The organism is Mycobacterium sp. H4Y (genome assembly GCF_000364405.1).
GTDB classification, from domain to species: Bacteria; Actinomycetota; Actinomycetes; order Mycobacteriales; family Mycobacteriaceae; genus Mycobacterium; species Mycobacterium intracellulare.
Genome location: NZ_AKIG01000001.1, coordinates 1787186 through 2017871, shown reverse-complemented (window position 1 = coordinate 2017871; position 230686 = coordinate 1787186). Strand labels below are relative to the sequence as shown.

Below are 230686 nucleotides of genomic sequence, written 5' to 3'. Positions count from 1 at the left end.
TCCTCCGACGACGCACTGTTCGGCCACCCGGCGTTCCGCTACGTGGGCTGGGGCCCCCGGCTCTGGTGGTGGGCCGAGACGATGGGACTGCGCAAGTTCTCCGAAATGCTGTTCACCGGAAGGCCGTTCAGCGCCAAGGAGATGTACGACTGCGGCTTCGTCAACAGCGTGGTGCCCCGCGACAAGCTGGAAGACGAGACCCTCAAGTACGCGCTGGCGTGCTCGAAGGCCCGACCGACCGACACCGTTGCCGTACAGAAGACCTTCCTGGAGCTCTACAAGCAGCACAAGGGTGAGTACTTCGGCAGCCTGCTGACCGGCATGGTCGAGGGTATGTTGCCGATGATCGCCAACGACGCGCGGGAGGTCGACCTGACCGCGGGCACCTTCGAGAAGGGCCTCAACAACGTGGTCAAGGACAACGACATGAACTTCCCGCCGGAATGGCGACTGAGCCGCTCCGGGCGCGCGAAGCCCTGACCGCCTTGCGAGGGCGCACATGTCGGCGCTGACGGCCTTCAGGGTCATCGAGCTGGCGGGATCGGTCGCGGGGGAGTATTGCGGTAAGTTGCTGGCCGACTTCGGTGCCGAGGTGATCAAGGTCGAGGCGCCCGGGCGCGGCAGCCCGACCCGGGCCATGGCGCCCCGCCTCGCTGAGGGCTGCGAGGGCAGCGCATTGTTCGCCTACCTCAACACGAACAAGCGCTCCGTGGTTCTCGACGCGACCTCGCGAGCCGGCGCCGAGAGCCTGGATCGGCTCATCGGCGGCGCCGACGCGGTCATCGACGACGGCGACACCGATGGGGCGCAGCGGCACCCCGGAGTGGTGTTCTGCTCGATCACGCCATTCGGCGCGAACGCCCCGGCCGAGTACGCGAATGCGAAGAGCATCAACGTGTTCCACGCCAGCGGCTGGGGCTACCACACTCCCAGCCATCCGGATCCGACCAGGCCGCCGCTGCGGGGGCCCGGCCGGTTCCTGGCCGACTACGAGGCGGGGCTGGAGGCGGCGCTGTGCGTCGCGGCGGCGTTGTTCGGGCGCCTGCACTCGGGCGGGGGCGAGGCCATCGACGTCTCGCAGCAGGCCGTGCTGGTCTCGCGCGCCGATTGCATTCTGGGGCGCCTGGTCACCGGCGAAGTCCCCGCCCTCGGCAGCCGCGACGACTACGACCAGCAGGGACCCGCGTCGTTCTTCGCCTGCGCCGACGGCTTCGTCTATCTGTACATGACCAGCCGCGCCCACTGGCTCGGCGTCAAACAGCTGATGGGGCGCCCGGATTGGCTCGACGACTTCGACGACGACTGGCTGGAGTTCTCCGTGACCCCGGACAAGGTCGCGACGTTCCAGCGGGGATTCGCGGCGTGGGTCCGCGACCTGTCCAAGGAGACGGCGTCCGACGAGGCGCAGCGACTCGGCGTGCCCCTGGTGCCGGTTAACGAGGCCGCCGACCTGCACCGCGCACCCCAGTACGTCCACCGGGGCTTCTTTTCCACCGTCAGCCACCCCGTGTTGGGCGACGCGGCGTACCCCACGGTGCCGTACTTGTTCGGCGCGACCCCGGCGGAAATCGTCTCTGCGGCGCCCACTCTCGGTCAGCACACCGCGTCGGTCCTCGGTGGACTCGACGCGCCCCACGCTCCACCGGCGGCGAAGGCGGCGCAGCTCAAGCCGCCGAAGACACCGCGCGGTGGACCCCTGCAGGGGGTGCGCGTCATCGAGCTCACCAAGGTGTGGGCCGGCCCGTATGCCGGCAAGCTGTTGGCGCTGTTGGGCGCCGAGGTGATCAAGGTAGAAACCGCGGCGCTGCCCGAGGAGATGCGCGCCTACGGCGGCACCGACATCAACCACGCCCCGTTCTTTCTCAGCATCAACCCCGAGATCCTGAGCGTGGACATCGACATCAAGTCCGCCGAGGGCATGGCGCAACTGCGGGAGCTGATCTCCCGCAGCGACATCGTCATCAACAACCTGCGGCCGGGCGCGATGGAGCGCCAGGGCCTCGGGTATCAGCAGCTCACCGAGATCAAACCGGACATCATCTCGGTGTCGATCAAAATGTGGGGCAATGACGGACCGTTAGGTCATCAGACCGGCTACGCGCCGTGCTTCGCCGCGCTCGCCGGGCTCGCGCCGCTGGTCGGCTACCCCGGTGGACCGCCGCTCGGAACCAGCATGCGCTACGGGGATTCCACGGTCGGCGCGGCGGCCGCCTACGCCGCCGTGGTGGCGCTGCTGCACCGCGAGCTCAGCGGCGCAGGGCAATTCGTCGACGTGTCGGCCGTCGAAACCCTTTCCTCGATGATCGGGGACTGCCTGCTGGAACACAGCCTCACCGGGCGACGACTCGGGCCCAACGGCAACCACAATCCCGACATGTGCCCGCACGGCTGCTACCCGTGCGCGGAGGGCTCGTGGGTCAGCGTGGCCGTCGCCGATGACACCGAATGGCAGCGGTTGTGCGGCGTGCTAGGCGCCGCCTCGCTGGCCGACGACCCCCGCTACGCCACCCCAGACGACCGCCAGCGGCACGCCGAGGCCCTCGACGCCGATCTCGCCGCGCTGACCCGCCAGCTCGATGCCGAGGAACTCGCGCATCGGCTACGGGCGGCGGGGGTCGCGGCCACCAAGAGCGCGACCGCCATGGATGTGGTTGGCGATCAACAACTCTGGGAGCGCGAGCTGTATCGTTTCGTTTCGGACCATCGCGAAGGCCTGCGACCGGTGCTGGGACCATCCTGGCGGATGGCGCGCAACCCCGCACGGATCTCGCGCGGCGCGCCGGATCTGGGCGAGGACACCGACTACGTTCTACACGAGATACTGCGCACCCAATCGACGGGCGGATCATGACGACATTGGCGCACACCGCGGCCCTGGTGACGGGTGCCAGCAGTGGCATCGGAGCGGCGACGGCCAAAGCGCTGGCCGCCGAGGGAGCGACGGTAGCTCTCCTCGCGCGCCGCGCCGACCGGCTGGCGGAGCTGAAAGCCGAGATCGAATCCGCCGGTGGCACAGCGCTCGTCGTCACGGCCGACGTCACGGACGCCGATCAGGTCGCGGCCGCCGTGGGGCGCACAATCGCGGAGTTCGGACGGCTCGACACCCTGGTGAACAACGCTGGCCTGATGCAATCGGCGCCCGCGACCGAAGCGCCGCTGCAGGACTGGGACAACATGGTGGCCGTCAACGTGCAGGGCGTTCTCTACGCGACCCGCGCGGCGCTGCCACACCTGATCGACGCCGCCGCCGACTCGCCACGCGCCGTGGCGGACATAGTGACCATCAGCTCCACCGCAGGGTGGGTGGCCCGGCCGAACACCGCCGTGTATTCGCTCACCAAGTTCGGGGTCAACGCGTTCAGCGAAGCCATCCGCCAAGAGGTGCTCGGCAAGCGGGTGCGCGTCGGCGTGGTGGGCCCGGGAACGGTGGATACCGAGATCTTCAGCCACCTGGGCGAATCCTCGCGGGAGGCCTTCGAAAAGCAGACGTCGGGCATGGTCATGCTGCGGCCGGAGGACATCGCCGACGCGGTCCTGTTCATGGTGACCCGCGATCGCCGGGTGGCGGTGAACCACATGCTGGTGCGCGCGGCCGAGCAGACCTGGTAGCGGTGTGAGTTCGCATTGGGTGGTCGGTGATCAATACGGATTGCCGATCCCGGCGGACCCCGCGACCCTGCTCAGCGGTGGAGCTGCGTTCCTCACGAAGGCCTTTCGGGCTTCGGGCGTCCTCGCCGACAACAGCGTCGTTCGCATCAGCGACTACCGCGAGATCAGCGGCGGCAGCACCGGACGCAAGGTGGTGCTGTCGGTCGAATACGACCGTGCCGCACCCGATCTGCACACCGAGCTGTTCGTGAAGTTCTCCCGCGATCTCGACAATCCGGTGCGCGATCGCGGAAAGACACAGATGGAGCCCGAGGTGCGCTTCGCCTCGCTGTCCCGCGCCCCGGAATTCCCGATCGCCGTACCCTGCCCGCAGTTCGCCGACTACCACCGCCCCACCGGCACCGGCCTGCTGGTCACCGAGCGAATCAAATTCGGCGGCAACGGAATCGAGCGCCAATACCACAAGTGCCTCGACTACGAGATGCCCGAGCCCCTAGGGCACTACCGAGCGCTGCTGACCGCGCTTGCGCGCCTCGCCGGCACGCATCGCTCCGGTCGGCTGCCCGCGGAATTGACCGCTCACTTTCCGTTGGACGTGCGGGCCGCGACGGTGGGCGAACGCGCGCCGCTGCCCGCGGAGAAGCTGGACCGGCGGGTGAGCCAGCTCGCCGAATTCGCGCAGACGCATCCAGGGCTGCTGCCGGCCAATGCCTGCTCACCCGAATTCCTGGCCCGCCTGCGCGACGACGTGCCGCGCGTGGCGGTCTACGAGCAGGCGATCGCACACCAATTGGCCGACGACTCCGACTATGTCGCGCTGTGCCACTGGAACGCCAACATCGACAACGCGTGGTTCTGGCGCGACAGCGGCGGCGCGTTGCAGTGCGGCCTGATGGACTGGGGATGCGTCGGCCAGATGAACCTCGGCATGGCGCTGTGGGGAGCGATGTCCGGCGCCGAGACCGACATGTGGGACACCCATCTCGACGATCTGCTGCAACTGTTCGTCGCGGAATACGAGCGCTGCGGCGGTCCGCAGCTCGAAATTGGCCGGTTGCGTCGGCACATGCTGCTCTATGCGGCCGCCATGGGGGTCGCCTGGCTGCTGGACGTGCCGGCCTTGATCCGCAAGCGATTCGACACCGTGCCCGGCACCCGCAAGGATCCGCGCATCCGGGCTGACGAAGGCGTGCGCGCGCCGCTGCAGATGCTCTCGAACCTGCTGAGCGCGTGGGAACGTCATCGCGTGGGGGACCTACTCGATGACGTTCTGCCTTAGCGTCAAACTGGGTCGTTGTCTTCGTCGTAATTCAGGAATCGTTCGGGGTGATGGAAGGCGTTGGTGCGGGGTTGTCCGTGGTCGAGGTTGGCACTGGTACGGCGCAACCCCCCGTCGATGCCATCATCGGAAAGAATCGCCTGTAATTCGCCCCCTTCGTCGGTGGACACTAGTGCACCTTATGAATGGACTTTGCAGCGTGGACTGAGAGCCACAACCCCGTCCGGAATTTTCACAATTTTGGATGTGAGTAACCGCGGGAGTGCTTACGCTACCAATCAGGCAGCGCTACCAACACGAAGTCACCTGTCGCTTGCCAGGGTGATGGGACCACCGTTTTGCCATGAGCATGGGACCGGGTGTTTCCGGTTGTTGGCCGTGTGGTGATGGTGGCCGATGACGGGCCTTCCGGTCAATTCGGCTGGTCCGAATTGACCGGCTTTCCGGGACGGGGTTTCTGGCGTTGCCTGTAGGACTCGCCTTCGACGACGAGTTCGTAGGCCGCCGATTGCAGGCGGTCCATCGCCGATTGGGCCAGCAGTGGGTCGGCCATCATGGTCAGGATCTCGGGGGGTTCGCGGTTGCTGGTGATGACCGTGGAGGTCTGGCGGTGGCGTTCGACGATCAGCTCGTAGAAGTCGCTGGTCTCGGTGGCCTCGAGCCGGTGCAACGCGAGATCATCGATGACGAGCAGTTCGACGCGGTGCAGCTTGCGCATCTCGTCTTCGTAGCTTCCGTCGAGCCGTGCGCCACGGAGGCGTTTGAAGAGTTTGTCGGCGCGTTCGGTGTGCACGCTGTGATGACGGCGCACGGCGATGTGTCCTAATGCGTTGGCCAGGAAGGTTTTTCCGACCCCGACCGGACCCATGATGAGAACGTTGTAGGCGTCGGCCAGAAACCGCAGCGAGGTCAACTCGGCCCACAGTTGCTGATCGAAGGTGACCGCGGCGGTGTCGTCCCAGGCCGGTAGCTGCATCTGCGGATCCAGATGCGCGGCCTTGGCGCGGCGGGCGGCGGACTCGCGGTCGCGGCGGGTGACCTCATCGGCCAGCAGCATCTCCAGGAAATCGTGGTGCGGCAGCCTGTTGGATCGTGCCAGGGCCAGCCGCTCGGGCAGGGTGTCGAGTAGCTGGCCGAGCTTGAGGCGGCGCATCAACGACTTGAGCTCCGAGGACACCTCGATCGGCTTGACCGCCGGGGTGACATCGGGTCGTCGGGTGGTGGGGCTCATGACGGCCTCCGCACTGAGAAGTCGGTGGCCGCGCGGACGAACCGCGACGCGGCAGGCGGGGTCGGGATTAGCGGCAACTGGGCACCGGCACCGCGGGTGAGCATGCGCTCGATCAGTCCGACGTCGATGACCTCGGCATCCAACGCGCGCTGGCAGGCGTCATCGACCGCGTCCGGGCCGTGGCGGCGCACCAACCCGAGGAGGCGATAGACCTGGCGCATCTTGGTCCACGGCAGCGGATGTTCCAGCACCGCCGCCGCATACGCGCCGACATGGGTGCCGTGGGCGGCTGCCTTGCGCTGCAAGGTGTTCAGGTCGCGCATCGCATAGACCGACACCTCGGCCGGGAGATCGGCGGGGTCGGTGCGCCGGCGTCCCGGCGCCACCACCGGGTGGACCTTGATCAGCTCACCGCGCCAATACAGCTTCACCGTGCGCGCATCGACCCGGGCATCCAGCCGGCGCCCGATCAGCTCACCGGGAACGCTGTAGAGCCCCTTGGCGACAGCCACGTGCCGATCCGGGGCCACCTTGGGCCGGCACCAGGTCGGGATGTCGAACACCTCGTCGGGCACTGGCTTGAGGTGGGGTAGCTCGTCGGCGGCGAACACCTCGGCCGGGCGGCACCGGGTGGTGCCATGTATCCGCATCCCCGCCACCTGCTCACACCATTGCTCGGCTCGCGCCCGGCAGTCGCCCAGGTTTCGAAAGTCTTCTCCGGCAAAGAAATTCGACCGCGCATACGGCACGCAACGCTCGACGCGCGGCTTATCCCGGGGGCTGCGGATGCGAGCCGGATCCACCACGAAGCCCCGCGCCTGCGCGTATTCCCGGAATGCGTCGTTGAGTTTCGAATCGATCGCATCAGCCTTGTCGACGATGGCCTTCATGTTNTCGGGAATCACCACCGCGAACACCCCACCAAAGAATGCCCACGCCGCCTCGAACCCGGCGATCACCTCGTGAAGCGTCTGGCGGTAAGTGGGATAGACGAACATATGTCGCGAATACACCGCGGTGAAGATCAACCCCTGCACCACCCGCCGGCGACCATCTTCGACATCGGTGAGCATCCCGAGGCGACCGAAATCGACCTGCAGTTCAGCACCGGGCTCACAGTCAGCCACCGGCACCGTGGCCTGACGCTGCCCGAACCCCAATTCCGTTGTGGCATAACGATGCAAGGTTCGATACGACACCACCACACCCCGACGCCCCAACAACGTGTGCACCTTCGTCAAAGTCAAGTCCTGTTTCAGCCACGCCTTGATCTGCTCGGCCTCGGCATCGATGGTCTCCCAGGCCTGGCTCTTGCCATTGGGCCGACTCGGTCGCACCTCGGCGATCACCGCCCCCAACAGCTCATCGGTCAGCTGGCTGGCGTCGCCGTCACGATCGAGCCCGCACGCGCGGGCCCGATCCACATACCGGCGCACCGTTTTGCGGTCCATGCCCGACAGCCGAGCCACCTCCCGCAACCCCCGACCCGCCAGCCACAGCCGCAGCATCTCCCTGACTTCGATCATCGACACCTCCCGGTAGCTCATCTGGCCAATACAGCGGCCGAGCAACCGGAAACCCCCACGCCACGCCGGGTGGTCCCATAACTGGCAAAACCCCTACCCAGGCGGTCCCATCACTGGCAATCAGGTGGTCCCATGCTCATGGCAAAACCGGCGTCGAGCTGGTCCCTTACTCCTGGCAGCCGACAGTCACCCATCAAGGAGGTTTGGAGGCATGTTGTCTCGTGCAAATTTCGTCGCCAGAGCTACCTTGGTGGCTGGGGCAGCGGTCGTTGGCATCGGGTTCGAACCGCTAGCCCATTCTGACGACGCTGACTTTATACAGTTCCTTACGGAACATGGCCTCGGCTGCGGCGAAGGCTCAATAAAGTGCAAAAGTGCTGACGATCTGATCCAACTTGGCCACTCCGTGTGTTACGACATCGATGTCAACGGTCAAACCCCCGGTGCAAGCCGCAGAAAAGGCTGTAGAGATCGGCGAAGGCTGGATCAACAGGGAGCAGGCCGCAGATTTGGTCGCCGCGTCCGTCGTTAATTACTGCCCATGGGATAAAGTCCAAAACTCAAGCGGTACAGGTGATGTCGATACTTAGCGGTCGTCGCGAATTTTGACCTTATGTGCGTCCGCATCGTTGCGCTCATTGCTGCAACTATTGCAGTGCTCGTAACCGCGTCCACTGTACTGGCGCCGTCGGCGAGCGCCTGTCCGTCCGGCTATTACAAAGCTGCCTCTGGTCAATGCGTTCATCGCCCCATAAGCGCACCGGCGCCACCACCGGGTGCCACTGCTCAATGCGCTGACGGCTGCTACTCGTTTAGTGAAAACCCGGATGAGGACGACACCTGCCATGGACGCGGCGGCGTTCAACGAGCGTTGTAGCCGCAGGATTAGCTGCGGGCATTGCGCTATCGCCAGATTTCAGTGCTGACCGCCCGTTCCCCGGCACTGGTGTGACAACAAGCCTCCTCGCCGCATACGTGCCGTGGAAGTCGAACACCGGGTTTTCCCAAGACTTCTAATCTCTGGTGCTGGCATGCGTCGAAGTGGAGAAAGGGACTCGGTGACACGCGGCGCTCTGAGCGCGGTGAGGTTGGAAGGCTGAGCCACACGTCAATCCGCTTCGTCGTCGTCGTCGCCGTCGCGCAGTAGTTTCTCCGGATGGTGGAAGGTGTTGGTGCGGGGTTGGCCGCGCTCGAGGTGGGGTGGTGGTTTCCATTCGGTCTCGCCGCGGGTGTTCTTGCGGGTGGCCCAGCTGCCGGGGTTGAGCATGCGGTGATGCGGGCCGCAGGCGAAGGTGAGCTGGTTGATGTCGGTGCTGTGACACTTGCTGTAGTCGGTGGTGTGGTGGACTTCGCAGTAGTAGCCCGAGACGGTGCAGCCTGGTGCGGTGCAGCCGCGGTCCTTGGCGTACAAGACGATTCGCTGCCCCGGGGAAGCCAGACGTTTGGTGTGGTAGAGCGCCAGGGCCTTGCCTTTATCGAAGATGGCCAGGTAGTGATGCGCGTGGCGGGCCAGGCGGATCACATCGCTCATGGGCAGGATGGTGCCGCCGCCGGTCAGGGCGCGCCCGGCGGCGGCCTCCAGCTCTTGCAGGGTGGTGGTGACGATGATGGAGGCCGGTAACCCGTTGTGCTGACCCAAGTCGCCGGAGGCCAGCATCGCGCGCAGCGCCGCCAGCAGGGCGTCGTGGTTGCGCTGAGCCTTGGAGCGGGTGTCACGGTCGATGGCCTCTTGGCTGGGGGTGCCGTCGACACAGGGGGTGTCGTCGAGGGGGTTGCACATGCCCGGGGCGCCGAGTTTGGCTTCCACGGCTTCGAAGGTGGCGCGTAGTTCGGGGGTGATCAGGCCCCGCAACTCTGACATGCCGTCGGGTTGTTGGTTGCCCAGCGTCACGCCGCGGCTACGGGCGCGGTCCTCATCGGTGAAGATGCCATCGGGGTTAAGCGCATCGGTGAGCCCGCGGGCCAATTCTTTGAGGTGTTCGGGGCCGAACTGGGTGCCGAATCCGGCCAGTTGGGCTTCGGCGAACTCACGGGCCGCAGCGCTCACCCAGCCGGGTAGTTGGTGGTAGAACTTGCGGATCACGGCCACCTGACCCGCGCCCAGGTCTCCGGCGCGCTGGGCGGCCGCGGTGGCGGGCAGGACCGGTGGCAGGGGTTCACCGGTCAGTCCGTGGCGGGGTCCCAGGTCGCGGGCTTCCTTGATGCGCCGAGACGCTTCGTGACGGCTGATCAGGGTGCGTTCGGTCAGCGCGTGGGCCAGCCCGCCGCCGAGTTCCTGCAAGGGGGCTTGGCGGGCCAGGGAATTGAGCAGCGGATACTCGATGACCGGAATGCGGCGGCGCAGCCTCTCACAGCGCTCCAACACCGCCAGCTGCTGCTGCACGGTCAACGCGTCAAGCACCAACGCACACGCGCGGTCCACCTCAGCATCGAGCGCGTCGAACACCGCGTCGACATCGGGCAGACCAGTGGAACTCACACCGCCAAACTATCGAGGCCCACCGACAAGAAACCCCCGGATTGTGACCACTGAAACCACAGTGACACAAGGGATTTCGCTATACGTTTCCGATATCCGTAATCGCGCCCGCGGGGCCGGGAAGGGCCGCCGCCTCGCCTAAGCCCAAGCAGGACTGCCGGTCAGCACATCGACGCCGTCCTCGGTGATGTGGACGGTGTCGCGGCGGAACACCGCGCCGACGCCCTGCCGCCACACGTAGCCGGTGATCGCCAACACCATGCCCGCCTCGAGTTGGTCGTGTTCCCCCGCGGCCAGCAGCGCTTCGGATACGACGGGCGGGTCGAAACCCAACCCCAGCCCGTGCGCGACCGGCATCGGCGGTATCGGCTCACCGACCGCCTCATAGGCGGCCAGCAGATCTCTGGTGGGCGCGCCGGGGCGACAGGCGGCAAGCATCTTGTCGTATAACGCGTTCGAGCGGGCGAAGAGCTCACGCGCCTCGCCGCTGACGACATCGCCGGCCAGCCACGTGCGTCCCACCTCCGCGACGTAGCCGTCCGCGAGCGCACCGGCCGCGAACGCGACGAGATCGCCCGACCGGATCTCGTGCGCAGATGCGCGGCGCCACGGCTGTTCCCGCGACGTCACCCACGCGGCGTCCTGGGTGGCCGGCGTGCTCACCCCGCCGGCGGCCATCGCCTCCATCATCACCCCCGCCAGGGTCCGCTGCGACGCGCCCGGCGCCAATTCGGCCAGGGCAGAGGCGAGCCCGCATTCGGCGACACGAAGGGCCGCCCCCATCGCGGCGATTTCGTCGGGCGTCTTGATGCGCCGCGCCGCGCGCATCGCCGGCTCGGCGTCGACCAGTTCGGCGTTGGGGAACGCCTCGGGCAGCAGCGCCGCGAAAGTCGGTGTGATCGCGTCGGTTCCGACCCGCCTCGCCGACTCCGCGCCGTCGACCTTCTTCAGCACGTCAATGAGCGTCATCGGATTCCATGCCAGCCCGTAGAGGTGATCGTGGCCGATCTCCTCCGGAACCCCCTCATCGTCCGTGCTGTTGAGGTAGATGTCCTGAGTGGCACGCACCAGCACACACATCGGACCGAACGGCCGTGTCCCGGCGATCCACAGCTGCGGCGCGCCCGTGACGTAACGAATGTTGGCCTGCCGCCCGAGCACCAGGATGTCCAGACCGTGCTCGTCCATCTGGGCCAGCGCCCGTTCCCGCCGCCCGGACCGGAGCGCCCGGGGGTCGGGCAGAACTTCAGTCGCCATAGGGGGTGTAGGGGTAGTCGGTGATCGGCACGTAGCCGTCCTCGGTGATCACCACGATCTCCTCACTGCGATAGCCTCCCGTGCCGTCCTTCCACATGACCGGTTCCAGGACCAGCACCATGCCGGGCGGAAAGACGAAGTTGTCGTCGAATTCCTCGCCGAGATCCGTTCCGATCATCGGCGCCTCGGCGGGGTAGGTGCCGATGCCGTGGCCGAGATAGAAATGCGGCAGCCATGGCTTGCGGCCACCGTTGGCCGCGATCGCCGCGCGCGCCAAATCACCCGACGTCGCACCGGCTTTGGTCACCGCCAGCACGGCGTCCAGGACGGTACGCCACTGCCGGAACTGGTCCTGCTGCCGCGGCGTCGGCCGTTCGCCGACCACCCAGGTTCGGCCGAAGTCGGAGCAGTATCCGTGGTAGGTGATGCTGATGTCGGTCCACAACACGTCGCCGGCCGCCAGTTCACGAGCGGTGGGGAGCAGCGGCAGCGCGAGATCCCCGTGCGTCGTCCACACGCCGGCCTCCCGGGACTTCGGCATCACCTGCCAGATCGCCTCCAGCATGTTGGTGGTCGCGCCCAGCTCGAATGCGCGGCGGACGAAGGTGGCCGACAGATCGATCTGGCGCACCCCCGGCACCAGCGCCCGCTGCACATCGACGATGGCTTGTTCGGTGATGCGGGCCGCCCTGCGCAGACAGGACAATTCGTCGCGGGTCTTCACCAACTGCGCGGCGCCGACCACGATGGCCGCGTCCGTCGGCGGGCCGGCCGGGAAAAGCTTGGGCGCCGCCCGCCGCATCGCCCCGGTGAGTTCGTCGACGGCGATGCGGGCTCCCGGTGGGACGATCCCGGTCAGCCGCCGCGCGAAATCGTCGACGCCGTGGTCGAATTCGAGGTAGGCGGGGCCGTGCAGGTGGTCGTCGGGCACCGGCGCTTCGGCGGACGCTCCGCTGCGGAAGGGCATGAAGAGGTGCGGGTGCACGTCGTCGGCGAGCACGACCGCGACGGGGCGCTCCACGTGTGACAGCCCCGCATCCAGCAGCGGCCAGCTCGCCCCCGTGGCGTAGCCGACGTAGCCGTTCAGCAGCAGGATCAGCGCGTCGACGCCGTGCTCGGCCATCGCCGCGCGCAGCCGCGCGCCGGTCTCCGCGCGCATGCGCTCCCAATCCGGCTCGTCAGGGATGTCGAGCACCGAGCCGACGGCGCTCGCCGAGTTCGTCATGCGGAGATCCCCAGGAATTTCTTGATGTTCCCGCCGACAACGCGCACGGCATCCTCGGGACCGACGGCGTCGACCACGGCGGCCAGCGATCTCTCCGAATAGCCGAAAGTGCTTTCGTTGTGCGGGTAGTCCGACGACCACATCACCTTGTCGATGCCGATCTCGTCGATCTGCCGCAGCCCCAGCGGATCGACCATGAACGAGGCGCACATGTGCGTGTTCCAGTAATCGCGGACGTCACGCTTGGGCTGGTCGGCCAGCATGTGCCGATACGAGGCCAGCACGTGCTCGGCGTCCTGCAGCGCCGTCGGCACCCAGGCGATCCCACCCTCGAACCAGCCGACCCGCAGCCCCGGATGCCGGTCGAGGATGCCGCCGAAGATGTACTTGGAGAACATCTCTCGGAACGAGTCGATGTTGACCATCATGGCCACCGCCACGCTGTTGACCTCGCTGGGGAACTTGGGCTGACTCTCGCCGATGTGGTGCGTGACGGGCAGGTCGGCCTCTTGGATCTCGTCCCACACCGCGCTCATCTCGGCACTGGAGTAATCGATGGGCCGGCCGTCGCGGTCGTTGCCCGGGCTGATCGGCATCAGAAACGTGGTGAGCCCCAGCGACTTCAGCTCGGTGAGCGTGCGGCGGGCGCCGGCTGGATCCCACCAGTTGATCAAACCGACACCGTAACAATGCCCGTTCGAGCGTTCCTGGACCTCGGCGATGTGCTCGTTGTAGACGCGGAAGATCCGCTCGCGGATGGCGTGGTCGGGATGGTGGAACAGCGCGAGCACCGCATTTGGGAACGCCAGCTCCTTGTCGACGCCGTCTTCGGCGAGCTCACGAATCCGGGCCTCGACGTTGTTGGTCGCCGCCCCGGCGAGGTCGTCGTACTGCATGAGCACCGCGCTGAAGTCGCCGACCACCATCGACTGTCCGGGCGGGCCGAGCAGATACGCGCCGTCCTCATACCAAATCCGCGGGGCCTGGTCCTTGAGCTCGTCGGGGAAGCGCTCGTAAAAGATGTCGTCGGCCACCGAGATGTGATTGTCGGCGGAGAAGACCTCGGTGCCGGCCGGCAGGCCGGTGCTGAACTCCGCGGCGTGGCCGCGACGGTCCTTGGGCGCACCGATCACGCCCTCGGGGTAGAGGGTTGGGGCTGGGCTGGACATCATCGTCCCTTCCTCGGGAATCATTGATCATTGTGCGCCTGGGTCGGGGTACGTGACGCCACTGAGCTCTTCGGAAAGCTGCCACAGCTGTCGCATGTCGGATTCGCTGCGCGCCAACCGGGGAACTCGAGCGAAAGTGACCCCACCCCTGACCGTTTCGTAGAAACCACGCGGCCCGTAGTATTTGGCGCCCTGCGCATCCGGGGATACCGCGGCGTAGAGGGCCGGCTTGATGCCTTCGTCGACGTCGAGCCACATGAACGGCATCACGCGCCAGGTCAGCTGCGTCAAACGCGCCTGCAACGTCGGCTTGGCGCGGCCGTACGAGGCGCCGCTGAGCAGGTTGGTCTTGGTCAGTCCCGGGTGCGCGGCGTTGGACATCAACCCCCAACCGCCCCGGCGGCTGCGCCGATCCAATTCGACGGCGAACATCAGTTGCGCCAACTTGGCGACCCCGTACGAATGCATGGGTTTATAACGCTGTTGCGCATTGACGTCGCCGAAGTCGAGCTTGCCCTGGGTCGCGGCGAGGCTGCTGACCGTGACCACCCGCGCGGATTCCGCCGCCCTCAGCAACGAGAGCAGCCGACCGGTCAACGCAAAGTGACCCAGATGATTTGTCCCGAACTGCAATTCGAAACCGTCGCGGGTCTGCTGCCGCTGCGGCGGCGTCATGACGCCGGCGTTGTTGATCAGGATGTCGATCGGGCGGCCCTCGGCGGTGAGCTGTTCACCCAGCGCCGCCACGCTTTCCAGCGACGACAGGTCGAGTTGCCCGATGGTGAGCTTGGCCTGCGGTGCGTCCCGGCGGATGTCGGCGATCGCCCGTTCGCCCTTGACCCGGTCGCGGACGGCCATCACCACGTCGGCACCCGCGGCGGCCAGGCGCTTCGCCAGGCCGAAGCCCAAACCGCTGTTGGCCCCGGTCACGACGGCGAACCTGCCGCGCAGATCGGGAACACTCAGCGCGAGATCGGGTTTCACCATGTCACGGGCAGCTCGTAGAGGCCGTAGGCCAGCGCGTCGTGCTTGAACGGAAGCTCATCCAGCGGGACGGCGAGCCGCAGCGTGGGGACGCGGCGCAGCAGCGTGGGCAGGACGATCTGCAATTCCATGCGGGCCAGCTGCTGGCCCACGCACTGGTGACGACCGTAGCCGAACCCGACGTGCGGCCCGTCTTCGCGCAGCAGATCGAGGCGGTCCGGGTTGGGGAACTGCCGCTCATCCCAATTCGCCGGGGCGACGTCGAGGATGATGCCATCGCCGGCGCGGATCGTCTCGCCGCCGATCTCGATGTCCTCGACGGCGATTCGCCGCTGTCCGGTCTGGATGATGCTCAGGTAGCGCATCAGCTCCTCGACCGCGGTGGCGATGACCTTCGGGTCATCGGTGTCGCACAGCAGCGCTCGCTGATCGGGGTGCTCGAGCAACGCGGCGATGCTCAGGCTGATCATGTTCGCGGTGGTCTCATGGCCCGCGATCAACACACCGGTGGCCAATTGCGCGGCCTCGCGCACGCTGATCTCGTCGGCGTTGACCCGCTCGGCGAGGTCGGACACCAAATCCTCTGAGGGGCTTTGCATTTTCGTCCGAACCAGGTTGGCCAGATACTTGGCCAGCGAGGCGGCGCCCTGGGCCGTGTCCTCCTCGGTCGCGTAGCGGCCCATGCCGCGCTGGGCCTGGGTCTGGAAGAACTCCGCGTCCTCGTACGGCACGCCCAGCAGTTCACTGATGACCAGCGAGGGCACCGGCAGCGAAAGGGTGCTGACGACGTCGCCCGGCTTCGGCCCGGCCAGCAGGGCGTCGATGTGGTCGTCGGTGATCTTCTGCACCGCCGGCCGCAGCGCTTCAACCCGCTTGAAGGTGAACGGTTTCGACAGCATCCGGCGAAACCGGGTGTGCTCCTCGGCGTCGGAGGTGAACACCGAACGCGGGCGCTTGTGCACCGTGGCCAGCATGCCCTCGTTCCAGTGCGGATAACCGGGCAGGCGGTCGTCGACACTGGTGCGGGAGTCGGTGAACAGCGCGCGGATCGCGTCGTAGCCGTGGATGAGCCACGGCGTGCTGCCGTCCCAGATCCGCACCCTGCTCAGCTGCTTGCCGGCGTTGAGCTCCAATACCTTCGGAGGCGGGGCGAACGGGCACCCGGGCGCCCGCGTCATCGGAAACTCCGGGATATCGGTGGCGGTGGATCCTTCGGTCATCGTGCTCCTCGGTGTTCGGCCTACGCGGTTGTCGGTGATGTCGGGCCGCCGGCCGCGGCCACGTGGACGGGCGCGCGCCACAGGCCGACGATCGCGTCGATCAGCCCCTCGGCGGCGACCGGCCAGGCTGAACGGGATCGCGGCCCGTGCTCGGCCAGCGCGCCTTCGTGCTCGGCGCAGGTGTGCATCAGCAGGTTGCGCACCATCACCATTCGTTCGGCGCGCACGCGCTTGGGTAGCTCGGGGAGACAGCGGTCGATCCCGTCGAGCGTCTGCACCAGTAACGGCGATGCCAGGGCGTCCTTGGTGACCACGTGGCGGTACGTGGGATCGGCCATCGCCTGGGCGGCGAACCGCGCATACCAGGTCGGAGTCCCCAGCGCGGACAGGTGATCGGTCAGCGGGCGCACCAATGCGCCCACCCAGTCCCGCAGCTCGGGGGAGTCGCCGACCGCGGCCAGCATGTGCGCGCGCAGCTCCTCGATCGGCTCGCGGTGCTTGGCTTCGATCGCGCGCAGCAGGTCGACCCGGGTCCCGAAGTGGTAGCACGCCGCGGCGTTGTTGCCCTGCCCGGCCGCCTCGCTGATCTGCCGGTTCGACACGGCATACATTCCGCGTTCGGCGAACAACACCTCGGCGGCCGACAAGAGCGCCTCTCGGGTGCCCGTCGACCTTTCGGAACGAGCGATCCGCTCGGCGGTCATCGCCTCAGTGAACACCGGCCGCCTTGTTAAATCAAGCAATTTATTTAGTTGCGGGACCGTGGAATCGGGCGCAGCGACCCGAAACCCGGGGTGGTCGGGGATAGTTCACCGAGCTGATGCCCGGGCGCGGCGCGCCGGAATACAGTCACCGCACCGCAGGACGGGTCGGGCCCGTGGCGCGACGGTGCAGTATGTCCCCTTTCGCGGGGGGCTCTTGCTGGTCGGATCGAACTGGGGGCGCGACCGTCACCCGTCGTGGTCGGCGAATCTCAAAGCGGCACAACGCGTCACCGTGCGCGGCCGTGGCCGACGGTTCGTGGCGAGGGTGCAGCTGCTCAACGGCGGAGCGCGACGAGGCGTGGGGCGCGGTGCTGGACCATTGGCCGAACTATCGGGTGGCACAAGGTCTTGCCGGCCGGCGCCAATTCCGGGTGTTTCTTCTGGCACCGCTTACCTGAGCTGGCCGCGAGGGCCTAGTTAATCGCCGACATTTTTAGCCGGCGTCGGTCACGAGGGCCGGCGAGAGAGGGCATCGGACGGTCCGCCGAATGCCAATTCGATGCGCCGCCGCCGTTGAATTTCGCCGCATCAAAACCGTTAGCCGATTCCGAAAGCGGGCCTCGGTGTGCGGTCGCCTCGCGCCGGATCCCGCGCGGCCGCTTATGGCGTAAAAGCCCTGCTAGCAACGCACCGCGCGGGCACGGCAACGCCGGCTCTTGACGAAATTGGTCACGGGATGTCTAATCCGGACGAGAAATCGGGAGGCTGACCGGTGGTCGCAATCGACACGCGAACCGTGGATCGGACGGGGCTTCACCGCATATGGAAAACGATTCTTATCGGCATCGCGTGCATTGTGTTTGCGGCGTGCTACTTCAGGCCCGTACTGCTCATCGGCGTCGCCCTGATTCTTCTGTCGCTTGTGTGCGCGCGCCTGGTCTATAAGGGCCGGGATCGGTATATCCCCAATTTGTATGCGCGGGACATCGAAGTTTATGACGATGCCTATCGCTCGTTCATCGGTCGCACGCTCGCCGAACTGCGTCAGTGCAAGATCGGGGGCCACACGCTGTTGTGGGAGGCCTCGCGCCTGGCGCCACCAAGCACCGATCACCCCGACGAACTGCTACTCGACCTGGGCGTCTGGGCCGGCTGGTCGACGCGGCTCATCTCTGACGCCTCCGGCCGCACGGTGTACGGATTCGACACCTTCTCGGGCCTCGTCGAGGACTGGCCGATCGACGACCACACCGTCATCAAGCGCGGTGCCTTCTCCCTGGCGGACCCGGTGGCCAGACGTTTCCTCCGGGACACCGGAGTCAGCTTGCATGACGGGGTGCCCGACGCCCTCGGCCGCAAGGTGGAGTTCATCAGGGGAAGCACCTACGAGACGCTGGCCCCGTTTCTGGCCGAGCGACCGGGCGCTGCCATCCGGCTTTTTCACATGGATCTGGATACGTATGAGAGTTGCCTGCACGCGCTGGAAACCTGCAAGGACCGCTTCGTCGAGGGATCGATCCTTGTCTTTGACGAATACCTGGTCACCAACGGCGAAATGCTGGCGTTTTACGAATTCCAGAGCAAGTACGAGTTGCAATGGCACTACCGCGCTTGGGGCCTCGAAGCGTGGGAGATGAACCTCGAGATGGTGACCGCGCGCCCGAAACGCGCTGTCTACTACCTCATCACGATGGCCCTGCATTGGACGATCGGCGGCGGCAGCTACGCGTGGACGATCTTCCGCAAAAGGTTTTGGCGATTTTGGCTGGGCGCGCCGATCGCCGACATGCTTTTCATGCTGGGCGCGGCCGGGCAACGCAAGTCGGTCAGCCTGGAAATCACCGGGCTGGGCAAACTCGATCGACGCCGCCCCGCAGACCACAACGAGCTCGTCTAGCCGCCCCAGACCGCGCTGGGAGCCGGCGTCGCCCACGCGGTAAATCTGCAGGGTCGACGCGATGCCGGTCGCGAGCACCACGATCGCGACGACGACGAGGAGTACCACGCGGCGCCGATCGGATCGGCGTTCCACCATTCGGAGCCCGACGAGCAGTACGGCGACCACCAGCAGCGCGGCCGAGAAGTAGGTCATGACGCCGCCCCGCGCGGCGTGTTCGCGCAGGATCGGGCTGGGGTTGGCCTGGCGGTCGTAGAGCCACGCTCCAGCGTCGATGGTGATGGGCGTCAACACCAGCGTGACCGCCGCGAGGATCAGCGTGAGCCACATCAGTTGCCCGCGCCGGGCGGCCGGCCACAATCCGCACACGATCTCCAGCGCGGCGGTCAGCGGAACGAGCACCAACACGAAATGCAGCAACAGGGCGTGAGCCGGCATCCCGTTGATGACGTTCATGGCGTCCTCTCGGCCGCGGTCCGCTCGGGTCTGCGCGGCGCCTAGCCGCCGAGGCCCTTCTTGATGGCCGCGTCTTGCTTCTGGCCGACATCGCTGACGAAATCTGGCGGGGCCAGCGTGTCGGTCGGACCGTCGAACTGCAGCGTGGCAAGCGCCCGCCCCTCGGTGAAGAGCAGGATCACCACACCCTTACTGCGGTCGGGTGCGTTTCCCATCAGCATCGTTCCGCCGGTCCCGACGTTCGACGGTTGCGTGGTCGGATCTTTGACGACGCCTCCCTGCTGGCCCTTGGCCGCGTTCAACGCGTTGGTCGCCGCCTCGGGATCGTCGTAGACGGCGATGGTGACCTTGATGGCATGGCTGCCGTCGTCGTCCTTGAAGGTCGTTTCGACGCCCGGCTTCCCGTTGGGATTGCTGGTCGGGGGAGCGGCGGTGAAGGGAACCGGCGCGCTGATGTCGCTGGCCTGGATGAGCAGCCTGGCGTAATCGTTGGGCTGTGCGGGTCCTGCCGACGACGACGGCGGCGCCGAGCTGGCGCCGCTGGGGGCCGAGGTTGCCGAGGTGGGGGATCCGGTCTTCGACGTCGACGGTTGCGACTTGTTGTCGCCGCAGCCGGCCACCGACACCGCCAGCGCCGTCGTCGCCGCGACACCCGCGATCAGCGCTCGTGAAATCCTCATCGCATCGAGCTCCCTTCCAGGTCTTCCCGGCGACAACGTCGGGCCCGTCCTTCGAATCGCACAGTACATTGCCCCGCGGCGGGGGACGCCGCGGAGCAATGTCCTGGGTGTCGGACGGGCTACTCGAGTTGGTCGCGCAGGCAGCGCAGCGTGTTTGCCAGGATGCGCGAGACCTGCATCTGCGACACCCCGATCCGCTCCGCGATCTGGCTTTGCGTCATCGATTCGAAGAACCGCATGCGCAAAACGTCGCGTTCGCGTGGCGGCAGGGTGGCAACGAGGGCCCGCAGCGCCTCGCGGTTGGTGATGTGCTCGATCTGCGGATCGATGTCGCCCACCGAGTCGGCCACCGAGCGCGGCGATCCGGAACTATCGGCGCCCAGCGGTGCGTCGAGGGAATCGAGCCGGTACGCATCGCCGGCGACGAGGCATTCGACGATCTCCTCCCGCGGAACCTCGAGCATCTGCGATAGTTCGCCCGCGTTGGGTGCGCGACCGAGCTGCTGGGCGAGATCGGCGGTCGCCCTGCTGATCTGCACGTGCAGTTCGCGCAACCGCCGCGGGACACGCATCCCCCAGCTGTAGTCGCGGAAATAACGCCGGACCTCGCCCATCATGGTGGGGACGGCGAAACCGATGAAGCTGGGGCCCTTCGCGGGGTCGAACCGGTTGACGGCGTTCATCAAGCCCAGGCGCGCCACCTGGATCAAGTCCTCGAGACCCTCGCCCCGGCGGGCGAAGTGGCTGGCCACGTGGTCGGCCAGCGGCAGGCAGCGGGCGACGATGTATTCGCGCTGACGGGCGTACTCGTGCGACTCGGCCGGCATCCGATGCAGCGCCACGAACATGTCGACTACGTCGTCGTATGAATCGTCGGATTGTCTGGCGGGCGCCGGAGCGGGACGGGTTGGGGCAATCGTGTTGGTCATCGTGCGGTGCACCTTGTGTTCACTCGATGGGTCGTGTAAACACCTGCGCGAGAACAAGTTTGCATTGCTGACTCACTTTCCTGAGTCTATGCAGAAAGACATCGCGGGAACCCGCACAGTCGCCTCCACTGCATCCTGATCCGCGGGACTTGTCGTTTACCCACCGCACACGCGCTACCAACGGGAAATGACTCTCGGGTGTGTGATCGCCGGAGTCAGTACCAAGCTCAGTAGCCGTGAGGCTGACTGGCCGCTTTGAGCTAAACGGCGACATGTCCAGAAGCGGACTTCATTGGAGACTATACGCCCCCGCGCATCGCACGGCGATCCGTTCCGGTGGGGCTTCCCGCAATCACTTAACTGTTTCCTCGTGCACCAGTCAACGGTTAGCAATCTGCCCATCCGGAGGCGGCCGGACGGGACCTGACGGACCCCCATCGCGCCGAGCTGCGGTGTTGCGAACTTTCCCCGTCCGACGATCCAGGGCCCGGCATTCGTCAGCAAATGGAATCGGCGGCCAATCCGATGCCCTTCGCCGCCAACTGCGCTCCGCCTTGGGTCGGTTGCGGGGAGTGCTCGAAGCGCCGCCGCTCAGCCGTGTTTGGAGAGCGTCGGGCCGGGGCGCCCACAAGATGATCGGGGTCGATGCTCGCTTCGGTATCGTTCGCCTAATGTTCATCATCCAATCGAGCGGCACGCCTCCCACCGATAACGAGAGCCTTTCGCGCGCAATGCTTTACGCCGAGCGCGGGACGACTGGCTCCCGGAGCCGTCGGTGAGTGGATCCGGCGCGCACGCCCTGCTGGAAGGGCGCGCGGTGGCGGTGTCCGGTGGCAGTCGCGGCATCGGACGTGCGGTCGCCGAACTGCTGGGCGGCCTGGGCGCCGGTGTCGTGGTCAACGGGCGTGACCGGCACGCGGTGGAGGAGACGGTCGCCGCGATCAGCGCGGCGGGCGGGCGGGCCACCGCGGTGGTGGGCGCCGCGAACGACGAACGGGTGGCCCAAACGCTCGTCGACGAATGCGTCAGCGCGTTCGGGCGGCTGGACACGCTGATCAATTGCGCCGGAATCGCCGAGCCGCCGGGTTCCTCCATCCTGAACATCTCGGCGGCCGAGTTCGAGCGGCTGATCGGCGCGCACCTGGGCACGGCGTTTCACACGTGCCGGGCCGCCGCCCCGGTCATGGCCGCGCAGGGGCACGGCGCCATCATCAACACCAGTTCGGTGGCCTTCCTGGGCGACTACGGCGGGACCGGCTACCCCGCGGGTAAAGGCGCCGTCAACTCCCTGACGATGGCCATCGCCGCCGAACTGAAGCCCCACGGCGTGCGGGCCAACGTGGTGTGTCCCGGCGCCCGCACACGGCTGTCCACGGGGCTCGAATACGAAAGACATATCGAAGATCTGCACCGCCGCGGGCTGCTCGACGAGATGACCATGCGGGCCTCGCTCGACAGCGCCCCGCCCGAGTTCGTCGCCCCGCTCTACGCCTACCTCGCCAGCGACTTGGCGCGTGAGGTGACGGGCCAGATCCTCGTCGCCGCAGGCGGTTTCGTTGGCAGCTTCGACCGCCAGACGCCGCGCGTACTCGGTTATCGCGACCACCATGAGTCCGGACCGTGGTCGGTGGCAGAGGTGCACACGATGGTCGGCGCCGCGACGAAGCCGCGATGAGCGGCGGTATCCAGCGACGAAAAGCCGCCGCCCGCCGCTTAAGCCGGCCGGCCGCGGCGTTTGCGGACAGACATATCGATGGAAACGTATGGTCACCGCCCGCCAACGCCCGGAGGGCCCGCTACGCGGCGGACTTCGACGGTCCCGGTCAGGACGCCTTCGACGAGCGCCGGCGCGTTCGCGGCGGCTCGGCGGTGCCCAGCGCATCCATCGTGCGGACCAGCTGCGGGTAGGCGATTGCCGGCCCGATCCAGCGGGTGAGATAGCGCCGCAGGTCGGCGCCGCTGCGGGCCGGCCTGCCCGGGTCGGCGAGAAAGGAATGCAGGACCCGCAGCGAGAACTCGTTCAGCTCGTCCAGGCCCGCCTCGTCGAAACCGTAATGCTCCCAATCGATGTCGTAGCGATGCAGCATCGACCGACCGAATGCCAACGCGGTATCGGAGATGATCGAGACCTTCTGCCCACCGCGATGGCGCTGGTTGAGGACGAATTCGACCTGATTGTCCGAGGCCAGCTCCTCGATGGCGAAAGCCATTCCCTCGGTAATGGCCACGACCGGGTCGGTGACGCCGTCGAGGTGGGCCGCCATGCGATCGAGGAAGCCGTCGGCCGAACGCATCGCGGACGCCACCAACAGCGCCTGGGTTCCGGGGAAGTATCGGTAGACGGTCTGGCGGGTGACGCCCAGCGCCCGGGCGACATCGGCGATCCGCAGCGCTGAACCGCGTTCGTCGATGATCTTGTCGGCGGCGTCGAGGATGCGCTCGATCGCCTCCGCGTCGGAAGCCGGTGTATTTCCTGCCCAACCGTGGCTGCGCATGGTTACCGAACGGCAAACCGGTTGGCGGTGATCCCCACAGCTGGATCATAGCGTCCGCCGCCGCACTGTCGTTGCTGGCTAAACGGCGCGTGGCGCGCCGAGAACGAGGCCAGACACTATGCCCGGTATGTATGATCACTGCGGATCCAGCAGGCAGGGCGCCTGGCAGAGGGAGGCCGACCGATGCAGTACGACACCGTGATCACCAACGGGCGCTGGTTCGACGGGACGGGCGGACCCTCGGCGGTGCGGGACATCGGTGTGCGTGACGGCCGCGTCGTTGCCATCGCCAAGGGGCTCGACACGGCCGGCGCCGACGTCATCGACGCGACGGGCCAGTGGGTGATCCCTGGCATCATCGACATCCACACTCACTATGACGTCGAAATCATTTGTGCGCCAGAGCTTTCCGAATCGCTGCGGCACGGCGTGACGACCGTGATGCTGGGATCGTGTTCGCTGTCCACCGTTTACCTGGACAGCGTCGATGCCGGTGACATCTTCGGCCGGGTCGAAGCGATTCCCCGGCGCTATGTCATCGAGCACCTCGACGCGGCGCGCTCGTGGACCAATCCCACCGAATACGTGGCCGAACTCGAACGCCTCAACCTCGGTCCGAACCTCGCGGCCTTCATCGGGCACTCCGATCTGCGCGCCGCGACGATGGGCCTGGATCGGGCGACGCGCAAGGACGTGCGGCCGTCCGCCGCGGAACTCGCCCGCATGGAATCGATGCTGAACGACGCGCTCGATGAGGGTTTCGTCGGGATGTCTTCGCAGCAACTGCTGTTCGACAAGCTCGACGGCGAGGTCTGCAGATCGCGCACGCTGCCGTCGACGTACGCGTCCCCGCGCGAGCTGCGCCGCCTGAACGCGATCCTGCGGCGGCGCGACAAGATCTTGCAGTCCGGCCCCGACATCAGAAACCCGCTGTCGGTGGTCTCGCAGCTGCTGACGTCGCTCGGGATCCGCCGGCCCCGCCTGAAGACCAGCCTGTTGTCGGCGGCCGACATCAAGGCCATCCCGTTCGTCATTCACGTCATGGACCGCCTCGCCCGCGTCGTCAACGCCCTCGGCGGCGACTTCCGCTGGCAGCATCTGCCGGTGCCGTTCGAGGTCTACGCCGACGGGATTTCGTTGGTGGTGTTCGAGGAGTTCGGCTCCGGCGCCGCGGCGCTGCACCTGCAGACCGAGATCGAACGCAATCAGCTCATGCGTGATGAGGAGTATCGGCGCAGGTTCCGCAAGGACTACGACAGCAAATACGGGCCTCGGGTCTGGCACCGCGACTTCTTCGATGCCGAAATCGTGGCCTGCCCAGACGAGTCCGTGATCGGCAAATCATTCGGGCAGGTCGGCGTGGAGCGTGGCGGCGTGCACCCGGTCGACGCCTTTCTCGACTTGGTCGTCGAACACGGCGAAAAGCTGCGCTGGCGCACCACGATCTCCAACCACCGACCCGAGGTCCTCAAGAAGATGGCCCAGAGCCCGACCATCCAGATGGGGTTCTCCGACGCGGGCGCGCATCTGCGCAACATGGCGTTCTACAACTCCGGACTGCGGCTGCTGCGGCACGCGCGCGACGCCGAAAACTCCGGCAGGCCGTTCATCTCGATGGAGCGCGCCGTGCACCGGCTGACCGGCGAGCTCGGGGAGTGGTACGGCATCGACGCCGGGACGCTGCGCGAGGGTGACCGCGCCGACATCGTCGTCATCGACCCCGACAAGCTCGACGAGTCCCTCGACCGCTACGCCGAGCATCCGGTCGAGTCCTACGGCGGGCTGTCGCGGATGGTCAACCGCAACGACGAGACGGTCACGGCCGTGCTGGTGTCCGGGAAGCTTGCGTTCGCCGCCGGCAAGGCCGCGCCGGCGCTGGGCAAGGAACGATTCGGTCAGTTCCTGCGGGCGGGGAGCCCCTCCCGAAAGCTCGCCGCCACCGGGTAGGTAGGCGGCGCGCCCAGCGAATACGGCTGCGCCGCAGGGGGCTTCACGCCACCGAGGCGCCCAGGATGAGGTTGACGGCCTCGTCGAGTTGGCCGGCGATCTCGGCGAAACTGATGAACCGGGCCGTCATCAGCGCACCGGAGAAGGTCATCTGCAGCGTGGACTTCACCGCACGCGGCCAACCCGGCCCCAACGCGGCGCCGATGCGCCTGGACACCTCCTCGCCGATCTGTTCGCGCAGCGGCGTGACCGCCGGATCGTCGGCCATCAGGGCCGCGCCGCACGCGGCGGTCAGCTCCGGCTCGTCGGCGACCACCACCGCCATGTCCCGCAGGGTGGCGCTGACCCGGGTCTTGGTCGACTCGTTGACGTCGGTGTGCAGCGGCAGGTCGCGCAGGAAGCGCAGGTACACCGCCGCGACCAGCGCGCTTTTCGACGGGAAGTAGGTGTAGGCGCTGGCCGGGGACACCCCGGCACGAGTCGCCACGGCCCGCATCGTCAGGTTCGCGTACGACGTTTCCCGCAGCTCCTCCAGCCCGGCATCGAGGACTTTGCGAATCGTCTGGCCCGGCCGGCGATCCGACCTGCGGGCCGCCCCGGCGGCGGTTTTAGCGGCAATGGCCTGGAACGACGCCTCGTTGGACACCCGTCCAGTCTAGGAAGGCGCCGCGCCACCAACAACTTCCGTTCACCGCGGTCGTCTTCACCGCGCGATGCTGCTAGCAGACAACTGTCCAGAAGACGCCGGGTCCTAGAGTGTCGCGTATGGGCGAATCGGACCGGCATCGCTGGGACGAACGGTACGCCGCGAAGGCGCCGCCGTCGCTGGATTCGGTTGCACCGCCCGGTGTTTTCGCGGGCCATGCGCGGGAGTTTCCCACCGCCGGCACGGCGCTCGACCTGGCCTGCGGGCAGGGAACCGGCTCGGTCTGGTTGGCGTTGCGGGGCCTGCACGTGCTGGGGCTGGACATCTCCGCGGTGGCGGTCGCCCACGCGCGGGAGTTGGCCCGGCGTGCCGCGGTGGCCGACCGCTGTCGCTTCGACGTCGTCGATCTCGACGACGGTCTGCCGGGGGGCGCGCCCGCCGATGTCATCCTTTGCTGCAAGTTCCGCGACCGCCGTCTCGACCATGCGATCATCGAACGCCTGGCGCCCGGCGGGCTGCTGGCGATCGCCGCGCTCAGCGAGGTGGGGGCGTCCGCGGGGCCGTTTCGCGCGGCGCCCGGCGAGCTCACCGCCGCGTTCGCCGAACTGACCCCGATCGCCGCCGGCGAGGGAGCGGGCCAGGCCTGGCTGCTGGCGCGCCGCTGACCCGTTCCGGACCGCGACTATCTGGTGCTTCCTTGTGGGCGGCTCGAACGGCGACGATCCAGCCGACGCGTCGCGGTGGCGCCGTGGTGCGATGTCGCCGCTTCGGCAGGGGAACTGGTCTTGGGTGACCGGGTGTTGGTCCGTCGACGCCGGTTACCGCCGGTGTTCTGCCGATGCTGGCGCGCGGGAACATTGGCGGGCACCGGGGCCTGATAGGGCGCAACCTCACCCACGAGCGCCTGCACCGCCTCCGAGTTCGCGGTCACCTGCTGGGGAGTGACTTTGATGCCGGCCTTGCGCAGCAACTCCCGGGTGTCTTGGCGCTGCTCGGGCAGCACCACCGTGACGACGTCACCGGCGCTCCCGGCCCGCGCGGTGCGCCCGGACCGGTGCAGGTAGGACTTGTGCTCGCTCGGCGGATCGATGTGCACGACAAGCTCGACCTCGTCGACGTGCACGCCACGCGCGGCGATATCGGTCGCCACCAGCACCCGGGCGCTGCCCGCGGCGAACCTCGCCAGGTTGCGCTCCCGAGCCGGCTGAGACAGGTTGCCGTGCAAGTCGACTGAGGGAATGCCCGATTCGGTGAGCTGCTTGGCGAGCTTTCGCGCTTGGTGCTTGGTGCGCATGAACAGGATCCGGCGTCCGGCGCCGGAGGCTAGCCGGTGTACCAGTTCCTTTTTGGCCTGCGCACTGGCGACGTGGAACACGTGATGCGTCATCTCGGATACCGGGGAGTTGGCCTCGTCGACGGAGTGCGAGACCGCGTCGCGGAGGAACCGCGTGACGAGCTTGTCGACGCCGTTGTCCAAGGTCGCCGAAAACAACAGGCGCTGGCCACCATTCGGCGTCGCGGCCAGGATCCGGGTGACGCCGGGCAGAAAACCGAGATCGGCCATGTGATCCGCCTCGTCGATCACGGTGATCTCGATCGCGTCGAGGCTGATCAGACGCTGCTTCATCAGGTCCTCGAGCCGGCCGGGGCAGGCGACGACGATGTCGACGCCGGATTTGAGCGCGGCCACCTGGCGGGTCTGCGAGACGCCGCCGAAGATCGTGGTGACCCTCAGGCCACACGCAGCCGCCAACGGCTCGAGCGTCGCGGTGATCTGCGTCGCGAGCTCGCGGGTGGGTGCGAGCACCAACCCCGAGGGCCGTGCGGGGCGCCGGTTTCCGTGGGAGAGGCGGCTGACGAGGGGAATCGAGAATGCGAGGGTCTTTCCGCTGCCGGTTTTCCCGCGGCCGAGGACATCTCGGCCGGCGAGTGTGTCGGGCAGGGTTTCCACCTGAATCGGGAATGGGTGTGTTATGCCGCGCGCTGCGAGCGCACTGACGATGTGTTTGCCCACGCCGAGATCGGCGAAAGTCTTGTCGGTAGTCACTTTTCGGTGCCTTTCAGGCATCGGTGGTGCCGCGCCGGAGACAAGGAGGTCACGCGGGCATCGGCACGAAGGTGGCGAGATTGCCGGGTGGCAAAATCGATCGCCGCGAGACCAGCTAGTGCGCGATGCACGGTCATCGAGGTGTCAAGCGCGATCTTCTTCGCTGGCACCAGTGGGATGAGGAAGCGTTCCACGACGGTGTTGGCATGCAGTGTTGTGAAGCCAACGTTGCCGCCAGCGTAGCGCATCGCCGACCGAAGCCTCTCATCAGCAGCGAAAAACTCGCGCTGTTGTGCTGCAACTCACTATTTGCGATGACGTCGCTCAGGATTCCAGCCTGGCGCGCACGGCGGCCAGCCTTGCCTCGAGTTCGGATTCGTCGATGACGCCGCGCGCGACGAGCGAGTGGGCCAACGCAACCAGCCGGTTCTCCGGGTAGGGCAGGTCGGCGTAGAGGGTCGCCGATAGCGCGTCTTCGTCGTCGCGCCGCTCGACAAAGCCGAGCAGCCGTGCGCCGCAATGACTTTGGTCGATCGCATCACAAATGCCGTCGAGACTCGTCTGCCAGGGCGGCACCGGGTTGTCGACCCCGTACTTCGCCGCCATGCGACTCCAGACCTGGTTGCGCGCAACGATTTTCGTCAGCGGTGCGACGGTGGAGTCCTCGGTGGGACGTGGGGTGTTCGCGGTGCTCATCGGAAGCTCAGGGCGCTGCGGGATGGACGGCGGCACGGGTCCGGGTGACGGCGTTGGTCGTCACGCCCGGCTTGGGCAGCGCGACACCGATCAGGCAGTCGCGGGTGACGATCTCGGCGAGTTGGTCCTCGGTCCAGCCCTGCGTTCCGTCGGGGCGGACGGGCATCACCATGAAACGGTGCTTCTGGTTGGAGTCCTCCACCCGGATCTCGACGTCCTCCGGCAGGATCAGGCCGAACTCCGCGAGCACCTGGCGGGGCCAGCGGACGATGCGGCGGCGATAGTTGGGCGTCCGATACCACTCGGGGGAGTTGCCCAGAATCGGCCGCGGATAGCACGAACACAGCGTGCAGACGATCACGTGGTGCAGCGTCGGGGTGTCCTCGAGGACGTGCAAAGCCGTGAAGTCGCTGGGCGTCCCGAAGCCGGTCGGTTCCAGCCAGTCGACCCCCACCTCCTTGCTCGCGGCGAGGGGGTCCGACCGGGCCAGCTCCTTGTAGTCGGGGTCGAGCCAGGCCCGCGCCACCAGGTGCGCCGCGGGGGTCGGGCCGATCTGTTCGGCGAACTCGGTGAAGCGTCGATGCTCCTCCGCGGTGAAAAGGCCCTTCTCGATGCACAATTCGCGCAGCGCGATCTCGAGGACTTCGAAGTCGGTGATCTCGTCCACCATGGGCGCTGCGGTGCGCTCGTGATCGTGTTCGTCGACGCTCATGCCGTGGTCCTTTCTTCCGAAGCCGCAGCCGTGGCTAGGCCGATTCGAGCCACCGTTCCGGGATCTCGGTCTGCAGGGTGTCGTTGCCGGGCCCGGTGTAGCCGTGCCACAACTGGGAGAGGTTGAACCGGACGATGTAGAACCACTCGGGCCGTTGGTCCGGGCCGTCCCACGTCTCGTCCTCGGCGGCGGGGCTTTCGTAGGACACGACTGCGATCTCGCCCGTCGCGCCGCGCACATACTCCTGGGTGCGGGTGTAGAGCAGCACGGGGAGGTCGCGCACCACGACCCTGTCGCCGACGCTGAACTTCGGCGCCCCGGCCTGCCCGGCATACACCTGCGGGTCGCCCTTGCCCACGGCATGGACATGGTGCCGGTTGCGGTGGACGGGCGCGGGATCGCCCTCGAACTTCGGCGTCGCCGCCAAGGGCTTTCCGCGCAGGCCGTCGGCGTAGCGTGCCTTGACTTCGGCCATGCGTTCGGCCAATTCACTCAGGCCGATGTGGTGCTTTTCGGTGAGTACGCGTGCCACCGCCAGCAGCCAGCGCCCGTAATGGGGCAGGCCGAGATAGATGGTGCGGCCGAGATCGACGTTGCCCATCCGGCGCCGTTCCTCGGACAGCCAGATCCCACGCCAGCCGAGCACCTCGCACAGGACGTACGTGTTGTGCTCCCAGATCTCGTACTGCTTGTTCTCGAACTCGATCGGGGCGTCCGGCTCGCCACCGACGTCGTGCGGGGTCTTGACGTAGGCGGCGAATCGCTCGTGGTCGATGAGATCCGGTGTGGGAGCGTCCGGAAGTTCGGGATAGGCGGATTTGAGCCGGGCCACCAGATCCAGCTGCTGCACCCGGTCGCGAGGAGTCGCCATACCAGCCCCATCCGTCGTCACTGCGCCCCAGTACAGCTCACTCCTCGCGTCGCGATCGCGCAACCGTCAAATCAGCGGCGCGCGGGGCGCAGGAGGGTATGGTCCGACCATGGAGCGTCGCGAGCTCGAAGCGGTCATCTATGAACGCGAACCGCCGATTGCGCGGATCATCCTGAACCGGGCGGACAAGGCCAACACCAAAGACGCGATCCTGGTCACCGAGGTCGACGACTGCCTGCACGAGGCCGACCGCGACAAGGACATCAAGGTCGTCATCCTCAAAGCCAACGGCAAGGGATTCTGCGGTGGGCACGTGGCCCGTTGGGGCCCCGACGAAAACCCATATCCGGATTTCGGCGAGACGTTCGAGGATCTCTACAAGGGCACCGCCGACCTGTTCCTGTGGCCGACGTTGTACCTCTGGGAATTTCCCAAGCCGACCATCTCGCAGATCCATGGTTATTGCATGGGCGGGGGCATCTATCTCGGGTTGCTGACCGACTTCTGCGTGGCGTCCGAGGACGCGTATTTCCAGATGCCCCTAGCCCAAAGCCTCGGCGAGCCAGGCGGGCACACCATGATCGAGCCGTGGCTGCTGATGAACTGGCACCGCACCATGGACTGGCTGCTGCTGGCGCCGACCCTGTCCGCGCAGCAGGCCCTGGACTGGGGACTGCTCAATCGGGTGGTGCCACGCGATCAGCTCGAGGACACCGTCGAGGAGATGGCACGCAGGATCGCCCAAATCCCGCTGACCACACTGATGGCGGTCAAGAACAACGTCAAGCGCGCCTGGGGATTGATGGGCATGCGGGTGCACCTGCAGGTCAGCCACATCCTGACGAATATGGTCGGCGCCGCCTCCGATGTGCAGGCGCGGCGAGCCGAGCTCATGCGGTCGGGCATGAAGCCCCGCGAATTCGTCGACCGCGACGAGCGGTCTCCCCGCGAGCAGACGTAAAAGCACTCGACACGCCGAAGAATGGGGTGCTTTTGCGTCTGCTCGCCGTTACTTGCCGGCGGCGTGGCGGGCGGCGACGTACCCGAACACCATCGAGCTGGCGATGCTCGCCCCGGCACCCGGATAGGTCCGCCCCATCACCGTGGCCGTGGTGTTGCCGGTGGCATACAAGCCCTCGATCACCCGATCCCGTTGGTCGAGGACCTGCGCGTGCTCGTTGGTGATCACGCCCCCGCACGTCCCGACGTCGGACGGGAGTACGCGGGTCGCGTAGTACGGCGCGGTGTCGAGCGGCCCGATCGCGGCGTTCGGCCGATACCCCGGATCGCCGAGGCAGTCGTTGTAGGCCGATTGGCCGCGGCCGAAGTCCGGATCCAGCCCCTTGGCCGCGTACCGGTTGAACCGCTGGATCGTGCGGGCCAATTCGTCGGCGGGAAGGCCGATTTCGCCGGCCAGCTCCGCGATGGTCGCCGCGCGCTTCACGGCGCCGGACTCGATCAGTTCCGGCGGCAACGGCTGGTTGCGCTTGAGCGGGTTGGCGCTGGTGACGTATCTGCGGACGTATCCCTCGTCGAAGATCATCCAGCAGGGCACGGCCTTGTTGGCGTACATCGCTTTGCCGACCTCGACGTAGGAGTTCGACTCGTTGCAGAACCTGCGGCCGCTCGGGTCGACGTAGATGGCGCCGGGTCGCTGGCGGCCCGAACCCAGCGAGGCGGCGACCGCGCCGCCGTTGGCGATGAAAACCGAAGGCAGCCACCAGGCTTCGTCGAGCAGATCGGTCTTGGCGCCCAAACGCATCGCCGCCTCGAGCGCCTCACCGGTGTCCCCGGCGTTGGCGATCGACCACTGCCCCTCGTTGGGCTGGTCGCCGCTGTAGCGGCGGCGCATCTCCTTGTTGTGGCCGAATCCGCCCGCGGCCAGCAGGACTCCCTTGCGCGCCTCGACGTGCAACGGCGTGCCGTCGCGCACGATCCGCGCGCCCACCACCCGGCCGTCCTCGACGACGAGGTCGGCCATCGCGGCGTTGGTCCACAACGGGGGATGCCCGTCGCTGAGATCCGTCAGCGCCTTGAGCATTTGACCGATCAGCGAAGCGCCGTTGGTGAGGATCTGGCGCCGCCGGGCACGGGCGGCCGCGGTGCGCAGGAACACCCGGGCCGCCACCGCGAAGGCGCGCGGTGAGCGGTTGAAGTATTGAACCGACCGCAATTCGTTGGTCAGCACCACGTATCCGTAATTCTTGGCCAGCGGCGGCTGCACCTTGTCGCGCCAATCACCCAACTGCGCGGCGTCGAACGGGATGCCCTCGACCGCGCGGCCGGACGCGTTGCCGCCCTTGTGGTTCGGGTAGTAGTCGCTCCAGCCCGCACATCGGATCAGTCGCACACCCTTGCGGGTGAGGAAGTTGATCATCTCGTGGCCGGCCCGCAGGAACGTTTCGCGACGCTCGGGCGAGGACGCCGCACCGATGTCGCCGACCACGTCGGCCAGGTAGGCCAAACCGTCCTCGTGCGAGTCGGCGATGCCGTCGGCCCGCATCAATGGGTTGTTCGGCAGCCAGACGATGCCGCCGGACAGCCCCGTCGAACCGCCCACCAGTGACTGCTTTTCGATGATGAGGGGTTCGAGCCCGCAGTCCAGGGCGGCCAGGCCGGCGACCATACCGCCCCCGCCGCTGCCCGCGATGAGCAGGTCCACGGAGCGGTCCCACTGCGGGCTCATCGCGCCTCCACGGGGCTCGTCGTGAAGCCGAGATCGGCGATCGGCACGTCGATGGTCGTGTTGGTCTTCTGGATCGCGGGCACCAGCGCGTCGTACGGCAGCCCGGCCAGGAAGCCGTCGATGACACGCTCGAAGTTGGAGATCAATCCTTCGATCTGGTTGGACAGCCGCATGAAGTCAAAGCCCTTGGAATGCAGCCCCTTTTGTTGCCTCGGCAGGTTGGAGAAGTCCTGGGCGGGAATCGGCGGCCAGCGCGGGTCGTCGGGCGCCATCGGTACCGGGGGCGTCGGTTTGCCCGCCGATGCGTCGTTGGGAAACCGGGTGAGGGACCAGATCTCGAACAAGGTGTCCTCCTGTCCCAGCGGCCGGATCCGGTACGACGACGCGCTGCTGTAGGTCGGCAGGATGAAGTAGTGCGGGAAGGCGAAGCCGATCGCGTCGGTGATGCCGCGGCGGGCCAGCTCGTTGAGGTCGGGCATGCCGCTGCCGCGCGCCCGATGCCAGGCGACGACGGCGTCGTTGAGGGCGCTGCGCCAGGCGGCCATTGCCGCCGCCGGGTCGGGCGGCAGCTCGATGTTCTGCAGCCCTTCGGCGATCCGGATGTCGTTTTCGTGCGTCATCCCGCCCATGCCGTCGCCGAGGGTGCGCATGAAATACAGGCTGCTCGCGACGACCGGATGCACCGTCGCGGCGACTTCGCCCGGCTGCGCGGACGGCAGCAACTGTGGGTGGGTCTGCGGGACGTGATAGCCCTCCATGAACGCCGCCGCGGCCAGCTTCCAGTTCACGGGCAGCCGGCACGATTGCCACCACTCGACGCGCAGCGAGTCGACCTGCCAGGCGTCGTAGACCGACGCGAACGGCTCCATCCAGTCCCGCAGCGCCGGCGCGTCGTCGTCGAGGTTGATCCACGCGCAACCGCCCCAGAGCTCGCATCGCACCGGCACGAGCCGAAGGTCGTCGGCGCTCAGGTTTTCCTCGGCGAACGCTTCGGGACGCAGCACGAACGTGTTGTGGCCGTCGAGGCCCCAGCACCAGCCGTGGAACGGGCACACGAAGGTGCGCCGATTCCCGTTGCCCTCCACCAGCTTCACGCCGCGATGCCGGCAGGCGTTGTGATAGGCGCGCACGGTGTGGTTGTCCACCCGCGCCACGATGACGGACTGGTCGAGGATTTCGTATTCGACGAAGTCGCCGGGCTTGGGGATCTCCTCGAGCCGGCACGCCATTTGCCACACGCGGGGCCACAACATCTCGGCTTCCAGCGCGTAGAACTCGGGGTCGTAGTAGCGCTGTTTGGGGATCCGATCGGCGGTCCGAACCGCCCACGGTACGTTGCTAGCGTTCATAGCCATCCTCGTTCACACGATCCGCGATACCCGTCCCTGCCAGTACCGCTCGCGGATGCGCCTCTTGTAGAGCTTTCCGTTCGGGTCCCGCGGCAGCTCCGCGTCGAATTCCACGCTGCGCGGGCACTTGTAGCCGGCCAGGTGGGCCCGGCAGTAGTCGATGAGTTCGGCTTCGAGCTCCGGCCCCGCAACCACGCCGTCGGCGGGCTGCACGACCGCCTTGACCTCTTCGCCGAATTCCTCGTTGGGGACCCCGAACACGGCCGCGTCGACCAGCTTCGGATGCATGACGAGCAGGTTCTCCGCCTCTTGCGGGTAGATGTTGACCCCGCCGGAGACGATCGTGAACGTCGACCGGTCGGTGAGGTACAGGTAGCCGTCTCGGTCGACGTATCCCATGTCGCCGAGCGAGCGCCAGCCGCGGTCGTTGCACACCGACGCGGTCTTGGCGGGGTCCTTGAAGTACGCGAAGTCCGGTCCACCTTCGAAATACAGCTCGCCCGATTCGCCGACGGGGAGCTCCCGCCCGTCCTCGTCGAGCACGTGCACCGGGGCCATCGGGATGCCCACCGAGCCGGGGTGGGCGAGCCATTCCCGTGGTCCGATCGTCGTTCCGGCGAATCCTTCGGTGCCTCCGTAGTATTCGTGGATGATCGGTCCGAACCACTCCATCATGCGGCGTTTGACCTCGACGGGACAGGGCGCGGCGGCGTGGATGACGCACCGCAGGCTCGAAACGTCGTACCTGTCCCGGACTTTCGCGGGCAGCTTGAGCATGCGCACGAACATCGTCGGCACGAACTGGGCGTGGGTCACCCGGTGCGTCTCGATCAGACGCAGCACGGCCTCGGCGTCGAACCTGCGCAGCAGGATCGACGCGGCGCCGACGCGGTTGGCCGCCATGGTGTAGTTCACTCCGGCCGCGTGATACAGCGGCGCGGGGGACAGGTACACACTCGAGGGGCTCATCCCGTATTTGTGGATCAGCGCCAGCTCCAGCACCGCCTGCGCCCAGGACCCGTTGCCGTCCTCGGGCAGCGGCCGCCGCACCGCCTTGGGGCGCCCCGTGGTGCCCGACGAATACAGCATCTCCGAGCCGTCCGACACCGGCGGCGCTTCGCCGGCCGCGGCCAGCGCGTCCTCATACGACTGCCAGCCGGCCATCGACCCCCCGACGGCGATGTGGGTGATCGGCGCGGCATTGGCGGAACGGAGGTGTGCGGCCAGTTCGGGCATCGAGGCGTCGACAAAGACCGCTTTCGCGTCGGAGTCGTCGATGACGTAGGCGACCTCGTCGGGGATGAAATGGGTGTTGACGGGGGTGTAGTAGAGGCCGGAAAGCTGAGCGCCCCAGGCGATTTCGAGGAATTCGGCTCTGTTCGGCAGAACCAGCGCGATGCCGTCGCCGCGACGCAGGCCGGCGTCGTGCAGCAGCGCGGCGACCCGCCGGCTGCGGGCATGCAGCTGGGCGTACGAGATCGCGTCACCGTCCGCGACGATGAGTGCCGGCGACTGGGCGGCACTGCGGGCGTGGTCGGCGATGTTCACCGGCAACCCTTAAGTGGTTGCGGCGCCGTCGGTCTGGGCGGCCGCGGCGGCCTGGCGGCGGGCGTGCTCGGAGGGCAACACCTTGTCCTTGAAGACGGTCTGAATCAGCTGCTGCACGTCCTTGCTGATCGAGGCGAGCGCGACGAGGTCGTTGGAGCTCTGCCAGTGCACCCGCATGCCCATCAGCTCCCAGGCCCGTTTGAGGTTGGCCTTGGTGAGCATCAGCGTCGTCAGCGGCGCCTGGGCGATGTGGCGGGCGATCGCGTCGACCCGGTCGTCGAGGTCCTCACGCTTGACCACCTCGTTGACGAGGCCGACTTCCAGCGCCTTCCTGGCGTCGATCACCTCGGCGGTGAACAGGTAGTAGGCGGCGCGCCGCCAGTTCATGAAAACCCATGGCTCGATGGAACATTCGCCCGACGGCATGCCGAACCCCTGCAGCGGCGGGTAGGAGAAGTAGGCGTCCTCGGAGGCGATGACGATGTCGGTGGTCAGGCCCATGTGCGTGCCGCCGCCCACGCAGTAGCCGTGCACCTGGGCGATGGTGGGTTTGGAGAATTCCCACAGGTTCAATGTCGGCTTGACGAACAAGTCGCTCTGGGCTTTCCACGGATGGCCGGTGACCATCGCGTTCTCGACGAACGACGGGTAGTCGACGGCGTTGTTGCCGATCGCGTGGCCCGAGCAGAAGCCCTTGCCATTGGCCTTGAGGATGAGCACCTTGATGTCGTAGTCGCGGTCGGCGTCGGCCAGCGCCGCGTCGACCTCCTCGGCCAGCTTCTGGTCCTGCGCGTTGGCCTTCTCCGGCCAGTTCAGGGTGACGCGGGCGATGGGGCCGTCCTTTTCGTAGATGATTCTCTCGCGGGTCTCGTTGAGATCCATGGGATACCTTTCTTCGTTATGACGAGATGACGCCGATTTCGGCGCCGATGTCGTAGGTGGTCCCGACCTGGCCCGTCCACCGCACGGTCCCCGTCGCCCCCGCTTCGATCTCCTGCTCGACCTTCTCGGTGGCGATGACGTAGATCGGCGTGCCCGCCTCGACGTGTTCGCCGGCGCCGACGAGCAGCCCGGTCAGTTCGGCCTCCGAGACCGCCACCGAGACCCGGGGGATGCGAATGATGAAGTCAGCCATGCGCCTTCGCCCTCTCGCAGGTGCGCAGGGCCGCTTCGACGATCCGCGCCGGCGACGGATACACCTGGGCCTCGAGCGCCGCCGCGGCCGGGTTGGGGACGAATCGCGCGGCGACCCGCTCGACCGGCGCGGCGAGCTCGCCGAAGAGCTGTGCGTGCAGGATCGCGGCGATCTCCGCCCCGGGGCCCGCGAATTGCACGGCGTCATGGACGATCACGGCTCGGCGCGTGCGGCGCACGGACCCCACGATGGTGTCGACGTCGAGCGGCACCAGGGTGCGCAGGTCGATCACCTCGGCGCTGACACCCCGCTCGCCCAGCGTGTGCGCGGCGCTCAGCGCGTCGTGCACGCAGCGACCGTAGGCGATCACGCTGACGTCGGTGCCCGGCCGCTTGATGTCGGCCTGCCCGAGCGGGATGGAGAACCCGGGCTCGGTGGGGACGGGGCCCTTCTTGCTCTGCAACCGAATCGTTTCGACGAACAGGCACGGATCGGGGTCGAAGATCGCCGCGGTCAGCAGCCCCTTGCCGTCGCGTGGGGTGGAGGGCACGATCACCTTCATCCCGGGGATGTGCATGAACCACGCCTCGAGGCTCTGCGAATGCGTTGCGCCCGTGGCCAATCCGGCATATACCTTTGGCGGCCTCGTGAAACGAGCCGGTGTTCGTGGCGCCGTCGCCGAAGCTGACCACCGTGACGCGGTCGATGCCCTTGCGTTTGGCGGCCATCGCCAGCCCGACGGCCACGGGTGGCCCGGCGCCGACGATGCCCGTCGAAAGCATCACGCCCTTGGCGGGATTGGCGATGTGCATGGTGCCGCCCTTGCCCCGGCCGGCGCCCACCGTGCGGCCCATCATCTCGCCGTAGATCTCCTCGAGCTGGACGCCCTTGCCGATCAGGTCGTGCAGGCCGCGGTAGGTCGTCACCAGCTGGTCGTCGGGCCGCAGCGCCACGCCCATCGCTGCGGCGATCGCCTCCTGGCCCCGCGAGGGCCAGTACACGCACATGAACTCGCCGGTGCCGATGCCCTTGGACAATCGATCGTCGGCCGCCTTCATCAGCACCATCAATTCGTACAGGCGACGCTCGACGCCCTGCGAGACCGATTGCGGTGCATCGTGTTCGGTGGTCATCACGCTCCCGACCAGGGTTTGACCTTGAGGAAGCCCCCGGCGTCGACGCGCAACTGCTGTCCGGTGATGTAGCGCGCCGCGTCCGAGGCGAGGAACAGCACCGCCTCGCTGATGTCTTCGGGCTCGACGTAGGGGACCGGCATCGCCTGCACGAGCGGGAACACCGGCTCGGCATCCTCGCGAGTCGGCTCCGCCAGATCGGGCCGGAAGGCGCGATACATCGGTGGGCTGTGCAGCATGTCGGTGTTGACGTTCGTCGGATGCACAGCGTTCATCCGGATGGAAAACCGGGCGAGCGCCAACGCGAAGTCGTTGACGTAGTGTGCGGCAGCCAGTTTCGCGAAGGCGTACCCGGCCCCGCCGGGGCCACCGTCGATCCCGCTGGTATTCATCGATGACATGAACGCCGCGTTGGAGCCGATGACGATGATCGACGCGCCGGAGCGCAGGTGTTTGAGGCTCGCGTGCACCAGGTTCAGCACGCCGATGAGATCCACGTCCACCGCGTCGGCGAAGGCTTGCGGCGGCAGACCCGCGGTCAGGGGGCAGATGCCCGCGTTGGCGACCACGACGTCCAGATGCCCGAACTCGGCGACGCCGGCATCGATGGCGGCGGACAAGGCCACGCGGTCGCGAACGTCCGCGACCGCCGTGTACGCGCGTTGCCCTTCCTTTTCGACCAGCCGCGCCGTCTCGTCGAGGTCATCCGGACGGGCCAGGGGGTATTCGTTGGTTTCGATGTCGGCACACAAATCCACCGCGATGATGTCCGCGCCCTCGGCGGCCAGCATCCGCGCGTGCGAGCGGCCCTGGCCGCGTGCGGCGCCGCTGATGACGGCCACCTTGCCCGCTACTCTGCCCATCGGCCGCCCTTCGTCCGTCCGGCTACGTCGCGATTCACATTGGGGCCCAACGGTATTCGGTGTAACGGCAGCGGGCCCGGGCGAGGATGAGGGGGCCGGTCACCCGTCTGGGCGGTGGCGGGGCGCGCGATCACCGCGGCGGTTGGCGAAACGAGACCTTCGGCCGGCTCCATCGCATCTCTTCCCGGAAAAACTGCGCTGACCTGCGGATGGGCTATCACTACGCCCAAGACTAGCTAGAATATCTAAAATAGCAAGGAATGGCGGCGAGCGAGGGGATTGGCGATGTCCGACGGGGTACTGCGCGGCGTGCGGGTGGTGGAATTGGCGTCGTGGACGTACGTGCCGTCGGCCGGTGCGGCCCTGTCGGACTGGGGCGCCGACGTCATCAAGGTGGAGGGTGTCACCTCGGGCGACCCGGGCCGCGCGCTGGTCGTCGGAGGTTTCACCCGGCAAGCCGCCCGCCCCGACGCCGACTTCATCCTCGAGTTGGGCAACCGCGGGAAGCGCAGCATCGGGATCGACATCAAATCGGCGACCGGCCGTGAGCTGTTCGGCCGGCTGCTGGCCAGCGCGGACGTCTTCTTGACCAATTGGCTTCCGGGCGCGCTCGAGCGGGCCCGCCTGACCGTCGACGACATCCGCTCGTTCAACCCGAAGATCATCATCGCGCGCGGCACCGGGCTGGGCGTGCGGGGACCGGACCGGGACAGGGGCGGGTTCGACGCCGCGACGTACCTCGCGCGGGGCGGGGTCGCGTACACGCTCACACCGTTCGGCACCGAGACCCCGGCGGTTCAGGGGCCGGGTTTCGGTGACCTGCAGGGTGGGGCGACACTGGCCGGCGGTGTCTGCGCCGCCCTGTTCCACCGCGAACGCACCGGCGAGCCGACGATCGTCGACTCCTCGCTGCTGGCCCAGGCGATGTGGTCGATAGCGCCGTCCATTTCGGCCGCCGACTTCTTCGACATCGACGGGATTCCGGGCGCCCCGCCGGGGCTGGCCATCAACCCGCTCGTCAACCGCTACAAGACCAAGGACGGCAGGTGGATCCAACTGGTATTCCTGCAGCCGGACAAGTTTTGGGTGGGCTTCTGCCGGCGCATGGGCCTGGCCGAGCTGGCCGACGACGAGCGCTTCGTCCCGTCGAGCAACCTGATCGCCAACGCGGCCGCGGCGACCGAACTCTTCGCGGATGCGTTCGCCCGCCACGACCTCGCGCACTGGCAACGTGTGCTTGCGGACGAACCCGGCGTGTGGGGCGCCCTGGCGACGCCGCGGGAGACCCTCAACGACCCGCAGGTCGAGCCCAACGGATACGTGGTGACCAACGTGGACGACCACGGCGAGAAGTACCGGATCGTCGCCGCCCCGGTGCAATTCGACGAAACCCCGCCGGCGCCCGCGCGTGCACCCGAACACGGCCAGCACACGGAGGAGATCCTGCTGGAGCTCGACGTCGATTGGGACGACATCGCCAAGGCCAAGGAGCTCGGGGCGATTCTCTAAGGGCGCGGGCGGGGGAGCGACCTAATCGCGGTATTCGCAACCCGTTTCGATACCACGCGTCGCGGATTCCGTGGTTAGCAGCCGATTCCGAAAGGGTCACGGGCGGATATCAATGTCTCCCGCGGTCTGGCAGAACGTAGGCCATGGACAAATCATGACACAGGGCGCTTTTGAGATATGCGGCCGCGACGATGCGTAGCACACACGAATTCCTCGTCCGGTACGTGAGTGGCGGATTCATTGACGGCGCCGCAGGAGGTATCCACAGCATGACATCGAACTGGGTTCCCGCCCAGACTTCGTGCGGCCCGCACTCCGGTCGCATCCTCGACACCGCGCGGGGCATCCTCATCGGCCTGCGCCGGTGCCCCTCGGAGGCCGCCCTGGACGAATTGCACAGTGCGGCATTGCGGCACAAGGTTCCGGTGTTCGCGATGGCATGGGCGCTGGTGCACCTGGCCGGCGACGGTCAACAGACACCCAGTTTCGCCGACGCCCAGTCCGCGGCGCGGCACGAATGGGGTCGGTTGTTCGAGTCCGCCGCAGTGCCCTGTTGAGCGGGCACCAAGACGTTGGGACGGCCGAGCTTTCGAGGGGTAACCCGGCCGTCTCCAACTCTCTCGACAACTCCTTCGATAACTCTTTCGATGAAGCACCCGACCGTTCTGCGGGTCGCGCCTTCGGGCTCGAGCTCTATTGGCCGGCTCGCGGGCGCGGCAGCAGGCGCTGGCGGAAAAATCGGGCGGCCCGTCGACCGATGTTTGAAACCGACTACGGCATAAGCCTGTTCCGCTGACGGGCGCACACCGAATCCAAAAGATGTGGGCGTCGAGCGAAGTGCGAGAATGTCATCTGTGGCCGGTGTCCAACGCGATGTGAACCGGGTCCGCTGATGGGCTCGGGGCCCCGGCTGTACCGCCCGCGCTCTAAGCTGGCGGACCATATCGAATTCTTCGGGCATTGGCTCCATCGCGGGGCCACCTACCGAAGCCGGGCGCTGCCGCGCGGCGCGGTGACGATCGTCTTCGACGTCGGCCACCGCCAGCAACTGGACCTCTATGCCGCCGACGGCACCACCAAGATGAGCGTTCTGCCTGCCTTCATCACGGGATCACAGAACACGCCCTACGTCTCGGACATCGCTGCCGACGAGCCCGTCGTGGCCATCCATTTCCGGCCCGGGGGCGCATTTCCGTTTCTGGGCATACCGTTGGGCGACCTGGCGGATGGACCCGTGGGCGTCGGTGAGATCTGGGGACGGCAAGGACGCGACTTGCACGAGCGCCTGATCGAGGCACCGTCCGTCCCGGCCAGGTTTCGTCTGCTGGAGCAGTTCATGCTCGCGCAGGCGCGCTCGTCGGTGCATCGCCATCCCGGCGTCGCCGCCGCGATGGCTGCGGTCGAGGCCGATCCCTCGATTCGACTGGCTGACGTCCGCCGCATGACCGGACTGTCCACCAAGCGGCTCATCGCCCTGTTCCGCGACGAAGTTGGCTTGCCCCCAAAGGAATTTGCCCGTGCCCGGCGCTTCCAAGCCGCGCTGAAGCGCCTTGGTGACGGCACGCCCGGCGCCCGCATCGCCGCCGACCTAGGGTATTTCGACCAGTCCCATTTCGTGCGGGAATTCCGGGCTTTCAGCGGGACGACGCCGACCTGCTACCGGCGGCAGCGCATCCTGTTGCCCAGCCACGTCCCGCTCGGGCGGCACAAATATCCAAGACCATTCGTTCGTGTGTGCTCATGATTGCGACATGGAAGACACCAGATTAGCCGTCGCCCACACGGGCCTGTTGGTTGCCGCGATGCGCGCCGAGGAATCCGCGCGCCGGGACCGACTGTTCACCGATCCGTTCGCAGAACGGCTCGCCGGCGACGAGGGGCGCGAATTGCTTGCCCAAGCCGTGGCGAAGACGGGCGCGACGTCACCGCAGATCGCCATCCGGACGCGCTTCTGGGATGAGCGCCTGCTGCGGGCTCAATCGGACGGCATTTCGCAGGTCGTGATCCTCGCCGCAGGCATGGACGCCCGCGCATACCGTCTGCCGTGGCAGCCGGGCACCACCGTTTACGAAGTCGACCAGCCCCGGGTGACCGCCATCAAGGACGAACGGCTCGCCGGCGAGCAACCCCGGTGCCAGCGGGTTGCGGTGGGCATCGATCTGACCGACGATTGGCCGAAGGCGCTGCGTTCCCAGGGGTTTTCGTCGTCCGCACCGGCGGTGTGGCTAGTCGAGGGTCTGCTGCAGTACCTCGATGCATCGGATGTCGACGCCTTGTTCGCCAGAATTGACGCGTTGTCCGCGCCGGGTTCGCGGGTGCTCTATGACCTGGTCGGGGCGACGTTGCTGGAAGCCGAATTCCTGCAGCCCACCCTGGAATTCATGCGGCGCCTCGGTGCGCCATGGACGTTCGGTACTGACGCACCGGCGTCCCTCGTCGAGCGGCACGGCTGGACAGCCCACGTCACCGATGTCGCCGAGCCTGGAACGAAGTGGAATCGCTGGGACCACCCGGTGGTCCCGCTCGACGTGCCCGGAATACCGCGCGGCTACTTCGTCGAAGCGGTCAAGGCCTAGCTTCGGTCCGCAATAGCGCCAGGCTATTTCGGCGGCGGCAGTTGGCGCGGGCCTTCCGACATACCCAAATCCCGCGGCGCTCCGCGCGTCGCCAACTCCGGTGCGTGTCCGGCGGCCGGCAGGCGACCCTCGCCGGGTGTGTAGCGCGATGAGGTGACGAATTCCGCCCGGTCAGACGGCGTTTCGGCACCACCTTCGCCCGCGGGCAGTTCGGCGCTCGACGCCTCGGAGTTGACGGTCACCGTGCGGGTTCGCTTGAGCGCGAACGTGATCTCTTCGGTCTCTTCGAGCACCCCTTCGAACACGTGGCGCGCGGTGCGTAGCGGCTGGGTCGTGGTGTCGATCACCCGCGCCACGAACGGCGGTACCAGCGGCCTGATCCAGCGGGCGGCCGCCCTGGTCGCCTCGGGGAGCGACGGGATCAACGGCGCGTTTCGCTCATCGGGGCGCGCGATCTCGTCGCCCGCCTCCGGCGCGGGCCGCTGGGCGATCGCCCGGCTGGCCGCCTCCGCTTCGGCGGCGATCGGCAGATACCCGCCGTCCTCGACCGGTTCGACGGCCCGCCGCGACGGCGCGTGCACCGGGCTCTCGAGGGCCTGCAGGACACGGCGACGCTGATGCTCGCGGTCGATCTCGGTCTGCGCCTCGATGGCGAGCCGGGCCTGGGTCAATTGGTGCTCGGCCCACATGATCTCGGCGTCGCGGCGGACCTCGGCCCGCTTGATCGCGATGGCGGTCTCCGCGTCGAGTTCGGCGCGGTCGCGCTCCGCGCGCGCGGCGGCGTGGCGATCATAAGTTGTCTGCCCGCGCCACAACCCCAGGATCAGTGGCGCCAGGTACAGCAGCACGCACGCCCCGACGGTCAGCACACGCAGGGCTTGGGCCCCCGCGGTGTTCCACGCGAGGTCATTCATCGCGACCCACCGTGCGCCCAGGCCCCGGCCGGCGTCGGCGATGACGCCGCGCCGCGCATCCTGCAGGTCTTGCTCCTGTCGCGAGATCGTGGCATCCAACGCCGGCGCGCGGCTGTCCCGCGCGGACAGCGCGGCGTCGAGTTCATGCTGGGCGTCGTTGAGAAGCTCGTTGCCAGTGCGGGTTTCGGGTCCGGGTCCCGGAACGCCGGTGATCCGGGTCTGCGGGCAACCGGGAGTGGGGTGATATTCACAGCGGGCGACGACCAGGGCCCTGTCCTGCCGATCGCGGGCCTGCGTGACGGCGCGCTCGAGCGCGGCGCGCGCCTCCTCGGTGCGCTGTAGCGATGCCGATGCCTGCGCGACCGCGGGCGCCGATTCCGCGGCGCGCGCAGCGCGTTCGTCGACACGCTGGTCGATCGAACCGGACAGGATCACCAACGTGGCTAGTTCGCCGACGATGACGCCGACCGCGGCCGCCATCGCGGCGCGTCCCACGAGGCCCGGGCGGCTCCGGTGGGGGCCCGGCACGGTGCCGCGGGTTACCGCGCCGGCCAGCAGGCCGAAGGCGACCGTCAGCGGCACGACGGCAACGCTCGTCGCGCGGGCCGACCCGCCCACTGCCAGCGCCGCGACCAGCCAGGCCAGCGCGGCTCCCAGCATCACGACGGCGCCGGCCACCGCGTGGGCGGACCGCTCGTGGCGTTCGCCGGCCTCGCGGCCATGTCCGCCGCCGAGCCAGATGAGCGCTTCCGCGACCCTGGCCAGGCCCGGGCGGCGGTCGATTACTTCCTGGGGCATGAGACTGAAAACACCTCCGCGATCAAGCCTCCCAGGCCCGGGGCCGACGCATCGAATCGAAGCCGCCACGTGTGGCGGGCCTCACAGGCCGGCGGGATGGACGCAGATCACCAGCCGGGCGTCGGCCGGGCGGGCCCGGTGCGACGGGACGGGAACGGGCGCGTAATTCCTGCGACGCGAGCGGATCAGCGGTCGTTCGGGCAGGTGACGTGAGACGGTATAAGCCTATGTCGAATCACGATTTTGTCACCTACGAGGAATTCGGTCGCAGGTTCTTCGAGGTCGCCGTCACCCCCGAGCGTGTCGCCGCCGCGTTCGCCGACATCGCCGGCAGCGAGTTCGCCATGGAGCCGATCGCGCAGGGACCGGGCAAGATCGCCAAAGTCAGTGCGAATGTCTCCATCCAGGAGCCCCGCGTCACCCGCCGGCTGGGCGACAGCATCACCTTCGTCATCCACATACCGCTGTCGATCGACCTGCTCGTGGACCTGTGGCTCGACAAGCAGCGCTTCGTGGTCTCGGGTGACATCGCCCTGCGAGCGACCGCGCGCGCGGCCGAACCGCTGCTGCTGATCGTCGACGTCGCCAAGCCGAGGCCTTCCGACATCACCGTCAACGTCTCGTCGAATTCCATCCGCGGCGAGGTGCTGCGGATCCTGGCGGGGGTGGACGGCGAGATCCGGCGATTCATCGCGCAGTACGTCGCGGCCGAGATCGACGCGCCGGCGTCGCAGGCGGCACAGATCATCGACGTCGCTGCGCAACTCGAACAGGCGTGGCCCTGAGGCTGCCCCACGAATAGCGCCGGCGGTGTTGGGGTACCCACCCACGGTTGTGCGTTTGACCACGTGGTGGCGGCGCTTGGGATCGGGGAGGAGCGGAGGAACGCCTTGGCTCGAGTAGATGTTTCGGTGTCCTCGAAGGTGGAGCCGGAAGCGGCCTGGAAGCTGGCGTCGGACCTGGACCGGTTCGACGAGTGGATGACGATCTTCGCCGGGTGGCGAAGCCCCGTTCCCGACACGATCGAGGAAGGCACCTGTGTCTCGTCGTGCGTGAAGGTCAAGGGTTTCCGCAACGTCATCCATTGGACCGTCACCCGGTACGACGAGCCGAAATCGATTGAGCTGCAAGGCCGCGGCCGTGGTGGAATCCGGCTCAATGTGGAGATGACCGTGTCGGCGAACGACCCGGGATCGACCTTTCACCTCACCGCCGACCTCAAAGGCGGCCTGCTCAGCGGGCCGATCGGGGGACTGGTCGCCAGGGTGCTGCGATCGGACGTGCAAAAGTCCGTGAACAACCTCGCGTCGTTGCGGTAGGGGCCTATCGGCCCGGGTGACCGATCACCCATTCGCGCTGCGCCTGGCGAATCCGCCTGCGGTCCATCGCAAGCCACGCCAGGCCCGCCCCGAACGCGAGCATCGCGACGATCGCCGCGACGACGCCCGCGTGAGCCTGTCCCAGGGCAAAGTTCGCCACGCACACCACGAACGCCAGCGCGGCCGCACAGACCACGACCAATCCTGGCGTCTGCGCCGCATCATGCATCGAGTCGTCGCCGCGGCGGGCAACGGTCCGATCATCATCGACAGGGCTGTGCCTCATGGGCGTCTCCTCTGCTGTCGCTTCCGTCCGGCCGATGCAGTGGAGCTACCCAAAACACCGGCTGGACAAACGACTTGGCGGAGTCGACGGCCGCTACAGGGTCTGGTGCCGCCCGAAGTACTTGTGGTCCTCGCTGTAGCCGCCATAGCCGCTTCCGATGTCGCGGTAGTCGGCGACGAATTCGATTCCCTTGATCCACTTCACCAATTTGAATCCGTGCTGCAGCTCGTTGCGCAGCCGCAGCGGCCTGCCGTGCATGTACGGCAGCTGCTGGTCGTTCATGTTGTAGGCCAGCATCGTCATGTGGTGGTCCATCTGACCGATGTGATGGGCGTTGTAGTAGATGCCCCCCGTGGCGCCCAGACCCATCGAATAGAACACCGCCCACTTCGCCTCGGGCAGCGGCTTGACGATGTCCATGATCGTCTTCATTTGCACGCCACCCCATTTGGCGACGCCCGACCACGCCTGGATGCAGAAGTGCTGGCTGATCTGCTCGTGGTAGGGCAACGCCATCAAGTCCTCGAGCGAGAACTCCATCGGGTGCTCGACCAAGCCGTAGACCTTCAGCCGCCAGTTCTTGAAGTCGTCGCGCTCGAGCTCTTTGTATTCGACGGTCTCGGGGAGGCGGCCGTTGCGCCAGTGGTGCGGCGAGATGTCCTTTTCGGTGAAGGCGCCCGGCTTGGGGTCCAGCCGTTCGAGCGCCCGCTGGAACGGCCCGACCAGGGCGTACCCGACCCGCTGAACGACCCGCGGGTGCTTGATGGTGAACGGGGTGGCCCACACCCACGCGACGGCCGTCAGCACCATGGCCGCGGCGAAGATCCAGAAACCCATCCAGCTGTTGTCGTCGCGGGAGGCGAACATGTGGTTGAGGTTCCGCAGTGCCTCGGTGGTCAACACCATCGTCACGTGCACCAGGATGAAGAACAGGAAGTACACCAGCACCAGGAAATGCAGCGACCGCGCGTGCTGAATGCTCAGGCGCTTGCTCAGCCAGTGCACGCGCTGCGACAGCGCCGGCGACATCCCCAGGCCGGTGATCAACGCGGCTGGCGCGGCGATGAAGACGGTGGTGAAGTACGACAGCAGCTGCAGGCCGTTGTAGGCGACCCAGCCGTTGTCGGTCGGCCAGTCCAGCGACATGTACTGAATCGCGACCGACGCGGCATTGGGAAAGACGTCCCAGCTGGTCGGCACAATGTGGCGCCACTGCCCGGTGGTGAACAGCAACACGTAGAAGACCGCCCCGTTGAGGAGCCACAACACGTCGACGCCGAGATGCCACCATCGCGCCAGCCCGATGGAGTGCCGGAATCCGGGCAGGCCGAATTGCGGCGGCAGGGCGACGGTGTCGGCGTTGGCGGTCCACAGCTCGTCGTCCGGCACCGGCGGGCCGACCCGCAGCCACTCGTCCTTGCCCGGGGTGGCGTTGCGGCTGAAATAGAGCCGGGGATGGTCACATAGAATCTGAATCCCCGTCCTGATGATGAACATCATCATGAACAGGTTGAAAAAGTGCGTCCAACCGATCCACGCGGGCAGCCCGTCGGGGGCACCGCTGTGCGGATCGGTCCCGGGGTAGCGCGCGATGAACGACTGAATGGCCGGCATGTTGTGCAGGCCCTTGCCGATCGCCACCGACGCGATCAGCAGTCCAAAGCCGATCGGGATCAACCACAGAAGGTTGAACCACCGGTCACGGCCGACGCGCAACTTCGGGGCGGTCGCCCGCCTGGTCAGATCGAACCCGCCGCCGTACTCCTCGACATCGATGGTGTCGTGGGCGGTATGGATCTCGTGCCGATAACCAGGATCGGATGTCAGCGGCGTGCCTACCGCCAACGTCGAGACTGAGCCGTTCCCCACCGGGTCAATACGTTTGCTTTCGGCATGCGTCACGGGGTTGAAAATACACCAAAACACCTGGATAAATCCAAGTTTGATTGGAAAAAATCCGTCCGTGGCGCGTCGTGTCCCGTCGTGTGATCGTCGGCAACAGTTGCCAGGGGGCGGAATCCGCTCCGGCTCGAACGCCGGTTGCCGCAACTGCCTACGGAACGCTCAATTCTTTCCGCAAACACGGCTCCTTGGCGATTGCTGTGAATTCTCTCCCAACCTCCTAGCAGACGAGGCTAGGCGGTGTCGCGCGGTAACAGCCGGCGCACCGGGCGCGTCTCGAGGGCGTTGATCGTCAGCGCGCGGCGGGCGATCCGCCAGCCGGCGGCCGTCAGCTCGTATGCGTCGTCGTAGCGCAGGTGCCACACCACATCCACCACCTCGTCGCCCCGCGGGTTCCAGTGGTGGGCGACGCACGCGACGCGCCCGCGCGCGGCCCCCCGCCGCCCGGCCGCCTCGTACACCTCGCCGACGATCGCGTGCTCGGTGCGCGCGACCGCGGCCACGGCCCCGACGGCCCTCGCGATGGCGGCGCGGCCGCGATGCGCATGTGTCGGCAACAGATCGGCCGGTGGCGAGGGCACGACCAACTCGGCCTCGGTGGTGAAAAGCTCTGCGACGGCGCCGAATTCACGGTCATCGACGTGGGCGGCGTACCGGTGAACCACATCGCTGAGCGCCATTCGCTCGTCGGCGGAAAGCGTCATCGGTTCACGAAACCAGCGACAGCCGCTGCGCGCACGCCGACAGGGCGTCCTTGGCCGCCTCGAGGTCGGCGGTCGGCGGCATGGACAGCACCAGCCGGTCGGCGCCCTGGTCGACCAGGCCCGCCGCGCGCTCGGCGTCGATCTTGGTGACACTGTGGCCCAGCGACACCTCCAGTGCCGCGGGGTCGCGGCCTGCCGCCGATGCCTCCTCGCGCATGAGCCCGATCAGCGACGCCAGCGCCGGACCGGTGACGCCAAGGGGCTGGAAGCCGTCGCCGAAGCGCCCCGCACGGCGTGCGGCCGCTCGGCTGTGGCCGCCGATGTGCACCGGAAACCGTTCCCCGGCAACGGGTTTGGGATAGCTCATCACATTGTCGAAGCTGAAGAATTCACCGTGGAAGGACGCCCCCTGGGGTCGGTCGGCCCACAGCGCGCGCAGCACCGCCAGCTGCTCGTCGGCCCGCCTGCCCCGATTGTCGAAGTCCGCGCCGCACGCCTGCAGCTCCTCTTTGAGCCAGCCCACACCCACACACAGCCGCAGCCTTCCACCGGAGAGGGCGTCGACGGTGGCGACCCGCTTGGCGAGCACCACCGGGTGGTGGTTGGGCAGCACCAGCACCCCGGTGGCCAGCCCGAGGCTGGTGGTGTGGCCGGCCAGAAAGGCCAGCAGATCCAGCGGGTCCGGGATGGGGCAGTCGGGGGCCAGCCCGACCCGCCCGGAACGGTCGTAGGGATAGACGCTGTCGTAGCGCGTGAGCAGGACCGTGTGCTCGACGGCGACGATCGATTCGAATCCGCAGGCTTCGAGGTGGCGCGCGAAGGCCACCATCCACTCGGGGTCCGCGGTGACACCGTCGGCGACCGGGGCCACCACTGAGACCTTCATGGTTGGTGAAGCTAACAAGCCGACCGGTCGCGCGGTCAGCGGGCCGCGCTTTGAACGCTCTCCGAGCTTTCCGAGGCGGCCGGGGCGATCGCGGCGCGCACGGCCTCGGCCAGCGTGGCGGCCCGGGGGTCGGTGAACACGTCTTCGAGCAGCACGTCGCGCCCGTCCGGGCCGGTCAGCGGGACCCGCCAGTTGGGGTATTCGTCCGTGGTGCCGGGCTGGTTCTGGGTGCGACGGTCACCGACGGCGTCGGTGAGCGCCAGCCCCAGCAGCCGCGACGGCGTCCGGCCCAGGTACTTGTACAGCGCCAGGACGACCTGCTGCGGGTCGTCTTCGCCTTCATCGAGCAGCCCCACCCGGCGCAACTCGGCCAGCCACGCCGCCAACTCGGCACGGTCGGACTCGAGCTCCTCGGCGACGGGCCGGGTCAGCAATCCCAGCGAGTCACGCAGCCGCACATGGTCGCCCGCCAGGTAGCCGGCCGTCGGCGGCAGGTCGTGGGTGGTGACCGAGGACAGGCAGTACTCCCGCCAGCGCTCCGCCGGCAGTGGTCCGCCGTTCCCGTCGCGGTCCAGCTCGAACCAGAGGATCGACGTGCCCAGCAGCCCCCGCAACAACAGGTAGTCACGCACCCACGGCTCGACCGTGCCGAGGTCCTCGCCCACCACCACCGCGCCGGCCCGGTGTGCCTCCAGGGCGACGATGCCGATCATGGCTTCGTGGTCGTAGCGGACGTAGGTGCCCTCGGTGGGTGATGCACCCCGCGGGATCCACCAGAGCCGGAACAACCCGATGATGTGGTCGATGCGCACCCCGCCGGCGTGCCGCAGCACCGCGCGGATCAACGCGCGAAACGGCCGGTACTCGTGCTCGTCCAGTCGGTCCGGCCGCCACGGCGGCTGCGACCAGTCCTGACCGAGCTGATTGAACTCGTCCGGTGGCGCCCCGGCGGTCACGCCCAGCGCCATCACATCCTGCAGCGCCCAGGTGTCGGCGCCGTTGGGGTGCACGCCGACGGCCAGGTCTCCCATGATGCCCAACGACATTCCGGCCCGGATCGCCTGGGACTGGGCCGCGGCGAGCTGCTCGTCGATTTGCCATTGCAACCAGCGGTGGAAATCGACGGTGTCGGAATGTTTTTCGACAAAGTCTGCGACCCCGGACGCGTCGGGATGTTGCAGCGCTTCGGGCCAACAATGCCAGTCATCGCCGTATTGTTCGGCCAGCGCGCACCAGGTCGCGAAGTCGTCGAGCGCGCGGCCCTCCCGGTCGCGGAACGCCGCGTACGACAGCTCCCGGCCCGCCGACCGCGGTTCCTCGTGCAGCAGCTTGAGGGCGGCCCGTTTGGCCGCCCACGAGCTGTCGCGGTCGATGGTGTCGACGCGGCCGGCGCGCTCCTGGACGTCCGCGCGCAGCCGGCGGACCCGGCTGCGCTTGCCCAGGTCGGCGAATTCGGGGATCGCCTCGACGCGAAGATAAATCGGATTGACGAAGCGCCGCGACGTCGGCAGGTACGGCGACGGCTCCATCCGGCCCTTCGGACCCGCAGGCGCCGCCGCATGCAGCGGATTGACCAGAAGGTAATCGGCGCCGTGGCGCGACGCCGACCACACCGCGAGGTCGGTCAGATCGGTGAGATCCCCGACGCCCCAGGACCGCCGGGACCGCACGCTGTAGAGCTGAACGGCCAGGCCCCAGGCGCGACGGTTGCCGAGCCGCTCCGGCAGCCCGAGCCAATCCGGCGTCACGATCAGCGCGGTGCTGGTCTCGGAGTCCCCGGACCGCAGGTGCACCCGGTGATACCCCAGCGGCAGGTCGGTGGGCAGCAGGAAGCTGGCCTCGCCGACCCAGCGTCCGTCCAGGTCGAACGGCGGGGTGAAGTTGTCGACCTGCGCGACGTCGCCGCGCACCGTGCCGTCCTCGAGCGCCAACCACACCTCGGCGGGAGCACCATGGGTGACGTGGGCCCAAAACCGGATCTGCTCACCGGTGCGGCCGACGATGGTCGCCGGCAGCCGCCGCGCCCAGTGCGACCGCAGCTTGGCGGTGAGCGCGAGGTTGCGTTCCTGTTCGTCGCCGGCCGCGACGCCGAGCGCGGCCAGCACGGCCTTGAGCGTCGCCTCCGACACCCGCACCCGCCTGCCGCTCCAGTCCTCGTACTCCGTCGCGATGCCGTACCTCCGGGCGAGTTCGATCAGCGACGGTGCGAGTTCGGTCATAGGGCCATCTTGCTGCCAGGATTCGCCGACCGGCGACCCGGACCCGACGCGAGTTGGCGTTTTCTTTGCTGGACGGCCGCCTTCCGTTCATCTGCCCCGCCCGTCGGTGACCCGCCCCGCGCGCTCGACAGGACGCCGGCGCGATGGGCCACTACGATGCCGTGAGGGGATTCGGTGGCTGATCTTGGGGGAACAGAAACTGCCAGCTCAACGGCGCCGGTCGGGGCCGTCCGCGCGGGGCGCCGGCGCGGTGAACGGGCCGGATCCGGGCGCGATGAGCAGAGGCAGAAGTGAATGCGCTACGGCGCCGCATGGCGAGGTCCGTGCAGGTGCCTTACCGTTGTCATGTAATTCGCGCTGGATCGGTTCACAGGGGCCGAATCCAGGCGTTCGAGCAACCCGGATGGTGAATTAGTGGCGGAAGAGAGTCGCGGGCAGCGCGGGTCGGGGTACGGCCTTGGGCTGTCGACGCGGACCCAGGTCACCGGCTATCAGTTCCTTGCCCGCCGGACCGCGATAGCGCTGACTCGGTGGCGCGTGCGCATGGAGGTCGAGCCCGGTCGGCGGCAGAACCTCGCCGTGGTGGCATCGATTTCGGCCGCGCTGGTGATCTGCCTGGGCGCGCTGCTCTATTCCTTCATCAGCCCGGCCGGCCAGATCAACGAGTCGCCGATCATCGCCGACCGCGACTCGGGCGCCCTGTACGTCCGGGTGGGGGACCGGCTGTATCCCGCGCTGAACCTGGCGTCGGCGCGGCTGATCACCGGCCGCCCGGACAATCCGCACCTGGTTCGGTCGAGCCAGATCGCCAGCCTGCCGCGCGGCCCGATGGTGGGCATCCCCGGTGCGCCGTCGAGTTTCCACCCCACCAGCCCGGGCGCCTCGTCGTGGTTGGTCTGCGACACCGTGGCGAACTCGACCGGCGCGGGCGCCCCGTCCGGCGTGACGGTCACGGTCATCGACGGCAATCCCGATCTGAGCCACCACCGGCGGGTGCTGACCGGGACGGACGCGGTGGTGCTGAACTACGGCGGCGACGCCTGGGTGATCCGCGACGGACGCCGCTCGCGCATCGACGCCGCGAACCGGTCGGTGCTGCTGCCGCTGGGCCTGACCCCCGAGCAGGTCAGCATGGCCAAGCCGATGAGCCGCGCCCTCTACGACGCGTTGCCGGTGGGTCCGGAACTGACGGTGCCCCAGATTCAGAACGCGGGCGCCGGCGCGTCGTTCCCGGGGGCGCCCGGACCGATCGGAACGGTGATCGTCACCCCGCAAATCAGTGGGCCGCAACAGTATTCGCTGGTGTTGGCCGACGGTGTGCAGACGCTGCCGCCGTTGGTGGCCCAGATCCTGCAGAACGCCGGACCGGGCAACACCAAACCCGTGACGGTGGAACCGTCCGCGTTGGCGAAGATGCCGGTGGTCAACAAGCTGGACCTGTCGTCCTACCCGGATGCGCCCCTGAACGTGATGGACATCCGCGAGAACCCGGCGACCTGCTGGTGGTGGCAGAAGACCTCCGGTGAAAACCGGGCCCGCGTGCAGGTCATCTCCGGCGCGACCATCCCGGTCGAGCAAAAGGACGTCAACCGGGTGGTGTCGCTGGTCAAGGCGGACACCACCGGCCGCGAAGCCGACCAGGTGTTCTTCGGGCCCGACTACGCGAACTTCGTCGCCGTCACCGGAAACGATCCCGGTGCCAAGACCACCGAATCGCTGTGGTGGCTCACGGACGCGGGCGCCCGGTTCGGGGTCGACGACACCCGTGAAGTCCGAGAAGCGTTGGGCCTGAAGACGAAACCGGCCCTGGCGCCGTGGGTGGCGCTGCGGCTGCTGCCGCAGGGGCCGACGTTGTCGCGCTCGGATGCGCTGGTGCAGCACGACACGCTGCCGATGGATATGTCCCCAGGAGAGTTGACGGTACCGAAGTGAAACGTGGATTTGCCCGGCCGACACCGGAGAAGCCCCCGGTCATCAAGCCGGAGAACATCGTCCTTCCGACCCCGCTGAGCATTCCGCCGCCGGAGGGCAAGCCCTGGTGGCTGGTGGTGGTCGGTGTGCTGGTGGTCGGCCTGCTGATCGGCATGGTCGGCATGACGTTCGCCAGCGGCTCGCACGTGTTCGGTGGCGCGGGCGCCATCTTCCCGATCTTCATGATCGGCGGCGTCGCGATGATGATGTTCGGCGGCCGGTTCGGCGGCCAGCAGCAGATGAGCCGGCCGAAGCTGGACTCGATGCGGGCCCAGTTCATGTTGATGCTCGACATGCTGCGCGAGACCGCCCACGAGTCGGCCGACAGCATGGACGCCAACTACCGGTGGTTCCACCCCGCGCCCACCACACTGGCCGCCGCGGTCGGATCCTCGCGCATGTGGGAACGCAAGCCCGACGGCAAGGACCTCAACTTCGGCGTGGTCCGTGTCGGCGTCGGCATGACACGTCCCGAGGTGACCTGGGGTGAGCCCCAGAACATGCCGACCGACATCGAGCTCGAGCCGGTGACCGGTAAGGCGCTTCAGGAGTTCGGGCGCTATCAGAGCGTGGTCTACAACCTGCCCAAGATGATCTCGGTGCTGGTCGAACCCTGGTACTCGCTGGCCGGGGACCGCGAGCAGGTCCTGGGTTTGATGCGGGCGATCATCTGCCAGCTGGCGTTCTCCCACGGCCCCGACCATGTACGGATGATCGTGGTCAGTTCGGATGTGGACGAATGGGACTGGGTGAAATGGCTGCCCCACTTCGGTGATCCGCGCCGCCAGGACGCGGCGGGCAACGCGCGGATGGTGTACAGCTCGGTGCGCGAGTTCGCCGCCGAGCAGGCCGAATTGTTCGCCGGCCGTGGGTCTTTCACCCCCCGCCACGCCAGCTCGGCCGCCCAGACCCCGACGCCGCACACGGTGATCATCGCCGACGCCGTTGACCCCCAATGGGAGTACGTGATCAGCGGCGAGGGCGTCGACGGGGTGACGTTCTTCGATCTCACCGGCTCGCCGATGTGGAGCGCCGTGCCGGAGCGGACCCTGCGGTTCGACAAGATGGGTGTGATCGACGCGCTGCCCCGCGACCGCGACACCTGGATGGTGATCGACGAGAAGCCGTGGTTCTTCGCCCTCACCGACCACATCAGCGTCGCCGAGGCGGAGGAGTTCGCGCAGAAGCTGGCGCGCTGGCGGCTCGCCGAGGCGTACGAGGAGATCGGCCAGCGGGTGGCGCACATCGGCGCCCGAGACATCATGTCCTACTACGGAATTGACGATCCCGGCCACATCGACTTCGAGGCGTTGTGGGGCAGCCGCAACGACTCGATGGGCCGGTCGCGGTTGCGGGCCCCGTTCGGTGTGCGTTCCGACAACGGCGAGCTGTTGTTCCTGGACATGAAGTCGCTCGACGAAGGCGGCGACGGCCCACACGGCGTCATGTCCGGGACGACGGGTTCTGGGAAGTCGACCCTGGTGCGGACGGTGATCGAATCGCTGATGCTCAGCCACCCGCCGGAGGAGCTGCAGTTCGTGCTGGCCGACCTCAAGGGTGGGTCGGCGGTCAAGCCGTTCGCCGGGGTGCCGCACGTGTCCCGGATCATCACCGACCTGGAAGAGGACCAGGCGTTGATGGAGCGCTTCCTCGACGCACTGTGGGGGGAGATCGCGCGTCGTAAGGCGATCTGCGACAGCGCGGGTGTCGACGACGCCAAGGAATACAACTCCGTGCGCAGCCGGATGCGGGCGCGTGGCCAGGACATGGCGCCGCTGCCGATGCTCGTGGTCGTCATCGACGAGTTCTACGAATGGTTCCGCATCATGCCGACGGCGGTCGACGTCCTCGACTCGATCGGCCGTCAGGGCCGCGCCTACTGGATCCACCTGATGATGGCGTCGCAGACCATCGAGAGCCGCGCCGAAAAGCTCATGGAGAACATGGGTTACCGGCTGGTGCTCAAGGCGCGTACCGCCGGCGCGGCGCAGGCGGCCGGCGTGCCGAACGCGGTCAACCTGCCCGCCCAGGCCGGCCTGGGGTACTTCCGCCGCAGCTTGGAGGACATCGTCCGGTTCCAGGCCGAATTCCTCTGGCGGGACTACTTTCCGCGCGGCCTCACCGACGACGGGGACGAGGCGCCGGCGTTGGTGCACAGCATCGACTACGTCCGCCCGCAGCTGTTCACCAACTCGTTCACCCCGCTGGAGGTGAGCGTCGGCGGGCCCGAGGTCAACACCCCGACCATCCCCACCGACGGCGACCTGCCGGAAATCGAGGGACCGGACGACGACGTCGAAGGGATCCGGACGCCGAAGGTCGGTACGGTCATCATCGATCAGCTGCGCAAGATCGACTTCCAGCCCTACCGGCTGTGGCAGCCGCCGCTGAACCAGCCCGTCGCCATCGACGAGCTGGTGAACCGGTTCCTCGGCCGCCCGTGGCAGCAGGATTACGGCACCGCGCAGGATCTGGTCTTCCCGATCGGGATCATCGACCGCCCGTTCAAGCACGACCAGCCGCCGTGGACCGTCGACACGTCCGGTCCCGGTGCCAACGTCCTGATCCTGGGGGCCGGCGGCTCGGGCAAAACCACCGCGCTGCAGACCCTGATCTGCGCGGCGGCGCTGACCCACACGCCCGAGCAGATCCAGTTCTACTGCTTGGCCTACAGCAGCACCGCCCTGACCACGGTCGCCGGGCTGCCCCACGTCGGCGAGGTGGCCGGTCCGACCGACCCGTACGGCGTGCGCCGCACGGTGGCCGAGCTGCTCGCCTTGGTGCGGGAGCGCAAGCGCACCTTCCTCGAGTACGGGATCGCCTCGATGGAGGTGTTCCGGCGGCGGAGGTTCGGCGGCGAGCCCGGGCCGGTCCCCAATGACGGGTTCGGCGACGTCTACCTGGTGGTGGACAACTACCGGGCGCTGGCCGAAGAGAACGAGGTGCTGATCGAGCAGGTGAACGTGATCATCAACCAGGGCCCCTCGTTCGGGGTGCACGTGGTGGTCACCGCCGATCGCGAATCCGAGCTGCGGCCGCCGGTGCGCAGCGGCTTCGGCTCCCGGGTCGAGTTGCGGCTGGCCGCCGTCGAAGACGCCAAGCTGGTGCGGTCCCGGTTCGCCAAGGATGTTCCGGTCAAGCCGGGTCGCGGCATGGTCGCGGTCAACTACGTCCGCCTCGACGCCGACCCGCAGTCCGGTCTGCACACGCTCGTGGCCCGGCCCGCGCTGGCGAGCACGCCGGACAACCGGTTCGAGTCCGACAGCATCGTCGAAGCCGTCAGCCGGGTCGCGAGCGGCCAGGCCCCGCCGGTGCGCCGGTTGCCGGCGACGTTCGGCATCGATCAGCTTCGCGAGATTGCCGCCCAGGACACCCGCCAGGGCGTCGGTGCGGGCGGAATCGCCTGGGCCATCTCGGAATTGGACCTGTCGCCGGTCTACCTCAACTTCGCCGAGAACGCGCACCTGATGGTCACCGGCCGCCGCGAATGTGGGCGCACCACGACGCTGGCCACCATCATGTCCGAGATCGGGCGGCTGTACGCGCCGGGAGCCACCAGCGCCCCGCAGCCGCCGGCGGGGCAACCCTCGGCGCAGGTGTGGCTGGTGGACCCGCGGCGTCAGCTGCTGACCACGCTGGGTTCGGACTACGTGGAGAAGTTCGCCTACAACCTCGACGGCGTGCAGGCGATGATGGGCGAACTGGCCGCGGTCCTGGCCGGCCGCGAGCCACCGCCGGGTCTGTCCGCCGAAGAGTTGCTGTCGCGGTCGTGGTGGAGCGGACCGGAGATCTTCTTGATCGTCGACGACATCCAGCAGCTGCCAGCCGGTTTCGATTCGCCGCTGCACAAGGCCGCACCGTGGGTGACCCGGGCCGCCGACGTCGGCCTGCACGTGATCGTCACCCGGACGTTCGGTGGTTGGTCGTCGGCGGGCAGCGACCCGATGTTGCGGGCGCTGGCCCAGGCGAACGCGCCCCTGCTGGTGATGGACGCCGACCCCGACGAGGGATTCATCCGCGGCAAGATGAAGGGCGGTCCGCTGCCCCGCGGCCGTGGCCTGCTGATGGCCGAGGACACCGGCGTGTTCGTTCAGGTCGCCGCGACGGAGATACGCAAGTAATACGGTCGCAGGGACCGATGGCCGCTGCGCCGGGGCCCGTACCCGGATGCACCCGGGATTCAGCCCCAGCGCAGCGGCAGCTCCTTGAGCGCGAAACTGTGTGAGGGGTAGTTGATTACGGGGGAGTAGTCCGCGGGCAGCTCGAAATCCGGAATCTGGGTGAGCCACTCCGCCACGATCACCGTCAGCTCGATGCGCGCCAGGTGCGAGCCCAGGCAGCGGTGCGGACCGCCGCCAAACCCCCAGTGCCGGTGCACCTTTCCGTCCATGTTGAGCTCGTTGGTGGACATCGAGTCGCTGTCATCACGGTTGACGGCCGCCATGCAGAGCCGAACCGAGGTGCCCGGTGGCAACGTCATGCCGCCGACTTCGACGAACTCGGTGGTGATCCGCGGCGCCACCGGCGCCGACGGTTCCAGCCGGACGATCTCTTCGATGAAAACCCTGATCTGCTTGGGGTTGTCGCGAAGCTGCGCGCGCAGCTGCGGCCGGCGCGCCAGCTCGAAGAGCGAAAATCCGATCGCCGCGGTCACCGTGTCCAGGCCTGCGAGGATCAGCAGGTGACTCATGCCGAGCAGCTCGATGTCACTGAAATCACCGTCACCGGTCATCACCTGCGACAACATGTCCGAACCCGGGTTTTGCCGGCGCTGGGCGATGGCGTCGACCAGGTATTGCAGCAGCTGCTGGCCCTTCGCCATATCGGCCTGGGTGAGAAAAGGCTTGTCGGAGATGACGGAATCTTTCCACTCGATCAGGCGATCGCGATCCTCGAGGGGCAGACCGTAGAGGTCCAGGAACACCTGAAACGGGTACAGCCTCGCGAGATCCGCCATCACCTCGCACTCGCCCCGGCCGGCCAGCGCCGCAATCATGTCGCGGGCGTGGCGCTGTAGGGCGGGACGGGATTTGCTCAGCGCGTGCGGGCTGAAATACGGCTGGAGAATCTTGCGGTAGCGGGTGTGCTGCGGCGGGTCAAAAGCCAGCGGCAGCACCGGCAGCGGGTTGCCGGGCGGCTGCAGCACCGTCGAGGAGAAGACTTTGGTGTTGCGCAGCGCGGCCAGCACGTCGTCGCGGCGGGTGAGGTAGTAGTGGCCGTTCATGAAGACCACCGGCCCCGCGTCGCGCAGTGTCTTCCACCCCAGCCCGCGATCAACGCTCATCGGCAGTTTGGCGAATTCCAGCCGGGGTAAATGGAACGCGCCGTATTGAGCGTCGCTCATGCGCTTCGGTCTCGCACGTTAATCATTGCCGGCGTCAACGTCTGCGGGCGCATCGATATTGCATGGGCGGCAAAGGAACACGGATCCGCAGACCTGACCCCACCCGAGTAATCCGGCACTCGGCCTCGATAGCGAACATCTCCGATACTTTACCGACCGACTAACCTGGGTATCGGACCGTAAGTGCCGTATCGGGCCGCCTAGGGAGGAACTTCGTGAGGGTCCGTCTGGATCAGTCGAAATGCGTGGGCCACGCTCAGTGTTACGCCGTCGACCCTGACCTTTTTCCCATCGACGAGTCCGGCTATTCGATTCTTCAGGAGCACGATGTCCGGCCCGAAGACGAGCAAGTGACTCGCGATGGCGTCGCTTCCTGCCCCGAGATGGCGCTGATTCTCGACGAGGACTGAGCCCGCACCGAGGCTGCGCTGAGGCGGTCCGGCGCGGTGGCAAGCAAACGGTGAATGAACAAACCGTTGCCCTATATGAACTGCCGCCGACCGGGAATGAACAGTGGTTGGCCATTAATAAACAGCGCCCTTTGCGTGTCGGCGTTTGCCCCGTAACGAACTAATCTCAGTGCCGGGCGGCAGTTCGGAGACATGGAGCTGTCGCTCGGTTGCTGAAAACGGGATTGGCCGAGGCAGAAGGTGCATGTCGTTCCTGACCAGACGTCCGAGAAGCGTGGTGGCAGACCACCTTTCCGGGCGCAGCCCCTTGGTCAGTATGCGCCGGCCCGCCCGGCCGGCCGAAGGGCCGCAGACGGCCTCCCGCGGACGCAGCGATCGACCGGTGGGGTCGTTTACAGAGCCGTGATTACCGCCACCACTGATTCCCATGTGCCAGCCGAAATCGCCTGCGGGCTCGGCCGACTGAGGAGGATAGGTGCTTGACTTCGGTGCGTTACCGCCCGAAATCAATTCCGGTCGCATGTATGCCGGGCCGGGCTCGGGGCCGATGATGGCCGCGGCCGCGGCCTGGGACGAGATCGCGGCTGAGGTGGGCGTGGCGGCCAGCGGCTACAACTCGGTGGTCACGGAGCTCATCAGTGGGCCCTGGGTGGGGCCCGCATCGATCTCGATGCTCTCCGCGATCACCCCGTTCGTCAGCTGGCTGAGTGCCGTGGCCGCGCAGGCCGAAGACGCCGCCAGCCAGGGACGGGTGGCCGCGGCGGCGTTCGAGGCGGCGTTTGCGATGACGGTGCCGCCGCCGGTGATCGCGGCCAATCGGGTGTTGTTGGCGAATCTGGTTGCGACCAACTTCCTCGGGCAGAACACGCCCGCGATCGCGGCCACCGAGGCGCAGTACATGGAGATGTGGGCCCAAGATGCCGGCGCGATGTACGGGTATGCCGCATCGTCGGCGAGCGCCTCGGTATTGGCCCCGTTCACGGCGCCGCCGAAGACCTCGACTCCGGACGCGGCAAGCAAGCAGGGCGCCGCGGTGGCCAAGGCCGTCGCCGAGCCCGCGGGCAACACGGCACAAAGCACGTCACAGCTGGCCTCGCCACAAGCGTTGTCGCTGAATGCATCTCAGGCGGTGCAGCACGCGTCGACGGCTGGGGCGGCGAACATGACGTCACAGGCGGCGACCTCGACCTCGACTTCGACGTCGAGTTCGGTCTCCTCGACCACCTACACCACGATTATGAAAAACACCTGGGGTCTGGCGTATTTCTCGAACGGTATGGGGCAGTTCGCGTCGTCGATCGCCCAGCAGCTGACCTTTGGTCCCGGTGGTAGCACGGCGGGTGCGGGTGGTGCGTGGTTCCCCACTCCGCAGTTCGCGAATTTGGGTCTGGGCAACCTCGGTGGCGGGCTGAGCCACCTCAGTGGGGTGACCGCGGGTGCCGGGCAGGCGGCCCGGGTGGGGGCGTTGTCGGTGCCCCAGCATTGGGCGACGCTGACCTCGGCGGTCAGCCCGGCGGTGTCGGAGGTGGAGGCCACGCCCGCGCAGGCCGCCGCGGCGACGGGGACGACCGGTGGATCGCCCAACGGGTTGCTGCGTGGCATGCCCGTCGGGGCTCTGGGTCGTCGGGGCGCCACCGCCGGCTATGTCAACAAATACGGATTCCGCTACAGCGTGCTGTCCCGTCCCCTCTCCGCCGGATGACAGAGAGCCGAGATGAACTTGTGCCAACCACGACCAGTCGACACCACGGAGGCGATGCCCGCGTGATCCACGAAACGTTCGCCAACACCTTGAGCACGAGCTCCGGGTGCGATGCGGTGACTGAGGCGGCCAACCCGGCCGCAACGGGTTAAGGAGTCAATGATGTTGGATTACGGGGCTTTTCCGCCGGAGTTCAATTCGGCGCGGATTTATTCGGGTCCGGGGTCGGGTTCGTTGGTGGGTGCGGCGTCGGCGTGGAGTGCGTTGGCGGCGGAGTTGAATTCGGCGGCGTTGGGTTATGAGAAGGTGGTGAGCGCGCTTAGTAGTGAGGAGTGGTTGGGGGCGGCCTCGGCGACGATGGCTCAGGCGGTGGCTCCTTATATCGCGTGGATGACGTCGGCGGCTACCCAGGCTGAGGAGGCCGCGACTCAGGCGAGGGCGGCGGCGGCGGCTTATGAGGCGGCGTTGTCGGCGTCGGTGCCGCCGCCGTTGGTGGCGTCGAATCGTGTGCAGGTCACGCAGTTGCAGGCCAGCAATGTGTTGGGGCAGAACACGCCGTTGATTGCGCAGTTGGAGGCCCAGTACGGGGAGTATTGGGCCCAGGATGCGGGCGCGATGTATAGCTATGCGGGTCAGTCGTCTTCGGCGACCAAGCAGCGGGCGTTTCAGAAGGCGCCTGAGATCACCAATCCGTCGGGGCAGGCCAACCAGCAAGCGGCGACTGCCAATGCGACCACGAATTCCACGGCGACCAATACCTCCAAGGTGTTGCAGTCGCTGGCGCAGCCCGCCACATCCTCCTCGGGCTCCTCGGGTTCCTCCTCGGGTTCCTCCTCGGGGTCGTCGGGGTCGTCGGCGTCTTCGTCGTTGTCCTCGTTTGCCAGTGGCTATAGCCCTTGGGCCAGCATTTTCTATAGCACTGAGGGTTTGCCGTACTTCAGCATTGGTATGGGGAACAACTTTGTGCAGATCTCCAAGTCGCTGGGGTTGATTGGTAGTGCGGCTCCGGCGGCGGCCAAGGCTCTTCCCGCTTTGGGTGGTTTGGGCGGGATGTTGGGTGGTGGTGCGGCCGCGGCGCATCCGGTGGCGGCGTTGGGTAGTGCGGCCTCGATCGGGGGCAAGTTGTCGGTGCCGGTGGCGTGGTCGGGGGCGCCGGCGGCCGCTCCCGCGCTCGGGCATGCGATTCCGGTCAGCACCATCAGCGCGGCTCCGGAGGCCGCCGGCGGTCCGGGGAACCTGCTCGGGGGGATGCCCCTGGCCGGTGCCGGCGCCGGCGGGCACGGCGTGGCCGGCCCCAAATACGGCTTCCGACCCACCGTCATGGCCCGACCACCCTTCGCGGGCTGAGCCGCGGCCATAGGTGATCGACCAGCTGAAATGGACGAAAGGAGGTTCGAGGGACGCGCTATCGGCAAAGACCATCGCGCCCGCCGGTGCGACGAGTTCGTCGCCATCGGGGGCCACCAGCAACTTTTTCGACCCGGGGCAGATGCCGTTTGTTCCGGCTGTCGAACGAAGGGCTGCGGTCGAGGTCAGACGCTGTTACTGTGTCGTTAACGAAAGTGAATTCGCAGTACCACCACGTGAACAGTTGCAAACACGCTGCGTCCACCCCGGCCTCAGGGGTCGCAGTCATCTACTCTCGCAGAGTCGGGGAATGAACTAGGAGGGAAACAAATATGTCGTTCGTGACCACACAGCCGGAGGCTTTGGCCGCGGCGGCCGGGAATCTGCAGGCTATCGGGTCGACCTTGAGCGCCCAGAACGCAGCCGCCGCAGCCCCAACGACGGGGGTGGTACCCGCCGCTGCCGACGAGGTGTCGGCCCTGACCGCGGCTCAGTTCGCCGCGCACGCGCAGATGTACCAGGCGGTGAGCGCCCAGGCCCAGGCCATTCACGAGGCGTTCGTCAACACCCTGTCCACCAGCTCCGGTTCGTACGCTGCGACCGAGGCAGCCAACGCGGCCGCCGCCGGCTGATTCGTATCGGCGGTTCGGGCTTGGGGCAGATTGTCACCGACGTGGGTTCCAACGTAGCCGCCCATCGGGGGCCGAGCGCGGGGCCGCAGGAACGGTCCCGCGCAGCATCCCCCACAGCAACACGCACTCCGTCAACTCAAACGCCGCGGTTCGGGTCTGACGTCCGTCTCACCGTGACAACGCCCGGTGGCCGCCGGCTGACGGAAAGGGGGGGTTATTTCTATCTGTTCGGCACGGCGGTTGCGTAATCCGTAAACGATCCGGCCACCGTCTTAAAGCACATCACCCATTCATTACCTAAATAAGGAGACAGCCGACATGGCAACACGTTTTATGACCGACCCGCACGAGATGCGGGCGATGGCGGGCCGTTTCGAGGTCCACGCCCAGACCGTCGAGGACGAGGCTCGCAAGATGTGGGCGTCGTCGATGAACATCGCGGGCGCGGGCTGGAGCGGCCAGGCGCAGGCGACGTCGTATGACACCATGGGCCAGGTCAACCAGGCCTTCCGCAACATCGTCAACATGCTCCACGGGGTGCGCGACGGGCTGATCCGCGACGCGAACAACTACGAGCAGCAAGAGCAGGCCTCGCAGCAGATCCTCAGCAGCTAGCCCAGAACTGCTGCTGCCCAACACTTTTAAGGAGCCATGTAATGAGCATTAACTACCAGTTCGGCGACGTAGACGCCCACGGCGCCCTGATCCGCGCCCAGGCCGCGTCCTTGGAGGCCGAGCACCAGGCCATCATTCGCGATGTGCTTGCTGCCGGCGACTTTTGGGGCGGTGCCGGTTCGGTCGCGTGCCAGGAGTTCATCACCCAGTTGGGTCGCAACTTCCAGGTGATCTACGAGCAGGCCAACTCCCACGGGCAGAAGGTTCAGTCCGCGGGCAACAACATGGCCAGCACCGACAGCGCCGTCGGGTCCAGCTGGGCCTGACGCCTCGACCACAGGCGCGGCAGCACACCACCCGTCGGTGTGCTGCCGCGTCCTGCGGTTACCGTGCAGTGTGAGCTTGACCTACCCAGGGACCAGTTGAGGATTTGATGGACCAACAGAGCACCCGCACCGACATCACCGTCAACGTCGACGGCTTCTGGATGCTCCAGGCGCTGCTGGACATTCGCCACGTCGCCCCGGAGTTGCGGTGCCGGCCCTACGTTTCCACCGACTCGAACGACTGGCTCAACGAGCATCCCGGAATGGCGGTGATGCGCGAGCAGGGCATCGTCGAGAACGACGAGGTCAACGAGCACGTGGCCGCCCGGATGAAGGTGCTCGCCGCGCCCGACCTCGAGGTCGTCGCGCTGCTGTCGCGGGGCAAGCTGGCTTACGGCGTCCTCGACGACGAGAACCAGCCCCCGGGCTCGCGCGACATCCCCGACAACGAGTTTCGGGTGGTCCTGGCGCGTCGCGGCCAGCACTGGGTGTCGGCGGTTCGGGTCGGCGGCGAGATCACCGTCGACGACGTCGCCGTCGCGGACAGCGCCTCGATCGCGTCGCTGGTGATCGACGCGCTGGAGTCCATCCACCACGCCGAGCCCGCCGCGATCAACGCGGTCAACGTGCCGCTGGAGGAGATGCTGGAAGCGACGAAGTCCTGGCAGGAGTCGGGTTTCAACGTGTTCTCCGGCGGAGATTTGCGCCGGATGGGCATCAGCGCCGCCACCGTCGCCGCGCTGGGCCAGGCGTTGTCGGACCCCGCCGCCGAGGTCGCGGTGTACGCCCGCCAGTACCAGGACGACGCCAAGGGGCCCAGCGCGTCCGTGCTGTCGCTGAAAGACGGCTCCGGCGGCCGCATCGCGCTCTACCAGCAAGCCCGGACCGCGGGTTCGGGGGAGGCGTGGCTCGCCATCTGCCCGGCAACCCCGCAGCTGGTGCAGGTCGGCGTCAAAACCGTGCTCGACACCCTTCCCTACGGCGAGTGGAAAACTCACAGCAGGGTGTGACCTTCGCGCGAAACACAGATTTCATCAATGTGGTCGCACTCAACATGCGGTTGAGCTGCGAACACGGCATACTTCTGTCAAGGCATCAGCAAACTGAAAACCGGTGTCAACCACAACTCTTAATCGCAAGGCGAGGCAGATGGAATTCCAATTAGTAGGAATGCGCTGCGCGGGGGAGCGCAGCACCTCGGCGAGAACACCGGCGCCGGCCGGCACGCGAACGGCGGCACGGGCTCACACATTCATCACGGTAGGGAGTGCAAGGCGATGACTGCGGTCGTTGAAGTACCACAGCCTGATGTAGAGGGCATCTCACAGCCCCAGGCGGTCGTCGTCGGCGTGATGGCCGGCACGGGCGTCCAGATCGGCGTCCTGCTGGACGCGAACGCCCCCGTCTCGGTGATGACCGACCCGTTGCTGAAGGTCGTCAACAGCCGGCTCCGCGAGCTCGGCGAGGCCCCGCTGGAGGCCACCGGCCGCGGCCGGTGGGCCTTGTGCCTGGTGGACGGCTCGCCGCTGCGGGCGACCCAATCGCTGAGCGAGCAGGACGTCTACGACGGCGACCGGTTGTGGATCCGGTTCATCCCGGACACCGAGCACCGCTCGCAGGTCATCGAGCACATCTCCACCGCGGTCGCGGCGAACCTCAGCAAGCGCTTCGCCGCCATCGACCCGGTGGTTGCCGTGCAGGTCGGTGCGTCGATGGTGGCCATCGGGGTGACGGCCGCGACCGGTTTGCTGGGCTGGTGGCGCTGGCACCACAACTCGTGGCTGCCGACCGTCTACGCGGGCGTGATCGGCGCGCTGATGCTGGGCGTTTCGCTGTTGCTGTTGATGCGGGCCACCACCCTGCAGGAGCGGCGCGTCGCCGACACCATGCTGTTGAGCAGCCTCGCGCCGGTGTCGGTGGCAGCGGCGGCCGCGCCGCCCGGCGGTGTGGGGTCGCCCCACGCGGTGTTGGGCTTCGGCGTGCTCACCATCGCCGCAATCCTCGCGCTGCGTTTCACCGGGCGTCGGCTGTCGATCTACACCGCGATCGTCACAGTCAGCTCGATCGCGGCGGTGGCCGCGTTGGCGCGGATGGTGGCCATGACCAGCGCCGTGACGCTGCTGACCTGCGTCGTGCTCGTATCGGTTCTGATCTACCAGAGCGCACCGGCGATCTCACGACGGCTGGCCGGCATCCGCCTGCCCGTCTTCCCGTCGGCCACCAGCCGATGGGTGTTCGAGGCCCGGCCCGACCTGCCCACCACCGTGGTGCGCAACGACGGCGGCCCCCCCGTTCTGGAGGGACCCGCCTCGGTCCGCGACGTCCTGACGCAGGCCGAACGCGCCCGCTCCTTCCTGTCGGGTTTGCTGATCGGGCTCGGCGTGCTGATGGTCGTCTCGCTGACCGCCCTGTCGGACCCGCACACCGGGCAGCGCTGGCTGCCGGTCCTGCTGGCGGGCTTCAGCGCGGGATTCCTGTTGCTGCGCGGCCGCTCGTACGTCGACCGCTGGCAGGCGATCACCCTGGCCGGAACCGGCGTGCTGATCGTCGGTGCCGTCGTGGTGCGGTACGCGCTCGTGTTGCAGTCTTCGCTTGCGGTCTCGATCTGCGCGGCGATTCTGGTTCTGGTGCCGGCGGCGGGGCTGACGTCCGCGGCCGTGGTGCCGAACACGGTCTACAGCCCGCTATTCCGCAAATTCGTGGAATGGATTGAATACCTCTGCCTGATGCCGATTTTCCCGCTGGCATTGTGGTTGATGAATGTCTATGCAGCAATCCGCTATCGCTGACCGCAAAGTGTGGCGTGGCCGCGCGACCGCCGCGACCGTCGCCGCTGCCCTGCTCGCCTCGGGCGCGTTGGCGAATCTGCCGCCCGCCTATGCGATTTCGCCTCCGACGATCGACGCGGCGGCGGTGCCGCCGGACGGCCCACCCGGGCCGGGCGCGCCCATGAAGCAGAACTCGTACTGCACCGAGGTGGGCGTGCTGCCCGGGACCGACTTTCGGCTGCAGCCCAAATACATGGACATGCTGAACCTGCAGGAGGCGTGGCAGTTCGGTCGCGGCGCCGGCCAGAAGGTGGCCGTCATCGACACCGGCGTCACGCCGCATCCGCGGTTTCCGCACCTGATCCCGGGTGGCGACTACATCATGTCCGGCGACGGGCTGTCCGACTGCGACGCGCACGGCACCCTCGTGGCGTCGATGATCGGCGCGGCGCCGGCCAACGGCGCCGGGGTACCGCCGGCGGCACCGCGCAAGCCGGTCACCATTCCCACCACGGAGCCGCCGCCGAAAGCGCCGCCGCCGCAGACGGTGACCCTGTCGCCGCTGCCCCAGACCGTGACGATGGTGCCCCCGCCGCCCCAGGAGCAGCCTGCTCCAGGCCCCTTCGGGGCGCCCCCGCCGCCACCGGCGCCGCCGCAGCCCGGCGGACCGCCCCCCGGGCCGCCCCAAGGTGGGCAGGCCCCGGCGGGCAACCACGGAACCGGCACGGTGACCATCCCCGGCTACTCCGGTGGCGGGCACGTGGTCACGGTCGACAATCCGCGCCCGCTCGACCCGCCGCCGCCGGCACCGCCGCCACCCGCACCCACCAAGGGCGGACCGGACGCGTTCAGCGGGATCGCGCCGGACGTCGACATCATCGCGATCCGGCAGTCCAGCCAGGCCTTCGGCCTCAAGGACGCCTACACCGGCGATGAGGATCCGCAGACGTCGGCGAAGATCGACAACGTCCAGACGATGGCGCGGGCGATCGTGCACGCCGCCAACATGGGCGCGTCGGTCATCAACATCTCCGACGTGACATGCATGAGCGCGCGCAACGTCATCGACCAGCGCTCGCTGGGCGCCGCGGTCCGCTACGCGGCGGTCGACAAGAACGTCGTCATCGTGGCCGCGGCCGGCGATACCAGCAAAAAGGACTGCAAGCAGAACCCGCCTCATGATCCGTTGCAGCCCAACGATCCTCGCAACTGGAATGCCGTCACCACCGTCGTGACGCCGTCCTGGTTCAGCGACTACGTCCTGACCGTCGGCGCCGTCGACGAAGAAGGGCGCCCGCTGAGCCAGGGCAATCAGGGCCAGGCGTCGACGAGCGTGGCCGGGCCGTGGGTGGGCATCGCCGCGCCCGGGACGGACGTCGTCGGGCTGTCGCCGCGGGACGACGGGCTCATCAACGCGATCGACGGACCGGACAACACGCTGCTGGTTCCGTCCGGCACCAGCTTCTCCGCGGCGATCGTATCGGGGGTGGCGGCGCTGGTGCGCGCCAAGTTCCCGCAGCTGTCGGCGTATCAGGTCATCAACCGGCTGACGCGCACCGCCCGCGCGCCCGCGCGCGGAGTGGACAACCAGGTCGGCCACGGGGTCGTCGACCCGGTCGCGGCGCTGACCTGGGACGTGCCCGACGGTCCGGTGAAGCCGCCGCAGCAGCTGTCGGCGCCGCTGACCGTTCCGAAACCCGCCCCGCCGCGGGATATGGTGCCAGTATGGGTCGCCGCCGGAGGATTGTTCGTGGCGCTGCTCATCGGCGGCGGGGTGTTCGGCACGGCGATGCTGATGAAGCGATCACGGAAACAGCAATAGGGGCGGAGCAGCAGCACTCATGAAGGCACAGCGCAGGTTCGGGTTGTCTTTGTCGTGGTCGCGGCTGACCACGGTGTTCCTGGTCGACGTCGTGATCATGGCGGTGGCCAGCCACTGCCCGGAGTCCTGGCAGGGCACCTACCGCATCGCGTTCTGGGTGGGGGTGGGTCTGGCCGTGCTGGTCGCGCTGCTGTCGCTGGTCACCTACCACGGCCTGACGGTGACGTCGGGGATTGCGACCTGGCTGTGGGACTGGTCCGCCGACCCGGGCTCCGCGCTGGCCGCCGGCTGCACCCCGGCGATCGATCACCAACGCAGATTCGGCCGCGACAAGGTCGGCGTGCGCGAGTACCAGGGCCAGCTCGTCACGGTGATCGCCGTCAACGGCGGCGAGGACGACCCGGCGTCGCGCCACCGCCACCGGTCGTCCCGGCCCACCTTGCTGGTGCAGGCCGTCGCCTCGGGGCTGCGCCAGTTCGACATCCACCTCGACGACGTCGACATCGTGTCGGTGAAGGTGCGCCGCGGCGGGAATGCCGCCGAGTTGTCCAAGCTCGACGACTGGGGCCCCGAGGAATGGGAGGTGGCGAACGATCAGCCCACCTCCTACGTGCGCAGGACCTGGCTGGTGCTGCGGATGAACCCGCAGCGCAACGTGGCCGCCGTGGCGGCCCGCGATTCGCTGGCGTCGACCCTGGTGGCGGCCACCGAACGGCTCGCCCAAGATCTCGACGGGCTGACCTGTGCGGCAAGGCCGTTGACCGCCGAGGAGCTCGCCGAAGTCGACCGCGCGGTGCTCGCCGACCTGGAGCCGACGTGGAGCCGTCCGGGATGGCGCCGCCTCAAGCACTTCAACGGGTTCGTGACGAGCCTGTGGCTGACGCCGTCGGACATCACCACCGACAAGCTCGAGGAGCTTTGGGAGGACGACACTTTCGCCACGGTGCTGACCATCCGGCTCACGTCTCGCGGCGGCCGTCCGCAGGTGTCGGCGTGGGTGCGTTATCACACCGAGAAGCGGCTGCGCCGAAACGTGTCGTCGGGGCTGAACCGCCTCACCGGTCGTCAGCTGGCCGCGGTGCGGGCCAGCCTGCCCGCCCCGACGGCCCGCCCGCTGCTATCCGTGCCGAGCCGTCCGTTGCGCGCCGACGACGATGAGCTCTCGCTGTCCGTCGACCAGCTGCGAGGGAGCTCGGCGGGCGTACCTGTAGCGCAATGACGAGGCCCCAATCAACCGCCGAAGGCGCCCGTAACGCGATGGTCGCCGGCCTGTTGGCGTCGGGCGTGTCGGTCAACGGGCTGCAACCCAGCCACAACCCGCAGGTTGCATCGCAGATGTTCACCACGGCGACCAACCTGGACCCGTCGATGTGCGACGCCTGGCTGGCGCGGATGCTGGCGGGGGAGCAGAGCCTCGACGTGCTCGCCGGCGCCTGGTCGTCGATCCGGACGTTCGGGTGGGAGACCCGCCGCCTCGGGGTCACCGAGTTGCAGTTCCGCCCGGAGGTCTCCGACGGGCTGTTCCTGCGACTGGCGGTGACCAGCGTGGAGTCGCTGGCGTGCGCCTACGCGGCCGTGCTTGCCGAGGCCAAACACTATGCGGAAGCGGCGAAGCTGCTCGACGGAGTCGAACCCCGCCAGGCCTTCGACGAGGAGCTGGTCAGCTACGTGCGCGGCGTGCTGTACTTCCGCACCGGGCGGTGGCCGGACGTGCTCAACCAATTCTCCGAGGGCAAGGGATGGCGTCAGCCCGAGCTGAAGGCCGCAGGGGCGGCGATGGCCACCACCGCCCTGGCCTCGCTCGGCGTGTTCGAGGAGGCGTTGCGCCGCGGCCAGGACGCCATCGAAGGCGACCGGGTACCGGGCGCGGCCAACATCGCCCTGTACACGCAGGGCATGTGCCTGCGCCACCTGGGCCGCGAGGACGAGGCCGTCGAGCTGCTGCGGCGCGTCTATTCGCGCGATCCCAAGTTCACCCCCGCGCGCGAGGCGCTGGACAACCCGAACTATCGCCTGATCCTGACCGACCCCGAGACGATCGAGGCCCGCACCGACCCGTGGGACCCCGACAGCGCGCCCACCCGCGCTGAGGCGGAGGCCGCCCGTCACGCCGAGGAGGCGGCGAAGTACCTGGCCGAGGGCGATGCCGAGCTCAACGCCATGCTGGGCATGGAGCGGGCCAAGCGGGAAATCAAGCTGATCAAGTCGACGACGAAGGTGAACCTGGCGCGCGCCAAGATGGGCCTGCCGGTGCCGGTGACGTCGCGCCACACCTTGCTGCTCGGTCCTCCGGGAACCGGAAAGACCTCGGTGGCAAGGGCTTTCAGCAAACAGCTGTGTGGGTTGACGGTGCTGCGCAAACCGGTGGTCGTCGAGACCAGCCGCACCAAGCTGCTGGGCCGGTACATGGCCGACGCGGAGAAGAACACCGAGGAGATGCTCGAGGGCGCCCTGGGCGGCGCGGTGTTCTTCGACGAGATGCACACCCTGCACGAAAAGGGCTACCAGCAGGGCGACCCCTACGGCAACGCGATCATCAACACGTTGCTGCTGTACATGGAGAACCATCGCGACGAGCTGGTCGTCTTCGGGGCCGGCTACGCCAAGGCCATGGACAAGATGCTCGAAGTGAATCAGGGTCTGCGGCGGCGCTTTTCGACGGTGATCGAGTTCTTCAGCTACACCCCGGACGAACTGGTCGCGCTGACCCGGTTGATGGGCCAGGAAAACGAAGACGTCATCACCGATGAATCGGCGCAGGCCCTCCTGCCGTCCTACACCAAGTTCTATCTCGACGAAACGTATTCGGAAGACGGCGATCTCATTCGCGGCATCGACACGCTGGGCAATGCCGGTTTCGTGCGCAACGTGGTGGAAAAGGCCCGCGATCACCGCAGTTTCCGCCTGGACGACGAGGACCTGGATGCGGTCCTGGCCAGCGACGTGACCGAATTCAGCGAGCGCCAACTGCTGCGGTTCAAGGAGCTGACCCGCGAGGATCTCGCCGAGGGCCTGAACGCGGCGGTCGCCGAGAAGGCGAACTAGCCGGCTAGCGGCTACGCGCTGGTGCGCGGTTGTGTTGCACGTCAATTTGACTCGGCGTAGCCCGAGTGCCACCATGGCCTGTGCAAGCACCTCGCTAGGTGAGGCGTCTGCACGGACATAGGCCACTGACCTCGAACGTCGAGAGACGCCCAGGGTCAGGACAGCTCCTCCCGGATTAAGGGTTGAGCCCAAGTGGCTTCCGGCTCTGGTGACCGGATACGCCGTGTGGTGCCGAAGCTCTGACGAGAGGGGTGCGCGCCCAACGATTCTCGCGTTGGGTTCCTATCCCCGCGTGCAACGTATGGCATCCCCGTATGCCCTGGCCGCGAGGAGGTGAGAGCGGAATGAGTCCCGGTGATAGTCCGTATCCCAGATCGATGACCATTTCGTTGCGATCCGACCCCGGCCACTTTCGTAGCCTGAATCGGCTCCTTCCACATATTCTCGCGCACGCCAACGCATTACGCGTGCGTGCGCGAGTGTGCGCGGAATTAGCCTGATTCGGGCGAACCACGGCTGAGTTCGGTCTCTGCTGTGAGGAGAACTCCGATGTCGTTTCCCATGTCGTGCTGCCAGTTAGCAGTGTTAGCGGCAACACAATTCAGCATCGACGCCATGTGCCGCACCTCGAGGGCGCGGGCGCTGGCCGACACCATCGCGACCGGCTAGGGGAGGGGCCCGAAATGTTCGTGGACTTCGCAACGCTCCCACCCGAAATCAACTCCGCGCGTATGTATGCCGGGCCCGGGTCGGGCCCGATGCTGGTTGCCGCGTCGGCGTGGAACGGGTTGGCCGCGGAATTGCGTTCGGCCGCACTGTCGTACGGGTCGGCGCTCTCTTCGCTGACGAGCGAGGAATGGCACGGCCCGGCATCGTCGGCGATGGTCGCGGCCGCGACGCCGTACGTGGCGTGGATGAGCGCGACCGCCACCCAAGCCGAGCAGGCCGCGACCCAGGCCGAAGCCGCCGCCGCGGCCTACGAGGCCGCGTTCGCGGCCACCGTGCCACCGCCGGCGATCGCGGCCAACCGCGCGCAGCTGGCGACGCTGATCGCCACCAACGTGCTGGGCCAGAACACGCCCGCCATCGCGGCCACCGAGGCGCAGTACGGCGAGATGTGGGCCCAGGACGCGGCAACCATGTACGGCTACGCCGGCTCCTCGGCCGCCGCCACCCGCCTGCCCATGTTCACCGATCCCACGCAAACCACCAGCCAGGACGGCCAAGCCCGCCAGGCCGCCGCGGTCGCCCAGGCGACGGGCACCTCCGCGGGAAACCAGCAGGCGACCGTGTCGCAGCTGAACACCGCCGTGCCCAACGCGCTGCAGACCCTGTCGTCGCCGACGGAATCGTCGACCGGATCGACGTCGGGCCTGTCGTCGATCCTGGACCCGAACAGCAATTTCTGGAACACGATCACGTCGACCGGCGCGCTCGACCCGGCGCAGGTGGTGCAGACCGTAACGAGTTCGACGCTGATCGGCGCCAGCACCGGCGCCCTCAACGACCTGGCGAGCGGCGCGCCGGTGGCGACCGGCATCGGAACAAGCGCCCAGGGACTGTCGGGGTTGGCGGGGGTGGGCAATGCCGGCGCGTCGGTCTCGGCGGGACTGGGCCGCGCGTCCCTGGTCGGCCCGCTGTCGGTGCCGCCGAGCTGGGCCCCGCCCGCGCCGGTCGCCAGTCCGTTGCCGTCGGCGCTGGGCGGCACCCCGATGGTGGCCCCGCCCCCGGCGATGGCGGCCGGCATGCCCGGCATGCCGTTCAGCCCCATGGGCAACCATGGACTCGGACGCGCCGTCCCGCAGTACGGATTCCGGCCGAACTTCGTGGTGCGCCCGCCCGCCGCCGGGTAGCTCTCGGGCACGTGCGCCGTTGGCTTCGGCCGAAAACCGTTACCGCCCGGATCTTTACAACGGCACATGGAAAAATGCGGTGCCGATTGCAGCGCCGCCGTGCGCCGAGAGGTCTGTGTCACGCTCGAAAGCCGCTGCGCCCTACGGGAATTCGTCCCACAGGAAATTGTCAGTGGCCCACCAGCGCCACAGCAGACTGGCCGCGTCTAGTGGTATGAACGGACCCTACGACACAGCGTGACCACACCCGCCCGGTTCGGCGATGACGACGCCGTCGGCTCGAACTGGGGCTTAATCGCATTTCGCGCAAATGGCGCGGAATCGCGCCTTTGGCAATTCCGAAAGCCGGAACTCATCGTCGATAAAGAAAGTTTTTAGCCGTCGCGTTGCGTCTCAATGCGGACACCGTCGAAGCAATACATCAGCACGCCCAACCCCGCCCGTCGCGCGCATACCGGGTGATATGCGCCACTAATCGAAAGTCTGTCATGCGCCGTTCTCACACCGGTCCCGATGGCCGCGACATCGATGTTTTACACGGCTTTACCTGGCGGGAACGCCGCCTGAATACCAACGGTGCAACATCTTTATTGCGATAGCAGCGTGGCTTGACTACTCATTCATCCGCCCTTTATGGCGCCGGTTTGCAGCTAGGAGAGTAGGGCTTGCTGTCTTCCAACCGACGGAATGTGCGTCCGCATTCGAAGGCTTGTTTCGTGAATTCCCTTCCAGGCGCGAGTTTGTCGAGCCCGCGATGCCGCGCTGGGCGTGGCCGAGACTCGAGGAGGACCTGAATGCTGGACTTCGGCGCATATCCGCCGGAATACAACTCGGCCCGGATGTATGTCGGCGCGGGATCGGGCCCGCTGCTGGCCGCCGCCGCGGCCTGGGACGAGCTGGCCGCGGAATTGCAGACGACGGGCGCGTCGTACAGCTCGACCATCGAGACCCTCGCGACGGGCCCCTGGACGGGCCCCTCGTCGCTGGCGATGGCGGCCGCGGCCGCCCCGTATGTCGCGTGGATGCACGCCACCGGGGCGCAGGCCGAGGAGGCCGGCGCGCGGGCCAAGCTCGCCGCCGGCGCCTACGAGACGGCATTCGCGGCCACCGTGCCGCCGCCGGTGATCGCGGCCAACCGCGCCCTGCTCGCCACGCTGGTAGCCACCAACATCCTGGGCCAGAACACCCCGGCGATCGCCGCGACCGAGGCCCACTACATGGAGATGTGGGCGCAGGACGCCGCCGCAATGTACGGGTATGCGGCGTCCTCGGCGAGCGCGTCGGCGCTGACACCGTTCGCACCGCCACCGCGCACCACCAACGATTCGGCCGGGCCCGCCCAAGCCGCCGCGGTCGCCCAGAGTAGCGGGCAGTCCGGTTCCAACACCGCCACCCAGCTGTCGCAGCTGAGCGGCACGCTGCAGCCTGCGGCGCAATCCGTGGCGAACGCCGGCTCGTCGGGAACGTCGTCCGCCGAACTGACGACGCCCAGTTTCATCACCAACTGGAACGAGTTCTGGTCGGTGGTGACCGGGGTGTACTCGCCGCAGTCGTGGACCACCATCCCCGGCGGCCCGTTCCTGTCGTTCGGCCAGGCGTACGCCTGGGGACAGAACGGGCAGGGTGCGGCCGCCTATCTGGCTGGGCCGAAAGCCATCTCGGGCGCGTTGGCCCCGCTCACCAGTGGCGCCAACGCCGTCAAGCCCATGCTCAGCTCCGCGATCGGGGCGGGGCAGGTCTCGGGGTCGATGGGCAAAGCCGCTCTGGTCGGCGGCACGTCGGTCCCGCAGGGCTGGACGGAAGCCGCCCCGGCGATACGGACGCTCGCCCAGGGGTTGCCGACGAACCTGGCGGCGGCGCCGGCCGCGTTGGCCGGCGAGGAGGGCGTGTTCAGCCAGATGGCCCTGTCGAGCTTGGCCGGACGCGCCGTGGCGGCCGCCGCAACCCGTCCGGTCGGCGGCGCCGCGACGGCGATGGGAGCGCTGGGCGGTGTTGCCGCGGAAGCCGATCCGGCCGCAGCCACCATCATCGTGATCCCCTGCATCGAGGAATGACCGCGATGACCAAACCGCATGGCCGCCAGTCGCTTTCGCTCGAATGTCGAGGCAGGGGGTAGCAGGGATGTTTTACGGAGCCTTTCCGCCGGAGTTCAATTCGGGCCGGATGTACAGCGGTCCGGGCGCCGGATCGCTGGTGGCAGCGGCGACGGCCTGGCAGAGCCTGGCCACCGAATTGCAGTCCACCGCGACGTCCTATGCGGCGACGATCTCGAGCCTGACCGCCGGGCCCTGGGCGGGTCCGTCATCGTTGGCCATGGCGTCCGCGGCGGCCCCGTACGTGGCCTGGATGCAGCAAACCGCCGCCGCCGCCGCACAATCCGCGACCCAGGCCACCGAGGCGGCGGCCGCCTACGAGACGGCCTTCGCCGCCCATGTGCCGCCGGCGGTAATCGCCGAAAACCGGGCGCTGCTGGCGCAATTGGTGGCGACGAACCTCTTCGGGCAGAACACGTCCGCGATCGCCGCGAACGAGGCCCAATACGGCGAGTTCTGGGCGCAGGACGCCACGGCGATGGACACCTACTTCGCGTCCTCGGCGACCGCTTCCAATAAGTTGACGGAGTTCAGCCCGGCTCCCCAGACCACCAGCGCGGCGGCCGAACCGATGCAAGCGGCCGCGGTGACGTCGGCCGCCAGCACCCCCGCCGCCAACGTGGCGAATGCCGCGGCGACGGCGGCGACCACCACGCTGCCCTACAGCGGGCCCTTCTCCGGCGCGGCGAACCTGGCGTACCTCTATCAGACGTTCATGACCAATCTCTTCAACACCGTCCCGGGCGGGGCGAGCTTCTATACCGCGATGTACAACGCCGTGAAGGTGCCGCTGGGCCTGACCACCCAGTTCAACGACGTCGGATTGTTGGTCAACTTTCCGTTGTCGCAGTGGCTCAAATTCGCCCCTCCCATCGCGTACGGTGCGTTGCCCAAGGACGCTCTCGGCGCGGGGCTCGGGGCGTTGGGCTTCGGTCGGGGCACGCTGTACAGCGCGATCAACCCCATCGCCGGCATGGGCAATGCCGGCACCCTGGTGGGCAAGCTCTCGATCCCGCCCAGCTGGGCCACGGCCACGCCGTCGGTCAGGACCGTCGCCGCCGCCCTGTCGGCCGCCGGGACCGAGGCCGTGCCGGCGGCGGCGCTGGGCGAGGGAAGCCTGTTCAGTTCGATGGGCCTGGCCGGGATGCTGGGCAGCGCGCTGGGCTCCGGGGGGCCCACCGTGGTCCGCGGCGGGGTGCGCAACCGGATGGCCGCGATCAAGGACCTCAAGGACAAGCAATCACCCGAACAGCTGAAACGCCTTGTCGCACAGATCTCGGAGAAACCCGAAAGCGTGCAGCACCACGACGTCGATCAGGAAAACCTCGACGCGCTGCTCGAGCAGCTGGCCAAGAAGCCCGGCATCCACGCGGTGCATCTGAAGAAGGGGGACAAGTCCAAAGTCCTGCCGACGGATGCCCAGTTGGGTTAGGGGACAAGGCAATCGATGTTCACGCAGCGACCGCGCGTGAGGACGGAAGGTGGACAGTGATGATAAGACTACTGGCACTCCTGAGTGCCTTCGCGACGATTGGCCTTGCCGCGCCGGCTTACGCCGATCCCGGGCCGGAACCGAGTGGTGACGACGGAGGCTTCATCGCGGCGCTCCACCAAGCCGGCTTCAGCTTTGCCACGCCGGGTTCGGCCGTCGCCGCCGGGCGGGCGGTGTGCTCGTGTTTGAACAACGGCGAACCCGGCCTGGAGGTCGTCCACGACGTGAAAACCCACAACCCCGGCATGGACATGGAGATGGCATCCAATTTCGCCCTGCTTTCCGCGAAGTTCTACTGCCCCAACCAACTCTCCAAGGCCTGACCCGTCGGCCGTCCGCCTGGGCGGCCGAACGCCTCGCCGCCGCATGGGAGAATCACGAGTCATGAGACTGCTGGCGGCGCTGGGCGTCGGCGTTTCGGTCGCCCTCGGTCTGACCCCGCTCGCGCACAGCGACCCGGGGACGACCGGCGGCGACGAGGCCGCTTTTCTCGCGTCGCTGCGCGGCGTTGGCATCACGTACTCGACCCCGGATGGGGCGATAAAGTTCGCCAAAGCCGTGTGCGTGTCGATGGCAAACGGCGAGTTGGGTCCCCAAATGGTGGACGAATTGAAGAGCCAAAACCCCGGACTCACCGACGACCACGCGACGTCGTTCTTGGCGATTGCGGCGAAATTCTATTGCCCGCAGCAACTTAACAGAAGGTAGCCCCGTAGCAGGCGGCCTCCCTGCGCGTCTGAGACGCGAAATCCCTTGCGCTTAGCGAACATTCACGCCGCAGGCGTCCGAGGTCGGTGGAGCCGGCCCCGGCGCCGAATGCCGATCCTGAGAATTTCTCAGTCGAAGGACGCGTTGGAGCGGCGCCGGTGCAACACATGGAATACACATATGCTCCACCGGCGAATCTCATGAATTCCATTTGAGCCGTGGCCTGTTTGCGGGAAGGCCACATATTCGCTCCTACCCTGGCGCCAGAGGAGGACGGGAGGCAACGGGTGGACTTCGGGGCGCTGCCACCAGAGGTCAATTCAGGACGGATGTACGTGGGTGCCGGATCGGGGCCCCTGCTGGCCGCCGCCGCGGCATGGGATGCGCTGGGAGCCGAACTGTATTCCTACGCGGCGGCCTGCAGCTCGACGATCGCCGGCATGACCGTTGGGTCCTGGCTGGGACCGGCGGCGGCGTCGATGAGCGCCGCGGCCGCGCGCTACGTGGCATGGGCCACGGCGACGGCCGCCCAGGCTGAGCAGGTGGCGACCCAGGCCAGGCTCGCCGCCGCGGCCTACGAGACCGCGTTCGCGGCGACGGTGCCCCCACCGGTGATCGCCGCCAACCGCAGTCTCTTGATGACGCTGATCGCCACGAACATCCTCGGCCAGAACACCGCGGCCATCGCGGCGGCCGAAGCGGAGTACGCCGAGATGTGGGCCCAGGATGCCGTGGCGATGTATGCCTACGCCGCCTCGTCGGCCGCGGCCACGCGGCTGACGCCCTTCACCGAGCCGCCGCGGACCACCGATTCGTCCGCGGTGGCACGACAATCCGCGGCGATCGCGCAAAGTGCCGCCTCGGACATCCGGTCCGAGCTGTCGGCCTTGATCAACGTGACGCCGACGATGCTGCAAGGACTTGCGGCGACCCCGTCGGCCGCGGCGGCGACGCCGGCGGCATCGATCATCGAAGCCATTTACCCCATCACGGCCGCCCTGCGGCCCTTCTTCGCGGCCGTCACCGGCGCGTACAGCCCCATTGGCGCGATCATCGTGCCCGGCGGATGGTGGCTGCTGTCGCTGCAGGCTCTGGGTCTGTCCCAAAACGCGCCGGGTGTCGCCGAACTGTTGGGCGGCGGAAAGGCCATCGCCGGGGGGCTGTCGCCGCTTGCGCCGCTGCGGGGCGGTTACGTCTCCGCGGTGACACCGGAGATCGGGGGCGTGGCCGGGTCGATGGGCCGCGCGACCCTGGTCGGATCCCTGTCGGTTCCGCAGGGCTGGGCCACCGCCGCCCCCGTCATGAAGACGGTCGCGTCGGTACTGCCGGGCGCGAGTTTAGGAGCCGCCCCGGCGATGACCGCCACGTCGCAGGGGGCGATGTTCGGCGAGATGGCCATGGCGAGCGTGGCCGGACGCGCGCTGGCGGGCGCGGGCGTGCGCACCGTCAGCAACGGCACGACCGGCGTCGCCGCGGCGGCCACCGACGGCGTCGCGACCACCGCCACGATCATCGTGGTGCCGGCGGATTGATGGGCCTTGACATGACACCAATGGCATTGAGCCAGCGGACCGCGGGGGACGACCGATGTCTTCGGTGACCTCACCGCCGCAAACGTCGGCGATTTACGGCATGTTTGCCGGCACTCCCGGTTCGTCGGCGGCCAGCGGCCCGGGTGGCGCGGGAAGGGCACGCCGATGAATTTCGCAGTGCAGCCACCCGAAATCACCTCCGGCCAGATGTACACCGGCCCTGGGGCGGGACCGATGCTGGCGGCCGCCGCCGCCTGGGAGGCGTTGGCCGCCGAGCTGCAGTCCACGGCGTCGTCCTACGGTGCGATCGTCGAGGGCCTGGCCAACGAGGCGTGGGCCGGCCCGTCGGCGGTCGCGATGGCCGCCGCGGCCGCGCCCTACGTGGCATGGATGTCGGAGACCTCGGCGCAGGCCAAGACGGCGGCCGTGCAGGCCACGGCGGCGGCGGGCGCCTACGAGAGCGCCTTCGCGGCGGTGGTGCCGCCGACCGAGATCGCGGCCAACCGCGTCCGGCTGGCAACGCTGTTGGCAAGCAACGCCTTCGGGCAGAACACCGCCGCGATCGCCGCCACCGAGGCCGAATACGCGGAAATGTGGGCCCAGGACGCCGCCGCGATGTACGCCTACGCCGGCGCGTCGGCGGCCGCCACGCGACTGGCACCGTTCACCGAGCCGCCCCAGACCACCAACGAAACCGGGATCGCCGCGCAGGCGGCCGCGCTGGGCGAGGCCACCGGCGTGGCAAGCGGCACCGCCGCGGCCACGGACGCGGCGGCCCCGCCGTCGGGCATCTTCAGTGACCTGCTCGAGGCCATCGGCAACGCGTCCCGCGGTTACATGGAGTTCTGGGACCAGGTGCTCAACACCCTGACCGGGTCGCCGTTGGCCGGGACGACGTGGCAGAACACCTTCGGGATCCTCGCTGACATCGGCCGGTTCAGCACCGTCGCCAACGACAGCATGAGCCCGATCAACCTCGCGATGACCGAGTTCAAGATGTTCTACAACCTGCCGGTCGAGGGCCTGGACATCCCGAAGTCCGCGCTGGGGGCCGGGCTCGGGATGCGGTCGGCCGGCGCGGGCCTGACCAGCGCGGTATCGGCGGGCATGGGTGAGGCGAACGTGGTGGGCAAGCTGTCGGTGCCACCGGCCTGGGCGTCGGCCACCCCGGCGATCCGGCTGGCCAGCGGCCTGGCGCCGAGCGCCGGCATCGCCGCGGCGCCCGCGGCCGGAATCCCGGGCAGCCTGCTCGGTCAGATGGCGCTGGGCAGCCTGACCGGAGGCGCCCTCGGCGCCGTCACGCCGCAGGTCGTGAGCGGCGGGGGCGTGCGGGCCCGCGCCGGGGGAGCGACGAAGGCCGCCGAGCCCGTGAAACTCGACGACGTCATCGCCAAGCTGCAAAAACAACCGGAAGCCGTGCAGCACTGGAACGTCGACAAGGCCGGACTCGACGATCTGCTCGACCAATTGTCGAAAAAGCCCGGCATCCACGCGGTGCACGTGTCCAGCGGAGACAAGCCGAAGGTGACGTTGCCCGACGCCCGGCTCGGAAAGGCGGGATCGGCATGAAACGTTTCGCTGCGCTGCTCGGCGCCGTCGGCGTGATCGGTTTCGCGGCGCCCGCGCACGCCGAGCCGGAGGGTGACGATGCCGCGTTTTTGGCCAACCTCGACAGTTCCGGCATCACCTATAGCAGCCCCAGCCAAGTCATCACGTCCGCCAAGGCCGTGTGCGGGTTGATGGGCCGGGGCGAAACCGGTTTGCAGGTCGTCAGCGACATCAAGGATCAAAACCCCGGGATGACGATGGACGCCGCCGCCAAGTTCGCGGCACTCGCCTCGAGCGCCTACTGCCCCCACCACATCACGCCCAAAGCCGGTTAGCCTGAGACTCGTCCGCGGGGGATACCTCCCGACGTCGGCGGTTCGGTTGGGCTCCACTTGCGGTTAACCCGGATTTGGTTAGCTCCCTTCGCCGTCGAGCCACCGGGAAGGAGCGTGTCGTGGAAACGCTGAGCGCCGTCGATTTCGCGCTCCGCCTGGGCGTCGGCGTGGGTTGCGGCGCCCTCATCGGCCTGGAACGGCAGTGGCGGGCCCGCCGGGCCGGCCTGCGCACCAACGCGCTGGTTGCCGGCGGCGCAACCCTGTTCGTCCTGTACGCCGCGGCCACGTCGGATTCCAGCCCGACCCGGGTCGCGTCCTATGTGGTGTCGGGCATCGGCTTCCTCGGCGGTGGCGTGATCCTGCGGGAGGGCGTCAACGTTCGCGGCCTCAACACCGCCGCCACCCTGTGGTGTTCGGCGGCCATCGGCGTGCTGGCCGCTTCCGGGCACCTGGTCTTCGCGTTGATCGGCACCGGCACGGTCATCGGCATTCACGTGTTGGGGCGCCCTCTCGGCCGGTTGATCGACCGCGACAACAGTGCCGACGAAGACGAAAGCCTGCTGCCCTATCTGGTGCAGGTGGTCTGCCGCCCCAAGCACGAGAAATACGCGCGCGCCCAGATCGTCCAGCACGCCGGCGGCAACGACATCACGCTTCGCGGGATCCACACCGGGCATCCGGCCGACGACGAGATCACCTTGACCGCCCACCTGCTGATGGACGGCGACGCCCCCGCCCGGCTGGAGCGGCTGGTGGCCGAGCTATCCCTGCTGCCCGGCGTTCGCGCGGTCCAGTGGTACGCCGGCAACGACGTGCAGACCGACGATCGTCGCTGAGCGGCGCGGCGGTCGTCGTAGTCTTACCGGTGTGAGCGCCCTCTCCGGCTTCCTGTCCGCCTTGCCCCCGCAGATGCGGGACCCGGTGCTGCTCGCCATCCCGTTCTTCTTGCTGCTGCTGACCCTCGAATGGACCGCGGCCCGCAAGCTGGAACACCTCGCGGCCGACGCCGCGCGGCCCCCGTCGGGGGCGCACCGCACCCGCGACTCGCTGACCAGCATCTCGATGGGGCTGGTTTCGATGGCCACCACCGCCGGCTGGAAGACCCTGGCCCTGCTCGGCTACGCCGCGATCTATGCCTACGTGGCGCCGTGGCACCTTTCAGTGGCCACGTGGTACACGTGGGTGATCGCGATTCTCGGCGTCGACCTGCTGTATTACGCCTACCACCGGATCGCCCACCGGGTGCGGTTGATCTGGGCGACCCATCAGGCCCACCACTCCAGTGAGTACTACAACTTCGCCACCGCGCTGCGCCAGAAGTGGAACAACAGCGGCGAGATCTTGATGTGGATCCCGTTGCCGCTGTTGGGAATCCCGCCATGGATGGTGTTCTTCAGCTTCTCCGTGAACCTGATCTACCAGTTCTGGATCCACACCGAGCGCATCGACAAGCTGCCGCGGCCGTTCGAGTTCGTCTTCAACACGCCGTCGCACCACCGGGTGCACCACGGAATGGACAAGGTGTACCTCGACAAGAACTACGGCGGCATCTTCATCATCTGGGACCGGCTCTTCGGCACCTTCCAGCCGGAGCTGTTCCGCCCCCACTACGGCCTCACGAAGCAGGTGGACACCTTCAACATCTGGAAGCTGCAGACGCGCGAATACGTCGCGATCGCCCGCGACTGGCGAACCGCGACCCGGCTGCGGGACCGGCTGGGCTACGTGTTCGGTCCGCCCGGGTGGGCCCCGCGTACCGCCGGCCAGACCGATGCCGCCGCCGCGCTCGTGACCTCTCTGTAACATCGGCGCTGCGCGGCGCGAAAAGCTGAACGTGGAGGACGGTTACGCCGTAACCTCGACCTCCCGTCGGTGTCCGCCCGATGGATCGGAGTTCATGGTGCATCGCCTGGCAACGCGCGCCTTCGCCGCGTCGGTTACTGTCGCCGCGCTCGCCTCCTTGCTGCCGGCCGCGCCGGCAAGAGCCGATGTCCTGGTGTATCCGGGCATGGAGATACGCCAGGACAACCGCGTCTGCACGTTGGGATACGTCGACCCGGCCCTGAAGGTCGCGTTCACCGCGGGGCACTGCCGCGGTGGGGGCGGAGTGGTGACGGATCGGGGCGGCACCGTCATCGGCCGCCTGGCGGCCTTCCGGGACAACACCCCCAGCGGGACGACGGTGTCCACGAGCCAGGTGATCAACGATTACGAGGCGATCGTGCTGGACAACGACGTCACGGCGAACAACATCCTGCCGAGTGGTCGTCCGCTGGTCTCCGACCCCGGACTGGCGCTGGCGCCCGGGCAGCCGATCTGTCACTACGGCGTGATCACCGGGGAGACCTGCGGGACGGTGCAGAGCGTGAACAACGGCTGGTTCACCATGTCCAACGGCGTGCAGAGCCACAACGGCGACTCCGGCGGGCCGGTGTATCTGGCGCCCGGTGGCGGCCCGGGACAGCTCGTCGGGATCTTCAACAGCGTGTGGGGGGACTTCCCCGCGGCGGTGTCGTGGGGGGCCACCTCGCAGCAGGTTCGCGAGGATCTCGGGGCGCGGGACAACGCCCGTTAGGGCCCCGATCGGACGCCGTCAGCGCGCCTTGGTCAGCGCGAATACCGGAATCGTGGGCGCCGCGGCGCGGAACTCCTCGTCGCTGCTGTCCGGCGTCAGCCCCGCGACGTAGTCCTTGACCTGCCAGTACCACCGGGACAGGTAGCGCCGCAGCAGATCGGGTTTGGCCGCGTCGTCGACCTCCGTGGCGCGAACGCGGTGCCGGCGCCACCGGGGACCCACCTCGACGACGGCCGCGGCCCGGACGTTGCGCGCCCACTGGGTGTTGCCGCGGGGCGAGACCAGGTAGTCCACCTCGTCGACGGTCAGCAGGTTGACCACGACCGCGCGCTGCTTGCCCGACTTGCGGCCGCGAACGCGCAGCGCACGGGTGCCGGCGATGCTGATCCCCGCGTCGGCAAGCCAGCGGATCACCACGTTGGCCGCGCGGGCGGCCCGGTTCGGCTCCTCATAACGCGTGGGCATGGCGGGTCCTTCCGGCGAAGCTCCTCGGAACTAACGAGAGCGGCGCTCTCGCTTTTGATGACGCTGCCACACCCCGGTTCGGAAAGCAAGAGCAGCGTTCTCGGTTGTGTCAGACTGACCGCGTGGGCAAACGCCAGCAGTCGCGGGAACAGATCGAGGCGCGCATCATCGAACTCGGTCGCCGCCAGCTGGTGGAACGCGGTGCGGCCGGACTGTCGGTGCGCGCGATAGCCCGCGACCTGGGCATGGTCTCCTCGGCGGTGTACCGGTACGTCGCCAGCCGCGACGAGTTACTGACCTTGCTGCTGGTCGACGCCTATTCCGACCTGGCCGACACCGTGGAACGCGCCCGCGAAACCGTGGGAGAACTGTGGAGCGACGACGTCATCGCCATCGCGCGGGCGACCCGGCGGTGGGCCGTCGCGCACCCCGCGTGCTGGGCGCTCCTGTACGGCAGCCCGGTCCCCGGTTATCACGCGCCTCCGGAGCGCACGGTGGCCGTCGGCACCCGGGTCGTCGCGGCGTTGTTCGACGCCGTCGCGGCCGGAATCGCCACCGGGGACATCCGCCTGACCAATGACCTTGCGCCGCAACCGATGTCGTCGGACTTCGAACGCATCCGGCACGAATTCGGATTTCCCGGTGACGATCAGGTGCTTGCCAAGTGCTTTTTGTTGTGGGCCGGGGTGCTCGGTGCCATCAGCCTGGAGGTGTTCGGGCAATACGGCGCGGACACCCTGACCGACCCGGAAGCGATCTTCGACACCCAGGTGCGACTGCTGGTGGACGTGCTCGCCCAGCATTGACGCCTTGGAGCGCCGGCGGGACAGGGGCAGCGAATTAGAACGTGTTCACCCCGGGATTTCGGGCGCGGAACGATTCGGCATGGCAAAGTCGTTCGGCCCCTTTCTGGCGGCCCGGCGGCTGGACTATTGTGCGAGACGATGACCCCTCTTCTCGAGTCGCCGACGCAGATCGCCTGGGTTACCACCGACCTCGACGCGACAGAAACGGCGCTCACCGGCCTGTTAGGCGTCAGGAAGTGGGTGCGCATCCCCGACGTGCACTTTGCTCCGGACGCCTGCAGCTATCACGGCAAGCCCGCCGATTTCATCGCCAGTATCTCCCTGAGCTATCTCGGCGACATGCAGCTGGAGCTGATCCAACCGGTGCGGGGCGAGAACATCTATAGTGACTTTTTGCGCGAGTGCGGGGCCGGTTTGCACCACATCTGCATGGAGGCTGAAAGCCCCGAGCAATTCGAGGCGGTGCTGGTCCAGGCCGCCGAGCGGGGCGCCGCGGTCGTGCAGCAAGGCGTGATGCCCGGCGGAATCCAATTCGCCTACGTCGCGGCGCCGCAGGCGGGAGTGCCGTTTGTGGAGTTCGCATACATCGCGCCCGAAATGAGGGCGTTTTACGACTACATCAAACAGGAGCAGCGGCGATGAGCCGCGCCGGCGACGATGCAAAGCAGAGCGATGAGCAGGAGTGGCGCCAATGAGCACCGAGATACCGCCAACAGTCAGCGCCAACGACGTGACGTCGTGGTCCGACGAGGTCGACGTGTTGGTGATCGGCTTCGGCATCGCCGGCGGATGCGCCGCGGTCAGTGCGGCGGCCGAGGGGGCGCGGGTGCTGGTGCTCGAACGCGCGGCCGCGGCCGGCGGAACCACTTCCCTTGCCGGAGGGCACTTTTACCTCGGCGGCGGGACCGCGGTGCAGCAGGCGACCGGTCAGGACGACTCCGCCGAGGAGATGTACAAGTACCTCGTCGAGGTGTCGCGTGAGCCCGAACTCGACAAGATCCGCGCCTACTGCGACGGCAGCGTCGAGCATTTCAACTGGCTGGAAGACTTGGGCTTTCAGTTCGAGCGCAGCTACTACCCGGGCAAAGTCGTCGTGCCGCCGGGCACCGAGGGCCTCAGCTACACGGGCAACGAAAAGGTGTGGCCCTTCTGCGAGCGGGCCAAGCCGGCGCCGCGCGGGCACTCCGTGCCGGTCCCCGGCGAGCTGGGCGGCGCGGCCATGGTCATCGACCTGCTGGTGAAACGCGCCGACGCCCTGGGCGTGCAGACCCGCTACGAGACCGGGGCGACCAATCTGATCCTGGACGACGACGGCGCCGTGGTCGGCGTCGCCTGGAAGCACTTCACCGAAACGGGCGCCATCAAGGCCAAGGCCGTCATCATCGCGGCCGGTGGCTTCGCGATGAATCCGGAGATGGTCGCCGAGCACACTCCCGCTTTGGGCCAGCCGCGGCGCACCAAGCATCACGGGCTGGCGGCGCCTTACATCCTGGGCAACCCCAACGACGACGGGCTGTCCATCCGGATGGGGGTCTCGGCGGGCGGGGCCACCAAGCACATGGACGAGCTGTTCATCACCGCGGCGGCCTACCCGCCCGAAGTCCTGCTGACCGGTGTCATCGTCAACAAGGAGGGCAAGCGCTTCGTCGCCGAGGACTCCTACCATTCGCGCACGTCGGCGTTCGTGCTCGAGCAGCCGGAGCAGACCGCCTACCTGATCGTCGACGAGGCGCACACCGAGATGCCGGCGATGCCGCTGATCCGTTTCCTCGATGGCTACGAGACGATCGCGGAAATGGAAGCCGCGCTTGGCATCCCGGCCGGTAACCTCGCGGCCACGCTGGACCGCTACAACGAGTTCGCCGCCGCCGGTGAGGATCCCGATTTCCACAAGCAGCCGGAATTCCTTGCGCCGCAAGACAATGGGCCGTGGGCGGTGTTCGATTTGTCGCTCGGGCGCGCGATGTACTCGGGCTTCACGATCGGCGGCCTCGCGGTGACCGTCGACGGTGAGGTGCAACGGGACGACGGCACCGTGGTGCCCGGCCTGTATGCCGCCGGCGCCTGCGCGTCAAACCTCGCCCAGGACGGCAAGGGTTACGCCAGCGGGACACAGCTGGGTGAGGGTTCGTTCTTCGGGCGCCGCGCCGGAGCGCACGCGGCCCGAAGGGCCGGGGGAGCGTAGGCGCGCGACGACCCAGCGCCGGAGCGCACGCGGCGCGGCGGGCCGGGGGAGCGTAGGCGCGCGACGACCCAGCGCCGGAGCGCACGCGGCGCGGCGGGCCGGGGAGCGTAGGCGCGCGCCGACCCAGCGCCGGAACGCACGCGGCCCGAAGGGCCGGGGGAGCGTAGGCGCGCGACGACCCAGCGCCGGGGCAGCGTAGCCGCTAGACCTGCGCGGGCTCCTTTTCGACCGGCCCCAGCTGCCACGCGCCGCCGCCGAGCAGGTGCAGCTGCTGCTCGTGGTGCTGCTCGACGGCGGGCCGATGGCTCACGCTCACGAGCACGCATTCCGGCAGCTCCGCCCGAACCAGTTGGTACAGCGCGTATTCCAGGCCGCTGTCCAGCGCGGAGGTCGCCTCGTCGAGGAAGACCGCCTTCGGCCGGGTGAGCAGGACGCGCGCGAACGCGACGCGCTGCTGCTCGCCGGGGGACAGCACTTTGGCCCAGTCCTGCTCCTCGTCCAACCGGCTGATGAGCGGCGCCAGAACAACCTTGGTGAGCACGTCGCGCAGTTGGTCATCGGCGACGCCGTCCGGCGAATTCGGGTAACACACGACGGTGCGCAACGTGCCGAGCGGCACATATGGCAACTGCGACAAGAACATCGTCTCGTTGTCGCCATCCGGACGGCACAGCGTTCCCGAGGCGTAGGGCCACAATTCGGCCAGGCTGCGCAGCAGCGTCGTCTTGCCCGCTCCGGAGCGTCCGGTGATCACCAGGCTGTCGCCCAGGTCGAGCTGGATGTCCAAAGAGTCGACCAGCTGGTCGCCCTCCGGCGTGCGCACCTCGATGCCGCGCAGTTCGACGGCGGTCTCCTCGCTGGGTTTGACGAGGATGGTGGGCAGCGCGCGCCCCTTGTCGTTGGCATCGACGAGGCCGTGCAACCGGATGATCGCCGCCCGGAAGGCCGCGAACGCGTCATAGTTGTTGCGGAAGAACGACAGTGAGTCGTTGATGTTGCCGAAAGCCTGCGCGGTCTGGGTAACATCGCCGAAGGCGATCTCCCCGGTGAACAGGCGCGGCGCCTGAATCGCCAACGGCAGCGGAATGATGGTCTGCGTCGCCGACCAGTTCCATCCGTTGAAGATAATGGTCCGGCGCACGTACCTGCGGTAGTTGTCGATGATCGGCGTGAAGCGCCGCCACAATTGGGTACGTTCGACGCGCTCGCCACGGTAGAAGCCCACCGCCTCCGCGGCGTCGCGCAACCGCACCAGGGCGTAACGGAATGCGGCGTTGAGTTTCTCGTTGTTGAAGCTCAGCCAAATCAGCGGGCGCCCAAGCCAAATCGCGACCACCGTCACGATCAAGACATAGACCAGGACGGTCCAGAACATCGCACGCGGCACGTTCGCGCCGAAGAGATTGAAGTCCCCGGACAGGTTCCACAGGATCGCGGCGAACGAGATCACCGATGCCACCGCGTTGACGGCACCGAACAGCAGGGTGCTGGTCGTCCCGTTGGACGGGATGTTCGGGGTGCCGCCCACCCCCGCGGTGAAGATGTCGATATCCTGCTGGATGCGCTGATCGGGGTTGTCAATGGTCTTGTCGATGAACAGATCCCGGTAGTAGGCCCGGCCCGCGAGCCAGTCGTCGGTGAGATGGCCCGTCAGCCACATGCGCCAGGCGATGATGAACCGCTGCGTCAGGTAGATGTCGAGGATCACCCGGGCGATGAAGATGGCCGCCAGCAGGATGAAAATCCCCAGCGAGACCCAAAAGTTGTGGATCCCCGAGTGTTTGACTTCCTCGTTGCCCGTGGCGAGCCCCTTGAGTGCCACCTGCAAAGCCGTGTACATGTCGTTGCTCTGATAGCTGAACAGCACGTTGAGCCGGACCGAGAACAGCACCAGCAGTAGCAGCACGCCGAGTCCCAGCCATGCCTTGACGCTGGTCGGCCCGACGAAGTAGCCGCGCGTGATCCGCCAGAATTGACGGCCCCACGGGGTCAGGTACCTGGCTGCGACCAGCGCGGCCAGCAGACAGACGGCACCGATGACCCACGCGATGGCGAGCCACCGCAGGGAGTCCTGAAATGCCGACGACCAATCAATGGACGGTTTGAAGAGCTTCGAGTCCAATTTCGGCGTCTCCTTCTGAGGTCGGCACTTCCCCGCAAGCTACCCGAGCCCGCAAGCTACCCGAGCGGTTGTCGATAGGCTGCGCAGATGAGCATCGACGCTCCGTCCAGCCAGACCGTACATGCCGGCCGACTCGTCGCGCGCCGGCTCAAAGCCAGCGGAATCGACACCGTCTTCACGCTGTCCGGCGGTCACCTGTTCTCGATCTACGACGGCTGCCGCGACGAGGGTATCCGGCTGATCGACACCCGCCACGAACAGACCGCGACCTTCGCCGCCGAGGGCTGGTCGAAGGTGACCAGGGTCCCGGGCGTGGCGGCGCTGACCGCGGGGCCGGGCGTCACCAACGGGATGAGCGCGATGGCGGCGGCGCAGCAGAACCAGTCGCCCCTCGTGGTGCTGGGCGGCCGGGCGCCGGCCCAGCGCTGGGGGATGGGCTCGCTGCAGGAGATCGACCACGTGCCGTTCGTCGCGCCGCTGGCCCGCTTCGCCGCCACCGCGCAATCGGCGGCCGACGCCGGGCGGCTCGTCGATGACGCGTTGCGCGCCGCGGTCGGCGCGCCGTCGGGCGTGGGATTCGTCGACTTCCCGATGGACCACGTGTTCTCCATGTCGGACGACGACCCGCGCCCGGGGGCGCTCGTCGACGTGCCGCCCGGGCCCGCGCCCGATGACCGGGCGCTGACCCGGGCCGTCGGTCTCCTGGCCGCGGCGAAGCGCCCGGTGATCATGGCCGGCACCAACGTGTGGTGGGGACACAGCGAAGCCGCGCTGCTGCGCCTGGCGGAGGAACTCCAGATCCCGGTGCTGATGAACGGGATGGCCCGCGGCGCGGTCCCGGCCGACCACCCGTTGGCGTTCTCCCGGGTTCGCGGAAAAGCGTTGGGGGAGGCCGACATTGCGCTGATCGTCGGCGTGCCGATGGATTTCCGGCTCGGCTTCGGTGCGGTGTTCGGGCAACAGACCCAGCTCGTCGTGGTCGACCGTGTCCAACCCGAGCGCCGCCATCCGCGGCCGGTGCAGGCCGAGCTCTACGGTGACCTGCTGACGATCCTGGCGGCGCTGGCCACCGCCGGGGGCGCCGGGCACCGAGACTGGGTCGAGGAACTCCGGGCGGCCGAGACCGCCGCGCGCGCCAAGGAGAACGCCGAGCTCGCCGACGACCGCGTCCCGCTGCACCCCATGCGGGTGTACGCGGAGTTGGCGCCCCTGCTGGACCGCGACGCCATCGTCGTCATCGATGCCGGCGACTTCGGCTCCTACGCCGGCCGGGTGATCGACAGCTACCTGCCGGGGTGCTGGCTGGACAGCGGCCCCTTCGGCTGCCTGGGTTCGGGGCCCGGCTACGCCCTGGCCGCCAAGCTGGCCCGGCCGCAGCGCCAGGTGGTGCTGCTGCAAGGCGACGGCGCGTTCGGCTTCAGCGGCATGGAATGGGACACGCTGGTCCGGCACAACGTGCCCGTCGTGTCCGTGATCGGCAACAACGGCATCTGGGGCCTGGAAAAGCACCCCATGGAAGCCTTGTACGGCTATTCGGTGGTGGCCGAACTGCGCCCGGGGACCCGCTACGACGAGGTGGCGCGCGCCCTGGGCGCCCACGCCGAGCTGGTGGCCGCACCCGGCGAGCTGCGGCCCGCCCTGGAGCGCGCCTTCGCCAGCGGAATGCCCGCCGTCGTCAACGTGCTCACCGACCCGGACATCGCCTATCCACGCCGATCCAACCTCGCATGATGAGTGGGCGCCGCAGCCCACCGCGTACCGTTGACCTGTGCCTAAGACGACCCGCGCTCAACCCGGACGGCTGAGCAGCCGCTTTTGGAAGCTGCTCGGCGCCAGCACCGAAAAGGACCGCAGCCGCTCCCTCACCCAGGTCAACGACTCCTCGGAATACGACGGCGAGGCGGCCGGTCTGAGCGACGAGCAGCTGCGCAAGGCGGCCGGGCTGCTCAACCTCGAGGACCTCGCCGACTCCGAGGACATCCCGCAGTTCCTCGCCATCGCCCGCGAGGCCGCCGAACGGGCGAGCGGGTTGCGGCCGTTCGACGTTCAGCTGCTCGGGGCGCTGCGGATGCTGGCCGGCGACGTGATCGAGATGGCCACCGGCGAGGGCAAGACCCTGGCCGGCGCGATCGCCGCCGCCGGGTACGCGATCGCCGGGCGGCACGTGCACGTGGTGACGATCAACGACTACCTGGCGCGCCGTGACGCCGAATGGATGGGTCCGCTGATCGAAGCCATGGGGCTGTCGGTCGGCTGGATCACCGCCGAGTCGACCAGCGAGGAGCGCCGGGCCGCGTACGGCTGCGACGTCACCTACGCCTCGGTCAACGAGATCGGCTTCGACGTGCTGCGCGATCAGCTGGTGACCGACGTCGACGACCTGGTGTCGCCCAACCCCGACGTGGCCCTCATCGACGAGGCCGACTCGGTGCTGGTCGATGAGGCGCTGGTGCCGCTGGTGCTGGCGGGAACCACGCATCGGGAGACCCCGCGGCTCGAAATCATCAAGCTGGTCGGTGAACTCAACGCCGACACCGATTTCGACACGGACTCCGACAGCCGCAACGTCCACCTGACCGACGCCGGCGCGCGCAAGGTCGAAAAGGCGCTCGGCGGCATCGACCTGTACTCCGAGGAGCACGTCGGCACCACGCTGACGGAGGTCAACGTCGCGCTGCACGCGCACGTGCTGCTGCAGCGCGACGTGCACTACATCGTGCGCGACGACGCGGTGCACCTGATCAACTCCTCGCGCGGACGCATCGCCCAGCTGCAGCGCTGGCCCGACGGGCTGCAGGCCGCCGTCGAGGCCAAGGAGGGCATCGAGACCACCGAAACCGGCGAGGTGCTCGACACCATCACCGTGCAGGCGCTGATCAACCGCTACGCCACCGTGTGCGGCATGACCGGCACCGCGCTGGCCGCCGGTGAGCAGCTGCGCCAGTTCTACAAGCTCGGTGTGTCGCCGATCCCGCCGAACAAGCCCAACATTCGCGAAGACGAGTCCGATCGGGTCTACATCACCGGCGCGGCCAAGAACGAAGCGATCGTCGCGCACATCGCCGACGTCCACGAGACCGGGCAGCCGGTGCTGGTCGGCACCCGCGATGTCGCCGAGTCCGAGGACCTGCACGAACGGCTGCTGCGCCGCGGCGTGCCCGCGGTGGTGCTCAACGCGAAGAACGATGCCGAGGAGGCCCAGGTCATCGCCGAGGCCGGCAAGTTCGGCGTGGTCACCGTGTCGACGCAGATGGCCGGGCGCGGCACCGACATCCGGCTCGGCGGCTCCGACGAGGCCGACCACGACCGCGTCGCCGAGCTGGGCGGGCTGCACGTCGTGGGCACCGGCCGGCACCACACCGAGCGGCTGGACAACCAGCTGCGGGGCCGCGCCGGGCGGCAGGGCGACCCGGGGTCGTCGGTGTTCTTCTCCAGCTGGGAAGACGACGTCGTGGCGGCCAACCTGGACCACAACAAACTGCCGATGGAGACCGACGAGGACGGCCGGATCGTCAGCCCCAAGGCGGCCGGGCTGCTCGACCACGCCCAGCGGGTCGCCGAGGGCCGCATGCTCGACGTGCACGCGAACACCTGGCGCTACAACCAGTTGATCGCCCAGCAGCGCGCCATCATCGTCGATCGGCGAAATACGTTGCTGCGCACCGCGACCGCGCGCGAGGAGCTCGCCGAGCTGGCGCCCAAGCGCTACGAGGAACTGGCCGAGGAGATCTCCGAAGAACGCCTCGAGACGATCTGCCGGCAGATCATGCTCTATCACCTGGACCGCGGCTGGGCCGACCATCTGGCCTACTTGGCCGACATCCGCGAGAGTATCCACCTGCGGGCGCTGGGCCGGCAGAACCCGCTGGACGAGTTTCACCGGTTGGCCGTCGACGCGTTCGCGTCGCTGGCCGCCGACGCGATCGAGGCGGCCCAGCAGACCTTCGAGACCGCGAACGTCCTCGAGGAGGAGCCGGGACTGGACCTGTCCAAGCTGGCGCGGCCGACGTCGACGTGGACGTACATGGTCAACGACAACCCGCTGTCGGATGACACGCTGTCCACGCTGAGCCTGCCCGGCGTGTTCCGCTAGACCCACTCGCCGAGCGTGCGGCCAGCCGGGCGTTCGCGTTCGAGTGTGCGCCCAGCCGGGCGTTCGGCGTGGAGTCGCGTTAAGGTCACGGCTCATGGAGCCGGTGCTTCCGCCCAACCGGGTGCTGACGGTCCCCAACGCGCTCAGCGCCATCCGCCTGGCGCTCATTCCGGTGTTCATCTACGTGTTGCTGGTCGCGCACGCCCACGGATGGGCGGTCGCGATCCTGATGTTCAGCGGCGCCTCGGACTGGGCCGACGGCAAGATCGCGCGGCTGCTCAATCAGTCCTCGCGGCTCGGCGTGCTGCTCGACCCCGCCGTCGACCGCCTCTACATGGTCGCCGTTCCCGTCGTGATGGCGTTCAGCGGGATCGTGCCGTGGTGGTTCGTCGCGATCCTGCTCGCACGCGATGGCCTGCTGGCCGCGACGCTGCCGCTGCTGTGGAGCCGCGGACTCTCGGCGCTGCCGGTGACCTACATCGGCAAGGCGGCGACGTTCGCCCTCATGTCGGGCTTTCCGCTGGTGCTGCTGGGCACGTGGGACGCGCTGTGGAGCCGGGTGGTAGGCGCCTGCGGGTGGGCGTTCCTGATCTGGGGCTTGTACGGCTACCTGTGGGCGTTCGTGCAGTATGCGGTCCAGATGACGCTGGTGTTGCGCCGCATGCCCAAGGTCGATCGCGGGTCGCGCCCGCCGGCCGTGGCGAAGGCGACCGACCATGGCTGACGTGGACCGCCGGCTCGGCGGCTATGACCCCAACGCCGGTCACAGCGCGCACGTGGCGGCCCGGCCGCAACAGATTCCGGTGCCCTCGCTGTTGCGCGCGCTGCTGTCCGAGCACCTGGATCCCGGCTACGCCGCGGCGGCGGCCAAGCGAGCTACCACCGAAGGCCGCCAGCGCGCGTTCGGCTGGCTGTGGCAGGCCCTGGCCGCGCTCCTCATCGCGACCGTCTTCGCCGCCGCGGTCGCGCAGGCCCGTTCGGTCGCCCCCGGGGTGCGCGACGCCCAGCAACTGCTGTTGGGCAACGTGCGGGCGATGGAAGGCTCGGCGACACAGCTGGCGCAGCGGCGCAACCAGCTCTCGACACGACTCGACGACGTGCAGCGCCGCGTGCTGGCCGACGATGCCGAGGGGCAGCGGTTGCTGAAGCGGCTCGACGCGCTCAGCGTGGCGGCCGCCAGCACGGCGGTCATCGGTCCCGGCCTGAAGTTGACCGTGACCGATCCGGGCGCGAGCCCGAACCTTTCCGACGTGTCCAAACAGCGGGTCGGCGGCAGCAGGCAGATCATCCTCGACCGCGACCTGCAGCTGGTGGTCAACTCGTTGTGGGCCAGCGGCGCCGAGGCGATCTCGGTCGGCGGCGTGCGGATCGGGCCCAACGTGACCATCCGGCAGGCCGGCGGCGCGATCCTCGTCGACAACAACCCGACCAGCAGTCCGTACACCATCCTGGCGATCGGGCCGCCGCGGTCGATGCGCGACGTCTTCGACAACAGCCCGGGGCTGCAGCGCCTGAGGCTGCTGGAGATTTCCTACGGTGTGGTGGTTACGGTGGATATCGCCGACGGTCTTTCGCTGCCCGCCGGATCCGTCCGGGATGTCAAGTTCGCCAAGCAGATTGGGCCATAGTGAGAAAAGTCCCGAACACACAGTTTCGCCTGTGCGAGACGGGAAACCCAGCATGATCGGGATCGCGGCGCTGGCGATCGGCATCGCGCTGGGCCTGGTTTTCCACCCCTCGGTGCCCGAAGTCGTGCAGCCCTATCTGCCGATCGCGGTGGTGGCGGCGCTCGACGCCGTGTTCGGCGGGTTGCGTGCCTACCTGGAACGGATCTTCGACCCCAAGGTCTTCGTGATCTCGTTCGTGTTCAACGTCTTCGTGGCCGCGCTCATCGTCTATGTCGGCGACCAATTGGGGGTGGGCACCCAGTTGTCGACGGCCATCATCGTCGTGCTCGGTATCCGCATCTTCGGCAACGCCGCGGCCCTGCGCCGCCGGCTGTTCGGGGCGTGACGCCATGACCGCGCCGGCGACGATGCAGAGCGACGCGATGAAGAGGAGCGGCGCCATGATCCCGGCGAGCTCAGCGTGAGTCAGGATCCGACGGATCGCGACGCCGGCGCGGCGCCGGATCAGGCCGCGCCACACGGGCGTCACGAACAGCGCGGGAAACACCCCCGCGGCGGGTTGTCCGGCATGCTGCGCGGCGGCCGCTCCCGCCTGGGTTTCGGCACGCTGGCCGTCCTGTTGTGTCTGCTTCTCGGGATCGCCATCGTCACCCAGGTTCGCCAGACCGAATCGGGCGATTCGCTGGACACGGCACGCCCCGCCGACCTGTTGGTGCTGCTGGATTCGTTGCGGCAGCGCGAGGGCACACTCCGCAGCGAGGTGAACGAGCTGGAGAACACGCTGAATTCGCTGCAGGCGTCCGGCAACAACGACCAGGCCGCCATCCAGTCCGCCCAATCCCGGCTGGCGGCGCTGTCCATCCTGGTCGGCGCCGTGGGCGCCACCGGGCCCGGCGTCACCGTCACGATCGAGGACCCCGGGCCGGGGGTTTCCCCCGAGGCGATGCTCGACGTGATCAACGAGTTGCGCGCGGCGGGCGCGGAGGCGATCGAGGTCAACGACGCCCACCAGTCCGTGCGGGTGGGCGTCGACACGTGGGTCGCGGGTGCGCCGGGGTCGCTGACCGTCGACTCCAAAACGCTGTCGCCCGCGTATTCGATTCTGGCGATTGGTGATCCGCCCACCCTGGCCGCGGCGATGAACATTCCCGGCGGCGCGCAGGACACGGTCAAGCGCGTCGGGGCGCGGATGTCCGTCCAGCAGGCCGACCGGGTGGACGTGACCACCTTGCGGCAACCAAAACCGCACCAATACGCTCAGCCCGTCAAGTGAGCAATTCCCGAACAGACAGGATCACTCGTGAGCGATATCCCGCCCGATCTGCGCTACACCGCCGAACACGAATGGGTTCGTCGAAGCGGCGATGACACACTGCGGGTGGGCATCACCGACTTTGCACAGTCGGCGTTGGGCGATGTCGTGTTCGTTCAGCTGCCCGACGTGGGCGCGGAGCTGACCGCCGGTGAATCGTTCGGCGAGGTCGAATCGACGAAATCGGTGTCGGACCTGTACGCCCCGGTCTCGGGCAAAGTGTCGGCCGTCAACACCGATCTGGAAGGCAGCCCGCAACTGGTCAACTCCGATCCGTACGGGGCCGGGTGGTTGCTGGATGTGCAGGTATCCGACGTCGCCGAAGTGGAGTCCGCCATTTCGTCGTTGCTCGACGCGGAGGCCTACCGCGGAACGCTGACCGAATGACGATTGCTAATGTCCCTGCAGCCTCGCACGGCGAGGCCGACGGTGCAGCCGGCACGTGGGGGAACCGACGTTTCGGATCGCCAAGTGGTGGGCGCATTGCAGGCCGGTGCGCGGTACCGTCGACAGATCTACCTTTTGAAGACCGGCATACCGGGCAACAAGACCTGGTGCGGAGGCCGGCCGAGCGGCCCGGACAGACAACGCCACAGCGGCCAGTGAGGAGCAGCGCGTGACGGACATGGACTCAGGAAGTCAGCAAGACCAGAATTCGGACGAAGTCACGGTAGAGACGACCTCTGTCTTTCGCGCCGACTTCCTCAACGAGCTCGACGCACCCGCGCAGGCGGGCACGGAAAGCGCGGTATCCGGGGTCGAGGGACTCCCGGCGGGTTCGGCGCTGCTGGTCGTCAAACGGGGTCCCAACGCGGGATCGCGGTTCCTGCTCGACCAGCCCACCACGTCGGCGGGCCGGCACCCGGACAGCGACATCTTCCTCGACGACGTGACCGTCAGCCGCCGCCACGCCGAATTCAGGTTGGAAAACAACGAATTCAGCGTCGTCGACGTTGGTAGTCTCAACGGCACTTACGTCAACCGTGAGCCCGTGGACTCCGCGGTGCTGGCCAACGGCGACGAAGTGCAGATCGGCAAGTTCCGCTTGGTGTTTCTGACCGGACCCAAGCAGGGTGAGGATGGAGGATCTTCGGGCTAGTGAGCGCACCCGATAGCTCGGCACTGGCCGGGATGTCGATCGGGGCGGTCCTGGAATTGTTGAGGCCGGACTTCCCCGATGTCACCATCTCCAAGATTCGCTTCTTGGAGGCCGAGGGGCTGGTGACGCCGCAACGGGCCGCGTCGGGTTACCGGAGGTTCACCGCGTACGACTGCGCGCGGTTGCGCTTCATCCTTACCGCGCAGCGTGATCACTACCTGCCGTTGAAGGTCATCCGGGCGCAACTGGACGCCCAGCCCGACGGCGAGCTACCGCCGTTCAAAACCTCCTATGCCGTCCCGCGCCTGGTGTCGGTGAACCGAAGCGGGGAGGCCGGCGCGGACGCGGGAGCGGACACCTCGGCGGTGGCGGCCACGCACGTCCGGCTGAGCCGCGAAGACCTACTGGCGCGTGCGGGCGTGGACGACGACCTGCTGACGGCCTTGCTCAAGGCCGGCGTCATCACCACCGGTCCCGCGGGTTTCTTCGACGAGCACGCCGTCGTGATCCTGCAATGCGCGCGGGCGCTGTCGGACTACGGCGTCGAGCCGCGGCATCTGCGCGCATTCCGGTCGGCGGCGGACCGGCAGTCGGATTTGATCGCCCAAATCGCCGGGCCGGTAGTCAAAGCCAACAAGGCCGGTGCCCGGGATCGCGCCGACGATTTGGCGCGCGAAGTTGCGGCGCTGGCCATCACGTTGCACACGTCGTTGATCAAATCCGCCGTTCGCGACGTTCTGGATCGCTGAGGACTAGACTTCGGTCGACAGCTTGGTTTCGGCGGTAGGGCGGATTTTTGACCTCGCCGCCGCTGGGAATGCCAATCCAACCGGCGCCACGAATGCGGAGGACAGACACAAATGGGTGAGGTTCGTGTTGTCGGCATTCGCGTAGAGCAGCCGCAAAACCAGCCGGTGTTGTTGCTGCGCGAAACCGACGGTGACCGTTACCTGCCGATCTGGATCGGCCAGTCGGAGGCTGCCGCCATCGCCCTCGAGCAGCAGGGTGTCGAGCCGCCTCGTCCGCTGACGCACGATCTGATCAGGGATGTCATTGCCGCGCTTGGGCATTCGCTCAAAGAGGTGCGGATCGTCGATCTGCAGGAAGGCACTTTCTACGCCGACCTGGTGTTCGACCGCAACATCACCGTGTCGGCGCGGCCCTCGGATTCGGTGGCGATAGCGCTGCGCGTCGGCGTCCCGATCTATGTCGAGGAACCCGTGCTTGCCCAGGCCGGGTTGCTGATCCCCGACGAGACCGACGAAGAGGGCGGCACCGCCGTCCGCGAGGACGAGGTGGAGAAGTTCAAGGAATTTCTCGACAGCGTGTCTCCCGACGATTTCAAAGCCACCTAGCGCGCTCCGGGCGGATCGCGCTCGACTAACCTGGTGGGGACATCACGGATCCGTCTCAACTGGCAACGTGATGTCGACACGCTGGCGGATAGCCCGCCCAGTTGGCCCCGGGGCGGCCATACTTTGATCACGACTTCAGGCGCGGCGGCTATCGGAAAGCGTAAGCTCACTAGCACTCGGGCCTGAGCAGACGTGGCTGCGGTGCAGCCAACAACGCAGCTAACGACGAGAGCGCGATCGCGGAGAGGAACCACCGTGAGCGAGCAGCCACGCCAAGAACAGCTCAACCTAGCTGAGCAGGGCACCGACGCGAGTAGCGACCGCAGCATCACCGCGGCCGGCCCCCCCGTGCAGCCCGGCCTGTTCCCGGACGACTCCGTGCCCGACGAACTCGTCGGCTACCGCGGTCCCAGCGCGTGCCAGATCGCCGGCATCACCTACCGGCAGCTGGACTACTGGGCGCGCACCTCGCTGGTGGTCCCGTCGATCCGCAGCGCGGCGGGCTCCGGAAGCCAGCGGCTCTACTCGTTCAAAGACATCCTGGTTCTCAAGATCGTCAAGCGGTTGCTCGATACCGGCATCTCGCTGCACAACATCCGCGTCGCGGTCGACCACCTGCGGCAGCGCGGTGTTCAGGATCTGGCCAACATCACCCTGTTCTCCGACGGCACCACCGTCTACGAGTGCACGTCGGCCGAAGAGGTCGTCGACCTGCTCCAGGGCGGGCAGGGCGTGTTCGGCATCGCCGTGTCCGGCGCCATGCGCGAGCTGACCGGCGTCATCGCCGACTTCCCGGGCGAGCGGGCCGACGGCGGCGAGTCGATCGCCGAACCCGAGGACGAGCTGGCGTCCCGGCGCAAGCACCGCGACCGCAAGATCGGCTGACGGCGCGCCCCGACAGCGCGCGACCGCGCGCACCCGTGGCCGAGTAAACTGGGCCGCGCATCGTATTCGAGCGGGAGAGTTCCGTGACGGCCAGTCACGGACGCCGAAGGAGCAACACCTCTCCGTCAACCTCTCAGGCACCCGGACCGCGCGAAACAATGATGCCTCTGGAAAGCGGTGACGACCCGGCGGGTCGACACCCGCCGATGGGGAAAGGCGCCCGGGACAGGCATCCGGCGCCGAATCTCTCAGGCGCCCGGCGCAGGGTGAAGACAGAGGGAGAGGGCCGTTCGTCCTCTGCCTCGATCCGTCGTCGCCCGCCTACCCAGGAGTTTCCAGTGCCCGATCAATCCACGTTCGCCGCCCGGCACATCGGCCCGGACAGCCAGGCCGTCGCCGCCATGCTCGCCGTGATCGGTGTCGACTCCCTCGACGAGCTGGCGTCCAAGGCGGTCCCGGCGGGCATCCTGGATCGGCTCGCCGACAACGGCGCCGCGCCGGGACTTGACCGCCTGCCGGCACCGGCCAGCGAGACCGAGGCGCTGGCAGAGTTGCGGGCGTTGGCCGACGCCAACACGGTGGCCGTGTCCATGATCGGTCAGGGCTACTACGACACGCTCACGCCGCCGGTGTTGTTGCGCAACATCTTGGAGAACCCCGCCTGGTACACGGCGTACACGCCGTATCAGCCGGAGATCAGCCAGGGCCGGCTCGAGGCGCTGCTGAACTTCCAGACGATGGTCGCCGACCTGACCGGCCTCGAGGTCGCCAACGCCTCCATGCTCGACGAGGGGACCGCCGCCGCCGAGGCCATGACGCTGATGCACCGCGCGGCCCGCGGCAAGAGCAACCGGCTGGCCGTCGACGCCGACGTCTTCGCCCAGACCGCGGCCATTCTGGCCACCCGCGCCAAGCCGCTGGGCATCGAGCTCGTCACCGCCGACCTGCGGAAGGGCCTGCCCGACGGCGACTTCTTCGGCGTCGTCGCCCAACTGCCCGGCGCCGGCGGCCGGGTCACCGACTGGACGGCTCTGGTCCAGCAGGCCCACGACCGCGGCGCGCTGGTCGCGATCGGCGCCGACCTGCTCGCGTGCACGCTGATCACGCCTCCCGGTGAGATCGGCGCCGACGTCGCCTTCGGTACCACCCAAAGATTCGGTGTGCCAATGGGATTCGGCGGACCGCACGCCGGCTACCTGGCCGTGCACGCCAACCACGCGCGCCAACTGCCCGGCCGGCTGGTGGGGGTCTCGCTGGATGCCGACGGCAACCCGGCCTACCGGCTTGCGCTGCAGACCCGCGAGCAGCACATCCGCCGCGACAAGGCGACCAGCAACATCTGCACCGCGCAGGTGCTACTGGCGGTCATGGCCGCGATGTACGCCAGCTACCACGGCGCCGAGGGGCTGACCGCGATCGCGCGCCGCGTGCACGCTCACGCCGAGGCGATCGCCGCCGCGCTCGGTGATGCGCTGGTGCACGACAAGTACTTCGACACCGTGCTGGCCCGCGTGCCGGGCCGCGCCGCCGAGGTGATCGCCGCGGCCAAAGCCAAGGGCATCAACCTGTGGCGCGTCGACGACGACCACGTGTCGGTGGCCTGCGACGAGGTCACCACCGACGAACACGTCGCCGCGGTGCTCGAGGCCTTCGGGGTGCAACCGGCCGAGCCGGTGTGCGCCGGCGTCATCACCCGCACCTCGGAGTTCCTGACCCATCCCGCCTTCACCCAGTACCGCACCGAGACGGCGATGATGCGCTACCTGCGCACCCTGGCGGACAAAGATATCGCCTTGGACCGCAGCATGATTCCGCTCGGCTCCTGCACGATGAAGCTCAACGCGGCCGCCGAGATGGAGCCGATCACCTGGCCGGAATTCGCCCGCCAGCATCCGTTCGCGCCGGCCTCCGACACCCCCGGGCTGCGGCGTCTGATCGCCGACCTGGAGACCTGGCTGGTGCATATCACCGGCTACGACGCCGTCTCGCTGCAACCCAACGCCGGCTCGCAGGGCGAATACGCCGGCCTGCTGGCCATCCACGACTACCACGCCAGCCGCGGCGAACCGCACCGCGACATCTGCCTGATCCCGTCGAGCGCGCACGGCACCAACGCGGCGTCGGCGGCGCTGGCCGGGATGCGGGTGGTGGTGGTGGCCTGCCACTCCAACGGCGACGTGGACCTCGACGACCTGCGCGCCAAGGTGGCCGAACACGGGGCGCGGCTGTCGACCCTGATGATCACCTACCCGTCCACGCACGGCGTCTACGAGCACGACATCGCCGACATCTGTGCCGCGGTGCACGACGCGGGGGGCCAGGTCTATGTCGACGGCGCCAACCTCAACGCGCTGGTCGGCCTGGCGCGGCCGGGGAAGTTCGGCGGCGACGTCAGCCACCTGAACCTGCACAAGACGTTCTGCATTCCGCACGGGGGCGGCGGGCCGGGCGTCGGGCCGGTAGCCGTGCGTTCGCATCTGGCGGCGTTCCTGCCCGGGCACCCGCACGCCCCCGAGCTGCCCCACGGGCATCCGGTGTCCTCGGCGCCGTACGGGTCCGCCTCGATCCTGCCGATCAGCTGGGCCTACATCCGGATGATGGGCGCCGAAGGTCTGCGCGCGGCGTCGCTGACCGCGATCACCTCGGCCAACTACATCGCCCGTCGCCTTGACGAGTACTTCCCGGTGCTCTACACCGGCGAGAACGGCATGGTGGCCCACGAGTGCATCCTGGACCTGCGCGGCATCACCAAAGACACCGGCGTGACCGTCGACGACGTCGCAAAGCGCCTGGCGGACTACGGCTTTCACGCGCCCACGATGAGCTTCCCCGTGGCCGGCACGCTGATGGTGGAACCCACCGAGAGCGAGACCCTGACCGAAGTCGACGCCTTCTGCGAGGCCATGATCGCGATTCGCCGCGAGATCGATCGGGTGGGTGCAGGGGAGTGGTCCGTCGACGACAACCCGCTGCGCGGCGCCCCGCACACGGCCGAGTGCCTGGTCATCGGCGAGTGGGACCACCCGTACACCCGCGAAGAGGCCGCCTATCCGCTGGGCAAGGACTTCCGGCCCAAGGTGTGGCCGCCGGTGCGCCGCATCGACGGCGCCTACGGCGACCGCAACCTGGTCTGCTCGTGCCCGCCCGTGGAGGCGTTCGCCTGACGGCGGGGTCTGGTGCGGGATCACCCCGGCGTTCGCGCCGGGGACTGCAACGCCAGCGGCACCAGGTATCGGCGGGCGAAGTCGCGGGCCTCGTTCGGGTTGTAGATCGGGATGACGGACTCGGGCGTCTTGATCAGCGAAATGATCAGGCGCCCGATCATCTCCCCGACGATCTCGGTGTCCAGGTCGGCGGCCAGTTCGCCACGCTCCTGCCAGCGGCGCAGCCACGTCGCGATGTAGCCGCGCGTCATGGCGATCAGGTGCTCGTCGGTCAGGTAGGCGGACAGCTCCCCGGCGGCGGGCGATTCGCGGATGCTTCGGGTCAACAACTTGGGGGCGGAGGCCTCGTGCACGAACGCGGCGAAGACTTCGGCGATCCCTTCTTCCGGTGATCCCGCGCGACCCGCGACCTCGGAGACCAGCGTGCTCAGCCGCAGCGATTCGTCCATGATGGTCAGCCGCACCAGGTTTCGCTTGTGCCGAAACCGGCGGTAGACGGTGGCGACGCCGACACCGGCGGTGTCGGCGATGTCCTGCATGGTGGTGTTGGAGAATCCGCGCTCGGTGAAGCAGGTGCGTGCCGCGGTGACGATCGTGCGGGCGGTCGGATCGAGGCTGGCCAGGCCGTCGGGCAGCGCGCCGAGCAGCATCGCGGGGTCTGACATCTGCCCTCCAGCCGGTTGGGGTATCAGGTCAATTCTGCGCTCCATCAGCGTATTCACCGGCATTCGCGGCGCGCCGGTGCGGGTGCGCCGCCACCACCGCGAGAAAGCCGGGCTTGCGGGTCAATTCCGCTCGGGCGCCACGAAGGAATCCAGCAGCACCGAACGGTAGCGGTCGCGGAGCCGCTCGTATTGGTAGCGGTTGTAGGCCAGGGGTTCCAACGTCAGCCGGCGCGGCAACCATCGCCAGCCCAGCTGCAACGCGGCGACGTAGACGACGAACTCGACCTGCTCGCGCGCGCCCCACCGCACCTTGAGCAGCCGGCGCATCGTGGGGTGGGCGACGGCGGCCGAACACACGACCACCGGGCGCGATGCCAGAGTGGTCAGCACCGGCCAGACCACTTGCAGCACGGGCCGCAGTTGCCGGGAAACCAGCAGCTTCGGGATCGGCGGGGCGACGAAGCTGCGATTGGCGAATTGCAGAAACTCGTTGTCGGCCAACTCTTTTGCCGCGACGGCGTCGTAATGTTCGAGCATGTCGTGCAGGGTCGCCGGCAGCTTCCCCTGCTTGCTGGGCAGCTCCAGAAACTGCAGTTCCGAACGCAGGGTCTGATAGACGACCTCTTTCTCCGCGAGGGTGAGGCGACGCCCGCACACCCGCAGATAACCCTGGTACAAGAGGTTGAGACCGCTCACGGCCACCCAGGTCCACACCTCGGGGTTGAGCGCGCTGTAGCGGGTGTCGCTGAACGAGTCCTTTCCCGTGCCGCGGACGTCGCGGTGCAACCGTTTGAGATCGTCCCGCGACGCCTTCACGTCCGAGCTGTCACCGAAGGCGGCGAGGGCGGTGAACGCCGCACTGCGGATCCCACGGTCGGTGAAGTTGTCGGCGAAGCGTCCGCTGCGGTCCACCGCGGCCGCGATTTCGCGATGCGCGACCTGGTCGAGGGCCAGGCGGCCGAACGCCGCGGCCAGCGGCGACCCGGCGAACCACCTGACGTCGTCGGCCAGCGCCCGGTGCGCGGAATTCCATTCCGCTTCGGGGGGCACGAACGTCGCCGCGGAAGCGTTGCCGCGCCGGTCGATTCGGCTTGTCATCGTCATCCCGTTCCTCCTTGTGCGCGTCGGTGGGCCGTCACACGACGGTCGCCCCGATCCGGTGCCGCAAACGCATGTCCCACACCACCGCCTGCACGCCGAGGCGCGTCAAGAACCGCGGCGTGAACAGGTCCAGGACCCCGAGGAGGCGCTGCCAGCGGTCGAACCGGCGTTGCTGCGCGGCCGTCCAGCCGAACCCGAGCTTTTCGCGCAGCTGCGGCGGCAGGTACCCCAGCGTCATGAAGAGGTTCCACCCGCCGAACAGCGCCGAGACGGGGGCGGGCAGAAAATCCAGGCGCGCGATGCCGATCAGGTAGCTGCGCATGCGGTCGTCGAAGTCGAGCCGGTCGAGTTGCTCCTGCCAGTACCGGTCTGCGGCTTCGCGGTCGGCGGGCCACATTTCCGGCGGCACCTGCAATGTGGTGGCGAACACCGACGCCGCCCGGTGGATGGTGTCGGGGTCGCGTCGGGAACGGCCGCCCCGCAGCCTGCGGGTGTCCTCGAACACCGCGGCCATGCAGGAGGCGACCCACAGCTGTAACTGCGGGTCGAAGGCGTTGTAGCGCACCGGGCTTTGCGGGCCGGAGCGCACCTGGGCGTGTGCGGCGTTGACGGCCTCCCGGTACACACGGCGGTCCCGTGCGTTGCCGGCGATGGCCACCGCGATGTAGGTGAAGGTGGTGCGGGCGCGTTTGAACGGATGCTTGTACAGGTTGCCGCTGTCCACCTTGCTTTCCATCACGCCATAGGCCACACCGGAATTCGCCAGCTGCATCACGACGTTCGCCGCGCCGTAGGCGGGGGACAGCCACGGCGATATCTCCTCGGCGAGAAACGAGGTGTCGGCGGAATCCGTGTCCGCCCGCCGGTCGCGCCGCTCGGGTCCGGCCGGGACGTCCTCCGGGTCGGTGGGCAGGGGCTGGGCCATGGGGTGCCTTCCTGGGTTGGCCAACGGCTCAACGAGATTCGGTGCGGTGCGCGAAGGGGAGGCGGGCGCGCCCGGGTGCCGCGCGGCCGCCGAGCAGGGCGCGCCAGGCGCTCCCGCGTCGCCGGGTCGCCGAAGGGGGTCCGGTCGGGCGCAAGGCCGGTGTCGCGGCGGCGTCCAGCGGTGCAGAGGATATCGTTGCGCTGCGTCTTCCTGGATCAACGTTGATAGAAAGAACGGTTTGTTCTATCACGAGTGTGGCACAGCCGACCGCGATTGGATAGACGGTGTCCGAATTTTCCGGTTTTCCGTGCACGATGCCGGCGGCCACATCGTGACCGACGCCGGGCCGGCTAGCCCAGGAAGGCGTTGACCGCCGTCGCGAGCTCCGGGGACGCCGACGTTGCGATGTTCTGGTAGCTGCCGCCGCTGAGCTGGGCGACGGCTTCCCACGTCGATCGGTCCGGATCGGCCCCGAAATCGATGACGTTCACCGCGATCGGCTTGGCCGGGTCGGCGCTCTTGCGGATGAAATCCTGTAGCCCCGGACCGTCCAGGGTTTGGTCGGTGTGGGGTCCGGAGGTGATCACCAGAAGCGAATTGGTTTGGCCCGCACGGTAGTTGGCCTGCATGTCTTGGTAGATCATGCGCAGCGTGGTGAACGACACCGCGCCGCCGCCCGAGGAGTATTGCTTGTCCAGGGCGGCCAATAGTGCGGCCGAGCGTGGCTGGCCGCTGGAGCCGCCGACGGGGTCGGCCAGCGGGCCGCTGGCCACCTCGGAGCGGCCCTCGTGACCGTCGAAGGTCCACAGGCCGACGACGGCGCTGGCGGGCAGGGCCTTGATCCGGTCCTGAAGCGCCGCAATCACGTTCGCCAGCCGGGACTTCGCGCCTTCCTGGCCGGGCATCGACTGGTCGAGCATGATCGTCGTGGCCTGCCCGGTCGACGGGGCGGCCATGGCCTCGGCAAGGGTGGCGCGCATCGGGTCGTCGCCGACGGTCAGCGTGGACGGCAGCGTCGGGAAGGTGGTCACCGGGCTGCTGGGGGTTTTGACCCCGTTGACCCGGAAGCCCGCCTTCGCCAGCTTGGCCAGCTGATCGGGCTTGTGCATGAAGCGGGAGAACTCGCTGGCCGCCGTGGCCTGTTCGCGCGTGAGCCACGAACCGCTGAGCAGCACGGTGGGATAGTCGGCCACCGGCGCGGGACCCGGCGGCAGCCAGGAAGCCAAGGCGCTCTTGGCATCCGGGAGCGATTGGCCGCGCTGGAACAGCTGCTGTTCGGTGGTGATCACGGCGTGCACCGGCGCGGTCGCCGGGTCACCGGGCTTCAGCAGCATGTTCATCGCCTCGGTCAACGAGTTGTCGGCGAGCTTGGGTTGCGCGCTCAACAGGGAGCGCACCGCGCCGGTGCCCTGGGGCACCGGCGCGCCGGGCGGTACGGACGCGGCCGCGACCGCCTCACCGGCAAGAAACGATGCGTCCCCGTTGCCGCCCATCGGCAGCGCCAGTCGCAGCGACCCCCACGCGGGTAAGTTCAACCCCGCCAACGCGTTCGGGTTGGTCTGCAGCCCGGGCAGTGCCGCCCAGTTCTGCTTGGCGAGGGCCGGTGCCAGTTCGGGACGCACGGCAAGCACCACCGGGGAGCTGACCAGTGAATGGCTCTCGCTGATCGTCTTCTGAGTCGCGGCTCCCGCCAGCCGGGCGGCGGAGATCGAACTGCCGGGGATCCACAGCGCCGGCTGGCCGCCCAGTTCCGCCGGCCACTTGCCGATGAAACCGTTGAGCACGGCGTCGGAGTCGGCCGGCTTGACGTTGACCACCATGCAGCGGTCGCCGATCGGTCCCGCCGATTTGTTGTAGCTTTCGGCGAGTTCCTGAACGGACGTGGCGATCGACGGGTCGGCGACGACGGCGACGGTCTCTTGACCGCCGACGCAACGGCCGGCCGCCTTGTGCGACCGCTTGGACAGCACGTCGCCGAAGAAGCTCCACAGGATCACCGATCCCACCACGACGACGACGGCGACCAGCGCGACGATCACCCCGATGCTGACGCCGCGGCGACCGCCCTCGCTGCGATGGCCGCCCCGCCAGTCGGCGAGCCCCCGGTGCCCGCCGCGAAACAGCGAGGGGGATTCGGCCGGCGGTTCCGAACTCGCCGGTCCGCCCTGGCGCGGCGGAAACTCCGGGTACTCGTCGGCCGTGCTGTCGGCGAACGCGTCGCCCGCGGCGTACGGCTCGTCGTCGGCGTAGGGCTCATCGTCGTCGGGATAGCGACGTTCGTCCGAGTAGTAGTCCTCGTCCGCGTAGTCGTCGTCGGCGTCCGAGTAGTAATCGGCCGCCTCGCCGGCGTCCCGCTGCTGATGTCCTGCGTCGTCACCTCGGGACGGCTCGTCGACCACGTCGTCGCGAGAAGGCTCGTCGAGGGAGTCGTCAGGGTCGGGCGCACTGTGCCTACCCATAGCAGTGCCCGCGGCCTTTCCGTCGTTCCATCCGAATGAACTCGCCGCCGATTTTAGTCATCCGCGGCACTATTACACGTGCGAACCCGATTCCAGCGCAGGCTCAATTCGACTGCGCGGCGCGCGCCTTGGCCTCGCGCCGACGGCGGTGCAGGATCGGCTCGGTGTAGCCGTTGGGCTGCTGCGTTCCGGTCAGGATGAGGTCCTGCGCCGCCAGGAACGCCAGGCTGTCGTCGAAGTTGGGCGCCATCGGCAAATACGCCGCATCCTTGGCGTTTTGCTCGTCCACCAGCGGGGCCATCCGCTCGAGGCTGGCCCGCACGTCCTCCTCGGTGATCACACCGTGGCGCAGCCAGTTCGCCAGCAGCTGACTCGAAATCCGCAGTGTCGCACGGTCTTCCATGAGCGCCACGTCGTGGATGTCGGGCACCTTCGAGCAGCCGACGCCCTGGGCGACCCAGCGCACCACGTAGCCGAGGATGGACTGGCAGTTGTTGTCGACCTCCTCGCGGATCTCCTCGGGAGCCCAGGCCAGTTCCTTGGCCAGCGGGATGGTCAGCAACTCGTCGATGTTGGTGCGCTTCTTGCCCGCCAGCTCCTCCTGCACGGCGCCCACGTCGACGTAGTGGTAGTGCATCGCGTGCAGGGTGGCCGCCGTCGGCGAGGGCACCCACGCGGTGGTGGCTCCGGCCTTGGGCTGGCCGATCTTCTGCTCGACCATGTCGGCCATCAGTTCGGTCATCGCCCACATGCCCTTGCCGATCTGCGCCTTGCCCTTGAACCCGGCGGCCAGGCCGATGTCGACGTTGGCGTCCTCGTAGGCCTTGATCCAGGTGGTGCCCTTCATCGCGCCCTTGCGGATCATCGGACCCGCCTCCATCGAGGTGTGGATCTCGTCGCCGGTGCGGTCGAGGAAGCCGGTGTTGATGAACACCACCCGGTCGGCCGCGGCCTTGATGCAGGCCTTGAGGTTGACGGTGGTGCGCCGCTCCTCGTCCATGATGCCGACCTTGAGGGTGCCCTGCGGCAGCCCGAGGACGTCTTCGACCCGGCTGAACAGCTCGCAGGTGAACGCGACCTCGTCGGGCCCGTGCATCTTGGGCTTGACGATGTAGATGGACCCGGTGCGGCTGTTGGCCAGCGGCCCGTTCGCCTCACTCGTCTTGAGCCCGTGAATCGCGGTCAGCCCGGTGAACAGCGCATCCATGATGCCCTCGAACACCTCGTGACCCTCCGCGTCGATAATCGCGTCGTTGGTCATCAGGTGGCCGACGTTGCGGACGAACAGCAGGCTGCGGCCCGGCAGGGTCAGCTCGCCCTCGCCGTCGGGCGTGGAGTAGGTGCGGTCCTGGTTGAGCACCCGGGTGAAGGTCTTGCCGCCCTTGTCGACGTCCTCGGACAGGTCGCCCTTGTTCAGGCCGAGCCAGTTGCGGTAGCCGAGCACCTTGTCGTCGGCGTCGACGGCGGCCACCGAGTCCTCGAAGTCCATGATCGTGGTCACGGCCGATTCCAGGATCACGTCCTTGATGCCGGCGGCGTCGGTCTTGCCGATCGGCGAGTCCGGATCGATGAGGATCTCGATGTGCAGGCCGTGGTTGACCAGCAGCACCGACCAGCTGGGGGAGCCGAGCTCGCCGGTGTAGCCGGCGAACTTGTCCGGGTCGGCCAGGCCGGCGGAACCGTCGGCGGTCGCGACCTTCAGGCGGCCGTCCTCGACGGACAGACCGGTCGCGTCGGCCCACGAGCCGGATTCCAGCGGCACGGCCTCGTCCAGGAATTTGCGCGCGTAGGCGATGACCTTGTCGCCACGCACCTTGTTGTAGCTCGACCCCTTTTCGGCGCCGTCGTCCTCCGAGATGACGTCGGTGCCGTACAGGGCGTCGTAGAGCGAACCCCACCGGGCGTTGGCGGCGTTCAGCGCGAACCGGGCGTTGAGCACCGGCACCACGAGCTGGGGGCCCGCGGTCGTGGTGATCTCGTCGTCGACGCCCGAGGTGGTGATCGTGAAATCCGCGGGTTCGGGCAGCAGGTAACCGATTTCGGTGAGGAACTCGCGATAGGCGTCGATGTCGAGCGGCTCGATGACCCGCTGCCGGTGCCACTTGTCGATCTGGGCCTGCAGCTCGTCACGCCGGCGCAGCAGATCCTGGTTCTTCGGGGTGAGGTCGGTGACGACCTTGTCCACGCCGGCCCAGAAGCTGTCCGGGTCGATATCGGTGCCGGGCAAGGCCTCTTCGTTCACGAAGTCGTAAAGCACCCGGGCGACGCGCAAGTTCCCCGCCGACACGCGATCAGTCATGATTCTCCTCCGTCATGGGCCGCCCTGGACCCTCCATGGGCCGTCGAGGGACCAGAAAGGCCCAGATTGGCAATGTCATCAGCCTACCGAGCACAGCCTGGCGAGCGTTATTCGCCGACCTGCCACAGCAGGTCAGGACGCGCTGACAGCCCCAAGAATGATGCTGCGGTGGTAACCGGAATCGATGTCCAGCAACGCACATTCCGTGCGCAAGCGGCACTGTGCCCTCCGGCGCCCTCCAGCACTTTCTTAACTGGTAGCCGTGAAAGATCATACGGGCTGCGCGCGGTCGGGCCCGCCGGGCCAGTCTCGCTAGGCCTCGCGCATCGTCCCGACGAAGTCTTCGACCAGGTCTTCCATCGCCACCATGGCCACCACGGCGCCGATCTCGTCGATGACCAGCGCCAGGTGGCTGTTGCTGCGGCGCAGCCGCGACAACGCCTCGGCCAGCGGCAGCGACCTCGGCAGTCCCGGCAGGGGCCGCACCTTTGCCAGATCGATCACCGTCTCGGGATCGTCGTCGAGCGTCAGCACGTCCTTGATGTGGAGGTAACCGACGAAGCTGCCGTCGACGTTTGCCACCGGGAAGCGGGAGTAGCCGCTCTGGGCCAGGGCTTCCTCGACCGCTGCGACCGTCGGGCCCTTGCCGGCGCCGGCCACCGGCACCGCGCGCACCCCGGACAGGGGCACCGCGACGTCGCCGACCACCCGGTGGCGGATCTGCAGCGCACGCGCCAGCCGGGTGCCCTCCTCCTGGTCCAGCAGCCCCTCGGACGCGGACTCGGCGATCATGGCGCTCAGCTCGCCGGGGGAGACCGTGATCTCCAGCTCCTCCTTGCGCTCGACCCCGAGCGCGCGCACCACCACGCTGGCGCACTTGTCGTAGAACACGATGAACGGCCGGGCCGCCCGCACGTAGGCCAGGTACGGCGGGACCAGCAGCATGGCCGTGCGCTCCGGACCGGCCAGCGCAATGTTCTTGGGCACCATCTCGCCCAACAGCACGTGCAGCGTCACCACGATGACCAGAGCGAGCGCCAACGACAGCGTGTGCAGCAGCGCCGGGTGAATCGCGGTCAGCCCGAGCCCCGTTCGCAGCAGGTCCGAGACCGCCGACTCACCGATCCGGCCGAGCAGCAGCGACGCGGCCGTGACGCCCAGCTGCGCGCCGGCCAGCATGGACGGCAGCTGCTCCCCGGCGCGGATCACCGTGACGGCGGCGGCTCTGCCCTGTTCCGCCAGCGCTTCGAGGCGGTCGCGCCGCGCCGAGATGAGCGAGAACTCGGCCCCGACGAAGTACGCGTTGACCGCGATCAGCAGGCACGCCAGCAGCACGCCCATGGTGTCGCTCATCGGTGTGCCTCCGGCGCGGGAATGTCGCCGTGACCGCTCAGTTCGGTCAATTCGAGCAAGTCGATCCGGCGGCCGTCCATCCGGATGACCCGCGCCTGCCAGCGCGTCACCGCGTCCAGCAAGCCGTCGGCGTCCAGGCCGGGAAGCTTCACCGTGTCACCGGCCGCCGGGATGTGACCGATCTCGCGCAGCACCAATCCGCCGATCGTCTCGTAGGGGCCCTCGGGCGCCCGGAATCCGGTGGCGGCGGCCACCTCGTCGATGCGCAACAGGCCCGACACCCGCCAGCCGGTGCCGGCGGGCACCACGTCGGGCGTGGCGTCGTCGTGTTCGTCGCGGACATCGCCCACGATCTCTTCGATCAGGTCCTCGAGGGTCACCATGCCCGCGGTGCCGCCGTATTCGTCGACGACGAGTGCGGTTTGCAAACTGTTGGCCCGGATCTCGGCCATCACCGCGTCCCCGTCGAGGGTGGAGGGCACCACCGCGACGGGTTGCGCCACCGTGGTCAGCAGCGTGCGCCCGCGGTCGGCGCGCGGGATCGCGAACACCTGTTTGACGTGCACGATGCCGACGGTCTCATCGAGGTCGCCGTCGACGATGGGGAAGCGGGAGAACCCGGACTCGGCGGCCGCGGTCACCAGGTCGGCGACCGTGTCGTCGGTCTGCAGCGCCACGATCTTGGAGCGGGGCGTCATCAACTCCTCGGCGCTCAGCGTGCCGAACTGCAACGATCGCCGCACCAGCGCCGCCGTCGAGGCGTCCAGGGCGCCGCTGCGCGCCGACGAACGCACGAGCGACAACAGCTCTTGCGGGGACCGTGCGGACCGCAACTCCTCGGCGGGCTCGATGCCCAACCGGCGCACGATCCAGTTCGCCGCGCCGTTGGTCAATCGGATCGCCGGGGTCAACAGCAGCGAGAACAGCACCTGAGCCCCCACTACGGCGCGCGCGGTCGACAGCGGCCGCGCCACCGCCAGGTATTTGGGGACGAGCTCACCGAACACCATCGACACCGACGTCACGATCACCAGCACCAGCGCGGCCATGATCGCGTCGCCGACCCGGTCGGGGATGCCGAGCGCGTCCAGCCAGGGGTGAGGCAGGTCCTCGACCATCGGATCGGTCAGGTAACCGGCCGCCAGCGTCGTGACGGAGATCCCGAGCTGCGCGCCCGACAACTGAAACGACAGCCGCTGGTGCGCGCGGCGGATCCAGCGGTCGCGGCGGCCGCCGCCGCGGGCGTTTGCCTCCACGGCGCTGCGGTCCATGGTGGTCAACGAGAATTCGGCGGCGACGAAGACGGCGTTGCCGAAGATCAGCACCGCGATCGCCACAATGCTGATCACGGTGACGGTGACGTTCATGAATTACGCCGCCCGCGGGTCGACGGTGGTGGGCCGGTGACCGGGGGAGGCTCCGCATCGGGCGGCTCGTCCGACGGCCCGTGCGCCGGCAAGCCGATGGCCTGCGCGGGTGCCTGCGGCACGTCGATCCTTTCGCTGCCTGGTGACCGAGCGGACGCGGTTGCTTCCGTCTTTGCTGCCTAATGCTAGCCCGGGCGACGGCGCCGCGGCGCCGACCGCTCGCGGCGGCGCCGCGGGTTGGCGCCGGAAACCGCCGCTGACCGAGGGCAACTACGGTATGCCTACCCTTACTCAGGTACGCTCTGCGCACTATGCCCGACGCCCCACCGGACACGCCTGCCGTCCAGATCCTGCCGCGCGAACGCTTCGACATCGCCGACGAGGTCGCACAGATCCCCCGGCCACCCACGCCCGCCCTGGATGCCCCCTTCGGGCTGCGCGCGGCCCAGCTCGAGGACGCGGACATGGTGGCCGAGTGGATGAACCGGCCGCACCTGGCCGAGGCGTGGGAGTACGACTGGCCGACCCCGCGCTGGCGGCAGCACCTGGACGCCCAACTCGAGGGCACCTACTCCCTGCCGTTGATCGGGAGTGTGCGCGGCAGGGATATCGCCTACCTCGAACTGTATTGGGGCGCAAAGGATCTGATCTCGCGCTATTACGACGCCGCGCCGTACGATCTGGGGCTGCACGCCGCCATCGCCGACGTGAAGCTGGTGAACCGGGGCCTGGGCCCGATGCTGTTGCCCCGGATCGTGGCCAGCGCCTTTTCGGCGGAGCCGCGGTGCCGCCGGATCATGTTCGACCCCGATCACCGCAACACCACCGCCCGCAGGCTGTGCGAGTACGTCGGATGTGAGTTCCTCGGCGAGCACGACACGACGAACCGGCGCATGGCGCTCTACGCGCTGGAAGCCCCCACCACCGACGCGTAGCCGGCGTAATCGGGCGCCATTGCGGCGGCGACCAACTCCCACAACACCTCGTCGGTGCCGCCGCCGACGCGGGCGAGCTTCATGTCGCGCCACCACGCACCCAGCGGCGTCTCGTCGATGAGGTAACCCGCGCCGCCGAATATGTGCATGCATTCCGACATCACTTCCTCGCCGAGGCGGGCCGCGGTCACCTTGACACCCGCGGCCGCGCGCAGATCCAGCCGGCCCTGGGCCGCGATGCCGAGCAGGCCGTGCCGCAGCAGGTCGACGCGCGCCTGCAGATCCGCCATCCGCAGCCGCAGCGCCTGGTGCTCGAACAACGTGTGACCGAACTGGCGACGAGTCATCATGCGCGCCAACGTGATCCCGATCGCCCGCTGGCACGACGCCGCGATCTGACCGGCGATCGACATCCGCTCGTGGGCCAGCCCCCAGCTGATGGCCGCCAGCCCGGTGCCGGCCCGCGCGACCAGGGCGTCGGCGGGGACCCAGGTGTCGATGTGCACGGCGGCGGTGTCCAGCGGCCCGGCGCCGACCTTGTTGTAGGGCCGCTGCACGCCGACCTGGGCCGTCGGCAACGCGATCAGCGCGACGTTGCCGTACTTGCTGGACGAGTCGTGGTCGACGCTGCGCGCCACCACCATGATGTGATCGGCGATGGGGGACAACGAGACGAACTTCTTGATCCCGCGGACATCGAAACCCCCGTCCCGAGAGGAGATCTCGGTCTCGACGATCTGCAGGTCGGAGCCGCCGGACTCCTCGGAGGCTCCGATGCACAGCACGGCCTGCCCCCGGATCGCCCGTTCGCAGATGTCCCGCAGGTAGTCGGACTTGCCGAACCGGCGCAGGACGGCGATCGCCGAGTCGTGCAGGCTGACCCCCACCCCGATGCCGGCCGAGGACAACCTGCCCAGGGCGAAGGCGAGCTCGACCAGCTTGCCGACGTCGGGCAGCGCGCCGTCGCCCCATTTTTCGCTGAAGACACCGCGCGCACCGAGGTGTTCGATCAGTTCACGCGGAAACTGTTGGCGCGCTTCGGCTTCCGTCGTCCACGCCAGGACCTGTTCGTTGAACGCGTCGGCCAGCAGGCCACGGTAGCCGTCGAGGCTCGTCGGGGTTGTCTCAGGCACTGCCGTCACTTAATCCACCGCCTCTAGGGAGCGCCGCACTTCCAGGCGGCGCAGCTTGCCCGACGACGTTCGGGGCAGCGACCCCGGCGCCATGAAGATGACGTCGGAGGGAACGACGCCGCACACGGATGCGACGCGCGCGATGACGTCGGCGCGCGCGCCGGCCTGATCCGCCCCCCGGAATTCGGCGGCGACGATCAGGCCGGGGCGCGCGGAACGTTCGCCGGTGGCCAGCGCCACCACGGCGCCTTCGCGCACCCCGCGGACTCCGGCGGCAACCGTCTCGATCTCGGTCGGGAAGATGTTGCGTCCGGCGATGGTGATGAGCTCCTTAGCCCGGCCGCACACCACCAGGCCGCCGTCGGCGATGAAGCCGAGATCGCCGGTGGGAAACCAGCTTTCGCGGTCGACGGGGTCGTGCCCCAGGTAGCCGTCCATCATCGACGCGCCGCGGATCTCGATCTCACCGATGTCGCCGTGCGTGTCGTCGCGCGGCGAGATCCGGATCTCGGTGCCTGCGATGGGTTCGCCCAGCATCGCGTGGCGGCGCGAGCCCGCCTCGTCGGTGACGTCGGCGAACCGCAGCCCGGTGCCGGGGGCGGGCACGCTCACCGCGCACGTCGACTCCGCCAGCCCGTAGGACGGGGTGGCGGCGCCGGCGTCGAACCCGAAGGGGCCCATCGCGTCGGCGAAGCGCTCGAATCCCTCGCAGTCGACCGGCTCCCCGCCGTTGATCGCCACCCGCACGGCGCCGAGGTCCACGTCGGAGACCCGGCGGGCGTACCTGCCGACCAGGTTGTAGGCGAAGTTCGGCGCCGCGGTGATCGTCGCGCGGCTTTCCGACAGCCAGCTCAACCAGCGAAACGGCGAGGCGGTGAAAGCCGATGTGGGAGAAAGCCATACCGACATGCCGCCCAGCGACGACGCGAGCAGGAAGGACAGGCCCATGTCGTGGTAGAGCGGCAGCCACGAGCAGCCGACGTCCGCGGGGGTGACCGAGAGGCGGTGATTGAGGCCGCGCAGGTTGGCCAGCACCGCCCGCGGCGACAGCGCGGCAGTCTTGGGCGAGCCGGTCGAGCCCGCCGTGCCCTGCAGGATCGCGGGATTCTCGCGTCGGGCCGGCGGCTCGCCACACGTGCGGCCCGTGCGCGCCGCGGGCCCAACGTCTTCGACGACCATGTCCTCGTCGAGGCCCGCGGGATCGAGCGATTGCAGGCCGTCCAGATAGGAGCCGTGGCTCAGGACGGTGCGCACCCCGATGCCGCGGAAGCGGGTCAGCGTCGCATCGGCCCACCGGCGGCCCTCGGCGCCGCGCACCGGCCCGGGCAGGATCGAGACGCTCGCGCCCGTCAGCCAGGCACCCTGAATGGCGGCGACGAACTCGACGGTCGGTTCGCCGACCAGTCCCACCGCGGCCGGCCGGCCCCGGTCCAGCAGCCACGCGGCGACGCTCTCGGCCAGCCCGTGCACCTCGGGCCAGGGGTGGCGGTGCCAGGCCGAGGCCTCGCGGTCGAACACCACCAGATCGCTGGTGCCGCCGCGCATCGCGACCGTCAGCGCCGTGGCCAGCTCACTCATCGCGATGTTTGGCGGCGATCGCGGCCTGCAGGTCGCCGACCGTGTCGCAGTTCAGGAGTTCCTCTTCGGACAGCGAGACACCGAGCCGTTCTTCGATGGCCACCATGCCCACGGCGAAGGCCACCGAATCCAGCCCGACGTCGTCGACCAGTCGGGCGTCGGGGGTCAGGCGGGACGCGTCGACGTTGAGGTCCTCGCGCAGGATGCTCAGCAGCTCGGCGCTGACGGTGGGGGAAGAGGAGGTCATGGCGCAGTAGGCTAGCAGGCCCTATTAGGCAAGGCTAGCCTTACCCTGCGCGTGTCACCACCCCAGCGGGAGTGGATGCCCCTCGGCGAAGCCCGCGGTCGACTGCACCCCGACCACGACCCGCTCATACAGTTCCGCCAGGTTCGCGGCGCCGACATAGGTGCAGGTGCTGCGCACCCCGGAGGTGATGTGATCGAGCAGATCCTCGACACCGCCGCGGGCGGGGTCCAGCCCCATCCGCGACGTCGAAATGCCCTCCTCGAACAACGCTTTGCGGGCCCGGTCGAACGCGGTGTCGGCGCCGCTGCGGGCGACCACGGCCCGCTTGGACGCCATGCCGTAGCTCTCCTTGTACGGCTGGTCCTCGCGATCGCGCATCAGGTCGCCGGGCGACTCGTAGGTGCCGGCGAACCATGACCCGATCATCACGTTGGACGCGCCCGCGGCCAGCGCCAGCGCCACGTCGCGGGGATGGCGGATGCCGCCGTCGGCCCACACGTGCCCGCCCAATTCCCTTGCCGCCGAAGCGCATTCGACGATGGCCGAGAATTGCGGGCGCCCGACCCCGGTCATCATCCGAGTGGTGCACATCGCGCCCGGCCCGACGCCGACCTTGACGATGCTCGCCCCGGCGCCCAGCAGGTCGCGGGTTCCCTCGGCCGAGACCACGTTGCCCGCCGCCAGCGGCACGCCGAGGTCGAGCGACGCGACCGTGCGGATCGCCTCCAGCGTCTTGACCTGATGCCCGTGTGCGGTGTCGATCACCAACAGATCGATCCCGGCCTCGACCAGGGACCGCGCCTTGGCCCCGACGTCGCCGTTGATGCCGACGGCCGCGCCCACCCGCAGCCGGCCGCGCGCGTCGACGGCCGGCGCGTACAGGCCCGCGCGGATGGCGCCGGTGCGGGTCAGCACCCCGGCCAGCGTGCCGTCGGCGTTGGTGACGACCGCGACACCGATCGGGGACTGCTCGAGCAGGTCGAAGATCTTGCGCGGCTCGGTGCCCACCGGGGCGGTGACGAAGTCGGTCATCGCGACGTCGCGCACCCGGGTGAACCGATCGACACCCAGGTAGGACGATTCGCTCACCAACCCCAGCGGACGGCCCTCGAAAGCCACCACGGCGACCCCGTGCGCCCGCTTGTGGATCAGGGCCATCGCATCGGACACCGAGTCGTCGGGCTCGAGCACCACCGGGGTGTCGAGAACCAGGTCGCGGCCCTTGACGAACTCGACCGTCTGCTCGACCGCGGTGATCGGCAGGTCCTGCGGCAGGATCACCAGGCCGCCGCGGCGCGCCACCGTCTCGGCCATCCGCTTGCCGGCCACCGCCGTCATGTTGGCGACGACGACCGGAATCGTCGTGCCCGAGCCGTCCGCGGTGGACAGGTCGACGTCGAACCGCGACGCGACCTCCGAGCGGTTGGGCATGACGAAGACGTCGTTGTAGGTCAAGTCGTATCCGGGCCGGTGCCCGTCGAGGAACCTCATCGCAACTCCAACCCCCTTACGCCCTCCAGTGTGGCCCAGCTAGGCGGGCACTTCGGTGCGATCGCCGCTCCACAGCGTGTGGAAGCGCTTGTCAGGGTCGTCATCGATGCGGCCGTAGGTGTGCGCGCCGAAGAAGTCCCGCAACCCCTGGGTCAGCGCGGCGGGCAGCCGCTCGGTGCGCAGCGCGTCGTAGTACGACAGCGCCGAGGAGAACCCGGGGATCGGGATGCCCAGCTGGGTGGCGGTCACCACGACACGGCGCCAGCCGTCGATGGCGGCCTCGATGGCGCTGCGGAAGTACGGCGCCACGATCAGCGTCGGCAGCTCGGGGTCCTCGTCGAAGGCGTCCTTGATCCGGTTGAGGAATTTGGCCCGGATGATGCAACCGCCGCGCCAGATGGTGGCCAGGTCGCCGGGCGTGATGCCCCAGTCGTATTCGGCGCTGCCGGCCTGAATCTGGTTGAAGCCCTGGGCGTAGGCGATGATCTTCGACGCGTACAGCGCCTGCCGGATGTCCTCGGTGAACTGCTTCGCATCGCCGGGGTTGGTACCCAAGCCGCCCGATGCCAGCCCGGTGGTGGCCTTGCGCTGGGTTACCGACCCCGACAGCGCGCGGGCGAAGACGGCCTCGGCGATGCCGGTGACCGGCACGCCGAGGTCCAGGGCCGACTTGACCGTCCAGCGGCCGGTGCCCTTCTGCTCGGCCTCGTCGAGGATCAGGTCGACGAGCGGCTTGCCGGTCTTGGCGTCGGTCTGGCGCAAGACCTGCGCCGTGATCTCGACGAGGAAGCTGTCCAGGTCGCCGGAGTTCCACTCGTCGAACACGTCGGCGATCTCGCCGGCGGTCTTGCCGAGGCCGTCGCGCAGGAGCTGGTAGGCCTCGCCGATCAGCTGCATGTCGGAGTATTCGATGCCGTTGTGCACCATCTTGACGAAGTGCCCGGCGCCGTCGGGACCGATGTGGGTGCAGCACGGCACCCCGTCGACATGCGCGGAGATCTCCTCGAGCAGCGGGCCCAGCGACTTGTACGACTCGGCCGGGCCGCCGGGCATGATCGACGGCCCGTTGAGCGCGCCCTCTTCTCCGCCGGAGATGCCCGCCCCGACGAAGTGCAGACCGCGCTCGCGCATCGCCTTCTCCCGACGGATGGTGTCGGTGTAGAGCGCGTTGCCGCCGTCGATGATGATGTCGCCTTTTTCCATGGCGTCGGCGAGTTCGTTGATGACGGCGTCGGTGGGATCACCGGCCTTGACCATGATCAGCACCCGTCGCGGCTTTTCCAGCGCGTCGAGGAACTCGGCGATGGTCTCCGACCGCACGAACTTGCCGTCGCCGCCGTGCTCCTTGAGCAGCGCGTCGGTTTTGGCGATCGACCGGTTGTGCAGCGCCACGGTGTAGCCGTGCCGGGCGAAATTGCGGGCGATGTTCGACCCCATCACGGCCAGGCCCGTGACGCCGATCTGCGCGGTGCCGGTCTTGGAACCCGCCTGGGTGTCCGACGAACTCATGTCTTCGCCTCTCAATCGGGAGAACGTTTCGGCAAAAGCTTTCGGTGACACTGTGGCACAGCGCAGGAATGCGCGCCCCGGGTGATCGGCCCTGCGCGGCGTCAGAGGTTGAACAGGCGTTCCAGCTCGGTGAGCCAGGGCACGGCCAGCGCGATGGTGGGCACCACGAACACCGCAGCCGCGGCGAGGTAGGCGGCCGCCGCCAGCGCGGCGCTGTTGCCGCGCCCGCCCAGCCGGCGCACGCGCAGCACCGTGCTGGGACCGCTCGCCGCCAGCGCGCCCGACGGCGCCCGTCCCGAGGCGCAGGCGACCAGCGCCCGGGCCAGGGGAGCGCGGCCGGCGGCACGCACCGCGGCGTCGTCGGCGAGCAACTCGACCAGCAGCTGGACGGCACCCAGCGCGTTGGCGCTGCGGACCAGCCGCGGGAAGGCCGCGTGCACCGCGGTGAACGCCTCCAGCACCAGGTCGTGCCGTGCCCGCAGGTGGGCGCGCTCGTGGGTGAGGATGGCCGCGACCTCGGCGTCGGCGAGCGTGCTCAGCGTGCCCTCGCTGACCACCACCCGGCTGCGCACGCCCGGCAGGCAGTAGGCGAGCGGTTGCGGGACATCCAGCACGCGCAGATCGCGGGTGCGGGTGCAGGACTGCGACAGCGCCGCGTCGTGGCCGACCCCGACCAGGTCGACGACCATCCGGTGGTGGGCCCGCCGCTTCCGATTGGCGATGGCCACCCGGGCGAGGGCGACCATCAATCGGGCGCCGACCAGCACGGTTAACGCGAAAACCCCGATGTATGCCGCCCACAGCGGCCACCCGAGACGGTCGGCGGCGCCGACGATGCTGGTCGTGGGTCGCCCGTCGGGACCGGGCATGAGCAGCCGGGTGGCGATCGCGATCCCGGCGCTAAACGCCGACAGGACCGCGGCCAGCGCGACGGCCTGCCACAACACCATGGCGGCTCTGGGGGCGCGCAGCGGCCACCGCGCGCGTGCCAACATGGCCGGCACGGGACCGGTCAGTAGCACCGCGAGAATGGTGAAAGCCAGCGCGGACACACTGTTAGTGTCTCTCAGCCCTCCGGGCCTGCGCCAGCAGATGGCGAGTTGTTGCGTTGATTGGCTTCCAGTTCGGCGAGAGCGCGCCGCAGCGCCTCGGCCTCGTCGGCGCCGACGCGCTCGACGAAGTGCACCAGCGCGGCCTGCCGGCCGCCGGAATCCTCGGCCTGGGCCAGCGCGTCCACCATGAGGCCGGCGACGAGTTCGTCGCGGCCGTGCACGGGGGCGTACCGGTGTGCCCGGTCGTCGCGGATCTGGGAGACCAGGTTCTTCTTGGCCAGCCGCTGCAGCACGGTCATGATCGTGGTGTAGGCGAGGTCGCGCTGCGCCGACAATGCCTCATGGACCTGGCGCACCGTCTGAGGCTCGGGCGCGGACCACAGATGGTCCATGACGGCCCGTTCCAGATCCCCCAGCCGTGTCAGTTTGGCCATAGTTCGTTCATCTCCTGAGCGTCGAAACCAGACTACTCCCGCTTACTACCGACCGTCGTACGGAAAGCTGACAAATCTCTGTGCCAGCCACCGCGCACGCCCCGTCGCGAACAAGTCGAACCATACCCCTTGCAAAGTTAGGGCAGCCTTGCCTATGCTAATCGAGTCGAGCGATAAACGGACCGCGTGAGAGTCCTGAGGGCTGCAGTGACCCCCGGTCTTACTCGATCGGCGAGCCCCGTGCCCTGTGCACGGGGCTCAGCCGTTTTCGGGGGTGTGTCCCGCGAGTTGTGCTGCCGCCAAACCCGTCCCGCACGCGATGGTGTAGACACAGGGACGTGCCAGAGCCGCAGGAAACGATCATCCCGCCGCATTTCTCCGCGCCGTTCGACCGCGAGATCGGCTTGCAGTTCACCGAACTCAGCCCCGACGGCGCCCGCGCCCAACTCGAGGTGACGCCCAAGCTGTTGCAGCCGATGGGGCTGGTGCACGGCGGCGTCTACTGCTCGATGATCGAAAGCATGGCCAGCGTGGCGGCCTATACCTGGCTGGCCACCCGCGGCGGCGGAAATGTCGTGGGAGTCAACAACAACACCGACTTCCTGCGCTCGATCGGCTCGGGCATGGTGTACGGCAGGGTCGAACCGATCCACCGGGGCCGGAGCCAGCAGTTGTGGTTGGTCACCATCACCGACGACGACGACCGCGTGGTCGCCCGGGGCCAGGTGCGCCTGCAGAATCTCGAGCTTCGCGAGGGCTGAGCAGAGGACGCCCGGTGCGTCGAATCCCGCTGCCGGGCAACGAGTTTCGCTAGCTCGCCCGCCTGGCGACGGGGCGCTTGGTCTCCGCCGCGAGCACCGCCAGCTGTTCGAGCCGGGTGCGGGCGAACGCCTGCTGCTCGGTGATGGTGAGCTGGCCCCGTCGCGTGCTCAGGAACGTCACCGTCCACGACAGCAGCGTGCTGATCTTGGTCTTGAACCCGACCAGGTAGACCAGGTGCAGCACCAGCCACGCGAACCAGGCGAACAGGCCGCTGAATTCGACCGGGCCGATCTTGGCCACCGCGGAAAACCGCGACACCGTGGCCATCGACCCCTTGTCGAAATACTGGAACGGTTCCCGCTCGGCCGGGTTGGCGCCGTCGAGCTCGGCCTTGATCGTGCTGGCCACGTACTTGGCGCCCTGGATGGCGCCCTGGGCGACTCCCGGCACGCCTTCGACCGCGGCCAGGTCGCCGATGACGAACACGTCGGGGTGGCCCGGCACGGACAGGTCGGGCAGCACCTTGACCCGACCGGCCCGGTCGAGTTCGACCGTCGACTGGTCGGCGAGGTCGCGGCCCAGCGGACTGGCCGAAACGCCGGCGGACCATACCTTGCAAGCGGATTCGATGCGCCGGACGGTGCCGTCGGAGTCCTTGACGGTGATGCCGTTGCGGTCGACGTCGGTGACCATGGCGCCCAGCTGAATCTCCACGCCCATCTTTTCCAGCCGGTCGGCGGCCCGCTGGCCCAGCTTGTCACCGAAGGGCGGCAGCACCGCCGGGGCGGCGTCGAGCAGGATCACGCGCGCCTTGGTGGAGTCGATGTGGCGGAACGAGCCTTTGAGCGTGTAGGTCGCCAATTCCGCGATCTGCCCGGCCATTTCGACGCCGGTGGGTCCGGCCCCGATCACGGTGAAGGTCAACAGCTTGGCACGTCGCTCCGGATCACGGGACCGTTCGGCCTGTTCGAAGGCGCTCAGGATCCGCCCGCGGACCTCGAGCGCGTCGTCGATCGACTTCATGCCCGGGGCGAACTCGGCGAAATGGTCGTTGCCGAAATACGACTGGCCCGCGCCCGCGGCGACAATCAAGCTGTCGTAAGGGGTTTCGTAGGTGTGGCCGAGCAGATCCGACACGACGAACTTGCCCGCCAGGTCGATGTGCGTGACGTCGCCGAGCAACACCTGGACGTTGCGCTGCCGGCGCAGCACGACCCGGGTGGGCGGGGCGATGTCGCCTTCGGACACGATGCCCGTCGCCACCTGGTACAGCAGCGGCTGGAAGAGGTGGTGCGTGGTGCGGGCGATCAGTTTGATGTCGACGTTGGCGTGCTTGAGTTTCTTGGCAGCGTTGAGCCCCCCGAAGCCCGACCCGATGATGACGACCTGGTGGCGACGCTTCGGTCCAGCTGCGTTACCTGGCTGGGGGCTCATGTTTCCGCTGCTCCTGACGAGGGCTTTTGGACGCGCGATTGCAACTAGCAACCACGCTAGTCAGGCGGATACCCCGCAACCTAACTCGCAACATGTGTGATCAACCACACCGTGCGCATCACGCCTGGTCGTCGACCGCACTGTGGTGAAGTTATCAATCCCGCAGAGACAGCAGCGCCGCGCATCGCGTGGCCGTCACTGAGGGGCGCCTTCTCCCGCGCAGTGGTCGTGGCCGGCCTGGACCATTCCCCCGGGTGCGCGCGCCAGCGCCGCCGCCTCGGCGTCCTCGCGGGTCGGACCCCAGCCCCCGAAATATCGGGATTTGGCGCCGTTCAAGGCGAGCGCCATGCAGCCGCCCTGGCCGCTGGCCAGCAGACGACAGTCGCTGATGCTCTTGCGGCACGTATCCATGGCCGCCTTTTCGGCTGCGCCCTGGCTGGCCGCGCCATCGGCGATGCTGATGTGCCCGGTGGAGTCCGATATCGCCATGGCGATCCAGTTGTCGTCAGCATGCGCGAGGGGGGCCGGCGCCAACGCCACGCCGACGGCAAGCGCGGCCCATGCTCGTTTCTTCATGGCCTCCCCGGCTTTTCTTCTGCGCTGCGCGACCGTGGCGCAGGTAAACGCTATTCGGGAAGTATTACCGCGCCACGACGAATCCGCGAGCCGCGTAGGGCCCACAGCCCGACGAGCGGGCGCACCGCCGCGCCGGCCGCCTCGACGACGCTGATCACCGTAGCGATCGGCCGGGCACGGAAGAAGGGTTTGCGACGGGCGCGGGTTACGCCTCAGGCGAACTGAGCCAGCGCGCCGTGGCTCACGTGCAACGTCTGACCGGTGATGTGGCGTGCCGCCGATGTGGTCAAGAACAGCGCCAGGCGGGCGACCTCGGCGGCCACCGGGGCGGGGGTGCGGGTGAGACCGTCGTAGCCCGCCTGGGCGCTGCGCCCACTGGCGACGGCGTTGACGGTGATTCCACGGGTGCCGAAGACGCTCGCCTGCCCGGCGGTCCAATTCGCCAGCGTCGCTTTGATTGCGGCGTCGGCGCTGCCCGCCGGCGGGTTCTCGGGTACCACGCTGATGATCGACCCGCCCGAGCGCAGATGATCGCCCACGGTCTGCAGCGTCAGCACCGCCGAAAGCACCGTCGCGTCAAGCGCTTTGCGCCACGCGTTGGCGGTGTCGGCGATCGAGTAGGTGCGCGGGTCGCCGGCCTCCCAGGTGGGCGCCGGCACGTTGACGATGGTGTCCAGGTGGTGGGGGAACAGCGGGCGAGCCTCTTCGAGGCTGGCCGGGTCGGTGGTGTCGCAGACGATCGCCTCCACCTCGAGCTCCTTGGCGGCGATCTCCAGATCGCTCTTGCGCGCGCCCACGAGGGTCACTTTGTGGCCGTCGTCGCGGAAGCCCTCGGCCACCGCGCGTCCCAGCTCCGTGTCTCCGCCGGTAACCAGTACCTCCACTGCCATGACCTCCTCTGCCTGGGACCTCAGCGCGTTATGGCGTCAATCCCCGTATATGTTACTGGACAGTAGCTAGCTGGCGAAATTTTTGCCGCCGCGACGCGCGGATCATTTGGGTAACTATTTGTGCGTCACTTTTTGCGGCGATTCGGCCGCCAGGGGGTCCGCATCGTCGGCGGGCTAGGGTGCATCCATGTGTCGGATCGGGTTCCTGACCGGGTTGTTTTCGGCGGTGTTGCTGGCGGTGGTCGGGTGTGGGTCCACGCGGCCGCCGGCGCAGTCGCCGCAGGCGTCCGGGAAAGTGATGGTGTTCGCCGCCGCGTCGCTCAAGCCGGTGTTCACCCGGCTGGGCCAGCAGTTCACGGCCGAAAACCCGGGCAGCGGCGTCGAATTCGAGTTCGCCGGCTCCTCCGAGCTGGCCACCCAGTTGACGCAGGGCGCGACCGCCGACGTCTTCGCGTCGGCCGACACCGCGCAGATGGACACGGTCAACAAGGCGGGCCTGCTCAGCGGCGCCCCGCGGACCTTCGCGTCGAACACACTGGTCATCGTCACCGCGCCGGGCAACCCGAAGCAGATCGGATCCTTCGCCGATCTGGCCAAGCCCGGGCTGAACGTGGTGACCTGCCAGCGGCCGGTGCCGTGCGGGTCGGCCACCCATCGCGTCGAAGACAGCACCGGGGTGCGCCTCAACCCGGTCAGCGAGGAACTCAGCGTGACGGACGCCCTCAACAAGGTCACCAGCGGCCAGGCCGACGCCGCGCTGGTCTACGTCACCGACGCCAAGACGGCCGGGAGCAGGGTCGCGACCGTGACCTTCCCCGAGGCCGCCGGCGCGGTGAACGTCTATCCCATCGCGGTGCTGAACAAGGCCGCCCATCCCACCCAGGCGCGGAAGTTCGTCGACCTGGTGACCTCCGCGGCCGGCCAGCAGATCCTGGCCCAGGCCGGCTTCGCCAAGCCCTGACCTTCGTCCTCACCGCAACGCGGCGAACGCCCTCGGCTAGGGCTGGAAGGCCGGAAGAATCGAGCCGGAATCGCGGATCTCCCAGATGCTGTTCTTGGTCACGCCGTCGAAGTTGATCTTGTTCAACGTCGCCCGCGAGTAGGTGAGGTCGATGGCGACCTGGGTCGAGGTGTTGCCGTACGGGTCGGTCATCGGGAACGTGCCCTGAACGTTCACCGCGGAAGCATCGGGGTAGGTCGCTCGGGCGTACCTGAGAATGTCGATGGTGTCCAGCCGCGCACCGTCTTTGATCAGCAGCTCGGTGTAGTTGTCCCGAATGGCGAATCGAGCGTCGACGATTTCGCCGTCCGGGCCTTGAGTGGTCGTGAAGGTGACGCCGTCGGGCTTCTTGGGACCGGCCGGCGTCGACGGCGCCGCCTCGGTCGGTGTCGACGGTGCGGACGAGGGCAGTTGGCTGTCGTTTCGTTCGAATCCCCAGCTTTTGCCGACGATCACGAGGAGAACCAGCACGGTGAGTACAGACAGCGCCAGGGCCACCTTCCCGGAAAGGCCCTTCTTGGGCGGTTCCGTGGCGAAGGCCCATTCGCTGGTCCAATTGGTCCCGTCGAAATACCGTTGCAGCCCATGGCCTACCCCGGCGGGATCGGGGTACCAGCCCGGCGCCGATTTGGGCGGGGGCGGCGCCTGTTCAGATGGCATCCAAGCACCTTCGTCCTGACGGTGACCTTCCGGCTACCCGCGGCGATGGCCGCGCAAAACCATTCTCGCGCACCGGGTGACCACCAGTCACCGGGCCACCACTTACCGCCGGCGTCGGCGGGTCCCGCCCCACTGCGGCGCGCCGCGCACGCCGTTCCGGTGTAATGCGAGGAGCGGGTGAGCGGGTTCCGCGGACTTGTCAAGGTGGCCGTCGGCAGGAGGCTAGGTATTAGCGCGCACAGCACGGATCTGCCCCGCTGGGTGTACCTGCCCGCGGCCGTCGGGACCGTCTTCGTGGGGCTGCCATTGCTGGCCGTCGCGGTGAAGGTCGACTGGCCGCATTTCTGGTCGCTGATCACGAGCCCCTCGTCGCGCACCGCGCTGGCGCTCAGCCTTCGGACCGCGACCGCCAGCACGGTGTTGTGCGTGGCGCTGGGCGTGCCGATGGCGCTGGTGCTGGCGCGCAGCACGGCGCGACTGGTGCGGTTGCTGCGGCCGTTGATCCTGCTGCCGCTGGTGCTGCCCCCCGTCGTCGGGGGCATCGCCTTGCTCTATGCGTTCGGGCGGCTCGGACTGCTCGGCCAGTACCTGCAGGCCGCGGGCATCAGCATCGCGTTCAGCACGACCGCCGTGGTGCTGGCGCAGACGTTCGTCTCGCTGCCGTTCCTGGTGATTTCCCTCGAGGGCGCGGCGCGTACCGCGGGGGCCGACTTGGAGGTGGTGGCCGCGACGCTCGGGGCGCGGCCCAGCGCGGTCTGGTGGCGCGTCACCTTGCCGCTGTTGGCGCCGGGCGTCGCTTCGGGCGCGGTGCTGGCGTTCGCCCGCTCGCTGGGGGAGTTCGGCGCCACCCTGACCTTCGCCGGCTCGCGGCAGGGGGTGACCCGCACGCTGCCGCTGGAGATCTATTTGCAGCGGGTGACTGACGCCGACGCGGCCGTGGCGTTGTCGCTCCTGCTGGTCGTGGTGGCGGCCCTGGTGGTGGTGGGGCTGGGCACACGCCGGCTGACCGGGGCGGACGCGAGGTAGGGCCGGGCCATGAGCGAATTGCAGCTGCGCGCGGTCGTCGCCGACCGCCAGGTGGATGTGGAGTTCTCGGTGTCCGCGGGGGAGGTGCTTGCGGTGCTCGGGCCCAACGGCGCGGGCAAATCGACTGTCCTGCATGTCATCGCGGGCCTCCTTCGACCCGACCACGGGACGGTGCGGCTGGGCGATCGGGTCTTGACCGACACCGCGGCCGGGATCGACGTCCCGACGCACGACCGCCGAGTGGGGCTGCTGCTGCAAGACGCATTGCTGTTCCCCCACATGACGGTTGCCGCCAACGTCGCGTTCGGACCGCACAATCGTCGCGCGAGCCTGCGTCCGGGCCGCGCGACGCAGAAAGCGACGGCGGCCCGCTGGCTGCGCGAGGTGGACGCCGAGCGGCTCGCCGACCGCAAACCGCGACAGCTCTCCGGCGGGCAGGCTCAGCGGGTCGCCATTGCTAGGGCGCTGGCGGCCGAACCCGACGTGTTGCTGCTCGATGAGCCCCTGGCCGGGCTCGACGTCGCCGCGGCCGCGGCGATCCGGGCGGTGCTGCGCGCGGTCGTCACCCGCAGCGGCTGCGCCGCGATCCTGGTCACCCACGACCTGCTCGACGTGTTCACGTTGGCCGATCGGGTGCTGGTGCTCGAATCCGGCAAGGTCGCCGAAATCGGGCCGGTGCCCGACGTGCTCACCGCGCCGCGCAGCCATTTCGCGGCCCGCATCGCCGGTGTCAACCTGGTCAATGGGACGGTCGACCGCGACGGCTCGCTGGTCGCGCACGGCGGCGACCGCTGGTACGCCGCCGCACCCGAGCGGGGCGAACTGGTCTCACCGGAGCAGCATGCGATCGCGGTGTTCCCGCCCACGGTGGTCGCCGTCTATCGCGACCGGCCGCACGGCAGCCCCCGCAACGCCGTGGAAGTCACCGTGGCCGAGATGGATGTCCGCGGGTCGGCGGTGCTGGTGCGCGGCGCCCAGCAACCCGATGGCGCCCCCGGCCTGGCCGCCGAGATCACCGCGGACGCCGGCGCGGAGTTGCGGCTGGCACCGGGGGACCGGGTGTGGTTCTCCGTGAAAGCCCATGAGGTGACGCTGTATCCGGCCGCGCACTGAGCCCACCGGCGGAGTGCCCGGCGGCGTCCGCCGTCCGCGGGGCAGTCGGCAGGTTGCACATTGGCAACATCGACACAACTGCGCTGCGATAGTCCGCAAAGCTCCTTGCGTCACAGCCGTAACACGGTAGGTTCGTCGCCATGGAGCAGGTGGAACCGATTTCGACACGCCGCAAAGGACTGTGGACGACGCTGGCGATCACCACGATGAGTGGTGCCAGCGCACTCGCCATCGCGTTGCCGGCGACCTCGAGCGCCGATCCCGAAGTCCCGACCCCCGTCCCGCCGAGCCCGGCCGCTCCGGCCGCGCCGGCGCCACCCGCGGCTCCGGCCGCTCCCGCCGCGCCGGCGCCACCTGCGGCTCCGGCGCCGAATGGGCAACCGGCACCGGGTGATCCCAACGCGGTCCCACCGGCCGTGGCCCCCAACGGGGCACCGCCACCGCCCGTCGACCCCAACGCGCCCCCACCACCGCCCGTCGACCCCAACGCGCCGCCACCACCGCCCGTCGACCCGAACGCGGGGCGGATCAACAACGCCGTGGGTGGATTCAGCTACGTCCTGCCCGCCGGCTGGGTCGAGTCGGACGCCTCCCACCTGGACTACGGCTCGGCGCTGCTGAGCAAGGTGACCGGCCCGCCGCCGATGCCTGACCAACCGCCGCAGGTTGCCAACGACACCCGCATCGTGATGGGTCGCCTCGACCAAAAGCTTTACGCCAGTGCGGAAGCCGACAACGCCAAGGCCGCGGTGCGGCTGGGTTCGGACATGGGTGAGTTCTTCATGCCCTATCCCGGAACGCGGATCAACCAGGAGAGCACCCCGCTCGCCGGCGCCAACGGCAGCACCGGGAGCGGGTCGTACTACGAGGTCAAATTCAGTGACGCCTCCAAGCCGAACGGCCAGATCTGGACGGGCGTGATCGGCTCGGCCAACGGCGGGAACGCGCAACGCTGGTTTGTGGTGTGGCTCGGAACCTCCAACGACCCGGTGGACCGGGGCGCGGCCAAGGCGCTCACCGAGTCGATCCAGGCCTGGACACCGCCGGCGGCTCCGCCAGCGGCTCCGGGAGCCCCGCCGGCTCCGGGTGCGCCCGCGCCGGCACCGGCGGTTCCTGGGGCGCCCGCGCCGGCACCCGCACCGGGGGCTCCCGCAGCGCCGGCGGCTCCGGGGGCACCGGCACCGGTCCCGGGCCAGGCGCCGGCCGTGGAGGTCAGCCCCACCCCCGCGCCGGCACCGCAGCAAACTCGCTCGGCCTGACATAGGCCGACGGAAAATCGGTTGGTCAACCGTCTCCGATTCGGCACTCGTTTCGTGACCCAAACTGGGTATACCGAAGTGACGGCCCAGCAAAGCGCTGGGCTTTGCCAGCGATTGCAAGGAGACCCGCAATGGACATCATGGCAGCTACGGAATTCCTCGCTCGATCAAGCACGCTCACCAGCGTCGGCTGGATCGGTTACATCATCATCGGTGGTATCGCCGGTGCGATCGCCAGCAAGATCATCCGCGGTAGCGGAGCCGGGATCCTGATGGACATCGTGATCGGCATCGTGGGCGCGCTGGTCGGCGGTTTCATCCTGAGCTTCTTCGTCGACACCGCCAGCGGCGGCTACTTCTTCACCTTCTTCACCGCCCTGCTCGGCTCGTTGCTCCTGCTCTGGATCGTCGGCATGGTACGCAGGACCTAGCAGGCCGAACCCGTTGCGGCCGTGGTGGTTAGCGGCATGATGGAGCGATGGCATCACCGGTGACCACCACGGCAATGCGCGCCTGGCGCGTTCGTCGACCCGGGCCGATGGATACCGGCCCGCTCGAGCAGGTCACCACCGAGGTGCCGCGGCCGGGCCCGTCCGAACTGCTGGTGGCCGTGCGCGCGTGCGGGGTGTGCCGGACCGACCTGCACGTCACCGGAGGCGACCTTCTCGTCCACCGCGAACGGGTCACGCCCGGGCACGAGGTGGTGGGGGAGGTCGTCGAAATCGGCGCCGAGGCCGGCGACAAGTTCCGGGTGGGGGACCGGGTGGGTATCGCCTGGCTGCGCCACACCTGTGGCGTGTGCAAGTACTGCCGCCGCGGCGACGAGAACCTGTGCCCGAAATCCCGCTACACCGGCTGGGACGCCGACGGCGGCTACGCCGAATTCGCCACCGTCCCGGCCGCTTTCGCGCACCCCCTGCCCGGCGGGTACAGCGACAGCGAACTCGCCCCGTTGTTGTGCGCGGGCATCATCGGTTACCGCTCGCTGCTTCGCGCCGAGCTGCCGCCCGGCGGACGGCTAGGCCTCTACGGTTTCGGCGGCAGCGCGCACATCACCGCGCAGGTCGCCCTCGCGCAGGGCGCAGAGGTGCACGTAATGACGCGCGGAGCCCGGGCCCGCGAGCTGGCGTTGGAACTCGGCGCCGCCTCCGCGCAGGACGCGGCGGATCCGCCCCCGGCGCCGCTGGACGCCGCGATCCTGTTCGCCCCGGTCGGTGATCTGGTGCTGCCCGCGCTGCAGGCGCTGGATCGCGGTGGCACGCTGGCGATCGCCGGGATCCACCTGTCGGATATCCCGGCGTTGAACTACCAGCGTCACCTGTTTCAGGAACGCCAGGTCCGGTCGGTCACCTCCAACACCCGGGCCGACGCGCGGGCCTTCCTCGATTTCGCGGGCGAGCACCACATCGAGGTGACCACGCCCGAATATCCTCTCGGACAAGCCGATCGGGCGTTGACGGATCTGAGCGCCGGGCGCATCGCGGGCGCGGCGGTGCTGCTGGTGTGACCGTTCTCAGGTGGACAGGTGCCACACGAACGCGGCGGCGAGCGCACCGAGCCCATTCAGGGACCAGTGCAAGGCGATCGGCGCGATCAGGCTGCCGCTGCGCCGGCGCAGCCAGCTGAAGACGAACCCCGCGGCTCCCGTCGCCACCACGGCGCCGGCCACCCCCGCCAGCATTCCGACGATCCCGCCGCCGAACAGCCGGGTGAAGCCCACGTTGCTGCTGGTCAGTCCGAACGACGTGGCCACGTGCCACAGCCCGAACAGCAGCGAGCCCGCCAGCGCGACCCCGCGAAAACCCCACGCCCGGTTGAGCGCGCCGTGCAGGACGCCCCGAAACGCCAGCTCCTCGGGGATGACGGTCTGCAGCGGGATGATGACCATCGAGGCGACCATCGCGCCCGAGATCGTGGCGTAGCGGTTGTTCAGGAACATCGGCCGGGTCGCCGGCAGCAGCACGCCGACCGCGATCACCGAGGCCACCACCGCCACGGCCGCCAGCGCATAGCCCAGTCCCGGCTTCCAGTGCTCGCGGCCGAGGCCGAGATCCGCCCAACCCAAACCGCGGCACCGCATCAAGATGACCAGCCCGACGGCGGCGGCCGGGACCGTGCCGACGCTCGCCCACGGCGTGGTGAAATGCGCGATCAAATCCGTCAGGACAAGAACCACCACGACGACGGCGATGTCCAGGTGGATGCGGAACCGGTGCAGCGCCGAAAGCTCGGACGCCACAGGGTGAACGTCGACTGTGCCGGCCTCATGCATCCGGCCAGTCTACCGGCGGCCCACGGCGCGACGGGCCAATGCGATTGCCGTCACGCGAATCTCAGTCGCTCGGCTGCCAGGTCCACCCCGAAATCTTCGGGTCGTCCTCGCCGTGCTCGCGGGTGTACATCCGCGCGGCCAGGCGGGCGTCGACCATGCGCTGCCGCAGCATGGCGGCGCGGCTGGCCAATCCGTCGACCCGGTCGATGACATCCATGACCAGATGGAAGCGGTCCAAATCGTTGAGCATCACCATGTCGAAGGGCGTCGTCGTGGTGCCGCGTTCCTTGAAGCCGCGCACGTGCATATGCGCGTGGTTGGTGCGGCTGTAGGTCAGCCGGTGGATCAGCCACGGATAGCCGTGGTAGGCGAAGATCACCGGCCTGTCCGGGGTGAACAACGCGTCGAATTCGCGGTCCGGCAGGCCATGCGGGTGCTCGGTGTCGGGCTGCAGCCGCATCAGGTCGACGACGTTGACCACCCGGACGGCCAGCTCCGGCAGCTCGGAACGCAGGATGTCGGCGGCGGCCAGCGTCTCGAGCGTCGGGATGTCCCCGGCGCACGCCAGCACCACGTCGGGGTCGTCGCCCACAGATTGAGCGGTGCTCGCCCACTCCCAGATGCCCAGGCCGCGGGTGCAGTGCGCGATGGCCTCATCCATGTCGAGATAGGCCAGCGCGGGCTGCTTGCCGGCGACGATGACGTTGATGTAGTCGCGGCTGCGCAGGCAGTGATCGGCCACCGACAGCAGCGTGTTGCCGTCCGGCGGCAGGTACACCCGCGTGAGCTCGGGTCGCTTGTTGGCGACGAGGTCGATGAACCCCGGGTCCTGGTGGGACGCCCCGTTGTGGTCTTGGCGCCACACGTGCGAGCTCAGCAGGTAGTTCAGCGACGCGATCGGCCGCCGCCACGGCAATTCCCGGCTGGTGGCAAGCCATTTCGCGTGCTGGTTCAGCATCGAGTCGACGATGTGCACGAACGCCTCGTAGCAGTTGAACAGGCCGTGCCGCCCCGTCAGCAGGTAGCCTTCCAGCCAGCCCTGGCACAGGTGCTCGGACAGCACCTCCATGACGCGGCCGTCGGGCGCCAGGTGCTCGTCGTCGGGCTCGATCTCGGACAGCCACACCTTGTCGGTCGATCCGTAGACGGCGTCGAGCCGGTTGGAGGCCGTCTCGTCGGGCCCCATGAGCCGGAATCGGTCCTTGTTGCGGGCGATCACGTCGCGCAGGAACCCGCCCAGCACCCGGGTCGCCTCGTGCGTGACGGCCGCCGGTCGCTCGACGGCGACGGCGTAGTCGTGGAAGTCGGGCAGGTCGAGGTCGTGCAGCAACACCCCGCCGTTGGCGTGGGGGTTGGCGCTCATCCGGCGATCCCCGCTGGGCGCCAGCGCCCGCAGCTCCGGCCGCAGCCGGCCGTTTTCGTCGAAAAGCTCCCCGGGCCCATAGCTGCGCAGCCACTCTTCGAGCTGGGCACGGTGTTCGGGGTTGTCGCGCGTCGCGGCCAGCGGCACCTGGTGCGAGCGCCAGGTGCCCTCAACCTTCTTGCCGTCCACCATCTTTGGCCCGGTCCAGCCCTTAGGGGTACGCAGCACGATCATCGGCCACACGGGCCGCTCGACCCCGTTGCCGCCGCGGGCCGCACCCTGGATGGCGGCGATGTCGTCGAAGGCGTCGTCGAGGGCGGCGGCAAGTTGCCGATGCACATCGGCCGGGTCGTCACCGGCGACCGTGATCGGGCGGTACCCGTAGCCGCGCAGCAGCGATTCCAGTTCGGCGTGCGGGATGCGGGCCAGCACCGTCGGGTTGGCGATCTTGTAGCCGTTGAGCGCCAGGATCGGCAGCACGGCGCCGTCGGTGACGGGGTTGAGGAACTTGTTGGAGTGCCAGCTGGCGGCCAGCGGCCCGGTTTCGGCCTCGCCGTCACCGACGACGCAGGCCACCACCAGATACGGGTTGTCCAGGGCGGCGCCGTAGGCGTGCACCAGCGCGTAGCCGAGCTCGCCGCCCTCGTGGATGGATCCCGGCGTCTGGGCGGCGACGTGGCTGGGGATCCCGCCGGGGAAGGAGAACTGCCGGAACAGCTTGCGCAGGCCCTCGGTGTCCTCCTCTATGCCCGTGTAGACCTCGCTGTAGGTGCCTTCGAGGTAGGCGTTGGCGACCAGCCCCGGTCCGCCGTGCCCCGGCCCGGTCACGTAGATGACGTCGGCGTCGCGGTGGCGGATGACCCGGTTCAGGTGCGCGTAGACGAGATTGAGCCCGGGGGTGGTGCCCCAGTGACCCAGCAACCGCGGTTTGACGTGATCGATGGTCAGCGGCTCGGTGAGCAGCGGGTTGTCCAGCAGGTAGATCTGCCCGACCGACAGATAATTGGCGGCACGCCAGTACTTGTCGATCAGCGCGAGTTCGTCGTCGGAGAGCGCGGTTGCGTGGGTCATCTCACCGATTGTTCCCACCGATCCCTCCCGCTACTCCTCGCCGCGGGCGCGGGCTTCGTACGCCTGCCGCTTTTCGACGTCGACGTCGTCGGTGAAGACGTGATCGCCGCCGAGCATCCGGTTGAGGCCCTCGGCGATGCGGCGCGGCCAGAATTTCTGGGACACCACCATCGCCCCCGCGGCCTTGGTGATCCGCACCCGCGGCTTGGGGTGGGCCACCAGCTTGACGATGGCGTCGGCGATCTCGGCGGGCTCGGCGTTGCGGAACCCCTTGGCCCCCTTGGTGCCCGCGGTGAGCTCGGTGTTGACGAACGTCGGCAACACCGCGGAGAACTTCACCCCGGCCGAGCGGTACTCCAGCCGCGCCGAGTCGGTGAACGCGACCACCGCATGCTTGCTGGCGCAGTAGGTCGCCAGCCCGACGATGTAGAGCTCCCCGGCCAGCGAGGCGACGTTGATGACGTGGCCTGTGCCGCGGGGCACCATGCGCTGGGCCGCCAGCTTGCTGCCCAGGATCACGCCGTAGACGTTGATGTCCAGAATCCGCCGGGTGACCGCGTCCGGTTCGTCGACGATGCGGCCGACCGGCATGATGCCGGCGTTGTTGATCAGCACGTCGATCGGGCCGAGCCGGCGTTCGACCTGGTCGAGGAAATCGGCGAACGACTGCGGGTCGGTGACGTCGAGTTTTCCGTACACGTCGAGGCCCAGGTCGGCGCCCGACTCCTTCACCCGCACCTCGTCGACGTCGCCGATGGCGACCTTGGCGCCCAGATTGTGCAGCGCGGTCGCGGTGGCCAACCCAATTCCCCGCGCTCCGCCGGTGATGACTACCACCTTGTCGCGAACTCTTCCGCCGACGACCTTGAGGCCGAGGGAACCCGTGTCTGCCATGTTCGGTGCCTTCCAGATTCTTGACGGGTGTCAACTAGACAATCCGGTAAGCACAGCACTCGAAGTCTGGCCGCGCAACAGCCGGTCGGACCGGGCGAGGTTCAGCGCACGGCCAGCCACACCAGGCTGGCGGCGCCGGCCAGGGCACAGTAGATCGCGAACGGGGTCAGCGTCCGGGTCTGGAAATAGCGGGTGAGGAAGCGCACGGCCAGGTAGGCGCAGACGAACGAGGCGACGCTGCCCGCCAGCACCTGGCCGCCGATGCCGGCGCCCAGCGGCCCGAAGAGCTCCGGGATCTTGTACACCCCGGCGGCCAGGATGATCGGCGTCGCGAGCAGGAAGGAGAAGCGCGCGGCGTCCTCGTGCGACAGGCCGCGCCACAGGCCGGCGACGATCGTGATCCCCGACCGGCTGATACCGGGGAACAGGGCCAGGATCTGCGCGGCCCCGATCACCAGGCCGCGCGGCAGCGGGAGCTGGGCCAGCCGCTGATCCGAGGCCTCGTCGCCGTGTTCGAGCTCCGCATCGGACGGCGCCGGCTGTCCCGGCGCGGGCGCGGGCGCGATGCGGCGGCGCAACACCTCGCCCACGTACAGGGCGATGCCGTTGAGCAACAGGAACGTCGCCGCCGGGATCGGTTTGCCGAGCGTCGTCCGAAAAAGCTGCTCGAGCGCCAGGCCGGCCAGGCCCACCGGGATGGTGCCCACCACGATCAGCCACGCCAGCCGCTCGTCGGGCGTCTGAATGCGGCGATACCGCAGCGACGAGAAGAACCCCGACAGGATGCGCAGCCAGTCGCGCCAGAAGAACAGCAGCAGGGCGGCGGCGGTGGCGACGTGAAGGCCGACGATGAAGGCGAGGTAGGGCGAGTGGGGGGCCGAGACGCTGAGGTCCTGCGCCCACCGCCCGCCGACGAGTGCCGGCACCAACACCGCGTGCCCCAGGCTCGAGACCGGGAACAGCTCGGTGACGCCCTGGAACGCGCCAACCACCACGGCCTCGACGTAGCTCAAGTGCGCGGTCATAGCGGGTTGCCTCCATTAGACGACGGGTCGCGGTCGGCCTGTGACGATAGCCCACGCGAGTCCCCGAGTGGCCGTTCGGGCCGACCCGAGGGGATGAGCGCCGAATCCGCTTGCCCACCCGGCATTTTGGCCGCATGCTCGACCCGTCAGGCGGGCGAGCGCCCGCCGTGCAGCGCCCTGACCAGGCAGGTACGGTGTGCAGATGGTCGACGGGTTGCTCGATGCCGTCCGCGTCCTCGACTTGTCGGGCGGGGTCGCCGACGTGGTGACCCGTCTGTTCGCCGATCTGGGCGCCGACGTGTTGAAGGTGGAACCGCCGGGCGGCTGCCTGGCGCGTGACGCGCTGCCGACGCTGCGCGGCGCCAGCATCCCGTTCGCCGTGCGCAACGCCAACAAGCGCAGCGCGGTGCTCGACCCGTTCGACGACGAGGACTGCGCCCGCTTCCTCGATTTGGCCGCCGACGCCGACATCGTCGTGGACACCGGCGCCGACGAGCGCGGCGCCATGTTCGGAACCTCCGGCGAGGAGCTCGCCGCCCGCTACCCGCACCTGGTGGTGCTGTCGGTCACCGACTTCGGCGCGACCGGCCCGCGGTCCTCGTGGCGCGCCACGGATCCGGTGCTGTACGCGATGTGCGGCGCGCTGTCGCGGTCCGGCCCCACCACCGGCACCCCGGTGCTGCCGCCGGACGGCATCGCGTCGGCCACCGCGGCCGTCCAGGCGGCGTGGGCCGCGCTCGCGGCGTACTACAACCGATTGCGTTGCGGCACCGGCGATTACATCGACTTCTCGTGGTTGGACGCGGTCGTCATGGCCCTCGACCCGGCCTTCGGCGCGCACGGGCAGGCCGCCGCAGGCGTCCGGCGCACCGGGCGGTGGCGGGGCCGTCCGAAGAACCAGGACGCCTACCCGATCTACCCCTGCCGGGACGGCTACGTCCGGCTGTGCGTGATGGCGCCCCGGCAGTGGCGCGGCCTGCGGCGCTGGCTGGGGGAGCCGGAAGACTTCCAAGATCTCAAATACGACGTGATCGGCGCGCGATTCGCGGTGTGGCCGCAGATCAGCGAGCTGCTGGAGAAGCTTTTCGCCGGACAGAGCATGAAGGATCTGGTGGCCGCCGGACAGGCGCACGGGGTGCCCATCGCCGCGGTGCTGACGCCGGCGCGGATTCTGGGTTCGGATCACTTCCAGGCGGTCGGCGCGATCACCGAGGCAGAGCTCGTCCCCGGCGTGCGGACCGCCGTGCCGACCGGGTATTTCGTGGTCGACGGCCGGCGCGCGGGTTTCCGCACGCCGGTGCCCGCCGCGGGCCACGACGAACCGTACTGGCGCGGCAATCCGTCGGTGGTGCCGTCGGCGTCGGGCCGTCTCGGCGACTATCCCTTTGCGGGACTGCGGATTTTGGATCTGGGCATCATCGTCGCCGGCGGTGAGCTGAGCCGGCTGTTCGGTGACCTGGGCGCCGACGTGATCAAAATCGAGAGCGCCGATTACCCCGACGGATTGCGGCAGGCCCGCGTCGGCGAGGCCATGAGCGAGTCCTTCGCCTGGACGCACCGCAACAACCGCGGTTTGGGGCTGGACCTGCGCAGCGCCGAGGGCAAGAAGATCTTCGGCCGGCTCGTCGCCGAGGCCGACGCGGTCTTCGCCAACTTCAAGCCGGGAACCCTTACCGCACTGGGTTTTTCCTACGACGAGCTGCGCGCCCTCAACCCGCGGATCGTGCTCGCCGAGAGCAGCGCGTTCGGCGACACGGGGCCGTGGAGCGCGCGGCTGGGGTACGGCCCGCTCGTGCGGGCCACGACCGGCGTCACCCGGCTCTGGACTAGCGACGGCCCGGGGGAGGGGACCGAGGCGGCGCGGCACGCGTTTTACGACGCGACGACGGTGTTCCCCGACCACGTGGTCGGCCGGGTCACCGCGATCGCCGCGCTGGCCGCGCTGATCCACCGCGACCGGACGGGCAACGGCGCCCACGTCCACATCTCGCAGGCCGAAGTCGTGGTCAACCAGCTCGACACCCTGTATGTCACGCAAGCCGCGCTGGCCGCGGGCATCGACCGGATCCGCCAGGACACCAGCCTGCACGCGGTCTATCCCTGCGCCGGTGACGACGAATGGTGCGTCATCTCGATCCGAACGGACGACGAATGGCGGCACGCCGCTTCGGTTTTCGACCATCCCGAATGGGCGGACGACCCGCGCTTCGCCACCGGCGAAGCGCGGCTGGACAATCGGGACGAATTGGTGGAACGGGCCTCGGCGTGGACCCGCACCCGCACCCCGCTGCGGGCCGCCGAACTGCTGCAGTCGGCGGGTGTTCCGGCCGGGCCGATGAACCGTCCGCCCGACATACTCGAGGACCCTCAGCTGATCGCGCGAAACGTCTACAGCGCCATGGCTCATCCGCTGATCGAGAACCCGCTGCCCGCCGAGACGGGACCGGCGCCCTACCGCCACATTCCGTCGGCCCGGCGGGCCCCGGCGCCTCAGCCCGGGCAGGACACCGTCGAGATCTGCCGAAACGTGCTGGGAATGAACACCACCGACATCCAGCGGCTGATCGACGACCGCGTGCTGTTCGGCCCGGCCGCCGACGCCTGAGCCGCCCCGCGATCGCCCGAATGTGCGGCCGGCCGCACCCTCGCGCCCCACTGTGCGGCGAGCCGCACGCCGGGGGTCCGATAGGTTCGACGCATGACCGCTGACCCCAGGACCCCGGTTTTGATCGGCTATGGCCAGGTCAACCACCGCGACGAGATCGATCCGGCCACGCGGTCCGTCGAACCGATGGACCTGATGGTCGCCGCGGTCGAGCGGGCCGCCGACGCCGCGGTGATCGAGGCGGTCGACTCGATCCGGGTGGTCAACATCCTGTCGGCCCAGTATCGGGATCCCGGGCTGTTATTGGGCCAGCGCATCGGCGCCTCGGATTTCACCACGCTGTACAGCCCGGTCGGCGGCAATGTGCCGCAATCGCTGCTCAACCAGGCCTGCCTGGACATCCAGGGCGGCCGCGCTGGCGTCGTGCTGCTGGCCGGCGCCGAAACCTGGCGCACCAGGCGCGGTCTGCGGGCCCAGGGCGGCAAGCTGGTGTGGACCGAACAGGACCGCTCGGTCCCGATGGCCGAGGTGAGCGGCAACGACGTCCCGATGGCCGGCGACGCCGAGATCAGGATTTCCCTGGACCGCCCGGCCTACGTCTACCCCTTGTTCGAGCAGGCGCTGCGGGTGGCGCGCGGCGAGTCGATCGACGATCACCTCCAGCGCATCGGGGAGCTGTGGGCGCGGTTCAACGCGGTGGCGGTGGACAACCCGCACGCGTGGATCCGCACGCCGTCCAGTGCCGACGACATCCGCCGGGTGGGCCCGCGGAACCGGATGATCAGCTGGCCCTACACCAAGTTGATGAACTCCAACAACATGGTCGACCAGGGCGCGGCGCTCGTTCTGACCTCGGTCGAGCAGGCCAGGAGGCTGAAAATCCCCGCCGAACGCTGGGTGTACCCGCACGCGGGCACCGACGCGCACGACACACCGTCCATCGCCGAGCGCCACGAACTGCACCGGTCCATGGCCATCCGGATCGCCGGCGCGCGGACGCTCGAGCTGGCCGGCCTGGGCATCGACGACATCGATCACGTCGACCTGTACTCGTGCTTTCCCTCCGCGGTGCAAGTCGCGGCGGCCGAACTCGGGCTGAGCGTCGACGACCCCGCCCGGCCGCTGACCGTGACCGGCGGACTGACGTTCGCCGGCGGCCCGTGGAGCAACTACGTGATGCATTCGATAGCCACCATGGCGGAGTTGCTGGTGGCCAATCCGGGCCGGCGCGGTCTGATCACCGCCAACGGCGGCTACCTGACCAAACACAGCTTCGGTGTCTACGGCACCGAACCGCCGGCCGAATTCCGTTGGGAGGACACGCAACCAGAGGTCGACGCGGAGCCGACGACCGACGCGGTGGTGGAATGGGAAGGCGTGGGCACCCTCGAGGCGTGGACGACGCCGTATGACCGCGAGGGACGGCCGGAAAAGGCCTTTGTGGCGGTGCGCACCCCCGACGGGTCGCGCGCGCTGGCGGTGGTCACCGACGCCGACGCGGTGCAGGCCTCGGTGCGTGAAGATCTCGGTGGCGCCAAGGTCGCCGTCGCCGCGGACGGCAGCGCGACGCTGCGGTAGCCCTGTCACCCGTATGGCGCCAGGTCAGCGGCGCCGATCCTGGGTAACGGTCGCGTAGCCTATGCCGACTTGCCTATTGTTGAGTGCTGAGGGTTGGGGGAGGTGAGCCCAGGTGCACATCCTGGTTACCGACGCCACCGGCGCACTCGGGCGCCTGGTCGCTGGGCAGCTCATCGCTGCCGGGCACACGGTCACCGGCATTGCTGAGCTCCCGCATCCCTGCCTCGACCGCAACGTCGAATTTGTTTGCGCATCGCTGCGCGACCGCGTCTTGCGGGAGCTCACCGACGAGGCCGACGCGGTCATCCACCTGGCACCCATCGACCCCACCGCGCCCGGCAGCGCCGGCATGGACGGGCTGGCGCGGGTCACCGATGCGGCCGCGCGCGCCGGCTCCCGCCTGGTGTTCGTGTCGCAGGCCGCGGGACGGCCCGAGTTGTATCGGCCGGCCGAGGACCTGGTGTCCTCGAGCTGGGGACCCACCGCGGTCATCCGGATCGCGCCACCGGTCGGGCGCCAGCTCGACTGGATGGTGTGCCGCACCGTGGCCACGCTGTTGCGCAGCAAGGTGTCCGCGCAGCCCATGCGCGTGCTGCACCTCGACGACCTGATGCGCTTTTTGGTCCTGGCGATGGACACCGACCGCACCGGTGTGGTGGACCTCGCCAGCCCGGACACCGTCAACATGGTCACCGCCTGGCGCGTATTGCGAGCCGCCGACCCGCGCATCCGGCCGCATCGGGTGCGCAGTTGGGCCCAGCTGACGCCGGAGTTCGATGTCGCTGCGGCACAAGAGGACTGGATGTTCTCATACGGCTGGCACGCGCTGGACGCCGTCGCCGACACCGCGCGGGGACTCGTCGGACGCCGGCTGGACACCGCCGGCGCGATCAACCAGGGGGGACGGCTCGCGCTGCCCGTCGAGGTGCTGCCGCAATCTCGGCGACCGGCCGGTGACGACGTGCGCACCGCCGCGCCGGAAGGCCTGGAGGGCGAATTCGACGACCAGATCGATTCGCGGTTCCCGGTTTTCAGCGGCGCCGCACTGGCCGAGGCGCTGCCCGGACCGCTCACCCCGATCACGCTGGACGTCCAATTGAGCGGGCTGCGCACCGCGAGCCGGGTGTTGGGACAGGCGCTCGCCCTCGGCGGCGTCGCCGATGCCGAATGGGGCAGCAGGGCCATCGCGGTGTTCGGCCACCGCGCCTACGTCGGCGTGTCGGTCAACATGGTCGCGGCCAGCCAGCTGCCCGGCTGGGACGAGGACGCCGTCGCCCGCAACGCCCTCGTCGGCCAGCCCCAGGTCGGCGATCCGCTGCCGTTCGGCGAGCCGGCCTGGACGGCCGGGGCGCTCGGCTCGGTCGCCAAGGCCGTCGCCGCGGGGCGGTCGGTCGCGCTCCTGCGTCACCTGCGGGTCGACACCCGGGCGTATTGCGCCGCCGCGGAAGCCGAGCACCTCGATGCCGCGCAACTGGCGTTGCTGCCCGAAGAGGCCCTGGAAGTGCGGCTGCGGCTGTTGCGCGACCGCATCCACCAGGGCTGGATCCTCAACGCGCTCTGGTTGATCGACACCGGCGTCACCGCCGCGGCGCTGCCGCGCAGCCAGGCGGGGCGCAGCGTGCCCGGGATCAGCATGATCACCGACAGCGGACTCGTCGCGGCGGAGACCGCCGAGCTGGCGTCGGCGCTGCGGGCCGACCCGCCGTTGCGCGCGCTGGCCGCCGAGGGCAACCTCGCGAGCATTCGTGCGCTGTCGCCCAAGACCGCCGCCACCGTGGACGCGGTCGTCGCACGCATCGGGCACCGCGGTCCGGGCGAGGCCGAACTGGCCAGCACGACCTTCGCCGACGACCCGACGATGTTGCTGACCGCCGCGGCGGCGGCCGCACCCCCCGAGCCCACGCCCGCCACATTGGCCGAGCGGCTCACCGCCAACGCGCGCGGCTCGCGGGAGCTGGCCCACGACACCACGATGCGCTTCACGCACGAGCTGCGGATGACGTTGCGCGCGTTGGGATCTCTGCGCGTCGAGGCGGACCTGATCGACGCCGTCGACGACATGTACTACCTGACGTGCAATGAGCTGGTCACGATGCCGGGCGACGCACGGCTGCGGATCAAACGCCGCCGCACCGAACGCGAACGCCTGCAGGCGCAGTTCCCACCCGACGTTATCGACGGGGCCTGGGCGCCGGCCCCGCACAGCCCCGACGACCCGGGCGCCGGGACCACCGCCGAGGATGGCTCAGCCGAGCAGCTCGCCCAGGGGTGAGCGCGGGTCGGCCAGCTTGTCGGGGTCGACGGCGGCCTTCGACCGGATCAGCGCTTTGACGTCGTCGAGCACATCCCAGATGTTGACGTTCATTCCGGCCAGCACCCGGTGGTCGCCGTCGAGCCAGAACGCGACGAACTCCCGGCCGGCGACGTCACCGCGAAACACCACCCGCTCGAAGCTGGGGGCGTGTCCGACGTACTCCATCCCGAGGTCGTATTGATCGGTGAAGAAATAGGGCAGCTCCGCGTATTCGCCTGGTGTGCCCAGCATCCCGGCCACCGCCACGGCGGGCTGCTTGAGCGCGTTGGCCCAGTGCTCGGTGCGGATGCGAGTGCCCAACAGCGGGTGTTCGGCGGCGGCGATGTCGCCGACCGCATAGATGTCGGGATCGCTGGTGCGCAACGAGGCGTCGACGAGCACCCCGCCGTCGCCCAGGGAGAGCCCGGCCTGCTCGGCGAGTTCGACGTTGGGCTTGGCGCCGACGGCCACCAGCACGGCGTCGGCGGCCACCGTCGATCCGTCCCGCATCCGCAGGCCGGTGGCCGAGCCGTCGGCCGTTGTGATCTCCTCGACCTGCGTTTCGAGGCGAAGATCCACGCCGTGCTCGCGGTGCAGGGTGGCGAACACCTCGCCGACGGTCTCGCCCAGCGCGGCCAGCAGCGGCTGCCTGGCGGTTTCCACCACGGTGACGTTCACACCTCGCTGGCGCGCACCCGCGGCCACTTCCAGCCCGATCCACCCGGCGCCCACGATCGCGAGCGAAGCGCCTTCGGACAGAACGTCGTTCAATGCCACGGCGTCTTCGTAGGTGCGTAGGTAATGCACACCGGCGGAGTCCGACCCCGGTATCGGGGGCCGGCGCGAGGCCGATCCCGTGGCCAGCAACAGCTTGTCGTAGCCGACGGTGGTGCCGTCGGGCAGCCCGACGGTGTGGCCGGCGGCGTCCAGGGAGGCCACCCGCGTGTTGAGCCGTAGGTCGACGTTGTGGTCGCGGTACCAGTCGGAGTTCTGCACGGTGAAATCGGTCAGCGACTTTTTGCCGGCCAGATACTCCTTCGACAGCGGCGGCCGCTCGTAGGGCAGATGTTCCTCGTCGGCGAACACAATGATGTGCCCATCAAAATCGTTGTCGCGCAATGCTTCTACGGCTTTAGCGGCCGCGAGTCCGCCACCGATGATGACGAAGCTGGTCGAGTTGGCCATGGATGGGGCTCCGTTCTGTGGAATTTTCAGCCTACTCGCGGGCGCTCAGCCCAACAGCTCGCGCAGGTCGAGAGCGTTGCGGACCGCGTGCCCGCCCAGGTCGTTGTTGAAATACATCCACACGTCTTTCCCTTCACCGTCCCAAGCGGTGAGCCGCTCGGCCCAGCGGCGCAGATCGTCGGCGGTGTAGGAACCGGCGTAGTTCGCCTCGGGATCCGGCCCGTGCATCCGGATGTACACCAGATCCGTCGTCGCGCGGGGAATGCACTCGAGCCCCAGCCCACTCATCACCACATACGCGGCGCGATGGCGTTCCAGCAGCTCGAACACCGCGGGGTCATTCCACGACGGGTGCCGCAGTTCGACGGCGACGCGGATCGACGTGGGCATGAGTTGCAGGAACGAATCCAGGCGCGCGTCATCGCGCTGCTGTTCGGGGTGCAGCTGCACCAGCAGCACGCCGTGGCGATCACCCAGCAGCTGCCAGCAGCGTTCGAATCGTTCGATCCACGGTTCGGGCGAGGCCAGCCGGCGGTAGTGCGTCAAGCCGCGATGCGCCTTGACCGACATGGTGAAGCCGTCCGGCAGCTGATCGCGCCAACCCTCGAACGTCGAATCCTTGGGCCACCGGTAGAAACTGGCGTTCAGTTCGACGGTGTCGAACGCCTCGACGTAGCGGGCGAGCCGGCGCGCCGATGGCGTTCCCGGCGGATACAGCACATCGATCCAGTGGTTGTACGACCACCCCGAGGTACCGATTCGTATGGTCACCGCGGCTCAGCCGGCCACCCGCTGACGCACATCGGCGTCCAGCGACGCCCTGACCAACGCGGCGGCCAGTCGCGCATTGGCCTGCGGCGCAAGGCTTCCCAGCTTCTTCGGTTCGGCGGGCAGGCCAAACCGCTTGGCGGTCCCGGTGGCGCGGTCATCGAAATACGGCCGCACCCAGGTCCACACGTCCTGCACCTCGCGCAGGTAGATGTCGGCGCCCGTGTCGCCGATTCCCTTGAACTGCTTGAGCATCCGTTTCGCCGCTGCCACGTCATGCCCGCTGCGATCGGCCAATTCGCGCATGTCGCCGGAGTAGTCGTCTCGAAGTCGTTCGGCCATATCGGTGAGCCGGGTGGCCGAGCTCTCGTCGTAACGCACGTAGTGCGCGCGCCCAAAGGCGTCGATCATGGTTTGCCGGTCCGAGGCCAGCACGGCCTCGGGGGTCCGCAGGCCCGCCTTGAAGAGTTCGCGCGCGGCGGCCGTGGCGATGGTCGCATCGATCGGCTTGCTGGCCAGCATGCACAGCACCAAAAGCTGGAACAGCGGCATCGGCTTGTCGCTCAGCGTGATGCGCGCCTGCGCCGCGTAGGTCGTGCCGGCCACGTCGAGCAGTCGTCGCACCCGCTGGTCCATACCGCACCGCGTACCCCCACGCCGCCACGGCAAACCGCGCCCGCTATTTGGGCGGCAGGCTGCGCGCGTGGTCGACCCCGCGTTTGACCCAACTATGAAGCTGGCGTTTGGTTTGCACGCCGGCGGGCTCGACGCGCAGCCAGCCCCGGGCCTCTCGCCCGGCCATCACCATGGGGCTGACGTGCGCGCGCCCGGCGAGTTTGTCGGTGTCCTCGCGCGGCACCCGCACCAACAGTCCACCCTGGCCGCTGACGGCCACCGACATGTTGCCGTTGACCAGGAACGCCAGGCCGCCGAACATGCGCTTTTCGTCGATGCCCGGCTGGCCTCCGAGAAGTTCGCGGACCCGGTTGGCCAGGTCTTCGTCGTAGGCCATCCGCGGGTCAGTCCAGGTCGACCCGGACGGTGAGCAGGTCGCTGCCCATCAGGCGCACCATCGCGCTGTTCAGCCGCGGCAGGTTGCCCAGGCGCTGCACCGCATCGTCGTCGGGCAGGAGGTGGGCGGTGCCGTGGCGCCACGTGCCGCCAACACGCACCCGCACAGCCGGATTGGCCTTGATATTGCGGATGTAATCCGAGTGCTCGCCGTGTTCGGAGACCATCCAGAACTGGTTGTCCACCACGCGCCCGCCCACCGCGGTGCGCCGCGGCTGCCCGCTCTTGCGTCCCTTGGTCTCGAGCATGGTCATCGGCAGCTGCCGGCCGACCGGGTTGACCAGCAGGCGTTGAACCCGGTGGACCACTTGTCGTTTGAGAATCCGGATATCCGTCATAGTCCCTAGATTCTGCCGCAGACGAGAAACAGCCGCCGCATTCGCGGCTGTCTCGCTGGGCCGGGTTACGTCGCGTACGCGACGAATTGACCGTCGGGCAGGAAGACGCCCCACTGGTTCACGGCCGGGTTGAATACGACCGGATAGTCGCCCGGTTGACCCGGCGGCATCCAGCGGGCCGGAAGCCCGTAGCCGATCGGGTCGTTGTAGTGGCCCGGTGGCGGGAATCCGTTCTGCCCGGGCGGAAGCGGCGTGCCCGGGGCCGTGCAGTTGACGCCCGGTCCGGCGTTACAGATCGGTACCCCCTGTCCCGGCATGGGACCCGGCACATTCTGGCCGGGCACCGGGCCCGGTCCCGGCACGTTCGGCCCAGGCACTGGCCCCGGCACATTCGGGCCATTCGGATCGGCTTGAGCCAGGCCGGCACCTACTCCGAGCGCGCCGGACGTCAGCGCACCTGCGATTACGGCGCTGGCAGCGAATCTGTTCAACCTCATGATGAACTCCTTATCGAGCCGCTTGGCTGCCCATCGGGCCACCTAACAGCGGTAATTTGTTGTTCGTCACCCGCGTCTTTTCGACGCCGGATAGAGGTCATCCCCCCTCGGCTGGTCTTCCCTCTGCGTTGCTGCGTACCCGTCCCGGGGGGAGCCTGAAACTCCGACCATGCCCCGGCACACCGCACCGGGTCTGACTCAACGTGGCTTCAACAGCGGCCGCGATTCGCCTGGCCGCGCGATCAGGCCGCGGCCGTGGCGGCCGAGGCCGCCGGTTCGAGCGCCTGGGCCACGATCTCGGCGACGTCGGTCATGGGCCGCACGTCCAGCGCCTCGAGCACCTCGGTGGGCACGTCATCGAGATCCGGCTCGTTGCGCTGCGGAATGAAAACCGTTGACAGCCCGGCACGTTGGGCGGCCAGCAGCTTTTGCTTCACCCCGCCGATGGGCAGCACCCGGCCGTTCAGCGTGACCTCTCCGGTCATGCCGACGTCGGAGCGGACCTGGCGTCCGGTGGCCATCGAGACCAGGGCGGTCACCATGGTGACACCGGCCGACGGGCCGTCCTTGGGCACCGCCCCCGCGGGCACGTGGACGTGGATGCGCCGGTCCAGCGTCTTGGGATCCACACCGAGCTCGGCGGCGTGCGAGCGCACGTAGGACAGCGCGATCTGCGCCGACTCCTTCATCACGTCGCCCAGTTGACCCGTCAGTTGCAGGCCCGGGTCACCGTCGGTGGAGCCGGCCTCGATGTAGAGCACGTCGCCACCGAGGCCGGTGACGGCCAGGCCGGTGGCCACACCGGGCACCGCCGTGCGTTCGGCCGATTCCGGCATGAACCGCGGACGGCCCAGGTAGTCAACCAGATCCGGCTCGTCGATGGTGATCGGTCGCGGATCGTCAACCAGCTTGGTGGTCGCCTTGCGCAGCGCCTTGGCCAGCAGCCGTTCGAACTGTCGCACACCGGGCTCGCGGGTGTAGTCGGCGGCGATCTTGCGCAGCGCCGCGTCGCTCACCGCCACCTCGTCCTCGGTCAGCGCCGCGCGGTCCCGCTGCCGGGGCAGCAGGTAGTCCCGCGCGATGGCGACCTTGTCGTCCTCGGTGTAGCCGTCGATGGCCACCAGCTCCATGCGGTCCAGCAGGGCCGACGGGATGTTCTCGATCACGTTCGCCGTCGCCAAAAACACCACATCGGACAGGTCCAGGTCCAGATCCAGGTAGTGGTCGCGGAAGGTGTGGTTCTGCGCCGGGTCGAGCACCTCGAGCAGCGCCGCGCTCGGATCGCCGCGGTAGTCGGAACCGACCTTGTCGATTTCGTCCAGCAGCACAACGGGATTCATCGATCCCGCCTCACCGATCGCGCGCACGATCCGGCCCGGCAACGCGCCCACGTAGGTACGACGGTGCCCGCGGATCTCGGCCTCGTCGCGCACACCGCCCAGGGCGACGCGCACGAACTTGCGGCCCAACGCCCGGGCCACGCTCTCGCCCAGCGACGTCTTGCCGACGCCCGGGGGACCGGCCAGCACCATCACCGCACCGGAGCCGCGGCCGCCGACGACCTGCAGCCCGCGTTGGGCGCGGCGCGCCCGGACGGCCAGGTATTCGACGATGCGATCCTTGACGTCGTCCAGCCCGTGGTGATCGGCGTCCAGGACTTCCCGCGCCGCCTTGAGGTCGGTGGAGTCCTCGGTCTTGACGTTCCACGGCAGGTCGAGCACGGTGTCCAGCCAGGTGCGAATCCAGCCACTCTCCGGGCTCTGGTCGCTGGAGCGTTCCAGCTTGCCGACCTCGCGCAGCGCGGCCTCGCGCACCTTCTCGGGCAGCTCGGCGGCCTCGACGCGGGCCCGATAATCATCGGACCCGTCGGGCTCACCTTCACCGAGCTCCTTGCGGATGGCCGCCAGCTGCTGGCGCAGCAGGAACTCCTTCTGCGTCTTCTCCATGCCCTCGCGCACGTCCTCGGCGATCTTGTCGCTGACCTCGACCTCGGCGAGGTGGTCGCTGGTCCAGTCGATCAGCACGCGCAGCCGCTCGGCGACGTCGACCGTCTCCAGCAGCTGGCGCTTCTGCGCGTTGCTCAGGTAGGACGCGTACCCCGAGGTGTCGGCCAGCGCCGACGGATCGGACAGCCGGTTGACGTAATCGATGATCTCCCAGGCCTCGCGTCGTTGCAGCATGGCCAGCAGCAGCTTCTTGTACTCCGCGGTCAGCGCCTTGACCTCGTCGGTCGCCTCGGCCTCGGGGACCTCGGTCACCTCGACCCACAGCGCCGCCCCGGGGCCGGATGCGCCCGCCCCGATCTGTGCCCTGCGCTCGCCGCGCACCACCGCGGCGGTGCCGCCACCGGCGATGCGCCCGACCTGCAGGATCTTCGCGATCACACCGTGCGACGGATACCGGTCCTCGAGCCGGGGGGCGATCAGCAGCTGTCCCGACTCGCTGGCCTGGGCGGCGTCGATCGCCGCGCGGGCCGCGTCGTCCAGCGCGATCGGCACCACCATTCCGGGCAGCACGATGGTGTCGGTGACAAACAGCACCGGCACCGACTTGGCTTCAGCCATCAAATCCTCCAAAAGTTGAGTCTGATGCGCTTAACCCAGCCGGGCGCCGGTTTGTTCCCGCGCGTCCCGGCCATCGCGGGGGTGCGGCCGGCCTCACACCGGCGGCACGGGCCCTAGGCGCCGCAGCTGCGTGACGTGCTGCGGCGATAGCTCCTCGAGGCACGTGACGCCGAGCAGGCGCATCGTGCGGATCACGCCCTCGGCGAGGATGTCGATCGCGCGGCTCACCCCCGCCGCACCGCCGGCCATCAGGCCGTAGAGGTAGGCCCGACCGACCAGCGTGCACCGGGCGCCCAGCGCGATCGCCGCGACGATGTCGGCGCCCGACATGATGCCGGTGTCCACCAGGATCTCGGTGTGCTGACCCAGGTCGCGCGCCACTGTCGGCAGCAGGTGAAACGGCACCGGGGCCCGATCCAGTTGGCGCCCACCGTGATTGGACAACACGATCCCGTCGACACCGCGGTCGACGACCGCGCGGGCATCGTCAAGCGTCTGAATCCCTTTGACGACGAGCTTGCCCGGCCACTGCTCCTTGATCCACTCCAGGTCATCGAAGGTCAGGCTGGGATCGAACATCGTGCTCAGGTATTCGGCGACCGTGCCGGGCCAGCGGTCCAGCGACGCGAACGCCAGGGGTTCGGTGGTCAACAGGTCGAACCACCACTTCGGGTGGGGCACCGCGTCCAACACGGTGCGCAGCGTCAGCGTGGGCGGGATCGTCATGCCGTTGCGGTTGTCGCGCAGCCGTGCGCCGGAGACCGGGACGTCGACGGTGGCCAGCAGGGTATCGAAGCCGGCCTCGGCGGCGCGTCTGACCAGCTCCATCGAGCGTTCGCGGTCCCGCCACATGTAGAGCTGAAACCACTTTCGGCCTCGGGGCACGGCCGTGACGAGATCCTCGATCGCGCAGGTACCCAGCGTGGACAGCGAAAACGGGATCCCCGCCCTGGCCGCCGCCTGCGCGCCGGCGATCTCGCCCTCGGTGTGCATCAGCCTGGTGAATCCGGTCGGCGCGATCCCGAACGGCAGCACGACCGGCTGGCCTAGCACATCCCACCCCGCGGACACTTGGGAGACGTCGCGCAGGATCGTCGGATGAAATTCGATGTCGCGGAAGGCTTGTCGGGCGCGTTCGATGGACAGCTCGTCTTCGGCCGCGCCATCGGTGTAGTCGAACGCGGCCTTCGGGGTGCGCCGCTTGGCGATGCGCCGCAGGTCTTCGATGGTGTAGGCGGCGTCGAGCCGCCGCTTGGTCGCGTTCAGCTCGGGCCGCTTGAACTGCATGAGCGGGGCGAGATCGCGCACTTTGGGTACTCGTCGGCGAACGGCCTTCCGTCTTTCGAGTTCCATAATGTGCAACCGTAGTCAGGTGACACGTGCAGGCGACCCGTTCGATCTCCAGCGTTTCGTGGACGCGCAGGAGCCGGTGTACGGCGACGTCCTCGACGAGCTGCGGGCCGGACGAAAGCGCAGCCACTGGATGTGGTTCGTCTTCCCCCAACTGCGCGGCCTGGGCGGCAGCCCGACCGCGGTCCATTACGGCATCTCCTCGCTGGACGAGGCGCGGGCGTACCTGCGTCATGAGCTGCTGGGGCCGCGGCTGCGCGAGTGCGCCCGACTGGTCACCGCGGTGCAGGGGCGCTCGATCGGGCAGATCTTCGGCTCGCCGGACGACCTCAAACTGTGCTCGTCGATGACCCTGTTCGCCCACGCCACCAAGGACGACGAGGACTTCGTCGCGGTGCTCGACAAGTACTACGGCGGCCGGTACGACGAGCCGACGCTGGACCGGCTGACCGGGCCCTAGACCGAGCTTAGGATCCGCCAACCGTGCGGCTCGACCGTAACTGCGTCGACGACCTCCGGCGGCGGGGCCGCCGATCCGCCGATGACCTGCGCGCGCCCCGTGCCCAGCTCCGGCAGCGACACGTGCAGCGGTTCGTCGTCGATGTTGAGTACCACCAGCAAGGCGTCGTCGCCGTTGCGCGCCTCGTAGACGTAGTGCCGGTTTTCCAGCCGTAACGCGGTGGTGGACGCCGCGTGCAGCCAGGGGTGGCGCCGTCGCAGCCCGACCAGGTACTGGTGCAGCCCCCAGGTCTGGACGCCGAAGTCATCCAGTTGCAGTGGGGGAGAGCCGAATTCGGGGCGCACGGCGTCGTCGCCGCCGAACCGTTCTTCCTTGACGCCGCGGAACCCGAGCTCGTCGCCGGCGTAGACGCTCGGCACCCCGCCGATGGTGAGCAGCAGCACCAGCGCGTGGGCCACATGCGCGGGGTTGTCCAGCTGGCTGGCGATGCGGGTGACGTCGTGATTGCCGATGAAGGTCAGCGGCGCGAAGCGGCTCAGAAAGTCGTTGTGGCGCTGCAGCGCCCAGTCCAGCTCGAAGAAATTGCCGTCGTTGAGGCTGCTCCAGATCGCCTTCCACAGCTCGTATTGGGTGGCCGAGTCGAAGGTGGCGGCCTCGACGACCGCGGCGTAGTCGCCGTGGATGAGTTCGCCGACGAACCAGGCATCCGGATAGCGCTCGCGCACCCGGGGCAGGGTCGAGGCCCAGAAGTGTTGTGGCACGGCATAAGCCGCGTCGAGGCGCCAGCCGTCGGCGCCGCGGCCCAACCAGTGCGCCATCACCTCGACGGTGTAGTCGGCGACGGCGGGGTTGTCGTGGTTGAGGGTGATCAGCCCGTCGTGGCCTTCGAACGTGTGAAAGCGCCCGGGACGTCCGCGGAACCAGCGCGCGGCGGCGTCGTCCTCGGCCGCCTCGCGGTGGCGCGGAAAATCCACGCCGACGTGGTTGAACACGCCGTCGAGCAGGACGCGCAGGCCGCGTCGGTGCGCCTCGGCGAGGAGGTGGTCGAAATCGGCGTCGTCGCCGAGCCGGGGATCGATGCGGTAGTGGTCGGTGGTGTCGTAACCGTGTGTGCGCGAGGCGAAGATCGGGCCCAGCGCGATGCCGGACGCCCCGAGTTCGATGGCGTGGTCCAACCAGTCGACGAGCCGCCGCAACCGGTGTTGATGCGGTTGCGGCGGCTCGTTTGACTGCGGTACGGGGAACGCGCCCACGAACCCCAGCGGGTAGACCTGCCACCAGATGGCGTGCTGGACCCAGTCGGGTCCGGACACGGCGCTGGTCACGACGGCGCGATCAGCCGACGGTCGCCAGCGTCTGGGAAGCGACGATCGCTTGGGCCACGCCGGAAACGATCGCCGCGGCCTTCAGCGCCTCCTGGATGGTTTCGCGGCTGACACCGGCCTCGCGCAGCGTGTGCTCGTGGGCCGCCACGCAATCCGGGCATCCGTTGATCGACGACACTGCGAAGCACCACAGCTCGAAGTTCGCCTTTTCCACACCGGGATTGGCGATGATGTTCATCCGCAATCCCGCGCGCAGGTCGTCGTACTTGCCGTCGAGGAAGCCCCGGCCACGGTAGAACACGTTGTTCATGGCCATGACCGATGCGGCTCCCAGCGCCGCGTTGTACGCCTCGGCGGACAGAATGTCGGCCGCCTCCGCGCCAATCTCGCTGAGCACCTGCGTATTCCGGGTCGCCGCGGCGCTCGCCAACAGCGTGCCCCACAGCTGCTCCTCGTTGAGCTCGGTCGTGCGGGTGATCGAGCCCAGGTTGAGCTTGAGGTCCTTGGCGTACTCCGGCAGCGCTTCCTTGAGGTTCTCTACGCTCATCTCGCCTCCTGTTCAGACCCTACGGGATCAGCCCCGGATCAGGCCGACTGCTTGAGCAGCTCGGTGGCGTCGAGCGTCGGGTCGCCCTTGCGCCAGTTGCACGCGCACAGCTCGTCGGACTGCAGCGCGTCCAGCACGCGCAGCACTTCCTCGACGTTGCGGCCCACCGAACCCGCGGTGACCGAGACGAACTGGATCTCGTTGTTGGGGTCGACGAGGAAGGTCGCCCGGTCGGCCACGCCGTCGGCGTTGAGCACGCCGGTGGCCAGGCTCAGCTCCCGCTTGATGTCCGAGAGCATCGGGAAGGGCAGCTTTTTGAGGTCCTCGTGCTGCGCACGCCAATTGAAGTGGACGAACTCGCTGTCGATCGACACACCCAGAACCTGCGCGTCGCGGTCGGCGAATTCGTCGTTGAGCTTGCCGAAGGCGGCAATCTCGGTCGGGCACACGAAGGTGAAGTCCTTCGGCCAGAAGAACACCACGCGCCATTTGCCGGCGTGGTCCTCGTTGGTGATGGTGGTGAAGTAGTCGCCGGGCTGCTTGGCGTCGACCTTGGACAGATCGCCCGCGATCAACGCGGTGAGCTCGTAGGCGGGGAACTGGTCGCCGATGGTCAGCAGAGGCATATCGCTCCTTATCTGGATTTACTCAAGATTAGCTTTCTTCCACCATGTTGCCGCGTACCCTGGTTGAAGTAAAGGTGATATTTCCCACTACACTTATAGGTATGACCGATAAGAGTTATCAGCCCACGATCGCCGGCCTGCGCGCCTTCGTGGCGGTGGCCGAGAAGCATCAATTCAGTGGTGCCGCAACGGCTCTCGGCGTCAGCCAGTCGACGTTGTCGCAGGCGCTCTCGGCGCTGGAGGCGGGCCTGGGCACCCGTCTCGTCGAGCGCTCGACACGGCGTGTCTTCTTGACACCCCAGGGTACGGAGCTGTTGCCGCGCGCCCAGGCCGTCGTCGAGGCGACCGACGCCTTCACCGCCGCCGCGGCGGGCGCCTCGGATCCGTTGCGGGTCGGCATGAGGCTGGGCCTGATTCCCACGGTGGCGCCCTACGTGCTGCCGACCGTGCTGGCCGGCGTGGCCGAGCAGCTTCCGGGGCTGGCCCTGCGGGTGACCGAAGACCAGACCGAGCGGTTGTTGGCGGTCTTGCGCGAAGGGGCATTGGATGCGGCATTGATCGCCCTGCCCGCCGAGGGCGCCGGGGTCAGCGCGATCCCCATCTACGACGAGGATTTCGTCCTCGCCCTGCCCCCCGGCCATCCGCTGGCGGGCAAGCGCCGGGTTCCGGCGACGGCGCTGGCCGACCTGCCGCTGCTCCTGCTGGACGAGGGGCACTGCCTGCGCGATCAGGCGCTGGATGTCTGCCACAAGGCCGGGGTCCGGGCGGAGCTGGCCAACACGCGGGCGGCCTCACTGGCGACTGCGGTGCAATGCGTGACGGGCGGGTTGGGCGTCACGCTGATTCCGCAGAGCGCGGTGCCCGTCGAGGCCTCGAGAAGCCGCCTGGGCCTGGCGCAGTTCGCGGCGCCGCGCCCGGGCCGGCGAATCGGCTTGGTCTACCGCTCGTCGAGCGGGCGCGACGAGTCCTACCGTCAGCTGGCCGGGCTCATCGGGAAGCTGATCAGCAGCCAGCATCAGGTGCGCCTGGTGAAGTAGGCCTATCCGGCGGGCCCGCACCGGTAGGTTCGGCCTATGGAAAAGGTAATCGCGGTGCTCATGCGCGCCGACTCCGACGACGATTGGTGCGCCCGGCAGCGGGGGCCGGTCGCCGATGCGCTGCTGGAGCTGGGTGTGCCCGGATTGTCGGTCAACGTCCGCGACGACGCCGTGCGCCAGTCGTTGATGACGCTCACGACGCTGGACCCACCGGTCGCCGCGGTGGTGAGCATGTGGACCCAGCAGTGCTACGGCGAGCAGATGACGTCCGCGCTCGAGCTGCTGGCAAAGGAGTGTGAGCAGCTCGCCGCGTACCTGGTGACGGAATCGGTCCCGCTGAGCGCGCCCGCCGTCGAGTCCGGTTCCCGCACACCGGGTTTGGCCAACATCGCGTTGCTGCGCCGGCCCGCGGGCATGGACCAGGCGACGTGGCTGACCCGTTGGCAACGCGACCATACACCGGTAGCCATCGAGACACAGTCGACGTTTGGCTACACCCAGAATTGGGTGGTGCGCGCGCTCACCGAAGACGCGCCGGGAATCGCCGGCATCGTCGAGGAGTTGTTCCCTGCGGAGGCGATCACCGATCTTCGGGCGTTTTTCGGAGCCGCCGACGACAACGATCTCCAACACCGGTTAGGACGAATGGTGGCCAGCACGACGGCCTTTGGCGCCAACGAGAACATCGACACCGTGCCGACGAGCCGCTACGTCATCAGCACGCCGTTCACGCACTGAGGACACCGAATGACGACACTGCGCGACGCCGTGGCATTGGCCGCGGCGGAAAACGGATTGGCGGTGGTATCGACCGTCCGGGCTGACGGGACCGTGCAGGCGTCACTGGTCAACGTGGGCCTGTTGTCGCACCCGGCGAATGGTCAACCGGTGCTGGGGTTTACCACCTACGGAAAAGTCAAGCTGGCCAACCTGCGGGCCCGGCCGCAGTTGGCCATCACCTTCCGTAACGGGTGGCAGTGGGCGACGGTCGAGGGGCGCGCGGAGCTGGTCGGCCCCGACGACACCCAGCCGTGGCTGACCGATCCCGATCGGTTGCGAGTGCTGCTGCGCGACGTGTTCGTTGCGGCGGGCGGTACCCACGACAACTGGGACGAGTACGACCGCGTGATGGCTTCCGAGGGGCGCGCCGTGGTGCTGATCGCCCCGACCCGCGTCTACAGCAACGGCTAGCCTCGCTACGCTGCGGGGGTGACGCTGCAGATCGATGACGACAAGCGGGTGCGCACCCTCACGCTGAACCGCCCGGAGGCGCTCAACGCCTTCAACGAAGCCCTCTATGACGCCACCGCCGAGGCGCTGCTGGCCGCCGCCGACGATCCCGAGGTGGCCGTGGTCCTGCTGACCGGAGCGGGTCGCGGGTTCAGCGCCGGGACCGACCTCGGTGAGATGCAGGCGCGCATCACCGACCCCGGCTTCACCCCGGGCAAGCATGGCTTCATCGGACTTATCAACGCGCTCAGCGCCTTTCCCAAGCCGCTGATCTGCGCGGTGAACGGTGTCGGGGTGGGGATCGGCGCCACGATTCTGGGCTATGCCGATCTGGCGTTCATGTCGTCGACGGCCCGGTTGAAGTGCCCGTTCACCAGCCTGGGCGTAGCCCCGGAAGCGGCGTCGTCCTATCTGCTGCCGCAGCTGGTGGGCCGGCAGAACGCCGCGTGGCTGTTGATGTCGTCGGAATGGATCGACGCCGACGAGGCGTTGCGGATGGGCCTCGTCTGGCGGGTGTGCCAACCGGACGAGCTGATGCCGCAGACTCGCCACCACGCCGAAATACTTGCCTCCCGGCCGATTTCGAGCTTGATGGCCGTCAAACACACGATGATGGAGCCGGTCCGCCCTGAGATCACGGCGGCCACCGCGCGGGAAAACGCGCACTTCGCCGAGCTCATGGGCGCGCAGGCCAACGCCGCGGCGCTGGCGGATTTCAACAAGGGCTGAAACGGCGTTCCGGCGTCAGGCCGACGGCGCTGTCTCTAACTTCGCCGCGTCGGCGAGGATCGCGCGCAGGGTGCGCCGGCAGCGACCGCAGTCACCGCCCGCCCCGCATGCCGCGGCGATTTCCTTGGAGGTCGACGCGCCCTGCGCGACGACGTCGCACACGGTCTGGCTGGTCGCCCCGACGCACAGACACACGTACATCAGCGCACCTCCCGCATGTGGGCGTCCCCTTCGTCGACGGGTCGTTCGAGCGACCCGATTTCGGTCCCGCGCCTGGCCTCCCGGGGACTCGGGGCCCCGGCCGGAGGTGCGAAACCAACAAGCCGCATATTAGTAGAGTCTAACCTAACCTGCTTAGTGCAGTCTAACCTAACAACCGGGTGCTTAGACTAGCTCGACAACGCACTGAGTGCAGCCAAACCTTGCTAGAACATTTGCGGCGGCCGTGGCAAAGTGCTGCTACAGGCCGGGTTTGTGCGCTCCAGCCCAGCGCACGGATCGCGGCCGAACATGCCAGCAGCAGACACCGTAGGAGTGAAAATGCAAGGGGATCCGGAAGTTTTGCGTCTGCTCAACGAGCAGTTGACCAGCGAGCTCACCGCGATCAACCAATACTTCCTGCACTCCAAGATGCAGGACAACTGGGGTTTCACCGAGTTAGCTGAGCACACCCGCGCGGAGTCCTTCGACGAGATGCGACACGCCGAGGCGATCACCGACCGCATCCTGTTGCTCGACGGGTTGCCGAACTACCAGCGCCTCTTCTCGCTGCGCATCGGCCAGACCTTGCGCGAGCAATTCGAGGCCGACCTCGCCATCGAATACGAGGTGATGGACCGCCTCAAGCCGGCCATCGTCTTATGCCGGGACAAGCAGGATTCCACCACCGCCACGCTGTTCGAGGACATCGTCGCCGACGAGGAAAAGCACATCGACTACCTCGAGACGCAGCTGGAGTTGATGGACAAGCTGGGCGTGGAGCTGTACTCGGCGCAGTGCGTCTCGCGGCCACCCAGCTGACGCGGGCGGCGGGCAAGGTAGGTAACGTCGGGCCGGCATGACGAGCCCGAGAGCAGCGGTGACCCAGGCGACCCCGGCGGCGAATTCCGCGCCCAGCGGCGAGCTGATCAGCCCGCAACGGCGCAACCTGATCTTCGTCGCGATCGTCCTGGGGATGCTGCTCGCGGCGTTGGACCAGACCATCGTCGCCACCGCGCTGCCGACGATCGTCGCCAACCTGGGCGACGCCGGCCATCAGTCCTGGGTCGTCACCAGCTATCTGCTCGCATCGACCGTCGTCACCGCGCTGGCCGGCAAACTCGGGGACTCCTACGGGCGCAAGCGGGTATTCCAGGCGGCGATCGTCTTCTTCGTCGTCGGATCGGCGTTGTGCGGGCTGTCCCAGTCGATGGCCATGCTGGTGGGAGCGCGTGCGCTGCAAGGGATCGGCGGCGGCGCCATCACCGTCACCGCCAGCGCGCTCATCGGCGAGGTCGTCCCGCTGCGGGAAAGGGGCCGGTACCAGGGCATCCTCGGGGCGGTCTTCGGCGTCACGACGGTCATCGGGCCGTTGCTGGGCGGCTACTTCACCGACTACCTGACCTGGCGGTGGGCGTTCTGGGTCAACGTGCCGATCTCGGTGGTCGTGATTTTCGTTGCCGCCGCGGCGATTCCAGCGCTGGGCGCGTCCGCCAAGCCGATCATCGACTACTCCGGAATAGTATTTGTCGGCCTGGGCGCGGCGGGCCTGACGCTGGCCACCAGCTGGGGCGGGACGCTGTACGCGTGGGGGTCGCCGACGATCATCGGCTTGTTCGTCGGCGCCGCGGTGGCGCTGGGTGTTTTCGTGGTGGTGGAACGTCGCGCCGCCGAGCCGATCCTGCCCATCCGGTTGTTCGCCAGTCCGGTGTTCGCCGTGTGCTGCGTGCTGTCCTTCGTCGTAGGTTTTGCGATGCTGGGCGCGCTGACGTTCCTGCCGACCTATATGCAGTACGTCAACGGGGTCTCGGCGACGACCTCGGGTCTGCGCACGCTGCCCATGGTGGTCGGGATGCTGATCACCTCGACCGGCAGCGGAACCCTGGTCGGCCGCACCGGCCGCTACAAGGTTTTCCCGGTGACCGGCACCGCGCTGATGGCGCTGGCGTTTTTGCTGATGTCGCGGATGGAGCCGTCGACGTCCGCCCTGATCCAGTCGCTGTACCTGGTCATCCTGGGGGCCGGGATCGGATTGTCCATGCAGGTGCTGGTTCTCATCGTGCAGAACACGTCGAATTTCGAAGACCTCGGCGTCGCCACCTCGGGGGTGACGTTCTTTCGCACCATCGGAAGTTCTTTCGGGGCGGCGATATTCGGCTCGCTGTTCGTGAACTTCCTCGACCGCCGCATCGGTCCGGCCCTGGCGGCCAGCGGCGCGCCGCCCGACGCGGTCAGCTCTCCCGGGGCCCTGCACCGGCAGCCGCACGATGTGGCCGCGCCCATCGTCGCGGCCTACGCCGATTCGCTGACCGAGGTTTTCTTATGGGCGGCGCCGGTGGCCGTGGTCGGTTTCGTGCTGGCGCTGTTCCTGCGCGAGGTCCCGCTGCGGGATATCCACGACAGCACAGTCGATCTCGGCGACGCGTTCGGCATGCCGACCTCCGAGACGCCGGACCAGATGCTGGAGAGCGGGATCGCACGGATGTTGCGCGGCGAAACCGGCATGCGGTTGCGCAGCATCGCCATGCGGCCCGATTGCCGGCTCGACGTGGCCGGGCTGTGGGGGGTCCTGCGCATCAATCGCTACACGCAGATGTACGGGACCGCCCGTCTCACCGACATGGCCGACTATCACCGGATACCGTTCGAGGTTCTCGAGCCCACCTTCACGCGCCTGGCCGCCGGCGGTTACGCGCGAAGCGACGGCGAACAACTGTCGCTCACCCCGGCCGGGGCCCAGCAAGTCGGCTACGTGCACTCGCTGCTGGTGGCCTGGCTCGTGGACAAGCTCGCCCGGTCGCCGGGCTTCGAGGGCCGCCCGGACCGCCGCGCGGTGCAGGCCGCGCTCGAACGCGTCGCGCATCGGGTTCTCGCCCAACGTGATTGGCATGAGGAGACGCCAACCGCGGCGATCGGCCCGGCCGCCCGCTAGCCGGTGGCTACTCCCGTTTGCGGACAACCGCGACCCGGGTCCTTAGGCGGGCGTACCATCACGCCATGAGCCGAATCGGAGCATTTGCTGACGACGACCTGGCCGGCTGGTTTGTGAAGTCTCCGGACATCGGCGGCGCGCTCGGCGCCTTCAGCCAGGCAGTCTACACCAAGAACCGGTTGCCGTTGCGCACGCGCGAATTGGCGCGCGCCGTGATCGCTCACCGCAACGAATGCGTCGTCTGCGTCAACACCCGCGACGAGGACGGACCCGCCGCGGGTGTCGACGAGGAGCTGTACGACCACGTCCACGAATGGCGCACGTGGCCCGGCTACAGCGACCAGGAGCGGCTGGCGGCCGAGTTCGCCGACCGCTTCGCCACCGACCACACCGGCCTGCGCGACGACGAAGACTTCTGGACGCGCTGCGCCGAACACTTCTCCGACGAGCTGCTGGCCGACCTGGCGCTGTCCTGCGCGCTGTGGGTGGGTATGGGCCGGGTGTTGCGGACCCTCGACATCGGCCAGGCCTGCAAGCTCACCATTCCCAGCCGCGCATAGCCGTTTGCGCCCTCCGAACTCCGGGCGGCGGGCGATGACGCGCGCCGCGGGCACAAAACGGGGCGCCGCGGCGTTGCGCGACGGGTGATACCACGCAGGAGGAGGCTCGGGTGAAGGTTCGCTTCGGCGTCGGGCTGGGCGCGGACACCGCCCCACACCAGCTGGCCGCCATCGTCGATCACCTCGAGGCGAACGGCGTGGATTCGTTGTGGTTTTCCGAGCTGGTGTACTCACCGGCCGTCGATCCGACGGTCGGGATGGCGTACGCGCTCGCCCGGACGAGCCGGCTGAAGGTGGGCACCTCGGTGGCGGTGCTACCGGGCCGGCATCCGGTGCTGGTGGCCAAGCAGCTCGCGTCGCTGGCGGCCGTCGCCCCGAAGCGGGTCCTTCCGGTGTTCGGCTTGCGATCGGCGATACCGGCCGAGCGCGAGGTGTTCGTGGTTCCCGACGGTCAGCGGGCGGCGGTCTTCGACGAGTCGCTACGGGTACTGCGCGCGGCCCTGGAAGGGGATTCGGCCACGTTCACCGGCCAATACTTCACCGTCGCCGGCGCGGCGATCGCCCCGAAACCGGTGCCGCCGCTGGACATCTGGTTGGGCGGCTCGGCGCCCGCCGCGTTTCGGCGTATCGGGGAGCTCGGCGACGGCTGGCTGGGCAGCTTCCTCACCCCGGCGGAGGCCAGGACCGGACGCGAGGCGATCGAACGGGCCGCGGAGCGGGCCGGCCGGCACATCGAACCCGACCACTTCGGCATCTCGCTGGCCGTCACCGAGGGCGAGCTGCCCGCGGAATTGGCCGCGGCGGTCCGCAAGCGCCGGCCGGACCTCGACCCCGGTGAGCTGATCGCCGCCGGGTGGGATCAGCTGCACCGCCAACTGGACGCGTACCTGGAGGCAGGGTTGACGAAATTCGTCATCCGTCCCGCCGGCCGGGCCCCCGTGGACGGATTCCTCGATCGCTTCGTCTCCGAACTCGTCGGCCGCCAGAACTGACCGGCCACGCGGGACGATTACCCGGCCGGACCACCACGAGGCTGCAGAATGACTGCCATGACCGGCACACCGCTTGCCGCCGCGGCAATTGCCCAGCTGGAGGGCGAGGGCGTCGACACGGTCATCGGCACCGTCGTCAATTCCGCCGGGCTCACCCTGGCCAAGGCCGTTCCGATCCGCCAGACGAACACCTTCGCCGATCCCGGCCTGGGCGCCAGCCCCTCCTGGCACGCGTTCGCCATCGACCAGACCGGCATCGCCTTCACCGCCGACGTCGGCGTGGTGGGGGACCAACGCCTCCGGATCGACCTGTCCGCGTTGCGCATCGTGGGCGACGGCCTGGCGTGGGCGCCCGCCGCGTTTTTCTCCCAGGACGGCACGCCGGTCCCCACGTGCGGCCGGGGAACGCTGCGACGCATCGAAACGGCGCTCGACGACGCCGGCCTCGAGGCGGCCGTCGGCCACGAAATCGAATTCCTGTTGGTCGCGCCGGACGGCGGCCCGTTGCCGTCGGCGGTGTGGGCCCCCTACGGCCTCGCCGGCGTGCTGGAGCGTGAAGCGTTCATCCGGGAGGTGATCGGGTCGGCGACGGGAGCCGGCGTCGCGATCGAACAATTCCACCCCGAGTATGGCGCCAACCAGTTCGAGATCTCGCTGCCGCCGCAACCGCCGGTCGCCGCCGCCGATCAGCTGATACTGATGCGGCTCATCATCGGCCGCGCGGCGCGCCGCCACGGCCTGCGCATCAGCTTGTCACCCGCCCCCTTCGCCGGTGCCGTCGGATCCGGTGCGCACCAACATTTTTCGCTGACGACGCCGGAAGGTCCGCTGTTCTGCGACGGCGCGGCCGCCGCGGGCATGACGCCGGCGGGGGAGAGCGCGGTGGCGGGCGTGGTTCGGGGCCTGCCGGAAGCCCAGGGCGTGCTGTGCGGATCGGTCGTCTCGGGTCTGCGGATGCGGCCCGGCAATTGGGCCGGCGCCTACGCCTGCTGGGGCACCGAAAACCGCGAGGCCGCAGTGCGATTCGTCACCGGCGGACCCGCCAGCCCGCGCGGCGGAAACGTCGAGGTCAAGATCGTCGACCCGTCGGCCAATCCGTACCTGGCATCGGCGGCCATCCTGGGGCTCGCGCTGGACGGCATCAAATCCGGGGCCCCGCTGCCGCCGGAGATCACGGTCGACCCGGCGGCCCGCTCCGATGCCGACCGCGCGCGTGACGGCGTGGTGCGCCTGACCGATTCGCAGGCCGAGGCGATTGCGGCGCTGGACGCTTCGGAGCGCATGCGGTGCATCCTGGGCGATCCGGCGGTCGACATGGTGGTCGCGGTTCGCCGACTGGAACACGAACGCTACGGCGATCTGGGCCCCGAGCAGCTGGCGGACCGATTCCGCATGGCCTGGAGCCTGTGACGGGCCGGTGATGAGCGCCGACACCCGCGATCTGGCCGAGCACATCGGCGTCGTGCCGCTGATCGATCAGCACGTCCACGGTTGTTGGTTGGCGGCCGGCGACCGACGGCGATTCGAGAACGCCCTCAACGAGGCCAACACCGAGCCCATCGCCGATTCGGGTTTCGACTCCCAACTCGGGTTCGCCGTGCGCGCGCACTGCGCCCCCGCCCTCGGCCTGCCCGAGCACGTCGACCCGCAGGCCTATTGGGACCGTCGTCGCCAGTTCGCCGAAGACGAACTGGCGCGGGTGTTCCTATCGGCCGCCGGCGTCGGGGACTGGCTGGTGGACACCGGGATCGGCGGGGGCGGGGTCGCCGGCGTCGGGCAGATCGCCCGGTTGTCGGGCGGCCGTGCGCACGAAATCGTGCGTCTCGAGGAGGTGGCCGAACAGGCCGCCCAAGCCGCGGGTGACTATGCGGCGGCGTTCGAGGAGATCCTGCATCGGCGCGCGGCCGACGCCGTGGGCACCAAATCGATCCTGGCCTACCGGGGCGGTTTCGAGGGTGACCTCAGCGAGCCGTCGACGGCGGAGGTCGCCGAGGCCGCCGACCGGTGGCGCGAGCGCGGCGGGACGCGATTGCGGGACCGGATCCTGCTGCGGTTCGGGTTGCATCAGGCGTTGCGACTCGGCAAGCCATTGCAATTCCACGTCGGATTCGGCGATCGGGACTGCGACCTGCACAAGGCCAATCCGCTCCTGCTGCTTGACTTTCTGCGCCGGTCGGCCGACGTCCCGATCGTGCTGTTGCACTGTTACCCCTACGAGCGTGAGGCCGGTTATCTGGCGCAGGCGTTCAACAACGTCTACCTCGACGGCGGACTGAGCGTGAACCACTTGGGGGCGCGGTCGCCGGCATTCCTTGCGCGGCTGCTGGAGCTGGCGCCCTTTTCCAAGATCCTCTACTCGTCAGACGGTTTCGGTCCCGCGGAACTGCATTTCCTCGGGGCGGTCCTGTGGCGCCGGGGCCTGCACCGGGTGCTACGCGAATTCGTCGACCGCGGCGACTGGAGCGAGGCCGACGCCATCCGGGTGGTCGATCTCATCGCCCGCGAGAACGCCCGCAGGATCTACGACCTCGCGTAGCCCGGTCATCGGCCGCGAAAGCGCGGCCACGACATTTTTCACAAATTCCGATGTAACCCGCCGCCGGGGCGCATAGGCTTCGGGAGACGAATCGGGCAACGTCACCAAACTGAGGCAACAAGGAGGTTTGGGCACATGTTGTCCCGCGCTGCGTTCGTCGACGCAGCCATCGTTACCCTCGCCGCTTCGGCGCCTCCGCCCTACGCGTCACGCAGTGGGGGTCGCCACACCACCAGTTCTGGTGACTACGTGTCGTATCCGCACCAGGGCGGGTTGTAGCAAAGCCCTATCGCCGTTGTGCCGAGGGAGTGCCGGAATGGTCTATGAGGGGTGGCCATGCCGGCATTCCACGGCAGCGCGTGCCAAGCCGGCGTATTCCCGTGGGCGGCAGCGCAATTCGCGAGCTTACTCCGCAAATAGGGAATCGTCAGACGAGCGCTGACGCGTCGAACACCCAGTCCCGCGAGGACGGCGGGCGATACCATAGTTGGTCGCGCGGGTTCCACCCGTCGTTGGGGAAGTGCGGATAATCACTGTGGCCGTGCGTGTCTTGGAGGGTGATGATGCCGGCGTGGCCATCGCGCATGGTAGCTAGGCGAATGAAGTTGGGGTTTGTGGCGTGTGATCAAGCGTCTCAGGAATTTTTACAAAACTCGGCATATGCGGGGCTGCCCGGCGTTCGATTTTGTGGCTCATTGCGCTATGTATCGCCGGCCTAGCGTGGAGATCATTGTGGATCGAATTTGACGATGCGCCACGTTCCATTCACCTTGTTGAGACTTACCCGCACCGAGCTTGACGCGATTGATGGCGACGTTTTCTCCCGGCTCGTCGTCGTTTGGTTGACGAAGATAAGGATTGATGCATTCTCGCTGGTTAAGGATTCGACGCCGGCGCGAAGAACAGTGGCGGTGGTAGTGAGGCGCTTCTCCAAAGCAGCCGGCTTCACGATTTCGGCGGTGAATTGCTTGTAATAAGCGAGGAAATCGCCGGCGAGCATTTCCTCGGCGGCGCTGAAGTCTTGATCAAGCGTGTCAGGCGAATAGCTCAATATCTTTACCGTGCCTGAACTCGCCGCCTGCACGGCCGCCTGGCGCTCGGCGGGCTGGTCGGCAACGGGCGGTAGTTGTCGGCTCTTGACCTGTACCTGCCAGCCACCTACTAATGCAGCGGCTAACGTTGCGACGCAAAGTGCAACCACCGCAGCCCACCACACGACGCGCCGCAAACTTGCCGCACTCATTGCACGTCCACTTTGGACACCTTGTATCTGTCGCCGATTTTTTCGACTTGTAGGACCAAGCGCCAGCTTCGTGGACCTTGCGACGGACCAGCGTTATTAGTGACTTTGGATGTCGCGGCGACCAGAACGTGAGCCGTGGTGCCGTTGATGGAGTCCAGGCCGGCGCTATTGACGGTTCCTTCGGTCGTTACGTTTGAACCTACGACCGTTTGTGCGAAACTGGACCTTCTACTCGCGAAATCTTCGTGAAACTGCCCGGTCGATCCGTCGATGATGCGCTGGATATCGCTATCCGCCGATTGAGCACTGAGACTGGTAAGCGCGATCGTGAACTGTTTGGCGTAGTCGACGTACGGTTGCCACTGCGGTGTGACGGTGGACGGCTGCGGATCCGGGCGAAGAACCTGTGTGGCGGCGAAGGCGACACCGCTGCAAAGCAGTACAGCCAAGATCATCGGCACGACCGTCGCCGCGCGCACCATAGGCCTTTTCGTCGCAGTCACGGGCGCTGTCCGATTAGATGCGGCAGGCATCGCTGGCTGAGTGATCGCTGTGTGGGTTGGAAGTTCGCCCACCGTAGACACTCTCTCGGCCGAACGGCTGTTATCGCGAGGAGTCGTATCTTGGCGAGGAGCCACTGGCCGGACCCCATGAACTGGTCCACGGCGAACGAGAGTCGTTCATTGGTGGGTACAGGTGGCAGCGTAGCGGGCCGGCGGTTGGTAGCCCAGGGCCGAGTGCCGTCGGTGGTGGTTGTAGTCGTGTTTCCAGTCGCTGATGACCACCCGGGCCTGGGCCAGTGACCAGAAGCTGTTGATGTTGAGGCATTCGTCGCGGATGCGGGAGTTAAACGACTCGATGTAGCCATTGCGCCATGGCTCTCCGGGCGGGATGAAGTGCAGGTCGACCTGTCCGGCGGCCCAGTCGGCCATTGCGCTGCAAGCTAATTCGGGTCCGTTGTCACAGCGCAACACCGCAGGATAGGCGCCGCGCTGGGCGGCCAGGCGGTCGAGCTCGGCGATCAAGTCCTCGCCGGTGATACTGCGCTCGACCATCCCACCGAGGCATTCGCGGGTGTGCTCGTCGACGATCGAGACGATCTTAACCGGCCGCCCGTCAGTGGTGACGTCGAACTGGAAGTCGGCCGCCCACACCCGATTGGGCGCATCGGCGGTCGGAACGCCAGCGGTAGTGGCGGTGCCATGGCGTTTACGCCGGCGCCGCTGCGGCACCCGCAGACCTTCTTCACGCCAGAGCCGTTGAACCTTCTTGTGATTCACAATCCATCCTTCGCCGCGGGCATCGTGATAGGCGGGCCGAAACCCCCGCCGTGGGTGATCCTTGGCGTACGCGCGAAGCCAGGCCCGCAACGCCGCATCAGGATCGGCTGGCGTGGCTGCCAGTGACTCGTGTCGTTGGGTGGCGCGGTGCTGCCCGGTCACGCGGCAGGCGAACCGCTCACTCGACCCCCAGCACGCGCTGGAGGTGATGAACGGCTGCCCGCCGACGTTCCGGGCTTAGAAGTTTCCCTTCGCGATCTCCTTAAGCGCGACCTTCTCCAACTCGGCATCAGCCAATAACCGCTTGAGCGCGGCGTTCTCGCGTTCGAGGTCCTTGAGCCGTTTGGCGTCCTCGGCCTTCAGCCCACCGAACTGGTTACGCCAACGGTGATACGTCGCTTCGGACACACCCAGCTCGCGGCACACCGCCGCGGTGTCCTTGCCCTCAGCCAGCAGCCGATCGGCCGCCATCAACTTGCGCACAATCTGCTCGGGACTGTGCCGCTTCCTCGTCGCCATGATCTTGTCGAGCCTTCCTGCCCAAAACGTGGGCCGCAAGACTCTCATAAGCCATGGATCAACCGACCGGGGTCAGGCCACCACAGCGGCGACGCAGTCAGTGAGTGCACGGGCGAATTCAAGGCATCGCGGGTAGCGTTCCGTGGGATTCTTCGCGAGCGCTCTTGACAGTACCGAGTCAAGATGCGCCAGCTCCGGATGTCGGTCTGCTAGGCGGGGCGGCGCTGAATTGAGATGCTTGCTAATGACCACTGCAGGATTGGAATGTTGAAATGGGGGCGAGCCGGCCAAAAGGTGAAAGGCACTGGCAGCCAGAGCATATTGGTCGGCTCGTCCGTCCATCGATTCGCCCATCAGTTGTTCGGGTGCCGCATAGGCGACCGAACCAACGGTCATGTTGGTGGCCGTTAGGCCGCTGATATCGTCGGTTCGCCGGGCGATACCGAAGTCAGCCAGAAGGATTCGGCGCCGTTCGGCGTCGGACCTCGTGAGCAGGATATTGGCCGGTTTGACGTCGCGATGCAGTAGCTTGCGCTGGTGGGCATAGTCGAGCGCGTCGGCGACGGCGGTGACAATCTCGAGCGCGCCCCATACGGCGAGGCCGTCGCGATGATGCTCACGCAGCAAGCGCACAGCGTCGGTGCCTTCCACATAATCCATCGCGATCCACAACTGCCCATCAAACTCGCCACGATCATGCAGGCCCACGATGTGGGGATGCCACAACGACGCAGCCAGGTCGGCTTCACGGTTAAAGCGCTCACGAAACTCGCCGTCCTCGGTTAGTGACGCAGGAAGGATTTTCAGTGCGTCCAGCCTAGGCAGCCTGGGATGTTGGGCTAAGTAAACTTCCCCCATCCCCCCGGTGCCGAGCAGTCGCTGGATGGTGTAGCCAGCAAAAATTGAACCGTTCGCCAGTGGCATGGGCCGAATACTAGTGATTGCTGCAAAACCGAGTGTGTGGATCACGGATATTGTGCTGAATGCACTGCTGGCGCAAACGCATGTGCGTCTCGCTCTTAAGGGCGGGCACAATAGACAAGTATCCCGCTTGCAGTACGTGCGTAATGGAGGGCCAGCGCAAGCGCCGGGAGCGGAATATGTGGTAGCACTCCGATAGACGTTGCGTCTGGCGCGTCAAACCTGCACGCCGGTGAACCCTCCTTCTGAGCGACCAGCATGCGCTCGGTACGGACCAGCCACCGCTCCCAAACGATGGTGTTCCCTCAAACAGTCAACCCAGCAGAATTCTGGCTGGCAAGTGGCAGTTGCCTGTTTCGTTCACGTGCCGCTTTTTGGCGCGAAGTAACTGGTCGAGCCTGATGTGTCGCTTGCCAGGGTGATGGGACCACCGTTTTGCCATGAGCATGGGACCGGGTGTTTCCGGTTGTTGGCCGTGTGGTGATGGTGGCCGATGACGGGCCTTCCGGTCAATTCGGCTGGTCCGAATTGACCGGCTTTCCGGGACGGGGTTTCTGGCGTTGCCTGTAGGACTCGCCTTCGACGACGAGTTCGTAGGCCGCCGATTGCAGGCGGTCCATCGCCGATTGGGCCAGCAGTGGGTCGGCCATCATGGTCAGGATCTCGGGGGGTTCGCGGTTGCTGGTGATGACCGTGGAGGTCTGGCGGTGGCGTTCGACGATCAGCTCGTAGAAGTCGCTGGTCTCGGTGGCCTCGAGCCGGTGCAACGCGAGATCATCGATGACGAGCAGTTCGACGCGGTGCAGCTTGCGCATCTCGTCTTCGTAGCTTCCGTCGAGCCGTGCGCCACGGAGGCGTTTGAAGAGTTTGTCGGCGCGTTCGGTGTGCACGCTGTGATGACGGCGCACGGCGATGTGTCCTAATGCGTTGGCCAGGAAGGTTTTTCCGACCCCGACCGGACCCATGATGAGAACGTTGTAGGCGTCGGCCAGAAACCGCAGCGAGGTCAACTCGGCCCACAGTTGCTGATCGAAGGTGACCGCGGCGGTGTCGTCCCAGGCCGGTAGCTGCATCTGCGGATCCAGATGCGCGGCCTTGGCGCGGCGGGCGGCGGACTCGCGGTCGCGGCGGGTGACCTCATCGGCCAGCAGCATCTCCAGGAAATCGTGGTGCGGCAGCCTGTTGGATCGTGCCAGGGCCAGCCGCTCGGGCAGGGTGTCGAGTAGCTGGCCGAGCTTGAGGCGGCGCATCAACGACTTGAGCTCCGAGGACACCTCGATCGGCTTGACCGCCGGGGTGACATCGGGTCGTCGGGTGGTGGGGCTCATGACGGCCTCCGCACTGAGAAGTCGGTGGCCGCGCGGACGAACCGCGACGCGGCAGGCGGGTCGGGATTAGCGGCAACTGGGCACCGGCACCGCGGGTGAGCATGCGCTCGATCAGTCCGACGTCGATGACCTCGGCATCCAACGCGCGCTGGCAGGCGTCATCGACCGCGTCCGGGCCGTGGCGGCGCACCAACCCGAGGAGGCGATAGACCTGGCGCATCTTGGTCCACGGCAGCGGATGTTCCAGCACCGCCGCCGCATACGCGCCGACATGGGTGCCGTGGGCGGCTGCCTTGCGCTGCAAGGTGTTCAGGTCGCGCATCGCATAGACCGACACCTCGGCCGGGAGATCGGCGGGGTCGGTGCGCCGGCGTCCCGGCGCCACCACCGGGTGGACCTTGATCAGCTCACCGCGCCAATACAGCTTCACCGTGCGCGCATCGACCCGGGCATCCAGCCGGCGCCCGATCAGCTCACCGGGAACGCTGTAGAGCCCCTTGGCGACAGCCACGTGCCGATCCGGGGCCACCTTGGGCCGGCACCAGGTCGGGATGTCGAACACCTCGTCGGGCACTGGCTTGAGGTGGGGTAGCTCGTCGGCGGCGAACACCTCGGCCGGGCGGCACCGGGTGGTGCCATGTATCCGCATCCCCGCCACCTGCTCACACCATTGCTCGGCTCGCGCCCGGCAGTCGCCCAGGTTTCGAAAGTCTTCTCCGGCAAAGAAATTCGACCGCGCATACGGCACGCAACGCTCGACGCGCGGCTTATCCCGGGGGCTGCGGATGCGAGCCGGATCCACCACGAAGCCCCGCGCCTGCGCGTATTCCCGGAATGCGTCGTTGAGTTTCGAATCGATCGCATCAGCCTTGTCGACGATGGCCTTCATGTTGTCGGGAATCACCACCGCGAACACCCCACCAAAGAATGCCCACGCCGCCTCGAACCCGGCGATCACCTCGTGAAGCGTCTGGCGGTAAGTGGGATAGACGAACATATGTCGCGAATACACCGCGGTGAAGATCAACCCCTGCACCACCCGCCGGCGACCATCTTCGACATCGGTGAGCATCCCGAGGCGACCGAAATCGACCTGCAGTTCAGCACCGGGCTCACAGTCAGCCACCGGCACCGTGGCCTGACGCTGCCCGAACCCCAATTCCGTTGTGGCATAACGATGCAAGGTTCGATACGACACCACCACACCCCGACGCCCCAACAACGTGTGCACCTTCGTCAAAGTCAAGTCCTGTTTCAGCCACGCCTTGATCTGCTCGGCCTCGGCATCGATGGTCTCCCAGGCCTGGCTCTTGCCATTGGGCCGACTCGGTCGCACCTCGGCGATCACCGCCCCCAACAGCTCATCGGTCAGCTGGCTGGCGTCGCCGTCACGATCGAGCCCGCACGCGCGGGCCCGATCCACATACCGGCGCACCGTTTTGCGGTCCATGCCCGACAGCCGAGCCACCTCCCGCAACCCCCGACCCGCCAGCCACAGCCGCAGCATCTCCCTGACTTCGATCATCGACACCTCCCGGTAGCTCATCTGGCCAATACAGCGGCCGAGCAACCGGAAACCCCCACGCCACGCCGGGTGGTCCCATAACTGGCAAAACCCCTACCCAGGCGGTCCCATCACTGGCAATCAGGTGGTCCCATGCTCATGGCAAAACCGGCGTCGAGCTGGTCCCTTACTCCTGGCAGCCGACACTGATGCGGCCATCAAGAACCATGTAGATGTCGTCGCCGGTGAACACCACAAACGGGCTTCTGGTGGCGTATTCGTCAAGGGCACCCGCGGTAAAGCCCGCGACACTGATGAAGATGCCCAGAGCGTTGCGCCCCTTTCGCTCTACCTTGCCTTTGAAGATTTCGAGGTCGCCAGGCTCCGTTCGATCTTTTCTCCAACGTGCTTCAACAATGTAGTCGTCAGTGTCGAAGCTCAATGATCCGTCGATCTGCTCGTGGGCAAGGCTGTAACTCAGACGAGGTTCCATATCGAACAGGAGGAACAGGTCTGTCAGCAACAACTCGAACTTCTTGCCGCGTCCGTGAGGGTCATCGGAGGAGTGGAGTATTACGTACCGATCGTGCAGTGCACGGAGGTCATCCGAAAACTGCTTCAATACACCCCGTTTCGCCGCCTGGGATGCTCTAGTTGCGGCTGACTTTGCCCTGGCATCGACCGCTTCGCGGTACGGAGCCGTCAACGTTCGGAGTCGGCCAACCGCGTCGTGAGCTTCTCTCAAGCGCAATGCGCGATCCTCGGGTTCTTTAATGCGTTCTACGTCCGGGAACCGCGTCATGGCGCCTACGTCCAGCATGAGTTGAATCGTTGTCGTGTGGTAGGTGGGTTCCTTTTCGACCAGGCGACTGATCAGCGTGTCTGCGGTCTCGCGTTTCGTCGCGCCGTTGAAGTCTAGACCCGCCAGTAGTTCAGGATTGCGGTGCAAAGCGTCGCGCAGAAACGATTCAAAGGCGCGCTTGTACCAAGTGATGGTCGGCAGCGCGTCCCGGAGCGCCTGGTAGGCCTGCGGCGAGATTCGCTTCACACCGACCATCGTCGCACTGACGCCTATATTTCCCTCGGATCTGTGTGGGCGGTGCGCCAATCGGTCAGTGTCTGGCTAGCTTGGCTGCAAGCGTCCTTCAAAGTTAGGAAGCAGGATGTTGGCGGGCAGCGATGGCGTGGCACATCACGCGCGCGTGCCCGGCTAGAACCAGCCGAAGACCCTTTGATTCAGACCAGCGCTGACGCGTCGAACACCCAACTCGTGTCGCCGGTCGCCAGTGCTTCGAAGTGGTTCGGGGGAGCGAACGCGACGAGGCTGTTCATGTCCCAATAGTCTTTCCAGACGGTGATCTTGCCGTCGACGACTTTGTGGACGGTCACGAATCGCAACACGCCCTGTTCGCCGGTCGCGAATGTCCATGTCTCCGAGTGCTCGTAGAGCACATCGGAACCGTTGGAAACCAGCACGCCGGTGTGGTTCTCGTAGCCCGCCAGGTGTTCCAGGCCCATCTTGAGTCGTTTGACGATGCCCTCGGGGCCGCGGGCCGACAAGGCCGGAACCGGCATGTCGACGTAGAGGCAGTCGTCGGACAAGAATGTCGGGATCGCCTCCCAGTCGCGGCGCGAAAGGGCCTGCCACAGCCCACGGACGACATCCTCGACCGTGATCATAGATACCTCTGTCATACCGGCAAATAAACTCGGTTGCCGCGCCGGTGTCAACTACTGCGGCCGTTCGCGCCGCAATCGCGATCGGTCAGCTTTCGGCGGCGGCCATCGACCGGGCCGGCCCGAGCGCCACCGGCAGCGACGACCATCCCCGCAGCACGCGGGTCTCGCGTCGGCTTCCTGCGCCCGCCGCGCGCACCTCGGGGAAGCGGTCGAAGAACGTCCGCAGCCCGACCTCGCCCTCGGCGCGTGCCAGCGCCGCCCCGAGACAGAAGTGCCGGCCACCGGAGAAGGCGAGATGCCGCCCGGCGTTTGGTCTTTCGATGTCGAAGCGGTGCGGGTCGCTGAACACCGCCGGATCCCGGTTGGCGGCGGCCAGGTACACCAGCACCAGGTCGCCTCGGGCGACGTGGTGCCCCGCGATCTCGACATCGCCCCGCGCCATCCGGGCGGTCAGCTGCACCGGCGATTCCAGCCGCAGGATCTCCTCGACGGCGTTGGGCCACAGCTCCGGTCGTCGCCGTAGCGCGTCGAGGTGCTCGGGCGCGTCCAACAGCGTGCGAATGCCGTTGCCGAGCAGGTTCACGGTGGTCTCGAAGCCTGCCGCCAACACCAGTCCGGCGATCGCCTGAAGCTCGTTTTCGTTGAGATAGGTCTCCGCGGAGCCACTTTCGGCGGTCTGGATCAGCTGGCTCATCACGTTGTCGCTGGGTTCCCGGCGCAGCCGCTGCAGGTGTTCGGCGAGCCAGGAACTGAAGCCCGCGATCCCGTCCTGCACGCTGCGGTACTGTCGCCACGGCAACCCGATGTCCAGGCTCGGCGCGGCCAGCTCACCGAATTCCAGGACCCGCGGCCGGTCCGACTCGGGAACGCCGAGGATCTCGCTGATGATCGAGACCGGAAGTTGCGCGCAGTAGCGCCCGACGATGTCGACGACGCCGGACTCACCGGTCAACCGCTCGAGCAGGTCGGCGGCCGTCTGCTCGACGCGCTCACGCAGGGCGGCGACCGCCCTGGGCGTGAACACCGCCGACACCGTCTTGCGGTAGCGGGTGTGATCGGGGGGCTCGACGGCCAGCAAGGACGGGGCACGCAGGGGGTGCAGGAGGTCGTCGCGGGTGCGGCGCTCGAGCCATCGCAAGGGCGCGGGCAGATTCGATCCGAAGATCACCACCCGGAAGTCGTCGGACCGCAACAGCTCGTGGGCGAGCGCGTGATCGGCGGTCAGGTAGGCGACGCGGCCCTTCACCAGTTTGCCCCGGGCCCGGACCTCGTCGTAGAAGCGCACCGGATCGGCGGCCACCGCCGGATCGGCGATCAACCGGGCCTGGACGTCACCCCGGCGCGCGCCGTACGCCGCGGCGCCGCGGATGAAGCCGTGCATCGCGAACCAGTGCAGTCGTTCCTTCACCGGCCCTCCCTCGCTCAGGTGTCGCTACGAGCGTAGGCCTCGCGCATCGGGGGAGTCAGCACTCCGCGACGATTTTGAATTCGGTGGTCACCACCTTGTTGGGATTGCTGCTGTTGATGCCGTACGCGCTGCCGGTGATGGTGTACGCGTCATGGGCGAGGTCGACATGCGCATCTCCCACGCCGCCTTGCCAAAAGCTGCCCGTGAAGCCGTCGACGTTGCGGATCTTCACCCACTGCGGCATGACCCGGTAGCCACTGAGCAGCATCACCGCCTCGACGCCGCCGTCGTGGTCCGGAATCTTGATGGTCCGATACATCTGGTCTTGCCGGCACGCGGGGGGACGTGTCGTGTGTGTGGCGCCGTCGATGGTCAGGCGGGCGGCGCGGCGGGGCGTCGTCTGCGCCGCGCTGCACCCCGCGACGCCGACGACGACCGCCGCCAGGATCAAAGCGACTGTGGGCAAGCGGTTTTGCACCAGCCGACCTCCTTACTGCCGCTTCGGCGCTAGCGCGGGTAGGGCCTTGACGATACTGCGTCGCACGAGTTCGGGGCTCAGGCCCTTGAAGAAGTCAATCAGGCGAATGCTTTTGGGCACATACCAATGCAGCCGCTTCTGATGGTGATAGGCCTGCCACGCGGTTTCGGCGACGCTGCTGGCCGGCATCAGCCGCAGCGGGCCTCTTTTGGGGGCGGTGGCGCGCAACTCCTCGGCGGTTCTCGGCGCGGCGCCGTCGTCGGAGTGGTTGGTCGTCGTGGTGAGGATGGCGGTGTCGATCAGACCGGGCAGCACGTCGGCGACGCGCACCCCGTGCCGCTGCCATTCCACGCTGAGCGCCTCGGTCAGGCCCTTGACCGCGTGCTTGGTCGACGAGTAGACGGCGAGGCGGGGCATGCCGTAAGTCGCCGACGAGGACGACGTCGAAAACATCAGGCTGCCGGGGGTTTTCTTCAGGTACGGCAGCGCGCCGTAGGCGCCGGTCAGCACCGCTTTGTAGTTCACGTCGACGAGGCGCATCGCGGCGTCATACGGCACGTCCTCGAACCAACCGGATTCGCCGACGCCGGCGTTGTTCCACATCATGTCGAGGCCGCCGCCGGCGTTGCCGGAGCAGAAGTCGGCCAGGGCGCCGTCCAGGGCCGCCTTGTCCGTCACGTCGACGGCGCGGGTCCACAGCCGGTCGCCGCCCAATTCTTGCTGCAGCGTGGTCAGGCCGTCGTCGTTGCGGTCCACCGCGCCCACCCGCCAGCCCTTGGCGTGGAACAGCTTTGCGCCTTCGCGGCCCATGCCGCTACCCGCGCCGGTGATGAAGACCGATTTCACGACGCGTCGGCCTCGACCACGTCTTTGATGCGGTTCAGCGTCTTGGTCATGTCGCGGATGTTGCGGCGCTTGCGCAGAAAGCCGCCGAACAACCAGTACACGCCCAGCCACGGCGCGGGGTTGAGCCGAAACGACTCGGTGACGTCGGTCCCGCCGCCGCTGGGCGCCAAGCGGTAGTGCCAGTTGTTGACCTCCCGATCACCGAGCAGCACGGTGAAGCCGAATTCGCGGCCCGGATCGCACGCGGTGACCTTGCAGGTCGTCCAATACACGGGTCCCATTTCGTTGCGCCGGACGTGGCCGCGGAATTTCGCGCCGAGGGCCGGGCCGGTCGCATCGCCCAGCCACTCGGCCTCGAAAACTTCCGGGGAAAACCGTCCGGTGTTGCGCACGTCCGCGATGAGATCCCAGATCTTGGCCGCAGGCGCCGCCATGTGAACAGTCGCCGAACCTTCCATGGGCTGATCCAAACACAGCTTCGTGCCGGGTCATAGACCACGCGGGCGTGTCATCAGTGCGGGACGGCCGCCTGAATCAACCCGTTGATGATCTGCTTGATGCCCTGCGCCGGGTGCGAGTACCAACCGATCGGCAGGCCGGACTGCGCGCCGCACTTCGGCCAGGGCTCCACGCCCTCTTCGGCGAAAACCCGGTTGGCCACGGCGATTTGCTGCTCCCTGGAGGCGGCCGCCGGGTTGCCGACGCCGCCGTAACGCGCCCAGGTGGCCGGCTTGAATTGCAGTCCACCGTAATTGCCGTTTCCGGTGTTGGCATGCCAGTTGCCGCCGGATTCGCATTGAGCGATCGCGTCCCAGTTGGGAGCGGCGTCCGCGCTCACCACACCCGTGGACGAAGCCATCGATGCTGCAACGAACCCGCCGACCGCTACGGACTTGACGAGAAGCTTGCAGAGATTCTTCATGTCAAGCTTTTCGGCGCGTGTGGCCAAAGCGTTACCTATTCGAAAATGGCGCGAGATATGCCTTCTATCTGCGGAAATCGCGTTATCGCCAGGCCAAATTCGACGGTTAGGAAATGGTGAGGAAAAATTAAATTATTGCTGGCAATACGATTGCGTCGCCGACCAAAGGGCGCGTCGGTAGAGGCCGTCGAGCCGACGACTCGCGACGACGGCGCCCCTGGCGGCGTCGAGTTGGCGCGCGCACGCCGGCGAGTGCAGCACGTCCCAGTTGGCCGATATCTGCGCCAGCATCGCCTGGTTGAGGCCGTCGATCGTCGACCGCGAGGCCGCGAGGTCCGGGGAGTCGGCCGGGGCGTCACCCGGATTGAGTTTCCAGTCCGCGAACCGGCCGTATTCGATGGCCTCGGTCGCGTTGATCTGGTCACCGAAGACCCGGGTGACGTAGTCGCGGTCGATGCGTGCGGCGACGGCGTCGTCGCCGAGCTTTGCCAATTCCTGCCGGACGCGAACGGGGTCCTCAATTGCCCCGTGGCTGTTCCATTTATAGGCGGCCACCGGGTCGGCAACCTGTAGCCGTTGCGCGGCGGCGTCGACCAACGGGGTCAGCGGATTCGCGTCGTCGGCGCGGGCCGGCGCCGCCCACACCGCCAGGCCACCGACCATGCCGACACACAGGGGAACGAGACGGACGCGGTGCGGGCGCGCGCTGCGGGGCATAGCGACGATTCTGGCGTGAATCGCCGCCCCTTAATGCACTACTGCGCCTGACGTGGCGTCAAGCGCAGTAGTGGCGTCTGGTGAATGGGTTATCCGCCGCCGCCCGAGGAAGCGCCCAGCGCGCTCTGCAGGTCGGGCTTCATGGCGTTGAGCTGGGCTCCCCAGTACTCCCAGCTGTGTGTTCCGTTGGCGTTGAAGTTGAACACGGCGTTGTGGCCGCCCGCGGCGTTGTACGCGTCCTGGAACTTCAGGTTGCTGCTGCGCACGAAGTTCTCCAGGAACTCAGCCGGCATGTTCGCCCCGCCCAGCTCCGACGGTGTCCCGTTGCCGCAGTACACCCAGAGCCGAGTGTTGTTGCCGACGAGCGCCGGAATTTGCAGGCTGGGGTCGTTGCGCTGCCAGGCCGGGTCGCTCGACGGGCCCCACATGGCGTCCGCCTTGTAACCGCCGGCATCTCCCATCGCCAAGCCGATCAGCGAGGGGCCCATGCCCTGGGACGGGTCCAGCAGCGCGGAGAGCGAGCCGGCGTAGACGAACTGGTTGGGGTGGTTCACGGCCAGGATCATCGCCGAGGAGCCGGACATCGAGATGCCGACCGCGGCGCTGCCGGTGGACTTGACGCCCTTGTTCGAGGCGAGGTACTGCGGCAGTTCGCTGGTCAGGAAGGTCTCCCACTTATAGGTCGAGCAGCCGGCCTTCCCGCATGCGGGCTGGTACCAGTCGGCGTAGAAGCTGGACTGACCGCCGACCGGCATGATGACCGACAGACCCGACTGGTAGTACCACTCGAACGCCGGGGTGTTGATGTCCCAGCCGTTGTAGTCGTCTTGAGCCCGCAGCCCGTCCAGCAGATATACCGCGGGGGAGCCGTTGCCACCGCTTTGGAACTGGACCTTGATGTCGCGACCCATTCCCGCGGACGGCACTTGCAGGTACTCGACGGGCAGGCCCGGACGCGAAAACGCATTCGCGGTCGCCGCGCCGCCGGCAATACCGATCAGGCCCGGCAGCGTTGCAGCCGCGGCTGCACCGACCACAAGTCGGCGCCCCCAGGCCCGGACCTTCTCGCTCAGATCTGTCATACCTGCCCCTTGTCGGATGTGATCGAATGTGATCGCGGTCTCACAGGAATTTACCGTGTAAGTCCGTCAAATGTCGATTGGGACGCGGACGCGTCTCGGTTTCGTATCGCTTTTACCTCGCAATTTCGCCACCCGGGGATCCGGGCGGCGACCATCGGCGAGTACCCGCTCGGCGTCCGCCTAACCGAGCCGCCGCAAAAGTCGCCGGCCGGCGGCGGCCTCCGGTGTGCGCGGCGCCGAAAGCCCTTGAGACCGCGCGATAGACACAGCGCGCGACCGATCGACCGAGATGCGCTTTCGGCGGACGGTCAGCCGCGGTGCGTGTCGCGCCGTCGACCGTCTGAATCGGGCATCGGGTGCACAGCGACACCTGAATTGTGTGCATGTCCGATAAGAACGGCGCGGCGTCCACTTCCGATCAACCCAATTGGGATTATCGGCGTGTCGCGAGGCGATGTGGACCGGCGCCGGCCGGTTTGCGCCGACCGCGTAGGCTCTGTCGAAGCAAGCCGATGAAGACCACGCTATCCCGTGTCTGTTCCGGCCCTCACGAACCTCCGCACCAGCGGTTTGATGGTGCGCTTCGGTGCGTCTGGGAGCCGAGGCGCGGGACCGATTGGGGCATAGATTTGGACACGGTACTTGGCCTGTCAGTGACGCCGACCGCCGTCGGCTGGGTCCTCGCTGAGGGACACGGCGCAGACGGCACCATCCTGGATCACCAGGAGTTGGCGCTGCGCGCCGGCCGGGGTGTCCGCGCCGTGAACACCGCGGAGCAAGTCGTCGACGAGGTCTTGCGGGTCGACACGGCGGCGGCCGCGAGCGATCAACGACTGCGCGTCATCGGGGTGACCTGGAACGACGACGCAGCCGCTCAGGCGGCGCTGGTGCTGGAGGCGTTGACCGACGCGGGTTTCGACAACGTCGTGCCGGTCCGGTTCCTCGAGGCCATCGAGACCCTGGCGCAGGCCATCGCACCCGTCATCGGTTACGAACAGACCGCCGTCTGCATTCTCGACCATGACGCCACGACCGTCGTCATGGTCGACACTCAGGACGGCGAGACCCAGACGGCGACCAAGCAGGTGCGCGGCGGCCTCGACGGCCTGACCCGGTGGCTGACCGGCATGTTCGACCGCGACGGATGGCAACCCGGCGGGGTTGTCGTCGTCGGCGCACACCGCGACATCGACGGTTTCTCATGGCAACTCGAAAAGGCCTTGCCGGTGCCGGTTTTCGTGCAATCGATGGCCCAGGTGACGATCGCACGGGGCGCGGCGCTGTCCGCGGCCCGCAGCACCGAGTTCACCGACGAACAGCTGGTGGCGCACCACAGCGAACCCATTTCCTCAGCGCCGGCACGACAGCGGCACCTGTCGTACGCCGGGGCCCTCACGGCGTTGGCCGCCGGTGCGGTCACGTTCGTCGGCTCGGTGTCGCTGGCGGTGGGGATTCACGTGGGCCCGGCCAGCGCGCCCGCGTCCAAGCACACCACCCACCCGTCCACGCCCCAGGCCGCCGAGGCGGCCAAGGCCGTCGCGCCGCTTCCTGCGCCCCCACCGGTCAAGCGACCCACCCAGCCGCCCGCCGCCGGCGAGTCCGCTGCCGAGCCGGCCGCGCCGGAAGAGCAACCGGGCGTCGGTGGCGATCGGCAGCCGGATCCGGGTAACGGGCAGCCCTACTTGACCCGCGTGCTCGAGCACATCCCCGGCGACGCGGGCGACGCGGCCGATTCGGCGCCGCGCGCGGCGGGCGGGCAGCCCTGATCTCGCCCGGAAATTTTGTTCACCCGTCCTTGGCGTGAACCGCGGTAAACGTCAATGACACGTCGTCGGCGACCTGGACCGAGCCCATCAGCAGCGAGTAGGGCTTGACGCCGTAATCGGTTTGCCGGACGGCGGTTTCACCCGATATGCGCCACGCGTTTCCGAGATCTTCGGTGCGCACGTCGACGACGTGGTCTCGCGAGGTGCCATGGATCTCGAGCGCGCCGGTGAGCCGGTACCCGTCGCCGGCCCGCTCGATGACGTCCGCACTGTAGCGAATCTCGGGAAATCGCTTGGCGTCCAACGACTTCAATGCATTGGACCGCACCTGCGCCTTCTCGGTCGCGGACAGCCCTTTGATGCCGCCCTCGGCGTTCACCACGGCGAAGGAACCGACGTCGACCGCAAGTTCGGCGCTGACGGGTCGCGAACCCGCCCAATTCACGGTGGCACGCCAGCGCGACATCACGATGGTGAGGCGGTGGCCCATCCGCGCCGCTCGCCCGGCAACACCGGTGTGGAGCAACAGTTCACCGTCGGGCGGGCCGATCGTCCACGTCGCGCCCTTCTCAGAAGTCACGGACCGACGCTGTCACATGGTCAAGACGGTGCGGTAATGCGCCCGCCCCTGTTCCAGCGCCGCATAGCCCTCGGCCGCCTGCGCCAGCGGCAACTCCTCGATCCACGCCCGAACGCCGGACAGGACCGCGAAATGCATGGTGTCCTCGACATCTTTGGCCGTACCGGAGGGATGCCCGACGATGCTGACGCCGGGGGTGATCAGCTGTACGGGGCTGATCGGCAGCGGCTCGGGCGTGACGCCGATGGTGACCAGTTCACCCCGCGGGACGATGCCGCCGACGGTGGCGGCCATCGCCGTCGAATTGCCCGCGGTGGCCAGGACGACGGTCGCGCCGCCCAAGTCCTTCAGCGCTTCGGCGGGATCGTTGGCGGTGGAATCGATGTAGTGATGGGCGCCCAGTTTTCGGGCGTCATCGGCCTTGCCGCTGCCGCGGTTGATCGCGATGGTTTCGAAGCCCATCGCCCGGGCGAACTGCACGCCGAGGTGCCCCAGGCCACCGACGCCCAGTATCGCCACGCGATCGCCGGGCAAGGCTTTCGTGTGACGCAACGCGTTGTAGGTGGTGACGCCGGCGCACCCCATGGGGGCGGCTTCGGCGTCGGAGAGCTCGGCCGGTATCCGGGCCAGGGCGCTCACCGGGACGGTCACCGATTCCGCGTATCCGCCGGGATACTGCCAGCTCGGCACCTTCCCGTTCGCGCAGTGAATGAAGAGGCCCTTGCGGCATTGATCGCAGTGGTAGCAGCATCCGCCGAACCAACCGACCGCGACGCGATCGCCGATCGCGAAATCCTGCACGCCGTCACCGACTTCGGCGACCTTGCCCGCGATCTCATGTCCGGGCGTCAGGGGCCACGAGATGCCCGGGAACCCCCCGTTGACGAAATGCGCGTCGGTGCCACAGATCCCGCACGCGCCGACCGTCAGTCGTACCTCGTCGCGGCCGGGTGATTGGGTTTCGACTTCGGCCAGCTCTAGGGGGCCGCCTGCGGACTGGATCCGGACAGCTTGATGTTTGGGCATCGGCTTAGCTTAGTGCGCGGCAGGGGCTTTCGCTTTGCCATCGGTGTGGTAGTCCACCTGCCAGTGCTTGATCCCGTTGAGCCAGCCCGACCGCAGACGTTCGGGCTTGCCGATGGACTCGAGGTCGGGGATGCCGTCGGCGATCGCGTTGAACATCAGGTCGATCGTCATGCGTGCCAGGTTCGCCCCGATGCAGTAGTGGGCGCCGGTTCCGCCGAACCCGACGTGCGGGTTGGGATCGCGCAATATGTTGAACGTGAACGGATCGTCGAAGACGTCCTCGTCGAAATTGGCTGAGCGGTAGACCATTACGACCCGCTGACCCTTTTTGATCTGCACGCCCGACAGTTCGTAGTCCTCGAGCGCGGTGCGCTGAAACGACGTGACCGGGGTGGCCCACCGGACGATCTCGTCGGCGGCGGTGCCGGGGCGCTCCTTCTTGAACAGCTCCCATTGGTCGGGAAAGTCGGTGAAGGCCATCATGCCCTGGGTGATCGAGTTGCGGGTGGTCTCGTTTCCGGCCACCGCCAACAGGATCACGAAAAAGCCGAATTCATCGTCGGAAAGCTTGTGCCCGTCGATGTCGGCCTGGACCAGCTTGGTGACGAGGTCTTCCCCCGGATTCTTCGTCCGCTCGGCCGCCATCTGCATGCCGTACATGATGAGTTCGACCGACGCGGTGATGGCGTCGTTGTTGGCGAATTCGGGGTCCTGGTCGCCGACCATCTCGTTGGACCAGTGGAACAGTTTCTTGCGTTCTTCCTGCGGCACGCCCATCAACCCGGCGATGGCCTGCAGCGGCAGTTCGCACGACACCTGCTCGACGAAGTCGCCGCGGCCCTCGGCGGCCGCTTGCTCGACGATGTGGCGGGCCCGCTCGGCGAGGTCTTCGCGCAGGCGCTCGATGGCCCGGGGCGTGAACGCCCGCGAAATGATCTTGCGCAGCCGGGTGTGCTGCGGCGCATCCATGTTGAGCAGGACGAACTTGCCGCGCTCGATCTGCTCGCCGACCGTGCCGTCCTTGTAGCGCGGCAGCGCGGTCTTCTGCAGGCTGGAGAACACGTCACTGCGCAGCGAGACCTCTTTGACGTCCTTGTGCTTGGACACCACCCAAAAGCCGCCGTCGTCGAACCCGCCGGCACCGATCGGTTGTTCGTTCCACCAAATCGGCGCCGTGCGGCGCAGCTCGGCCAGTTCTTCGACCGGCAATCGCTCGGCGTGGATGTCCGGATCGGTGAAGTCGAAGCCTGGGGGCAGATTGGGGACCGGCTTGGTGCTGGGCTCGACGGTTGACATGGCGCACTCCTCGATACGAAGTCGTCTAGGCGTCCTTGTGCAAGGAAACCATTGCCGGACCACGGTTGGGAAGCATTGACGCAAGATCGTCGGGGGCAAATTGGAACGTGTTCCGCGGGTGCTCGTTGTCGGCCCCGGTCGTGCGCCGGCGGGGATCGCGGCCGCGCGCCGAAACCGTCTTGTGGCCCGCGGCCCGACCGATATGCTTTGGTGCAGGTCACCGGCGACGACAGGCGGGGTGGAACATGATTCGGGAATTGCTGAGCGCCGCTTCGATAGCGGGCATCACGATCGGCATGGCGCCGTGCGCGGCCGCCGACCCGCATTACGACGGCGACGTCCCGGGCATGAATTATCAAGCTTCGCTGGGCGCCCCGTGCGACAACTACGAGCGCTTCATCTTCGGACGAGGGCCCAGCGGCCAGGCCGAGGCCTGTCATTTCCCGCCGCCGAACCAGTTCCCGGCGGCCACCACCGGTTACTGGGTCGCTTCCTATCCGCTCTACGGGGTCCAGCAGACCGGCGCGAAATGCCCGGGCTCGCAGGCGGCGGCGCAGACTCCGGACGGGCTTCCGATGCTGTGCCTGGGGGAGCAGGGGTGGCAGCCCGGATGGTTTACCGGCGCAGGGTTTTTCCCGCCCTCCGACTGATCGGTACGACGATGAAGCGTGGTGAGCAAGGCGCGTCGCCCGTGCCCCGCTGGCTGCGTTTCGTCCTGGCCTCGGATCGCGCCGGGTCGGCGTGGTACATCGGCACCGGATTCTTCTTCGCGCCCGTGCTGGCCGTGTTTTCGCCGTGGCCCGCGGTCACCGCCGTGTTGTGGGGCGTCATCGCGGTGGCAGGGCTGTGGTTGGGGCTGCTGGGCATCGCGATGGCCATCGGTCTGGCCCGAATACTGCGCTCGGGGGCCGAAATTCCCGAAGACTACTGGCGCACCCTCGTGCACTACTGAAGCCCACCGCCGCCGAGAAATGGGGCCTCGTCCCGTCTAGAGTTCAGGGCAACGAACCTGCGACAAAGGAGACTCGAGATGGCCTTCAATCCCAAAGATGCGGTCGACGCGGCGAGGGACATCGCGACCAACGCCGTCGAGAAAGCCTCCGACATCGTCGAGCACGCCAGCGACATCATCCGGGGTGACCTTGCCGGCGGTGCCAGCGGAATCGTTCAGAATTCCATCGACATCGGCACGTACGCCCTGGACCGGACGAAGGAAGTGTTCACCGGCCGGCAGGACGTTGACGACGTCTAGCCCCGCCGGCCGGGCAAGCCCCGCCGTCAGACGGAGGCGGCCTCGTTGAGCTCGTCGAGCCTGTTGGTCGCTTCCAGGTACTCCTGCACCCAGCGCTCGATGACCGTCGACGTCTTCTCCACCTTGGTGAACTGCCCGACGACCTGACCGACCGGGTTGAACGCGACATCGACGGATTCGTTCGGGTACCTGTTCGTGGCACGAACCGCCATGCCGGACACCATGTACTGCAACGGCATTCCGAGGGGCTTCGGGTTCTCCGGGGCCTCCCACGCCTCGGTCCAGTCGTTGCGCAGCATGCGGGCCGGCTTGCCGGTGAACGACCGGCTGCGGACGGTGTCGCGGCTGCCGGCCTTGACGTAGGCCTCCTGCTGGACCGGGGTGTTCGAGGATTCCTCGACCATCAGCCACTGCGATCCGGTCCACGCGCCCTGCGCGCCCAGCGCCAGCGCGGCCGCGATCTGCTCACCGCTGCCGATGCCGCCGGCGGCCAGCACCGGAACCGGAGCGACCTCCTTGACGACCTGGGGCCACAGCACGATCGAGCCCACCTCGCCGCAGTGCCCGCCGGCCTCGCCGCCCTGCGCGATGATGATGTCGACGCCCGCGTCCGCGTGCTTGCGGGCCTGCGAGGGGGAGCCGCACAGCGCGGCCACCTTGAGTCCGGCCTCGTGGATGTGCTTGATCATGTCGGCCGGCGGGGTGCCCAGCGCGTTGGCGATCATCTTCACCTTCGGGTGCTTGAGCGCGACCTCGACCTGGGGTGTGGCCGTCGCCTCGGTCCAGCCGAGCAGCTGCAGGGTGTCGCCGTCGCTGTCCTCGACCGGCACGCCGTGGTCGGCGAGGATCTTCTTCCCGAAGTCAAGGTGCTCCTGGGGCACCATCTTGCGCAGCGTCTCGGCCAGCTCCTCCGCGGACAGGTGCGAGTCCATGCCCTCGTACTTGTTGGGGATGACGATGTCGACGCCGTAGGGGTGGTCGCCGATGTTCTCGTCGATCCAGTTGAGCTCGATCTCGAGCTGCTCAGGCGTGAAGCCGACGGCCCCGAGCACGCCGAACCCCCCGGCCTTGCTGACCGCCACGACGACGTCGCGGCAGTGGGTGAAGGCGAAGATCGGGAACTCGATGCCGAGTTCGTCGCAAATAGGGGTGTGCATTACAACTCCTGGGATGCTCGCCGAATTGGAACGTGTTCTAGTTTAGTACGGACGTCACTGACGTGGCCAGCGGGTCCTGAACTGCGTCCCATCACTACGGCCCGTCGCCGCCGAGCCGGCCGCGACGCCGTTCGGCCCGCCACCGCCTTCGATCCCTTGATCCCGCACCGAGCGACCAGGTAGCGTAGTGCTGCCAATTACGAAACTACGCGTAGCGTAATTGGCTTCCAAACCACCGAGAGGATCCGCCTTGATGCGCAGCCGCTACGCCGGCGATCCCTTCACCACATCCACGCCCGAGATCGCCGCCGCCCTAGAGGATGTCAGCGTCCCGACGCTGCTGCTCTCCCTCGTTCACATCACCGGCGACCCCCGATTCATCCGCGACTACAAGCAGATGGGCATCTTCCTCAACGAGGTCCAGGGGTTCATGTCGGAGGAGGACAAGGCGCGGGCCCGCGCCGAGGCGCTGACGGTGATCACCGAGTATCGGGATCGCGGCTGCCCCGAACCGGCGCCGCTGAGCCCGGAGCTCATCAGGGAAATGATGGATTGGGCGGCGTGTGAGCACGTTCCCGACGACTATCTGTCCCTGGTGTCCGAAGAGCTGGACCTCGAAGGGGTCGACCCCCGGCGGCCGGCCGCGTTGCCGGCCGAGCGCGCGGCGCAGCTTCCGGTTCTGGTCGTCGGGTGCGGCGAATCCGGCATCCTTGCCGGCGTGCGCCTCAAGCAGGCCAACATTCCGTTCACCATCGTCGAGAAGAACGCCGGCCCGGGCGGAACATGGTGGGAGAACCGCTATCCCGGCGCCCGGGTCGACGTCGCGAACCATTTCTATTGCTACAGCTTCGAACCCAACAACGACTGGACCCATTTCTTCGCCGAGCAATACGAGCTGCAGGACTATTTCACCAGAGTCATCGACGAACACGACCTGGCCGACCGGATACGTTGGCAGACCGAGGTTCTCGCGGCCGAATGGGACGACGACGACGGCACCTGGACCGTGTCGCTGCGATCGGCCGACGGCCGCACGTCGACCCTGCGCGCACGCGCGCTCATCACGGCGGTGGGCCAGCTGAACAGGCCCAACATTCCCGAATTCGCCGGAGCACAGACTTTCCGGGGCCCGTCGTTTCACTCGGCGGCCTGGGATCACTCGGTGGACCTCAAAGGCAAGCGGGTCGCGCTCGTCGGCGCCGGCGCCAGCGGGTTCCAGATCGCGCCCGCCATCGCCGAGGAGGTCGAGCACCTGACGGTGTTCCAGCGGACCGCGCAGTGGATGTTCCCGAACCCGATGTATCACGACGAGGTCGGCGACGGTGTGCGCTGGGCGATGCGCCACCTGCCGTTCTACGGCCGGTGGTACCGCTTCCTGGTGCTGTGGCCCGGCTCGGACAAGGGCCTCGACGCCGCCGAGGGCGACCCGAACTACGCCGATCAGGACCACGCCGTCAGCGACATCAACGCCGGCGCGCACATGATGTTCTCCCAGTGGATCACCAGCCAGGTCGGCGAAGACTCGCCGTTGTTGGCCCAGGTGATGCCGGACTATCCCGCCTGCGGCAAGCGCACCCTGCAGGACAACGGCAGCTGGCTGAGAACGCTGCAGCGCGACAACGTCGAATTGGTGCGCACAGCCATCGAGCGGATCACGCCGCAGGGCATCGTCACCGAGGACGGAGTGACGCACGACGTCGATGTCATCGTCTACGCAACGGGGTTCCGGCACACCGACGTGCTGTGGCCGCTGAAGATCACCGGCCGCAACGGCGTTGACCTGCACGAGATGTGGGGGAGCAGGCCGTATGCCTACCTCGGGATCACCGTCCCGCAGTTCCCGAACTTCTTCATCGTCTACGGGCCCGGAACCCACCTGGCCCACGGGGGCAGCCTGATCTTCCAGTCCGAGCTGCAGATGCGCTACATCGACCAGTGCCTGGCGCGCCTGGCCGACGCCGATGTGCACTCGGTCGAGCCGAAACCCGACGCCGCCACGGACTGGCACCGACGGACGCAGACCCAGATCAAGAAGATGGTGTGGTCACACCCGGCGGTCAAGCACTCGTATTTCAAGAACGCCGACGGCGAGATTCACACCGTCAGCCCGTGGCGCCTCAACGAGTACTGGTCGGCGGTGCGCGAACCCGACTGGTCACAATTTGTAGTGCGCCAGAAAGATCAAGTGTGACAAGGGAAGTGAGCACACCGATATGCGCACGGTAGTCGTCGATGGGCCCCGCAGCATCCGGGTCGACACCCGCCCCGACCCAACGCTGCCGGGCCCGGACGGAGCGATCGTCGAGGTGACCGCCGCCGGAATCTGCGGCTCGGATCTGCACTTCTACGAGGCCGACTTCCCGATGCCCGATCCCATCGCCCTCGGCCACGAAGCCATCGGCACGGTGGTGGACGCCGGGCCCCAGGTGCGCAACGTCAAGGTCGGCGATCAGGTCATGGTGTCGTCGGTCGCCGGCTGCGGCGCGTGCGCGGGGTGCGCCACCCGCGATCCGGTCATGTGCCACTCCGGCTTTCAGATCTTCGGCGGCGGAGTGCTCGGTGGCGCGCAGGCCGATCTGCTCGCGGTGCCCGCCGCCGATTTCCAGCTCCTGAAGGTGCCCGAGGGCATCAGCACCGAGCAGGCGCTGCTACTCACCGACAATCTCGCCACCGGCTGGGCCGCGGCACAGCGCGCCGACATTCCGTTCGGCGGGACCGTTGCGGTGATCGGCCTCGGAGCGGTCGGCCTGTGCTCGCTGCGCAGCGCGCTTTTTCAGGGCGCGGCAACGGTTTTCGCCGTCGATCAGGTCGACGGCCGGCTACAGCGCGCCGCGCGGTGGGGGGCGACACCCGTGAAGGCGCCGGCGCTCGAGGAGATCCTCGCCGCCACCGGCGGCCGCGGCGTCGACGCGGTGATCGACGCCGTCGCCACCGACGCATCCCTGACCGAGGCGCTCAACGCCGTCCGGGCGGGCGGAACCGTCTCGGTCGTCGGTGTGCACGACATGAATCCGTTTCCGCTCAACGCGCTGGGCTGCCTGATCCGCAGCATCACGTTGCGGATGACCACCGCGCCGGTGCAGCGAACGTGGCCGGAATTGATCCCGCTGCTGCAGTCCGGCCGCCTCGATGTCGACGGCATCTTCACCACGACAATGCCTTTGGACGACGCGGCCAAGGGCTATGCGACCGCGGAATCACGCTCCGGCGACGATGTGAAGATCCTGTTGCAGCCCTAGGCCTTCACCGGGTGGCCGTGATGTATTGGGACCGCATGAAACTGTCGATCTTGACGTCGACCTCCGGTGGGGTCATGCCGTAACCGGCCTGCAAATCGAGCGTGTTGCGGACGGGTTCGACGGCCCACCCGTGCGCGGTCAGCCACTCCGCGGGATCGGACTGCGGTTCGTACGTCAGGGCCGAAAAGTCAACGTTGCCCGACACGTTGACCCCCGGGTGATTCGCCTCCAAGGCGTGGAGCTGGTCGTGGTCCAGCCGCGACCCCAGCGCGCCGATCGCGATCCGGCTGCCGGGCGCGCTGAGCCCGCTGATCCGGGTGAACAGCGCGTGTTGCGCCTCGTCGGTCAGGTAGGGCAGCAACCCCTCCACCGACCAGGCGCTCGGGCTCTCGACGTCGAACCCGGCCGCCTCCAAGGGCCGCGACCAGTCGGTGCGCAGGTCGGCGGCGACCTCGATCCGGTTCGCCTTCGGCGCGGCAGCCTGCTCGTCGAGCACACGCGCCTTGAACTCGAGGACCTTCGGCAGGTCGACCTCAAAGACCCTTGTGCCGTCGGGCCATTCAAGGCGGAACGCCCGCGAATCCAGGCCGGCGGCGACGATCACCGCCTGGCGTATGCCCGCCTGGCAGGCGGCGACGAAGAAGTCGTCGAAGAAGCGGGTCTGCACGCCATACAGCCGCGGAAAGGCCGTCTCGTCCTCGGTGCTGCCCGGGTTCGCGAGGACCCCCGCCAGATACGGGTCCCGCGAGGCGGCGATGAAGACCTTCGCGTATTCGTCGCGCACCAGCGGCTGCGGGCTCACGGCGTGCAGCGCACGCCATCCCGCCACGAGCAGCGCGGTGTAGCCGACGCTGCTGACGATGTCCCAGTTGTCGTCGTCGGAGCGGAGCGATCCGAATTCAGGTGTCGTGCCCACGGGGGCCAACGTACCCTTCAGAGTTCGAGCAGCACCGTGACCGGGCCGTCGTTGACCAACGCGACCTGCATGTTCGCGCCGAACACCCCGGTCTGTACCTCGGCGCCCAGCCGCTCCAGCGTCGCGGCGAACTCCGCCACCAGCGGCTCGGCCACCGGCCCGGGGGCGGCCGCATTCCACGACGGGCGGCGGCCCTTGGCGGTGTCGGCGTATAGGGTGAACTGACTGATGACCAGGATGGGGGCTCTTGCGTCGGCCGCGGACCGCTCCTCGGCGAGAATCCTTAGGTTCCAGAGCTTTTCGGCGAGCCGGCGCGCCTTGTCGCGATCGTCGGTGTGGGTGACGCCGACGAATGCCAACAGCCCCTGGCCATCCGGTCGGATCGCTCCCACCACCGCGCCGTCGATCGACACCGTCGCCGACGAGACCCGTTGCACCAACACCCGCATGGGCCTCGATGGTGCCAGACCGGCCGGGGCGGGGGTGGGTACGCTCGACAGGGTGTCCGTGCTCGTCGCGTTTTCCGTCACCCCGATGGGGGTGGGCGAGGGTGTCGGCGAGATCGTCGCCGAGGCGGTTCGGGTGGTTCGCGAGTCCGGCCTGCCCAACAAGACCGACTCGATGTTCACGGTGATCGAGGGCGACACGTGGGAGCAGGTCATGGCGGTGGTGCAGCGCGCCGTCGAGGCCGTGGCGGCCCGGGCGCCGCGGGTGAGCACGGTGATCAAGGCCGATTGGCGCACCGGGGCCAACGACGCGATGACGCAGAAGGTCGCCTCCGTCGAGCGCTACCTCTCCGAGAGCTAGGCCCGCAGCGCGGCCCGAAACGCTTGCTCCGCCGCGTCGCCGTGCACGGCGAACACCACCTTGCGCAGCGAGACCGGCTGGTGCCGCCGGACGGCGTCGACCATCAGCCGGGCGGCCTGGTCGAGCGGGAAACCGCCGACACCGGTGCCGAAGGCCACCAGCCCCAGCGTGCGGCAGCCGAGCTCGTCGGCCTTGCGCAATGTCGAAGCCGTGGCGGCGCCGATGATCTCGGCCGAGGTTGGCCCACCGAGTTCCATGGTCGCCGCGTGGATGACGTAGCGCGCGGGCATGTCGCCGGCGGTGGTCTCGATCGCTTCGCCGAGCCCGATCGGCGCCTTCTCGGTCGATTCGCGCTGCACGTCGGGCCCGCCCGCGCGCGAGATGGCCGCGGCGACGCCGCCACCGTGCCGCAGCTGCGTGTTGGCGGCGTTGGCGATCGCGTCCACGTCGAGCTTGGTCACGTCGGCCGCAAGCACCTCTAACTCGATCATCGGCTCATTGTCCCGCAGGCCCATGCGTAGGCTCATGGCGGTGAGCGCACGTGCAGGCATCGTTGTCACCGGAACCGAGGTCCTCACCGGACGCGTCCAAGACGCCAACGGCCCCTGGATCGCCGATCGCCTCCTGGAGCTTGGTGTCGAGCTCGCGCACATCACGATCTGCGGCGACCGGCCCGCCGACATCGAAGCCCAGCTGCGGTTTCTCGCCGATCAAGGCGTGGACCTGATCGTCACCAGCGGCGGCCTGGGGCCCACGGCCGACGACATGACCGTCGAGGTGGTGGCGCGCTTCTGCGGGCGCGAGCTGGTGTTGGACGCCGAGGTCGAAGAGAAGATCGCGAACATCCTCAAGAAGCTGATGGGGCGCAATCCCGCTTTCCAATCCGCCTTGGACCCCGGCACTTTCGAGTCGCTGCGGGCCGCCAACCGCAAGCAGGCCATGATCCCGGCTGGGGCGCAGGTGCTCGACCCGGTCGGCACCGCGCCCGGCGTCGTGGTGCCAGGCAAGCCCGCGGTGATCGTGCTCCCCGGACCCCCGCGCGAGCTGCAGCCGATGTGGCACACGGCCCTCCAAACACCGGCGGCGCAGGACGCGATCGCCGGCCGGACCATTTATCGGCAGGAGATGCTGCGGATGTTCGGCCTGCCCGAGTCGGGGCTGGCCGAGACGCTGCGCGACGCCGAAAAGACCGTGCCCGGATTCGACCGGCTCGAGATCACCACCTGCCTGCGGCGCGGGGAGATCGAAATGGTCACCCGCTACGAGCCGGACTCCGCCGACGCGTACACGCAACTGACGAAGCTGCTGCGCGAGAGGCACGGGCATCAGCTGTACTCCGAAGACGGCTCGCGTGTCGACGATCTGGTCGCGCAGCTTCTCACCGGGCACCGGATCGCGACGGCGGAGTCGTGCACCGCGGGACTGCTGGCGGCGCGGCTGACCGATCGGCCCGGGTCGTCGGACTACGTGGCCGGCGGGGTGGTGTCCTATTCGAACGAGGCGAAAGCGGAGGTGCTCGGCGTCGACCCGGCGCTGATCGAGGCGCACGGCGCGGTGTCGGAGCCGGTGGCCGAGGCCATGGCCGCGGGCGCGCTGCAACGCTTCGGCGCCGACACCGCGGTCGCGATCACCGGCATCGCCGGACCGGGCGGGGGCACGGAAGACAAGCCGGTCGGGACGGTCTGCTTCAGCGTGAAGGCGGCGGGCGGCCGCACGGACACTCGCACCCTGCGCCTTCCGGGCAACCGGTCCGATATCCGGGAACGCTCGACGACGGTGGCCATGCACCTGCTGCGGCGCCTGCTGGCCGACCCCGGCTAGCTTTACGTCGCTTCCGTTGCGAGAAAAGAACTTTCCGTCGTGCCGAAGCGGATTCCCGTCGCGTCCTTTCCGATCAGCGTCAGGACCACCACCGCGGCCAGCACCGGCACGATCGTGGCCGCCAAGGCGAACGGGTAGCCGTGGGATTCGGCGAGACGTTCCTGAATCGGTAAGTTGAACGCCGCCAACAGGTTTCCGAGTTGGTAGGTCACACCGGGGTAGAGGCCGCGAATGGCGTCCGGCGACATCTCCGTGAGGTGGGCTGGAATCACGCCCCACGCGCCCTGCACGAAGAGCTGCATCAAGAACGAGCCCAGGCACAGCATGGCCGCGCCGCGTGAGTATGCGAACAGCGGCACGATCGGCAGCGCCAGAATTGCACAGAAGACGACCGTGTAGCGCCTACTCAGTCGTTGCGACAGCGTTCCGAAGACGAGCCCTCCGATGATGGCGCCGACGTTGTAGGCCACCACGATCCACCTGACCGTCGTGCTCGACAACCCGGCGCCTCGGTTGGCGTGCGCGCCGAGGAAGGTGGGGTAGACGTCCTGCGTGCCGTGGCTCATCCAGTTGAATGCCGTCATCAGCAACGCGAGGTAGATGAAGCGCCGGATGATCGCGCCGCTGCGCAGCACGTCGCGGATTCTGGTGCTGGTTAGCCTCATCCGGTCTTGGGCGGCCTCCCACACCTCGGATTCCTCCACCCGGTAGCGAATGATCAAGCTGATCAGTGCGGGAACGATGCTCAGGCCGAACAACCAGCGCCACGAGAGCTCGAGCCAATCCATGACCACCAGGGCGGCGACGCTGGCCAGCAGGTAGCCGAACGCGTAACCCTCCTGCAGCAGCCCGGAGAAGAACCCGCGTCGCTGGACCGGAACCTTCTCCATGGCCAGCGCGGCACCGAGCCCCCATTCCCCGCCCATGCCGATGCCGTACAGCAGGCGCAGGATCACCAGCACGGTGAAGTTGGGTGCGAAGGCGCACAGGAACCCGACCACGGAGTAGAACATGACGTCGACCATCAGGGGGAGCCGCCGGCCGACGCGGTCGGCCCACAGCCCGAACAGCAATGCGCCGACGGGACGCATGATCAGGGTGGCGGTGGTGACGAACGCGACCTCGGCCTTGCTGTGGTGGAACGTCTTTGCGATGTCGGCGTAGACGAGCACCACGATGAAGTAGTCGAAGGCGTCCATCGTCCAGCCCAACAGGGCGGCGATGAAGGAATTTCGCTGGTCGGCGGTCAACTTCTGTCGAGGGCTCTGTGTGGTCACGTCAGCATCGTGGCGTACCGAGGGCTTCGGCGCGACCTGTTTCGCCGCCCGTCGTGCGGGAGTAAGTTCCGGATGCATGCGGATCATCGACGCCGACGGCCATGTCGCCGAAAATTCGTCACTGGCAGTCGAAGCGATGCAGCGGTGGCCGGAGCACGTCAGACCCGGCAGGCATGGGCGGCTCGGGTTGACCCTCGAAGGACGCAACTACCCCGAGGACCGCGGCCCGGGCGCGGGCTGCCCGCCCGAACACGGGATCAGTAGCGCGGCCGATATCAACTGCCGGTCGGCCGAAGGCGTGCTGGGTGACGCCGACCGCGATCACATCGACACGATGGTGCTCTATCCCAGCCTTGGACTGTGCGCGCCGAGTCTCGAGGACCCCGAATTCGCGGCCGGATTCGCTCGACTCTACAACGAGTGGATCGCCGATTACTGCGCCGCTTCGGGTGGGCGGCTCCGCGGCGTCGCGGTGGCTCCGATAGAACATGGCCGGCTGGCGATCGATGTCATGACCGAAGCCAAAGACCTTGGGCTGGTGGCGACTCTGGTGCCGCCGGCGCTCAAGACACGCAACCTCGACCACCCCGACCTCGACCCGTTCTATGCCGCCGCCGTCGAACTCGGGATGCCGCTGGGGGTGCATGGGGCGCCCGGCATTCATCTGCCCAAGATCGGGGTAGACCGTTTCACGAATTACATTCAGGTGCACTGCATCAGCTTTCCGTTTGACCAGATGACGGCGATGACCGCGATGGTTTCCGGCGGCGTCTTCGAGCGCCATCCGGAGTTGCGGGTGGCCTTCCTCGAGGCGGGCGCGGGCTGGGTTCCGTTCTTCATCGATCGGCTGCACGAGCATTACGAGAAGCGTGGCGACTGGGTGGAGCGCGGCTGGCGTCGCGATCCGCACGAGTATCTCGCCGCCGGAAACATCTGGGTGACGTGTGAACCGGAGGAGCCGATCCTGCCCGGTGTGATCGACGTGCTGGGCGCCGATTTCATCATGTTCGCCAGCGACTATCCGCACTGGGACGGCGAGTGGCCGGAAAGCACCAAGCACCTGCGCACTCGCGCCGATATCAGCGAGGAGGCCCGCGAGAAGATCGGCGGGCGCAACGCGCAGCGCTTCTACAACCTGAACTAGCGGCGATCGCGAGCGCGGCGCAGCCGGGCGAAGCGGGTCGGCGCCATCGGATCTAGCGGCGATCGCGAGCGCGGCGCAGCCGGGCGAAGCGGGTCGGCGCCATCGGATCTAGCGACGATCGCGAGCGCGGCGCAGCCGGGCGAAGCGGGTCGGCGCCATCGGACCTAGCGGCGATCGCAAAATGTGTTATGCCGCGCCGGGGTTGTCGGCTTCTTCGTCGTCGTCGTGTTCGTGGTGGAGGAGTTTTTCGGGGTGGTGGTAGGTGTTGGTGCGGGGTTGGCCGCGCTCGAGGTGGGGTGGGGATTTCCATTCGGTCTCGCCGCGCGTGTTCTTGCGGGTGGTCCAGCCGCCGGGGTCGAGCATGCGGTGATGCGGGCCGCAGGCGAAGGTGAGGTCGTTGATGTCGGTGCTGTGGCAGGTGGCGTAGTCGGTGACGTGATGCACCTCGCAGTAGTAACCCGAGACGGTGCAGCCCGGTGCGGTGCAGCCGCGGTCCTTGGCGTACAACACGATTCGCTGTCCCGGGGAGGCCAGGCGTTTGGTGTGGTAGAGCGCCAGGGCCTTTCCTCTATCGAAGATGGCCAAGTAGTGATGCGCATGGCGGGCCAGGCGGATCACGTCGCTCATCGGCAGGATGGTGCCCCCGCCGGTCAGGGCTCGCCCGGCGGCGGCCTCCAGCTCTTGCAGGGTGGTGGTGACGATGATGGAGGCCGGTAACCCGTTGTGCTGCCCCAACTCCCCGGAGGCCAACAGCCCACGCAGCGCCGCCAGCAGGGCGTCGTGGCCGCGCTGAGCAGCCGAGCGGGTGTCACCGTCGATGGCGGCCTGGCTGGGCGTCCCCTCCACGCACGGAATGTCGTCGAGGGGGTTGCACATGCCCGGGGCACCGAGTTTGGCCTCCACGGCTTCGAAGGTGGCGCGTAGTTCGGGGGTGATCAGGCCCCGCAACTCCGACATGCCGTCGGGTCGTTGGCGCCCCAGGGTCACCCCGCGGCTACGGGCCCGGTCCTCATCGGTGAAGAGACCGTCGGGATTGAGGCAATCTTCGAGGACGTGCGCCAGGCCGTCGAGTTCGTCGGGCCGGTGATACGCGGCGTGACCGGCCAGGTCGGCTTCGACCCGCTCGCGGGTGACCGGGTCGATCCAGCCCGGCAGCCGGCGAAAGAATCGGCGGATCACCGCCACATGGGCAGCACCCAACTCACCGCGGCGTTGAGCGGCGGCGGTGGCCGCCAACACCGGGGGCAACGGTTCACCGGTCAGGCCGTGGCGCGGGCCCAGATCGGCGGCGTCTTTGATGCGCCGGCCGGCCTCGGTGTGGCTGATCCGCAGGCGGTCGGCGATCGCCTGGTCGAGTTTGGCGCCGAGCTCTTGGATGCTGGCCTGGCGTGCCAGGTGGTTGATCAACGCATGCTCAGGCACGGGCAATCGGCGGCGCACGGTTTCGCAGCGCTCCAACAGCGCCAGGCACTCCCGAGGAGCCAGCGCATCAAAACTGAGCCCCGCCACGCCCTCGATGGCGGCATCAAGCGCGTCGAAGGCCGCGCTGATCGCGTCCCGATCGATGATGCCGCCCGAACTCATACCGCAGACATTACGAAGCGCCACCGACACAAAACCCCGCATTGTGACCACTGAAACCACAGTGACACAAGGGATTTCAATATCCGTTTCCGATATCCGAAACCGCGCCCGCGTGTATGCGCGAGAGCCGACGGACGAAGCCGGTCACCCGGTCAGAACTCACCCGCGCCGATTTGCTTACCTTCCCGGCCGATCGGATGGCAGGATCTAGGCGCATGGGCCCATTTTTGGTGCGTGCCGCGCTGACCGGCTTTGCGTTGTGGATCGTCACCCTTTTCGTGCACGGCCTGAGTTTCGTGGGCGGCAGCACGAGGCTGGAACGGGTCGGCATCATCTTCGTCGTCGCCGTGATCTTCGGTCTGGTCAACGCATTCATCAAGCCGATAGTCCAGATCCTGTCGATCCCGCTCTACATCGTGACGCTCGGTCTGTTCCATGTCGTCATCAATGCGTTGATGCTCTGGATCACGGCGTGGATCACCGAGCACACCACGCACTGGGGGCTGCAGATCGACCACTTTTGGTGGACCGCCATCTGGGCGGCGATCGTCTTGTCGATCGTCAGTTGGTTGCTGTCCTTGATAATTCGCCGCACCGGCGCCTGAGATCAGCGGCCGCCGGCCAGGGCCACCACGTCGCGCGCGCAGCCCCAGGACAGGGTGACGCCGTTGCTGCTGTGACCGTAGTTGTGGATGCAACGCGCCCGCCCAAGCGGTTCGGCCTCCACGCGCACCGAGGGACGGTCGGGGCGCAGTCCGGTGATGACCTCGATCACCTCGGCGTCACCCAGTCGCGGCTCGATTCGTCGGCAGCGCTGCAGGATGCGTTCCGTCACGTCGGGTTCCGCGGTCGTGTCCCAGCGACCGGGGATGCTGATTCCACCGCACACCACCCGTTGTGGATGCGGGAAGAAACAGGTCCACTCTGGGCCGTCGTTCAATTCCAGAAACAGTTGCTGCAGACCGGGATTGGTCAGCACCACGTGCTGGCCGAAGAGCGGCCGCACGGTGTGGTCGTCGACGAGCGCGCCCGCGGCGAGACCAGTGCAGTTGACGACGATGTCAGCGGTGTCGGCGGCCTCGGCCAGGGATCGAACGGGGTGTTCTTCGATCTCGCAGCCGGCCGCCGCGAGCCGTCGGGTCAGATAGTCGAGGTAGCGCGGCATGTCGATCATCGGCACGGTGGCGCGAAATCCGGTGCCGAAACCCGGCGGAACGTCGGCCGGGTCGGCGGGCCGCAGGTCGGGGATCAGCGCGGCCGCCGATGACATCGCCTCGGTCGCGGTCAGCTCGCCGACGGCCAGCGCCGGCGCCAGCAACACACCCGAGTCGGGATCGCGGGCGAGATCACGGAACACCTCTAGAGAGTGCTCGGTCCAACGCAGCGTCGCGCCGGCGCGTTCCGCGGGCCGCGGGGGCGCCCACACGGCGCCCGCAACCGCCGAAGTCGTTCGCTTGGGCATCGTGTCCGCCCAGACCCGCACCGGCCAGCCCGCCTCGGCCAGGCAGATGGCCGACGTCAACCCGCTGACGCCAGCCCCTACCACGACGATCTGGTGCGTACTGGCCACGGCGCCGCGGGCCGATCAGGAATGCGCGGCTTGTGGGGCTACCGGAGTTGCGGGCGCGGCCGCCGGGGCTTGCGGGGCCGCCGGCGCTTGCGAGGCCGGCGCCGGTGCAGGTGCGGGCGCTTGCGGAGCGGGCGACGGTTGCGGGGGCCGCTGTGCGTTTCCGCCCAACAGACCGTTGAGGATGCCGAGCGTACCCTGCACGCCCGCGGGCGGCGTTTGTGACGGCGGAACGGCGTCCGGGGTCAGCTGCCAGGGTTGGCAGCCCGAAGTCTTGAAGGCTTTGTCACCCGGGTCGATCTGCACGACCTGCGCCTTCTTGGTCATGGCGTTGTCGATGAGCGCGCCGTCGGGGTTTCCGGTCCGTTTCCAGTAGCACGTGCCGTTGCCGACGGGGCCACCGGAGCTGTAGATGCCCGGGACGATGTCGGTCCCCACGGCGTAGATGCCGTCCTTGTCGATGCTGGTCTTCGGCCCCGGCGGGGCGGGTGCCGGCGAAGCCCCGGGCGACGCGGCCGGTGCTGGCGACGCGGCCGGTGCGGGTGCTGCCGAAGGCGCTGGTGCCGGCGACGCGGCCGGTGCGGGTGCTGCCGAAGGGGCTGGTGCCGGTGCCGGCGACGCGGCCGGTGCTGGCGAGGCCGCGGGGCCCGGGGCGGGCCCCCGTGTCTCGTCCGGATCGGCGCTGGCAACGACGGTCGACGTGGCCCACCCCGCGACAATCAAACCCGCGGCGGCCAGTCGCGCCGCAGTAGCTACTCCACCCATAGAAATCGAGGGTACCGGGGCCAAGTACCTAATTCATGTCGTTGTGAAATGAACCCGGCAGCAAAGAACGGCTAGACGAGACGCCGGACCCGGCCCGCGCGGGCGAGCGCATGCTGGTACGCCTCGAGGTTGTCACGGGAAATCTTCGCGTAAACCAGGCGTTCGAGGAGGAAGCGCAGCACGGGGTTGTAGGCGCGATACGTCTCGTGGAACGTCAGCACGGTGGTGCCGTCGGGCTGCTCCTCGAGCTGGTGATACCCCTCGGCGCGCGACCACAGCGGTGCGCCGACGGCCACGTAACGCGACAGCTTGTCGATCTCGGCTTCGGTCACGGTTTCCCAGGAACGCGCCCGGCCGCCGGTGAGCAGGTATTTGGGCACTTCGAAGACGCATGTGCGGACCAGGCCCTCACCGGCCTCGTTGCCCTCGTTGAGGATTTCCATGCTGCCGGTCGGCCACTCGAGCACCCGGGGGCGCGGGGCGTTCGGCGGGGCCGGTGGATGCAGCGCCCGCCAGACCTTCCGCGGCGGAGCGTCGATGTGGAATCGCACGGTGTAGGACTGCATCAGCCTTCTCCCCAGCCATCCCAGAACGTGATGGTCGCCGCCGGCGGGCGTGCGGCCGGCCGGAAGTCGGTGCCGATCGTGTACGCGACGGGGAACAGCGCGGCCTGCGTGACGGTGGGTGGGATGCCCAGCAGCTCGGCCACCTCGCGCTCCTTGAACAGGTGCATCGTCGTCCACACCGATCCCAGCCCGCGCGAGCGGAGCGCCAGCAGAAAGCTCCAGCCGGCCGGGATGATCGACGCCCACGCCGCGGCAGCGATGCCCGGTTCCGCGGTGTCGATGCGCTGGTTGAGGCAGGGGATGACGTGCACCGGGACTTGCCCGAGCGTTTCGGTCAAGCTCATCGCGCTCTGGTACACCCGCTGCGTCTGCGGATCCGTCGCGTTGTCGGCCGCGTACGCCAGGTACTGCGCGCCGATGCTGCGGTAGATCTCGGCGATGGCCGCGCGTTTGTCGGGGTCCGTGATCACCAGCCAGCGCCAATCCTGCGTGTTGCTCGCCGTGGGCGCCTGCATCGCCAGCTGGATGCACTCCAGGATCACGTCGCGGCCGACCGGCCGGGTGAGGTCGAGCCGTTTGCGCACCGACCGGGTGGTGCTCAGCAGTTCGTCGACGGTGGCGATGTCCATGGGATCCTTAGATGTGTCGGCGGGGGTGGTTAAAGGTGCGGCCCATCATCGCGACGTGAAGTTGAGGTGTCGAGCTGAGCAAACCAGACCCCGAGCTCGGCTGTCTAGGCCCTCGCCCGCCGATTGAGGATGTGTGCGGCCTCGGCGACCATGTCGGCGACGATGTCAGCGGCGGGACGGACGTCGCGAACGCGTCCCACGCCTTCGCCGGTCAGGATCGCCGCGGTATCGAAATCCTCTGCGGCAACGGCTTTTTCGTAGTCGGCGACCGCTTGGGGTAGCTGGGCCGTCAGCTCGGGTTCGCGACCGTGCCAGGTGGCGAGGAACGCGTTGCCCAGCGCCCGCGCGTCGTATCCGGCGGGCCAATCGAGGCGGCGCACAACGTCATAGACCCGGGTGCGCACGGTGTCGTCGCCACAGGCCGCGACGGCCCGCCGCTGCGCACGCGGTGACACCAATGCCTCCGGCGACGCCCACAACCTGCTACCCACGACCGCGCCGTCGGCGCCCAGCGCCAGCGCGGCCGCCAATCCGCGGCCGTCGACGACGCCGCCGGCGGCCGCCACCAGCGTGTCGGGTGAGCGTTCGGCCACGAAATCGACCACCTCGGGCACCAACGTGAACGTCGTCCGCCCGCTCATTCCATGTCCGCCGGCTTCGCTGCCCTGCGCGACGATGACCTCCGCCCCGGCGTCCACGGCCCGGCGCGCCTGGTCGAGGTTTTGCACCTGAGCGATGAGCGGGACGCCGGCCGCGTGGATGCGATCGGCGAACGGCCGTAAGTCGCCGAAAGACAACATGATCGCCGCGGGTTGGTGGGCGAGCGCGAGGTCGAGCGCCCGCGGGTTGCCCGCCAGGCTCCAGGTGATGAACCCGCATCCGATCCGGGCGCTGTTGGCGTTGTCGAATTCGCGCTGCAGCCATTCGGGATCGCCGTAGCCCCCGCCGAGCAGGCCCAGGCCGCCCGCCCCGGTCACCGCCGCAGCGAGCCGACCCCCGGAGACCAGGGCCATCGGCGCGAGCAGGACGGGCTGCTCGATACCGAAGAATTCCGTCAGGCGGGTCCGCAACGGCACGATGTCGCTCACTTCAGCTCACCGGTGAGGAACTGTGCGCGGCCGTGGCCGAAAGACCAGTTCTCATCGTTGTTTTCGGTGACCGAGACGATCAAGTCCGCCGGGTCGAGTCCGCACCGGCCGGCGAGGCGGGACGCCAGCAGTTCGTAGAACTTCTGCTTGAGTTCGCGCGGACGTCGCCTGCTGACCACGTGCAGGATGACCTGCCGCGCCGAGCGGTCGATGCCGAGACCGGTGTCCAGCGCTATGACCTCGTGGGCCGGATGAGTGCGGACCACCTGATAGCGATCACGCTCGGGAACACCGAACGCTTCGACCACGGTCTCGTGGATCGCGTCCAGCAGCGCCCGAACCTCCGACGGCGAGCGGCCCTCGATCAGGTCGATGTACAACAGCGGCATGTGTCCTCCATCGCCGGAGTGGATCGTGGATCTCGACGTCTACTCCAACAGACGGTAGGCCCGCGGAAATCCCTCGTGAGATGCGTGCTGCGACACATCGCTCATGAACTCGCGTCTTCGAAGCGGTCACTACGCCGTGCCTCGCTTTGTCGAGGCGGGGAATAGCGCGCGGGAACTGCTAAGGTCGCTCAGGCGAGCCGCGCCAGACCGGAGCGCACCAGATCCAGGCTTGCGGCCACGTCTGCGCCGAGGTCGCCCGCACAACCCTTGCGGCCCCAATTCTCCACTGCCGCAACCAAGGCCGCGGCCAGCGCAGAACCCGCGACCTCGGCCGCCAGGTCGATGTCCGCCGTATCCGGATTGCGCTTCCTGACGAAGTCGGCGAGCACGCCGGCGAACGAGGACTGCACCACTCGCAGGTGGCCCGCGATCCGCTCGGCGCTGATCAGCTCCGCGCGCGCCGTCGCCGCCTGGCGAACCACCTCGAGGTCGTGCGGGAACGCCGAAACACTCGCCAGCACCGCATCGAACAACGACTCCGACGACGGGCGTTGCGCGAGCGCCTCGGCCAGCCATTCCAGCTGCGTCTCGTAATCCTGGAACAGGACGGCTTCCTTGGTGGGGAAGTGCCGGAAGAAGGTGCGCTCGGTGACGCCGGCCTCGCGCGCCAACTCGGTGACGGTGACATTCGCAAAGCCCTTGCGCGCGAAGCTCTTCAACGCCGCGCGACGTAGGGCCTCATGCGTCGATCGTCGTCGTTGTTCATGACGGTTGCCCGGGGCGGTCATCTCAGGGGAGATGGTATCCCAGCCGAAGTGGTCACTACTGACATCTTCCAATTATGTCAGTACTGACATATTCTGCACGGGGTACCCGACGGAGGCGAGAACCATGAGCACAAATCATTACGACGCGATCGTGGTGGGGGCGGGACACAACGGGCTGACCGCGGCGGCGATCCTGCAACGCGCGGGACTGCGCACCGTGTGCCTGGAGGCCAATACCTATGCGGGCGGCATGGCCGCGACGGTCGAATTGATCGACGGCTTCCGATACGAGATCGCCGGGTCGGTGCAGTTCCCGATGGCAAGCCAGCTCACCAAAGACCTCGGCCTCGACACGCTGCCGGCGGTGGAGCCCGAGGTGATGTCGACAAACATCGGCGACCATGGCGAAGAGCCGATGATCTTCTATCGCGACCCGATGCGACTGATGACGCATCTGGGCGAGAAACACGGAGTCGAGGCCGTTACGGGCATGGCCGAACTGATCGGCTGGAGCCAGGCACCGGCGAGGGCGCTCGGCCGCTTCGACGTCCGCCAACGGCCGAAGACCCTGGACGAAATGTATGCCTGCGCGACCAACGACGCCGAACGCCGTGCCATTCACGACATGCTCTTCGGCTCGGCGATGGACGTGATCGACCGCTATCTGCCCGACCGGGAAAAGCACGCGGTCATGCGCGGGATGCTGGCGTTCCTGGCCGTCAACTCGACCTACCGCGGTCCGTATACACCCGGCAGCGCAACATGTTTGGCGTTCGCGCTGGCGGTGCCCGACGGCAGCACCGCGATGATGACCAAGCTCAAGGGCGGCATCGGCGCCCTCACCGAGCACCTGCGCGAGCTCTTCGTCTCCCACGGCGGCGAGATCCGCTTCCGCACCAAGGCCGAGCAGATCCTCGTCGACCGGCAGAAGGTGTCCGGCGTGCGGCTTCGCGACGGGTCGACGATCTCGGCGCCGATCGTGGTGTCCAACCTGTCACCCGATGTCACCCTCACCGACCTCATCGCACCAGAACACGTTCCCGCGGAGCTCGTCTCGCGGGTATCCGGCCGCGACCACCGCGCCTCGTTCGTGCAGATCCATTTCGCCCTGGACGGGCTGCCCGAATTCGCCCCGCCGTACGAGTTTCTCAACGACGACGGCATGCAACAGTCCATCGGCATCTTCGGGTCGCCCGAATCCCAACAGCTGCACTGGGAGAACTGCCGGCGGGGCATCGTCCCGGACAATCCGTCGATGGGCATGCAGATCCCGTCGGTCCACGACCCCGCCATGGCGCCGCCGGGCAAGCACGCGGCGAGCGCGTTCGCCTACGCGTTTCCGGTCGAATCCGAGCGCGGTCAGCACGGGCGCCTCAAAAATGAGATGGCGCAACGGGTTATCGACAAGATCACCAGGTTGGCACCGAACTTCAAGGACATCGTGATACGCCACATCACGTTCGCGCCTTACCACATGAACACCATGTTCGGTGCGCCCGACGGCGACTTCTGCCACGGGCTTTTGCACCCAGACCTGATGGGGCCCAACCGACCCGGACCGCGCGGCTTCCTCGATCTACCCATTCCGATCGACGGTCTCTACCTCGCCGGCGCCGGCTGCCATGGCGGACCGGGCATCACCTTCACCCCCGGGTACAACGCCGCCTACCAGGTGCTCGACGACGCGTCCTGAGGCGAGCCGATCAGCCGCCGAACGCCCCGACGAGCTGCGCCTGTGCGGTCGCGGCGCCGGCGATCGTCTGCGCGGCCTGCACGCCCGCCAGGCCGCCGGGCAGCTGGTAGTCATTGGGAAGCTGATAGAGGGTGAACCGGTAACGATGCGTGCCTGTTCCGTTCGGGGGACAGGGACCCTGATACGCCGACTGGCCGGCCGTGTTCGGCAGAGTGGTTGCGCCGGCGGGGGTTTGGCCCTCGGCCGTGCTGCCGGGTCCGGGGGCGATTCCGATCACCACCCAGTGGACGTACAACCCGGCCGGGGCGTCGGGGTCGTCGACGACGAGGGCCGCGCCCAGCGGCGCCGACCACACCAACGGCGGTGCGACGTCGGCGCCCTTGCAGGTGTACTGCACCGGAATCGGCGCACCGTCGGCGAAGGCCGGGCTGCTGATCGCCAATGGGCCTCCGGCGGGCGCCTTGGGCGCCGTCTTGCCCAGCGTCGTGACCTTCGGCGCCGGAGATGACGTCGGGTGGCTATCCCCAGTTCCGCCGCAGCCGGTCAGCGGCCCCAGCAGCACCGCTGCTGCGATGAGCGCTGCGGTTCGGCGAAACACGTGCGACGAGTCCATGAAAACAGTCTGACCCGCGCGGGCGCGCCGCGGAAGCACCCGTTTCGGGCGAGGGCCGCGGCTACTTGGCGCGCTTCTCGACTTCCAGCACCCGCTTGCGCAATCCCTCGGTGGCCGTGTCCATGAGGGCTTTGGCACCCCTCTTGACCAGGAATCCGGGAACGGGCGCCACCAGGTCGACGGTGAGGTCGAAGCGGACCCGGGTCGAGTCCCCCTCGGGAGTCAACGTGTACCGGCCCTCCTGAGCGCGTTGCTGTTTGGAGCTGATCAGGGTCCAGCCGACGCCATCGTCGTGAACGGTGTAGGCGAGCTCCTGTTCGTCGCTGACGCCGACGAGTTTGACCACCTGTCTGGACCTGGTCGGGTGGTTTTGGTCGTCCCGCTCGAGCACCTCGACCTTTTTGTGCGCCGACGACCACTCGGTCAACGACTCGAGGTCGAACAGCACATCCAGGATTTCGTCGGGCGTCGCTTCGATGACGACTTCGCGGGAATCGGTGATAGCCATCTCGGGGAGATAGCCGGTGCGACGTGGCTCGAAACCCTAGGGGCTCACGTGAGCGACAGCCCGCGTGAGCCGGGGGAGGACCACGTCGCGCCAGCCGGGTCCCATGCGTTCGAAGGCCTGCGCCATACGGCCGTCGTCGAGGTCAAAGCCGCTGTGCTCCAAGAACACTCGCGTGCCGGCGCCTTCGGCTTCCAGCCGCCAGGTCAGCGTCCAGGCGGCGGTGAACGTGTAGACGAAGCGGTGCGGCGCGTCGACCTCGAGCACCGTGCAGGGCTGCTGGCCATAGCCCGGCATGTCGAGCGTGAACGTGTGTCCCATCACCGCGGCCACCTGACCCTCGGCCCACCAGAGTTTCATCAGTGCGGGTTCGGTGAGCAACCGCCACACCTTCTCCGGTGGCGCCGCGACGAATTGATCCACCCGGATCGTCGCGAACCGTGACGTTGCGGTCATTCCAGCTCCTCTGCCACCTCGGCGAGCCGGGCAAGCCGGGCACGCCAGAACTTCTCGAACGGATGAAGCCACTCACCCAGCTCCGCCAGGGGCTCCGCGGTCAGGTGATAGATCCGATGGCGCCCCCGCGGCTCGTCGGCCACCAGCTTCGCGTCACGCAACACCTTGAGATGCTCGGCGACCGCGGGCCGGCTGAGTTCGAACCGCTCGCTGAGTTCCCCGGCCGACAATGGTTGCCGGAACAGGATCTCCAGCAGTTCACGCCGCACCGGGTTGGCCAAGGCGAGAAAGACGCGATCGACGCCGGTCACGATCGACAACATATGTCGGACAATCCCGACATGTCAACTATTTCCGACACATTGTCCCGGCGTACCGCGGGCGCAGCCCACGCGTGGCCGCTACGTTGCTGGTGTGCATTTCGGCTGGGAAACGCTGGCCAGCGGCGTGCACCGCTGCCGGCTCCCGTTCTGCGACGTCACGATCGGCCTGGTGCGCGGCCGCACCGGAACGCTGCTCGTCGACTCGGGTACCACGCTGGCCGAGGCCGCCGCCATCGACGCCGACGTCCGACGGCTTGCCAGGCGGCCGGTGAGCCATATCGTGTTGACGCACAAGCACTTCGACCACGTCCTGGGCTCATCGTTCTTCGGCCGCGCGAAGATCTACTGCGCGCCCGAGGTCGTCGGGCACCTCAGCTCGGCGACCGACCAGATCCGCGCCGAGGCGCTGCGGTACGGCGCCGACGCCACCGAGGTGGACGCGGCGATCGCCGCGTTGCGCCCTCCGCGCCGCGGGGTCTACGACGCCAGCGTCGATCTGGGGGACCGGACGGTGACGATCACGCACCTCGGGCGCGGCCACACCGCCTCCGACCTGGTGGTGATCGCGCCCGCGACCAACGCCGGCGACAGGATGGTGGTGTTCACAGGTGACCTGGTCGAGGAGTCCGCCGACCCGGCGATCGACGCCGATTCCGACCTGGCGGCCTGGCCGGCTACCCTCGGGCGACTGCTCGCTGTCGGCGGACCCGACGCCATCTACGTCCCGGGCCACGGCAAGGTCGTCGACGCCGCATTCGTGGCCCGTCAGCGGGACTGGCTTGCCCGGCGCGGAGGCGTCCCGTGATCGGTGGACCATCGAAATGCGCTGCGCCCCAGTGGTTTTGCGACCGTTTCAGCCGAGTCTTTCGACTCCTGATTGAACCGCCCTTCGCGGGGATAGACTCACGTTCAGTGGAGTCGTGCCGGAGAGGGGCGTAAGACATGGCGATCATCGACAAGGACACACAAGTCCGGCCATCGTTCGACGACGAGGTCGCTGCCACGCAGCAATACTTCGACGATCCGCGCTTTTCCCGGATCACCCGCCTGTACACCGCCCGCCAGGTAGCCGAGCAGCGCGGCACCATCCCGACCGACTACACCGTGGCACGAAACGCGGCGGCGGCCTTCTACGAGCGGTTGCGCGAGCTGTTCGCCCAGAAGAAGAGCATCACGACGTTCGGCCCGTACTCACCCGGCCAGGCGGTCGCGATGAAGCGGATGGGCATCGAGGGGATCTATCTGGGCGGCTGGGCCACCTCGGCCAAGGGGTCCACCACCGAAGATCCCGGACCCGACCTCGCCAGCTACCCGCTGAGCCAGGTGCCCGACGACGCCGCGGTGCTGGTGCGCGCCCTGCTGACCGCCGACCGCAACCAGCAATACCAGCGCCTGCAGATGAGCGAAAAGCAGCGCGCCGCGGCCCCCGTCTACGACTACCGGCCGTTCATCATCGCCGACGCGGACACCGGCCACGGCGGTGACCCGCACGTGCGCAACCTGATCCGCCGGTTCGTCGAGGTCGGCGTGCCCGGCTACCACATCGAGGACCAGCGCCCCGGCACCAAGAAGTGCGGCCATCAGGGCGGCAAGGTGTTGGTGCCGTCCGACGAACAGATCAAACGGCTCAACACCGCGCGCTTCCAGCTCGACATCATGAAGGTGCCGGGCATCATCGTCGCGCGCACCGACGCCGAGGCCGCCAACCTGCTGGACAGCCGGGCCGACGAGCGTGACCAGCCGTTCCTGCTCGGTGCCACCAACCTCAAGATCCCGTCCTACAAGTCGTGCTTCCTGGCGTTGGTGCGTCGCTTCTACGAGCTGGGCGTCAAAGACCTCAACGGCCACCTGCTGTACGCGCTGCCTGAAGGGGAGTACGCCGAGGCCACAGCTTGGCTTGAGCGCCAAGGGATCCAGGGCCTGGTCTCCGACGCCGTCAACGCCTGGCGGGAGGACGGTCAACAGTCGATCGACGACCTGTTCGACCAAGTCGAGTCGCGGTTCGTGGCGGCCTGGGAGGACGACGCCGGCCTGATGACCTACGGCGAGGCCGTCGCCGATGTGCTCGCGTTCGCCGCCAGCGAGGGCGAACCGGCCGATATGAGCGCCGAGGAGTGGCGAGAGTTCGCCGCGACCGCCTCGCTCTACTCGGCCAGGGCCAAGGCGAAGGAGCTGGGCGTCGACCCCGGTTGGGACTGCGAACTCTCGAAGACGCCCGAGGGCTACTACCAGATCCGCGGCGGCATCCCGTACGCCATCGCCAAATCGCTGGCGGCCGCGCCGTTCGCCGACCTCTTGTGGATGGAGACCAAGACCGCCGACCTGGACGACGCCCGGCAGTTCGCCGACGCCATCCACGCCAAGTTCCCCGACCAGATGCTGGCCTACAACCTGTCCCCGTCGTTCAACTGGGACACCACCGGCATGACCGACGAGCAGATGAAGCAGTTCCCCGAGGAACTGGGCAAGATGGGTTTCGTCTTCAACTTCATCACCTACGGCGGACACCAGATCGACGGCGTCGCCGCCGAGGAGTTCGCCACCTCGCTGCAACAGGACGGCATGTTGGCGCTGGCCCGCCTGCAGCGCAAGATGCGCCTGGTCGAATCTCCTTACCGCACACCGCAAACCCTCGTCGGGGGACCGCGCAGCGACGCCGCGCTCACGGCCTCCTCGGGCCGCACCGCCACCACCAAGTCGATGGGCGAAGGCTCGACCCAGCACCAGCACCTGGTGCAGACCGAGGTGCCGAAGAAGCTACTCGAGGAGTGGCTGGCGATGTGGAGCGAGAACTACGACCTCGGCGAGAAACTGCGGGTGCAACTGCGGCCCCGCCGGGCCGGCTCGGACGTGCTCGAACTCGGCATCTACGGCAACGACGACGAGCAGCTGGCCAACGTGGTCGTCGACCCGATCAAGGACCGGCACGGCCGCAGCATCCTTCAGGTGCGCGACCAGAACACCTTCGCGGAGAAGCTCCGGCAGAAGCGGCTGATGACCTTGATCCACCTCTGGCTGGTGCACCGCTTCAAGGCCGACGGGGTGATCTATGTGACGCCGACCGAGGACAACCTCTATCAGACATCGAAGATGAAATCCCACGGCATCTTCAGCGAGGTCTACCAGGAGGTCGGCGAGATCATCGTCGCCGAGGTGAATCAGCCCCGCATCGCCGAACTGCTCAAGCCCGACCGCGTGGCGCTGCGCAAGCTGATCACCAAGGAGGGGTAGCCGCGGTTTCGGCTGCGGCCCTGGTCACGGGCTTGCGCTGCCGCCAACGCCCGATCGGAAGACGGTCTACTTAGTGAATATAAGGAATTTTCTAATTTACGAGTCAGACATTTCGCCCACGGGAAGGCCCGCACCCGGATACGATTTGTTTCGCCGATGGTCCATAGGCCCGAGATGGGCCATCGGCTTTTAAAGGCCTCGATGGTCATGTTCCCGCGTTTGCCAGATTCCCTTGTGCCGCTGCGGCTACGCCCACGGGATCGCGCACGCTCCACTTTCCCGGCGGCGCCCCACCCGCGTGACGGCCACCCTTTCCCGTCGCAATCTCGGCGCCGGAAGTAGTTTGCGCGCCGACGCCCCTGGGTAAGAAACAGTGGGCGCCGCGGTGTGGCGCAAGTGGAGATTGGGGGATCTGATGGGATCTGGACCGAGGACAACGGTCGCCCTTTTCGGCGGCGCGGCCATGCTCGTACTGGCGGTCGGCTGCGGCGGCGGTCATAAAGAGGGCCCGAGCAGCACCACCACCCCGACGACCACGCCCTCGTCGAGCGTCGCGCCCTCCACTGCGCCCGGTGAGGGCGGTGGCGGTCCCGGTGGCGGCGGCGGCAACGTGCCCGGCGGCCCGACCGGGGGCGGTGGCCCTGGTGGCGGCGGCGGCAGCGTCCCCGGCGGCCCGACCGGCGGCGGCGGTCCCGGTGGCGGCGGCGGCAGCGTCCCCGGCGGCCCGACCGGCGGCGGCGGTCCCGGTGGCGGCGGCGGCAGCATCCCCGGCGTCGGCGGTGGTGGCGGCGGGCCGGGCGGTGGCGGCGGGTGCGTCGGCAACGTCTGCGGCGGCTACCCGTGATCAGCCACTGGCGTTGAGCCCGTTCTAGTTCGAAGTCCCAGACTTGTTTCGCTAGCCGGTGGGGCCATGGTTACCTGGCCCCACCGGCTGATAACTCTCGGGTTTTTTCTGGCTTCCCGCAGCGCCCGTTGAGCTATGGTTCGGGGGACTCGACTGCAAAGGGATCCCATGGGCAAGCTCAGGTTTGGATACTTCATCGCCCCCTTTCATCGCGCGGGCACCAATCCGACGCTGGCCCTGCAGCGTGATCTCTCGTTCATCGAGCATCTCGACGCCCTTGGCTTTGACGAAGTCTGGTTGGGCGAGCACCATTCCGCCGGAAGCGAAATCATCAGCTCCCCGGAGATTTTCATCGCCGCCGCCGCCGAACGTGCGAAGCGAATCCGGTTCGGCACCGGGGTGATTTCCCTCTCGTATCACAATCCGCTGTGGGTCGCGGATCGGCTGATGCTGCTGGACCATCTCACCCACGGCCGCATCATCGGCGGTGTCGGGCCGGGCTCGCTGCCCAGCGACTCGTCGATGATCGGACTCACCCCCACCGACACGCGCGAGTTGCTGGAAACGAACCTCGACATCGTCGTGCGGCTGCTGGCGGGGGAGACGGTCAGCGCCAAAACGGCAACCCATCAGCTGTTCGACGCCAGGTTGCAGCTCGCCCCGTACTCCGATGGCGGGATCCCGCTGTCGGTCGCCGCGGTCGCGTCGCCGACGGGGGCGCGGCTGGCCGGCAAGCACGGCATCGGGCTGCTTTCCATCGGGGCGACGCTGACCGTCGAGGGCTTTAACGCGCTGTCGTACCACTGGGACATCGTCGAGGAGCGCGCGGCGACCTTCGGCGCGCAGGTCGATCGCCGCAACTGGAGCCTGGTCGGCCTGTTCCATCTCGCCGAGACAGAAAAGCAGGCCCGCGAAGAGGTCAAGTTCGGCATCGAGCCGTGGTTCCGGTACTTCCAGAAGGTGGCCGCGTTCCCGCAGATGACGATGCCGGGAGAACAGCTCGACGAGATGATCGACGTCATCAACGACAACGGCGCGGGCGTGATCGGCACGCCCGAGCGGGCGCGCGAGCAGGTGCAAAGGCTGTGGGATCAGTCCGGCGGGTTCGGTTGCATGCTGCAGATGGGTCACGAGTGGGCGAATCCGGCCGCCACCAGGCGATCCGCCGAATTGTTCGCCGCCGAAGTGATGCCGCACTTTCAGGGCCAGGCTCAGCCGACGCTGGACGCGGCGGCGCGCGCCGGGCAGGCGCGGGAGAGCCTGGCGCAGTCGCAGCTCGATGCGGTCGCGCACATGACCAAGAAGTATCAGGACGAGGTCGAGTCCAAGTAACGGCTTACCGACCCAACCGCCCGCGAGTGTGCTTCGCGGACCGCATATTTCGCGCTGACTAACGCCCGGCGTTCGACTCGCGTTCGGCGGCCTTGACCAAGCGGCCGGAGAAGAACCGCACCGCCCCGCCCATCGCGGCGCGCATCACCGGGCCGGTTCCGCGAACGCCCTCGGTGAATGAGCCGGTCCAGCGGATGTCCGTGCCGCCGGCCGCATTCGGCGTGAAGACCACCTCGCCGGCGTAGTCCTTGGCCGGGGTAGGCGGCCCCACCAGCTTGTAGGCGTGGCGGCGGTCCGGTTCGTACGCGACGGTCTCCTCCTGCACGAAGACGGGCCACATGCCCACCTTGCGGATCGCCCCGACCCCGCCCGGTGCGGGATCGCCCTCGCGGGCCCAACTCGAGCGCAACACGATCGGCTTGGCCCACTGCGACCAGTTGGCGCCATCAGCGACGAGCCGAAACAGCGTCTCGGCGGGTGCGCTGCTGGTACGGGTGATTTCGAAGGAGAACTTCCGGCCCGACATGACAACTCCTGGTGATAGCAAACCCTACGGCCTTCGATGGCCCTGGACGCCGCTCGCCGGTAGGCTACCGCCCGCCCGACCAGGACCCGGCCACGGGGCCACCTACACCTCACGGAATGAGCGAATGCGGCCGCCGCTCTTGGCGTTTCCCGATTCGTCGGCGTGAGGCCCGCCTGATTGGCTTGCCTAGACTGGCGGCATGGATCACGGTTCCCGGCGCGACGCCGGTGTCCCCGGGCTGCTCCGAATCGAGGACTGCCTGGACGGCGACGGGGGTATCGCGCTGCCACCCGGCGTCAACCTGATATCCCTGATCGACCGCAACATCGCCAACGTCGGTGACGCCGTCGCCTATCGCTACCTCGATTACAGCGGCCCGGGGGATGGCAAGGCCGACGAGGTGACCTGGACCCAGTTCGGTGTCCGGCTGGAAGCCATCGGCGCGCGCATCCAGCAAGTCGCGAGCCGCGGCGAGCGCGTCGCGGTCCTCGCGCCGCAGGGCATCGACTACGTCGCCGGGTTCTACGCGGCGGTCAAGGCCGGAGCCATCGCGGTCCCGCTGTTCGCCCCGGAATTGCCCGGGCACGCCGAGCGCCTGGATACCGCGTTGCGCGACTCGGAGCCCACGGCCCTGCTCACGACCACCGCCGCGCACGGCGCGGTCGCGAAATTCCTGGCCGACCACCCCCACCTGGGCCGGGCGGAAGTGATCGCCATCGACCAGATCCCCGATGCGGCCGGCGAGTCGTTCGAGGCGACCGAGCTCGGCATGGACGACGTGTCGCACCTGCAGTACACGTCGGGATCCACCCGGCCGCCGGTCGGCGTGGAGATCACCCACCGCGCCGTCGGCACCAACCTGGTGCAGATGATCCTGTCGATCGACCTCTTGGACCGAAACACCCACGGCGTCAGCTGGTTACCGCTCTACCACGACATGGGTTTGTCGATGATCGGCTTTCCCGCCGTCTACGGCGGCCATTCCACGCTGATGTCTCCGGCCGCGTTCGTGCGCCGGCCATTGCGGTGGATCCAGGCGCTGTCCGACGGCTCGCGGCAGGGCAACGTCGTCACCGCCGCGCCGAACTTCGCCTACGAGTGGGCGGCGCAGCGCGGCCTGCCCACCGGCGGCGAGGGCATCGATCTGCGCAACGTGGTGATGATCATCGGCTCCGAACCGGTCAGCATCGACGCGATCAGGACCTTCAACAAGGCGTTCGCGCCATACGGGTTGCCCCGCACCGCGTTCAAACCGTCCTACGGCATCGCCGAGGGGACGCTGCTCGTCGCGACCATTGCCCCAACGGCGGAAGCGACGGCGGTGTACTTCGACCGCGAACAACTGGGCGCCGGGCACGCGGTCCGCGTTCCCGCGGACGCTCCCAACGCCGTCGCTCAGGTGTCCTGTGGCCAGGTGGCACGCAGCGAATGGGCCGTGATCGTCGACCCCGGCAACGCAGCCGAATTGCCCGACGGTCAGGTGGGCGAAATCTGGTTGCAGGGCAACAACACTGGTCGCGGGTACTGGGGCCTGCCCGAGGCGACTCGGCTGGCGTTCGGCGCCGAACTGCGATCGCGACGGACCGACGGCAGCCATGCCGACGGCGCCGATCTCCAACACCCGTGGTTGCGCACCGGCGATCTGGGCGTGTACCTCGGCGGCGAGCTGTACGTGACGGGGCGGATGGCGGACCTCATCACGATCGAGGGCCGCAACCACTATCCGCACGACATCGAGGCCACCGTCGCCGAGGCGTCCCCGATGATTCGGCGCGGCTACGTGACGGCGTTTTCCGTACCGGCCGAAAACAACCCGGGCACCGACCGGCTCGTCGTCGTCGCCGAACGTGCCGCCGGCACCAGCCGTCAGGACCCACAGCCGGCGATCGAGGCGATCCACGAAGCGGTCTCGCGGCGACACGGCCTGGCGGTCTCGGACGTGCGCCTGCTGCCGGGCGGCGCCATCCCGCGGACCACCAGCGGCAAGCTGGCCCGTCGGGCATGCCGCGCCGAATACCTCGGCGGCGGCCTCGGCGCCCACTGACCGGGGCGCCCAAACCGGCCTCGCGTACGGACCAGGCTGGCTAGTCTCCACTCGGAGGCGCCAGATGGTTCTCAAGATGACGGTGTCGCCGGACTTGATCGGCGGCGACGTGGATGCCGGCTACGGCAAGGTGGCCGACGCTTTCCGCGCGACTTTTCGCGGCGGCGCGGAAGTCGGCGCGGCCGTCGCCGTCTACCGCGACGGCGCCAAGGTGGTCGACCTATGGGGCGGGTACCGGAACGGATTGACCAAGGATCCGTGGCGGCCCGACACGATGGTGAACATGTTCTCCACGACCAAAGGGGTGGCCGCCCTCGTCGTGGCGGTGGCGGTGTCCCGTGGACTCATCTCCTATGACGCCAAGGTCGCCGATTACTGGCCGGAATTCGCCCAATCGGGAAAGGCGGATGTCACGGTCCGCCAACTGCTGGGACATCAGGCCGGACTGTGTGCGCTCAAACCGAAGCCGACGCTGGCCGACGTGGCCGACCCGGAGCGGCTGTCGCCGATCCTGGCCGCCCAGACACCGGCGTGGCGACCGGGCACCCGGCACGGATACCACGCGATCACGCTGGGCTGGTACGAATCCGAATTGATCCGCCGCACCGACCCCGCCGGCCGCACCCTGGGCCGGTTCCTGGCCGACGAGATCGTCACGCCGTCAGGACTCGACCTGCACATCGGCCTGCCGGACTCGGTCGACCGCACACGAGTCGCCCACGTCCACAACTGGGTGCGCGCGGAAACGGTTCTGCACCTGGGCGTGATGCCCCCCGGGTTCGTCGGCGCCTCACTCAATCCCGTCGGCCTGACGGCGCGCACCGTCGGGGTCCCACGGGGGGTCAACGCGTTCAACGGCGATTACAACCGCGACGACGTCCGGGCGGTCGAGATCCCGTCGGTCAACGGCATCGGAACCGCCAGATCGGTGGCGCGCATGTACGGCAGCGCCGCCGCCGGAGGCGCCGAGGTGGGGCTGAGCACCGCCACGCTCGAGTCCCTGGCGGCGCCGGCGATCTCGCCGAGTCAGGGCGTGCGCGACAAGGTGATGCACGTAGACGTGGCGTATTCGCTTGGCTTCTGTAAGCCGGTGCCGCACTTCACATTCGGTTCATCGGACAAGGCCTTCGGTACCCCCGGCTTCGGCGGCTCCTTCGGATGTGCGGACCCCGACACCGGCATCGGCTTCGCCTACGTCATGAACCGGCTCGGGTTTCACCTGTGGAGCGACCCCCGTGAACTCGCGTTGCGGCAGGCGTTGTTTCGCGATGTGCTCGGGGAGCGCCCACAGAGTTGACCGGATTCGTGCGGCGTCGAGTGTGGGCCCCAAGGACGCGAACCACACCGGATTCGTCCGTAGTCCCCATGCTCGGCGGCGCGTGCGCCCGCAGAGTTACCGAACACCGACCGTCCTGATGGCATCCTGGCCATGTGGGCTTGCTATTCCGGTTGGCGGAGCTGCTGATCGTGATCCTGCCGCTGACGGGCGCGATCGTGGCCGCAGCGCGCGCGTTCGGCGCCTACCGGCGGCGCGCCGACGAGCAGCCGCGGGAAGCCGACCGGGCGCCACTGCCCGACGCGCCCGCCGGTGGGGCCGCCGCCAACAACCACGCGGCCCAGTGGCGCGCGATCCGGCGCGTCCTCGACGAGCACAATCGCACCGATGATCGTTGGCTCGAGTACGAACTCGACGTCGCCAAGCTGCTGGACTTTCCGCTCATGACCGACATGCGCGATGCGCTCACGGTCGCGTTCCACAAGGCCAAACTCCGCGCCGATTTCCTGCGGCCCGCCAAGGCCGAAGATCTGCTCGACGATCGGGACGCCGCCGCCCAATACATGGCCGCCGTCGAGGATTACGCGACCGCGTTCAACGCCGCGGAGGCCGAAGCGATGCGCCGGCGCCGCAACGATTTTTCCCAGGCGGATCAGCAACGGATTGCCCGCGCGCAGAGTCTGCTTCGGGTGGCCGCCGACCCCGCGGCGGCGGCGCACGAACGTCAGCGCGCCTACGAGGTTGCCCGCAGCGAACTCGACGGCCTTTTGGTGTTGCCGTCGACTGCGCAGGCGAAGATCGAACGCGGGATCTCCGGCGAGATCGAGCGGTGACGAAGCGCTACGGGCAGCTGTATCCGCCGTCGATCACGAGGTCCGAACCGGTCATGTAGCTGGACGCCTCGCTGGCCAGATACAGGTAGAGGCCGATGAGTTCCTCGGGCCGGCCGATGCGGCCGAGCGGGATCTTGGGCTCCCACAGGCGGTGATACTCCTCGAGGGGCTTGACGAGCTCGGTGAGGATGTAGCCGGGGCTGACGCTGTTGACCCGAATGTTGTGGGGCGCGAATTCGACTGCCATCGCCTTGGTCAGGTGGATGACGGCCGCCTTGGAGGCGCAGTAGTGGCCGACCTGCTGCGGGACGTTGATGATGTGGCCGGACATCGAGGCGGTTGTGATGATGGCGCCACCGCGTCCCTGGCGGACCATCGCCCGGGCCGCGGCCTGGGCGGTGAGAAAGACTCCGGTCACGTTGGTGTCCTGGATGCGCTGGAACTCCTCCGGCGACATCTCCAGCATCGGGGTGGCGGCGATGATCCCGGCGTTGCACACGGCGATGTCGATGCCGCCCAACTCCGCGGTCACCCGGTCCACCATGGTGCCCACCTGGTCCGGTTGGGTCACGTCGCAACGGATCGGCACCACGTCGCCTTCCCCGTTCGCGGCCAGCTCGGCGGCGACGCGTTGCAAGGCTTCGAAATTCCGTGCCGCAAGGGCCACCTGGGCACCGGCTTGCAGATACGCCTGGGCCACCTTCTTGCCGATGCCGCTGGACGCCCCGGTCACCAACGCGCGCTTGCCGCGCAAGTCGAACAGGTCCCACACGTTCATTCGATAACCCTATTCGCAACGGGCAACCCGAAACCGAAACACGTTCTAGTGTGTCCGCTATGGGCAAATTCACCAGGGCAGAAATCGACAAAGCCGTCGAGAACTACACCAAGGTCGTCGAGGGGTGCAGCGGGTCGGGCGACTGGCGCCCCTTCGCGGATCTGTTCACCGAAGACGTCGTCTACACCGAGCATCACTACGGCGTCTTCCACGGGCGCGAGGCGGTACGGGACTGGATCGTCGCGGTGATGGCGCCGTTCCCGCACATGCGCTTTCCCAACGACTGGATCGCCCACGACGAGGACAACGACGCCGTCGTCGTCATGATCAAGAACCTGCTGGACCATCCCACCGATCCGGAGGGCGAACCGTTCTGGTTCCCCAACTGGACCCGGCTGGTCTATGCCGGGGACGGCCTGTTCTCCAGCGAGGAGGACATCTACAACCCCGACCGTGATGCGCCCGGCGTCGTCGCGGCCTGGATTCAGGCCGGCGGCCAGCTCGCCACGACCGAGATCCTGCAGCCGGGCGCCTAATTAGGCCGGCGACAGATCCCGCTGGCGCCTGCGCCGCCGCGACCGGACCCTACCCAGCGCCTGCTCCCAGGCCAGCAACGTCGTGGCTTTGACGTTGGCGGGCTTCACGCTGTCCTTGGACAGCAGCGCCGTCGCCGCGGCCTTCGTGGTCGCAGACGCCTTCGACATGTGGCCCGAGTCGAACGGCGGCTGCGGGTCGTATTCGAGCGCGAGTTGGATTGCCTTGGCGCGGTTTTCGCCACCGATCTGTCCGGCCAGCCACAGCGCGAGGTCGAGGCCGGCAGACACACCCGCGCTGGTGACGATGTCGTCGGAGTGCACGATCCGTTCGTCGGCCACGGGGATGGCGCCGAAGGCCTTCAGCGCGGGAATCGTCAGCCAGTGCGACGTCGCCCGCCGCCCGTCGAGCAGGCCCGCGGCGGCCAGGATGACCGAGCCCGAACACACCGACGCCGTCCAGCTCGCGGTTTGGTGCGCGCGGCGCAGCCAGTCGAGCAGCGCGTCATCGCGGGCATGGACCGGGGTCGAGGGACCTCCGGGGACGAGAATCACGTCGGGAGAGGGTGTTTCGGCCAGGGTGTGCGTGGCGCCGATGACCAGCACGCCGGAGTCGGCGGTGATCGGTCCGGCCTCGTGCCAGACGAACCGCACCTGCGCGCCCGGCAGGTTGCGCAGCACCTCGTAGGGGCCGATCATGTCCAGCGCGGTGAATCCCGGGTAGGCCACGAAGGCGATTTGGGTCATGAGTGCCGTCCTTTCCGGCTAAGCGAAGGCCTTGCGGTACTGGTCGGGCGAAATGCCCACGCGGCGAAGGAAATTGCGGCGCATCGTCTCCGCGGTTCCGAAGCCGCATCGGGCGGCGATCGCGACGACGGTGTCGTCGGTCTCCTCCAACTGCCGGCGCGCGGCCTCGGTGCGGATGCGCTCGACGTACTGGCCGGGCGCCTCGCCGATTTCGGCGGTGAACACCCGGGTGAAGTGGCGCGGGCTCATCGCCGCCCGCCGGGCCAGGTCGTCGACGCTGTGCGAACCGCCCGGTTCGGCCTCGATGGTCTCCTGCACCTCGCGGATCGAGTCGCGGCGGGCCCGCGGCATCCACACCGGCGCCGCGAACTGCGTCTGCCCGCCGGGGCGGCGCAGATGCAGCACGAGCCAACGAGCCACCGTCTGCGCGACCTCGGTGCCGTGGTCCTCCTCGATCAGCGCGAGCGCAAGGTCGATGCCCGCCGTGACCCCTGCCGCGGTCCACACGGTCTCGGAGCTCCGGACGAAGATCGGGTCGGGGTCGACCTCGATGGCGGGGAACTCGCTCGCCAACCGCTCGGCGAAGGCCCAGTGGGTGGTCACCCGCTGCCCGTCCAGCACCCCCGCCTGGGCGGCCAGGAACGCGCCGGTGCACACCGTCACCATGCGCCGGGCATGTCCGGCGACGGCCTTGACCCAGGCGACGAGCTCGGCATCGGCGCGCGCCGCGTCGATGCCGCCGCCGCCGGGCAGCACGACCGTGTCGATCGAGTCGCCCGGTTCCGGCAACGGCGCCGCGACGAAGGCCAGCCGGGTAGCCGTCGACACCGGTTGGCCGTCGACCGAGGCGACGGTGACGTCGTAGCTGCCGCCCGTCAACAGCGACGCGGTCGTGAAGACGTCATGAGGCCCGATCACATCCAGCGCCTGCACGCCGGGATAACCGGCGATCACCACCTTGCGAGGCATGAACCCAGTGTTGGACACGCGACGGTGTGGCGTCTACGCCATACACCCCACTAATTAGGACACGCGGGCCTGCGCCCACCCTGCCCCATTGCGCTGGCGGCAGTGTTGGCAGACTGTGCGCATGGCACAGATAACGTTGCGTGGAAACCCGATCAACACAGTCGGCGAGCTGCCTGCCGTCGGATCCAAAGCCCCGGGCTTCAGTCTGGTCGGCGGCGATCTGGCCGCGGTCAGCAGCGAGCAGTTCGCCGGTAAGCCCGTGGTGCTCAACATCTTTCCGTCCATCGACACGCCGGTGTGCGCGACCAGCGTGCGGACCTTCAACGAGCGCGCCGCCGGGGCCGGGGCGACCGTGGTGAACGTCTCGAAGGATCTGCCGTTCGCCCAGGCGCGATTCTGTGGCGCCGAGGGCATCGAGAACGTCAAGACCGCGTCGGCGTTCCGGGACAGCTTCGGCGAGGACTACGGGGTGACCCTCACCGACGGCCCGATGGCGGGGCTACTCGCGCGGGCCATCGTGGTGATCGGCGCCGACGGCAACGTCGCCTACACCGAACTGGTGCCCGAGATCGCGCAGGAGCCCAACTACGACGCGGCGCTGGCCGCGGCGGGCTGATCTCGCGGCACGCTAGGCGCCACCGCCGACCGTCCCGACGCGGTCGGCGGTGGCGGCCAGCACCTCGCGGCAGCCTTTCCACATCTGATCGATGATGTCGGCGGCCGGGGGCAGGTCGTCGATACGACCCGCCACCTGGCCGGTGTTGGCGACGCTGGCGTCCAGGTCGCCGTCGAAATAGAGCCGCTGCACGCGTTGCAGCGCCGCGGCGCCCTCGCCGGCAGACGTCGCGGCGTCCAGCCGCTCGGCCGCGGGCGTGCGGATGACCCGCATCATCCGTTTGCCGTCGAGGGGGAGCATTACCGTGCCCGTCTCGTCGGCATCGACGACCGCTTGCTTGAGATTGCCGTGCACGGGCGAATCCGCCGAGGCGAGTAACCGCGTGCCCATCTGCACCGCCTCGGCGCCCAGGACGAAAGCGGCCGCCATCGATCGGGCGTCGCAGATCCCGCCGGCGGCCACGATCGGGACGTCGACGTGAGCCGCCACCAACGGCAGCAGCACCATGGTGGAGGCGCCGAAGCGGTTCTTGAACCCGCCGCCCTCCACGCCTTCGACCACGAGCCCGTCCACCCCGGCGTCGACGGCCTTGCGGGCCGCGGTCAACGTGCCCACCACGTGGAAGACCGTGATGCCCGCGTCGTGCAGCCGATCGGTGAACAGCGCGGGGTCCCCGGCCGAGGTGGTCACGAACCGAATGCCGTTGGCGACAAGTAAATCCAGCATGGCGGGATCACGGTTGAACAGCAGCGCGATGTTGGCGCCCACGGCGCCGTCGGTCAGGTCGCGTACCCGCCGCAGGTCGGCTCGGCCTTGATCCGAGGTGGTCTCGATGATGCCGAGGCCCCCGGCGTTCGACACCGCCGCGGCCAGCTGGGCGCCGGCGATGTAGGTCATCGGGGCCTGCATGATCGGGATGTCGATGCGCGCGAGCGCGCAGACCCGGTTGGGTACGGGACCCGGCGCGCCGGCGGTCATCGGTCCCGCGGATCGACAAGGTCGCGAAAGCTTTCCGACCGATGGACGGACGCCCCCAGGCTTCGCACCCGCTCGGTCAGCGCGCGGTCGGATGTCACCACCCGAATGTCGCGCGGCGCGGCGTCGGCCGCGACCAGCCGGACGATCTCGTCGTCGGCCGAGTTCGCGGCCGCCCTGGGGGCGTGGGCAATCTCGACCGCCGACGACGCGATCACCCTCGACGGCGGTCGCTCAAAAACCACTGTCACCGTTTCTCCTTGACTCGAGGCCCATCGATCCAGGCGCTCCACCAATGCGACCATCGCACCCTCGCGGTCCTTCCACCAACCGTCGGGGCGGCTTCCGATCACATTCATGCCGTCGACGATCCAGCGCACAACCCACACCGTAAACGACGTGCCGCGACGGCCGATTTCGTTCTCAAAGCCATGGCCGGTTGATACGGTCACCCCCATGACGTCGATCGCCGACACCGAAGACCGGGTCGTCTCGCTCGCGCGCGGCATGCGCGAGCTGGTGGCTGCCCAGGCCCCCGAATCCGAACGCATGCGCACCCTGACTCCGGCGATCGTCGACAAGATGTGGGCCAGCGGGCTGATGTCGGCGTTCAACCCCGTCGCCGCCGGCGGCGTCGAGCCGTCCTTCACCGAGATGATCGAGACCTGGATCGAAATGGCTTGGCAGGACGGCTCGTTCGGCTGGGTGGGGATCGCCAATCTGCCGTCGTCCTTCGCCGCCGCCGCATACCTGCCGGACGAAGGCTTCGCCGAGGTGTTCACCGCCCACGACAACCGCGTCACCATGGGCGGTCAATTCTTTCCCAACGGACAGGGAACCGCCGTCGACGGCGGCTACGTCGTCACCGGGGCGTGGAACTTCGGTTCGGGAATCGGGCACTCGCACTACGTTGCCGCCGGATTCCTGCCGATGGACAACGGCGAGATGCGCTGGATCAGTGAAGGTTTCCCCGAGATGCGCGTCGCCGTCATTCCCCGCTCCGAGATCAGCTTCGACGACGGCTGGTATGTCCAGGGGCTCAAGGGAACCGGGTCCTACGACTACAGCGCCGCCGACGTGTTCGTCCCGGCAGGCCGCACGTTCGAACTGTTCACCCGGCGGCCGCACCGGGGAACGTCGCCGGCCACCCGGATGGGCCTGATGCCCGTCACCGCGGCCGGGCACGCGTCGTGGGCCCTGGGCGTCGCCAAGAGCATGCTCGACGACGTTCAGGAGCTGGCCGCGACGAAATTCCGGATGAGTGACATGGCGTCGCTGGCCAGCCGCCCGACCTTCCAGAAGGGGCTGGCGCATCACCGCGCGGCGTGGCGTGCGGCCCGGCTGCTGGTGCTCGACGCGTTCACCACCGCCGAGGCTGCGGTGGCCTCGGGGGATGAGCTGACACCGGCCCTGCGCGCCGACATGCGGGTGGCCGCCGTCTTCGCCACCGACACCGCCCGAAGCTGCGCCGAGTGGGCCCATCTCGTCGCCGGGACCACCTCGATCCGGGAGGGCAGCCGGCTCGAGCGCGCCTTCCGTGACATCTACACCGGAACCCAGCACGCCTTCATCAGCGAGAAGGTGGCCATCGACGCCGCGCAGATATGGCTGGGCATCATCGACGACCAGCCCGGGCTGTAATCCGCCGGCCAACGTTGACGGATCCACTGACGGCCCAACGGCTCCTCGCTAGCATTGCGCCCATGCGCGGCTCGAAGATCCTGATCACCGGTCCGACCGGTCAAATCGCGACCCCCATCGCCCGGGCGCTCGCGGCCGACAACGAAGTGTGGGGAATCGCCCGCTTCACCGATCCCGCCGCGCGACAATGCCTCGAGGCGGCCGGAATTCGATGCGAGACAGTGAATTTGGCCGCCGGCGACTTCAACGGTGTCCCAAAGGATTTCGATTACGTCCTCAACTTGGCGGTGGCCAAGAGCGGCAGCTGGGACAAGGACCTGGCGGCCAACGCGGAGTCGGTGGGCCTGCTCATGGCCCACTGCCGCGAGGCGAAGGCGTTCCTGCATTGTTCGTCGGCCGCCGTCTACGACCCCCCGGACGACGACCCCCGCAGCGAGCGTTCCGCCCTGGGGGACAACCACAAGCCACTGTTTCCCACCTATTCCATCTCCAAGATCGCCGGGGAGGTCGTCGCCCGTTCGGTGGCCCGTGTCATCGGACTGCCCACCACGATCGCCCGGCTCAACGTCCCTTACGGCGACAACGGCGGGTGGCCGTTCTACCACATGGAGATGATGCTGGCCGGCATCCCGATCCCGGTCCCGCCCGGCGAACCCGCCCGCTACAACCCGATTCACGAGGACGACATCATCGCCACCATCCCCAAGCTGCTTCAGGTCGCGTCGGTCCCGGCCACCACCGTCAACTGGTGCGGTGACCAGACCGTCAGCCTGCAGGAGTGGTGTGACTACCTCGGCTCGCTGGTCGGCAAAGCGCCGATCTTCGAGCCCAGCGACCAAGCGCTGCGCGGCAACCCCACCACCGTCGACCGGATGCACGAGCTCATCGGGGGCACCACGGTCGACTGGCGAGACGGAATTCGCCGCATGGCGGCCAAGTTCCACCCGGAACTTGTCGGCGTTTAAAAGGTTGCAGCACACCACTATTCGACGACGTATTCGTCGACGGCCGGGCTAAGCTCGCGCGCTGACGATGCGGGCCGCCGCCTCCACCGCGGCCGCGCGGCGCTCTGCGATGACGTCCGCATCCGTGGTCGCCGCGTCGGGGTCGGGCCAGTGGGCCCACGAGAGCCCGATTCCGAATAGCAGTACCAGCAGTTGGCGAGGGTCCCACCACGGATCGACGTGGCCGTCGACCCGGGCCTGCTCCAGCGCGGCGATGGCCGCATCGGGCGGGGATTCGCCCTCGAACTCCGGCTTGTCGAGGGGGAAGCCCTCCAGCTGCGCCCAGGTGATCATGCGCAGATGCTCCGGCCGGTTCTGGGCGAGATCGAAGATGTCACCGACGAACTCGGGCACGGCATCGGGACGCAACTCCACCGCGCGGAAGAACTCCGCGCCGTCTGCCGCTACCACACCGCGAAAGAGCGTTTCCTTGTCGCCGAAGTGCGCGTACAGGCGTTCTTTGCTCGCACTCGCAGCCCGCGCGATGCGGTCGATGCGCGCGCCCGCCAACCCATACTGCGCGAATTCCGCGCGCGCAGCGGCGAGGATTTCGCCGCGCAGCTCAGTGGTCGTCCTCACACGGTCATCATAGGCGGACGAACTGGTTCGTTTGTTAGGGTGGTGGGAGCACAAGGTAAACCGAAGGAGACGTTGTGATGGGCACGGCCAAGACGCTTGACCAGACTGCTGTTGCGACAATGCCGCGGGGCGGCCCGGACGCATCGTGGCTGGATCGTCGGTTCGAGACCGATGCACTGGAGTACCTCGACCGCGACGACGTCTCCGACGAGGTCAAACAGAAGGTCATCAGGATGCTGGATCGCATCGGCACCCTGACCAACCAGCACGAGACTTTCGCCCAGCTCGCGTTGGACGTTGTCGGCGACATCCCCAACCCCCGTGTTTTGGAGTTGGGTGCGGGTCACGGCAAGCTGTCCGCCAAGATCCTCGAACTGCACCCCACGGCCACGGTCACAGTCTCCGATGTGGACTCCACCTCGGTCGCCAACATCACCGCGAGCGAGCTCGGCACTCACCCTCGGGCGCACGCCAAGGTGATCGATGCAACCGCCATTGATGCCCCGGACGACAGCTATGACCTGGTGGTGTTTGCGTTGGCCTTTCACCACTTGCCGCCCGCGATCGCCTGTCGCGCAATCGCCGAGGCCACCCGGGTCGGGAAGCGGTTCTTGGTCATTGACCTCAAGAGGCGAACGCCGTTGGCCACCTTGATGTTTCCGGTGATGGCGCTGCCGGTGAACCTCGCGCTATTGCCGTGGTCCTGGATACCGCCGTCCGTGCACGACGGGTTCATCAGCGCGTTGCGGGCGTACAGCACATCGGCGCTCGAGGCCCTCGGCCACGCCGCCGGCCCGGGGATACGGGTCGAGGTCCTGCCGTCGCCGCGGCGTCTTGGGATGCCGTCGAACGCCGTTGTGTTCTCGCGTCCGGACGGACCCGCCGACCATGAGTGACGAAACTGATCTGGTCGGCATCATGCAACCCAGTAGCCGCGTCCGGTCGCTGCGCCGGGCGCTTGATGTGGTGACCGAACGGCTGCAACCCGTTCTGGACCTGTCCCGGCCGTACGTCGACGGCCTGGAGAATCTGCCGCCCGACGGGCGATTCCTGTTGGTGGGTAACCACACTCAGTTCGGCTCCGAGGTCTTTCTGATCCCAGACATGGTTCGGCGCAGCGTTGGAACGCGGGTGCGGCCGCTGGCCGACCGGAACTTCGGGCGGCTGCAGGGGTTGCCCGCCGATCTGATGGCGGCGTTCGGTGGCGTCATCGGCGCCCCCGAGACCGTCCGCGAGCTGATGCGCCACGACGAAACCATCCTGGTGTTTCCCGGCGGCGGACGCGAGATTGCGAAATTCAAGGGTGAGGAGTACGCGCTGCGCTGGCAAGGACGCTCCGGATTCGCTCGCGTTTCGGTGGCGAACGGCTACCCGATCGTGCCGGTCGGGCTGGTTGGGGGCGACGATGTCTATCGCAGTTGGACCACGCGCGACAGCGCGTACGCGAAGTTCAGTGCGGCGCTGAGTCGACGATTGAATGGCCGCCCGGACATGGCTATGCCGCTGTTGCGGGGGATCGGCCCCACACTCATCCCGCGGCCGCAGCGGATGTATTTGCGGTTCGGCGCCCCGATCGACACGACGACACCGCTGGGGGTCGAGAACGAGCAGTGGGTGGACATCGTCAAGGAGCGGACCCGACGGCAGCTGGAAACCATACTGTCCGAGCTGCTCCGGTTGCGGGAAAAGGATCCCTACCGCGGGCTCAACCCGCTGGCATGGCACCGCGCCGCGACGGCCTGAGCCCGACACACGGTCAGATACGCACGGATTTAGGCGATTTGCGGCCCGGGGTGGCAGCATCGAGCGGGTGACCGGCAGAGCGGACGCGACGGCGCAGCGGCTGCGGACCCTTGTTCTGTTGCGCCGCGTCCGGGACCGAATCGACCGCGACTACACGCAGCCGTTGAACGTCGAAGCGCTGGCCCGTGACGCGCACATGTCCGCCGGCCACCTCAGCCGCGAATTCCGTTCTGCCTACGGCGAATCGCCATACTCCTACTTGATGACGCGACGCATCGAGCGCGCGATGGCACTGCTTCGCCGCGGCGACCTGAGCGTCACCGAGGTCTGCTTCGCGGTCGGCTGCTCGTCATTGGGCACCTTCAGTAGCCGGTTCACCGAATTGGTGGGTGTACCACCCAGCACCTATCGCCGGCAGTCAACCGATGCGCTGGCCGGCATACCACCATGCGTGGCCAAACAGGTGTCGAGACCGATCAGGAATCGAGAAGCACCCGTCGCCGGGCCGGACCTAGCCTGACCGCATGAACATCACCATTCACTCGAGCTTCCTTCCCCATGACGATCCGGAAGCCTCACTCGCCTTCTATCGCGACGTTCTCGGCTTCGAAGTCCGCCTCGACGTCGGCAAGGGCGCGATGCGCTGGATCACGGTCGGCCCGCCGAACCAGCCGGACACCTCCATCGTCTTGAACCCCCCGGCCGCCAACCCGGGCCTCACCGACGACGAGCGCCGCACCATCGCCGAGATGATGGCCAAGGGCAGCTACGCCACACTGTTGCTGGCCACCAAGGATTTAGACGGCACCTTCGAACGGCTGCAGGGCAATGACGTCGAGATCGTTCAGGAGCCCACCGACCAGCCGTACGGCCTTCGCGACTGCGCCGTCCGCGATCCGGCGGGCAACCTCATTCGTATCCAAGAACTGCGCTGAGGCCATCCGCCTGCGAATGCTTGACCAGCCGTGTGCAGAATGCTAAGCAAGTGCTCAGCACTGAGCGCATTCGGCGCTGGTTGCGACGACTGGCAAGACGAAAGGGATCAGATGACGGTGCAGGCGGTACTGGACGACCTTCGAAAGCGACCCGGAACGGGTGACGTCATCACGGTCATCGATCCCGCGACCGAGGAGACGATCACCGAGTTCACCGATTGCGGGCAGGAAGCGGTCAACGAGGCCGCCGCGCGGGCGAAGGCGTCGTTCGAGTCGGGTGTCTGGTCCGAGCTTCCCGGCCGCGAGCGGGCCAAGATCTTGTGGCGGATTGGGGATTTGATCGACGAACACGCCGAAGAGTTCGCCCAACTCGACTCCCTGAACACGGGAATGCCCTTGATGCAGGCCCAGTTACAGATGTCCACCTGTTCGGAGTTCTTCCGCTACTACGCCGGTTGGTGTTCGAAGATCAACGGCGTCGCCTACGACGTCAAGACCGACGGCATCGCGACCGACAACTACGTCAATATGCACGCCTACACGCTCAAAGAGCCCTACAGCGTGGTGGGGCTGATCTTCCCGTGGAACGGCCCGATCTTCAACGCCAGCGCGAAACTCGCGCCGGCCCTGGCCGCGGGCGGCAGCCTGCTCGTCAAGCCCGCCGAGGAGACGCCGCTGTCGGCACTGTTGTTGGACAAGCTCATCCACGAGGCCGGCGTTCCCGAGGGCGTCGTCAACCTGCTGACCGGTTACGGCCACACCGCGGGCGCCGCGATCACCGCGCACCCCGACGTCGAGAAGGTCGCCTTCACCGGTTCGACCGAGGTCGGTAAGGAGATCGTGCGTGCTTCGGCGGACAACCTGAAGAAGGTCACGCTCGAACTCGGCGGGAAATCGCCGGTGCTGATCTTCGACGACGCCAACCTGGACAACGCGATCATGATGGCGTCGCTGGGCATCTTCGTGCACTCCGGCCAGGGCTGCGTGTGCGGGTCGCGCATCTTCGCCCAGCGCGGGGTCTACGACCGGGTCGTGGAAGGCATTGCGATGATGGCGAATTCGTTCAAGCTGGGCGCCCCGAGCGAAGAGGGCTGCGTCAGTGGCCCGCTGATCAGTCAGAAGCAGCTGAACCGGGTGATGGGATTCATCGACGAAGGCAAGAAGGACGGCGTGGAAGTGGTCACCGGCGGCCACCGCCTGGACCGCAAGGGCTACTTCGTCCACCCGACGGTGCTGACCAACGTGGACCCGGGTATGCGCCTGTACCAGCAGGAGATCTTCGGGCCGGTGGTCACCATCCTGCCGTTCGACGACGAGGACGAGGCCGTGGCCCTGGCCAACGACACCACCTACGGCCTGGCGGCCACCGCGTGGACGGAGAACCTCGGCCGGGCCCACCGCATCATGAGGCGGCTGCAGGCCGGCAGCGTTCAGGTCAACTGCCAGTTGGTCTTCGACCACGATGTGCCCTTCGGCGGCTACAAGCAGTCCGGCTGGGGCCACGAGTTCGGCAAAGAGGGCCTGGAGATCTACCTGAAGACGAAGTCGGTCTGGGCGCAGCTGTAGATCCCAGTCCGGGCCCCGCCGCGGGCAATCCGACGCGCGGGCGGGGCCGATCAGTAGGGCGGCAACGAGGTGCTATAACGCAACGTATGGCTGGCCCAGCGCACGCGATCACCCATGTCTCGGATACGGCCCGGTGGACCACATTGCGCTAATTCCGACACATGTCTACGCTGGTCACATGCGATTCCTTGCCCGTACCAGGCTGTCGGTCTTCACGGATGAGTCCACCAGTGTCGAGCGCCAGCGCGAGATCATCACTCAGTGGGCCACAGTCCACGGCCACACCATCGTGGGGTGGGCCGAAGACATCGACGTGTCTGGGAAGCTGTCCCCGTTCGATACACCACAGTTCGGCGACTGGCTCAAGAACCGCTATCCCGAGTTCGACGGGGTAGTGGCGTGGAAACTCGACAGGCTCGCCCGCAACATGTTCGGCCTCAATGACCTGTTCCAGTGGGCCAAGACGAACGCCAAGACGGTCGTGTCGATCACAGAATCGTTAGATCTGTCGAGCACTGTGGGGCTGATGGTCGCGCAGATCCTTGCCGGGATGGCCCAGATGGAACTAGAAGCCATCCAGGCCAGACAGTCGGGATCACAAGCCCACCTTCGCCAGGTGGGTCGCTGGCCCGGTGGGAACCCACCCTACGGCTACAGGGTGGTGAGGAATGGCAAGGGTTGCAAGCTGGACGCGGACCCCGATAAGGCAGCCGTGGTGAACACGATCGTTGGCCGCATACTCGACGGCAGCACGATGGCCTCTGTTTGCCGCGAATTGAACTCCGCTGGCGTACCGGCCCCGAAGGGCGGCAAGTGGCAAGTCAGCTCTATGCGTCACATGCTGCGCTCTCCGGCGTTGCGCGGGCACCGTGTCCACAAGGGTGAGGTGATTTTGGGTGACGACGGCCAGCCGGTCATGTTCGGCCCCGAGTTACTCGACGCTGAAACCTTCCATCGGTTGCAGGCCGCGCTAGTTCCTGGCAACGGTGCGGGCAGCCGCAGGAACGCCTCACCGCTGTCGGGGCTGGCGCGGTGCGCCGAGTGTGGTGCCGCGATGGGTTACGAGTCCAGCCGTGGCCGCGATAAGCGACGCCGCTACTACTACCGTGCGAAGTGCGATCACCGCCCGGCCATGCGCGCCGACCAGTTGGAGCGGCTGGCCGAGCAGGCGCTGATGCTGGCCAAAGGCGACGACGAGATCACGCGCCGGGAATGGATACCGGGCGAGGACCACACAACCGCGCTGCAAGACGCTGTCGCCCGCTACGACGCACTGTCGGAACGCCTCACCACAAACCTGCCCGAGGTAGCCAAGCAACGCCTAGAGAAGCAGCTAGCGGCTGTTGAGGCCGAGCTGGGCAGGTTAAGCGCACTGCCCCAGGTTGAAGGGCATTGGGGACAGGTCGGCACCGGCCGAACGTGGGCGCAGGCGTGGGACGAGTCATCGGTAGACGAACGGCGCAAGATGCTGACCGACGCCGGTATTGAGTTCGCTGTGCGGCGGAATGAGGTCACCGTCGGTGACCGCTTTCGCGCGATCAAAACGGATGACGTTGAGGATCCCTTCGTGGTCATCCCTCCACCAGTTAGAACCTAGTGCTCGTCAGGCAGATTTCGACAACATAGCGACTCCCGGCAGACCCCACGCCGCTTTCTCCCGGTAGACGGTTGGCAATCGTTCTTAGGCTTTTGACGTGCGACGACTCGGAAATCGGCAAAGGCCTGCTATAGTTAGCTACAGAGGGACATTGCCCATTGGGCCGTCTCCTCGAAGCCTGACCAGCATTCGCAGCGCACCAACATAATTCGCGCGTGGTCGAACCTTCCCGCATGGAGCAGATATGAGCGCCGATACGTTGCTGAGCCTCCCGCAGGCTGCCGATTACCTGGGCTATAGCCCTGCACACCTGTACCGGCTGCGATCCGAGGATCGCCCGCCCGTCAGCCATAAGCGGCACGGCAAGGTCTACTACTACCAGTCCGACCTCGATGCGCATGTGGCACGGGCCATCGCCGAAACAACGCGAGGAATCCGTTGAGCAGCAACGTGTTTAGCAAGCTGACTTACCTAAAGGGCCTGCGTGGACATGACATGAGCAACGGCGCGTATCGAGTGCTGTTGGCCGTCTTCAACTACACCGACGAGTACGGCAACAATGCGCACCCTGGCGAGCAGAGGCTGGCAGACGACACGGGCCTGTCGGCGCGTTCAGTACGGGACTACCTGAAGTGGCTGACCGAGAATGGTTATCTCGTCAAGGGTCCACGCGGCCACGGCAATGGCCAGGGCCAAGGGTTCGCAACTGTCTACGGGCTTGGCATGCCAGAGCTACCGGCAGAATCTCGCCGGTTGGTCGATTCCAACGAGGTACCTACCGGCGAAATCCCGCAAGCTACCGGCGAAATCTCGCCAACCTACCGGCAGGATTCCGTAGACCTACCGGCGAAATCTCGCCCACTATCAGATCCTTCACCAGATCCTCTAACAAATCCGTTTACATCAAATCCTCCCGGCGAAACGGCTGGCGAACACTCCTTCGAGCCCGTTTCACCGCCGTCGATGCCGCTTAGGATTGTGACAACACAGATGTTCCACGACTCGCCTGATGAGTTCCTGCCTGACGACTGCACAGATTGCAAGTGGCACGGGCGCGCATGCGGCAGGGTACGCGAGCCCGCACTGGCCAGTGTCGGAGCCGCCGAATCCGTTTGGAACGAACCGAGTGGGCAGCACTGGACACAGGATGAACCTCCGTTCTGAGAGTGAGAAGCGATGAGTGACAACCCTTACCGCAAGTACAGCCTGCTGCCGTACACGCGAGACAAGGCCATCGCGATGCTGCGTCGATGCTGGCAGGTCGGAGACACCCTGGCCGTTGCCGAATGGCTTGGTGTGGAATACATCCCGCCCACGCCACCCGAAGGCAT

215 protein-coding genes, 8 pseudogenes and 2 riboswitches (2 of these 225 cut by a window edge) are annotated in these 230686 nt (G+C 67.9%); of the genes and pseudogenes, 110 read left to right on the top strand and 113 right to left on the bottom strand.

What is annotated here, in order from left to right; genetic code table 11:
* The 4 genes in view from W7U_RS09050 to W7U_RS09035 are tightly spaced (at most 19 nt apart) and all read left to right on the top strand, a layout consistent with a single transcriptional unit that may run on beyond the window.
* Window positions 1–480 carry the 3' portion of an enoyl-CoA hydratase/isomerase family protein gene (locus tag W7U_RS09050; protein WP_008257144.1) on the top strand. It extends 489 nt beyond the left edge of the window, so 480 of the gene's 969 nt are visible here — the last part of the coding sequence; the start codon falls outside the window, past its left edge; the stop codon is at window positions 478–480.
* A gap of 19 nt (window positions 481–499) precedes the next feature.
* Window positions 500–2851, top strand: a complete 2352-nt coding sequence (locus W7U_RS09045; RefSeq protein ID WP_008257142.1) for a CoA transferase — start codon at window positions 500–502, stop codon at window positions 2849–2851.
* A complete protein-coding gene (locus W7U_RS09040; RefSeq protein ID WP_008257140.1) occupies window positions 2848–3609 on the top strand; it encodes an SDR family NAD(P)-dependent oxidoreductase in 762 nt (253 codons plus the stop codon). Before W7U_RS09045 ends, W7U_RS09040 begins: the two co-directional genes overlap by 4 nt.
* A 19-nt stretch (window positions 3610–3628) precedes the next feature.
* Window positions 3629–4888 (top strand): hypothetical protein, encoded by a 1260-nt coding sequence (locus W7U_RS09035; RefSeq protein WP_008257138.1) that lies wholly within the window; start codon window positions 3629–3631, stop codon window positions 4886–4888.
* A gap of 2 nt (window positions 4889–4890) precedes the next feature.
* Here the strand turns inward: W7U_RS09035 and W7U_RS26615 are convergent, their stop codons facing one another.
* From W7U_RS26615 to W7U_RS08990, 10 genes are all read right to left on the bottom strand, one after another.
* On the bottom strand, window positions 4891–5058 hold the full coding sequence (locus W7U_RS26615) for a hypothetical protein (RefSeq protein ID WP_008257136.1): 168 nt from the start codon (window positions 5056–5058) through the stop codon (window positions 4891–4893).
* A gap of 242 nt (window positions 5059–5300) precedes the next feature.
* Entirely contained in the window at window positions 5301–6119 is an 819-nt protein-coding gene (locus W7U_RS09030) for an ATP-binding protein (protein ID WP_008256165.1), read from the bottom strand.
* On the bottom strand, window positions 6116–7666 hold the full coding sequence (gene istA, locus W7U_RS09025) for an IS21 family transposase (protein ID WP_008257133.1): 1551 nt from the start codon (window positions 7664–7666) through the stop codon (window positions 6116–6118). The genes W7U_RS09030 and istA (W7U_RS09025) overlap by 4 nt, the downstream gene beginning before the upstream one ends.
* A gap of 1087 nt (window positions 7667–8753) precedes the next feature.
* Window positions 8754–10124 (bottom strand): HNH endonuclease signature motif containing protein, encoded by a 1371-nt coding sequence (locus W7U_RS09020; RefSeq protein WP_008257130.1) that lies wholly within the window; start codon window positions 10122–10124, stop codon window positions 8754–8756.
* A gap of 138 nt (window positions 10125–10262) precedes the next feature.
* Complete coding sequence (locus W7U_RS09015; RefSeq protein WP_008257128.1) at window positions 10263–11381, bottom strand: M24 family metallopeptidase; 1119 nt, start codon at window positions 11379–11381, stop codon at window positions 10263–10265.
* Window positions 11371–12606, bottom strand: coding sequence for a Xaa-Pro peptidase family protein (locus W7U_RS09010; protein ID WP_008257126.1), 1236 nt, complete (start codon window positions 12604–12606; stop codon window positions 11371–11373). The genes W7U_RS09015 and W7U_RS09010 overlap by 11 nt, the downstream gene beginning before the upstream one ends.
* Window positions 12603–13775, bottom strand: coding sequence for an amidohydrolase family protein (locus tag W7U_RS09005; protein WP_008257125.1), 1173 nt, complete (start codon window positions 13773–13775; stop codon window positions 12603–12605). Before W7U_RS09005 ends, W7U_RS09010 begins: the two co-directional genes overlap by 4 nt.
* A 27-nt stretch (window positions 13776–13802) precedes the next feature.
* Window positions 13803–14762, bottom strand: a complete 960-nt coding sequence (locus W7U_RS09000) for an SDR family oxidoreductase (RefSeq protein WP_008257124.1) — start codon at window positions 14760–14762, stop codon at window positions 13803–13805.
* On the bottom strand, window positions 14756–15979 hold the full coding sequence (locus W7U_RS08995) for a cytochrome P450 (protein ID WP_008257123.1): 1224 nt from the start codon (window positions 15977–15979) through the stop codon (window positions 14756–14758). Before W7U_RS08995 ends, W7U_RS09000 begins: the two co-directional genes overlap by 7 nt.
* A gap of 20 nt (window positions 15980–15999) precedes the next feature.
* Complete coding sequence (locus tag W7U_RS08990; protein ID WP_008257122.1) at window positions 16000–16698, bottom strand: TetR family transcriptional regulator; 699 nt, start codon at window positions 16696–16698, stop codon at window positions 16000–16002.
* A 139-nt stretch (window positions 16699–16837) separates the two neighbouring features.
* On the opposite strand from W7U_RS08990, the pseudogene W7U_RS25435 reads away from it, so the two are divergent.
* A pseudogene (locus tag W7U_RS25435) lies at window positions 16838–17141 on the top strand (nitroreductase family deazaflavin-dependent oxidoreductase); the annotation flags it as partial.
* A gap of 314 nt (window positions 17142–17455) precedes the next feature.
* On the top strand, window positions 17456–18580 hold the full coding sequence (locus tag W7U_RS08985) for a class I SAM-dependent methyltransferase (protein WP_008257120.1): 1125 nt from the start codon (window positions 17456–17458) through the stop codon (window positions 18578–18580).
* Here W7U_RS08985 and W7U_RS25430 read toward each other — a convergent pair.
* The 3 genes and pseudogenes from W7U_RS25430 to W7U_RS08975 form a co-directional block, all read right to left on the bottom strand.
* Window positions 18577–19036: pseudogene (locus W7U_RS25430) on the bottom strand (DUF2231 domain-containing protein). The gene W7U_RS08985 and the pseudogene W7U_RS25430 sit on opposite strands and share 4 nt — an antisense overlap.
* 41 nt (window positions 19037–19077) lie before the next feature.
* Window positions 19078–19716, bottom strand: a complete 639-nt coding sequence (locus W7U_RS08980; RefSeq protein ID WP_008257119.1) for a hypothetical protein — start codon at window positions 19714–19716, stop codon at window positions 19078–19080.
* A gap of 119 nt (window positions 19717–19835) precedes the next feature.
* Complete coding sequence (locus tag W7U_RS08975) at window positions 19836–20645, bottom strand: SigB/SigF/SigG family RNA polymerase sigma factor (RefSeq protein WP_036428911.1); 810 nt, start codon at window positions 20643–20645, stop codon at window positions 19836–19838.
* A gap of 775 nt (window positions 20646–21420) precedes the next feature.
* On the opposite strand from W7U_RS08975, the gene W7U_RS08970 reads away from it, so the two are divergent.
* Window positions 21421–22320 (top strand): SDR family NAD(P)-dependent oxidoreductase, encoded by a 900-nt coding sequence (locus W7U_RS08970; RefSeq protein ID WP_008257117.1) that lies wholly within the window; start codon window positions 21421–21423, stop codon window positions 22318–22320.
* A gap of 148 nt (window positions 22321–22468) precedes the next feature.
* Here W7U_RS08970 and W7U_RS08965 read toward each other — a convergent pair whose 3' ends face one another.
* A complete protein-coding gene (locus W7U_RS08965) occupies window positions 22469–23140 on the bottom strand; it encodes a TetR/AcrR family transcriptional regulator (protein ID WP_008257116.1) in 672 nt (223 codons plus the stop codon).
* A 183-nt stretch (window positions 23141–23323) separates the two neighbouring features.
* Here W7U_RS08965 and W7U_RS08960 point away from each other — a divergent pair, with 183 nt between their 5' ends.
* Complete coding sequence (locus W7U_RS08960) at window positions 23324–25087, top strand: amidohydrolase family protein (protein ID WP_008257115.1); 1764 nt, start codon at window positions 23324–23326, stop codon at window positions 25085–25087.
* 43 nt (window positions 25088–25130) lie between these two features.
* Here W7U_RS08960 and W7U_RS08955 read toward each other — a convergent pair whose 3' ends face one another.
* Window positions 25131–25733 carry a TetR/AcrR family transcriptional regulator gene (locus W7U_RS08955; protein ID WP_008257114.1) on the bottom strand — a complete coding sequence of 201 codons (603 nt, stop codon included), beginning with the start codon at window positions 25731–25733 and terminating at the stop codon, window positions 25131–25133.
* Window positions 25734–25852: 119 nt separating this feature from the next.
* On the opposite strand from W7U_RS08955, the gene W7U_RS08950 reads away from it, so the two are divergent.
* Window positions 25853–26398 carry a class I SAM-dependent methyltransferase gene (locus W7U_RS08950; RefSeq protein ID WP_008257113.1) on the top strand — a complete coding sequence of 182 codons (546 nt, stop codon included), beginning with the start codon at window positions 25853–25855 and terminating at the stop codon, window positions 26396–26398.
* A 17-nt stretch (window positions 26399–26415) separates the two neighbouring features.
* On the opposite strand, the gene W7U_RS08945 is transcribed toward W7U_RS08950, so the two are convergent.
* The 5 genes from W7U_RS08945 to W7U_RS08925 form a co-directional block, all read right to left on the bottom strand.
* A complete protein-coding gene (locus tag W7U_RS08945) occupies window positions 26416–27780 on the bottom strand; it encodes a DEAD/DEAH box helicase (protein ID WP_008257112.1) in 1365 nt (454 codons plus the stop codon).
* On the bottom strand, window positions 27777–28028 hold the full coding sequence (locus tag W7U_RS08940) for a hypothetical protein (protein WP_008257110.1): 252 nt from the start codon (window positions 28026–28028) through the stop codon (window positions 27777–27779). Before W7U_RS08940 ends, W7U_RS08945 begins: the two co-directional genes overlap by 4 nt.
* A 76-nt stretch (window positions 28029–28104) precedes the next feature.
* On the bottom strand, window positions 28105–28476 hold the full coding sequence (locus W7U_RS08935) for a hypothetical protein (protein ID WP_020822644.1): 372 nt from the start codon (window positions 28474–28476) through the stop codon (window positions 28105–28107).
* Window positions 28477–28483: 7 nt separating this feature from the next.
* Window positions 28484–29188, bottom strand: a complete 705-nt coding sequence (gene scnC, locus W7U_RS08930; protein ID WP_008257105.1) for a thiocyanate hydrolase subunit gamma — start codon at window positions 29186–29188, stop codon at window positions 28484–28486.
* Window positions 29189–29222: 34 nt separating this feature from the next.
* Window positions 29223–30059, bottom strand: coding sequence for an SH3-like domain-containing protein (locus W7U_RS08925; protein WP_008257103.1), 837 nt, complete (start codon window positions 30057–30059; stop codon window positions 29223–29225).
* Between the two features lie 109 nt (window positions 30060–30168).
* Between W7U_RS08925 and W7U_RS08920 the strand changes: the two genes are divergently transcribed.
* On the top strand, window positions 30169–31020 hold the full coding sequence (locus tag W7U_RS08920; RefSeq protein ID WP_008257100.1) for an enoyl-CoA hydratase-related protein: 852 nt from the start codon (window positions 30169–30171) through the stop codon (window positions 31018–31020).
* Window positions 31021–31068: 48 nt separating this feature from the next.
* Here W7U_RS08920 and W7U_RS08915 read toward each other — a convergent pair whose 3' ends face one another.
* From W7U_RS08915 to W7U_RS08880, 8 genes and pseudogenes are all read right to left on the bottom strand, one after another.
* A complete protein-coding gene (locus W7U_RS08915; RefSeq protein ID WP_008257098.1) occupies window positions 31069–32745 on the bottom strand; it encodes an FAD-binding protein in 1677 nt (558 codons plus the stop codon).
* A complete protein-coding gene (locus W7U_RS08910; RefSeq protein WP_008257096.1) occupies window positions 32742–34094 on the bottom strand; it encodes an aromatic ring-hydroxylating dioxygenase subunit alpha in 1353 nt (450 codons plus the stop codon). Before W7U_RS08910 ends, W7U_RS08915 begins: the two co-directional genes overlap by 4 nt.
* 12 nt (window positions 34095–34106) lie before the next feature.
* Window positions 34107–35642 carry an acyl-CoA synthetase gene (locus W7U_RS08905; RefSeq protein ID WP_008257094.1) on the bottom strand — a complete coding sequence of 512 codons (1536 nt, stop codon included), beginning with the start codon at window positions 35640–35642 and terminating at the stop codon, window positions 34107–34109.
* A gap of 9 nt (window positions 35643–35651) precedes the next feature.
* Window positions 35652–36524: an enoyl-CoA hydratase-related protein gene (locus tag W7U_RS08900; protein WP_008257091.1), complete on the bottom strand. Its 873-nt coding sequence runs from the start codon at window positions 36522–36524 to the stop codon at window positions 35652–35654.
* 16 nt (window positions 36525–36540) lie between these two features.
* Window positions 36541–36777 (bottom strand): biotin/lipoyl-containing protein, encoded by a 237-nt coding sequence (locus W7U_RS08895; RefSeq protein WP_008257090.1) that lies wholly within the window; start codon window positions 36775–36777, stop codon window positions 36541–36543.
* A pseudogene (locus W7U_RS08890) lies at window positions 36770–37414 on the bottom strand (transketolase C-terminal domain-containing protein); the annotation flags it as partial. The gene W7U_RS08895 and the pseudogene W7U_RS08890, both read right to left, overlap by 8 nt.
* A 1-nt stretch (window position 37415) precedes the next feature.
* Window positions 37416–37910, bottom strand: a pseudogene (locus W7U_RS25425) (thiamine pyrophosphate-dependent enzyme); the annotation flags it as partial.
* Complete coding sequence (locus W7U_RS08880) at window positions 37910–38773, bottom strand: mycofactocin-coupled SDR family oxidoreductase (RefSeq protein WP_008257083.1); 864 nt, start codon at window positions 38771–38773, stop codon at window positions 37910–37912. The pseudogene W7U_RS25425 and the gene W7U_RS08880, both read right to left, overlap by 1 nt.
* A gap of 285 nt (window positions 38774–39058) precedes the next feature.
* Here W7U_RS08880 and W7U_RS08875 point away from each other — a divergent pair, with 285 nt between their 5' ends.
* The 4 genes from W7U_RS08875 (at window position 39059) to W7U_RS08860 (ending at window position 42858) form a co-directional block, all read left to right on the top strand.
* Window positions 39059–40282: a CoA transferase gene (locus W7U_RS08875; RefSeq protein ID WP_009952449.1), complete on the top strand. Its 1224-nt coding sequence runs from the start codon at window positions 39059–39061 to the stop codon at window positions 40280–40282.
* A gap of 269 nt (window positions 40283–40551) precedes the next feature.
* A complete protein-coding gene (locus W7U_RS08870; RefSeq protein WP_008257079.1) occupies window positions 40552–40839 on the top strand; it encodes an ANTAR domain-containing protein in 288 nt (95 codons plus the stop codon).
* Window positions 40840–41174: 335 nt separating this feature from the next.
* Complete coding sequence (locus W7U_RS08865; protein ID WP_008257078.1) at window positions 41175–42026, top strand: helix-turn-helix domain-containing protein; 852 nt, start codon at window positions 41175–41177, stop codon at window positions 42024–42026.
* Window positions 42027–42033: 7 nt separating this feature from the next.
* Window positions 42034–42858, top strand: coding sequence for an SAM-dependent methyltransferase (locus W7U_RS08860; RefSeq protein WP_008257074.1), 825 nt, complete (start codon window positions 42034–42036; stop codon window positions 42856–42858).
* A 23-nt stretch (window positions 42859–42881) separates the two neighbouring features.
* Here W7U_RS08860 and W7U_RS08855 read toward each other — a convergent pair whose 3' ends face one another.
* Entirely contained in the window at window positions 42882–44570 is a 1689-nt protein-coding gene (locus W7U_RS08855; protein WP_008257072.1) for a DUF4407 domain-containing protein, read from the bottom strand.
* Between the two features lie 227 nt (window positions 44571–44797).
* On the opposite strand from W7U_RS08855, the gene W7U_RS08850 reads away from it, so the two are divergent.
* The gene (locus W7U_RS08850; protein WP_008257070.1) at window positions 44798–45355 is read left to right on the top strand and encodes a hypothetical protein; all 558 of its coding nucleotides are present in this window, start codon (window positions 44798–44800) and stop codon (window positions 45353–45355) included.
* 105 nt (window positions 45356–45460) lie between these two features.
* On the top strand, window positions 45461–45889 hold the full coding sequence (locus W7U_RS08845; RefSeq protein WP_014382645.1) for an SRPBCC family protein: 429 nt from the start codon (window positions 45461–45463) through the stop codon (window positions 45887–45889).
* A 4-nt stretch (window positions 45890–45893) separates the two neighbouring features.
* Here the strand turns inward: W7U_RS08845 and W7U_RS08840 are convergent, their stop codons facing one another.
* The 5 genes from W7U_RS08840 to malQ form a co-directional block, all read right to left on the bottom strand.
* Window positions 45894–46175 carry a LapA family protein gene (locus tag W7U_RS08840; RefSeq protein ID WP_008257067.1) on the bottom strand — a complete coding sequence of 94 codons (282 nt, stop codon included), beginning with the start codon at window positions 46173–46175 and terminating at the stop codon, window positions 45894–45896.
* A gap of 93 nt (window positions 46176–46268) precedes the next feature.
* The gene (locus W7U_RS08835; RefSeq protein ID WP_008257065.1) at window positions 46269–48044 is read right to left on the bottom strand and encodes a molybdopterin-dependent oxidoreductase; all 1776 of its coding nucleotides are present in this window, start codon (window positions 48042–48044) and stop codon (window positions 46269–46271) included.
* A 266-nt stretch (window positions 48045–48310) separates the two neighbouring features.
* Window positions 48311–48781: a nuclear transport factor 2 family protein gene (locus W7U_RS08830; protein WP_008257062.1), complete on the bottom strand. Its 471-nt coding sequence runs from the start codon at window positions 48779–48781 to the stop codon at window positions 48311–48313.
* Between the two features lie 4 nt (window positions 48782–48785).
* Window positions 48786–49667, bottom strand: a complete 882-nt coding sequence (locus W7U_RS08825; RefSeq protein ID WP_036428903.1) for an LLM class F420-dependent oxidoreductase — start codon at window positions 49665–49667, stop codon at window positions 48786–48788.
* 35 nt (window positions 49668–49702) lie between these two features.
* Window positions 49703–51886: a 4-alpha-glucanotransferase gene (gene malQ / locus W7U_RS08820; protein WP_008257058.1), complete on the bottom strand. Its 2184-nt coding sequence runs from the start codon at window positions 51884–51886 to the stop codon at window positions 49703–49705.
* Between the two features lie 414 nt (window positions 51887–52300).
* On the opposite strand from malQ, the gene eccB reads away from it, so the two are divergent.
* Window positions 52301–53818: a type VII secretion protein EccB gene (gene eccB / locus W7U_RS08815; RefSeq protein ID WP_008257057.1), complete on the top strand. Its 1518-nt coding sequence runs from the start codon at window positions 52301–52303 to the stop codon at window positions 53816–53818.
* On the top strand, window positions 53815–57978 hold the full coding sequence (locus W7U_RS08810) for a type VII secretion protein EccC (RefSeq protein ID WP_008257055.1): 4164 nt from the start codon (window positions 53815–53817) through the stop codon (window positions 57976–57978). The genes eccB and W7U_RS08810 overlap by 4 nt, the downstream gene beginning before the upstream one ends.
* Window positions 57979–58037: 59 nt before the next feature.
* On the opposite strand, the gene W7U_RS08805 is transcribed toward W7U_RS08810, so the two are convergent.
* Window positions 58038–59201: a cytochrome P450 gene (locus tag W7U_RS08805; protein WP_008257053.1), complete on the bottom strand. Its 1164-nt coding sequence runs from the start codon at window positions 59199–59201 to the stop codon at window positions 58038–58040.
* Between the two features lie 215 nt (window positions 59202–59416).
* Here W7U_RS08805 and W7U_RS08800 point away from each other — a divergent pair, with 215 nt between their 5' ends.
* The 24 genes and pseudogenes from W7U_RS08800 (at window position 59417) to W7U_RS08695 (ending at window position 84004) form a co-directional block, all read left to right on the top strand.
* On the top strand, window positions 59417–59611 hold the full coding sequence (locus tag W7U_RS08800; protein WP_008257052.1) for a ferredoxin: 195 nt from the start codon (window positions 59417–59419) through the stop codon (window positions 59609–59611).
* A gap of 475 nt (window positions 59612–60086) precedes the next feature.
* Window positions 60087–61313 (top strand): PPE family protein, encoded by a 1227-nt coding sequence (locus W7U_RS08795; RefSeq protein ID WP_008257050.1) that lies wholly within the window; start codon window positions 60087–60089, stop codon window positions 61311–61313.
* Between the two features lie 65 nt (window positions 61314–61378).
* Window positions 61379–61465 (top strand): annotated as a pseudogene (locus tag W7U_RS26965) (PE family protein); the annotation flags it as partial.
* 7 nt (window positions 61466–61472) lie between these two features.
* Window positions 61473–62660: a PPE family protein gene (locus W7U_RS08790; protein WP_008257048.1), complete on the top strand. Its 1188-nt coding sequence runs from the start codon at window positions 61473–61475 to the stop codon at window positions 62658–62660.
* A gap of 332 nt (window positions 62661–62992) precedes the next feature.
* A complete protein-coding gene (locus W7U_RS08785) occupies window positions 62993–63292 on the top strand; it encodes a PE family protein (protein WP_008257045.1) in 300 nt (99 codons plus the stop codon).
* Between the two features lie 318 nt (window positions 63293–63610).
* Window positions 63611–63907 (top strand): WXG100 family type VII secretion target, encoded by a 297-nt coding sequence (locus tag W7U_RS08780; protein ID WP_003874404.1) that lies wholly within the window; start codon window positions 63611–63613, stop codon window positions 63905–63907.
* 41 nt (window positions 63908–63948) lie between these two features.
* Window positions 63949–64233 (top strand): WXG100 family type VII secretion target, encoded by a 285-nt coding sequence (locus W7U_RS08775; RefSeq protein ID WP_008254256.1) that lies wholly within the window; start codon window positions 63949–63951, stop codon window positions 64231–64233.
* A gap of 107 nt (window positions 64234–64340) precedes the next feature.
* Window positions 64341–65243, top strand: coding sequence for an ESX secretion-associated protein EspG (locus W7U_RS08770; protein WP_008257042.1), 903 nt, complete (start codon window positions 64341–64343; stop codon window positions 65241–65243).
* Window positions 65244–65510: 267 nt separating this feature from the next.
* The gene (eccD, locus tag W7U_RS08765; RefSeq protein ID WP_008257040.1) at window positions 65511–67022 is read left to right on the top strand and encodes a type VII secretion integral membrane protein EccD; all 1512 of its coding nucleotides are present in this window, start codon (window positions 65511–65513) and stop codon (window positions 67020–67022) included.
* Window positions 67000–68823, top strand: a complete 1824-nt coding sequence (locus W7U_RS08760; RefSeq protein WP_008257037.1) for a type VII secretion-associated serine protease mycosin — start codon at window positions 67000–67002, stop codon at window positions 68821–68823. Before eccD ends, W7U_RS08760 begins: the two co-directional genes overlap by 23 nt.
* Before the next feature lie 19 nt (window positions 68824–68842).
* Entirely contained in the window at window positions 68843–70042 is a 1200-nt protein-coding gene (gene eccE, locus W7U_RS08755) for a type VII secretion protein EccE (RefSeq protein WP_008257035.1), read from the top strand.
* Window positions 70039–71868 (top strand): type VII secretion system ESX-5 AAA family ATPase EccA5, encoded by a 1830-nt coding sequence (gene eccA5 / locus W7U_RS08750; protein WP_008257033.1) that lies wholly within the window; start codon window positions 70039–70041, stop codon window positions 71866–71868. Before eccE ends, eccA5 begins: the two co-directional genes overlap by 4 nt.
* 83 nt (window positions 71869–71951) lie before the next feature.
* Window positions 71952–72126: riboswitch (M-box (ykoK) riboswitch) on the top strand.
* A gap of 425 nt (window positions 72127–72551) precedes the next feature.
* Window positions 72552–73721: a PPE family protein gene (locus W7U_RS08745; RefSeq protein ID WP_008257028.1), complete on the top strand. Its 1170-nt coding sequence runs from the start codon at window positions 72552–72554 to the stop codon at window positions 73719–73721.
* A gap of 237 nt (window positions 73722–73958) precedes the next feature.
* Complete coding sequence (locus W7U_RS26435; protein ID WP_168707683.1) at window positions 73959–74099, top strand: hypothetical protein; 141 nt, start codon at window positions 73959–73961, stop codon at window positions 74097–74099.
* A gap of 416 nt (window positions 74100–74515) precedes the next feature.
* Window positions 74516–75775 carry a PPE family protein gene (locus tag W7U_RS08740; RefSeq protein WP_008257027.1) on the top strand — a complete coding sequence of 420 codons (1260 nt, stop codon included), beginning with the start codon at window positions 74516–74518 and terminating at the stop codon, window positions 75773–75775.
* A gap of 67 nt (window positions 75776–75842) precedes the next feature.
* Window positions 75843–77246, top strand: coding sequence for a PPE family protein (locus W7U_RS08735; RefSeq protein WP_008257025.1), 1404 nt, complete (start codon window positions 75843–75845; stop codon window positions 77244–77246).
* Between the two features lie 56 nt (window positions 77247–77302).
* Window positions 77303–77629, top strand: a complete 327-nt coding sequence (locus tag W7U_RS08730; RefSeq protein ID WP_080691201.1) for a DUF732 domain-containing protein — start codon at window positions 77303–77305, stop codon at window positions 77627–77629.
* A 61-nt stretch (window positions 77630–77690) separates the two neighbouring features.
* Window positions 77691–78014: a DUF732 domain-containing protein gene (locus W7U_RS08725; protein WP_008257020.1), complete on the top strand. Its 324-nt coding sequence runs from the start codon at window positions 77691–77693 to the stop codon at window positions 78012–78014.
* Between the two features lie 287 nt (window positions 78015–78301).
* Window positions 78302–79546, top strand: coding sequence for a PPE family protein (locus W7U_RS08720; RefSeq protein ID WP_036428900.1), 1245 nt, complete (start codon window positions 78302–78304; stop codon window positions 79544–79546).
* A gap of 165 nt (window positions 79547–79711) precedes the next feature.
* A complete protein-coding gene (locus tag W7U_RS08715) occupies window positions 79712–81115 on the top strand; it encodes a PPE family protein (protein ID WP_036428898.1) in 1404 nt (467 codons plus the stop codon).
* Window positions 81112–81429: a DUF732 domain-containing protein gene (locus W7U_RS08710; RefSeq protein ID WP_008257015.1), complete on the top strand. Its 318-nt coding sequence runs from the start codon at window positions 81112–81114 to the stop codon at window positions 81427–81429. Before W7U_RS08715 ends, W7U_RS08710 begins: the two co-directional genes overlap by 4 nt.
* 119 nt (window positions 81430–81548) lie before the next feature.
* Window positions 81549–82265 (top strand): MgtC/SapB family protein, encoded by a 717-nt coding sequence (locus W7U_RS08705; RefSeq protein WP_008257013.1) that lies wholly within the window; start codon window positions 81549–81551, stop codon window positions 82263–82265.
* 31 nt (window positions 82266–82296) lie between these two features.
* Window positions 82297–83232 carry a sterol desaturase family protein gene (locus W7U_RS08700; RefSeq protein ID WP_036428896.1) on the top strand — a complete coding sequence of 312 codons (936 nt, stop codon included), beginning with the start codon at window positions 82297–82299 and terminating at the stop codon, window positions 83230–83232.
* 94 nt (window positions 83233–83326) lie between these two features.
* Entirely contained in the window at window positions 83327–84004 is a 678-nt protein-coding gene (locus W7U_RS08695) for a hypothetical protein (protein ID WP_008257010.1), read from the top strand.
* An 18-nt stretch (window positions 84005–84022) separates the two neighbouring features.
* Here the strand turns inward: W7U_RS08695 and W7U_RS08690 are convergent, their stop codons facing one another.
* A complete protein-coding gene (locus W7U_RS08690) occupies window positions 84023–84469 on the bottom strand; it encodes a nitroreductase/quinone reductase family protein (protein ID WP_008257008.1) in 447 nt (148 codons plus the stop codon).
* Window positions 84470–84591: 122 nt separating this feature from the next.
* On the opposite strand from W7U_RS08690, the gene W7U_RS08685 reads away from it, so the two are divergent.
* The 3 genes from W7U_RS08685 (at window position 84592) to W7U_RS08675 (ending at window position 87460) form a co-directional block, all read left to right on the top strand.
* A complete protein-coding gene (locus tag W7U_RS08685; protein ID WP_020822605.1) occupies window positions 84592–85275 on the top strand; it encodes a TetR/AcrR family transcriptional regulator in 684 nt (227 codons plus the stop codon).
* 138 nt (window positions 85276–85413) lie between these two features.
* Window positions 85414–85917: a VOC family protein gene (locus W7U_RS08680; RefSeq protein ID WP_008257004.1), complete on the top strand. Its 504-nt coding sequence runs from the start codon at window positions 85414–85416 to the stop codon at window positions 85915–85917.
* A 49-nt stretch (window positions 85918–85966) separates the two neighbouring features.
* Window positions 85967–87460, top strand: coding sequence for an FAD-binding protein (locus W7U_RS08675; protein ID WP_008257003.1), 1494 nt, complete (start codon window positions 85967–85969; stop codon window positions 87458–87460).
* A 202-nt stretch (window positions 87461–87662) separates the two neighbouring features.
* On the opposite strand, the gene W7U_RS08670 is transcribed toward W7U_RS08675, so the two are convergent.
* A complete protein-coding gene (locus W7U_RS08670) occupies window positions 87663–89582 on the bottom strand; it encodes an ABC transporter ATP-binding protein/permease (RefSeq protein WP_008257000.1) in 1920 nt (639 codons plus the stop codon).
* A gap of 87 nt (window positions 89583–89669) precedes the next feature.
* Here W7U_RS08670 and W7U_RS08665 point away from each other — a divergent pair, with 87 nt between their 5' ends.
* From W7U_RS08665 to gcvP, 12 genes are all read left to right on the top strand, one after another.
* On the top strand, window positions 89670–91313 hold the full coding sequence (locus W7U_RS08665) for an acetolactate synthase (protein ID WP_008256999.1): 1644 nt from the start codon (window positions 89670–89672) through the stop codon (window positions 91311–91313).
* 37 nt (window positions 91314–91350) lie between these two features.
* Entirely contained in the window at window positions 91351–93675 is a 2325-nt protein-coding gene (secA2, locus tag W7U_RS08660; protein WP_008256997.1) for an accessory Sec system translocase SecA2, read from the top strand.
* Window positions 93676–93769: 94 nt separating this feature from the next.
* Window positions 93770–94399: a CDP-alcohol phosphatidyltransferase family protein gene (locus W7U_RS08655; RefSeq protein ID WP_008256996.1), complete on the top strand. Its 630-nt coding sequence runs from the start codon at window positions 93770–93772 to the stop codon at window positions 94397–94399.
* Window positions 94392–95303 carry a DUF881 domain-containing protein gene (locus W7U_RS08650; RefSeq protein ID WP_008256993.1) on the top strand — a complete coding sequence of 304 codons (912 nt, stop codon included), beginning with the start codon at window positions 94392–94394 and terminating at the stop codon, window positions 95301–95303. Before W7U_RS08655 ends, W7U_RS08650 begins: the two co-directional genes overlap by 8 nt.
* 52 nt (window positions 95304–95355) lie before the next feature.
* Window positions 95356–95688, top strand: a complete 333-nt coding sequence (locus W7U_RS08645; RefSeq protein ID WP_008256991.1) for a small basic family protein — start codon at window positions 95356–95358, stop codon at window positions 95686–95688.
* A 75-nt stretch (window positions 95689–95763) separates the two neighbouring features.
* A complete protein-coding gene (locus tag W7U_RS08640; protein WP_008256990.1) occupies window positions 95764–96576 on the top strand; it encodes a DUF881 domain-containing protein in 813 nt (270 codons plus the stop codon).
* A 27-nt stretch (window positions 96577–96603) separates the two neighbouring features.
* Complete coding sequence (gcvH, locus tag W7U_RS08635; protein WP_008256987.1) at window positions 96604–97002, top strand: glycine cleavage system protein GcvH; 399 nt, start codon at window positions 96604–96606, stop codon at window positions 97000–97002.
* A gap of 229 nt (window positions 97003–97231) precedes the next feature.
* Window positions 97232–97714: a glycogen accumulation regulator GarA gene (gene garA, locus W7U_RS08630; RefSeq protein WP_008256985.1), complete on the top strand. Its 483-nt coding sequence runs from the start codon at window positions 97232–97234 to the stop codon at window positions 97712–97714.
* Complete coding sequence (locus W7U_RS08625) at window positions 97714–98463, top strand: MerR family transcriptional regulator (protein WP_008256983.1); 750 nt, start codon at window positions 97714–97716, stop codon at window positions 98461–98463. The genes garA and W7U_RS08625 overlap by 1 nt, the downstream gene beginning before the upstream one ends.
* A gap of 111 nt (window positions 98464–98574) precedes the next feature.
* A complete protein-coding gene (locus tag W7U_RS08620) occupies window positions 98575–99069 on the top strand; it encodes a bifunctional nuclease family protein (RefSeq protein WP_008256980.1) in 495 nt (164 codons plus the stop codon).
* 255 nt (window positions 99070–99324) lie between these two features.
* Window positions 99325–99954 carry a MerR family transcriptional regulator gene (locus tag W7U_RS08615; RefSeq protein ID WP_008256979.1) on the top strand — a complete coding sequence of 210 codons (630 nt, stop codon included), beginning with the start codon at window positions 99325–99327 and terminating at the stop codon, window positions 99952–99954.
* Window positions 99955–100015: 61 nt separating this feature from the next.
* Window positions 100016–100113: riboswitch (glycine riboswitch) on the top strand.
* A gap of 179 nt (window positions 100114–100292) precedes the next feature.
* A complete protein-coding gene (gcvP, locus tag W7U_RS08610) occupies window positions 100293–103118 on the top strand; it encodes an aminomethyl-transferring glycine dehydrogenase (RefSeq protein WP_008256976.1) in 2826 nt (941 codons plus the stop codon).
* Window positions 103119–103138: 20 nt separating this feature from the next.
* On the opposite strand, the gene W7U_RS08605 is transcribed toward gcvP, so the two are convergent.
* The 7 genes from W7U_RS08605 to W7U_RS08575 all read right to left on the bottom strand — a co-directional run bounded on the left by W7U_RS08605 (window position 103139) and on the right by W7U_RS08575 (window position 113287).
* Window positions 103139–103783 carry a TetR/AcrR family transcriptional regulator gene (locus tag W7U_RS08605; RefSeq protein ID WP_014711687.1) on the bottom strand — a complete coding sequence of 215 codons (645 nt, stop codon included), beginning with the start codon at window positions 103781–103783 and terminating at the stop codon, window positions 103139–103141.
* A 120-nt stretch (window positions 103784–103903) separates the two neighbouring features.
* Window positions 103904–104887 (bottom strand): oxygenase MpaB family protein, encoded by a 984-nt coding sequence (locus tag W7U_RS08600; protein WP_008256970.1) that lies wholly within the window; start codon window positions 104885–104887, stop codon window positions 103904–103906.
* A gap of 31 nt (window positions 104888–104918) precedes the next feature.
* Window positions 104919–105809, bottom strand: a complete 891-nt coding sequence (locus W7U_RS08595; RefSeq protein WP_008256968.1) for an oxygenase MpaB family protein — start codon at window positions 105807–105809, stop codon at window positions 104919–104921.
* A gap of 350 nt (window positions 105810–106159) precedes the next feature.
* On the bottom strand, window positions 106160–108268 hold the full coding sequence (locus tag W7U_RS08590) for a substrate-binding domain-containing protein (protein ID WP_014384757.1): 2109 nt from the start codon (window positions 108266–108268) through the stop codon (window positions 106160–106162).
* A 103-nt stretch (window positions 108269–108371) separates the two neighbouring features.
* Window positions 108372–110567: a malate synthase G gene (locus W7U_RS08585; protein ID WP_008256964.1), complete on the bottom strand. Its 2196-nt coding sequence runs from the start codon at window positions 110565–110567 to the stop codon at window positions 108372–108374.
* Window positions 110568–110879: 312 nt separating this feature from the next.
* Window positions 110880–111920 carry a hemolysin family protein gene (locus W7U_RS08580; RefSeq protein WP_008256962.1) on the bottom strand — a complete coding sequence of 347 codons (1041 nt, stop codon included), beginning with the start codon at window positions 111918–111920 and terminating at the stop codon, window positions 110880–110882.
* A complete protein-coding gene (locus W7U_RS08575; protein ID WP_008256959.1) occupies window positions 111917–113287 on the bottom strand; it encodes a hemolysin family protein in 1371 nt (456 codons plus the stop codon). The genes W7U_RS08580 and W7U_RS08575 overlap by 4 nt, the downstream gene beginning before the upstream one ends.
* A gap of 311 nt (window positions 113288–113598) precedes the next feature.
* Here W7U_RS08575 and W7U_RS08570 point away from each other — a divergent pair, with 311 nt between their 5' ends.
* Entirely contained in the window at window positions 113599–114222 is a 624-nt protein-coding gene (locus W7U_RS08570; protein ID WP_008256958.1) for a GNAT family N-acetyltransferase, read from the top strand.
* On the opposite strand, the gene mbtN is transcribed toward W7U_RS08570, so the two are convergent.
* From mbtN to W7U_RS08535, 7 genes are all read right to left on the bottom strand, one after another.
* Window positions 114189–115364, bottom strand: a complete 1176-nt coding sequence (gene mbtN / locus W7U_RS08565; protein WP_014384755.1) for a mycobactin biosynthesis acyl-ACP dehydrogenase MbtN — start codon at window positions 115362–115364, stop codon at window positions 114189–114191. The two genes, W7U_RS08570 and mbtN, sit on opposite strands and share 34 nt — an antisense overlap.
* On the bottom strand, window positions 115365–116933 hold the full coding sequence (mbtM, locus tag W7U_RS08560; protein ID WP_008256952.1) for a long-chain-fatty acid--ACP ligase MbtM: 1569 nt from the start codon (window positions 116931–116933) through the stop codon (window positions 115365–115367).
* Window positions 116926–117180 (bottom strand): acyl carrier protein, encoded by a 255-nt coding sequence (locus W7U_RS08555; protein WP_008256950.1) that lies wholly within the window; start codon window positions 117178–117180, stop codon window positions 116926–116928. The genes mbtM and W7U_RS08555 overlap by 8 nt, the downstream gene beginning before the upstream one ends.
* A gap of 54 nt (window positions 117181–117234) precedes the next feature.
* The gene (locus tag W7U_RS08550) at window positions 117235–118671 is read right to left on the bottom strand and encodes a GuaB1 family IMP dehydrogenase-related protein (protein ID WP_008256949.1); all 1437 of its coding nucleotides are present in this window, start codon (window positions 118669–118671) and stop codon (window positions 117235–117237) included.
* A 39-nt stretch (window positions 118672–118710) separates the two neighbouring features.
* Complete coding sequence (gndA, locus tag W7U_RS08545; RefSeq protein WP_008256948.1) at window positions 118711–120180, bottom strand: NADP-dependent phosphogluconate dehydrogenase; 1470 nt, start codon at window positions 120178–120180, stop codon at window positions 118711–118713.
* A 101-nt stretch (window positions 120181–120281) separates the two neighbouring features.
* Entirely contained in the window at window positions 120282–121232 is a 951-nt protein-coding gene (locus W7U_RS08540; RefSeq protein ID WP_008256947.1) for a M56 family metallopeptidase, read from the bottom strand.
* Window positions 121233–121246: 14 nt separating this feature from the next.
* Window positions 121247–121666: a BlaI/MecI/CopY family transcriptional regulator gene (locus W7U_RS08535; RefSeq protein WP_008256945.1), complete on the bottom strand. Its 420-nt coding sequence runs from the start codon at window positions 121664–121666 to the stop codon at window positions 121247–121249.
* Between the two features lie 338 nt (window positions 121667–122004).
* Here W7U_RS08535 and W7U_RS08530 point away from each other — a divergent pair, with 338 nt between their 5' ends.
* Window positions 122005–122427: a PaaI family thioesterase gene (locus W7U_RS08530; protein WP_008256940.1), complete on the top strand. Its 423-nt coding sequence runs from the start codon at window positions 122005–122007 to the stop codon at window positions 122425–122427.
* Window positions 122428–122476: 49 nt separating this feature from the next.
* Here W7U_RS08530 and W7U_RS08525 read toward each other — a convergent pair whose 3' ends face one another.
* The 3 genes from W7U_RS08525 to W7U_RS08515 all read right to left on the bottom strand — a co-directional run bounded on the left by W7U_RS08525 (window position 122477) and on the right by W7U_RS08515 (window position 125328).
* On the bottom strand, window positions 122477–123862 hold the full coding sequence (locus W7U_RS08525; RefSeq protein ID WP_008256938.1) for an NAD(P)/FAD-dependent oxidoreductase: 1386 nt from the start codon (window positions 123860–123862) through the stop codon (window positions 122477–122479).
* A 195-nt stretch (window positions 123863–124057) separates the two neighbouring features.
* Window positions 124058–124438, bottom strand: a complete 381-nt coding sequence (locus tag W7U_RS08520) for a DUF4189 domain-containing protein (protein WP_008256936.1) — start codon at window positions 124436–124438, stop codon at window positions 124058–124060.
* A gap of 212 nt (window positions 124439–124650) precedes the next feature.
* Entirely contained in the window at window positions 124651–125328 is a 678-nt protein-coding gene (locus W7U_RS08515) for an SDR family oxidoreductase (RefSeq protein WP_008256934.1), read from the bottom strand.
* Between the two features lie 187 nt (window positions 125329–125515).
* On the opposite strand from W7U_RS08515, the gene modA reads away from it, so the two are divergent.
* Window positions 125516–126289, top strand: a complete 774-nt coding sequence (gene modA, locus W7U_RS08510) for a molybdate ABC transporter substrate-binding protein (protein ID WP_008256932.1) — start codon at window positions 125516–125518, stop codon at window positions 126287–126289.
* 36 nt (window positions 126290–126325) lie between these two features.
* Here modA and W7U_RS08505 read toward each other — a convergent pair whose 3' ends face one another.
* The gene (locus W7U_RS08505; protein ID WP_008256930.1) at window positions 126326–126988 is read right to left on the bottom strand and encodes a DUF2510 domain-containing protein; all 663 of its coding nucleotides are present in this window, start codon (window positions 126986–126988) and stop codon (window positions 126326–126328) included.
* Window positions 126989–127216: 228 nt separating this feature from the next.
* Here W7U_RS08505 and W7U_RS08500 point away from each other — a divergent pair, with 228 nt between their 5' ends.
* From W7U_RS08500 to W7U_RS08480, 5 genes are all read left to right on the top strand, one after another.
* Entirely contained in the window at window positions 127217–128014 is a 798-nt protein-coding gene (locus W7U_RS08500) for an ABC transporter permease (RefSeq protein WP_170320594.1), read from the top strand.
* 9 nt (window positions 128015–128023) lie between these two features.
* Complete coding sequence (locus W7U_RS08495; RefSeq protein WP_008256926.1) at window positions 128024–129127, top strand: sulfate/molybdate ABC transporter ATP-binding protein; 1104 nt, start codon at window positions 128024–128026, stop codon at window positions 129125–129127.
* Between the two features lie 140 nt (window positions 129128–129267).
* Window positions 129268–130386 carry an alanine and proline-rich secreted protein Apa gene (locus W7U_RS08490; protein ID WP_008256924.1) on the top strand — a complete coding sequence of 373 codons (1119 nt, stop codon included), beginning with the start codon at window positions 129268–129270 and terminating at the stop codon, window positions 130384–130386.
* A gap of 131 nt (window positions 130387–130517) precedes the next feature.
* The gene (locus W7U_RS08485) at window positions 130518–130817 is read left to right on the top strand and encodes a GlsB/YeaQ/YmgE family stress response membrane protein (protein ID WP_008256923.1); all 300 of its coding nucleotides are present in this window, start codon (window positions 130518–130520) and stop codon (window positions 130815–130817) included.
* Between the two features lie 47 nt (window positions 130818–130864).
* Window positions 130865–131893, top strand: coding sequence for a zinc-binding alcohol dehydrogenase family protein (locus W7U_RS08480; protein ID WP_008256921.1), 1029 nt, complete (start codon window positions 130865–130867; stop codon window positions 131891–131893).
* A gap of 6 nt (window positions 131894–131899) precedes the next feature.
* On the opposite strand, the gene W7U_RS08475 is transcribed toward W7U_RS08480, so the two are convergent.
* The 4 genes from W7U_RS08475 to W7U_RS08460 all read right to left on the bottom strand — a co-directional run bounded on the left by W7U_RS08475 (window position 131900) and on the right by W7U_RS08460 (window position 137011).
* Complete coding sequence (locus W7U_RS08475; RefSeq protein ID WP_008256920.1) at window positions 131900–132658, bottom strand: CPBP family intramembrane glutamic endopeptidase; 759 nt, start codon at window positions 132656–132658, stop codon at window positions 131900–131902.
* 61 nt (window positions 132659–132719) lie between these two features.
* The gene (locus W7U_RS08470; protein ID WP_008256918.1) at window positions 132720–135092 is read right to left on the bottom strand and encodes a phosphoketolase family protein; all 2373 of its coding nucleotides are present in this window, start codon (window positions 135090–135092) and stop codon (window positions 132720–132722) included.
* A gap of 30 nt (window positions 135093–135122) precedes the next feature.
* Complete coding sequence (locus W7U_RS08465; protein WP_008256916.1) at window positions 135123–135986, bottom strand: SDR family oxidoreductase; 864 nt, start codon at window positions 135984–135986, stop codon at window positions 135123–135125.
* Window positions 135987–136087: 101 nt separating this feature from the next.
* Entirely contained in the window at window positions 136088–137011 is a 924-nt protein-coding gene (locus W7U_RS08460; protein WP_008256912.1) for an undecaprenyl-diphosphate phosphatase, read from the bottom strand.
* 196 nt (window positions 137012–137207) lie between these two features.
* On the opposite strand from W7U_RS08460, the gene W7U_RS08455 reads away from it, so the two are divergent.
* The 3 genes from W7U_RS08455 to W7U_RS08445 all read left to right on the top strand — a co-directional run bounded on the left by W7U_RS08455 (window position 137208) and on the right by W7U_RS08445 (window position 143466).
* Window positions 137208–139616, top strand: coding sequence for a CoA transferase (locus W7U_RS08455; protein ID WP_020822583.1), 2409 nt, complete (start codon window positions 137208–137210; stop codon window positions 139614–139616).
* Window positions 139617–139709: 93 nt separating this feature from the next.
* Window positions 139710–141194 (top strand): acetyl-CoA acetyltransferase, encoded by a 1485-nt coding sequence (locus tag W7U_RS08450; RefSeq protein ID WP_008256909.1) that lies wholly within the window; start codon window positions 139710–139712, stop codon window positions 141192–141194.
* Window positions 141195–141306: 112 nt separating this feature from the next.
* Complete coding sequence (locus tag W7U_RS08445) at window positions 141307–143466, top strand: NAD-dependent epimerase/dehydratase family protein (protein WP_008256907.1); 2160 nt, start codon at window positions 141307–141309, stop codon at window positions 143464–143466.
* On the opposite strand, the gene W7U_RS08440 is transcribed toward W7U_RS08445, so the two are convergent.
* From W7U_RS08440 to W7U_RS08405, 8 genes are all read right to left on the bottom strand, one after another.
* Window positions 143440–144672 (bottom strand): FAD-dependent oxidoreductase, encoded by a 1233-nt coding sequence (locus W7U_RS08440; protein WP_008256905.1) that lies wholly within the window; start codon window positions 144670–144672, stop codon window positions 143440–143442. The two genes, W7U_RS08445 and W7U_RS08440, sit on opposite strands and share 27 nt — an antisense overlap.
* A gap of 45 nt (window positions 144673–144717) precedes the next feature.
* The gene (locus W7U_RS08435; protein WP_008256902.1) at window positions 144718–145443 is read right to left on the bottom strand and encodes a DUF72 domain-containing protein; all 726 of its coding nucleotides are present in this window, start codon (window positions 145441–145443) and stop codon (window positions 144718–144720) included.
* 6 nt (window positions 145444–145449) lie between these two features.
* Window positions 145450–146076 carry a hypothetical protein gene (locus W7U_RS08430; protein ID WP_008256900.1) on the bottom strand — a complete coding sequence of 209 codons (627 nt, stop codon included), beginning with the start codon at window positions 146074–146076 and terminating at the stop codon, window positions 145450–145452.
* A gap of 43 nt (window positions 146077–146119) precedes the next feature.
* Window positions 146120–146452, bottom strand: a complete 333-nt coding sequence (locus tag W7U_RS08425; RefSeq protein WP_008256899.1) for a TfoX/Sxy family protein — start codon at window positions 146450–146452, stop codon at window positions 146120–146122.
* A 7-nt stretch (window positions 146453–146459) separates the two neighbouring features.
* The gene (locus tag W7U_RS08420; protein WP_008256897.1) at window positions 146460–146849 is read right to left on the bottom strand and encodes a nitroreductase family deazaflavin-dependent oxidoreductase; all 390 of its coding nucleotides are present in this window, start codon (window positions 146847–146849) and stop codon (window positions 146460–146462) included.
* A 65-nt stretch (window positions 146850–146914) separates the two neighbouring features.
* Window positions 146915–147226, bottom strand: coding sequence for a hypothetical protein (locus W7U_RS25080; RefSeq protein WP_225336684.1), 312 nt, complete (start codon window positions 147224–147226; stop codon window positions 146915–146917).
* Between the two features lie 362 nt (window positions 147227–147588).
* On the bottom strand, window positions 147589–149910 hold the full coding sequence (gene lon / locus W7U_RS08410) for an endopeptidase La (RefSeq protein WP_008256893.1): 2322 nt from the start codon (window positions 149908–149910) through the stop codon (window positions 147589–147591).
* A 93-nt stretch (window positions 149911–150003) separates the two neighbouring features.
* On the bottom strand, window positions 150004–151263 hold the full coding sequence (locus tag W7U_RS08405) for an alpha-hydroxy acid oxidase (RefSeq protein WP_020822579.1): 1260 nt from the start codon (window positions 151261–151263) through the stop codon (window positions 150004–150006).
* 19 nt (window positions 151264–151282) lie between these two features.
* Between W7U_RS08405 and W7U_RS08400 the strand changes: the two genes are divergently transcribed.
* Window positions 151283–151720: a DUF1810 domain-containing protein gene (locus tag W7U_RS08400; RefSeq protein WP_008256888.1), complete on the top strand. Its 438-nt coding sequence runs from the start codon at window positions 151283–151285 to the stop codon at window positions 151718–151720.
* Here the strand turns inward: W7U_RS08400 and W7U_RS08395 are convergent.
* From W7U_RS08395 to W7U_RS08385, 3 genes are read right to left on the bottom strand one after another with little or no spacing between them, the layout of a single operon-like run.
* Window positions 151717–153045: an alpha-amylase family glycosyl hydrolase gene (locus W7U_RS08395; RefSeq protein ID WP_020822577.1), complete on the bottom strand. Its 1329-nt coding sequence runs from the start codon at window positions 153043–153045 to the stop codon at window positions 151717–151719. The two genes, W7U_RS08400 and W7U_RS08395, sit on opposite strands and share 4 nt — an antisense overlap.
* Window positions 153046–153055: 10 nt before the next feature.
* Window positions 153056–153592, bottom strand: a complete 537-nt coding sequence (locus W7U_RS08390; protein ID WP_008256885.1) for an alkyl hydroperoxide reductase — start codon at window positions 153590–153592, stop codon at window positions 153056–153058.
* A 38-nt stretch (window positions 153593–153630) separates the two neighbouring features.
* Entirely contained in the window at window positions 153631–154218 is a 588-nt protein-coding gene (locus W7U_RS08385; protein ID WP_008256883.1) for a peroxiredoxin, read from the bottom strand.
* A gap of 101 nt (window positions 154219–154319) precedes the next feature.
* On the opposite strand from W7U_RS08385, the gene W7U_RS08380 reads away from it, so the two are divergent.
* From W7U_RS08380 to W7U_RS08365, 4 genes are read left to right on the top strand one after another with little or no spacing between them, the layout of a single operon-like run.
* A complete protein-coding gene (locus W7U_RS08380; protein ID WP_008256880.1) occupies window positions 154320–155255 on the top strand; it encodes a hydrogen peroxide-inducible genes activator in 936 nt (311 codons plus the stop codon).
* Between the two features lie 36 nt (window positions 155256–155291).
* Window positions 155292–155993 carry an EthD domain-containing protein gene (locus W7U_RS08375; RefSeq protein WP_008256878.1) on the top strand — a complete coding sequence of 234 codons (702 nt, stop codon included), beginning with the start codon at window positions 155292–155294 and terminating at the stop codon, window positions 155991–155993.
* A gap of 9 nt (window positions 155994–156002) precedes the next feature.
* The gene (locus W7U_RS08370; protein ID WP_008256876.1) at window positions 156003–156446 is read left to right on the top strand and encodes a TIGR03618 family F420-dependent PPOX class oxidoreductase; all 444 of its coding nucleotides are present in this window, start codon (window positions 156003–156005) and stop codon (window positions 156444–156446) included.
* Between the two features lie 18 nt (window positions 156447–156464).
* Window positions 156465–157214, top strand: a complete 750-nt coding sequence (locus W7U_RS08365) for an enoyl-CoA hydratase-related protein (RefSeq protein ID WP_008256875.1) — start codon at window positions 156465–156467, stop codon at window positions 157212–157214.
* Window positions 157215–157229: 15 nt separating this feature from the next.
* Here W7U_RS08365 and W7U_RS08360 read toward each other — a convergent pair whose 3' ends face one another.
* Window positions 157230–157415 carry a (2Fe-2S)-binding protein gene (locus tag W7U_RS08360; protein ID WP_008256874.1) on the bottom strand — a complete coding sequence of 62 codons (186 nt, stop codon included), beginning with the start codon at window positions 157413–157415 and terminating at the stop codon, window positions 157230–157232.
* Between the two features lie 339 nt (window positions 157416–157754).
* Between W7U_RS08360 and bfr the strand changes: the two genes are divergently transcribed.
* The 6 genes from bfr (at window position 157755) to W7U_RS08330 (ending at window position 164432) form a co-directional block, all read left to right on the top strand.
* Entirely contained in the window at window positions 157755–158234 is a 480-nt protein-coding gene (gene bfr, locus W7U_RS08355) for a bacterioferritin (protein WP_008256872.1), read from the top strand.
* A gap of 37 nt (window positions 158235–158271) precedes the next feature.
* The gene (locus tag W7U_RS08350) at window positions 158272–160344 is read left to right on the top strand and encodes an MDR family MFS transporter (protein WP_170320565.1); all 2073 of its coding nucleotides are present in this window, start codon (window positions 158272–158274) and stop codon (window positions 160342–160344) included.
* A gap of 65 nt (window positions 160345–160409) precedes the next feature.
* On the top strand, window positions 160410–160904 hold the full coding sequence (locus tag W7U_RS08345; protein ID WP_008256869.1) for a carboxymuconolactone decarboxylase family protein: 495 nt from the start codon (window positions 160410–160412) through the stop codon (window positions 160902–160904).
* A gap of 110 nt (window positions 160905–161014) precedes the next feature.
* On the top strand, window positions 161015–161896 hold the full coding sequence (locus W7U_RS08340; RefSeq protein WP_008256868.1) for a TIGR03854 family LLM class F420-dependent oxidoreductase: 882 nt from the start codon (window positions 161015–161017) through the stop codon (window positions 161894–161896).
* Between the two features lie 57 nt (window positions 161897–161953).
* A complete protein-coding gene (locus W7U_RS08335; RefSeq protein WP_008256867.1) occupies window positions 161954–163306 on the top strand; it encodes a glutamine synthetase family protein in 1353 nt (450 codons plus the stop codon).
* Window positions 163307–163316: 10 nt separating this feature from the next.
* On the top strand, window positions 163317–164432 hold the full coding sequence (locus W7U_RS08330) for an amidohydrolase family protein (protein ID WP_008256866.1): 1116 nt from the start codon (window positions 163317–163319) through the stop codon (window positions 164430–164432).
* A 727-nt stretch (window positions 164433–165159) separates the two neighbouring features.
* On the opposite strand, the gene W7U_RS08325 is transcribed toward W7U_RS08330, so the two are convergent.
* The 15 genes and pseudogenes from W7U_RS08325 to ag85B form a co-directional block, all read right to left on the bottom strand.
* A complete protein-coding gene (locus W7U_RS08325) occupies window positions 165160–165675 on the bottom strand; it encodes a hypothetical protein (RefSeq protein WP_081614487.1) in 516 nt (171 codons plus the stop codon).
* Window positions 165672–166178 carry a hypothetical protein gene (locus tag W7U_RS08320; RefSeq protein WP_139016035.1) on the bottom strand — a complete coding sequence of 169 codons (507 nt, stop codon included), beginning with the start codon at window positions 166176–166178 and terminating at the stop codon, window positions 165672–165674. The genes W7U_RS08325 and W7U_RS08320 overlap by 4 nt, the downstream gene beginning before the upstream one ends.
* A gap of 177 nt (window positions 166179–166355) precedes the next feature.
* A pseudogene (locus W7U_RS08315) lies at window positions 166356–167474 on the bottom strand (IS3 family transposase).
* Window positions 167475–167576: 102 nt separating this feature from the next.
* Window positions 167577–168398 (bottom strand): annotated as a pseudogene (locus W7U_RS25405) (serine/threonine-protein kinase); the annotation flags it as partial.
* Window positions 168399–168904: 506 nt separating this feature from the next.
* Window positions 168905–169645, bottom strand: coding sequence for an ATP-binding protein (locus W7U_RS08300; protein ID WP_241767547.1), 741 nt, complete (start codon window positions 169643–169645; stop codon window positions 168905–168907).
* Window positions 169533–171269: an IS21 family transposase gene (istA, locus tag W7U_RS08295; protein ID WP_008256857.1), complete on the bottom strand. Its 1737-nt coding sequence runs from the start codon at window positions 171267–171269 to the stop codon at window positions 169533–169535. The genes W7U_RS08300 and istA (W7U_RS08295) overlap by 113 nt, the downstream gene beginning before the upstream one ends.
* 145 nt (window positions 171270–171414) lie before the next feature.
* Entirely contained in the window at window positions 171415–172275 is an 861-nt protein-coding gene (locus tag W7U_RS08290; protein WP_170320564.1) for a restriction endonuclease, read from the bottom strand.
* Window positions 172276–172463: 188 nt separating this feature from the next.
* Window positions 172464–172907 (bottom strand): nuclear transport factor 2 family protein, encoded by a 444-nt coding sequence (locus W7U_RS08285; RefSeq protein WP_008256854.1) that lies wholly within the window; start codon window positions 172905–172907, stop codon window positions 172464–172466.
* An 85-nt stretch (window positions 172908–172992) separates the two neighbouring features.
* Entirely contained in the window at window positions 172993–174315 is a 1323-nt protein-coding gene (locus tag W7U_RS08280; protein ID WP_008256851.1) for a cytochrome P450, read from the bottom strand.
* Window positions 174316–174370: 55 nt separating this feature from the next.
* Window positions 174371–174793 carry a lipoprotein LpqH gene (locus W7U_RS08275; RefSeq protein WP_008256850.1) on the bottom strand — a complete coding sequence of 141 codons (423 nt, stop codon included), beginning with the start codon at window positions 174791–174793 and terminating at the stop codon, window positions 174371–174373.
* Window positions 174794–174805: 12 nt separating this feature from the next.
* Window positions 174806–175639 carry an SDR family oxidoreductase gene (locus W7U_RS08270; RefSeq protein ID WP_008256848.1) on the bottom strand — a complete coding sequence of 278 codons (834 nt, stop codon included), beginning with the start codon at window positions 175637–175639 and terminating at the stop codon, window positions 174806–174808.
* Window positions 175636–176115 carry an SRPBCC family protein gene (locus W7U_RS08265; RefSeq protein ID WP_170320593.1) on the bottom strand — a complete coding sequence of 160 codons (480 nt, stop codon included), beginning with the start codon at window positions 176113–176115 and terminating at the stop codon, window positions 175636–175638. Before W7U_RS08265 ends, W7U_RS08270 begins: the two co-directional genes overlap by 4 nt.
* Window positions 176116–176150: 35 nt before the next feature.
* Window positions 176151–176561 carry a transglycosylase family protein gene (locus W7U_RS08260; RefSeq protein WP_192579384.1) on the bottom strand — a complete coding sequence of 137 codons (411 nt, stop codon included), beginning with the start codon at window positions 176559–176561 and terminating at the stop codon, window positions 176151–176153.
* 132 nt (window positions 176562–176693) lie between these two features.
* Complete coding sequence (locus W7U_RS08255; RefSeq protein WP_008256845.1) at window positions 176694–177224, bottom strand: chorismate mutase; 531 nt, start codon at window positions 177222–177224, stop codon at window positions 176694–176696.
* A 143-nt stretch (window positions 177225–177367) separates the two neighbouring features.
* A complete protein-coding gene (gene ag85B / locus W7U_RS08250; RefSeq protein WP_009952996.1) occupies window positions 177368–178360 on the bottom strand; it encodes a diacylglycerol acyltransferase/mycolyltransferase Ag85B in 993 nt (330 codons plus the stop codon).
* Between the two features lie 629 nt (window positions 178361–178989).
* Between ag85B and W7U_RS08245 the strand changes: the two genes are divergently transcribed.
* Window positions 178990–180126: a hypothetical protein gene (locus tag W7U_RS08245; RefSeq protein ID WP_036428886.1), complete on the top strand. Its 1137-nt coding sequence runs from the start codon at window positions 178990–178992 to the stop codon at window positions 180124–180126.
* A 19-nt stretch (window positions 180127–180145) separates the two neighbouring features.
* Here W7U_RS08245 and W7U_RS08240 read toward each other — a convergent pair whose 3' ends face one another.
* Genes W7U_RS08240 through W7U_RS08230 form a run of 3 tightly spaced genes read right to left on the bottom strand, consistent with a single transcriptional unit; the run spans window position 180146 to window position 183028 of the window.
* Window positions 180146–180706: a YceI family protein gene (locus tag W7U_RS08240; RefSeq protein ID WP_036428884.1), complete on the bottom strand. Its 561-nt coding sequence runs from the start codon at window positions 180704–180706 to the stop codon at window positions 180146–180148.
* Window positions 180707–180718: 12 nt separating this feature from the next.
* On the bottom strand, window positions 180719–181732 hold the full coding sequence (locus W7U_RS08235; RefSeq protein WP_008256838.1) for an alcohol dehydrogenase: 1014 nt from the start codon (window positions 181730–181732) through the stop codon (window positions 180719–180721).
* Window positions 181733–181741: 9 nt separating this feature from the next.
* Entirely contained in the window at window positions 181742–183028 is a 1287-nt protein-coding gene (locus tag W7U_RS08230; protein WP_008256837.1) for a cytochrome P450, read from the bottom strand.
* Between the two features lie 245 nt (window positions 183029–183273).
* Between W7U_RS08230 and W7U_RS08225 the strand changes: the two genes are divergently transcribed.
* The 3 genes from W7U_RS08225 to W7U_RS08215 all read left to right on the top strand — a co-directional run bounded on the left by W7U_RS08225 (window position 183274) and on the right by W7U_RS08215 (window position 184280).
* A complete protein-coding gene (locus W7U_RS08225; RefSeq protein WP_008256836.1) occupies window positions 183274–183678 on the top strand; it encodes a hypothetical protein in 405 nt (134 codons plus the stop codon).
* An 11-nt stretch (window positions 183679–183689) separates the two neighbouring features.
* Window positions 183690–183980 carry a hypothetical protein gene (locus W7U_RS08220; RefSeq protein WP_008256835.1) on the top strand — a complete coding sequence of 97 codons (291 nt, stop codon included), beginning with the start codon at window positions 183690–183692 and terminating at the stop codon, window positions 183978–183980.
* A gap of 78 nt (window positions 183981–184058) precedes the next feature.
* The gene (locus tag W7U_RS08215) at window positions 184059–184280 is read left to right on the top strand and encodes a hypothetical protein (RefSeq protein WP_008256834.1); all 222 of its coding nucleotides are present in this window, start codon (window positions 184059–184061) and stop codon (window positions 184278–184280) included.
* Between the two features lie 26 nt (window positions 184281–184306).
* On the opposite strand, the gene W7U_RS08210 is transcribed toward W7U_RS08215, so the two are convergent.
* Window positions 184307–185437 carry a nitronate monooxygenase family protein gene (locus W7U_RS08210; protein WP_008256833.1) on the bottom strand — a complete coding sequence of 377 codons (1131 nt, stop codon included), beginning with the start codon at window positions 185435–185437 and terminating at the stop codon, window positions 184307–184309.
* A gap of 253 nt (window positions 185438–185690) precedes the next feature.
* Here W7U_RS08210 and W7U_RS08205 point away from each other — a divergent pair, with 253 nt between their 5' ends.
* Together W7U_RS08205 and W7U_RS08200 are read left to right on the top strand one after the other, a co-directional pair.
* Window positions 185691–187628 carry an NAD(P)/FAD-dependent oxidoreductase gene (locus W7U_RS08205; RefSeq protein WP_008256832.1) on the top strand — a complete coding sequence of 646 codons (1938 nt, stop codon included), beginning with the start codon at window positions 185691–185693 and terminating at the stop codon, window positions 187626–187628.
* A gap of 22 nt (window positions 187629–187650) precedes the next feature.
* Window positions 187651–188676, top strand: coding sequence for an alcohol dehydrogenase catalytic domain-containing protein (locus W7U_RS08200; RefSeq protein ID WP_008256830.1), 1026 nt, complete (start codon window positions 187651–187653; stop codon window positions 188674–188676).
* A 4-nt stretch (window positions 188677–188680) separates the two neighbouring features.
* Here the strand turns inward: W7U_RS08200 and W7U_RS08195 are convergent, their stop codons facing one another.
* Both W7U_RS08195 and dtd read right to left on the bottom strand, forming a co-directional pair.
* Window positions 188681–189592, bottom strand: a complete 912-nt coding sequence (locus tag W7U_RS08195) for a class I SAM-dependent methyltransferase (RefSeq protein ID WP_008256829.1) — start codon at window positions 189590–189592, stop codon at window positions 188681–188683.
* Window positions 189593–189609: 17 nt separating this feature from the next.
* Entirely contained in the window at window positions 189610–190041 is a 432-nt protein-coding gene (gene dtd, locus W7U_RS08190; RefSeq protein WP_008256828.1) for a D-aminoacyl-tRNA deacylase, read from the bottom strand.
* Between the two features lie 52 nt (window positions 190042–190093).
* Between dtd and W7U_RS08185 the strand changes: the two genes are divergently transcribed.
* Window positions 190094–190399 carry an MTH1187 family thiamine-binding protein gene (locus W7U_RS08185; RefSeq protein WP_008256827.1) on the top strand — a complete coding sequence of 102 codons (306 nt, stop codon included), beginning with the start codon at window positions 190094–190096 and terminating at the stop codon, window positions 190397–190399.
* Here the strand turns inward: W7U_RS08185 and W7U_RS08180 are convergent.
* Window positions 190396–190890, bottom strand: coding sequence for a macro domain-containing protein (locus tag W7U_RS08180; RefSeq protein ID WP_179945119.1), 495 nt, complete (start codon window positions 190888–190890; stop codon window positions 190396–190398). The two genes, W7U_RS08185 and W7U_RS08180, sit on opposite strands and share 4 nt — an antisense overlap.
* Before the next feature lie 34 nt (window positions 190891–190924).
* Here W7U_RS08180 and W7U_RS08175 point away from each other — a divergent pair, with 34 nt between their 5' ends.
* On the top strand, window positions 190925–192220 hold the full coding sequence (locus W7U_RS08175) for a competence/damage-inducible protein A (protein WP_020822568.1): 1296 nt from the start codon (window positions 190925–190927) through the stop codon (window positions 192218–192220).
* 2 nt (window positions 192221–192222) lie between these two features.
* On the opposite strand, the gene W7U_RS08170 is transcribed toward W7U_RS08175, so the two are convergent.
* The gene (locus W7U_RS08170) at window positions 192223–193575 is read right to left on the bottom strand and encodes an MFS transporter (RefSeq protein ID WP_231504870.1); all 1353 of its coding nucleotides are present in this window, start codon (window positions 193573–193575) and stop codon (window positions 192223–192225) included.
* Between W7U_RS08170 and W7U_RS08165 the strand changes: the two genes are divergently transcribed.
* Window positions 193574–194641, top strand: a complete 1068-nt coding sequence (locus W7U_RS08165; RefSeq protein WP_008256820.1) for an amidohydrolase family protein — start codon at window positions 193574–193576, stop codon at window positions 194639–194641. The two genes, W7U_RS08170 and W7U_RS08165, sit on opposite strands and share 2 nt — an antisense overlap.
* 186 nt (window positions 194642–194827) lie before the next feature.
* On the opposite strand, the gene W7U_RS08160 is transcribed toward W7U_RS08165, so the two are convergent.
* The gene (locus W7U_RS08160; RefSeq protein ID WP_008256815.1) at window positions 194828–196225 is read right to left on the bottom strand and encodes an HNH endonuclease signature motif containing protein; all 1398 of its coding nucleotides are present in this window, start codon (window positions 196223–196225) and stop codon (window positions 194828–194830) included.
* Window positions 196226–196440: 215 nt separating this feature from the next.
* Between W7U_RS08160 and W7U_RS08155 the strand changes: the two genes are divergently transcribed.
* Window positions 196441–196830 (top strand): phage holin family protein, encoded by a 390-nt coding sequence (locus W7U_RS08155; protein WP_008256813.1) that lies wholly within the window; start codon window positions 196441–196443, stop codon window positions 196828–196830.
* A gap of 2 nt (window positions 196831–196832) precedes the next feature.
* Here the strand turns inward: W7U_RS08155 and W7U_RS08150 are convergent, their stop codons facing one another.
* From W7U_RS08150 to W7U_RS08120, 7 genes and pseudogenes are all read right to left on the bottom strand, one after another.
* The gene (locus W7U_RS08150; RefSeq protein WP_036428881.1) at window positions 196833–197795 is read right to left on the bottom strand and encodes an FAD-dependent oxidoreductase; all 963 of its coding nucleotides are present in this window, start codon (window positions 197793–197795) and stop codon (window positions 196833–196835) included.
* Window positions 197796–197810: 15 nt separating this feature from the next.
* Window positions 197811–198296 (bottom strand): annotated as a pseudogene (locus W7U_RS26610) (hypothetical protein); the annotation flags it as partial.
* A gap of 332 nt (window positions 198297–198628) precedes the next feature.
* Window positions 198629–199123 (bottom strand): SRPBCC family protein, encoded by a 495-nt coding sequence (locus W7U_RS08140; RefSeq protein WP_008256809.1) that lies wholly within the window; start codon window positions 199121–199123, stop codon window positions 198629–198631.
* A complete protein-coding gene (locus W7U_RS08135; protein WP_008256807.1) occupies window positions 199123–199752 on the bottom strand; it encodes a nitroreductase family protein in 630 nt (209 codons plus the stop codon). The genes W7U_RS08140 and W7U_RS08135 overlap by 1 nt, the downstream gene beginning before the upstream one ends.
* Window positions 199753–199856: 104 nt before the next feature.
* Window positions 199857–200828, bottom strand: coding sequence for a nitronate monooxygenase (locus W7U_RS08130; RefSeq protein WP_197538616.1), 972 nt, complete (start codon window positions 200826–200828; stop codon window positions 199857–199859).
* An 8-nt stretch (window positions 200829–200836) separates the two neighbouring features.
* The gene (locus tag W7U_RS08125; protein WP_008256803.1) at window positions 200837–201229 is read right to left on the bottom strand and encodes a tautomerase family protein; all 393 of its coding nucleotides are present in this window, start codon (window positions 201227–201229) and stop codon (window positions 200837–200839) included.
* Window positions 201230–201417: 188 nt separating this feature from the next.
* The gene (locus W7U_RS08120; protein WP_008256801.1) at window positions 201418–202017 is read right to left on the bottom strand and encodes a TetR/AcrR family transcriptional regulator; all 600 of its coding nucleotides are present in this window, start codon (window positions 202015–202017) and stop codon (window positions 201418–201420) included.
* A gap of 103 nt (window positions 202018–202120) precedes the next feature.
* Between W7U_RS08120 and W7U_RS08115 the strand changes: the two genes are divergently transcribed.
* On the top strand, window positions 202121–203689 hold the full coding sequence (locus W7U_RS08115; RefSeq protein ID WP_008256798.1) for an NAD(P)/FAD-dependent oxidoreductase: 1569 nt from the start codon (window positions 202121–202123) through the stop codon (window positions 203687–203689).
* A 10-nt stretch (window positions 203690–203699) separates the two neighbouring features.
* On the opposite strand, the gene W7U_RS08110 is transcribed toward W7U_RS08115, so the two are convergent.
* From W7U_RS08110 to W7U_RS08095, 4 genes are all read right to left on the bottom strand, one after another.
* Complete coding sequence (locus W7U_RS08110) at window positions 203700–204302, bottom strand: YbhB/YbcL family Raf kinase inhibitor-like protein (RefSeq protein WP_008256795.1); 603 nt, start codon at window positions 204300–204302, stop codon at window positions 203700–203702.
* A 61-nt stretch (window positions 204303–204363) separates the two neighbouring features.
* Entirely contained in the window at window positions 204364–204810 is a 447-nt protein-coding gene (locus W7U_RS08105) for an SRPBCC family protein (RefSeq protein WP_008256794.1), read from the bottom strand.
* Between the two features lie 36 nt (window positions 204811–204846).
* A complete protein-coding gene (locus tag W7U_RS08100; protein WP_008256792.1) occupies window positions 204847–205263 on the bottom strand; it encodes an SRPBCC domain-containing protein in 417 nt (138 codons plus the stop codon).
* A complete protein-coding gene (locus tag W7U_RS08095) occupies window positions 205260–205586 on the bottom strand; it encodes a metalloregulator ArsR/SmtB family transcription factor (protein WP_008256790.1) in 327 nt (108 codons plus the stop codon). Before W7U_RS08095 ends, W7U_RS08100 begins: the two co-directional genes overlap by 4 nt.
* Before the next feature lie 91 nt (window positions 205587–205677).
* Here W7U_RS08095 and W7U_RS08090 point away from each other — a divergent pair, with 91 nt between their 5' ends.
* From W7U_RS08090 to W7U_RS08075, 4 genes are all read left to right on the top strand, one after another.
* Window positions 205678–206391: an MBL fold metallo-hydrolase gene (locus tag W7U_RS08090; RefSeq protein WP_008256788.1), complete on the top strand. Its 714-nt coding sequence runs from the start codon at window positions 205678–205680 to the stop codon at window positions 206389–206391.
* A 137-nt stretch (window positions 206392–206528) separates the two neighbouring features.
* Window positions 206529–208817: an isocitrate lyase ICL2 gene (gene aceA, locus W7U_RS08085; RefSeq protein WP_008256786.1), complete on the top strand. Its 2289-nt coding sequence runs from the start codon at window positions 206529–206531 to the stop codon at window positions 208815–208817.
* 415 nt (window positions 208818–209232) lie between these two features.
* Complete coding sequence (locus tag W7U_RS26425; RefSeq protein ID WP_008256776.1) at window positions 209233–209661, top strand: hypothetical protein; 429 nt, start codon at window positions 209233–209235, stop codon at window positions 209659–209661.
* A 168-nt stretch (window positions 209662–209829) separates the two neighbouring features.
* Complete coding sequence (locus W7U_RS08075) at window positions 209830–210993, top strand: LLM class flavin-dependent oxidoreductase (RefSeq protein ID WP_008256770.1); 1164 nt, start codon at window positions 209830–209832, stop codon at window positions 210991–210993.
* A gap of 58 nt (window positions 210994–211051) precedes the next feature.
* Here W7U_RS08075 and W7U_RS08070 read toward each other — a convergent pair whose 3' ends face one another.
* Window positions 211052–211519 carry an SRPBCC family protein gene (locus tag W7U_RS08070; protein ID WP_008256767.1) on the bottom strand — a complete coding sequence of 156 codons (468 nt, stop codon included), beginning with the start codon at window positions 211517–211519 and terminating at the stop codon, window positions 211052–211054.
* A 199-nt stretch (window positions 211520–211718) separates the two neighbouring features.
* Here W7U_RS08070 and W7U_RS08065 point away from each other — a divergent pair, with 199 nt between their 5' ends.
* The 3 genes from W7U_RS08065 (at window position 211719) to W7U_RS08055 (ending at window position 215672) form a co-directional block, all read left to right on the top strand.
* Window positions 211719–213563 (top strand): fatty acyl-AMP ligase, encoded by a 1845-nt coding sequence (locus W7U_RS08065; protein WP_008256765.1) that lies wholly within the window; start codon window positions 211719–211721, stop codon window positions 213561–213563.
* 64 nt (window positions 213564–213627) lie between these two features.
* Window positions 213628–214860, top strand: coding sequence for a serine hydrolase domain-containing protein (locus tag W7U_RS08060; RefSeq protein WP_008256763.1), 1233 nt, complete (start codon window positions 213628–213630; stop codon window positions 214858–214860).
* Window positions 214861–214994: 134 nt separating this feature from the next.
* A complete protein-coding gene (locus tag W7U_RS08055) occupies window positions 214995–215672 on the top strand; it encodes a hypothetical protein (protein WP_008256762.1) in 678 nt (225 codons plus the stop codon).
* 7 nt (window positions 215673–215679) lie between these two features.
* Here W7U_RS08055 and W7U_RS08050 read toward each other — a convergent pair whose 3' ends face one another.
* On the bottom strand, window positions 215680–216450 hold the full coding sequence (locus tag W7U_RS08050) for an SDR family oxidoreductase (protein ID WP_008256761.1): 771 nt from the start codon (window positions 216448–216450) through the stop codon (window positions 215680–215682).
* A gap of 59 nt (window positions 216451–216509) precedes the next feature.
* On the opposite strand from W7U_RS08050, the gene W7U_RS08045 reads away from it, so the two are divergent.
* Window positions 216510–216986, top strand: a complete 477-nt coding sequence (locus tag W7U_RS08045; RefSeq protein ID WP_008256760.1) for a nuclear transport factor 2 family protein — start codon at window positions 216510–216512, stop codon at window positions 216984–216986.
* Here the strand turns inward: W7U_RS08045 and W7U_RS08040 are convergent, their stop codons facing one another.
* Together W7U_RS08040 and W7U_RS08035 are read right to left on the bottom strand one after the other, a co-directional pair.
* Window positions 216987–217730: a DJ-1/PfpI family protein gene (locus W7U_RS08040; protein ID WP_008256759.1), complete on the bottom strand. Its 744-nt coding sequence runs from the start codon at window positions 217728–217730 to the stop codon at window positions 216987–216989. It lies immediately after the preceding gene.
* 18 nt (window positions 217731–217748) lie between these two features.
* Window positions 217749–218699: a GlxA family transcriptional regulator gene (locus tag W7U_RS08035; protein WP_008256758.1), complete on the bottom strand. Its 951-nt coding sequence runs from the start codon at window positions 218697–218699 to the stop codon at window positions 217749–217751.
* A 121-nt stretch (window positions 218700–218820) separates the two neighbouring features.
* Here W7U_RS08035 and tpx point away from each other — a divergent pair, with 121 nt between their 5' ends.
* Window positions 218821–219315 carry a thiol peroxidase gene (tpx, locus tag W7U_RS08030; protein ID WP_008256756.1) on the top strand — a complete coding sequence of 165 codons (495 nt, stop codon included), beginning with the start codon at window positions 218821–218823 and terminating at the stop codon, window positions 219313–219315.
* A 12-nt stretch (window positions 219316–219327) separates the two neighbouring features.
* On the opposite strand, the gene W7U_RS08025 is transcribed toward tpx, so the two are convergent.
* Window positions 219328–220293 (bottom strand): nitronate monooxygenase, encoded by a 966-nt coding sequence (locus W7U_RS08025; protein WP_008256755.1) that lies wholly within the window; start codon window positions 220291–220293, stop codon window positions 219328–219330.
* Window positions 220290–220670: an NYN domain-containing protein gene (locus W7U_RS08020; protein ID WP_009954856.1), complete on the bottom strand. Its 381-nt coding sequence runs from the start codon at window positions 220668–220670 to the stop codon at window positions 220290–220292. The genes W7U_RS08025 and W7U_RS08020 overlap by 4 nt, the downstream gene beginning before the upstream one ends.
* 76 nt (window positions 220671–220746) lie before the next feature.
* Here W7U_RS08020 and W7U_RS08015 point away from each other — a divergent pair, with 76 nt between their 5' ends.
* Together W7U_RS08015 and W7U_RS08010 are read left to right on the top strand one after the other, a co-directional pair.
* Window positions 220747–221931 (top strand): acyl-CoA dehydrogenase family protein, encoded by a 1185-nt coding sequence (locus tag W7U_RS08015; protein WP_008256750.1) that lies wholly within the window; start codon window positions 220747–220749, stop codon window positions 221929–221931.
* 62 nt (window positions 221932–221993) lie between these two features.
* Complete coding sequence (locus W7U_RS08010) at window positions 221994–222896, top strand: NAD(P)-dependent oxidoreductase (RefSeq protein ID WP_008256740.1); 903 nt, start codon at window positions 221994–221996, stop codon at window positions 222894–222896.
* A gap of 48 nt (window positions 222897–222944) precedes the next feature.
* On the opposite strand, the gene W7U_RS08005 is transcribed toward W7U_RS08010, so the two are convergent.
* Window positions 222945–223514, bottom strand: a complete 570-nt coding sequence (locus W7U_RS08005) for a TetR family transcriptional regulator (RefSeq protein WP_008256739.1) — start codon at window positions 223512–223514, stop codon at window positions 222945–222947.
* Between the two features lie 77 nt (window positions 223515–223591).
* On the opposite strand from W7U_RS08005, the gene W7U_RS08000 reads away from it, so the two are divergent.
* From W7U_RS08000 to W7U_RS07965, 9 genes are all read left to right on the top strand, one after another.
* Window positions 223592–224410 carry a class I SAM-dependent methyltransferase gene (locus W7U_RS08000; protein WP_008256738.1) on the top strand — a complete coding sequence of 273 codons (819 nt, stop codon included), beginning with the start codon at window positions 223592–223594 and terminating at the stop codon, window positions 224408–224410.
* Complete coding sequence (locus tag W7U_RS07995; RefSeq protein WP_008256737.1) at window positions 224403–225257, top strand: lysophospholipid acyltransferase family protein; 855 nt, start codon at window positions 224403–224405, stop codon at window positions 225255–225257. Before W7U_RS08000 ends, W7U_RS07995 begins: the two co-directional genes overlap by 8 nt.
* 67 nt (window positions 225258–225324) lie before the next feature.
* Window positions 225325–225777, top strand: coding sequence for a helix-turn-helix transcriptional regulator (locus W7U_RS07990; protein ID WP_008256736.1), 453 nt, complete (start codon window positions 225325–225327; stop codon window positions 225775–225777).
* 4 nt (window positions 225778–225781) lie between these two features.
* The gene (locus W7U_RS07985) at window positions 225782–226192 is read left to right on the top strand and encodes a VOC family protein (RefSeq protein WP_008256735.1); all 411 of its coding nucleotides are present in this window, start codon (window positions 225782–225784) and stop codon (window positions 226190–226192) included.
* Between the two features lie 111 nt (window positions 226193–226303).
* Complete coding sequence (locus W7U_RS07980; RefSeq protein WP_008256733.1) at window positions 226304–227758, top strand: aldehyde dehydrogenase family protein; 1455 nt, start codon at window positions 226304–226306, stop codon at window positions 227756–227758.
* A gap of 178 nt (window positions 227759–227936) precedes the next feature.
* Window positions 227937–229355 (top strand): recombinase family protein, encoded by a 1419-nt coding sequence (locus W7U_RS07975; protein WP_008256731.1) that lies wholly within the window; start codon window positions 227937–227939, stop codon window positions 229353–229355.
* 244 nt (window positions 229356–229599) lie between these two features.
* Window positions 229600–229797, top strand: a complete 198-nt coding sequence (locus W7U_RS07970) for a helix-turn-helix domain-containing protein (RefSeq protein ID WP_008256729.1) — start codon at window positions 229600–229602, stop codon at window positions 229795–229797.
* Window positions 229794–230519 carry a helix-turn-helix domain-containing protein gene (locus W7U_RS26145; protein ID WP_136244641.1) on the top strand — a complete coding sequence of 242 codons (726 nt, stop codon included), beginning with the start codon at window positions 229794–229796 and terminating at the stop codon, window positions 230517–230519. Before W7U_RS07970 ends, W7U_RS26145 begins: the two co-directional genes overlap by 4 nt.
* 12 nt (window positions 230520–230531) lie before the next feature.
* Window positions 230532–230686: the 5' portion of a hypothetical protein gene (locus W7U_RS07965; RefSeq protein ID WP_008256727.1), read on the top strand. Its footprint extends 94 nt past the window's final position; 155 of the gene's 249 nt are visible here — the first part of the coding sequence; it begins with the start codon at window positions 230532–230534; its stop codon lies beyond the right edge, outside the window.

Coding starts and splice junctions, on each gene's coding strand:
- W7U_RS09045 (WP_008257142.1), top strand. CDS start 500: ATGTCGGCGCTGACGGCCTTCAGGGTCATCGAGCTGGCGGGATCGGTC.
- W7U_RS09040 (WP_008257140.1), top strand. CDS start 2,848: ATGACGACATTGGCGCACACCGCGGCCCTGGTGACGGGTGCCAGCAGT.
- W7U_RS09030 (WP_008256165.1), bottom strand. CDS start 6,119: ATGAGCCCCACCACCCGACGACCCGATGTCACCCCGGCGGTCAAGCCG.
- W7U_RS09015 (WP_008257128.1), bottom strand. CDS start 11,381: ATGGCGACTGAAGTTCTGCCCGACCCCCGGGCGCTCCGGTCCGGGCGG.
- W7U_RS09010 (WP_008257126.1), bottom strand. CDS start 12,606: ATGACGAACTCGGCGAGCGCCGTCGGCTCGGTGCTCGACATCCCTGAC.
- W7U_RS09005 (WP_008257125.1), bottom strand. CDS start 13,775: ATGTCCAGCCCAGCCCCAACCCTCTACCCCGAGGGCGTGATCGGTGCG.
- W7U_RS09000 (WP_008257124.1), bottom strand. CDS start 14,762: ATGGTGAAACCCGATCTCGCGCTGAGTGTTCCCGATCTGCGCGGCAGG.
- W7U_RS08995 (WP_008257123.1), bottom strand. CDS start 15,979: ATGACCGAAGGATCCACCGCCACCGATATCCCGGAGTTTCCGATGACG.
- W7U_RS08980 (WP_008257119.1), bottom strand. CDS start 19,716: ATGAGGATTTCACGAGCGCTGATCGCGGGTGTCGCGGCGACGACGGCG.
- W7U_RS08975 (WP_036428911.1), bottom strand. CDS start 20,645: ATGACCAACACGATTGCCCCAACCCGTCCCGCTCCGGCGCCCGCCAGA.
- W7U_RS08965 (WP_008257116.1), bottom strand. CDS start 23,140: ATGCGCAGCCACGGTTGGGCAGGAAATACACCGGCTTCCGACGCGGAG.
- W7U_RS08960 (WP_008257115.1), top strand. CDS start 23,324: ATGCAGTACGACACCGTGATCACCAACGGGCGCTGGTTCGACGGGACG.
- W7U_RS08950 (WP_008257113.1), top strand. CDS start 25,853: ATGGGCGAATCGGACCGGCATCGCTGGGACGAACGGTACGCCGCGAAG.
- W7U_RS08940 (WP_008257110.1), bottom strand. CDS start 28,028: ATGCGCTACGCTGGCGGCAACGTTGGCTTCACAACACTGCATGCCAAC.
- W7U_RS08935 (WP_020822644.1), bottom strand. CDS start 28,476: ATGAGCACCGCGAACACCCCACGTCCCACCGAGGACTCCACCGTCGCA.
- scnC (WP_008257105.1), bottom strand. CDS start 29,188: ATGAGCGTCGACGAACACGATCACGAGCGCACCGCAGCGCCCATGGTG.
- W7U_RS08925 (WP_008257103.1), bottom strand. CDS start 30,059: ATGGCGACTCCTCGCGACCGGGTGCAGCAGCTGGATCTGGTGGCCCGG.
- W7U_RS08920 (WP_008257100.1), top strand. CDS start 30,169: ATGGAGCGTCGCGAGCTCGAAGCGGTCATCTATGAACGCGAACCGCCG.
- W7U_RS08915 (WP_008257098.1), bottom strand. CDS start 32,745: ATGAGCCCGCAGTGGGACCGCTCCGTGGACCTGCTCATCGCGGGCAGC.
- W7U_RS08910 (WP_008257096.1), bottom strand. CDS start 34,094: ATGAACGCTAGCAACGTACCGTGGGCGGTTCGGACCGCCGATCGGATC.
- W7U_RS08900 (WP_008257091.1), bottom strand. CDS start 36,524: ATGGATCTCAACGAGACCCGCGAGAGAATCATCTACGAAAAGGACGGC.
- W7U_RS08895 (WP_008257090.1), bottom strand. CDS start 36,777: ATGGCTGACTTCATCATTCGCATCCCCCGGGTCTCGGTGGCGGTCTCG.
- W7U_RS08880 (WP_008257083.1), bottom strand. CDS start 38,773: ATGGGCAGAGTAGCGGGCAAGGTGGCCGTCATCAGCGGCGCCGCACGC.
- W7U_RS08875 (WP_009952449.1), top strand. CDS start 39,059: ATGTCCGACGGGGTACTGCGCGGCGTGCGGGTGGTGGAATTGGCGTCG.
- W7U_RS08870 (WP_008257079.1), top strand. CDS start 40,552: ATGACATCGAACTGGGTTCCCGCCCAGACTTCGTGCGGCCCGCACTCC.
- W7U_RS08865 (WP_008257078.1), top strand. CDS start 41,175: ATGGGCTCGGGGCCCCGGCTGTACCGCCCGCGCTCTAAGCTGGCGGAC.
- W7U_RS08860 (WP_008257074.1), top strand. CDS start 42,034: ATGGAAGACACCAGATTAGCCGTCGCCCACACGGGCCTGTTGGTTGCC.
- W7U_RS08855 (WP_008257072.1), bottom strand. CDS start 44,570: ATGCCCCAGGAAGTAATCGACCGCCGCCCGGGCCTGGCCAGGGTCGCG.
- W7U_RS08850 (WP_008257070.1), top strand. CDS start 44,798: ATGTCGAATCACGATTTTGTCACCTACGAGGAATTCGGTCGCAGGTTC.
- W7U_RS08840 (WP_008257067.1), bottom strand. CDS start 46,175: ATGAGGCACAGCCCTGTCGATGATGATCGGACCGTTGCCCGCCGCGGC.
- W7U_RS08830 (WP_008257062.1), bottom strand. CDS start 48,781: ATGACGCTTTCCGCCGACGAGCGAATGGCGCTCAGCGATGTGGTTCAC.
- W7U_RS08825 (WP_036428903.1), bottom strand. CDS start 49,667: ATGAAGGTCTCAGTGGTGGCCCCGGTCGCCGACGGTGTCACCGCGGAC.
- malQ (WP_008257058.1), bottom strand. CDS start 51,886: ATGACCGAACTCGCACCGTCGCTGATCGAACTCGCCCGGAGGTACGGC.
- W7U_RS08805 (WP_008257053.1), bottom strand. CDS start 59,201: ATGAGCGACGCTCAATACGGCGCGTTCCATTTACCCCGGCTGGAATTC.
- W7U_RS08790 (WP_008257048.1), top strand. CDS start 61,473: ATGATGTTGGATTACGGGGCTTTTCCGCCGGAGTTCAATTCGGCGCGG.
- W7U_RS08785 (WP_008257045.1), top strand. CDS start 62,993: ATGTCGTTCGTGACCACACAGCCGGAGGCTTTGGCCGCGGCGGCCGGG.
- W7U_RS08780 (WP_003874404.1), top strand. CDS start 63,611: ATGGCAACACGTTTTATGACCGACCCGCACGAGATGCGGGCGATGGCG.
- W7U_RS08775 (WP_008254256.1), top strand. CDS start 63,949: ATGAGCATTAACTACCAGTTCGGCGACGTAGACGCCCACGGCGCCCTG.
- W7U_RS08770 (WP_008257042.1), top strand. CDS start 64,341: ATGGACCAACAGAGCACCCGCACCGACATCACCGTCAACGTCGACGGC.
- eccD (WP_008257040.1), top strand. CDS start 65,511: ATGACTGCGGTCGTTGAAGTACCACAGCCTGATGTAGAGGGCATCTCA.
- W7U_RS08760 (WP_008257037.1), top strand. CDS start 67,000: ATGCAGCAATCCGCTATCGCTGACCGCAAAGTGTGGCGTGGCCGCGCG.
- eccE (WP_008257035.1), top strand. CDS start 68,843: ATGAAGGCACAGCGCAGGTTCGGGTTGTCTTTGTCGTGGTCGCGGCTG.
- eccA5 (WP_008257033.1), top strand. CDS start 70,039: ATGACGAGGCCCCAATCAACCGCCGAAGGCGCCCGTAACGCGATGGTC.
- W7U_RS08745 (WP_008257028.1), top strand. CDS start 72,552: ATGTTCGTGGACTTCGCAACGCTCCCACCCGAAATCAACTCCGCGCGT.
- W7U_RS08740 (WP_008257027.1), top strand. CDS start 74,516: ATGCTGGACTTCGGCGCATATCCGCCGGAATACAACTCGGCCCGGATG.
- W7U_RS08735 (WP_008257025.1), top strand. CDS start 75,843: ATGTTTTACGGAGCCTTTCCGCCGGAGTTCAATTCGGGCCGGATGTAC.
- W7U_RS08725 (WP_008257020.1), top strand. CDS start 77,691: ATGAGACTGCTGGCGGCGCTGGGCGTCGGCGTTTCGGTCGCCCTCGGT.
- W7U_RS08715 (WP_036428898.1), top strand. CDS start 79,712: ATGAATTTCGCAGTGCAGCCACCCGAAATCACCTCCGGCCAGATGTAC.
- W7U_RS08710 (WP_008257015.1), top strand. CDS start 81,112: ATGAAACGTTTCGCTGCGCTGCTCGGCGCCGTCGGCGTGATCGGTTTC.
- W7U_RS08695 (WP_008257010.1), top strand. CDS start 83,327: ATGGTGCATCGCCTGGCAACGCGCGCCTTCGCCGCGTCGGTTACTGTC.
- W7U_RS08690 (WP_008257008.1), bottom strand. CDS start 84,469: ATGCCCACGCGTTATGAGGAGCCGAACCGGGCCGCCCGCGCGGCCAAC.
- W7U_RS08680 (WP_008257004.1), top strand. CDS start 85,414: ATGACCCCTCTTCTCGAGTCGCCGACGCAGATCGCCTGGGTTACCACC.
- W7U_RS08675 (WP_008257003.1), top strand. CDS start 85,967: ATGAGCACCGAGATACCGCCAACAGTCAGCGCCAACGACGTGACGTCG.
- W7U_RS08665 (WP_008256999.1), top strand. CDS start 89,670: ATGAGCATCGACGCTCCGTCCAGCCAGACCGTACATGCCGGCCGACTC.
- W7U_RS08655 (WP_008256996.1), top strand. CDS start 93,770: ATGGAGCCGGTGCTTCCGCCCAACCGGGTGCTGACGGTCCCCAACGCG.
- W7U_RS08650 (WP_008256993.1), top strand. CDS start 94,392: ATGGCTGACGTGGACCGCCGGCTCGGCGGCTATGACCCCAACGCCGGT.
- W7U_RS08645 (WP_008256991.1), top strand. CDS start 95,356: ATGATCGGGATCGCGGCGCTGGCGATCGGCATCGCGCTGGGCCTGGTT.
- W7U_RS08620 (WP_008256980.1), top strand. CDS start 98,575: ATGGGTGAGGTTCGTGTTGTCGGCATTCGCGTAGAGCAGCCGCAAAAC.
- W7U_RS08605 (WP_014711687.1), bottom strand. CDS start 103,783: ATGTCAGACCCCGCGATGCTGCTCGGCGCGCTGCCCGACGGCCTGGCC.
- W7U_RS08600 (WP_008256970.1), bottom strand. CDS start 104,887: ATGACGATGACAAGCCGAATCGACCGGCGCGGCAACGCTTCCGCGGCG.
- W7U_RS08595 (WP_008256968.1), bottom strand. CDS start 105,809: ATGGCCCAGCCCCTGCCCACCGACCCGGAGGACGTCCCGGCCGGACCC.
- W7U_RS08590 (WP_014384757.1), bottom strand. CDS start 108,268: ATGGGTAGGCACAGTGCGCCCGACCCTGACGACTCCCTCGACGAGCCT.
- W7U_RS08585 (WP_008256964.1), bottom strand. CDS start 110,567: ATGACTGATCGCGTGTCGGCGGGGAACTTGCGCGTCGCCCGGGTGCTT.
- W7U_RS08580 (WP_008256962.1), bottom strand. CDS start 111,920: ATGAGCGACACCATGGGCGTGCTGCTGGCGTGCCTGCTGATCGCGGTC.
- W7U_RS08575 (WP_008256959.1), bottom strand. CDS start 113,287: ATGAACGTCACCGTCACCGTGATCAGCATTGTGGCGATCGCGGTGCTG.
- W7U_RS08570 (WP_008256958.1), top strand. CDS start 113,599: ATGCCCGACGCCCCACCGGACACGCCTGCCGTCCAGATCCTGCCGCGC.
- mbtM (WP_008256952.1), bottom strand. CDS start 116,933: ATGAGTGAGCTGGCCACGGCGCTGACGGTCGCGATGCGCGGCGGCACC.
- W7U_RS08555 (WP_008256950.1), bottom strand. CDS start 117,180: ATGACCTCCTCTTCCCCCACCGTCAGCGCCGAGCTGCTGAGCATCCTG.
- W7U_RS08550 (WP_008256949.1), bottom strand. CDS start 118,671: ATGAGGTTCCTCGACGGGCACCGGCCCGGATACGACTTGACCTACAAC.
- gndA (WP_008256948.1), bottom strand. CDS start 120,180: ATGAGTTCGTCGGACACCCAGGCGGGTTCCAAGACCGGCACCGCGCAG.
- W7U_RS08535 (WP_008256945.1), bottom strand. CDS start 121,666: ATGGCCAAACTGACACGGCTGGGGGATCTGGAACGGGCCGTCATGGAC.
- W7U_RS08525 (WP_008256938.1), bottom strand. CDS start 123,862: ATGAGCCCCCAGCCAGGTAACGCAGCTGGACCGAAGCGTCGCCACCAG.
- W7U_RS08520 (WP_008256936.1), bottom strand. CDS start 124,438: ATGAAGAAACGAGCATGGGCCGCGCTTGCCGTCGGCGTGGCGTTGGCG.
- W7U_RS08515 (WP_008256934.1), bottom strand. CDS start 125,328: ATGGCAGTGGAGGTACTGGTTACCGGCGGAGACACGGAGCTGGGACGC.
- modA (WP_008256932.1), top strand. CDS start 125,516: ATGTGTCGGATCGGGTTCCTGACCGGGTTGTTTTCGGCGGTGTTGCTG.
- W7U_RS08505 (WP_008256930.1), bottom strand. CDS start 126,988: ATGCCATCTGAACAGGCGCCGCCCCCGCCCAAATCGGCGCCGGGCTGG.
- W7U_RS08495 (WP_008256926.1), top strand. CDS start 128,024: ATGAGCGAATTGCAGCTGCGCGCGGTCGTCGCCGACCGCCAGGTGGAT.
- W7U_RS08490 (WP_008256924.1), top strand. CDS start 129,268: ATGGAGCAGGTGGAACCGATTTCGACACGCCGCAAAGGACTGTGGACG.
- W7U_RS08485 (WP_008256923.1), top strand. CDS start 130,518: ATGGACATCATGGCAGCTACGGAATTCCTCGCTCGATCAAGCACGCTC.
- W7U_RS08480 (WP_008256921.1), top strand. CDS start 130,865: ATGGCATCACCGGTGACCACCACGGCAATGCGCGCCTGGCGCGTTCGT.
- W7U_RS08475 (WP_008256920.1), bottom strand. CDS start 132,658: ATGCATGAGGCCGGCACAGTCGACGTTCACCCTGTGGCGTCCGAGCTT.
- W7U_RS08470 (WP_008256918.1), bottom strand. CDS start 135,092: ATGACCCACGCAACCGCGCTCTCCGACGACGAACTCGCGCTGATCGAC.
- W7U_RS08465 (WP_008256916.1), bottom strand. CDS start 135,986: ATGGCAGACACGGGTTCCCTCGGCCTCAAGGTCGTCGGCGGAAGAGTT.
- W7U_RS08460 (WP_008256912.1), bottom strand. CDS start 137,011: ATGACCGCGCACTTGAGCTACGTCGAGGCCGTGGTGGTTGGCGCGTTC.
- W7U_RS08450 (WP_008256909.1), top strand. CDS start 139,710: ATGACCGCTGACCCCAGGACCCCGGTTTTGATCGGCTATGGCCAGGTC.
- W7U_RS08440 (WP_008256905.1), bottom strand. CDS start 144,672: ATGGCCAACTCGACCAGCTTCGTCATCATCGGTGGCGGACTCGCGGCC.
- W7U_RS08430 (WP_008256900.1), bottom strand. CDS start 146,076: ATGGACCAGCGGGTGCGACGACTGCTCGACGTGGCCGGCACGACCTAC.
- W7U_RS08425 (WP_008256899.1), bottom strand. CDS start 146,452: ATGGCCTACGACGAAGACCTGGCCAACCGGGTCCGCGAACTTCTCGGA.
- W7U_RS08420 (WP_008256897.1), bottom strand. CDS start 146,849: ATGACGGATATCCGGATTCTCAAACGACAAGTGGTCCACCGGGTTCAA.
- lon (WP_008256893.1), bottom strand. CDS start 149,910: ATGGCTGAAGCCAAGTCGGTGCCGGTGCTGTTTGTCACCGACACCATC.
- W7U_RS08405 (WP_020822579.1), bottom strand. CDS start 151,263: ATGGAACTCGAAAGACGGAAGGCCGTTCGCCGACGAGTACCCAAAGTG.
- W7U_RS08390 (WP_008256885.1), bottom strand. CDS start 153,592: ATGAGCGTAGAGAACCTCAAGGAAGCGCTGCCGGAGTACGCCAAGGAC.
- W7U_RS08385 (WP_008256883.1), bottom strand. CDS start 154,218: ATGCCTCTGCTGACCATCGGCGACCAGTTCCCCGCCTACGAGCTCACC.
- W7U_RS08380 (WP_008256880.1), top strand. CDS start 154,320: ATGACCGATAAGAGTTATCAGCCCACGATCGCCGGCCTGCGCGCCTTC.
- W7U_RS08375 (WP_008256878.1), top strand. CDS start 155,292: ATGGAAAAGGTAATCGCGGTGCTCATGCGCGCCGACTCCGACGACGAT.
- W7U_RS08370 (WP_008256876.1), top strand. CDS start 156,003: ATGACGACACTGCGCGACGCCGTGGCATTGGCCGCGGCGGAAAACGGA.
- W7U_RS08360 (WP_008256874.1), bottom strand. CDS start 157,415: ATGTACGTGTGTCTGTGCGTCGGGGCGACCAGCCAGACCGTGTGCGAC.
- bfr (WP_008256872.1), top strand. CDS start 157,755: ATGCAAGGGGATCCGGAAGTTTTGCGTCTGCTCAACGAGCAGTTGACC.
- W7U_RS08350 (WP_170320565.1), top strand. CDS start 158,272: ATGACGAGCCCGAGAGCAGCGGTGACCCAGGCGACCCCGGCGGCGAAT.
- W7U_RS08345 (WP_008256869.1), top strand. CDS start 160,410: ATGAGCCGAATCGGAGCATTTGCTGACGACGACCTGGCCGGCTGGTTT.
- W7U_RS08335 (WP_008256867.1), top strand. CDS start 161,954: ATGACCGGCACACCGCTTGCCGCCGCGGCAATTGCCCAGCTGGAGGGC.
- W7U_RS08330 (WP_008256866.1), top strand. CDS start 163,317: ATGAGCGCCGACACCCGCGATCTGGCCGAGCACATCGGCGTCGTGCCG.
- W7U_RS08325 (WP_081614487.1), bottom strand. CDS start 165,675: ATGAGTGCGGCAAGTTTGCGGCGCGTCGTGTGGTGGGCTGCGGTGGTT.
- W7U_RS08300 (WP_241767547.1), bottom strand. CDS start 169,645: ATGCGCCGCCTCAAGCTCGGCCAGCTACTCGACACCCTGCCCGAGCGG.
- istA (WP_008256857.1), bottom strand. CDS start 171,269: ATGAGCTACCGGGAGGTGTCGATGATCGAAGTCAGGGAGATGCTGCGG.
- W7U_RS08285 (WP_008256854.1), bottom strand. CDS start 172,907: ATGATCACGGTCGAGGATGTCGTCCGTGGGCTGTGGCAGGCCCTTTCG.
- W7U_RS08260 (WP_192579384.1), bottom strand. CDS start 176,561: ATGAAGAATCTCTGCAAGCTTCTCGTCAAGTCCGTAGCGGTCGGCGGG.
- W7U_RS08255 (WP_008256845.1), bottom strand. CDS start 177,224: ATGGTCGGTGGCCTGGCGGTGTGGGCGGCGCCGGCCCGCGCCGACGAC.
- ag85B (WP_009952996.1), bottom strand. CDS start 178,360: ATGACAGATCTGAGCGAGAAGGTCCGGGCCTGGGGGCGCCGACTTGTG.
- W7U_RS08235 (WP_008256838.1), bottom strand. CDS start 181,732: ATGCCCAAACATCAAGCTGTCCGGATCCAGTCCGCAGGCGGCCCCCTA.
- W7U_RS08230 (WP_008256837.1), bottom strand. CDS start 183,028: ATGTCAACCGTCGAGCCCAGCACCAAGCCGGTCCCCAATCTGCCCCCA.
- W7U_RS08225 (WP_008256836.1), top strand. CDS start 183,274: ATGATTCGGGAATTGCTGAGCGCCGCTTCGATAGCGGGCATCACGATC.
- W7U_RS08220 (WP_008256835.1), top strand. CDS start 183,690: ATGAAGCGTGGTGAGCAAGGCGCGTCGCCCGTGCCCCGCTGGCTGCGT.
- W7U_RS08215 (WP_008256834.1), top strand. CDS start 184,059: ATGGCCTTCAATCCCAAAGATGCGGTCGACGCGGCGAGGGACATCGCG.
- W7U_RS08210 (WP_008256833.1), bottom strand. CDS start 185,437: ATGCACACCCCTATTTGCGACGAACTCGGCATCGAGTTCCCGATCTTC.
- W7U_RS08205 (WP_008256832.1), top strand. CDS start 185,691: ATGCGCAGCCGCTACGCCGGCGATCCCTTCACCACATCCACGCCCGAG.
- W7U_RS08200 (WP_008256830.1), top strand. CDS start 187,651: ATGCGCACGGTAGTCGTCGATGGGCCCCGCAGCATCCGGGTCGACACC.
- dtd (WP_008256828.1), bottom strand. CDS start 190,041: ATGCGGGTGTTGGTGCAACGGGTCTCGTCGGCGACGGTGTCGATCGAC.
- W7U_RS08180 (WP_179945119.1), bottom strand. CDS start 190,890: ATGATCGAGTTAGAGGTGCTTGCGGCCGACGTGACCAAGCTCGACGTG.
- W7U_RS08175 (WP_020822568.1), top strand. CDS start 190,925: ATGGCGGTGAGCGCACGTGCAGGCATCGTTGTCACCGGAACCGAGGTC.
- W7U_RS08165 (WP_008256820.1), top strand. CDS start 193,574: ATGCGGATCATCGACGCCGACGGCCATGTCGCCGAAAATTCGTCACTG.
- W7U_RS08170 (WP_231504870.1), bottom strand. CDS start 193,575: ATGCATCCGGAACTTACTCCCGCACGACGGGCGGCGAAACAGGTCGCG.
- W7U_RS08160 (WP_008256815.1), bottom strand. CDS start 196,225: ATGAGTTCGGGCGGCATCATCGATCGGGACGCGATCAGCGCGGCCTTC.
- W7U_RS08155 (WP_008256813.1), top strand. CDS start 196,441: ATGGGCCCATTTTTGGTGCGTGCCGCGCTGACCGGCTTTGCGTTGTGG.
- W7U_RS08140 (WP_008256809.1), bottom strand. CDS start 199,123: ATGCAGTCCTACACCGTGCGATTCCACATCGACGCTCCGCCGCGGAAG.
- W7U_RS08135 (WP_008256807.1), bottom strand. CDS start 199,752: ATGGACATCGCCACCGTCGACGAACTGCTGAGCACCACCCGGTCGGTG.
- W7U_RS08125 (WP_008256803.1), bottom strand. CDS start 201,229: ATGCCGCTGTTGTACATCGACCTGATCGAGGGCCGCTCGCCGTCGGAG.
- W7U_RS08120 (WP_008256801.1), bottom strand. CDS start 202,017: ATGACCGCCCCGGGCAACCGTCATGAACAACGACGACGATCGACGCAT.
- W7U_RS08115 (WP_008256798.1), top strand. CDS start 202,121: ATGAGCACAAATCATTACGACGCGATCGTGGTGGGGGCGGGACACAAC.
- W7U_RS08110 (WP_008256795.1), bottom strand. CDS start 204,302: ATGGACTCGTCGCACGTGTTTCGCCGAACCGCAGCGCTCATCGCAGCA.
- W7U_RS08105 (WP_008256794.1), bottom strand. CDS start 204,810: ATGGCTATCACCGATTCCCGCGAAGTCGTCATCGAAGCGACGCCCGAC.
- W7U_RS08100 (WP_008256792.1), bottom strand. CDS start 205,263: ATGACCGCAACGTCACGGTTCGCGACGATCCGGGTGGATCAATTCGTC.
- W7U_RS08095 (WP_008256790.1), bottom strand. CDS start 205,586: ATGTTGTCGATCGTGACCGGCGTCGATCGCGTCTTTCTCGCCTTGGCC.
- aceA (WP_008256786.1), top strand. CDS start 206,529: ATGGCGATCATCGACAAGGACACACAAGTCCGGCCATCGTTCGACGAC.
- W7U_RS26425 (WP_008256776.1), top strand. CDS start 209,233: ATGGGATCTGGACCGAGGACAACGGTCGCCCTTTTCGGCGGCGCGGCC.
- W7U_RS08075 (WP_008256770.1), top strand. CDS start 209,830: ATGGGCAAGCTCAGGTTTGGATACTTCATCGCCCCCTTTCATCGCGCG.
- W7U_RS08070 (WP_008256767.1), bottom strand. CDS start 211,519: ATGTCGGGCCGGAAGTTCTCCTTCGAAATCACCCGTACCAGCAGCGCA.
- W7U_RS08065 (WP_008256765.1), top strand. CDS start 211,719: ATGGATCACGGTTCCCGGCGCGACGCCGGTGTCCCCGGGCTGCTCCGA.
- W7U_RS08060 (WP_008256763.1), top strand. CDS start 213,628: ATGGTTCTCAAGATGACGGTGTCGCCGGACTTGATCGGCGGCGACGTG.
- W7U_RS08050 (WP_008256761.1), bottom strand. CDS start 216,450: ATGAACGTGTGGGACCTGTTCGACTTGCGCGGCAAGCGCGCGTTGGTG.
- W7U_RS08045 (WP_008256760.1), top strand. CDS start 216,510: ATGGGCAAATTCACCAGGGCAGAAATCGACAAAGCCGTCGAGAACTAC.
- W7U_RS08040 (WP_008256759.1), bottom strand. CDS start 217,730: ATGACCCAAATCGCCTTCGTGGCCTACCCGGGATTCACCGCGCTGGAC.
- W7U_RS08035 (WP_008256758.1), bottom strand. CDS start 218,699: ATGCCTCGCAAGGTGGTGATCGCCGGTTATCCCGGCGTGCAGGCGCTG.
- tpx (WP_008256756.1), top strand. CDS start 218,821: ATGGCACAGATAACGTTGCGTGGAAACCCGATCAACACAGTCGGCGAG.
- W7U_RS08025 (WP_008256755.1), bottom strand. CDS start 220,293: ATGACCGCCGGCGCGCCGGGTCCCGTACCCAACCGGGTCTGCGCGCTC.
- W7U_RS08015 (WP_008256750.1), top strand. CDS start 220,747: ATGACGTCGATCGCCGACACCGAAGACCGGGTCGTCTCGCTCGCGCGC.
- W7U_RS08010 (WP_008256740.1), top strand. CDS start 221,994: ATGCGCGGCTCGAAGATCCTGATCACCGGTCCGACCGGTCAAATCGCG.
- W7U_RS08000 (WP_008256738.1), top strand. CDS start 223,592: ATGGGCACGGCCAAGACGCTTGACCAGACTGCTGTTGCGACAATGCCG.
- W7U_RS07995 (WP_008256737.1), top strand. CDS start 224,403: ATGAGTGACGAAACTGATCTGGTCGGCATCATGCAACCCAGTAGCCGC.
- W7U_RS07985 (WP_008256735.1), top strand. CDS start 225,782: ATGAACATCACCATTCACTCGAGCTTCCTTCCCCATGACGATCCGGAA.
- W7U_RS07980 (WP_008256733.1), top strand. CDS start 226,304: ATGACGGTGCAGGCGGTACTGGACGACCTTCGAAAGCGACCCGGAACG.
- W7U_RS07975 (WP_008256731.1), top strand. CDS start 227,937: ATGCGATTCCTTGCCCGTACCAGGCTGTCGGTCTTCACGGATGAGTCC.
- W7U_RS07970 (WP_008256729.1), top strand. CDS start 229,600: ATGAGCGCCGATACGTTGCTGAGCCTCCCGCAGGCTGCCGATTACCTG.